The organism is Pseudomonas sp. GM25 (assembly GCF_000282255.1).
GTDB lineage: Bacteria > Pseudomonadota > Gammaproteobacteria > Pseudomonadales > Pseudomonadaceae > Aquipseudomonas > Aquipseudomonas aphyarum.
Map to the genome: position 1 here is coordinate 1 of NZ_AKJQ01000011.1, position 176,752 is coordinate 176,752.

158 protein-coding genes and 4 tRNA genes are annotated in these 176,752 nt (G+C 60.5%); 80 read left to right on the forward strand and 82 right to left on the reverse strand.

What is annotated here, in order from left to right; genetic code table 11:
• Window positions 1-88: 88 nt before the first annotated feature.
• Window positions 89-2,359: an ATP-dependent Clp protease ATP-binding subunit ClpA gene (gene clpA, locus PMI24_RS04270; RefSeq protein ID WP_007951436.1), complete on the reverse strand. Its 2,271-nt coding sequence runs from the start codon at window positions 2,357-2,359 to the stop codon at window positions 89-91.
• 30 nt (window positions 2,360-2,389) lie between these two features.
• Window positions 2,390-2,773 carry an ATP-dependent Clp protease adapter ClpS gene (gene clpS / locus PMI24_RS04275; RefSeq protein WP_011334948.1) on the reverse strand — a complete coding sequence of 128 codons (384 nt, stop codon included), beginning with the start codon at window positions 2,771-2,773 and terminating at the stop codon, window positions 2,390-2,392.
• 224 nt (window positions 2,774-2,997) lie between these two features.
• Here clpS and PMI24_RS04280 point away from each other — a divergent pair, with 224 nt between their 5' ends.
• Window positions 2,998-3,279 (forward strand): cold shock domain-containing protein, encoded by a 282-nt coding sequence (locus PMI24_RS04280; protein ID WP_007951438.1) that lies wholly within the window; start codon window positions 2,998-3,000, stop codon window positions 3,277-3,279.
• 79 nt (window positions 3,280-3,358) lie between these two features.
• On the opposite strand, the gene icd is transcribed toward PMI24_RS04280, so the two are convergent.
• Complete coding sequence (icd, locus tag PMI24_RS04285; protein ID WP_007951441.1) at window positions 3,359-4,615, reverse strand: NADP-dependent isocitrate dehydrogenase; 1,257 nt, start codon at window positions 4,613-4,615, stop codon at window positions 3,359-3,361.
• A 481-nt stretch (window positions 4,616-5,096) separates the two neighbouring features.
• Between icd and PMI24_RS04290 the strand changes: the two genes are divergently transcribed.
• The 22 genes from PMI24_RS04290 (at window position 5,097) to nuoN (ending at window position 30,998) form a co-directional block, all read left to right on the forward strand.
• Window positions 5,097-7,322, forward strand: a complete 2,226-nt coding sequence (locus tag PMI24_RS04290) for an NADP-dependent isocitrate dehydrogenase (protein ID WP_007951443.1) — start codon at window positions 5,097-5,099, stop codon at window positions 7,320-7,322.
• Between the two features lie 78 nt (window positions 7,323-7,400).
• Window positions 7,401-7,847, forward strand: coding sequence for an NUDIX hydrolase (locus PMI24_RS04295; RefSeq protein WP_007951445.1), 447 nt, complete (start codon window positions 7,401-7,403; stop codon window positions 7,845-7,847).
• A gap of 59 nt (window positions 7,848-7,906) precedes the next feature.
• Window positions 7,907-9,031, forward strand: coding sequence for a tRNA 2-thiouridine(34) synthase MnmA (gene mnmA / locus PMI24_RS04300; protein WP_007951446.1), 1,125 nt, complete (start codon window positions 7,907-7,909; stop codon window positions 9,029-9,031).
• Window positions 9,028-9,651 (forward strand): high frequency lysogenization protein HflD, encoded by a 624-nt coding sequence (hflD, locus tag PMI24_RS04305; RefSeq protein WP_007951449.1) that lies wholly within the window; start codon window positions 9,028-9,030, stop codon window positions 9,649-9,651. Before mnmA ends, hflD begins: the two co-directional genes overlap by 4 nt.
• A 127-nt stretch (window positions 9,652-9,778) precedes the next feature.
• Window positions 9,779-11,149 (forward strand): adenylosuccinate lyase, encoded by a 1,371-nt coding sequence (purB, locus tag PMI24_RS04310; protein ID WP_007951450.1) that lies wholly within the window; start codon window positions 9,779-9,781, stop codon window positions 11,147-11,149.
• Between the two features lie 86 nt (window positions 11,150-11,235).
• Window positions 11,236-12,411, forward strand: coding sequence for a ribosomal protein uL16 3-hydroxylase (locus PMI24_RS04315; RefSeq protein WP_007951451.1), 1,176 nt, complete (start codon window positions 11,236-11,238; stop codon window positions 12,409-12,411).
• Window positions 12,404-12,829, forward strand: a complete 426-nt coding sequence (locus PMI24_RS04320) for a GNAT family N-acetyltransferase (protein WP_007951452.1) — start codon at window positions 12,404-12,406, stop codon at window positions 12,827-12,829. The genes PMI24_RS04315 and PMI24_RS04320 overlap by 8 nt, the downstream gene beginning before the upstream one ends.
• Window positions 12,830-12,961: 132 nt before the next feature.
• Entirely contained in the window at window positions 12,962-13,714 is a 753-nt protein-coding gene (locus tag PMI24_RS04325; protein ID WP_007951453.1) for a secretin N-terminal domain-containing protein, read from the forward strand.
• Between the two features lie 476 nt (window positions 13,715-14,190).
• Window positions 14,191-15,516 (forward strand): isocitrate lyase, encoded by a 1,326-nt coding sequence (aceA, locus tag PMI24_RS04330; RefSeq protein ID WP_007951455.1) that lies wholly within the window; start codon window positions 14,191-14,193, stop codon window positions 15,514-15,516.
• A gap of 546 nt (window positions 15,517-16,062) precedes the next feature.
• Window positions 16,063-16,476: an NADH-quinone oxidoreductase subunit A gene (locus tag PMI24_RS04335; protein ID WP_003223812.1), complete on the forward strand. Its 414-nt coding sequence runs from the start codon at window positions 16,063-16,065 to the stop codon at window positions 16,474-16,476.
• A gap of 10 nt (window positions 16,477-16,486) precedes the next feature.
• Entirely contained in the window at window positions 16,487-17,161 is a 675-nt protein-coding gene (locus tag PMI24_RS04340) for a NuoB/complex I 20 kDa subunit family protein (RefSeq protein WP_007951456.1), read from the forward strand.
• 69 nt (window positions 17,162-17,230) lie between these two features.
• Complete coding sequence (gene nuoC / locus PMI24_RS04345) at window positions 17,231-19,015, forward strand: NADH-quinone oxidoreductase subunit C/D (protein WP_007951457.1); 1,785 nt, start codon at window positions 17,231-17,233, stop codon at window positions 19,013-19,015.
• Between the two features lie 2 nt (window positions 19,016-19,017).
• Window positions 19,018-19,515 (forward strand): NADH-quinone oxidoreductase subunit NuoE, encoded by a 498-nt coding sequence (gene nuoE, locus PMI24_RS04350; protein ID WP_003223804.1) that lies wholly within the window; start codon window positions 19,018-19,020, stop codon window positions 19,513-19,515.
• Window positions 19,512-20,867 carry an NADH-quinone oxidoreductase subunit NuoF gene (gene nuoF / locus PMI24_RS04355; protein ID WP_007951458.1) on the forward strand — a complete coding sequence of 452 codons (1,356 nt, stop codon included), beginning with the start codon at window positions 19,512-19,514 and terminating at the stop codon, window positions 20,865-20,867. The genes nuoE and nuoF overlap by 4 nt, the downstream gene beginning before the upstream one ends.
• Before the next feature lie 137 nt (window positions 20,868-21,004).
• The gene (gene nuoG / locus PMI24_RS04360) at window positions 21,005-23,719 is read left to right on the forward strand and encodes an NADH-quinone oxidoreductase subunit NuoG (RefSeq protein ID WP_007951459.1); all 2,715 of its coding nucleotides are present in this window, start codon (window positions 21,005-21,007) and stop codon (window positions 23,717-23,719) included.
• Window positions 23,716-24,723, forward strand: coding sequence for an NADH-quinone oxidoreductase subunit NuoH (gene nuoH / locus PMI24_RS04365; protein WP_007951460.1), 1,008 nt, complete (start codon window positions 23,716-23,718; stop codon window positions 24,721-24,723). Before nuoG ends, nuoH begins: the two co-directional genes overlap by 4 nt.
• Before the next feature lie 11 nt (window positions 24,724-24,734).
• Window positions 24,735-25,283, forward strand: coding sequence for an NADH-quinone oxidoreductase subunit NuoI (gene nuoI, locus PMI24_RS04370; RefSeq protein WP_007951461.1), 549 nt, complete (start codon window positions 24,735-24,737; stop codon window positions 25,281-25,283).
• A 9-nt stretch (window positions 25,284-25,292) separates the two neighbouring features.
• Window positions 25,293-25,793 (forward strand): NADH-quinone oxidoreductase subunit J, encoded by a 501-nt coding sequence (gene nuoJ, locus PMI24_RS04375; RefSeq protein ID WP_007951462.1) that lies wholly within the window; start codon window positions 25,293-25,295, stop codon window positions 25,791-25,793.
• Between the two features lie 3 nt (window positions 25,794-25,796).
• Window positions 25,797-26,105: an NADH-quinone oxidoreductase subunit NuoK gene (gene nuoK / locus PMI24_RS04380; RefSeq protein ID WP_003180046.1), complete on the forward strand. Its 309-nt coding sequence runs from the start codon at window positions 25,797-25,799 to the stop codon at window positions 26,103-26,105.
• Window positions 26,102-27,955 (forward strand): NADH-quinone oxidoreductase subunit L, encoded by a 1,854-nt coding sequence (gene nuoL / locus PMI24_RS04385; RefSeq protein ID WP_007951463.1) that lies wholly within the window; start codon window positions 26,102-26,104, stop codon window positions 27,953-27,955. The genes nuoK and nuoL overlap by 4 nt, the downstream gene beginning before the upstream one ends.
• Window positions 27,956-27,994: 39 nt before the next feature.
• Window positions 27,995-29,527, forward strand: coding sequence for an NADH-quinone oxidoreductase subunit M (gene nuoM, locus PMI24_RS04390; protein WP_007951464.1), 1,533 nt, complete (start codon window positions 27,995-27,997; stop codon window positions 29,525-29,527).
• A gap of 7 nt (window positions 29,528-29,534) precedes the next feature.
• A complete protein-coding gene (gene nuoN / locus PMI24_RS04395; protein WP_007951465.1) occupies window positions 29,535-30,998 on the forward strand; it encodes an NADH-quinone oxidoreductase subunit NuoN in 1,464 nt (487 codons plus the stop codon).
• A gap of 58 nt (window positions 30,999-31,056) precedes the next feature.
• On the opposite strand, the gene PMI24_RS04400 is transcribed toward nuoN, so the two are convergent.
• Window positions 31,057-31,530 (reverse strand): GNAT family N-acetyltransferase, encoded by a 474-nt coding sequence (locus PMI24_RS04400; RefSeq protein ID WP_007951466.1) that lies wholly within the window; start codon window positions 31,528-31,530, stop codon window positions 31,057-31,059.
• Between the two features lie 372 nt (window positions 31,531-31,902).
• Here PMI24_RS04400 and PMI24_RS04405 point away from each other — a divergent pair, with 372 nt between their 5' ends.
• From PMI24_RS04405 to PMI24_RS04415, 3 genes are all read left to right on the forward strand, one after another.
• Window positions 31,903-32,247, forward strand: a complete 345-nt coding sequence (locus PMI24_RS04405) for a hypothetical protein (protein WP_007951467.1) — start codon at window positions 31,903-31,905, stop codon at window positions 32,245-32,247.
• A complete protein-coding gene (locus PMI24_RS04410; protein WP_007951468.1) occupies window positions 32,244-32,558 on the forward strand; it encodes a helix-turn-helix domain-containing protein in 315 nt (104 codons plus the stop codon). Before PMI24_RS04405 ends, PMI24_RS04410 begins: the two co-directional genes overlap by 4 nt.
• Before the next feature lie 161 nt (window positions 32,559-32,719).
• Window positions 32,720-34,045: an OprD family porin gene (locus tag PMI24_RS04415; protein WP_007951469.1), complete on the forward strand. Its 1,326-nt coding sequence runs from the start codon at window positions 32,720-32,722 to the stop codon at window positions 34,043-34,045.
• 149 nt (window positions 34,046-34,194) lie between these two features.
• On the opposite strand, the gene PMI24_RS04420 is transcribed toward PMI24_RS04415, so the two are convergent.
• From PMI24_RS04420 to PMI24_RS04440, 5 genes are all read right to left on the reverse strand, one after another.
• Complete coding sequence (locus PMI24_RS04420; RefSeq protein ID WP_007951470.1) at window positions 34,195-34,527, reverse strand: DUF2790 domain-containing protein; 333 nt, start codon at window positions 34,525-34,527, stop codon at window positions 34,195-34,197.
• Between the two features lie 79 nt (window positions 34,528-34,606).
• Window positions 34,607-34,807, reverse strand: a complete 201-nt coding sequence (locus PMI24_RS04425; RefSeq protein WP_045121658.1) for a co-regulatory protein PtrA N-terminal domain-containing protein — start codon at window positions 34,805-34,807, stop codon at window positions 34,607-34,609.
• 134 nt (window positions 34,808-34,941) lie between these two features.
• Window positions 34,942-38,094 carry a CusA/CzcA family heavy metal efflux RND transporter gene (locus tag PMI24_RS04430; protein ID WP_007951472.1) on the reverse strand — a complete coding sequence of 1,051 codons (3,153 nt, stop codon included), beginning with the start codon at window positions 38,092-38,094 and terminating at the stop codon, window positions 34,942-34,944.
• 15 nt (window positions 38,095-38,109) lie between these two features.
• The gene (locus tag PMI24_RS04435; protein WP_007951473.1) at window positions 38,110-39,303 is read right to left on the reverse strand and encodes an efflux RND transporter periplasmic adaptor subunit; all 1,194 of its coding nucleotides are present in this window, start codon (window positions 39,301-39,303) and stop codon (window positions 38,110-38,112) included.
• 49 nt (window positions 39,304-39,352) lie between these two features.
• Window positions 39,353-40,600 carry a TolC family protein gene (locus tag PMI24_RS04440; protein WP_007951474.1) on the reverse strand — a complete coding sequence of 416 codons (1,248 nt, stop codon included), beginning with the start codon at window positions 40,598-40,600 and terminating at the stop codon, window positions 39,353-39,355.
• Window positions 40,601-41,008: 408 nt separating this feature from the next.
• On the opposite strand from PMI24_RS04440, the gene PMI24_RS04445 reads away from it, so the two are divergent.
• The 8 genes from PMI24_RS04445 to PMI24_RS04475 all read left to right on the forward strand — a co-directional run bounded on the left by PMI24_RS04445 (window position 41,009) and on the right by PMI24_RS04475 (window position 47,650).
• A complete protein-coding gene (locus PMI24_RS04445) occupies window positions 41,009-41,683 on the forward strand; it encodes a heavy metal response regulator transcription factor (protein WP_007951475.1) in 675 nt (224 codons plus the stop codon).
• Window positions 41,680-43,089 carry a heavy metal sensor histidine kinase gene (locus tag PMI24_RS04450; RefSeq protein ID WP_007951476.1) on the forward strand — a complete coding sequence of 470 codons (1,410 nt, stop codon included), beginning with the start codon at window positions 41,680-41,682 and terminating at the stop codon, window positions 43,087-43,089. Before PMI24_RS04445 ends, PMI24_RS04450 begins: the two co-directional genes overlap by 4 nt.
• Before the next feature lie 372 nt (window positions 43,090-43,461).
• Window positions 43,462-43,590, forward strand: coding sequence for a hypothetical protein (locus tag PMI24_RS29595; RefSeq protein ID WP_007951477.1), 129 nt, complete (start codon window positions 43,462-43,464; stop codon window positions 43,588-43,590).
• Window positions 43,591-43,640: 50 nt separating this feature from the next.
• The gene (locus PMI24_RS04455; protein ID WP_007951478.1) at window positions 43,641-44,864 is read left to right on the forward strand and encodes a YcaO-like family protein; all 1,224 of its coding nucleotides are present in this window, start codon (window positions 43,641-43,643) and stop codon (window positions 44,862-44,864) included.
• A complete protein-coding gene (locus tag PMI24_RS04460; protein ID WP_007951480.1) occupies window positions 44,861-45,811 on the forward strand; it encodes a class I SAM-dependent methyltransferase in 951 nt (316 codons plus the stop codon). Before PMI24_RS04455 ends, PMI24_RS04460 begins: the two co-directional genes overlap by 4 nt.
• Entirely contained in the window at window positions 45,808-46,686 is an 879-nt protein-coding gene (locus tag PMI24_RS04465; protein WP_007951481.1) for an alpha/beta fold hydrolase, read from the forward strand. The genes PMI24_RS04460 and PMI24_RS04465 overlap by 4 nt, the downstream gene beginning before the upstream one ends.
• A gap of 158 nt (window positions 46,687-46,844) precedes the next feature.
• A complete protein-coding gene (locus PMI24_RS29475; RefSeq protein ID WP_162831783.1) occupies window positions 46,845-47,276 on the forward strand; it encodes a type II toxin-antitoxin system Phd/YefM family antitoxin in 432 nt (143 codons plus the stop codon).
• The gene (locus PMI24_RS04475) at window positions 47,273-47,650 is read left to right on the forward strand and encodes a type II toxin-antitoxin system VapC family toxin (protein ID WP_007951483.1); all 378 of its coding nucleotides are present in this window, start codon (window positions 47,273-47,275) and stop codon (window positions 47,648-47,650) included. Before PMI24_RS29475 ends, PMI24_RS04475 begins: the two co-directional genes overlap by 4 nt.
• Window positions 47,651-47,706: 56 nt before the next feature.
• Here PMI24_RS04475 and PMI24_RS04480 read toward each other — a convergent pair whose 3' ends face one another.
• The 6 genes from PMI24_RS04480 to PMI24_RS04505 are packed head-to-tail and all read right to left on the reverse strand — an operon-like array spanning window position 47,707 to window position 53,659.
• Window positions 47,707-49,449 (reverse strand): ABC transporter substrate-binding protein, encoded by a 1,743-nt coding sequence (locus tag PMI24_RS04480; protein ID WP_007951484.1) that lies wholly within the window; start codon window positions 49,447-49,449, stop codon window positions 47,707-47,709.
• A 47-nt stretch (window positions 49,450-49,496) separates the two neighbouring features.
• Window positions 49,497-49,769 (reverse strand): DUF2160 domain-containing protein, encoded by a 273-nt coding sequence (locus PMI24_RS04485; RefSeq protein ID WP_039767461.1) that lies wholly within the window; start codon window positions 49,767-49,769, stop codon window positions 49,497-49,499.
• 10 nt (window positions 49,770-49,779) lie between these two features.
• Complete coding sequence (locus PMI24_RS04490) at window positions 49,780-50,580, reverse strand: carbohydrate ABC transporter permease (protein ID WP_007951486.1); 801 nt, start codon at window positions 50,578-50,580, stop codon at window positions 49,780-49,782.
• A gap of 9 nt (window positions 50,581-50,589) precedes the next feature.
• A complete protein-coding gene (locus tag PMI24_RS04495; protein WP_007951487.1) occupies window positions 50,590-51,456 on the reverse strand; it encodes a carbohydrate ABC transporter permease in 867 nt (288 codons plus the stop codon).
• Complete coding sequence (locus PMI24_RS04500) at window positions 51,453-52,565, reverse strand: ABC transporter ATP-binding protein (RefSeq protein WP_007951488.1); 1,113 nt, start codon at window positions 52,563-52,565, stop codon at window positions 51,453-51,455. Before PMI24_RS04500 ends, PMI24_RS04495 begins: the two co-directional genes overlap by 4 nt.
• The gene (locus PMI24_RS04505; RefSeq protein WP_007951489.1) at window positions 52,565-53,659 is read right to left on the reverse strand and encodes an ABC transporter ATP-binding protein; all 1,095 of its coding nucleotides are present in this window, start codon (window positions 53,657-53,659) and stop codon (window positions 52,565-52,567) included. The genes PMI24_RS04500 and PMI24_RS04505 overlap by 1 nt, the downstream gene beginning before the upstream one ends.
• Window positions 53,660-54,023: 364 nt before the next feature.
• Here PMI24_RS04505 and PMI24_RS04510 point away from each other — a divergent pair, with 364 nt between their 5' ends.
• Window positions 54,024-55,889: a sigma-54-dependent Fis family transcriptional regulator gene (locus PMI24_RS04510; RefSeq protein ID WP_007951490.1), complete on the forward strand. Its 1,866-nt coding sequence runs from the start codon at window positions 54,024-54,026 to the stop codon at window positions 55,887-55,889.
• Between the two features lie 16 nt (window positions 55,890-55,905).
• On the opposite strand, the gene PMI24_RS04515 is transcribed toward PMI24_RS04510, so the two are convergent.
• The 3 genes from PMI24_RS04515 to PMI24_RS04525 form a co-directional block, all read right to left on the reverse strand.
• Window positions 55,906-57,117 carry an MFS transporter gene (locus PMI24_RS04515; RefSeq protein WP_007951491.1) on the reverse strand — a complete coding sequence of 404 codons (1,212 nt, stop codon included), beginning with the start codon at window positions 57,115-57,117 and terminating at the stop codon, window positions 55,906-55,908.
• Between the two features lie 301 nt (window positions 57,118-57,418).
• Window positions 57,419-58,801, reverse strand: a complete 1,383-nt coding sequence (cysS, locus tag PMI24_RS04520) for a cysteine--tRNA ligase (RefSeq protein WP_007951492.1) — start codon at window positions 58,799-58,801, stop codon at window positions 57,419-57,421.
• Window positions 58,802-58,821: 20 nt separating this feature from the next.
• Window positions 58,822-60,522 carry a glutamine--tRNA ligase/YqeY domain fusion protein gene (locus tag PMI24_RS04525; RefSeq protein ID WP_007951493.1) on the reverse strand — a complete coding sequence of 567 codons (1,701 nt, stop codon included), beginning with the start codon at window positions 60,520-60,522 and terminating at the stop codon, window positions 58,822-58,824.
• Window positions 60,523-60,772: 250 nt separating this feature from the next.
• Between PMI24_RS04525 and PMI24_RS04530 the strand changes: the two genes are divergently transcribed.
• Both PMI24_RS04530 and lpxH read left to right on the forward strand, forming a co-directional pair.
• Window positions 60,773-61,279 carry a peptidylprolyl isomerase gene (locus PMI24_RS04530; protein ID WP_007951494.1) on the forward strand — a complete coding sequence of 169 codons (507 nt, stop codon included), beginning with the start codon at window positions 60,773-60,775 and terminating at the stop codon, window positions 61,277-61,279.
• Window positions 61,276-62,031, forward strand: a complete 756-nt coding sequence (gene lpxH, locus PMI24_RS04535; protein WP_007951495.1) for a UDP-2,3-diacylglucosamine diphosphatase — start codon at window positions 61,276-61,278, stop codon at window positions 62,029-62,031. Before PMI24_RS04530 ends, lpxH begins: the two co-directional genes overlap by 4 nt.
• Before the next feature lie 132 nt (window positions 62,032-62,163).
• Here the strand turns inward: lpxH and PMI24_RS04540 are convergent, their stop codons facing one another.
• From PMI24_RS04540 to PMI24_RS04575, 8 genes are all read right to left on the reverse strand, one after another.
• Window positions 62,164-63,693 (reverse strand): DHA2 family efflux MFS transporter permease subunit, encoded by a 1,530-nt coding sequence (locus tag PMI24_RS04540; RefSeq protein WP_007951496.1) that lies wholly within the window; start codon window positions 63,691-63,693, stop codon window positions 62,164-62,166.
• Window positions 63,694-63,864: 171 nt separating this feature from the next.
• Window positions 63,865-65,067, reverse strand: coding sequence for an HlyD family secretion protein (locus PMI24_RS04545; RefSeq protein WP_007951497.1), 1,203 nt, complete (start codon window positions 65,065-65,067; stop codon window positions 63,865-63,867).
• 15 nt (window positions 65,068-65,082) lie between these two features.
• Entirely contained in the window at window positions 65,083-66,552 is a 1,470-nt protein-coding gene (locus PMI24_RS04550) for an efflux transporter outer membrane subunit (protein WP_007951498.1), read from the reverse strand.
• Window positions 66,542-67,024 (reverse strand): MarR family winged helix-turn-helix transcriptional regulator, encoded by a 483-nt coding sequence (locus PMI24_RS04555; protein WP_007951499.1) that lies wholly within the window; start codon window positions 67,022-67,024, stop codon window positions 66,542-66,544. Before PMI24_RS04555 ends, PMI24_RS04550 begins: the two co-directional genes overlap by 11 nt.
• Before the next feature lie 238 nt (window positions 67,025-67,262).
• Window positions 67,263-68,585: a hypothetical protein gene (locus PMI24_RS04560; RefSeq protein WP_007951500.1), complete on the reverse strand. Its 1,323-nt coding sequence runs from the start codon at window positions 68,583-68,585 to the stop codon at window positions 67,263-67,265.
• A gap of 117 nt (window positions 68,586-68,702) precedes the next feature.
• Window positions 68,703-72,377, reverse strand: a complete 3,675-nt coding sequence (locus PMI24_RS04565) for a translocation/assembly module TamB domain-containing protein (protein ID WP_007951501.1) — start codon at window positions 72,375-72,377, stop codon at window positions 68,703-68,705.
• Window positions 72,374-74,101, reverse strand: coding sequence for an autotransporter assembly complex protein TamA (locus PMI24_RS04570; RefSeq protein ID WP_045121654.1), 1,728 nt, complete (start codon window positions 74,099-74,101; stop codon window positions 72,374-72,376). The genes PMI24_RS04565 and PMI24_RS04570 overlap by 4 nt, the downstream gene beginning before the upstream one ends.
• Window positions 74,102-74,167: 66 nt before the next feature.
• Window positions 74,168-74,818 (reverse strand): GNAT family N-acetyltransferase, encoded by a 651-nt coding sequence (locus PMI24_RS04575; RefSeq protein ID WP_007951503.1) that lies wholly within the window; start codon window positions 74,816-74,818, stop codon window positions 74,168-74,170.
• Window positions 74,819-74,992: 174 nt separating this feature from the next.
• Between PMI24_RS04575 and xthA the strand changes: the two genes are divergently transcribed.
• Window positions 74,993-75,805: an exodeoxyribonuclease III gene (gene xthA, locus PMI24_RS04580; RefSeq protein WP_007951504.1), complete on the forward strand. Its 813-nt coding sequence runs from the start codon at window positions 74,993-74,995 to the stop codon at window positions 75,803-75,805.
• A gap of 120 nt (window positions 75,806-75,925) precedes the next feature.
• Window positions 75,926-77,260: a substrate-binding domain-containing protein gene (locus PMI24_RS04585; RefSeq protein ID WP_007951505.1), complete on the forward strand. Its 1,335-nt coding sequence runs from the start codon at window positions 75,926-75,928 to the stop codon at window positions 77,258-77,260.
• A 140-nt stretch (window positions 77,261-77,400) separates the two neighbouring features.
• On the opposite strand, the gene PMI24_RS04590 is transcribed toward PMI24_RS04585, so the two are convergent.
• The gene (locus tag PMI24_RS04590; RefSeq protein ID WP_003223710.1) at window positions 77,401-78,630 is read right to left on the reverse strand and encodes an acyl-CoA dehydrogenase; all 1,230 of its coding nucleotides are present in this window, start codon (window positions 78,628-78,630) and stop codon (window positions 77,401-77,403) included.
• 176 nt (window positions 78,631-78,806) lie between these two features.
• Between PMI24_RS04590 and PMI24_RS04595 the strand changes: the two genes are divergently transcribed.
• From PMI24_RS04595 to PMI24_RS04620, 5 genes are all read left to right on the forward strand, one after another.
• Window positions 78,807-79,751, forward strand: coding sequence for a LysR family transcriptional regulator (locus tag PMI24_RS04595; protein ID WP_007951506.1), 945 nt, complete (start codon window positions 78,807-78,809; stop codon window positions 79,749-79,751).
• A 55-nt stretch (window positions 79,752-79,806) separates the two neighbouring features.
• Window positions 79,807-80,208: a MerR family transcriptional regulator gene (locus PMI24_RS04600; protein ID WP_007951507.1), complete on the forward strand. Its 402-nt coding sequence runs from the start codon at window positions 79,807-79,809 to the stop codon at window positions 80,206-80,208.
• A gap of 29 nt (window positions 80,209-80,237) precedes the next feature.
• The gene (locus tag PMI24_RS04605; RefSeq protein ID WP_007951509.1) at window positions 80,238-81,137 is read left to right on the forward strand and encodes a hydroxymethylglutaryl-CoA lyase; all 900 of its coding nucleotides are present in this window, start codon (window positions 80,238-80,240) and stop codon (window positions 81,135-81,137) included.
• Between the two features lie 1,052 nt (window positions 81,138-82,189).
• A complete protein-coding gene (locus tag PMI24_RS04615) occupies window positions 82,190-82,555 on the forward strand; it encodes a DUF6124 family protein (protein WP_007951511.1) in 366 nt (121 codons plus the stop codon).
• Window positions 82,556-82,642: 87 nt separating this feature from the next.
• Window positions 82,643-83,002, forward strand: coding sequence for a DUF6124 family protein (locus tag PMI24_RS04620; RefSeq protein ID WP_007951512.1), 360 nt, complete (start codon window positions 82,643-82,645; stop codon window positions 83,000-83,002).
• A gap of 98 nt (window positions 83,003-83,100) precedes the next feature.
• Here PMI24_RS04620 and PMI24_RS04625 read toward each other — a convergent pair whose 3' ends face one another.
• Window positions 83,101-84,798: an AMP-binding protein gene (locus PMI24_RS04625; RefSeq protein ID WP_007951513.1), complete on the reverse strand. Its 1,698-nt coding sequence runs from the start codon at window positions 84,796-84,798 to the stop codon at window positions 83,101-83,103.
• A gap of 201 nt (window positions 84,799-84,999) precedes the next feature.
• On the opposite strand from PMI24_RS04625, the gene PMI24_RS04630 reads away from it, so the two are divergent.
• Genes PMI24_RS04630 through PMI24_RS04645 form a run of 4 tightly spaced genes read left to right on the forward strand, consistent with a single transcriptional unit; the run spans window position 85,000 to window position 90,561 of the window.
• Window positions 85,000-86,163, forward strand: a complete 1,164-nt coding sequence (locus PMI24_RS04630; protein WP_007951514.1) for an isovaleryl-CoA dehydrogenase — start codon at window positions 85,000-85,002, stop codon at window positions 86,161-86,163.
• A gap of 12 nt (window positions 86,164-86,175) precedes the next feature.
• Complete coding sequence (locus PMI24_RS04635) at window positions 86,176-87,783, forward strand: carboxyl transferase domain-containing protein (RefSeq protein WP_007951515.1); 1,608 nt, start codon at window positions 86,176-86,178, stop codon at window positions 87,781-87,783.
• Window positions 87,784-87,796: 13 nt separating this feature from the next.
• A complete protein-coding gene (locus PMI24_RS04640; protein ID WP_007951516.1) occupies window positions 87,797-88,612 on the forward strand; it encodes a gamma-carboxygeranoyl-CoA hydratase in 816 nt (271 codons plus the stop codon).
• Window positions 88,612-90,561 (forward strand): acetyl/propionyl/methylcrotonyl-CoA carboxylase subunit alpha, encoded by a 1,950-nt coding sequence (locus tag PMI24_RS04645; protein ID WP_007951517.1) that lies wholly within the window; start codon window positions 88,612-88,614, stop codon window positions 90,559-90,561. The genes PMI24_RS04640 and PMI24_RS04645 overlap by 1 nt, the downstream gene beginning before the upstream one ends.
• A gap of 39 nt (window positions 90,562-90,600) precedes the next feature.
• Here PMI24_RS04645 and PMI24_RS04650 read toward each other — a convergent pair whose 3' ends face one another.
• Entirely contained in the window at window positions 90,601-91,257 is a 657-nt protein-coding gene (locus PMI24_RS04650) for a LexA family protein (RefSeq protein WP_045121660.1), read from the reverse strand.
• A 129-nt stretch (window positions 91,258-91,386) separates the two neighbouring features.
• On the opposite strand from PMI24_RS04650, the gene PMI24_RS04655 reads away from it, so the two are divergent.
• On the forward strand, window positions 91,387-91,725 hold the full coding sequence (locus PMI24_RS04655) for a DUF6124 family protein (protein WP_007951520.1): 339 nt from the start codon (window positions 91,387-91,389) through the stop codon (window positions 91,723-91,725).
• Between the two features lie 163 nt (window positions 91,726-91,888).
• Here PMI24_RS04655 and PMI24_RS29130 read toward each other — a convergent pair whose 3' ends face one another.
• Complete coding sequence (locus PMI24_RS29130; protein ID WP_086788454.1) at window positions 91,889-92,107, reverse strand: hypothetical protein; 219 nt, start codon at window positions 92,105-92,107, stop codon at window positions 91,889-91,891.
• Between the two features lie 97 nt (window positions 92,108-92,204).
• Between PMI24_RS29130 and PMI24_RS04660 the strand changes: the two genes are divergently transcribed.
• Together PMI24_RS04660 and PMI24_RS04665 are read left to right on the forward strand one after the other, a co-directional pair.
• A complete protein-coding gene (locus tag PMI24_RS04660; protein WP_007951522.1) occupies window positions 92,205-93,356 on the forward strand; it encodes a M14 family metallopeptidase in 1,152 nt (383 codons plus the stop codon).
• 146 nt (window positions 93,357-93,502) lie between these two features.
• Window positions 93,503-94,711, forward strand: a complete 1,209-nt coding sequence (locus tag PMI24_RS04665) for an MFS transporter (RefSeq protein WP_007951523.1) — start codon at window positions 93,503-93,505, stop codon at window positions 94,709-94,711.
• A gap of 7 nt (window positions 94,712-94,718) precedes the next feature.
• Here the strand turns inward: PMI24_RS04665 and PMI24_RS04670 are convergent, their stop codons facing one another.
• Both PMI24_RS04670 and PMI24_RS04675 read right to left on the reverse strand, forming a co-directional pair.
• On the reverse strand, window positions 94,719-95,264 hold the full coding sequence (locus tag PMI24_RS04670) for a cytochrome b (RefSeq protein WP_007951524.1): 546 nt from the start codon (window positions 95,262-95,264) through the stop codon (window positions 94,719-94,721).
• On the reverse strand, window positions 95,261-96,355 hold the full coding sequence (locus PMI24_RS04675; RefSeq protein ID WP_007951525.1) for a catalase family peroxidase: 1,095 nt from the start codon (window positions 96,353-96,355) through the stop codon (window positions 95,261-95,263). The genes PMI24_RS04670 and PMI24_RS04675 overlap by 4 nt, the downstream gene beginning before the upstream one ends.
• A gap of 157 nt (window positions 96,356-96,512) precedes the next feature.
• On the opposite strand from PMI24_RS04675, the gene PMI24_RS04680 reads away from it, so the two are divergent.
• Window positions 96,513-97,019: an RNA polymerase sigma factor gene (locus PMI24_RS04680; RefSeq protein ID WP_007951526.1), complete on the forward strand. Its 507-nt coding sequence runs from the start codon at window positions 96,513-96,515 to the stop codon at window positions 97,017-97,019.
• Window positions 97,016-97,768, forward strand: a complete 753-nt coding sequence (locus tag PMI24_RS04685; RefSeq protein WP_007951527.1) for an anti-sigma factor family protein — start codon at window positions 97,016-97,018, stop codon at window positions 97,766-97,768. Before PMI24_RS04680 ends, PMI24_RS04685 begins: the two co-directional genes overlap by 4 nt.
• A 5-nt stretch (window positions 97,769-97,773) precedes the next feature.
• On the opposite strand, the gene PMI24_RS04690 is transcribed toward PMI24_RS04685, so the two are convergent.
• The 7 genes from PMI24_RS04690 to PMI24_RS04720 all read right to left on the reverse strand — a co-directional run bounded on the left by PMI24_RS04690 (window position 97,774) and on the right by PMI24_RS04720 (window position 104,194).
• Window positions 97,774-98,745: a Csu type fimbrial protein gene (locus PMI24_RS04690; protein WP_007951529.1), complete on the reverse strand. Its 972-nt coding sequence runs from the start codon at window positions 98,743-98,745 to the stop codon at window positions 97,774-97,776.
• Window positions 98,742-101,099: a fimbria/pilus outer membrane usher protein gene (locus PMI24_RS04695; protein WP_007951530.1), complete on the reverse strand. Its 2,358-nt coding sequence runs from the start codon at window positions 101,097-101,099 to the stop codon at window positions 98,742-98,744. The genes PMI24_RS04690 and PMI24_RS04695 overlap by 4 nt, the downstream gene beginning before the upstream one ends.
• 81 nt (window positions 101,100-101,180) lie before the next feature.
• Window positions 101,181-101,963 (reverse strand): fimbrial biogenesis chaperone, encoded by a 783-nt coding sequence (locus PMI24_RS04700; RefSeq protein ID WP_007951531.1) that lies wholly within the window; start codon window positions 101,961-101,963, stop codon window positions 101,181-101,183.
• A 24-nt stretch (window positions 101,964-101,987) separates the two neighbouring features.
• Window positions 101,988-102,488 (reverse strand): Csu type fimbrial protein, encoded by a 501-nt coding sequence (locus tag PMI24_RS04705; protein WP_007951532.1) that lies wholly within the window; start codon window positions 102,486-102,488, stop codon window positions 101,988-101,990.
• 4 nt (window positions 102,489-102,492) lie between these two features.
• On the reverse strand, window positions 102,493-103,029 hold the full coding sequence (locus PMI24_RS04710) for a Csu type fimbrial protein (protein WP_007951533.1): 537 nt from the start codon (window positions 103,027-103,029) through the stop codon (window positions 102,493-102,495).
• Between the two features lie 20 nt (window positions 103,030-103,049).
• Window positions 103,050-103,583 (reverse strand): Csu type fimbrial protein, encoded by a 534-nt coding sequence (locus PMI24_RS04715; RefSeq protein ID WP_007951534.1) that lies wholly within the window; start codon window positions 103,581-103,583, stop codon window positions 103,050-103,052.
• 101 nt (window positions 103,584-103,684) lie between these two features.
• Window positions 103,685-104,194 carry a Csu type fimbrial protein gene (locus tag PMI24_RS04720; protein WP_045121655.1) on the reverse strand — a complete coding sequence of 170 codons (510 nt, stop codon included), beginning with the start codon at window positions 104,192-104,194 and terminating at the stop codon, window positions 103,685-103,687.
• A gap of 287 nt (window positions 104,195-104,481) precedes the next feature.
• Here PMI24_RS04720 and zapE point away from each other — a divergent pair, with 287 nt between their 5' ends.
• Together zapE and PMI24_RS04730 are read left to right on the forward strand one after the other, a co-directional pair.
• Window positions 104,482-105,615, forward strand: coding sequence for a cell division protein ZapE (zapE, locus tag PMI24_RS04725; RefSeq protein WP_007951536.1), 1,134 nt, complete (start codon window positions 104,482-104,484; stop codon window positions 105,613-105,615).
• A gap of 61 nt (window positions 105,616-105,676) precedes the next feature.
• Window positions 105,677-106,990 carry a leucine-rich repeat-containing protein kinase family protein gene (locus PMI24_RS04730; RefSeq protein ID WP_007951537.1) on the forward strand — a complete coding sequence of 438 codons (1,314 nt, stop codon included), beginning with the start codon at window positions 105,677-105,679 and terminating at the stop codon, window positions 106,988-106,990.
• Window positions 106,991-107,028: 38 nt separating this feature from the next.
• Here the strand turns inward: PMI24_RS04730 and PMI24_RS04735 are convergent, their stop codons facing one another.
• Window positions 107,029-107,733, reverse strand: a complete 705-nt coding sequence (locus tag PMI24_RS04735) for a YebC/PmpR family DNA-binding transcriptional regulator (protein WP_007951538.1) — start codon at window positions 107,731-107,733, stop codon at window positions 107,029-107,031.
• A gap of 220 nt (window positions 107,734-107,953) precedes the next feature.
• Here PMI24_RS04735 and PMI24_RS04740 point away from each other — a divergent pair, with 220 nt between their 5' ends.
• Complete coding sequence (locus tag PMI24_RS04740) at window positions 107,954-109,360, forward strand: type VI secretion system Vgr family protein (protein WP_007951539.1); 1,407 nt, start codon at window positions 107,954-107,956, stop codon at window positions 109,358-109,360.
• A 3-nt stretch (window positions 109,361-109,363) separates the two neighbouring features.
• On the opposite strand, the gene PMI24_RS04745 is transcribed toward PMI24_RS04740, so the two are convergent.
• A complete protein-coding gene (locus PMI24_RS04745; RefSeq protein ID WP_177323238.1) occupies window positions 109,364-110,761 on the reverse strand; it encodes an FAD-dependent oxidoreductase in 1,398 nt (465 codons plus the stop codon).
• Between the two features lie 67 nt (window positions 110,762-110,828).
• Entirely contained in the window at window positions 110,829-112,154 is a 1,326-nt protein-coding gene (locus PMI24_RS04750) for an MFS transporter (RefSeq protein WP_007951542.1), read from the reverse strand.
• 289 nt (window positions 112,155-112,443) lie between these two features.
• Here PMI24_RS04750 and PMI24_RS04755 point away from each other — a divergent pair, with 289 nt between their 5' ends.
• Window positions 112,444-113,343, forward strand: a complete 900-nt coding sequence (locus tag PMI24_RS04755; protein ID WP_007951543.1) for a LysR family transcriptional regulator — start codon at window positions 112,444-112,446, stop codon at window positions 113,341-113,343.
• Here the strand turns inward: PMI24_RS04755 and PMI24_RS04760 are convergent.
• Window positions 113,313-114,173 carry a LysR substrate-binding domain-containing protein gene (locus tag PMI24_RS04760; RefSeq protein WP_007951544.1) on the reverse strand — a complete coding sequence of 287 codons (861 nt, stop codon included), beginning with the start codon at window positions 114,171-114,173 and terminating at the stop codon, window positions 113,313-113,315. The genes PMI24_RS04755 and PMI24_RS04760 overlap by 31 nt on opposite strands.
• 113 nt (window positions 114,174-114,286) lie before the next feature.
• Here PMI24_RS04760 and PMI24_RS04765 point away from each other — a divergent pair, with 113 nt between their 5' ends.
• From PMI24_RS04765 to PMI24_RS04775, 3 genes are all read left to right on the forward strand, one after another.
• Window positions 114,287-115,396, forward strand: coding sequence for a 2-aminoethylphosphonate--pyruvate transaminase (locus PMI24_RS04765; RefSeq protein WP_007951545.1), 1,110 nt, complete (start codon window positions 114,287-114,289; stop codon window positions 115,394-115,396).
• A gap of 59 nt (window positions 115,397-115,455) precedes the next feature.
• The gene (phnX, locus tag PMI24_RS04770; RefSeq protein WP_007951546.1) at window positions 115,456-116,283 is read left to right on the forward strand and encodes a phosphonoacetaldehyde hydrolase; all 828 of its coding nucleotides are present in this window, start codon (window positions 115,456-115,458) and stop codon (window positions 116,281-116,283) included.
• 196 nt (window positions 116,284-116,479) lie between these two features.
• Window positions 116,480-117,034 carry a cytochrome b gene (locus tag PMI24_RS04775; protein ID WP_007951548.1) on the forward strand — a complete coding sequence of 185 codons (555 nt, stop codon included), beginning with the start codon at window positions 116,480-116,482 and terminating at the stop codon, window positions 117,032-117,034.
• Here PMI24_RS04775 and PMI24_RS04780 read toward each other — a convergent pair.
• On the reverse strand, window positions 117,031-117,939 hold the full coding sequence (locus tag PMI24_RS04780; protein WP_007951549.1) for a 1-aminocyclopropane-1-carboxylate deaminase/D-cysteine desulfhydrase: 909 nt from the start codon (window positions 117,937-117,939) through the stop codon (window positions 117,031-117,033). The genes PMI24_RS04775 and PMI24_RS04780 overlap by 4 nt on opposite strands.
• Window positions 117,940-117,980: 41 nt before the next feature.
• On the reverse strand, window positions 117,981-120,020 hold the full coding sequence (locus tag PMI24_RS04785) for an NADPH-dependent 2,4-dienoyl-CoA reductase (protein WP_007951550.1): 2,040 nt from the start codon (window positions 120,018-120,020) through the stop codon (window positions 117,981-117,983).
• A gap of 204 nt (window positions 120,021-120,224) precedes the next feature.
• On the opposite strand from PMI24_RS04785, the gene PMI24_RS04790 reads away from it, so the two are divergent.
• The gene (locus tag PMI24_RS04790) at window positions 120,225-121,355 is read left to right on the forward strand and encodes a nitrilase-related carbon-nitrogen hydrolase (RefSeq protein ID WP_007951551.1); all 1,131 of its coding nucleotides are present in this window, start codon (window positions 120,225-120,227) and stop codon (window positions 121,353-121,355) included.
• A 3-nt stretch (window positions 121,356-121,358) separates the two neighbouring features.
• Complete coding sequence (locus PMI24_RS04795; protein WP_007951552.1) at window positions 121,359-122,399, forward strand: AraC family transcriptional regulator; 1,041 nt, start codon at window positions 121,359-121,361, stop codon at window positions 122,397-122,399.
• Between the two features lie 4 nt (window positions 122,400-122,403).
• Here PMI24_RS04795 and PMI24_RS29200 read toward each other — a convergent pair whose 3' ends face one another.
• From PMI24_RS29200 to PMI24_RS04805, 3 genes are all read right to left on the reverse strand, one after another.
• On the reverse strand, window positions 122,404-122,592 hold the full coding sequence (locus PMI24_RS29200) for a hypothetical protein (protein ID WP_157222928.1): 189 nt from the start codon (window positions 122,590-122,592) through the stop codon (window positions 122,404-122,406).
• Between the two features lie 127 nt (window positions 122,593-122,719).
• Window positions 122,720-123,583: a DUF2242 domain-containing protein gene (locus PMI24_RS04800; RefSeq protein WP_007951553.1), complete on the reverse strand. Its 864-nt coding sequence runs from the start codon at window positions 123,581-123,583 to the stop codon at window positions 122,720-122,722.
• Window positions 123,584-123,675: 92 nt separating this feature from the next.
• The gene (locus tag PMI24_RS04805; RefSeq protein ID WP_007951554.1) at window positions 123,676-124,575 is read right to left on the reverse strand and encodes a LysR family transcriptional regulator; all 900 of its coding nucleotides are present in this window, start codon (window positions 124,573-124,575) and stop codon (window positions 123,676-123,678) included.
• A gap of 122 nt (window positions 124,576-124,697) precedes the next feature.
• Between PMI24_RS04805 and PMI24_RS04810 the strand changes: the two genes are divergently transcribed.
• Window positions 124,698-125,903: an MFS transporter gene (locus tag PMI24_RS04810; protein ID WP_007951555.1), complete on the forward strand. Its 1,206-nt coding sequence runs from the start codon at window positions 124,698-124,700 to the stop codon at window positions 125,901-125,903.
• Window positions 125,904-125,963: 60 nt separating this feature from the next.
• On the opposite strand, the gene PMI24_RS04815 is transcribed toward PMI24_RS04810, so the two are convergent.
• The 10 genes from PMI24_RS04815 to PMI24_RS04860 all read right to left on the reverse strand — a co-directional run bounded on the left by PMI24_RS04815 (window position 125,964) and on the right by PMI24_RS04860 (window position 135,362).
• Window positions 125,964-127,835, reverse strand: a complete 1,872-nt coding sequence (locus PMI24_RS04815; RefSeq protein ID WP_007951556.1) for a SurA N-terminal domain-containing protein — start codon at window positions 127,833-127,835, stop codon at window positions 125,964-125,966.
• Between the two features lie 231 nt (window positions 127,836-128,066).
• Window positions 128,067-128,339, reverse strand: a complete 273-nt coding sequence (locus tag PMI24_RS04820) for an HU family DNA-binding protein (protein ID WP_002552737.1) — start codon at window positions 128,337-128,339, stop codon at window positions 128,067-128,069.
• A 148-nt stretch (window positions 128,340-128,487) separates the two neighbouring features.
• Window positions 128,488-130,884 carry an endopeptidase La gene (lon, locus tag PMI24_RS04825; RefSeq protein WP_007951557.1) on the reverse strand — a complete coding sequence of 799 codons (2,397 nt, stop codon included), beginning with the start codon at window positions 130,882-130,884 and terminating at the stop codon, window positions 128,488-128,490.
• Window positions 130,885-131,047: 163 nt separating this feature from the next.
• Window positions 131,048-132,331 (reverse strand): ATP-dependent Clp protease ATP-binding subunit ClpX, encoded by a 1,284-nt coding sequence (gene clpX, locus PMI24_RS04830; protein ID WP_007951558.1) that lies wholly within the window; start codon window positions 132,329-132,331, stop codon window positions 131,048-131,050.
• Window positions 132,332-132,444: 113 nt separating this feature from the next.
• The gene (clpP, locus tag PMI24_RS04835; protein WP_007951559.1) at window positions 132,445-133,080 is read right to left on the reverse strand and encodes an ATP-dependent Clp endopeptidase proteolytic subunit ClpP; all 636 of its coding nucleotides are present in this window, start codon (window positions 133,078-133,080) and stop codon (window positions 132,445-132,447) included.
• Between the two features lie 92 nt (window positions 133,081-133,172).
• A complete protein-coding gene (gene tig / locus PMI24_RS04840; RefSeq protein WP_045121656.1) occupies window positions 133,173-134,483 on the reverse strand; it encodes a trigger factor in 1,311 nt (436 codons plus the stop codon).
• Window positions 134,484-134,882: 399 nt separating this feature from the next.
• Window positions 134,883-134,958 (reverse strand) — tRNA-His (locus PMI24_RS04845).
• Between the two features lie 76 nt (window positions 134,959-135,034).
• Window positions 135,035-135,119, reverse strand: a tRNA-Leu gene (locus PMI24_RS04850).
• A gap of 58 nt (window positions 135,120-135,177) precedes the next feature.
• Window positions 135,178-135,253, reverse strand: a tRNA-His gene (locus PMI24_RS04855).
• A gap of 32 nt (window positions 135,254-135,285) precedes the next feature.
• Window positions 135,286-135,362: transfer RNA gene (locus PMI24_RS04860), tRNA-Arg, on the reverse strand.
• A 274-nt stretch (window positions 135,363-135,636) separates the two neighbouring features.
• Between PMI24_RS04860 and folD the strand changes: the two genes are divergently transcribed.
• Together folD and pbpG are read left to right on the forward strand one after the other, a co-directional pair.
• Window positions 135,637-136,491 (forward strand): bifunctional methylenetetrahydrofolate dehydrogenase/methenyltetrahydrofolate cyclohydrolase FolD, encoded by an 855-nt coding sequence (gene folD / locus PMI24_RS04865; protein ID WP_007951561.1) that lies wholly within the window; start codon window positions 135,637-135,639, stop codon window positions 136,489-136,491.
• Window positions 136,492-136,522: 31 nt separating this feature from the next.
• Window positions 136,523-137,659, forward strand: a complete 1,137-nt coding sequence (gene pbpG, locus PMI24_RS04870; RefSeq protein ID WP_157222929.1) for a D-alanyl-D-alanine endopeptidase — start codon at window positions 136,523-136,525, stop codon at window positions 137,657-137,659.
• Window positions 137,660-137,711: 52 nt separating this feature from the next.
• Here pbpG and PMI24_RS04875 read toward each other — a convergent pair whose 3' ends face one another.
• From PMI24_RS04875 to PMI24_RS04885, 3 genes are all read right to left on the reverse strand, one after another.
• Window positions 137,712-137,918: a hypothetical protein gene (locus PMI24_RS04875; protein ID WP_007951563.1), complete on the reverse strand. Its 207-nt coding sequence runs from the start codon at window positions 137,916-137,918 to the stop codon at window positions 137,712-137,714.
• A gap of 12 nt (window positions 137,919-137,930) precedes the next feature.
• A complete protein-coding gene (locus tag PMI24_RS04880; RefSeq protein ID WP_007951564.1) occupies window positions 137,931-138,137 on the reverse strand; it encodes a DUF6021 family protein in 207 nt (68 codons plus the stop codon).
• A gap of 94 nt (window positions 138,138-138,231) precedes the next feature.
• Window positions 138,232-138,903, reverse strand: coding sequence for a hypothetical protein (locus PMI24_RS04885; RefSeq protein WP_007951565.1), 672 nt, complete (start codon window positions 138,901-138,903; stop codon window positions 138,232-138,234).
• 231 nt (window positions 138,904-139,134) lie between these two features.
• On the opposite strand from PMI24_RS04885, the gene PMI24_RS29335 reads away from it, so the two are divergent.
• Window positions 139,135-139,302: a hypothetical protein gene (locus PMI24_RS29335; RefSeq protein WP_007951566.1), complete on the forward strand. Its 168-nt coding sequence runs from the start codon at window positions 139,135-139,137 to the stop codon at window positions 139,300-139,302.
• A 74-nt stretch (window positions 139,303-139,376) separates the two neighbouring features.
• Here the strand turns inward: PMI24_RS29335 and PMI24_RS04890 are convergent, their stop codons facing one another.
• Complete coding sequence (locus PMI24_RS04890; RefSeq protein ID WP_007951567.1) at window positions 139,377-140,126, reverse strand: TerC family protein; 750 nt, start codon at window positions 140,124-140,126, stop codon at window positions 139,377-139,379.
• A 29-nt stretch (window positions 140,127-140,155) separates the two neighbouring features.
• Window positions 140,156-140,395, reverse strand: a complete 240-nt coding sequence (locus PMI24_RS04895) for a hypothetical protein (protein WP_007951568.1) — start codon at window positions 140,393-140,395, stop codon at window positions 140,156-140,158.
• Window positions 140,396-140,541: 146 nt separating this feature from the next.
• On the opposite strand from PMI24_RS04895, the gene nhaR reads away from it, so the two are divergent.
• Entirely contained in the window at window positions 140,542-141,441 is a 900-nt protein-coding gene (gene nhaR / locus PMI24_RS04900) for a transcriptional activator NhaR (protein WP_007951569.1), read from the forward strand.
• On the opposite strand, the gene PMI24_RS04905 is transcribed toward nhaR, so the two are convergent.
• Window positions 141,438-142,598 (reverse strand): MFS transporter, encoded by a 1,161-nt coding sequence (locus PMI24_RS04905; protein WP_007951570.1) that lies wholly within the window; start codon window positions 142,596-142,598, stop codon window positions 141,438-141,440. The two genes, nhaR and PMI24_RS04905, sit on opposite strands and share 4 nt — an antisense overlap.
• A 338-nt stretch (window positions 142,599-142,936) precedes the next feature.
• Here PMI24_RS04905 and sstT point away from each other — a divergent pair, with 338 nt between their 5' ends.
• Window positions 142,937-144,169, forward strand: a complete 1,233-nt coding sequence (gene sstT, locus PMI24_RS04910) for a serine/threonine transporter SstT (protein WP_007951571.1) — start codon at window positions 142,937-142,939, stop codon at window positions 144,167-144,169.
• 66 nt (window positions 144,170-144,235) lie between these two features.
• On the opposite strand, the gene PMI24_RS04915 is transcribed toward sstT, so the two are convergent.
• On the reverse strand, window positions 144,236-144,745 hold the full coding sequence (locus tag PMI24_RS04915) for a DUF1993 domain-containing protein (RefSeq protein ID WP_007951572.1): 510 nt from the start codon (window positions 144,743-144,745) through the stop codon (window positions 144,236-144,238).
• 126 nt (window positions 144,746-144,871) lie between these two features.
• Between PMI24_RS04915 and PMI24_RS04920 the strand changes: the two genes are divergently transcribed.
• Complete coding sequence (locus PMI24_RS04920; RefSeq protein ID WP_007951573.1) at window positions 144,872-145,522, forward strand: YceH family protein; 651 nt, start codon at window positions 144,872-144,874, stop codon at window positions 145,520-145,522.
• Between the two features lie 16 nt (window positions 145,523-145,538).
• On the opposite strand, the gene PMI24_RS04925 is transcribed toward PMI24_RS04920, so the two are convergent.
• Both PMI24_RS04925 and PMI24_RS04930 read right to left on the reverse strand, forming a co-directional pair.
• Complete coding sequence (locus PMI24_RS04925; protein WP_007951575.1) at window positions 145,539-146,057, reverse strand: cupin domain-containing protein; 519 nt, start codon at window positions 146,055-146,057, stop codon at window positions 145,539-145,541.
• A gap of 187 nt (window positions 146,058-146,244) precedes the next feature.
• Complete coding sequence (locus PMI24_RS04930) at window positions 146,245-147,063, reverse strand: shikimate 5-dehydrogenase (RefSeq protein WP_007951577.1); 819 nt, start codon at window positions 147,061-147,063, stop codon at window positions 146,245-146,247.
• Window positions 147,064-147,317: 254 nt separating this feature from the next.
• Between PMI24_RS04930 and PMI24_RS04935 the strand changes: the two genes are divergently transcribed.
• From PMI24_RS04935 to PMI24_RS04945, 3 genes are all read left to right on the forward strand, one after another.
• On the forward strand, window positions 147,318-147,668 hold the full coding sequence (locus tag PMI24_RS04935) for a hypothetical protein (protein WP_007951578.1): 351 nt from the start codon (window positions 147,318-147,320) through the stop codon (window positions 147,666-147,668).
• 244 nt (window positions 147,669-147,912) lie between these two features.
• Window positions 147,913-148,107 carry a hypothetical protein gene (locus PMI24_RS04940; RefSeq protein ID WP_007951579.1) on the forward strand — a complete coding sequence of 65 codons (195 nt, stop codon included), beginning with the start codon at window positions 147,913-147,915 and terminating at the stop codon, window positions 148,105-148,107.
• A 102-nt stretch (window positions 148,108-148,209) separates the two neighbouring features.
• Window positions 148,210-148,392, forward strand: coding sequence for a hypothetical protein (locus tag PMI24_RS04945; RefSeq protein WP_007951581.1), 183 nt, complete (start codon window positions 148,210-148,212; stop codon window positions 148,390-148,392).
• Here the strand turns inward: PMI24_RS04945 and PMI24_RS04950 are convergent.
• Window positions 148,389-149,450 (reverse strand): AI-2E family transporter, encoded by a 1,062-nt coding sequence (locus PMI24_RS04950; RefSeq protein WP_007951582.1) that lies wholly within the window; start codon window positions 149,448-149,450, stop codon window positions 148,389-148,391. The two genes, PMI24_RS04945 and PMI24_RS04950, sit on opposite strands and share 4 nt — an antisense overlap.
• A 156-nt stretch (window positions 149,451-149,606) precedes the next feature.
• On the opposite strand from PMI24_RS04950, the gene trhP reads away from it, so the two are divergent.
• The gene (gene trhP, locus PMI24_RS04955) at window positions 149,607-150,935 is read left to right on the forward strand and encodes a prephenate-dependent tRNA uridine(34) hydroxylase TrhP (RefSeq protein WP_007951583.1); all 1,329 of its coding nucleotides are present in this window, start codon (window positions 149,607-149,609) and stop codon (window positions 150,933-150,935) included.
• Between the two features lie 38 nt (window positions 150,936-150,973).
• Here trhP and PMI24_RS04960 read toward each other — a convergent pair whose 3' ends face one another.
• From PMI24_RS04960 to PMI24_RS29600, 3 genes are all read right to left on the reverse strand, one after another.
• Window positions 150,974-151,204, reverse strand: a complete 231-nt coding sequence (locus tag PMI24_RS04960) for a hypothetical protein (RefSeq protein WP_007951584.1) — start codon at window positions 151,202-151,204, stop codon at window positions 150,974-150,976.
• A 94-nt stretch (window positions 151,205-151,298) separates the two neighbouring features.
• Window positions 151,299-152,012, reverse strand: coding sequence for a FadR/GntR family transcriptional regulator (locus tag PMI24_RS04965; protein WP_045121657.1), 714 nt, complete (start codon window positions 152,010-152,012; stop codon window positions 151,299-151,301).
• Between the two features lie 104 nt (window positions 152,013-152,116).
• Entirely contained in the window at window positions 152,117-152,242 is a 126-nt protein-coding gene (locus tag PMI24_RS29600) for a hypothetical protein (protein WP_262160310.1), read from the reverse strand.
• Window positions 152,243-152,376: 134 nt separating this feature from the next.
• Between PMI24_RS29600 and PMI24_RS04970 the strand changes: the two genes are divergently transcribed.
• Together PMI24_RS04970 and gudD are read left to right on the forward strand one after the other, a co-directional pair.
• A complete protein-coding gene (locus tag PMI24_RS04970) occupies window positions 152,377-153,723 on the forward strand; it encodes an MFS transporter (protein ID WP_007951586.1) in 1,347 nt (448 codons plus the stop codon).
• 14 nt (window positions 153,724-153,737) lie between these two features.
• Window positions 153,738-155,081, forward strand: a complete 1,344-nt coding sequence (gene gudD, locus PMI24_RS04975; protein WP_007951587.1) for a glucarate dehydratase — start codon at window positions 153,738-153,740, stop codon at window positions 155,079-155,081.
• Here gudD and PMI24_RS04980 read toward each other — a convergent pair.
• Window positions 155,078-155,953, reverse strand: coding sequence for a LysR family transcriptional regulator (locus PMI24_RS04980; protein WP_007951589.1), 876 nt, complete (start codon window positions 155,951-155,953; stop codon window positions 155,078-155,080). The two genes, gudD and PMI24_RS04980, sit on opposite strands and share 4 nt — an antisense overlap.
• Window positions 155,954-156,113: 160 nt before the next feature.
• Between PMI24_RS04980 and ampC the strand changes: the two genes are divergently transcribed.
• The 4 genes from ampC to PMI24_RS05000 all read left to right on the forward strand — a co-directional run bounded on the left by ampC (window position 156,114) and on the right by PMI24_RS05000 (window position 164,012).
• On the forward strand, window positions 156,114-157,280 hold the full coding sequence (gene ampC, locus PMI24_RS04985; protein WP_007951590.1) for a class C beta-lactamase: 1,167 nt from the start codon (window positions 156,114-156,116) through the stop codon (window positions 157,278-157,280).
• A 257-nt stretch (window positions 157,281-157,537) separates the two neighbouring features.
• On the forward strand, window positions 157,538-158,161 hold the full coding sequence (locus PMI24_RS04990) for a response regulator transcription factor (RefSeq protein WP_007951591.1): 624 nt from the start codon (window positions 157,538-157,540) through the stop codon (window positions 158,159-158,161).
• 3 nt (window positions 158,162-158,164) lie between these two features.
• Window positions 158,165-161,752, forward strand: coding sequence for an ATP-binding protein (locus PMI24_RS04995; RefSeq protein WP_007951592.1), 3,588 nt, complete (start codon window positions 158,165-158,167; stop codon window positions 161,750-161,752).
• A 145-nt stretch (window positions 161,753-161,897) separates the two neighbouring features.
• The gene (locus PMI24_RS05000; protein ID WP_238553810.1) at window positions 161,898-164,012 is read left to right on the forward strand and encodes an autotransporter outer membrane beta-barrel domain-containing protein; all 2,115 of its coding nucleotides are present in this window, start codon (window positions 161,898-161,900) and stop codon (window positions 164,010-164,012) included.
• 66 nt (window positions 164,013-164,078) lie between these two features.
• On the opposite strand, the gene PMI24_RS05005 is transcribed toward PMI24_RS05000, so the two are convergent.
• The 4 genes from PMI24_RS05005 to PMI24_RS05020 all read right to left on the reverse strand — a co-directional run bounded on the left by PMI24_RS05005 (window position 164,079) and on the right by PMI24_RS05020 (window position 167,794).
• Window positions 164,079-164,645, reverse strand: coding sequence for a DUF4174 domain-containing protein (locus PMI24_RS05005; RefSeq protein ID WP_007951594.1), 567 nt, complete (start codon window positions 164,643-164,645; stop codon window positions 164,079-164,081).
• Window positions 164,646-164,857: 212 nt separating this feature from the next.
• Window positions 164,858-165,643 (reverse strand): sulfite exporter TauE/SafE family protein, encoded by a 786-nt coding sequence (locus tag PMI24_RS05010; protein ID WP_007951595.1) that lies wholly within the window; start codon window positions 165,641-165,643, stop codon window positions 164,858-164,860.
• Window positions 165,644-165,748: 105 nt separating this feature from the next.
• A complete protein-coding gene (locus PMI24_RS05015) occupies window positions 165,749-166,963 on the reverse strand; it encodes an MFS transporter (protein ID WP_007951596.1) in 1,215 nt (404 codons plus the stop codon).
• A gap of 81 nt (window positions 166,964-167,044) precedes the next feature.
• Window positions 167,045-167,794, reverse strand: a complete 750-nt coding sequence (locus tag PMI24_RS05020; protein ID WP_007951597.1) for a hypothetical protein — start codon at window positions 167,792-167,794, stop codon at window positions 167,045-167,047.
• A gap of 246 nt (window positions 167,795-168,040) precedes the next feature.
• Here PMI24_RS05020 and PMI24_RS05025 point away from each other — a divergent pair, with 246 nt between their 5' ends.
• Window positions 168,041-169,189, forward strand: coding sequence for an aldose epimerase family protein (locus tag PMI24_RS05025; protein WP_007951598.1), 1,149 nt, complete (start codon window positions 168,041-168,043; stop codon window positions 169,187-169,189).
• A gap of 139 nt (window positions 169,190-169,328) precedes the next feature.
• On the opposite strand, the gene PMI24_RS05030 is transcribed toward PMI24_RS05025, so the two are convergent.
• From PMI24_RS05030 to PMI24_RS05055, 6 genes are all read right to left on the reverse strand, one after another.
• Window positions 169,329-169,592 carry a PAAR domain-containing protein gene (locus PMI24_RS05030; RefSeq protein ID WP_007951599.1) on the reverse strand — a complete coding sequence of 88 codons (264 nt, stop codon included), beginning with the start codon at window positions 169,590-169,592 and terminating at the stop codon, window positions 169,329-169,331.
• A 67-nt stretch (window positions 169,593-169,659) separates the two neighbouring features.
• Complete coding sequence (locus PMI24_RS05035) at window positions 169,660-169,986, reverse strand: hypothetical protein (RefSeq protein WP_007951600.1); 327 nt, start codon at window positions 169,984-169,986, stop codon at window positions 169,660-169,662.
• 10 nt (window positions 169,987-169,996) lie between these two features.
• Entirely contained in the window at window positions 169,997-170,251 is a 255-nt protein-coding gene (locus tag PMI24_RS05040) for an Imm32 family immunity protein (protein WP_052026220.1), read from the reverse strand.
• A 113-nt stretch (window positions 170,252-170,364) separates the two neighbouring features.
• Complete coding sequence (locus tag PMI24_RS05045) at window positions 170,365-170,982, reverse strand: hypothetical protein (RefSeq protein WP_007951601.1); 618 nt, start codon at window positions 170,980-170,982, stop codon at window positions 170,365-170,367.
• A gap of 8 nt (window positions 170,983-170,990) precedes the next feature.
• Entirely contained in the window at window positions 170,991-175,688 is a 4,698-nt protein-coding gene (locus PMI24_RS05050; RefSeq protein WP_007951603.1) for an RHS repeat-associated core domain-containing protein, read from the reverse strand.
• Window positions 175,685-176,752: DUF2345 domain-containing protein (locus tag PMI24_RS05055; RefSeq protein WP_007951604.1), on the reverse strand; the 1,068-nt coding region annotated here is incomplete at its 5' end. The genes PMI24_RS05050 and PMI24_RS05055, both read right to left, overlap by 4 nt.

Genomic DNA, 176,752 nt, shown 5'->3' on the forward strand with positions numbered 1-176,752 from the left:
TTACCGCAGCAACGGATATACAAACAAAACCCGAGGAAACACCCAAAACAAAAAAGGCGCCCGAAGGCGCCTTTTCACTTACCAGCCATCAAGCCATTTCTGCAGTAGTCTCGAAGTCAAAAGTCAACTCACCATCCTTGATGTCGATGTGAACCACACCGCCATGCTCGGCCAGCTCGCCAAACAGAATCTCCTCCGCCAGCGGACGCTTGATCTTGTCCTGGATCAGACGCGCCATCGGACGAGCGCCCATGGCCGAATCGTAACCACCGGCCGCCAGCCAACTGCGCGCCGCATCGGTAACTTCCAGAAGCACACGCTTGTCTTCCAGCTGCGCCTGAAGTTCGGTGAGGAACTTGTCCACCACGCTCTTGATGACCTCATGACTGAGGCGACCAAACTGAATGATGGTATCCAGACGGTTGCGGAATTCCGGCGTGAAGCTCTTCTTGATCACTTCCATCGCATCGGACGAGTGGTCCTGATGGGTGAAACCGATCGAAGCACGCGCCGCCGTTTCAGCACCGGCGTTGGTGGTCATGATCACGATCACGTTGCGGAAGTCCGCCTTGCGCCCGTTGTTGTCGGTCAGCGTGCCGTGGTCCATCACCTGCAGCAGCAGGTTGAAGACTTCCGGATGCGCCTTCTCGATTTCATCGAGCAGCAATACGCAATGCGGTTGCTTGGTAATCGCTTCGGTCAGCAGACCGCCCTGGTCGAAACCGACATAACCCGGAGGCGCACCGATCAGGCGCGATACGGTGTGGCGCTCCATGTACTCGGACATGTCGAAGCGCACCAGTTCGATCCCCAACGCCTTGGCCAATTGACGCGCGGCTTCGGTTTTACCGACACCGGTCGGCCCTGCGAACAGGAACGAACCAACAGGCTTGTCAGGCGATTTGAGACCGGCACGGGACAGTTTGATCGCAGTCGACAGCGAATCGATCGCCGCGTCCTGACCAAACACCGTCAGCTTCAGGTCACGCTCGAGGTTACGCAGCAGTTCCTTGTCGGAGCTGGTGACGTGCTTCGGCGGAATCCGCGCGATTTTCGCAACGATGTCCTCGACTTCAGGTACTTCGATGCGTTTCACACGCTTCTCGACCGGTTGCAGACGCTGGTAGGCGCCCGCCTCGTCGATCACGTCGATGGCCTTGTCCGGCATGTGCCGGTCATTGATGTAGCGCGAAGCCAGTTCCGCAGCGGCGCGCAGCGACTCGTCGCTGTATTCGATGTTGTGGTGCTGTTCGAAGCGACCTTTCAGGCCACGCAGGATACCGATGGTGTCCTCCACCGACGGCTCGACGACATCGACCTTCTGGAAGCGACGCGCCAGGGCACGGTCTTTTTCGAAGATGCCACGGAATTCCTGGAACGTGGTCGAGCCGATGCAGCGAATGTCGCCAGACGACAGCAGCGGTTTGAGCAGGTTCGAGGCATCCATGACGCCACCGGACGCAGCACCCGCACCGATGATGGTGTGGATCTCGTCGATGAACAGAATCGCCTGCGGACGTTTTTTCAGTTCGTTGAGCAGCGCCTTGAAGCGCTTCTCGAAGTCACCGCGATACTTGGTGCCCGCGAGCAGAGCGCCCAGATCGAGGGAATAAACGACGCTGTTGGCCAGCAGGTCCGGCACCTGGTTGTCGACAATACGCTTGGCCAGGCCTTCGGCAATCGCGGTTTTACCCACGCCTGCCTCGCCTACCAGCAGCGGATTGTTCTTGCGACGGCGCGCGAGAATCTGCGCGACACGCTCGACTTCCGTTTCACGCCCGACCAGCGGATCGATCCGGCCCTGGCGTGCGAGTTCGTTGAGGTTGCTGGCATAAGCGTCCAGCGGATTGCCTGAAGAAGAAGACTCACCGCCCTCGTCGTCCTGCATATCTTGTTCACCTTCAGAGTGATCGCCATGCCCCGGCACTTTGGAAATGCCGTGGGCGATATAGTTGACGACATCAATGCGTGCAACGCTCTGCTGTTTCAGCAGGAACACCGCCTGACTCTCTTGCTCACTGAAGATTGCAACCAGCACGTTGGCGCCGGTCACTTCGCGTTTGCCCGAGCTCTGCACATGAAAGACAGCACGTTGCAGCACACGCTGGAAGCCCAGGGTTGGCTGGGTTTCGCGATCCTCGTCATGGACGGGGATCAGTGGCGTGGTGGAGTCGATGAACTCCTGCAGGTCGTGCTTGAGTTTGTCGAGGTTTGCGCCGCAGGCACGCAATACGGTGGCGGCAGCCTCATTGTCCAATAGGGCCAGCAGCAGGTGTTCGACGGTCATGAATTCATGACGTTTCGAACGTGCCTCCTTGAAGGCAAGATTGAGGGTGACTTCGAGCTCGCGGTTTAACATAGCTTCACCTCATACCCAAGTGGTCGGCGATTAACCGTCCTTCTCGATTTCACAGAGTAGCGGATGCTGGCTTTCCCTGGCGTACTGGTTGACCTGCATGGCCTTTGTCTCGGCGATGTCGCGGGTAAACACTCCACATACTGCCCGCCCTTCTGTGTGGACGGCCAGCATGACCTTGGTCGCCAGCTCGCGATTCAGGTTAAAAAACACCTCGAGCACTTCGACGACGAAATCCATCGGTGTGTAGTCATCATTAAACAAAACCACCTTGTACATCGGCGGCGCCTGTAACGCAGGCTTTGCTTCCTGAACAGCAACGCCTGCCGAATCGTCGTCGTGCTCCTGTGGAAGATCCTTTTGGAGAAGCGGGCGATCCTGATTGAATGTTAGTCGAATCTGGCTGATTGCATGCATGGAAAGAAAGGTTCGTCAGTTGTGCAAATACAGTGGTGGGGGCGGCTTGACACGTTTTCAACTCCGACTGCCCGGTCACCTTGACTATCGGGAAAACGGTGTTACAACCAATAGAACCCACAGTGGGGAAAAAAGATCCGCGGAGTCAATCTTTTTAACGGATTCGACTGCGGATGAATTGGATGATACTCCAGCGATGGAGACTGTTGCAGAGGGATTTGAGCATGGCTGTCGGCAAGGTGAAATGGTTCAATAATTCCAAGGGGTTCGGTTTCATCAACACCGACTCCCGCGAGGGGAAGGACGAGGACGGTAAGGAGATCGATTTCTTTGCCCACTATTCCGCCATTGAAATGGACGGATACAAAACCCTCAAAGCCGGGCAAATCGTCAAATTCGATATCATGCAAGGGCCCAAAGGCCTGCACGCCACAAAAATTCAGAGTGTCGAAGCCGCAAAAGATGCCGCCTCGGCAGCCGCTCAGCACCAGTCAGTGACCAGCTGAAGCAACCCGAATACCTGCCAGAAAACAAACCGCCCGACTCGATCACTCGAGCCGGGCGGTTTCGTTGCAGACGTCTTTATTACATGTGCTTGATCAGCGCTTCACCGAAGCCCGAAGAAGACACCAGTGTGGCGCCTTCCATCAGACGTTCGAAGTCGTAGGTCACGGTCTTGGCCTTGATGGCGCCATTGGTGCCCTTGATGATCAGGTCGGCCGCTTCGGTCCAGCCCAGGTGACGCAGCATCATTTCCGCCGACAGAATCACCGAGCCCGGGTTGACCTGGTCCTTGCCGGCATATTTCGGCGCGGTACCGTGGGTCGCCTCGAACATGGCCACGGTGTCGGACAGGTTGGCACCCGGCGCGATACCGATACCGCCCACTTCCGCCGCCAGCGCATCGGACAGGTAGTCACCGTTGAGGTTGAGGGTCGCGATCACATCGTATTCGGCCGGGCGCAACAGGATCTGCTGGAGCATGGCGTCGGCGATGGCATCCTTGACGACGACTTCGCGGCCGGTTTTCGGGTTCTTGAACTTCATCCATGGGCCGCCATCGAGCAGCTCGGCGCCGAATTCTTCCTTCGCCACCTCGTAGCCCCAGTCCTTGAAAGCACCTTCGGTGAATTTCATGATGTTGCCCTTGTGCACGATGGTCAGCGACTTGCGGTCGTTGTCCACCACGTATTGCAGGGCCTTGCGCACCAGACGCTTGGTGCCTTCTTTCGAAACCGGCTTGATGCCGATGCCGCAGTCCTGGTCGAAACGGATCTTGGTGACGCCCATTTCTTCTTTCAGGAATTTGATGACCTTGGTGGCTTCAGGGGAGCCGGCTTTCCATTCGATACCGGCATAAATGTCTTCGGAGTTCTCGCGGAAGATCACCATGTCGACGTCGCCGGGCTTTTTCACCGGGCTCGGCACGCCTTCGAACCACACCACAGGGCGCAGGCAGACATAGAGATCGAGCTGTTGACGCAGGGCAACGTTGAGGGAACGGATGCCACCACCGACCGGAGTGGTCAGCGGGCCTTTGATGGAAACCACGTAATCCTTCACCGCGTCCAGGGTTTCCTGGGGCAGCCAGGTGTCCTGGTCATAAACCTGAGTTGCTTTTTCGCCAGCATAAACCTCCATCCAGGAAATCTTGCGCTTGCCCCCGTAGGCTTTTTCTACGGCAGCATCAACCACTTTGATCATCACAGGGCTGACGTCGACGCCAATGCCGTCACCTTCGATGAAGGGAATGATCGGGTTATCAGGGACATTGAGAGAATGGTCTGCGTTGACGGTGATTTTGTCGCCGACGGCTGGAACCTGAATCTTCTTGTAACCCATGCTGAACTCCATTGTTTGGATTGAACATCTGGCTTGGTTCGAGCGTAACCCAGTTGAATCAACACGCAAACCCTCTGTTCCGGGCGCGGCCACATCTCGTTTCGTACAAGCCTGAAAGCAAAGGGAAAAGCGCCAATCTCAAGCATCCACGGCGACTCTACGCCCCACCCCGCCCTGCGACCTTTAGACCAATGGACGAGAATCGTTGCATATGAACCATCGGCAGATTGCCAGCTACCTATGTATAATGCCGCCCGCTGACCAAAGGGTCACGACGGCTGGCCTCTCTAGCACGAGACTTTCCGCCTGATTGGTCGGGTTGTTACCGCAGTCCGACTGCTTGACGCTCTACTGATGCACCCAACATCACCGCGAAGATTCTCGACATTCGGTTCATGGATGACTTTGAACGAACGCGCTTACCCGGCGCCCCTCGAGTTTCTGCGCACGCTTTAGCAAAGAAGAGAGAGTTAATCCGAATATGCCCACCCGCTCGAAGATCATCTATACCTTCACCGACGAAGCTCCAGCCCTCGCCACCTATTCCCTGCTGCCGATCATCGAGGCTTACACCGCCTCGGCCGATATCGCCGTGGAAACCCGCGATATCTCTCTTGCAGCACGTATTCTGGCCAGCTTCCCCGAGCAACTGGGCGACAAAGCCGTAGCCGACCACCTCGCCGAACTGGGCGACCTGGCCGTTACGCCTGAAGCCAACATCATCAAGCTGCCGAACATCAGCGCCTCGGTTCCGCAACTGCAAGCCGCGATCAAAGAACTGCAAGCCCAGGGCTACAACCTGCCGGACTACCCGGAAACCGTGACCAGCGACGCCGACAAAGACGCCAAGGCGCGCTACGACAAGGTCAAGGGCAGCGCCGTGAACCCGGTTCTGCGCGAAGGCAACTCCGATCGTCGTGCTCCGCTGTCGGTCAAGAACTACGCTCGCAAGCACCCGCACAAAATGGGCGCCTGGGCCAAGGACTCCAAGTCCCACGTCGCTCACATGAGCACCGGCGATTTCTACGGCAGCGAAAAAGCTGCCCTGATCGACGCCGCTGACGCCGTGAAGATCGAGCTGATCGCCAAAGACGGCACCGCTACCGTCCTGAAAGAAAAAACCACCGTTCAGGCGGGCGAGATCCTCGACTGCTCCGTGATGAGCAAAAAGGCCCTGCGCGCGTTCATCGCCGCTGAAATCGACAGCGCCAAGCAACAAGGCGTGCTGCTGTCTGTTCACCTGAAAGCCACCATGATGAAGGTCTCCGACCCGATCATGTTCGGCCAGATCGTTGCCGAGTTCTACAAAGACGCCCTGACCAAGCACGCCGACGTGCTGGCCGAGATCGGCTTCAACCTGAACAACGGCATCGGCGACCTGTACGCCCGCATCAAATCCCTGCCGGCCGAGCAGCAAGCCCAGATCGAAGCTGACGTGCAGGCGGTCTACGCCGTTCGTCCGTCGCTGGCGATGGTCAACTCCGACAAAGGCATCACCAACCTGCACGTGCCGAGCGACGTAATCGTCGACGCCTCGATGCCGGCCATGATCCGTGACTCCGGCAAGATGTGGGGCACCGACGGCCAGCTGCACGACACCAAGGCTGTGATCCCGGATCGCTGCTACGCCACCATCTACCAGGCCGTGATCGAAGATTGCAAAGCCAATGGCGCTTTCGATCCGACCACCATGGGCAGCGTGCCAAACGTTGGCCTGATGGCTAAAAAGGCTGAAGAGTACGGCTCCCACGACAAGACCTTCCAGATCAAGGCCGACGGCGTGGTTCGCGTAACCGACAGCAAAGGCACCCTGCTGATGGAACAGGCTGTTGAAGCCGGCGACATCTTCCGCATGTGCCAGACCAAAGACGCGCCGATCCAGGACTGGGTCAAACTGGCCGTCAACCGCGCTCGTGCAAGCACAACTCCAGCCATTTTCTGGCTGGACCCGATGCGCGCCCACGACGGCGTGGTGATCGAGAAGGTTCAGGCTTACCTGAAGGATCACGACACCGCTGGTCTGGACATCCAGATCATGGCGCCGGTCGACGCAATGAAGTACACCCTGCAGCGCACCCGCGAAGGCAAGGACACCATTTCGGTGACCGGCAACGTACTGCGCGACTACCTGACCGACCTGTTCCCGATCATGGAACTGGGCACCAGCGCCAAGATGCTGTCGATCGTGCCGCTGATGAACGGCGGTGGCCTGTTCGAAACCGGCGCCGGCGGTTCGGCTCCGAAGCACGTGCAGCAACTGGTCGAAGAGAACTTCCTGCGCTGGGATTCGCTGGGTGAATTCCTGGCCCTGGCCGCGTCTCTCGAGCACCTGGGTGTGAACTACAACAACCCGAAAGCGCTGGTTCTGTCCAAGACTCTGGACCAGGCCACTGGCCAGTTCCTCGACAACAACAAGTCGCCATCGCGCAAAGTCGGCAACATCGACAACCGCGGCAGCCACTTCTACCTGGCGATGTATTGGGCACAAGCCCTGGCCGCCCAGACCGAAGACACTGCGCTGCAAGCGCAGTTCGCGACTCTGGCCAAGACCCTGACCGAGAACGAAGCGACCATCGTTGCCGAGCTCAACGCCGTTCAAGGCAAGCCAGTGGACATCGGCGGTTACTACCACGCCAATGCCGAGCTGATCAGCAAGGCCATGCGCCCAAGCGCAACCCTCAACGCGGCGATTGCTGCGCTGGTATAAGGTTGTAAAGGGAACATCACAAACCCCGGCCATGCGCCGGGGTTTGTGTTTCTGCCTTTCGCCCAGGAGATTCAATCAATGCAATGGCTCCCCCACATCACCGTCGCCACCATCGTCGAGGACAACGGTCGTTTCCTGATGGTCGAGGAACACAAGGCCGGGCGTAACGTGCTCAATCAGCCCGCCGGTCATCTGGATCCGGACGAAACCCTGATCGAAGCCGCCGTGCGCGAAACCCTCGAAGAAACCGGCTGGGACGTCGAACCCACCGCCGTGGTCGGCATTTATCTTTACACTGCCCCGAGCAACGGCGTGACTTACCAGCGCGTGTGCTTCAGCGCCAAAGCCGTGAAACATCACCCGGATTACCAACTGGACGACGGCATCGTCGGCGCCAAGTGGCTGACCCGCGACGAATTATTGGCCCAGCGCGATAACTGGCGCAGCGAGCTGATCATCCGCTGCATCGATGATTATCTGGCCGGCAATCGCTTCGGCCTCGAACTGATCCGCCCTTCCCTTTAGCCTTGAGGCCGTGAGCCTGATAGAATCGCGTCCTTTTTCAAGACACTCATTGAATCCCTATGCGTGATCCAGCCCCTTCTGACACATCCAAGAAGCGCGTCATTGTCGGCATGTCCGGCGGCGTGGACTCTTCCGTTTCCGCTCTCCTGCTGATCGAGCAGGGTTATGAAGTGGAAGGCCTGTTCATGAAGAACTGGGAAGAAGACGACGGAACGGAATACTGCACCGCCATGGACGACCTGGCGGACGCCCAGGCCGTGTGCGACAAGATCGGTATCAAGCTGCACACCGCCAACTTCGCCGCCGAGTACTGGGACAACGTGTTCGAGCACTTCCTGGCCGAATACAAGGCCGGCCGCACGCCGAACCCGGACATCCTGTGCAACCGCGAGATCAAGTTCAAGGCGTTCCTTGACTACGCCATGATGCTCGGTGCTGACCTGATCGCTACCGGTCACTACGTGCGCCGCCGCGATATAGACGGACGCACCGAACTGCTCAAGGGCCTGGATCCGAACAAGGATCAGAGCTATTTCCTGCACGCCGTCGGCGGCGAACAGATCGCCAAGACCCTGTTCCCGGTAGGTGAGCTGGAAAAACCGGAAGTCCGTGCAATCGCCGAGAAATACGAGCTGGCCACCGCCAAGAAGAAGGACTCCACTGGAATCTGCTTCATCGGCGAGCGTCGCTTCAGCGATTTCCTCAAGCAATACCTGCCGGCGCAACCGGGCGAGATCAAGACTACCGAAGGCGAAGTCATCGGCCGTCACCACGGTTTGATGTACCACACCATCGGCCAGCGTCAGGGCCTGGGCATCGGCGGCCTGAAAGACGCCGGCGACGAGCCGTGGTACGTGCTTCGCAAGGATCTGGACACCAACGAGCTGATTGTCGGTCAGGGCAACAACCATCCGTGGCTGTTCTCCAGCGCCCTGCTCGCTTCGGAAATCTATTGGGTCAACCCGATCGACCTGAGCCAGCCGCTGCGCCTGACCGCCAAGGTTCGCTACCGCCAGAGCGATCAGGCCTGCACCCTTGAGAAAACCGCAACCGGCTATCGCGCCGTGTTCGACGAGCCGCAGCGCGCGGTCACGCCGGGCCAGTCGGTGGTGTTCTATGACGGCGAAATCTGCCTCGGCGGCGGCGTGATCGAAGTCGCCGAGCCGTGGAGCGGCCAGGCATGAGCCCGACTCAGGAGCAATTGACCGCTCTGGGCGGCGTGTTTCTCGCCGCCGTGCTGGTCGACCGAATCGCCAAGACCGGCCAGACCAGTGAAGCAGGCCTGAGCTGCATGCTCGGCAGCCTGCTGGTTCGCGACCCGAAAGACACCTTGGATGTTTACGGCGGCGACGATATCAACCTGCGCGAGGGTTACCGCGCGCTGATCGGCGCCCTCGAGCGCGACCCGAGCACCTTGCAGCGCGAGCCACTGCGTTATGCGCTGTCGATGCTCGGCCTTGAGCGGCAACTGGCCAAGCGCAACGACATGCTCGACGTGATCGGCAAGCGCTTGCCGCAGATCCAGTCGCAGGTCGAGCATTTCGGCCCGGCCCACGAAAACGTGATCGCGGCCTGCGGTGCGCTGTACCAGGACACTCTGAGCACGCTGCGCCAGCGCATTCAGGTGCATGGCGACATGCGCAATCTGCAGCAGCCGAGCAACGCCTCGAAGATCCGCGCCCTGCTGCTCGCCGGCATTCGCTCGGCACGCCTGTGGCGCCAGCTCGGCGGTCACCGCTGGCAGTTGGTCGTGAGCCGGCGCAAATTGCTCAAAGAGCTGTATCCGTTGATGCGCAGCGAGTAAATCGCCGCGCAACAAAAGCTTTGTAGTCTGTAACGCGTAATACGCCGGTCAGTTGGCGACGGACCGGCGGATTTTTTCATGTATGATACGCGCCCCATTTCGTTGCCCGACTGTCCGAGAACACCCCATGCAGCTCTCTTCGCTCACTGCGGTTTCCCCTGTTGACGGCCGCTACGCCGGCAAAACCCAGGCCCTGCGCCCAATTTTCAGCGAGTACGGTCTGATCCGTGCCCGCGTTCTGGTTGAAGTGCGCTGGCTCCAGCGCCTGGCCGCTCACGCCGGCATCCCGGAAGTGCCAGCCTTCTCCGCCGAAGCCAACGCCGTTCTGAATGAACTGGCCGAAAACTTCTCGCTGGAGCACGCCGAGCGCGTGAAAGAGATCGAGCGCACCACCAACCACGACGTAAAAGCGATCGAATACCTGCTCAAAGAGCAAGCGGCCAAGCTGCCTGAGCTGGCCAAGGTCAGCGAATTCATTCACTTCGCCTGCACCAGCGAGGACATCAACAACCTGTCCCACGCCCTGATGCTGCGCGAAGGCCGTGACGACGTGATGCTGCCGCTGATGCGCCAGACCGCCGAAGCAATCCGTGAACTGGCGATCCGCTTCGCCGACGTGCCGATGCTGTCGCGCACCCACGGTCAGCCGGCTTCGCCGACCACTCTGGGTAAAGAGCTGGCGAACGTGGTTTACCGTCTCGAGCGTCAGATCGCTCAGGTCGCTGCCGTTCCGCTGCTGGGCAAGATCAACGGCGCTGTCGGCAACTACAACGCTCACCTGTCGGCCTACCCGCAGATCGACTGGGAAGCCAACGCCCGCGCCTTCATCGAAGACGAGCTGGGCCTGGGCTTCAACCCGTACACCACGCAGATCGAGCCGCACGACTACATCGCCGAGCTGTTTGACGCCATTGCGCGCTTCAACACCATCCTGATCGACTTCGACCGTGACATCTGGGGCTACATCTCCCTGGGTTACTTCAAGCAGCGCACCATCGCCGGCGAAATCGGTTCGTCGACCATGCCGCACAAGGTCAACCCGATCGACTTCGAAAACTCCGAAGGTAACCTGGGCATCGCCAACGCGCTGTTCCAGCACCTGGCGAGCAAACTGCCGATCTCCCGCTGGCAGCGCGACCTGACCGACTCCACCGTTCTGCGTAACCTCGGTGTCGGCTTCGCCCACAGCGTGATCGCGTACGAAGCGAGCCTCAAAGGCATCAGCAAGCTCGAGCTGAACGCTGACAAGATCGCTGCCGATCTGGACGCTTGCTGGGAAGTCCTGGCCGAGCCGATCCAGACCGTGATGCGCCGCTACAACATCGAAAACCCGTACGAGAAGCTGAAAGAACTGACGCGCGGCAAGGGCATCAGCCCAGAAGCGCTGCAGACTTTCATCGATGGCCTGGACATGCCGGCCGCTGCGAAAGCCGAGCTCAAGCAACTGACCCCGGCCAACTACATCGGCAACGCTGTAGCGCAAGCCAAGCGCATCTGATCGACTGCTTGACCCGTTTGAGACGCCCGGCCGCGCCGGGCGTTTTTATTCCCGTCTGAAAAATGCTTTTTTTCAATAGGTTACATATGAATCCCGATATTCCTCTTCAACTTCTGGGTGGTCTTACGGCGCGCGAATTCATGCGCGATTACTGGCAGAAAAAACCACTGCTGATCCGTCAGGCGATTCCTGATTTCGAAAGCCCGATCGACGCCGACGAACTCGCCGGCCTGGCCCTGGAAGAAGAAGTTGAATCGCGCCTGGTGATCGAGCACGGCGAGCGTCCATGGGAACTGCGTCGCGGCCCGTTCGCCGAAGACGAATTCAGCAAACTGCCGGAGCGCGAGTGGACCCTGCTGGTGCAGGCGGTCGATCAGTTCGTGCCGGAAGTCAGCGAGCTGCTGGAAAACTTCCGCTTCCTGCCGAGCTGGCGCGTCGACGACGTGATGATCAGCTTCGCCGCCCCGGGTGGCAGCGTTGGTCCGCACTTCGACAACTACGACGTGTTCCTGCTGCAAGGTCACGGCAAGCGCAACTGGAAAATCGGCCAGATGTGCGACTCCGAAAGCCCGCTGCTGCAACACGCGGATCTGCGCATCCTCGCCGAATTCCACGAGACCGAAGAGTGGGTCCTGGAACCGGGCGACATGCTCTACTTGCCGCCGCGCCTGGCTCACTGCGGCGTTGCCGTCGATGACTGCATGACCTACTCGGTCGGCTTCCGCGCACCAAGCGCCGCTGAAGTGCTGACCCACTTCACCGACTTCCTCAGCCAGTTCCTGACTGACGAAGAGCGCTACACCGACGCCGACGCCAAGCCGGTCAGCGATGACCCACACCAGATCCAGCACGATGCCCTCGGCCGCCTGAAAGCGCTGCTCGCCGAGCACATGAGCGACGAACGCCTGCTGCTGACCTGGTTCGGCCAGTACATGACCGAGCCGCGTTATCCAGAGCTGGTGGTCGGCCCGGAAGAAGTCGAGGAAGAAGACCTCCTCGGCGCGCTCGAAGACGGCGCCATCCTGATCCGCAACCCGAGCGCGCGCCTGGCGTGGTCGGACGTCGATGATGATCTGCTGCTGTTCGCCAGCGGCCAGAGCCGTTACCTGCCGGGCAAGCTGCGCGAACTGCTGAAGCTGATCTGCTCCGCCGACGCCCTGCACACCGACAACCTCGGTGACTGGCTGAGCGACGAAGACGGTCGCGGCCTGCTGTGCGAACTGGTCAAACAGGGAAGCCTGGGGTTCGCCGACGATGAATAAGATTCGCGTACGTGTTGCAGACTGGCAAAAGGACAACGCCGAGATCCGCCGCATTCGCGAAACGGTGTTCATTGCCGAACAATCGGTTCCACCCGAGCTTGAGTGGGACGCCGATGACGCCACGGCGGTGCATTTCCTGGCTTTCGAAGGCGACTTCCCGATCGGCACCGCCCGTCTCTTGCCTGATGGACATGTCGGCCGGGTTTCGGTGCTGAAGGACTGGCGCGGGCTGAAGGTGGGCGATGCGCTGATGCAAGCGGTGATTGCCGAAGCGGAAGCTCGCGGCCTGAAGCAGCAGATGCTCAGCGCCCAGGTACAGGCCACGGCGTTCTACGAGCGCCTGGGTTTCAACCTGGTCAGCGAGGAATTCCTGGAAGCCGGGATTCCGCATGTCGATATGGTTCGTCATTCGGCATAACGCTTGATGTGCACCTCAAAACGCCCCGCCATCTCATGATGCCGGGGCGTTTTGCTGTCTACGATTCAACTTGCCCCACCCCGGGCCGACAAACTGGCAATATCAAGCCTTTCGAAAGCGGAGATAACGGACATGTCCCTACGCACCCTGCTCACCACCCTGCTGCTCGGCTGCAGTTTTTCGGTGATGGCAGCCACAGAAATCGTGCCCCTCAAATACCACACCAGTGCCGACATGCTGCCGGTGGCTCAGGATTTTATCGGCAAGGACGGCCAGGTCAGCGCTTATGGCAATCAACTGATCGTCAAGGCTGAACCCGGCAAGATCGAAGAACTGAAGGACCTGCTCTCGCAGCTCGACACCGCGCCCAAGCGCCTGCTGATCACGGTCGATACCAACGAAAACAACGGCCGTGGTGATGAAGGTTATTCGGTCAACGGCGCGCAGACCCGCATCATCAGTCGCAGCACTGCCAGCCGTGACGGCGGCATTCAGCAGATCCAGGCCAGCGAAGGTGCGCCGGCGCTGATCCAGGTCGGCCAGAGCGTGCCGATCACCAGCAGCCAGACCAACTCCTACGGCGATTACAGCAGCCAGACTCAATATCGCAACGTCACCCAAGGGTTTTACGTCACCGCCAGCGTCACCGGCGAAACCGTTCACCTGGCCATCAGCACCAACCGTGACCGCATGAGCCAGGAACGTCCCGATGTAGTGAACGTGCAAAGTACCGACACAACTGTCACCGGGCGACTGGGCGAATGGATCACCCTCGCCGGCGTGAATCGCCAGACCCAGGCCGACAAACAGGGCCTGGCCCGCAGCTACTCGACTCAAGGCCGGGATGACATGACGTTGCGGGTGAAAGTCGACACGTTGGACTAAAGCACCAAAAACTGACTGATTAGTCGTATTAGACGAAAGATGTAGTGCTTGAAAAAAAGCACTACAAAACGTTTGACGAGCCAAAAAAGCGAAGGCATGATGGCCTCGCTCCCGCTAATCAGAGGCCCTGGCAAGGGCCTTCGAAGCGATGCTCGCAACCATCCCCGCGAGCCGTTTCGTGTCTGTACCGCCCACAAGGTGTGTTTGACGAGGTTGCCGACTGGAACGAAGTTGTCCCGAGGGACGGAAGCGTAATTAGGTAACCCGGCTTTACACTGTAGTTCGTATAAAGGCCCACGACGCCCGAATGCGCCCGCCAGTTCGCCTTTACCTGCTCACTTCCCCTCGAGCCCATCGTTCATCCCGTCGCCTGCCCCGCCGAACACGACCTGACCACCTAAGCTTCTGGTCAGCGAGCGCAAGGAATTTTCCACCGCAGAACAACTTTTCATAAAGACGCGACGAGGTTTATCTCCATGGCACTGACACGCGAACAGCAAATTGCAGCCCTTGAAAAAGACTGGGCTGAAAACCCGCGCTGGAAAGGCGTGACTCGCAATTACTCCGCTGCTGACGTCGTCCGTCTGCGTGGCTCGGTTCAACCAGAGCACACCTTTGCAAAAATGGGCGCCGAAAAACTGTGGAACCTGGTCACCCAGGGTGCCAAGCCGTCCTTCCGCCCAGAGAAAGATTTCGTCAACTGCATGGGCGCCCTGACCGGCGGCCAGGCTGTGCAACAGGTCAAAGCCGGTATCCAGGCGATCTACCTGTCGGGCTGGCAAGTCGCTGCGGACAACAACTCCGCCGAATCGATGTACCCGGACCAGTCGCTGTACCCGGTGGACTCGGTTCCGACCGTGGTCAAGCGCATCAACAACTCGTTCCGTCGTGCCGACCAGATCCAGTGGAAAGCCGGCAAGAACCCGGGCGACGATGGCTACATCGACTACTTCGCACCAATCGTGGCTGACGCCGAAGCCGGTTTCGGCGGCGTACTGAACGCCTACGAGCTGATGAAGAGCATGATCGAAGCAGGCGCCGCCGGCGTTCACTTCGAAGACCAGCTGGCTTCCGTGAAGAAATGCGGCCACATGGGCGGCAAGGTTCTGGTTCCAACCCAGGAAGCCGTGCAGAAGCTGACCGCTGCTCGTCTGGCTGCCGACGTTGCCGGTGTACCGACCATCATCCTGGCCCGTACCGACGCCAACGCTGCCGACCTGCTGACTTCCGACTGCGACCCGTACGACCAGCCGTTCGTGACTGGCACCCGTACTCAGGAAGGCTTCTACAAGGTTCGTGCAGGTCTGGACCAGGCAATCGCCCGTGGCCTGGCCTACGCGCCGTATGCCGACCTGATCTGGTGCGAAACCGCAAAACCAGATCTGGACGAAGCCCGTCGTTTCGCCGAAGCGATCAAGAAGGAATACCCGGACCAGATCCTGTCGTACAACTGCTCGCCTTCCTTCAACTGGAAGAAAAACCTGGACGACGCGACCATCGCCAAGTTCCAGCGCGAACTGTCCGCCATGGGTTACAAGCACCAGTTCATCACCCTGGCCGGCATTCACAACATGTGGCACAGCATGTTCAACCTGGCGCACGACTACGCCCGCAACGACATGACTGCCTACGTGAAGCTGCAAGAGCAGGAATTCGCTGACGCCGCCAAGGGTTACACCTTCGTGGCTCACCAGCAGGAAGTGGGCACCGGCTACTTCGACGACATGACCACCGTGATCCAGGGCGGAACGTCCTCGGTGACCGCGCTGACCGGTTCGACCGAAGAAGAACAGTTCCACTGATCGACTTCGCCTGAGCGAACGGCCTTTGCGGACCGTATAGAAAGCTAACCGCACTGCCGAAAAACTGACGCCCCGACTGGTTCGGGGCGTTTTTTTGCCTGCGGTTTTCCGGGCACCTCAGGAATTGGCACAGCCTGTCAGGCAAAACATTGATCCAGAGCGGTATCCGCATCGGAAAAATCGGCTAAAACGGGCGCCGCCGCTACTTGCAGTAACGCGCATATAAGACAACTTCCCAACTACTGACCCGTTAAACAGTTACCAAACCACTCCAAACGATATTAATTATCATTTAGCGGCAACTATGTTCGTTACATTTCCTACAAAACATAATTCGTGAAATCCCGGCTAATGCCCGCAACGCATGGGCTGCGGGCCCTTCGAGGTGCGCTATGTCCTTATTCCAATAAATAATTTCGCTATAGGAATTTTACTTGCAGGGTGTTTAGCCATAAAATCAGCGCGATTGATTGCTGCGACATATCGTCACTGCCTTATTTCTTTATCAAGCTCAGAGACCTTTGCTCTCTGTTAAGGATTTCCAGCATGCCCGAAGCGACAGGACTCATGGCCCACAACTGGGGCTTTGCCATTTTCCTTCTGGGTGTAGTCGGCCTGTGTGCCTTCATGCTCGGCGTCTCCAGCCTCCTCGGGTCAAAAGCCTGGGGCCGCAGCAAAAACGAACCGTTCGAGTCCGGCATGCTACCTACCGGTGGCGCCCGCTTGCGGCTCTCAGCCAAATTCTATCTGGTCGCGATGCTCTTCGTGATCTTCGATATCGAAGCCCTCTTTCTCTTTGCATGGTCTGTGTCCGTCCGCGAAAGCGGCTGGACCGGATTCGTCGAAGCTCTCGTTTTCATAGCAATTCTGTTGGCAGGTCTTGTCTACCTGTTCCGAGTGGGCGCCCTTGACTGGGCTCCGGAAGCTCGTCGCAAGCGGCAGGCGAAGCTGAAACAATGAGGCTTTGGCAATGCAATACAATCTCACCAGAATCGACCCCGATGCTCCTAACGAGCAGTATCCGATCGGCCAGCGGGAAACCGTTTCCGATCCGTTAGAAGATCAAGTCCACAAAAACATTTTCATGGGCAAGCTGGAAGACGTGCTGAGTGGCGCGGTCAACTGGGGACGTAAGAACTCCCTGTGGCCGTACAACTTCGGTCTGTCGTGCTGCTACGTGGAAATGACCACCGCCTTCACGGCGCCCCACGACATCGCGCGCTTCGGCGCCGAAGTTATCCGGGCATCACCGCGTCAGGCCGACTTCATGGTTATCGCCGGGACCTGCTTCATCAAGATGGCGCCGATCATTCAGCGCCTGTACGAGCAGATGCTCGAGCCCAAGTGGGTGATCTCGATGGGTTCGTGCGCCAACTCCGGCGGCATGTACGACATCTACTCCGTGGTTCAGGGGGTGGACAAGTTCCTGCCCGTTGACGTCTACGTACCTGGCTGCCCGCCCCGTCCAGAAGCATTTCTGCAAGGCTTGATGCTGTTGCAGGAATCCATTGGCCAGGAGCGTCGCCCACTTTCCTGGGTCGTTGGCGATCAAGGCGTTTATCGCGCCGACATGCCTTCGCAGAAGGAACAGCGCCGCGAACAGCGAATCGCAGTCACCAACCTGCGCAGCCCTGACGAAGTCTGATCCAGTCTGTTTCAAAGAAACGAGAAGCTGGCTTCATTCTTTACGTTGACCGAAAGCGAAAAAATAACCATGACTACAGGCAGTGCTCTGTACATCCCGCCTTATAAGGCAGACGACCAGGATGTGGTCGTCGAACTGAACAACCGTTTTGGCGCCGAAGCGTTCACCGCTCAGCCGACCCGCACCGGCATGCCGGTGCTGTGGGTGGCGCGCGCCAAGCTCGTCGAAGTCCTGACCTTCCTGCGCAACCTGCCCAAGCCGTACGTCATGCTCTATGACCTGCACGGCGTGGACGAGCGTCTGCGCACCAAGCGTCAAGGGCTGCCGAGCGGTGCCGATTTCACCGTGTTCTATCACCTCATGTCGCTGGAACGTAATAGTGACGTGATGATCAAGGTCGCCTTGTCCGAGAGCGACCTCAGCTTGCCGACCGTCACCAGCATCTGGCCGAACGCCAACTGGTACGAGCGTGAAGTCTGGGACATGTACGGCATCGACTTCAAAGGTCACCCGCACCTGTCGCGCATCATGATGCCGCCGACCTGGGAAGGTCACCCGCTGCGCAAGGACTTCCCGGCGCGCGCCACCGAATTCGATCCGTTCAGCCTGAACCTGGCCAAGCAACAGCTTGAGGAAGAAGCCGCGCGCTTCCGTCCTGAAGACTGGGGCATGAAGCGTTCCGGGGCGAACGAGGACTACATGTTCCTCAACCTGGGTCCGAACCACCCTTCGGCTCACGGTGCCTTCCGCATCATCCTGCAACTGGACGGTGAAGAGATCGTCGACTGCGTTCCGGACATCGGTTACCACCACCGTGGTGCCGAGAAGATGGCCGAGCGTCAGTCCTGGCACAGTTTCATTCCGTACACCGACCGTATCGACTACCTCGGCGGCGTGATGAACAACCTGCCGTACGTGCTCTCGGTCGAGAAGCTGGCCGGCATCAAGGTGCCAGAGAAGGTCGACGTCATCCGCATCATGATGGCCGAGTTCTTCCGGATCACCAGCCACCTGCTGTTCCTGGGTACCTACATCCAGGACGTCGGCGCCATGACTCCGGTGTTCTTCACCTTCACCGACCGCCAGAAGGCCTACACGGTGATCGAAGCCATCACCGGTTTCCGTCTGCACCCGGCCTGGTACCGCATCGGTGGCGTCGCCCACGACCTGCCACGCGGCTGGGAAAAACTGGTGAAGGACTTCGTTGAATGGCTGCCGAAGCGCCTCGACGAATACACCAAGGCTGCCCTGCAGAACAGCATCCTCAAGGGTCGTACCATCGGCGTTGCCCAGTACAACACCAAAGAAGCCCTGGAATGGGGCGTCACCGGTGCCGGCCTGCGTTCCACCGGTTGCGACTTCGACCTGCGTAAAGCGCGTCCGTACTCCGGCTACGAGAACTTCGAGTTCGAAGTACCGCTGGCTGCCAACGGCGATGCCTACGACCGCTGCATGGTTCGCGTCGAAGAGATGCGCCAGAGCGTCAAGATCATCGACCAGTGCCTGCGCAACATGCCGGAAGGCCCGTACAAGGCGGATCACCCGCTGACCACGCCGCCGCCGAAAGAGCGCACGCTGCAGCACATCGAAACCTTGATCACGCACTTCCTGCAAGTTTCGTGGGGCCCGGTCATGCCGGCCAACGAATCCTTCCAGATGATCGAAGCGACCAAGGGCATCAACAGTTATTACCTGACGAGCGACGGCGGCACCATGAGCTACCGTACCCGGATCCGTACTCCGAGCTTCCCGCATCTGCAACAGATCCCTTCGGTGATCAAAGGCAGCATGGTCGCGGACCTGATTGCGTACCTGGGTAGTATCGATTTCGTTATGGCCGACGTGGACCGCTAAGCATGAACAGCACGCTTATCCAGACAGACCGTTTCACCCTGAGTGAAACCGAGCGCTCGGCCATCGAGCACGAGCTGCATCACTACGAAGACCCGCGCGCGGCGTCGATCGAAGCCCTGAAGATCGTTCAGAAGGAACGCGGCTGGGTGCCGGACGGCGCTCTGTACGCCATCGGCGAGATCCTCGGCATCCCGGCCAGCGACGTTGAAGGCGTGGCCACGTTCTACAGCCAGATCTTCCGTCAGCCGGTCGGCCGTCACATCATTCGCGTCTGCGACAGCATGGTCTGCTACATCGGCGGCCACGAGTCGGTGGTCAGCGAAATCCAGAACAACCTGGGTATCGGCCTGGGCCAGACCACCGCCGACGGTCGCTTCACCCTGCTGCCGGTCTGCTGCCTCGGCAACTGCGACAAGGCACCGGCGCTGATGATCGATGACGACACCTTTGGCGATGTCCAGCCTGCCGGCGTCGCCAAACTGCTCGAGGGCTACGTATGACCCTGACCTCTTTCGGTCCCGCCAACCGCATCCAGCGTTCGGCCGAGACTCACCCGCTGACCTGGCGCCTGCGTGACGACGGCGAAGCCGTGTGGCTCGACGAGTACCAGGCCAAGAACGGTTACGCCGCTGCGCGCAAGGCCTTCGCCGACATGGATCAGGACGCCATCGTCCAGACCGTGAAAGACGCCGGCCTCAAAGGTCGCGGCGGTGCAGGCTTCCCCACTGGCGTGAAGTGGGGCCTGATGCCAAAGGACGAATCCATCAACATCCGCTACCTGCTGTGCAACGCGGATGAAATGGAGCCGAACACCTGGAAAGACCGCATGCTGATGGAGCAACTGCCCCATCTGCTGATCGAAGGCATGCTGATCAGTGCCCGCGCGCTGAAAACCTACCGTGGCTACATCTTCCTGCGTGGCGAGTACACCACCGCCGCCAAGCACCTGAACCGTGCCGTGGAAGAAGCCAAGGCAGCCGGCCTGCTGGGCAAGAACATCCTGGGCAGCGGCTTCGATTTCGAGCTGTTCGTCCACACCGGCGCCGGGCGTTACATCTGCGGTGAAGAAACCGCACTGATCAACTCCCTCGAAGGCCGCCGCGCCAACCCGCGTTCCAAGCCACCCTTCCCTGCCGCCGTTGGCGTGTGGGGCAAGCCGACCTGCGTGAACAACGTTGAAACCCTGTGCAACGTGCCGGCGATCATCGCCGACGGCGTGGACTGGTACAAATCGTTGGCCCGCGACGGCAGCGAAGACATGGGCACCAAGCTCATGGGCTTCTCCGGCAAGGTCAAGAACCCTGGCCTGTGGGAACTGCCATTCGGCGTGACCGGTCGCGAGCTGTTCGAAGACTACGCCGGCGGCATGCGCGACGGCTTCAAGCTGAAAGCCTGGCAGCCAGGCGGCGCCGGCACCGGTTTCCTGTTGCCGGAACACCTCGACGCACAAATGTACGCCGGCGGCATCGCCAAAGTGGGCACCCGTATGGGTACCGGCCTGGCCATGGCGGTGGACGACAGCGTCAACATGGTGTCCCTGCTGCGCAACATGGAGCAGTTCTTCGCTCGCGAATCCTGTGGTTTCTGCACACCTTGCCGTGATGGTTTGCCATGGAGCGTCAAGCTGCTGATGGCCATCGAACAAGGCCGCGGTCAGCCAGGCGACATCGAGACCCTGCTGGGTCTGGTCAACTTCCTCGGCCCGGGCAAGACCTTCTGTGCTCACGCACCGGGTGCCGTGGAGCCGTTGGGCAGTGCCATCAAATACTTCCGTCCAGAGTTCGAAGCCGGTATCGCGCCCGCAAGCGCCGCCGTCCCGCCTCTGGCGAAGCCGATCGTAGTCGGCGCGTAAACGCTTAAAAAAGGCGAAGGGTCCGTGCCCTTCGCCTTTCGTCCGATGACGCCTTTCGGGGCTGACTGGATTCGGACGGATAACAAGATTCCATTAGCCACGCCCGCTGACACCGGGCCAACGAAGACCTTTGAACCATGGCCACTATCCACGTAGACGGCAAAGCGCTCGAAGTCGACGGGGCAGACAACCTGTTACAGGCATGTCTGTCGCTGGGCCTCGACATCCCTTATTTCTGCTGGCACCCCGCGCTTGGTAGCGTCGGGGCCTGCCGCCAGTGCGCGGTCAAGCAGTACACCGACGAGAACGACACCCGTGGTCGCATCGTCATGTCCTGCATGACCCCTGCCACCGACAACACCTGGATCTCCATCGACGATGAAGAATCCAAGGCGTTCCGCGCCAGTGTCGTCGAATGGCTGATGACCAACCACCCGCACGACTGCCCTGTGTGCGAGGAAGGCGGTCACTGCCACCTGCAAGACATGACCGTGATGACCGGCCACAACGAGCGCCGTTATCGCTTCACAAAACGTACTCACCAGAACCAGCAACTGGGCCCGTTCATTTCCCACGAAATGAACCGCTGCATCGCCTGCTACCGCTGCGTGCGTTTCTACAAGGACTACGCCGGCGGCACCGACCTCGGTGTATTCGGCGCCCACGACAACGTGTACTTCGGTCGCGTTGAAGACGGCACCCTCGAAAGCGAGTTCTCCGGCAACCTCACCGAGGTCTGCCCGACCGGTGTGTTTACCGACAAGACTCACTCCGAGCGCTACAACCGCAAGTGGGACATGCAGTTCTCGCCGAGCATCTGCCATGGCTGCTCGAGCGGTTGCAACATCTCCCCGGGCGAGCGTTACGGCGAACTGCGTCGCATCGAAAACCGTTACAACGGTTCGGTGAACCAGTACTTCCTGTGCGACCGTGGCCGTTTCGGTTATGGCTACGTCAACCGCACCGACCGTCCACGTCAGCCACTGCTGGCCGACGGCACCAAACTAAGCCTGGACGACGCGCTGGACAAAGCCGCCGACCTGCTGCGCGGTCGCAACATCGTCGGTATCGGTTCGCCGCGTGCCAGCCTGGAAAGCAACTACGCGTTGCGTGAACTGGTAGGCGCCGAGCACTTCTACTCCGGTATCGAAGCCTCCGAGCTGGAACGCATCCGTCTGGTCCTGCAAGTGCTGAAAGACAGCCCGCTGCCAGTGCCGAACATGCGCGACATCGAAGACCACGACGCCGTGTTCGTCCTCGGTGAAGACCTGACCCAGACCGCCGCCCGCATGGCCCTGGCCCTGCGTCAGTCGGTCAAAGGCAAGGCCGAAGACATGGCCGAAGCCATGCGCGTCCAGCCTTGGCTCGACGCCGCCGTGAAGAACATCGGCCAGCACGAGCTGAACCCGCTGTTCATCGCGAGCCTGGCTGAAACCAAGCTCGACGACATCGCCGAAGAATGCGTACACGCCGCTCCCGACGATCTGGCCCGCATCGGTTTCGCCGTGGCTCACGCCCTGGACGCCAGCGCTCCGGCCGTTGAAGGACTGGACGCCGAAGCCCTGGAACTGGCCAAGCGCATCGCCGATGCTCTGCTCGCCGCCAAGCGTCCGCTGATCATCGCCGGTACTTCGCTTGGCTCCAAAGCCTTGATCGAAGCCGCTGCGAACATCGCCAAGGCCCTGAAGCTGCGCGAGAAGAACGGTTCGATCAGCCTGATCGTGCCGGAAGCCAACAGCCTCGGCCTGGCCATGCTCGGTGGCGAATCGGTCGATGCCGCGCTGCAAGCTGTGATCGACGGCAAGGCCGACGCCATCGTCGTGCTGGAAAACGATCTGTACACCCGTACCGCCAAGGCCAAGGTCGATGCGGCACTGAACGCTGCGAAAGTAGTGATCGTTGCCGACCATCAGAAGACCGCCACCAGCGACCGCGCGCATCTGGTTCTGCCAGCCGCCAGCTTCGCTGAAGGCGACGGTACTTTGGTCAGCCAGGAAGGTCGCGCCCAGCGCTTCTTCCAGGTTTTCGACCCGCAATACATGGACGCGAGCATTCTGGTCCACGAAGGCTGGCGCTGGCTGCACGCCCTGCGCGCCACCCTGCTGAACCAGCCGATCGACTGGACGCAACTCGACCACGTGACCGCTGCCGTTGCTTCGAGCACCACGCAACTGGCCCGTATCGTCGACGCCGCGCCGTCCGCCTCGTTCCGCATCAAGGGTCTGAAACTGGCCCGTGAGCCGCTGCGTTACTCCGGTCGCACCGCGATGCGCGCCGACATCAGCGTTCACGAACCACGCACCCCGCAAGACAAGGACACCGCGTTCGCCTTCTCGATGGAAGGTTACTCGGGCTCCGCCGAACCGCGTCAGCAAGTGCCGTTCGCCTGGTCGCCGGGCTGGAACTCGCCGCAAGCCTGGAACAAGTTCCAGGACGAAGTCGGTGGTCACCTGCGCGCTGGCGATCCGGGCACCCGCCTGATCGAAAGCACCGGTGATTCGCTGAACTGGTTCGCCAGTGTTCCGCGCGCGTTCAACCCGGCCCAGGGCACCTGGCAAGCCGTGCCGTTCTATCACCTGTTCGGCAGCGACGAGAACTCGTCGAAAGCCGCTCCGGTCCAGGAACGCATCCCGGCCGCCTACGTTGCACTGGCCAAGTCCGAAGCGGACCGCCTGGGCGTCAACGACGGCGCACTGCTGAGCCTCAATGTTGCCGGCCAGACCCTGCGTCTGCCGCTGCGCATCAATGAAGAGCTGGGCGCTGGCCTGGTTGCACTGCCGGCCGGTCTGGCAGGCATTCCGCCGGCGATTTTCGGCCAAACCGTTGATGGTCTGCAGGAGGCAGCGCAATGACCTGGTTCACCCCTGAAGTGATCGATGTGATCCTGACGGTCATCAAGGCCATCGTGATCCTGCTGGCCGTGGTGGTCGCAGGCGCGTTGCTCAGCTTTGTCGAGCGTCGCCTGCTGGGCTGGTGGCAGGACCGTTACGGTCCGAACCGCGTTGGCCCGTTCGGCATGTTCCAGATCGCGGCCGACATGCTGAAGATGTTCTTCAAGGAAGACTGGACCCCGCCGTTTGCCGACAAGGTGATCTTCACCCTGGCACCGGTGGTGGCCATGTCCGCCCTGCTGATCGCCTTCGCGATCATCCCGATCACCCCGACCTGGGGCGTGGCGGATCTGAACATCGGCCTGCTGTTCTTCTTCGCCATGGCCGGTCTGTCGGTCTACGCGGTGCTGTTCGCCGGCTGGTCGAGTAACAACAAGTTCGCCCTGCTCGGCAGCTTGCGTGCCTCGGCGCAGACCGTGTCCTACGAAGTGTTCATGGGCCTGGCCCTGATGGGCATCGTGGTGCAGGTCGGCTCGTTCAACATGCGCGACATCGTCGAGTACCAGGCGCAGAACCTGTGGTTCATCATTCCGCAGTTCTTCGGCTTCTGTACCTTCTTCATCGCTGGCGTGGCCGTGACTCACCGTCACCCGTTCGACCAGCCGGAAGCGGAACAGGAACTGGCCGACGGTTACCACATTGAATACGCCGGTATGAAATGGGGCATGTTCTTCGTCGGTGAATACATCGGCATCATCCTGATCTCGGCGCTGCTGGTCACCCTGTTCTTCGGTGGCTGGCACGGTCCGTTCGGCATCCTGCCGCAACTGTCCTTCGTCTGGTTCGCACTGAAGACCGCGTTCTTCATCATGCTGTTCATCCTGCTGCGCGCTTCCATCCCGCGTCCGCGTTATGACCAGGTGATGGATTTCAGCTGGAAATTCTGCCTGCCACTGACCCTGATCAATTTGCTGGTGACCGCTGCAATCGTGTTGTGGAACACGCCTGCGGTTGCGGTTCAGTGAGGATTTGACCCATGTTCAAATATATTGGCGACATCGTTAAGGGTACCGGTACCCAGTTGCGCAGCCTGGTCATGGTCTTCGGCCATGGCTTTCGCAAGCGCGACACCCTGCAATACCCGGAAGAGCCGGTCTACCTGCCACCACGCTACCGTGGCCGCATCGTCCTGACCCGCGACCCCGACGGCGAAGAACGCTGCGTAGCCTGCAACCTTTGCGCCGTGGCCTGCCCGGTGGGTTGCATCTCGCTGCAGAAAGCTGAAACCGAAGACGGTCGCTGGTACCCGGACTTCTTCCGTATCAACTTCTCGCGCTGCATTTTCTGCGGTCTCTGCGAGGAAGCCTGCCCGACCACCGCGATCCAGCTGACCCCGGATTTCGAGATGGCCGAGTTCAAACGTCAGGACCTGGTGTACGAGAAAGAAGATCTTTTGATCTCCGGCCCCGGCAAAAACCCTGATTACAACTTCTATCGTGTTGCTGGTATGGCCGTTGCGGGCAAGCCGAAAGGCGCCGCACAAAACGAAGCCGAGCCGATCAACGTGAAGAGCTTGCTGCCTTAAGGAAGAACGATGGAATTCGCTTTCTATTTCGCATCGGGTATCGCTGTTGTGTCCACACTGCGTGTGGTCACCAACACCAATCCTGTGCACGCCCTGCTCTACCTGATCATTTCGTTGATCGCCGTGGCCATGACCTTCTTCGCACTCGGCGCTCCGTTCGCCGGCGTGCTGGAAGTGATCGCCTACGCCGGCGCCATCATGGTGCTGTTCGTGTTCGTGGTGATGATGCTGAACCTGGGCCCGGCCTCGGTTCAGCAGGAACGCACCTGGCTCAAGCCCGGGATCTGGGCGGGGCCGGTGATTCTCGCCGCCCTGCTGCTGGCCGAACTGCTGTATGTGCTGTTCGCTCACCAGAGCGGTCAGGCCATCGGCCACACCACCGTCGATGCAAAAGCCGTGGGCATCAGCCTGTTCGGTCCGTATCTGCTGGTGGTCGAACTCGCCTCGATGCTGCTGCTCGCTGCAGCCGTCACGGCGTTCCATTTGGGCCGTAACGAGGCGAAGGAGTAAGACATGCCTGCTATCCCTCTCGAACATGGATTGGCCGTCGCTGGCATCCTGTTCTGCCTTGGTCTGGTCGGCCTGATGGTCCGCCGCAACATTTTGTTCGTGTTGATGAGTCTGGAAGTGATGATGAACGCCTCTGCACTGGCCTTCATCGTTGCGGGCGCCCGCTGGGCGCAACCGGATGGACAGATCATGTTCATCCTGGTGATCAGCCTTGCAGCCGCCGAAGCCAGTATTGGCCTGGCGATCCTGCTGCAACTGTATCGCCGCTTCCACACGCTCGATATCGACGCTGCCAGTGAGATGCGCGGATGAACCTACTCTTTCTGACTTTCGTATTCCCTCTGATCGGGTTCCTGTTGCTGTCGTTCTCGCGCGGCCGCTTCTCGGAAAACCTGTCGGCGCTGATCGGTGTCGGCTCCATCGGCCTGTCTGCCATCGTCGCGGCCTACGTGATCTGGCAATTCAACGTCGCGCCACCGGAAGGTGGCGTCTACACCCAGGTGCTGTGGCGCTGGATGTCGGTGGAAGGTTTCCAGCCTAACTTCGCGCTGTACCTGGATGGTCTGTCCGTGACCATGCTCGGTGTGGTCGTCGGTGTCGGCTTCCTGATCCACCTGTTTGCCTCCTGGTACATGCGTGGCGAAGACGGTTACTCGCGCTTCTTCTCGTACACCAACCTGTTTATCGCCAGCATGCTGTTCCTGATCCTCGGCGATAACCTGCTGTTCATCTACTTCGGTTGGGAAGGCGTGGGCCTGTGCTCGTACCTGTTGATCGGTTTCTACTACAGCAACCGCAACAACGGTAACGCCGCACTCAAAGCCTTCATCGTCACCCGTATCGGCGACGTGTTCATGGCGATCGGCCTGTTCATCCTGTTCCAGCAACTGGGCACGCTGAACGTCCAGGAACTGCTGGTGAAGGCGCCTGAGCACTTCAAGGTCGGTGATTTCTGGATCGTGCTGGCAACCCTGATGCTGCTGGGTGGTGCGGTCGGTAAATCGGCGCAACTGCCGCTGCAGACCTGGCTTGCGGACGCGATGGCCGGTCCTACCCCGGTTTCGGCACTGATCCACGCCGCAACCATGGTGACCGCCGGTGTCTACCTGATCGCCCGTACCCACGGTCTGTTCGCCCTGGCGCCGGACATACTGCACCTGGTCGGCATCGTCGGTGGTGTGACCCTGGTACTGGCCGGCTTCGCCGCACTGGTACAAACCGACATCAAACGTATCCTCGCCTACTCGACCATGAGCCAGATCGGCTACATGTTCCTGGCGCTGGGCGTTGGCGCCTGGGAAGGCGCGATCTTCCACCTGATGACCCACGCCTTCTTCAAGGCCCTGCTGTTCCTTGCCTCCGGTGCGGTGATCGTTGCCTGCCACCACGAGCAGAACATCTTCAAGATGGGCGGCCTGTGGAAGAAACTGCCGCTGGCCTACGCCAGCTTCATCGTCGGTGGTGCCGCTCTGGCTGCCCTGCCTCTGGTGACCGCAGGTTTCTACTCCAAGGACGAAATCCTCTGGGAAGCGTTCGCCAGCGGCAACCACGGTCTGCTCTACGCAGGTCTGGTCGGCGCATTCATGACGTCGCTGTACACCTTCCGCCTGATCTTCATCGCGTTCCACGGTGAAGCCAAGACCGAAGCCCACGCCGGTCACGGCATCGCTCACTGGCTGCCGCTGTCGGTGCTGATCGTGCTGTCGACCTTCGTCGGCGCCATGATCGTTCCACCGCTGCACGGCGTACTGCCGGAGAGCGTTGGTCATGCCGGTGGCGAAGCCAAGCACAGTCTGGAAATCGCCTCGGGCGCCATCGCCCTGGCCGGTATCCTGCTGGCGGCCCTGCTGTTCCTTGGCAAGCGTCGCTTCGTGACCGCGATCGCCAACAGCGGCATCGGCCGTCTCCTTTCGGCCTGGTGGTTCGCTGCCTGGGGCTTCGACTGGATCTACGACAAACTGTTCGTCAAGCCGTACCTTGCGATCAGCCACATGCTGCGCAAAGACCCGCTCGACCAGACCATCGGTCTGATCCCGCGCATGGCCAAGGGTGGTCACACCGCCCTGAGCCGTACCGAAACCGGTCAACTGCGTTGGTACGCTGCTTCGATGGCTGCTGGTGCCGTGTTGGTCATCGGCGCTGTCGTGCTGGTAGCGGTCTGATATGAACCTTGCGAATTTGCGAAAGGAAACGAGCCCGTCATGATTCTGCCTTGGCTAATCCTGATCCCCTTCATCGGCGGCCTGCTGTGCTGGATGGGTGAGCGCTTCGGCGCTACCCTCCCCCGCTGGATTGCGCTGTTGACCATGACCCTGGAACTCGCCCTCGGCCTCTGGCTGTGGGCCCACGGTGACTATTCATTTGCACCGGCGCCTGGCGCCGATCCGACCTGGGCGCTTGAGTTCAAGCACGTCTGGATCCAGCGCTTCGGCATCAACGTGCACCTGGCCCTCGACGGCCTGTCGCTGCTGATGATCCTGCTGACCGGTCTGCTGGGTATCCTGTCGGTACTCTGCTCGTGGAAAGAGATTCAACGTCACGTTGGCTTCTTCCACCTGAACCTGATGTGGATCCTGGGCGGCGTTGTCGGCGTGTTCCTCGCCCTCGACCTGTTCATGTTCTTCTTCTTCTGGGAAATGATGCTGGTGCCGATGTACTTCCTCATCGCGCTCTGGGGTCACAGTTCTTCGGACGGCAAGAAAACCCGGATCTACGCTGCGACCAAGTTCTTCATCTTCACTCAGGCTTCCGGCCTGATCATGCTGGTGGCGATCCTCGGTCTGGTCCTGGTCAACTACAACAGCACCGGCGTGATCACCTTCAACTACGCCGACCTGTTGAAGACCAAGATGTCGATGACCACCGAGTACATCCTGATGCTCGGCTTCTTCATCGCCTTCGCGGTCAAGCTGCCAGTGGTTCCGTTCCACTCCTGGCTGCCTGACGCTCACGCCCAGGCGCCGACTGCAGGTTCCGTCGACCTCGCCGGTATCTTGCTGAAAACCGCGGCCTACGGTCTGCTGCGTTTCGCCCTGCCGCTGTTCCCGAACGCCTCGGCCGAGTTCGCGCCGATCGCCATGACCCTCGGTCTGATCGGGATCTTCTACGGTGCGTTCCTCGCTTTCGCACAAACCGACATCAAACGTCTGATCGCCTTCTCGTCCGTTTCCCACATGGGCTTCGTACTGATCGGCATCTACTCCGGCAGCCAACTGGCGCTGCAAGGTGCAGTGATCCAGATGCTGGCGCACGGTCTGTCGGCGGCGGCACTGTTTATCCTCAGCGGTCAGCTGTACGAGCGTCTGCATACTCGTGACATGCGTGAGATGGGCGGTCTGTGGTCGCGTATCGCTTACCTGCCGGCGATCAGTCTGTTCTTCGCAGCCGCCTCTCTGGGTCTGCCGGGCACCGGTAACTTCGTCGGTGAATTCCTGATCCTGATCGGTACGTTCGCCAGTGCTCCATGGATCACCGCGATTGCCACCTCCGGTCTGGTGTTCGGTTCGGTCTACTCGCTGATCATGATCCACCGCGCTTACTTCGGTCCGTCCAAATCGGATTCGATCCTGCACGGCATGGACGGTCGCGAACTGATCATGGTGCTGGGCCTTGCGGTACTGCTGATTTACCTCGGCGTCTACCCGCAACCGTTCCTCGACACTTCTGCCGCCACGATGCATGGCGTGCAGCAGTGGCTCGGCACCGCCTTCACTCAACTCGCTTCGGCCCGGTAAGAGCGCTATGGAATTCACGATTCAACACTTTATTGCGCTTGCGCCACTGTTGATCACCAGCCTCACCATTATCGTGGTGATGCTGGCAATCGCCTGGCGCCGCAACCACTCGCAGACCTTCCTGATTTCGGTGGCAGGTCTGAACCTGGCCTTGCTGTCGATCCTGCCAGCGCTGAAAGTCGCGCCTCTGGCCGTGACTCCATTGCTGCAGATCGACACCTTTGCCTGCCTGTACATGGCGCTGATCCTGGTCGCCACCCTCGCTTGCGTCACCCTCGCCCACGCCTACCTCGGCGATGGCGGTTCGGGTTACCCGGGCAACCGTGAAGAACTGTACCTGCTGATCCTGATGGCCGCCGCCGGTGGCCTGGTTCTGGTCAGCGCGCAGCACCTGGCCGGGTTGTTCATCGGTCTGGAACTGCTGTCGGTGCCGGTCTACGGTCTGGTGGCCTACGCCTTCTTCAACAAGCGTTCGCTGGAAGCCGGCATCAAGTACATGGTGCTGTCGGCCGCCGGTTCCGCGTTCCTGCTGTTCGGTATGGCGCTGCTGTACGCCGACTCGGGTTCGCTGAGCTTCGTCGGCATCGGTCAGGCACTGGCCGCGACCGGCCTGCCAAGCTCGCTGGCGCAACTGGGCCTGGGCATGATGCTGATCGGTCTGGCGTTCAAACTGTCGCTGGTACCGTTCCACCTGTGGACGCCGGACGTGTACGAAGGTGCTCCGGCACCGGTGGCCGCGTTCCTCGCCACCGCTTCGAAAGTGGCTGTGTTCGCGGTCATGGTTCGTCTGTTCCAGATCTCCCCTGCTGCAAGCAGTGGCGTTCTGAGCAACGTGCTGACCATCATCGCCATCGCCTCGATCCTGTTCGGTAACCTGCTGGCCCTGACCCAGAGCAACCTCAAGCGTCTGCTCGGTTACTCGTCCATCGCGCACTTCGGCTACCTGCTGATCGCACTGGTGGCGAGCAAGGGTCTGGCGGTGGAAGCCATCGGCGTGTACCTGGTCACCTACGTGATCACCAGCCTCGGCGCCTTCGGCGTGATCACCCTGATGTCCTCGCCGTACAACGGCCGTGACGCAGACGCGCTGTACGAGTACCGCGGCCTGTTCTGGCGCCGTCCGTACCTGACCGCCGTACTGACCGTGATGATGCTGTCCCTGGCCGGTATCCCGCTGACTGCTGGCTTCATCGGCAAGTTCTACATCATCGCCACCGGTGTCGAGTCGCACCAATGGTGGCTGGTCGGCTCGCTGGTACTGGGCAGCGCCATCGGCGTCTTCTACTACCTGCGCGTGATGGTCACCCTGTACCTGATCGAACCAAACTTGCGCCGCCACGACGCCCAGTTGCACTGGGAACAGAAAGCAGGCGGCGTGATGCTGCTGGCAATCGCCCTTGTCGCGTTCTTCCTCGGCGTCTACCCACAACCGCTGCTGACCCTGGTTCAGCAATCGGGCCTGGCGGGCTGATCGCTCAGCGATAGCTGGCTACAAACAGAAACGGCACCTTCGGGTGCCGTTTTTGCGTCTAGACCGTCTTGAGTTTTTTCACCATCGGCACGCAGGCCAGTTGCAGACCTGAAGGCGACTGATAGATCGCACTCCCCTCCCCAACGTAACCGCAGCGCCGATAAAAATCAGCGGCATTCAACGTCGCATCCAGACAAACCTCTGCCAGCCCCAGATCCTGTGCCAGCGCTTCCAAAAAGTGCAGCACGCGTTTACCAAGCCCGCGCTGCATGAAATCCGGATGGATGAAGATTGCACCGATTTCGCGGTGCTCCAGATCGAGCATTCCGGTTGCCACGGGCTCACCTTCAACGCAACCCAGATAGAAATGCTTTTGCATGAGCGTGTAATAACCGTCTGCCGCCGAGCCCTTTGTCCAGTCGAGCATTTGCTGCTCGCTGTAGGCACCGATGCATTGATCCCGGATCGCCAGTCGCCGAATCTCGAACGCTATCCCGGCATCGTCCGGTTCGGCTCTTTTCATTTCGAACATTTCTCTCTCCTTGAGCCATGTGCGGACGGGCAATGAAAAAGCCCCGTCCATTTCTGGCGGGGCTTTGGGTAACAACACGTCATTTGCCAGACATGCACGACCTTATGGCCCGCCGGAAGCGGTCATAGAGGAGCACATCATGGTCATTCGGTGTTGGGCAGTCATGGCTGGATAGTGCTGCGGATTGTTCCGACGCGTCAATCGCAAGGCTCTTCCCTAAACAGTCGAACGCTCCCACCACACTGGCTGACTCGTCCTACAGGTGTTTTTACGATCGGTGACTACCGTTGAAAAGGGGGCGAAAAGGATGGCCTGGAGGCCTTGACCAATTCGATCATCGGGACAAAACTATACGCAGGTAACGTACAGAACATGGATGCTCTTTTTATCGAATTACCCGCGTTCCAGAAGCACCGGGACGATTACCTGGATGATGATCTGTTTCGCAGCTTTCAGTTGGAGCTGCTGAAAAATCCTGAAGCGGGCGACCTCATCGAAGGCACGGGCGGGCTGCGCAAAATTCGCTTCTGCGACCAACGACGCGGTAAGGGCAAGCGCAGCGGATTACGAGTGATTTATTACTGGTGGTCTGGTTTCGACCAATTCTGGCTGTTCACCGTGTACAGCAAAAACGAGCAAGACGATCTGTTGCCTTCCCAGAAAAGAGTCTTCAAACAGGCGCTGGATACAGAAATCAACGCGAGAACCCAAATATGAAACGCGACATTTTTTCCGAACTGATGGAGGGCCTTGAGGCTTTGGCCGACGAGCGCCAAGGCAAGGTCACCCTTCGCACCCACAAAGTCCAGTTACCCAAACTATTGCCGATCACTGCCGAGGAAGTTGTTGCGATCCGCCAGCAACTCAACCTCTCCCGGTCAGTTTTCGCCATGTACCTGCGAACCAACACTAGAACCCTCGAAAACTGGGAACAAGGTCGAGCAACGCCAAATGCCCAAGCGACGACACTCATTCGACTGGTCGAGCGTTTTCCACAAACGATCGACCACCTTGCGGCTCTGACCTGACTACCGGGATCTAACAAAATTGTAATTCCCCAATCACCTCCCCGTTATCCGCAGCCTGCAACGATGTCACCCGGCGACTCTCCCGGCGGGCCCCTTGCCCGTCGAACAATAAAACCCACGCCGAAGCTCGTTCCCGTTCTGCCGAACCCTAGGAGTGATTGATGGTTAACAACACAAAAATATCGATGGCCGCTCTGGCAGTGGTTGTCGGCGCCGGGCCGTCCACGGTGTTTGCAGAAGAAAAACCCGAAGGGTTTATCGAAGGCAGCAGCCTGACGGTGCTCAACCGTAACCTCTATTTCAACCGTGACCACCGCAACGGCCAGTCCAGTCCCACGGGCAATGGTTATTCCGAAGCCTGGGCCCACGGCATCATCGGCAAGTTCGAATCCGGCTTCACCCAGGGCACCGTCGGGGTCGGGGTGGATGCGTTTGCGATGATCGGTCTGAAACTCGACACCGGCGACGGTCGCAACGGTGGCCGCAGTTCGTTCGATGTGTTGCCGGTCAACAGCGACGGCGAAGCGCGGGACGAATACACCAAGGTCGGTGGCGCCGCCAAAGTGCGCGCTTTCGATACGGTGGTGAAAGTCGGTGATGTGTTCCCGGCCAACCCGGTGGTCGCGGCAGGCGATTCGCGATTGTTGCCGGAAAGCTTTCGCGGTGTGACGGCGACCAACACCAGCATCGAAGGTCTGTCGATCCAGGGCGGTCGGCTGCATGCGATGAGCCAACCGGTGTCCAGCGACCTGCGCGAGAACTTCGCGACCTTCTATGCCGGCCCGGTCAATTCGCCGTGGATCGCTTACGGCGGCGGCGATTACGCGCTGAACAAAAACCTGAGTTTCAGCCTGTACTCCAGCCGCCTCAAAGATGCCTGGAACCAGTACTACGCCGGCACCGCCTGGACGTATCCGCTGTCGGATGACCTGTCGCTGTTCGGCGGCCTGAATTACTACAAGGCGGTCGACGAGGGCAAACAATTGCTCGGCGAGTTCGACAACAACATCTGGAGTGGCCGCGTCGGTGTGAAACTCGGCGCCCACTCGGTCGCCCTCTCTCACCAGCGCAACAACGGCAACGACGACTTCGATTACCTGCGCCAGTCCGACTCGATCTTCCTCGACAACTCCATTCAGTACAGCGACTTCAACTCGCCGAAAGAGCGTTCGTGGATGGTGCGCTACGACCTCGACATGACCACCTATGGCGTGCCGGGCCTGTCGTTCATGACTCGTTACGCACGCGGCACCGACGCCGATTACTCCAACGCCAACGCCGTGTACATGCGCCGCGATGCCGAGGGCAATCCGCTGACTGACCAGAAGCGCTGGGAGCGTGACATCGAAGTCAAATACGTGGTGCAAAGCGGTTCGATGAAAGACCTGTCGCTGCGTCTGCGCCAGGCCACCACCCGCGCCACCGCGTTCGAGTCGGATCTGGATGAAGTGCGGGTGATCGTCGAATACCCGCTGGCGATTCTCTGAGTTTCACGAGCAATGCCCATTCACCTTTAGAAGCTCCTTGCTCCTTTGGTAAGAGGTGAATTTTTGGCGTCCTTCGGGGCGCCTTTTTTATGGATGAAAAAAAGCCCGACTCACTGAACATGAACCGGGCGTTTCAGCCGGGATTAGCGTCAGCCACCCTGCTGACGACAATTCCCCATCACGTTATAAGTGACCGTATTGAGCTGCCCCTTGGAGTCCTCGTAAGTCATCGCAGCCGGCACGACCGCGCATTCATTTTTCGGCCGGACAACACTCACCACCTTCTTCACATCCAGCTTCATTCCGTACTCGTATTCCTTGACCACCGGCGCCGCTTTGCCCTGACTGGCCGCGTACTGCTCCATGGCTTTGGTGTTGGCACTGAGCGCCCGGTCGAACGTTCTGTCACCACCGCCTTCGGCCAACGCATTCAAGGACATCGCCATGACAGCGCTGAACGCCAACAGCTTTAGAGTTTTCATATTCGCTTCCTTCAAATCACGACTCATAAAAAAGCCCACCATCGATGCGCGATGACGGGCTCATTCACTGGCAGCACGCTTACAGGTCTTGGGTCTTGTCGTCCTTCTTGCCGTTCACGACGACCGGATCACGGGCCTTTTCCTTCGCAGCAAACACCTCCATCGAGCGGTCATTGGCGGCCATCATTCGGTCGAAAGTGCGGTCGCCGCCACCTTCGGCCAACACCAGCGAAGACATCATCAGAGCCACGGCAAACGCGCCAATCTGTGCAAGTTTCATCATTGATTCCTCATTCAAGTCACTGACGGGATCAAGGTAACAATCCGAACCTTTCGTGACGGTGGCGCCGAAATTACATATCCGTTATGTGGAAAGGCCCGCAATCGCGGGCCTGTTGTTGAGGCAAAAAGTGACTAGGCAGCCGTAAGCGCTTCCTCATCCCGACGATGCGCCAGCTGATACAACGCCGGCAGGATCAGCAGTGTGAGAATGGTCGAGGACAGGATCCCGCCAATCACTACCGTTGCCAGCGGTCGCTGCACCTCGGCTCCGGTGCCCGTCGCAAGCGCCATCGGAATGAAGCCCAGGGACGCCACCAACGCTGTCATCAACACCGGACGCAATCGTGTCAGCGCACCTTCGTGGATTGCTTCGGACAACGAACGCCCCTCCTCCCGCAAGTTGCGGATAAACGCGATCATCACCAACCCGTTCAGCACCGCCACCCCCGACAGCGCGATAAACCCGACACCCGCCGAGATCGACAACGGAATGTCCCGCAGCCACAACGCCATGACCCCGCCGGTCAGCGCAAACGGAATCCCGGTGAACACCAGCAAGCCGTCCTTGAGGTTGTTGAACATCATGAACAGCAACCCGAACACCAGCAGCAACGCCACCGGCACCACGATCTGCAAGCGCTTGGCCGCCGATTGCAGTTGCTCGAACTGCCCGCCCCAGGTGGTCCAGTAACCCGCCGGCACCTGCACATCGCGCTCGATCACTTCGCCTGCCTCGGCGACAAAAGAACCGATGTCGCGCCCACGCACGTTGGCGCTGACGATCACCAGGCGCTTGCCGTTCTCGCGGCTGACCTGATTCGGCCCCAGCACCAGATCGAGGCTGGCAACGTCCTTCAGCGCAATGAAGCCGATCTGACTGGAGGCATCACCACCCGCCGCCGGCACCGGAATCAGCAGCGCCGACAACCCGTCGATGTCCTTGCGCATGGCGTCGGACAACCGCGCCACCATGTCGAATCGACGGTCGCCTTCATACAGCGTCCCGGCCTTCTGCCCGCCGACGGCCACCGCAATGGTGTCCTGCACATCGCCAACATTGAGCCCGTAACGCGCCGCCTTGTCGCGATCAATGTTGATGGTCAGCACCGGCAGACCGGTGGTTTGCTCGACCTTGACCTCGGACGCGCCGTTGACCTTCTGCATCGCGGCGGCAATCTTCGCCGCCGTGGCGTTGAGCACGTCCATGTCATCACCGAACACCTTCACCGCCACGTCGCTGCGCACGCCGGAGATCAGCTCGTTGAAGCGCAACTGGATCGGCTGCGACAGTTCATAGTTGCTGCCCGGCAGCGTTGCCGCGGCTTGCTGCAGTTCGGCCATCAGGGTTTCGCGGGACTTGCCCGGATCCGGCCATTGCTCCTTCGGCTTGAGCATAACGTAGCTGTCGGAGATGTTCGGTGGCATCGGGTCGGAAGCGATTTCGGCAGTGCCGGTGCGGGCGAATACGCGTTCAACCTCAGGCACTTTATTAAGGATCAACGTTTCCAGCCGCTGCTGCATATCCACCGATTGCGTCAGGCTGGTGCCCGGCACGCGCAGCGCCTGCAAGGCAAAATCGCCTTCGCTGAGGCTCGGCACAAACTCGCTGCCCATGCGGCTGGTGACCACACCGCTGAGCACAATCACACCCAACGCCGCGCCGACCGCCATCGTCCGGTGGGACATGACCCAGTTCAGCGCCGGTGCATAAACGCGACGTGCGCCGCGCATCACCACGCCCTCTTCTTCCTTGACCTTGCCGGTCACGAACAATGCGATTGCCGCCGGCACAAAGGTCACGGACAAGAGCATGGCGCCAAGCAATGCGAGGACCACGGTGAACGCCATCGGGTGGAACATTTTCCCTTCGACGCCGCTCAGGGCGAAGATCGGCAGGTACACGACCATGATGATCAATTGGCCGAAAATCAGCGGTCGCCGCGCCTCTTTCGCCGCTGCAAACACTTCATGGAAACGCTCGGATCGCGTCAGCAGGCGTCCGTGATGCTGCTGCGCATGGGCCAGCCGGCGCAGGGTGTTTTCGACGATCACCACCGCGCCGTCGACGATGATGCCGAAGTCCAGCGCGCCGAGGCTCATCAGGTTGGCGCTGACCTTGTTGCTGAACATACCGGTGAAGGTAAACAGCATCGACAGCGGAATCACCATCGCCGTGATCAGCGCAGCGCGGATGTTGCCGAGGAACAGAAACAGGATCGCGATCACCAGAATCGCGCCTTCGACGAGGTTTTTCTTCACCGTGGCGATGGCTTTGTCGACCAGATGCGTGCGGTCGTACACCGGCACCGCGATCACGCCGGCGGGCAACGACTTGTTGATCTGTTCGAGCTTGGCGGCGACGGCCTGGGAGACCGTGCGGCTGTTTTCGCCGATCAGCATGAACACCGTGCCGAGTACTACTTCACGGCCATTTTCCGTCGCGGCGCCGCTGCGCAGTTCGCGGCCGATGTCCACGGTGGCGACGTTTTTGATCCGGATCGGCGTGCCGTCAACGTTGGCCATGACGATGTTGGCGATGTCCTCGGTGCTCGCTACCTGGCCCGGCGCGCGAATCAGCAATTGCTCGCCGCTGCGCTCGATGTACCCGGCGCCGACGTTGGCGTTGTTGCGCTCCAGCGCCGTCACCAGATCGGTGAGGGTCAGTTTGTAGGCCGCGAGTTTTTTCGGATCGGGCGCGATCTGATATTCCTTGGCAAAACCGCCGATGGTGTTGATCTCGGCCACACCGGGGACGTTGCGCAGTTGCGGCTTGATGATCCAGTCCTGAATCACCCGCAAGTCGGTCGGCGTGTAGGGCGTGCCGTCCTCTTTCAGCGCGCCTTCCTTGGTCTCGACCGTCCATAAAAAGATCTCGCCGAGACCGGTGGAAATTGGCCCCATCACCGCTTCCACACCTTCGGGCAACTGCTCCTTGGCCGACTGCAATCGTTCGTTGACCAATTGCCGGGCAAAGAACAGATCGGTGCCGTCCTTGAAGATCACCGTGACCTGGGACAACCCCGAACGCGACAGCGAGCGGGTCTGCTCCAGCGCCGGCAGGCCGGCCATCGCGGTTTCAATCGGAAAGGTGATGCGCTGCTCGGTTTCCAGCGGCGAGAACCCGGCCGCGCCGGTGTTGATCTGAACCTGGACGTTGGTGATGTCGGGCACGGCGTCGATCGGCAGCTTTTGGTAACTGGCGATGCCGAGGCCGGCCATGAGCAGAACGGCGAGCAGCACGATGATGCGCTGCTCGATGGCAAACTGGATCAGGCGTTCGAACATGGGAGTCTTCCGCGATTAATGACTGTGCTCGGCCGAGGCTTTGCCCAGCTCCGATTTGAGGACGAAGCTGCCGGCGCTGGCGACTTGCACGCCCGGTTCCAGTCCGGCGATGACTTCCACCTGACCCGCCGCGCGACTGCCCAGCTCCACCGCTTGCGCCTTGAAGCCGTCGTCGGTGCGCACGAATACCGTGGGTTTGTCCTCGACGGTCTGGATCGCGGTTTCCGGCACGGCAACTTTGGCCTGGCGACTGTCGGTGGCGACCAGCGCGGTGACAAACAGGCCGGGGCGCCATGAGCCTTGCGGGTTTTCCAGGGTGACTCGCACGGTCGCGGTACGGGTCTGTTCGCCAAGGAGGCTGCCGACGTAAGCCACGGTGCCGCTGACTTCGGCGTTCAATTCCGCCGCGCTGACGGTGACGGGTTTGCCCACTTGCACCTCGTTCAGGTCCTTCGGTGAAACGCCGAACGTGACCCACACCCGCGACAGATCCGAAAGCGTAAACGCCGCAGTGGTTTCATCGACCACCTCCCCCGGCGTCAGGTGTTTTTCCACCACTACACCGTCAAAAGGCGCCCGCAGTTCATAGCGATTGCCACCGGTGGCGACCACACTGCCACTGAGCACGCTGATCTTTTGTCGGGCGTTGCTCACGGCGATTTCGGCTTCTTCCAGGGCCTGACGTGCCTGAAGGAAATCCTGTTCGGCGGAGATCTTGTCTTGCCACAGTTTCTTCTCGCGCTCGAACGTCGTGCGGGCCAGGGCCAAGCGGCGTTGCGCAGCCGCCTGCTCGCTGCGCTGATCGGAAATCTGCTGACTGGCGATCACCGCCAGCAACTGGCCCTTCTTCACCGACTGCCCGAGATTGACCGACACCGACTCGACCACGCCCGGCACGCGCGGTACGACGTGTGCGGTACGGTCCTCGTCGAAACGTACTTCGCCGGGAAACGACAGACCGAGGCTGAAGTTCTGCGCCTGGGCGGCGGCCAGTTGAATCCCCGCCGCCGCGATCTGCTCGGCCGTCAATTCGATGTGCCCTTCTTCGGCGTGCTCGCCGTCAGCAGCGGCGCCTTCTTCGGCGTGATCGGCGTGTTCCGCCGCTTCATCGGCATGCGCATCGAAAGACGCATTGCCGCTCCACATCGAGCCGATGCCAATGCCCAGCGCCAACGTCGCCGCAGCGACCACGATCAGTTTTTTGTCCATGGAAACTCCTCTGCGCCAAACCATCGCGCAGTGATCAGAAAGTTGAAATTCAAGGGTTGGCGCTGAGGTCGCCGAAGATGCGTTCGATTCGGACCCGGGCGTCGGTCGCCTCGCTCATCGCCTGGATGTATTGGCTGCGAGCGGCGATCAATGTGCGCTGGGCATCGAGCACGTCGAGGAAGCCGAACTTGCCCATTTCGAAACCGCGAGTGGCGCTGTCCACGGCACTTTGCGCGGCGGGCAGAATGGTTCGGTCGAATGCCAGGATTTCGCCGTTGGCGGTCTGCCATTGCGCCAGCGTGGTCTGGATTTCCGTGCGCAAGCGCAGTTCGGTGGCGTTGCGCAGGTCCCGCGCCTGATCGGTACGCCGCGCCGCCGCCAGCACGTTGCCCTGATTGCGGTTGAACAGCGGAATCGGCATCGACAGCCCGACCACGTTGACCCGCTCGCGCTCGGTTTCGCTGTACTGGCTGCCGATGCTGACCGTCAGATCGGGAATCCGCTGGGACTTTTCCAACCCCAGCGATGCTTCGCGCTGGTCGATCTGCAACCTGGCCAGGCGCAGCTCCGCAGTCTCGTTCAGGCGCTCAAGCAAACGGGTGGGCGGCGGTACGTTGGGCAGGTTTTGAGTCGCGGTCTGCACCGTGGTCGACGTCGGCAACGGTGCGCCCATGACCTGGGCCAATTGCTGGTACGCATTGGCCTGATCGCGCTCGGCGCGGCTCAATTCCAGGCGCACTTCCGAGAGCTGCACTTGCGCACGTGTGCCTTCCACGGGCGACGACTTGCCCGCCTCGATCCGCCCCTGCGCCACACGCAAACCGTGCTCGGCGAGTTGCAGCGACTGCCGGGCCAGTTGCAAACGTTGCTGCGCGGTTTGCGCACCGTTGAACGCTTGAAGCACGTCGGCGCGCAGTGCGTTGCGCTTGCGCTCCAGCTCAATGCCGGCGGCATCCTGCGCACGGCTCGCCACATCAATCCGCGCGCCACGCTTGCCGCCCAGCTCGATCGGCTGGCTGAACATCACCGTGGTGGTGCGCGATTCGCGCCGGGTGTCTTCGGCCTCCCACGACACCTCGGGGTTGGGGATCAGCCCGGCCTGCTTGCGGTCGCCCTCGGCAATGCCGATTTCCCACTGCGCGGCGGCCAGCTCCGGGTTGCCGGCGAACGCGGTTTGCAGCGCCTGATCCAGGGTCAGGGTCGATGCACTGGCAAGGCTGGTACAGGCCAGCAACAAGAGGCCGCTGGCGGTTTTTTTCAGGCGTGATCGCGCCGTCAGTTCAATTAAACCGGGCAATGGAAGGCTTCCTTCAATCAAGAATCGTTGATGGCGCCACGGTAGGGTTTTGAACTTATCGACAAGGTGACGTGAACATTACAAATCCGTTATCCACGGTTTATCGAAGTTGTTTTGCTCTAGGATTCGAAGTTCGAATGAGTTTGTTGCAATAGATAGAAACAAATGCGCGTTAGTTATCCGCCGAACAGCACTTGCCGAAATGGAAGTCATGGAAAACGCGCCATTTCGCTGCGACAGGCTGTCGCGGATGGCCGACTTAAAGGCCCCAGGCATTGACTCTGTAGCCACTACAGCCTTTACCGTGCACGCCACTCAGTTCCAAAATCCGTCAGGAAGTCCCTGTAAAAACTGCAACTTCCAGACTCACTTGTTTAAATACCCATTCATTAAAAGTGGTGAAACATCATGCGAATCCTTGTCGTCGAGGACGAGCTTAAAGCTGCCGAATACTTGCATCAGGGCCTGACCGAAAGTGGTTATATCGTTGATCACGCGGTCAATGGCGCAGATGGTTTGCACCTGGCGCAACAACAGGTTTATGACCTGATCATTCTCGATGTGAACCTGCCGGAATTGGACGGCTGGAGCGTGCTGGAACAACTGCGTCGCACCCACTCCACCCGGGTGATGATGCTCACCGCACGCGGGCGGCTGGCGGACAAGATCCGTGGCCTGGACCTGGGCGCCGATGATTATCTGGTCAAGCCGTTCGAGTTTCCGGAACTGCTGGCGCGGGTACGCACGTTGATGCGTCGCAGCGAGAACATTCCGGTGCCGCAGGTGCTCAAGGTCGCCGATCTGGAACTCGATCCGGGCCGTCACCGGGCCTTTCGTGGCACCCAGCGCATCGACCTGACCACCAAGGAATTCGCCCTGCTGCACCTGCTGATGCGCCAGTCCGGCGAAGTGCTGACCCGCACCCAGATCATCTCGCTGGTGTGGGACATGAATTTCGACTGCGACACCAACGTGGTCGAAGTCTCGATCCGCCGCTTGCGGGCGAAGATCGACGACCCGTTCGACAGCAAACTGATCCACACCCTGCGCGGTGTCGGCTATGTGCTGGAGGCGCGGGAGTGAAGCCGGCCAGCCTGTCGCTGCGTCTGGGTCTGACGGTCAGTATTCTCGGCGCATTGCTGGTGGTGTTCCTGGCGATCCTCGCGTATTTCGCCCTGACCCATGAGCTGAACGCGTTGTCCCGGGACAGCCTGGAAAAAAAGATGGAACAGGTTGAGCACAGCCTGACGTTGTACGCCGACACCGGTGAGATCAGCGCCAAGCCGCACATTCTGCTCGATCAGGTCATGGGGCATGACAACCTGACGCTGACCATTTATGACCTGAACAACCTGCGCACCCCGTTGCTCAAATCCGGTTCGGGCCTGACCGATCCGCGGGTCGAGTTGAAGGCGGTACGGGCGACCACCGATCAGTTGACCCACACCGACAGCGCCGATGCTGAAGGCGCGAAGTTTCTCACCGTCTCCAAACTGATTCGCCTCAAGGGTGGCAGCAACGTACCGGTGCTGCTGTCGATGGATAACGCCCACGATCAGGCCTTGCTCAGTGCTTATTTGCGCTCGACGCTGATGGCTTTGCCGTTGCTGCTGGTGTTCATCGGCCTGACCGCATGGGGCGCCGTGCAGCGAGGGCTGGCACCGTTGCGCGAATTCCGCAAAGTGGCGGCACGAGTGACGACGCAGGATCTCGACCATCGCCTGTCGGTGCTGAACATGCCCCAGGAACTCAGCGAACTGGCGCAGGGCATCAACGTCATGCTCGATCGCCTGGACAGCGGCGTGCAGCAGTTGTCGCAGTTCTCCGATGACCTGGCCCACGAACTGCGTACGCCGATCAACAACCTGATGGGCAAGGCCCAGGTGACGCTGTCGCGGGAGCGCTCGGTCGAGGAATACACCAACGTTCTGGTGTCCTGCACCGAAGAGCTGGAGCGGGTCGCGCGGATTGTCTCGGACATGCTGTTCCTGGCCCAGGCCAGCCAGCCTGTGGCACACACCTCGTTCGAGCCGATTGCGCTGGAGCAAGAGGCGTTCAGGGTGGCCGAACTGTTTTCCTTGTCGGCGCAGGACAAACAGATCGATCTAAAGGTCATCGGCAGCGCTCAGGTGTCGGGCGACCGGCTGATGATCCAGCGAGCGATTTCCAATCTGCTGTCCAATGCCCTGCGCCACTGCCCGTCCGGCAAGACCGTTTCGCTGTTCATCGAACAGGCGCCGAACGAAGTGTCGCTGCGGGTGAGCAATCCCGGCACAGGCATCGAAGCGCAGCACCTGCCGTATCTGTTCGACCGTTTTTACCGGGTCGACAGCAGTCGCACCCGTTCACAGGGCAGTACCGGTCTGGGACTGGCCATCGTGCATTCGATCATGACCTTGCATCAGGGCTCCGCGCAGGTTCAAAGCCGTCCGGGGGCGATGACGGTGTTCAGTCTGGTGTTTCCCGCGTTGCACCGGGAACGGCACTAAACCTTCAAGCCGATTTGTGCGGTGTTTTCTGAAACCTCATAGGAAAAATCACCGCACAAGTGCTGCATCCATCCCCGTAGATTCTTCAGTACGAATTTGCGTCGTCCCCGCGCTGAAACGTCTGACAACGACAACAGACAGAACGCCTCAGACCGCTGATTCCTTTCGCGTGGTTCGCCCGTTGCCACGCAGTGCTGCCCCCCAGAAACACGTCCGCCCGGCGTCAATTCACGTTTTATCAGTACGTGTTTCGACACCGCTGAAACCCGCGGCTGGAAACGTCTGGACATTTTTGACCCCGCCCTCACCGCCCTTTTAGATTCGGCTCGTGCTTGCAACAGCACTCCCAAACAACAACCAAGGAGCAACATCATGGGCTACATGGGCAGCTTGAACGCAAACCCTATCGATGAACTGGAAGAGCAGGAAGCACCCTCGCCAGAGCAGATCGAAGCGCTGCAACTGACCGAGGAAGAACAGGCGGAACTCAACGCCGAGTGACAGAACCCGCGGGGGCCTTGCGCCCTCGCGGGCTTTCCAGGAAGGGAATCATGGACAAGACAACGTTGGCCGAGCGTGAGCTCACGGCCGATCAGGCAGAACGGCGTATTCATATCGAATTTTCACGCCTGGGCCTCACACCGCACACCCGCACCCTCGGCAGCAAAGTGGTTGCCGTTCAGGCGAGTCTTCATAGCGGCGACAACCGTCATGCCCGTGGCTCCGGCAAGGGCTATGCGGATCAGGCGCACCTGGGCGCGCTTTATGAAGCGCTCGAGCACTACTGGACGGATGAACTCTGTACCTACGATGTTCACCACGAGACGGAACGCTATTTCAAAGACACGCCGGTGTTTGCCGATGACTCGCTCCTGCACAGGCTCACCTGCCAGCAAAACGTGCGCATCACCTGCCGGACCTATGTCTGTCCGCCGTGGCATGACCGGTTTTCCTATCCGTTGGCGCTGACCTCGCCGAACGGCTCACGTTTGCCCTCGTCACCGGGCATGGCGGACTACCGCGCCGTGCAGCGCTACGCCAGCAACAGCGGCACCGCGATTGGCGCCACTTACAACGAAGCGATGCTGCACGCCGCCAACGAATGCATCGAACGCGACGCCGTGTCGTTGTTTTTGCTCAACCATTTTTACTACGAGAATCATCCGCCACTGCGGCGGGTGGCGCGTCTCACTGAACGCGACGAACTCGGTCGTCTATGGGCCGATGCCGAACAGGAAATCGACGGCGAAATCGTGCTGGTGGATATCAGCACCGAGTTCATGACCCGGACTTTTCTGGCGTTCACGACGAAGCCGGGGCCTCATCCACAGATATTCGGCAGTGGCAGCTCCCTCGACCCGCGCCACGCGGCGTGGCGGGCGCTCACTGAACTGGTGCAGTTGCAACTGAGTGCCGCCGAACCCGAATACCGCCAGACACTGGCCAACGCGCTGCGCAACCTGCAGCCCTTCCCGCGCCTGCTGCGCTGTGCGCAGTTCGATCCGCAGACGCTCCTGCATCGCTGCGTTCAACACGGAATCAGACTGCCGGATTCCGCTAAAGACCTGTCGGTGGAAAACCAACTGCACTTGCTGACTCAAGGCCTGCGGATTCATGGCCGCACGCTGGGTGCAGCCGTCCTGCAGCGAACCGAGCTCGGCACCACCCTGCTCAACGTGGTGATCCCCGGACTGGAGCGCTTCTTCGTGGTCTCCAGCGGCAACGTCGTCATCCCGCAAGCGCGGGGCCGTACGCTGGAGAGGCCAGCCCCATGAACCGACTTGATCGCACCCGGGAGCTGACATTGGCCCGATCCATGCGCCTTTACCTCAACGAAAACGGCGCTGTTGGCCACTACCTCGAACCGCGAGGCAGCGGACTGCATCAGGTTTTTTTGCTGCGGGTGAACGATGAGCTTTGGGTCGGCCGCAAGCTCCTGCAACGTGACCGGCATTTTCGGTGGCAGGCCGGCAGCGCGCTCAAACCCGGCATGTTGTTTGGCCCGCATCTCCATTCATTGTGGGGTAATGACGGGTTGTCGATCGGCTATCGGACGATCTCCCCCGCAGACAAAGCGCAGTTCTTCGAGCACGCCTTGCATCAGGCTGACAGCGAGATCCTTTTTCCCTATCCACTGCTGGATGAGACAGGCCGGGAAGCGGTCTGCCCGGCAGACTTCTGGCAATGCAACGAATCACTGGCCGAACAGCTGAACACCGACGAGCACCACTTGCGCGAATACTGCGCCGGGCTGCTCCAGGCCATCACTGAAAAAGGCGCACTGATTTACGACCCGGCCTGTTCGACCGGCGCGTTCATCGCCCACCTCGCCCGCGCCCTGCCCGACTGTCTGTGCCTGGGCAGTGACCGTTCGGCCTCGATGATCGAACACGCCAGGCGATGTCACAGCGGGATCTCCGTCGAATTCGACGTGCTGGAGGCGAGTGAAGCTTTCGATGCCGGGATTCGCTGCGATGTCTTGATCCTGCGGTTCCTCAACGCCGAAGTCTTGACCCGCCGAGAGGCGAAGAACGCCTTCGAGTCGCTGATCCGCTGCGTAAAACCCGGTGGCACGATCCTCGTCTTTGGTCACACGCCGGTGCTGATCCCGGTCACCTGGCTCGCCTCCCTCCACCACCTGAAACTTGAATCCAGCGTCGCGGCACGGCCGGGGCAGGTCGAGCTGTTCCAGTTCTATCGTCTGACGGTTCCGACGCCATGAGCTTTTCCCTGCACAGCCGAGGTTATTACCCGACCGGCGACGGCCATCAACTCTATTGGGAACGCCATGGTGTTCCGGGACACGAACCGGTGTTTTTCCTCCATGGCGGCCCCGGCGGGCGTATCAGCCGCCACCATTTGCAGTTCTTCGACACGGGCCGGTTCGACATCATCCTGTTTGATCAACGGGGTTGCGGACGCTCGACGCCCTACGGCGAACTTCGGGATAACACTACCGGGCTGTGTGTCGAAGACATCGATGCCCTGCGCCAGCATTTCGGCTTCGAAAAAATCAGCGTGCTGGGGGTGTCATGGGGGAGTTGGCTGGCGATCCAGTACCAACAGCGCTATCCGCAGCACCTGCTGAAAACCACACTGGTTTCGGTATTCGTACCGTTTGCCGCCAATGTCCGGGCCTACGATCAGGCGCTCAATGATGGGCTGGCGCAATCGCCTCAAACGCCGACCGGCCACCGTGCCAGGGACATCTACCGGATCCTCGGCGAAGGCTGTCCATTGCAACAACGCCGCGCCGCCATCGAATGGTTGAACGCTGTTCTACGTCGCACAGGGCAGACGATCTGCCCCGACACACTGGAGCGTTTCGTCGATCAGGAAGCCGTGCTCGCGATCCGTCTGGAACTGCATTACCACCTGCGGAACTACTGCTTCTCGCCAAAGGATGAAGACCTGACCCTCGACGACAACACCCTGCTGATCCAGGGCATCCGCGACACCCATGGCATGGCCAGCGTGCGCTGGCTCAGGCAACGCATGAACATCCACTGCCGGCTGCTGCACGCCGGGCACAACGCCTTTGAAAACGCCCTCCTAAAAGCAGTGCGCCGGGCGGTGAAACGTGAAATCGAAAGGTGAGCGTTATATGGCCGTAGGATCTTTTTCCGTTACTGGCCCGTCCCGCCGGGAACACAGAAAGCTCTCTCCAGAATGCCCGTCTCGTCCTACAGCCACGCCAGGGAACAAGACGTTATCTTGGTTCACGGTTTACTAAGCGGCTGAGGCCAGAACGGACAATGAAACGTGAAATCTTTTTTGAGCTGGTGAGCAGCTTCGATTCATCGGTGGTCGAGCGACGGAGCAAAGTCATGCAATTTCCCTATATAGCGCGACGTGCAGGTTTGCCCCTCACCTGCACAGAACAAATCCGCGACTTTGCCGGCTCCCTTGATTCTGGCTATATTTGTCCAGAATATGAGGAAGACATGATGATCATCGTTCCGTTGGCCGAAGCCAAAAACAATCTATCCAGACTCGTCGATGAGGCCGCCTCGGGGCAGATCATTACAATTGCCAAACATGGGCGTGCACTCGCTCGTCTGGTTCCTGTCACCAAAGCTCACGGTCCGCGCATAGGTGCGATGAAAGGCAAACTCGTGCTTCCCGAAAACTTCGACGCGCCACTACCGGATGACATGCTCGACGCGTTTGAGGGTGGCCAGTCATGAGGGTATTGCTCGACACCCACATTCTGCTCTGGACGCTTTCAGACGATTCCAGACTCTCCGCAAAAGCCAGAAAACTGATTGAGAACGCCACCGAAATCTATATCAGCGCTGCGACCTACTGGGAGATGGCGATCAAGGTCGGCCTCGGTAAGTTGAATGTTGATCTTGAAGAGATAAGGCAATACAGCCTCGACAGCGGCTTTATAGAACTCCCGGTGACTTCAGAACACGCCATTGCTGTAAAGGAGCTTGAACACCACCATCGCGATCCATTCGATCGGCTTATTGTTGCAACAGCCATGGTAGAGCCGATGAAGCTGCTAACCGCCGATCCCTTGGTGGCTCAGTACACAGATCTGGCTGTTCTGGTCTGAATCCCGCACAAAGAAAAACGGCACCCGAAGGTGCCGTTCCGCCCCGCAAAAAAACCTTACTTGCGTGCCGCCTCCCACGACTTGAGCAGTTCGTTGTAGCTCACGGTTTCGCCTTTCGGCTTCTCGTTGGCCAGCTTCGGTTTTGGTGCGCCCGGCTGGTCGAACCAGTATTGCGCGTCGCGCTCGGGGTTCATTTTCGGTGCGCACACCGCTTGGGCCTTGGAGCGTTCCAGACGGGTCATGATCGCGTCCTGATCCTTGGCCAGACCGTCGAGGGCCTGTTGCGGGGTCTTCTCGCCGCTGGCGGCTTCGGCGATGTGGCTCCACCACAGTTGTGCCAGACGTGGATAGTCCGGCACGTTGGTGCCGGTCGGGGTCCATTGCACGCGGGCCGGGCTGCGGTAGAACTCGACCAGACCACCGAGTTTCGGCGCCAGATCGGTCATCGCTTGCGAGTTGATGTCCGACTCGCGAATCGGCGTCAGACCGACGATGGTTTTCTTCAGCGACACGGTTTTCGAAGTCACGAACTGCGCGTACAGCCAGGCCGCGAGTTTCTGTTTCTCAGGCGTGGATTTCATGAAGGTCCACGAGCCCACGTCCTGATAACCGAGTTTCATCCCCTCTTCCCAGTACGGCCCGCGCGGCGATGGCGCCATGCGCCATTTCGGCGTGCCGTCGGCGTTGACTACCGGCAGGCCCGGTTTGGTCATGTCGGCGGTGAAGGCGGTGTACCAGAAGATCTGCTGGGCGATGTTGCCCTGGGACGGCACCGGGCCCGATTCGGAGAAGGTCATGCCCGCCGCTTCCGGTGGCGCGTACTTCTTCAGCCAGTCGACGTATTTGGTGGTGGCGAACACCGCCGCCGGGCCGTTGGTGTCGCCGCCGCGGGTCACGCTGGAACCGACCGGGTGGCAATCCTCGACGCGAATCCCCCACTCGTCCACCGGCAAGCCGTTGGGAATGCCCTTGTCGCCGCCACCGGCCATGGAGAACCAGGCATCGGTGAAGCGCCAGCCCAGCGACGGGTCTTTCTTGCCGTAGTCCATGTGCCCGTAAATGCGCTTGCCGTCGATTTCCTTGACGTCTTCGCTGAAGAATTTGGCGATGTCTTCATAGGCCGACCAGTTCACCGGCACACCCAGTTCATAGCCGTACTTTTCCTTGAACTTGGCTTTCAGGTCGGCACGTTCGAACCAGTCGGCGCGGAACCAGTACAGGTTGGCGAACTGCTGGTCGGGCAATTGATAGATCTTGCCGTCCGGCGCGGTGGTGAAGGAGATGCCGATGAAGTCCTTGATGTCGAGGGTCGGCGAGGTGAAGTTCTTGCCTTCGTTGGCCATCAGGTCGGTGATCGATTCCGTCTTGCCGTAGCGAAAGTGCGTACCGATCAGGTCCGAGTCGTTGACCCAGCCATCGTAGATGTTCTTGTCCGACTGCATCACCGTCTGCATTTTTTCCACGACGTCGCCTTCCTGCAGCAGGTCGTGGGTCAGCTTGATGCCGGTGATTTCGCTGAAGGCCTTGGCCAGCACCTTGGATTCATATTCGTGGGTGGTCAGGGTTTCCGAGACGACCTTGATGTCCATCCCGCGAAACGGCTCGGCCGCCTTGATGAACCACTTCAGTTCTTCGAGTTGCTGCTCGGCCGTCAGGGTCGACGGCTTGAACTCGCTGCCGATCCATTTTTTTGCGGCATCTTCGTAGGCGTCGGCCCAGGCGGACGCGCTCAAACCGCTGAGTGCCAGCATGGCTGCCAATGAAATGCTATGTCGCAGCTTATTTTTCTTATCGAACATAGAGACCTCCTGTTAGGTTTTCGGAGCAAGATTGCCGAGCGATTCGACTAGCCCCAACGCATCACAGCCAACAGCCACACCAGGGACAACGCGGACGCTACCCAGATGCTCCAGTCGGTCACGCCGATTACCAGCAGATGCAGGTAGGCGCTGCCGAGAAGACCGATGAACAAGCGATCGCCACGGGTGGTGGCAATCGGCAGAAACCCACGCCGCAAGATACTCGGCGAGCGCAGTTCCCAGGTGGTCATGCCCACCAGGATCAAACCAATCACGATGAAAAACGCCGCCGTCGGGACGGTCCAGCTCATCCATTCCATCATCAGTTCCTCAGACCCGGCCCAGGGCAAAGCCCTTGGCCACGTGGTTGCGAACGAACCAGATCACCAGCATGCCGGGGAGAATAGTCAACACCCCCGCCGCCGCCAGTACACCCCAGTCAATGCCGGACGCCGACACCGTGCGCGTCATCACCGCCGCGATCGGTTTGGCGTTCACCGAGGTCAGCGTGCGCGCCAGCAGCAGTTCGACCCAGGAAAACATGAAGCAGAAAAACGCCGTCACACCGATGCCGGAGCCGATCAGCGGAATGAAGATCTTCACGAAGAACTTGGGAAAGCTGTAGCCGTCGATGTAGGCGGTTTCGTCGATCTCCTTCGGCACCCCGGACATGAAACCTTCGAGGATCCACACCGCCAGCGGCACGTTGAACAGGCAGTGCGCCAGCGCCACGGCGATGTGGGTGTCGAACAGGCCGATCGACGAATACAGCTGGAAGAACGGCAGCAGGAACACCGCCGGTGGCGCCATGCGGTTGGTCAGCAGCCAGAAGAACAGGTGCTTGTCGCCGAGAAAGCGGTAGCGGGAAAACGCGTAGGCCGCCGGCAGTGCCACGGTCAGAGAAATGATCGTGTTCAGACTGACGTAGTACAGCGAGTTGATATAGCCGGTGTACCAGCTCGGATCGGTGAAGATCACCTTGTAGTTCGCCAGCGTGAAATCCTGTGGAAAAAGGGTCAGTCCGCCGAGGATTTCGGTGTTGCTCTTGAACGACATGTTCAGCAGCCAATAGATCGGCACCAGCAGGAACAGAATGTAGAGCAGCAGGGGAATCAGCTTTCTTTTGCTCATGGCCGGGCCTCAGCGGTTGGCATCGTTGTGGGTCATGGCGGTGTAGAACAGCCAGGACACCAGCAGGATGATCAGGAAGTACACCAGCGAGAATGCCGCCGCCGGCCCCAGGTCGAATTGGCCTACGGCCATCTGGGTCAGGGTCTGACTCAGGAAGGTCGTCGAGTTACCCGGTCCGCCACCGGTGAGTACGAACGGCTCGGTATAGATCATGAAGCTGTCCATGAAGCGCAGCATCACCGCGATCAGCAGCACGCTCTTCAACTTGGGCAACTGAATGTGGCGGAACACGGCCCAGGCCGAGGCCCGGTCAATGCGCGCGGCCTGGTAATACACATCGGGAATCGCCCGCAGCCCGGAGAAACACAACAGTGCCACCAGTGAAGTCCAGTGCCAGACATCCATCACCAGCACGGTGACCCAGGCGTCCATGGTGTTGGCCGCGTAGTTGTAGCTGATGCCCATGGCGTTGAGGCTCGAACCCAACAGGCCGATGTCGGCGCGGCCGAAAATCTGCCAGATGGTGCCGACCACGTTCCACGGAATCAGCAGCGGGATCGCCAGAACGATCAGCACCACCGACGACCAGCGACCCTTGGTCGGCATGGTCAACGCGATGGCGATGCCGAGCGGGATTTCGATCAGCAGCACACACGCCGAGTAGATGAACTGGCGCAGCAACGAGTCGTGCAGACGCGGATCGAGCAGCACCTGCTTGTACCAGTCGGCACCGACGAAGTAGCGGCTGGACTGGTCGAAGATGTCCTGCACCGAATAGTTGACCACGGTCATCATCGGGATCACCGCACTGAACGCCACCAGCAGGAACACCGGCAACACCAGCCACCAGGCCTTGTTGTTCTGCACCTTGTTCATGGCTGTACCTCGCTGTCGGTGGCATCCAGCAGAAACTCGTCGGCATACACCATCAGCCACTGCGCCGGAAAACTGATGTACGCCGTGCCTTGCGGCACCGGTTTGTCCTCGGCCAGACGCACTTTCAGCGGCGCGCCGTCCAGATCCAGGGTCATGATCTTGTAGGTGCCGAGGTCTTCGACGTGTACGACCCGCGCCTGCATCGCGTCATCAAACGGCTCGTCCCACACATGAATGAACTCGGGGCGGATGCCGACCTTCAGATTTTTCCACTGACCGTGTTCGATATGGCGCTGCAAGCCGTCGGAGAGCGGCAGGTGGGTCGAGTTGAAACCGACCCCGCCCGGTTGCGGCTGCACTTCGATCAGGTTCATCCCCGGGCTGCCGATGAAATAGCCGACAAAAGTGTGGCTCGGCCGCTCGAACAATTCCCGTGGGGTGCCGAACTGGACGATCTGGCCGCCGTACATCACCGCGATTTTGTCGGCGAAGGTCGAAGCCTCCAGCTGATCGTGGGTGACGTAGACCATGGTGATGTTGAACTGCTCGTGGATCTGCTTGAGCTTGCGCCGCAGTTTCCATTTCAGGTGCGGGTCGATCACCGTCAGCGGCTCGTCAAACAGGATCGCCGAAACGTCATCGCGCACCAGTCCACGGCCCATGGAAACTTTCTGTTTTTCATCGGCGGTGAGGTTGCGCGCCTTTTTGCTCAGCAGGTTCTGCAGGTCGAGGACTTCGGCGATTTCCTGCACCTTGCTGTGCACTTTCGCCTCGGCCAGGCCCTGATTGCGCAGGGGAAAGGCCAGGTTGTCGAACACGGTCATGGTGTCGTAGACCACCGGGAACTGGAACACCTGCGCGATGTTGCGCTTCTCCGGGGTCAGGTCGTTGACCGCTTTGCCGTCGAACAACACATGCCCCTGAGACGGGCTGAGCAAGCCGGAAATGATGTTGAGCAACGTCGATTTTCCGCAACCCGAAGGGCCGAGCAAGGCATAGGCGCCGCCTTGCTCCCAGATGTGGTCCATCTCGCGGATCGCGTAATCCTCGGGCCCGCTCGGGGTTTTGCTGTAGCTGTGGGCGAGGTGTTGCAAACGGATTTCGGCCATCAGGCAACCCTCGCGACGCGCCGGCCCGGTGCCTGCACCAGACGGCCCTGCGCATCGAACACAAACAGTTTATGAGTCGGGATATAGATGCGGATCGGCGCATCGACGTCGTATTCGTGAACCCCCGGCAAATGCAGCACCAGCAGGAAATGCTCGTTGCGCACGTGCAGGAAGGTTTCGGAACCGCTGATCTCCGCCACCTCGACGGTCACCGCCAGTTCCAGGTCGTCGTCGTTGCTCGGCACCAGCGAGATGTGGCTCGGGCGCACGCCGAAACGGAACTCGCCCTCGCCCACCGGCCGCAGATCGACGTTCAACGGGAAGTGCACGAAGTTGGCGAAGCTCACTTCGTTACCGGCGATGCGCCCCGGCATCAGGTTGATCGGCGGCTCGGAGAACAATTCGGCGGCCAGCACCGTTTGCGGCTGGTGATAGACCTCGGTCGACGGGCCGCTCTGGATCACCCGGCCCTCGTGCAGAATGGTGGTGGTGCCGCCCAGCGCCAGCGCTTCGTTGGGTTCGGTGGTGGCGTAGATGGCGATGGTGTGGCGCGCCTTGAACAACTCGCGCATTTCCTGGCGCAGCTCTTCGCGCAGCTTGTAGTCGAGGTTGACCAGCGGCTCGTCGAACAGAATCAGTTCAGCATCCTTGACCAGCGCCCGGGCCATGGCCGTGCGCTGCTGCTGGCCGCCGGAGAGTTCCAGCGGATAGCGCTTCAGAAACTTCTCGATGCGCAGCATCTTCGCGGTTTCCTGCACCTTGCTCTGGATCTGCTCATTGGAGATCCCGGCCTGGCGCAGCGGCGAGGCGATGTTCTCGAACACCGTCATGGTCGGGTAATTGATGAACTGCTGATAGACCATTGACACGTTGCGCAAACGCACCGGCCGCTGGGTGACGTCGACGCCGTTCATCAGGATGCGGCCGCTGTCGGGCTTGTCCAGACCGGCCATCAGACGCATCAGACTGGTCTTGCCGGACAGCGTGCGCCCGAGCAAAACGTTGAAGGATCCAGGTTCGAATTTCAGGCTCGCATCGTCGATCCAGGTCTGGCCCTCGACGGTACGGCTGACGTGCTCCAGGGTGAGTGACATGGCTCGGCCTTTTTATTATTGGAGTCAAGCGACCTGTCCTGTAGAGCGACATTCGTGCCAGAAACGGCAAGCTGTTGATTTGCCGTCGAATTCGCTGGAGGCCACGCAAACCGGGGTTCGTAGCTGAACACAAGTGAACAGTCGCGACTGAACAATTGAACAGTCGGGCGATTGACAATGAACAATAGTGAACAACACTCTATGGATGCTTTTTTGGCACGGATCCTGTGAGAGCGAGCTTGCTCGCGATGGCGGTATGTCATTCACCATTGATGTAACTGACACATCGCTATCGCGAGCAAGCTCGCTCCCACAGAGATCTCAATAACAATAATAAAAATGCTGTATTCAGAGGCTGACTGCCATGGCCGCACCTGCCCCGCCGCTTTCCCACGATGCGATCGTCCAGGACTCCTGGTCCCGTTGCCGCGCCTTCGGTCTCAATCACCAAAGCGCCCCGGCCTTCGATCAGTTGCCCGCTGCCGGCATCGCGCAGTTGCTCGACCGCCATCATTCGCTGGTGCAGACCACCCACCAGGAAGTGCTGCCGTATTACGAGAACATCCTGAGCAACTCCAACTGCCTGATCATGCTGGCCGACAACCAGGGCCAGGTGCTGACGTCCTGGGGCACCCAGCGCTTTATCGAGCCGAACCTGGCGCGCGGTTTTCAGGCCGGTGCCAGTTGGGTCGAGCGCGCCAGCGGCACCAATGCCATCGGCACGGCGCTGGCCTGCGAGCAGGCGGTGCACATCGAACACGATGAACACTTTCTCAAGGCCAACCGTTTCATGACCGGTTCCGCCGCGCCAATTTTCGATGCAGAGCGCAAGGTCATCGCCGTGCTCGATGTGTCCAGCGACAGCTATCTGCCACCGTCGCACACCCTCGGCATGGTCAAGATGATGAGCCAGACCGTGGAAAACCGGCTGATCCTCAACCTGTTCCACGGCCAGCACTTTCAACTGACCTTCAACACCGGGTTGAACAACCTCGACAGCCAGTGGGCCGGACTGCTGATCTTTGATGAGAGCGGCCAAGTGCTGTCGGCCAACCGTCGGGCCGACAATCTGTTGGGGGTGCGATTGTCGCGGGTCAGCGTTGAGAGCCTGTTCAAGGTGTCGTTGCTGGAGTTGATCAATCAGCCGGACGGTTTGCCGTTTGCCTTGCAGACCTCGGGGCGCAATCGTTTCCAGTGTTTGTTGAAACGGCCTAAACAGGCGCCGATTCAGGCGCGCGTCTTCACTGAAACAAGAACCGCTGAAACCAGAACCGCTGAACCGAAAGTCGCCGTACCGACGGCCATCAGTCTGAGCACATTGCACTTCGGCGACAGCCGCGTGGAAAAAGCCGTGCGCCAGGCCGAGCGACTGCTGGAAAAGGACATTCCGCTGCTGATTCACGGGGAAACCGGGGTCGGCAAGGAAGTCTTCGTCAAAGCCCTGCACCAGGCCAGCTCCCGCAGCAAACAAGCGTTCATCGCCGTCAACTGCGCGGCGATCCCCGCCGAACTGGTGGAGTCGGAGCTGTTCGGGTACGAGAAAGGCGCGTTCACCGGTGCCAACCAGAAAGGCAGCATCGGCCTGATCCGCAAGGCTGACAAAGGCACGTTGTTTCTCGATGAAATCGGCGACATGCCGCTGCCGACTCAGGCCCGATTGCTGCGGGTATTGCAGGAGCGCTGCGTGCAACCGGTGGGCAGTAGCGAGCTGTTTCCGGTGGATCTGCGGATCATCTCCGCCACCAACCGTTCGCTCAGGGAACAGGTGCAACTGGGGCGTTTTCGCGAGGACTTGTACTACCGCATCGGCGGCTTGACCCTCGAATTGCCACCGCTGCGCGAGCGCAGCGACAAGCAAGCGCTGTTCAAACGGTTGTGGGAACAACATCGCGAGCCATCGCAGTGGGCGGGATTGAGTCGCGAGGTGCTGGAGCTGTTCGAGCGGCATCCGTGGCCGGGCAATCTGCGTCAGGTCAGCAGCGTGATGCAGGTGGCGCTGGCGATGGCCGAGGAACAACCGATTCGGCCTGAGCATTTGCCGGACGATTTTTTTGTCGATCTGGAGATGGAGCCGGTCGAAGTGGCCGAGCCATTGGGCATCGACCTGAACGATGCCGAGGCGTTGAACCGGGAGTTGCAGCTGGCCGGGGGCAATATTTCCCACCTGGCGCGTCGGTTGGGGGTGAGCCGCAATACGCTGTACAAGCGGTTGCGGCAGCTTGAAAACTGAGCGCTCCCATAGCGGGTCAGGCCGAAACGGCGGGCTCAACGGGCGCAGCCGATGCGGCCGCCAACGTCCGCAGGCCCATCAACACCACGACCATCATCATAAGACCTGCGACTATCGCAACGCCGAACCCTGCCCGCGCGCCGTAAGCATCAATCACCAGCCCCGCCAGCATGCCGCCCAGCGCCACGCCGATGCTGATCCCGGTGGTCATCCACGTCAGCCCTTCGGTCATCCTCGCCGCCGGGATGATGATCGTCCCCAGCTTCATGACCACCACCATGGTCGGCGCGAACGAGATACCGGCGATAAACAACATCGCGGACAGGACATAAACGTCCGGTGAGAACACCGGCAATACGCCGGTGACTGCCGTGACCAAGATCCCGATAAAGAACTGTTTTTCAATCGCCAGCGACACCCGCAATGCACCGAAGGTCAGGCCCGCCACCAGCGAGCCGAACGCATAGGCGGCGAGGATAAAAGTGGCAGCCGATGGCCAGCCCTGGGCATTGGCGAAGGCCACAACGGCGACATCGATCGACCCGCCAATGGCCCCCATCGCGAGCAGCGCCAGGACAATGGTGCGAACGCCGGGAATCAGCAGGGTCGAACCGCTGTTTTTCCGGTTGCCTGCCACCACTTTCGGTTCGGTCTGACGTTGCATGAGAAACGCCGTCACGCCGACGGCCAGCAGCCCCACCGCCACCAGCGGCCCGGCCTCCGCAAAGAAACTCACGCTCAAACCGATCGCCAGTGGCGGGCCGATGATGTAAGCCAGTTCGGTGAGAACCGTGTCGAGGGAGAACGCAGTGTGCAACTGCGGTTTGCCACGAAACAGCTGCGTCCAGCGTGCCCGGATCATGGACGGCATGCTCGGCATCGTTCCCGCCAGTGCCGCCAGCACAAAAAACAACGCGGCCGGCGCCTTCAGGTGGACCGCCAAAATCAGCGCTAGCAACATGACGATGCTGAAAACCGTGACGATGGGCAGCACGCGACTCTGGCCATGTCGATCGACCTGTTTCGAGATGCGCGGGCCGAGCAGCGCGTTGGCCAGGGTAAACGTGCCGGCGACTGCGCCGGCCAGCCAGTAAACGCCGGTCTGCTGCACCAGCATGGTGATGATGCCGATGCCGATCATTGCCTGGGGCAGTCGGGCGATAGAGCTCGCGAGGATCAGCCCGGTGGCGCCGGGTGTCGATACCAGCTCGCGATAGTGATTAGCCATGATTCCTCCCTTCCGGATTCGCCGCTGATGAGCATCCTGCCGCGTGCGCTATCAAGACCTATGCGAATACCAAAAGCAATCACACATTGTCTGGATCGTTCCCACATCGAGGCGTCGAACCGTCCGCGTGGGAATGCCTCAATGGACGCTCCGCGTCCGCTTCGGCATGGGACGCGGAGCGTCCCGGGCTGCATTCCCACGCGGAGCGTGGGAACGATCAACTGTCTGCGTGAGAACGATCAATCGGACAGAAAAACAAAAACCCGCACAAGGCGGGTTTTGTTTGTAGCAAGCGCAGCAATCAGTCAGCCAGACGCCAGGTCGTGCCGCCCTTGCCGTCTTCCAGCACCACGCCCATGGCGGTGAGCTGGTCGCGGATGCGGTCGGATTCGGCCCAGTCCTTGCCGGCACGTGCCGCCAGACGCGCAGCGATCAGCGCCTCGACTTCAGCTGCATCGACACGCCCTTCGGCGCCGGCCTGCAGGAAGTCATCGGCTTCGAGCTGCAACACACCGAGCACGCTGGCCAGTTCTTTCAGGCGCGCTGCCAGACCGGCCGCTGCATCGAGATCGCTCTCGCGCAGACGGTTGATCTCGCGCACCATCTCGAACAGCACCGCGCAGGCTTCCGGCGTGCCGAAGTCGTCGTTCATCACCGTGGTGAAACGCTCGACGAACGCTTCGCCGCCAGCCGGCGCGACGCTCGGCAGACCTTTCAGCGCGTGGTAGAAACGCTCCAGTGCGCCCTTGGCGTCCTTGAGGTTGTCTTCCGAGTAGTTGATCGCGCTGCGGTAGTGGCTCGACACCAGCAGGTAACGCACGACTTCCGGGTGGTACTTGTCGAGCACGTCGCGAATGGTGAAGAAGTTGTTCAAGGACTTGGACATCTTCTCGCCATTGATACGGATCATGCCGCAATGCATCCACGCGTTGGCGTAGGTCTTGCCGGTGGCCGCTTCGCTCTGGGCGATTTCGTTTTCGTGGTGCGGGAACTCGAGGTCGCTGCCGCCGCCATGAATGTCGAAAGTCTCACCCAGGCAGCAGGTGGACATCACCGAGCACTCGATGTGCCAGCCCGGACGCCCGGCGCCCCACGGCGATTCCCAGCTTGGCTCGCCCGGCTTGACGCCTTTCCAGAGCACGAAGTCCAGCGGATCTTCCTTGGCTTCGTCGACCTCGATCCGCGCACCGATGCGCAGGTCTTCGATCTTCTTGCGCGAGAGCTTGCCGTAACCCATGAACTTGCCGACGCGGTAGTACACGTCGCCATTGCCCGGGGCGTAGGCGTAACCCTTGTCGATCAGGGTCTGGATCATCGCGTGCATGCCAGGGATGTGATCCGTGGCGCGCGGCTCCATGTCCGGCTTCTTGATGTTCAGGCGCGCTTCGTCTTCGTGCATCGCGGCGATCATGCGCTCGGTCAACGCTTCGAACGACTCGCCGTTCTCGTTGGCCCGGTTGATGATCTTGTCGTCGATGTCGGTGATGTTGCGCACGTAGGTCAGGTCATAACCGCTGAACCGCAACCAGCGGGTCACCAGGTCGAACGCGACCATGCTGCGGCCGTGGCCAAGGTGGCAGTAGTCGTACACGGTCATCCCGCAGACGTACATGCGCACCTTGTTGCCATCCAGCGGCTTGAAGACTTCTTTGCTCTTGGTGAGCGTGTTGTAGATCGTAAGCACGGTGTTTCCTTAAGACTTGATCACTGGCCCCACGAATCGCGCAGGGTCACGGTACGGTTGAATACCGGCTGGCCTGGTTTCGAGTCCTTGATATCCGCGACGAAGTAACCTTCGCGCTCGAACTGGAAACGGTCTTCCGGCTGTGCATTGCCCAGCGAAGGCTCGGCACGACAACCGGTCAGCACTTGCAGTGAGTCAGGGTTGATGTTGTCCAGGAAACTCGCGCTGTCTTCGGCCTTCTCCGGGTTCGGAGAACGGAACAGGCGATCGTACAGACGCACTTCGCACTCGATGCTGGCAGCGGCCGGCACCCAGTGGATCACGCCCTTGACCTTGCGGCCTTCAGGGTTCTTGCCCAGCGTGTCCGGATCGTACGAGCAACGCAGCTCGACGATGTTGCCGTCGGCGTCCTTGATCGCTTCGTCGGCACGGATCACGTAGCTGCCGCGCAGACGCACTTCGCCGTTCGGCTCCAGGCGCTTGTAGCCTTTTGGCGGCTCTTCCATGAAGTCATCGCGGTCGATGTAGATTTCACGGGCGAACGGCAGTTGGCGCACGCCAAGTTCTTCTTTCTGCGGATGACGCGGCAGTTCGAGATTGTCGACCTGATCTTCCGGGTAGTTGGTGATCACGACTTTCAACGGACGCAGCACGCACATGGCGCGCGGTGCGTTCGCGTCCAGATCCTGACGGATGCTGAACTCGAGCATGCCGAAGTCGACCACGCCGTCGGAACGGTTGGTGCCGATCATGTCGCAGAAGTTGCGGATCGACGCCGGGGTGTAGCCACGGCGGCGGAAGCCCGACAGTGTCGACATGCGCGGATCGTCCCAGCCGTTGACGTGTTTCTCGTCAACCAGTTGCTTGAGCTTGCGCTTGCTGGTGATGGTGTAGTTGAGGTTCAGGCGGCTGAACTCGTACTGACGCGGGTGCGCCGGCACTGGCAGTGCGTCGAGGAACCACTCGTACAGCGGACGATGGCTTTCGAACTCCAGGGTGCAGATCGAGTGGGTGATGCCTTCGATGGCGTCCGACTGACCGTGGGTGAAGTCGTAGTTCGGGTAGATGCACCACTTGTCACCGGTCTGATGGTGATGGGCGTGGCGGATGCGGTACATGATCGGGTCGCGCAGGTTCATGTTCGGCGAGGCCATGTCGATCTTGGCGCGCAGCACGCGGGCACCGTCCGGGAACTCACCGGCGCGCATGCGGGCGAACCAGTCCAGGTTCTCTTCAACCGAACGGTCGCGGAACGGGCTGTTCTTGCCAGGCTCGGTCAGGCTGCCGCGGTATTCCTTGGCTTGCTCGGGCGTCAGGTCGTCGACGTAGGCCTTGCCGGCCTTGATCAGCTCAACGGCCCAGTCGTGCAGTTGGTCGAAGTATTGCGAGGCGTAGCGCACTTCGCCGGACCATTCGAAGCCCAGCCATTTGACGTCGCTTTCGATCGCGTCGATGTATTCCTGGTCTTCCTTGGCCGGGTTGGTGTCGTCGAAACGCAGGTGAGTGACGCCGCCGAACTCCTGGGCCAGGCCGAAGTTCACACAGATCGATTTGGCGTGGCCGATGTGCAGGTAGCCGTTGGGCTCAGGCGGGAAACGGGTGACGATCTGCGTGTGCTTACCCGAGTCCAGGTCCGCCTGGATGATCGGGCGCAGGAAATTGACCGGCGTAACGGGGCCGGTCTTGGAATTCGAGGTAGGGTCGACAGTGGGCTTGCTCATAGGATCCTTGAACGTACAGTGCGCGGCCGGGACACGGGCCTGACAAAACAAAGCCGCTATCATAGCCGATGCTGTCAAGCCCCTGACAGAGCAGGGCTTAAAAGGAATGCATTTAATCGCCGGGTTTTGAAAAACAGCCTCGAAATTCGCGCCTGTCACGCTAAACTGCGCACCTTGGCCCTCACGGGCTGAACCGGTAAAGGGCGCAAATGTCCCAATACCCACGAATTCCTTATAAAGAGTAGCGATCATGACTCAAGTAAAACTGACCACCAACTTCGGTGACATCGTCATCGAACTGAACGCTGAAAAAGCCCCGATCACCGTGGCCAACTTCATCGAGTACGTTAAAAAGGGTCACTACGAGAACGTCGTGTTCCACCGCGTCATCAAAGGTTTCATGATCCAGGGCGGCGGTTTCGAGCCAGGCATGAAAGAAAAGAAAGACAAGAGCCCGAGCATCCAGAACGAAGCCGACAACGGCCTGAAGAACGAGAAGTACACCCTGGCCATGGCTCGCACCATGGATCCGCATTCGGCCTCGGCACAGTTCTTCATTAACGCCACCGACAACAGCTTCCTCAACCACACCTCCAAGACCGCTCAGGGCTGGGGTTATGCCGTATTCGGTAAAGTGGTTGCGGGCACCGACGTTGTCGACAAGATCGAAGGCGTTTCCACCACGTCCAAGGCAGGCCACCAGGACGTACCAGCAGACGACGTGATCATCGAGAAAGCCGAGATCATCGAAGCGTGATATTGCTGATTTCAGACTTGCATCTGGAAGAGGAGCGCCCGGACATTACCCGGGCGTTTCTGGATTTGCTCGCCGGACGCGCCCGCTCGGCGAGTGCGTTGTACATTCTGGGCGACTTTTTCGAGGCGTGGATTGGCGACGACGCCATGACCCCCTTCCAGCGTTCCATCTGCCAGGCCCTGCGCGAACTCAGCGACAGCGGCACGGCCATTTTTCTGATGCACGGCAATCGTGACTTCATGCTCGGCAAGGCCTTTTGCAAAGAGGCCGGCTGCACGCTGTTGAAGGACCCGAGTGTCGTGCAGTTTTACGGCGAACCGGTGCTGCTGATGCACGGCGACAGCCTGTGCACCCGCGACGAAGCCTATATGAAGCTGCGTCGTTACCTGCGCAACCCGCTCAGCCTGTTCATCCTGCGTAATCTGCCCTTGCGCACCCGGCACAATCTTGCGCGCAAGTTGCGCAGCGAAAGCCGGGCGCAGACGCGGATGAAGGCCAATGACATCGTCGATGTCACGCCGGAGGAAATTCCGCGGATCATGCAGGAATACGGGGTGAAAACCCTGGTTCACGGGCACACCCATCGCCCGGCGATCCACAAGTTGCAGATCGGCGATCAGGCGGCGAAGCGGATTGTGCTGGGGGATTGGGATCGTCAGGGTTGGGCGTTGCAGGTGGATGAGAATGGGTTTGGGTTGGCGCCGTTTGATTTTGCGCCACCGCCAGCACTACCCGCCCCCACCACCGTCTGATCGTTCCCGGACTTAGTTGATCGTTCCCACGCTCTGCGTGGGAATGCCTCAATGGACGCTCCGCGTCCGCTTCGAGCGTCCCGGTCTGCATTCCCACGCGGAGCGTGGGAACGATCTTGCGCGATCCCGGACTTAGTGACCGCTGGCCGCAGGGCCTGCTTTTGCGGCAAACGGCGGCTTGGCCAGCCACACAATCAGAATCAACCCCATAAACCCCCACCCCAACAACGTGAAGTAATCCACGGTCGAAAGCATGTACGCCTGACTGGTCAGCACATGATCCAGCTGCGCATACGCCGGATTACTCGCCCCGCCCAACTGATTCAACGCCTCACGGGTCGCCGGCTCATAGGTGCTGATGCTCTCGCTCATATAGGCATGATGCTGATCCGCCCGGCGAATCCAGATCCACGTAGTCAACGACGCCGCAAAGCTGCCGCCCAATGTCCGCAGGAATGTCGCCAGACCCGCGCCATCGGCAATCTGACTCGGCGGCAAGTCCGACATCAGAATGCTCAGCGTCGGCATGAAGAACAGCGCCACACCAATCCCCATGAACAATTGCACCAGCGCGATATGCTGGAAGTCCACCTCGTTGGTGAATTCAGCGCGCATGAAGCAGCTCAGGCCGATCGCCAGGAACGCGAGACCGGCCAGCAGACGCAGGTCGAACTTGTGCGCGTACTTGCCGACAAACGGTGACAGCAGCACCGGCAGAATGCCGATCGGTGCCACCGCCAGCCCGGCCCAGGTCGCGGTGTAGCCCATCTGGGTCTGCAACCACTGCGGCAGGATCAGGTTGATGCCGAAGAACCCGGCGTAACCCAACACCAGCACCAGCGTGCCGATGCGGAAGTTGCGGTGGGCGAACAGCCGCAGGTTGACCACTGGATGCTGGTCGGTCATTTCCCATATCACGAACACCGCCAGCGCGATCACCGAAATCGCCGCGCCGATGATGATGAAGTTCGACTCGAACCAGTCCAGGTCATTGCCCTTGTCGAGGATCACCTGCAACGCGCCCACGCCGATGATCAGCGTGATCAGCCCGACGTAATCCATCGGCTGATGGCTGGTGACCACCGGGCGCTTGGCCAGTTGCTGGCGCACCACCATCACCGCGAAAATCCCGATCGGCACGTTGATGAAGAAAATCCACGGCCAGCTGTAACTGTCGGTGATCCAGCCGCCGAGGATCGGCCCGGCAATCGGCGCCACCACCGTGACCATCGCCAGCAACGCCAGGGCCATGCCTCGCCTCGCCGGCGGATACACCGCAATCAGCAGCGTCTGGGTCATCGGGTACAACGGCCCGGCCACCAGACCCTGCAGCACGCGGAAGCCGATCAGTTCCGGCATCGACGTGGAAATACCGCAGAGAAACGAAGCCAGCACAAACAGGATGGTCGCCCACAGAAACAGCTTCACCTCGCCGAAGCGACGGCTCAGCCAGCCGGTGAGCGGCAGCGCAATGGCGTTGCTCACGGCAAACGAGGTGATGACCCAGGTGCCCTGCTCCGAACTTACGCCGAGGTTGCCGGAAATGGTCGGCAACGCCACGTTGGCGATCGTGGTGTCGAGCACCTGCATGAAGGTCGCCAGCGACAGGCCGATGGTGCTGAGCAACAGGCTGGGCGGCGAAAAAGAGGCGTTATTGCTCATCGCGAATCCTTTGGAGCTGAATTTTTTGGAGCGGGGCAGGCGCCGCGTTTGTTACAGACGCAGTCACCTTTGTGGGAGCGAGCTTGCTCGCGAAGGCGGTCTATCAGCCAAACTCATGATGAATGACACACCGCTTTCGCGAGCAAGCTCGCTCCCACAGGGGGAAAGAGGTCAGCGTTGCGCGGTCTTGCTGACCGCCGCGCTGTTGTCGTGGATCAACTGGGTGATCATCGCGTCGGCTTCGGCCAGTTGGCGGTCGTAGACGTTGGTGCTGAACGAGGCCTTTTGCGGCGGCTGCTGGGCCAGAACCGGGCCGCTCTGGTCGTGCAGGTTGACCTCGACATTGGTCGACAGACCGACGCGCAACGGGTGTTTGGCCAGCTCTTCGGCGTTGACGTGAATCCGTACCGGCACACGCTGCACGATCTTGATCCAGTTACCGGTAGCGTTCTGCGCCGGCAACAGGGCGAACGCGCTGCCGGTACCTGCGCCGAGGCTGTCGATGGTGCCGCTGAACTTCACGTCGCTGCCGTAGATGTCCGACTCGATCTCCACCGGTTGGCCGATGCGCATGTCACGCAGCTGGGTTTCCTTGAAGTTGGCGTCGATCCACAGCTGATCCAGCGGAATCACCGCCATCAGTGCGGTGCCCGGCTGCACACGCTGGCCGAGTTGCACGGTGCGTTTGGCGACATAACCGGTGACCGGTGCGATCAAAGTGCTCCGAGCGTTGGTCAGGTAGGCCTGACGCAGTTGCGCAGCGGCGGCCATCACGTCGGGATGCGACGAAACCACGGTGTCATCGACCAGCGCGCTGGTGGTTTTCAGTTGCTGTTTGGCGTTGGCCAAGGCGTTTTGCGCCGAGGTCAGGTCATCGCGGGCGTGGGACAGTTCTTCCTGGGAAATCGCCCCGCCGGCCGCGAGATTTTTCCGGCGGTTGAAGTTGTCCTGGGCTTTCTGCACTTCGGCCTGTTGCGCATTGACCTGGGCCTTCATGCCGTCGACGTTGCTGTACAGACCGCGCACCTGACGCACGGTGCGGGCCAGATTGGCCTTGGCACTTTGCAGGCCGACTTCGGCGTCGTTCGGGTCGAAGTTGATCAGCACCTGACCTTCATGAACCAAGTCACCATCGTCAGCACCGATGCTGACCACGGTGCCGGTCACCAGCGGGGTGATTTCCACCACGTTGCCGTTGACGTAGGCGTCGTCGGTGCTTTCGCTCCAGCGCCCGATGAATTCGTGATACGCCCAGACACCGGCACCGGCGAGGGCAACCACAACGGCCAGCACCAGCAGCATCACTTTGCGTTTGCGCGGATTGCCAGTGTCCTGGGCGTTGTCTTGAGCTTGTGTGTTTTCGGCAGTGGCCATGACAAATACCTTGAATTAGTTGTGCGGCGTGGCTGGGGTGGCGTTGGCTGCGGTCAGGGTTTGCCCCTGGAAGCCGCCGCCCAGCGCTTGCATCAGTTGAATCGACAGGTCGATCTGCTCGGCATTCAGGTTCGCCAGCTGACGCTGGGCCTGTAGCAATTGCTGCTCGATGCTGAGCACGTCCAGGTAGTTGCCGATGCCGGAACCGTAACGCTGGACGACGGTGTTGTAAGAGTCCTGGGCAATCTCGGTCGCGTGCTGCTGGGCGCCGATCTGCCGCCCGATGTCACGCAACTGGTTGATCGTGTCGCTGACATCGCCCAGGGCTTTCACCAGGCTTTTGTTGTACTGCGCCACGGCGAGGTCGTAATCGGCGTCGCGGGCATCGAGGTTGGCGCGCAGGCGTCCGCCATCGAAGATCGGCACCGAAATCGTCGGGGCAATGTTGAAGAAGCGACTGGCGGAACCGAACATCGCGTCCCCCAACAAGGATTCGGCACCGGCCGAAGCCGACAGGTTCAAGTTGGGATAGAAGCGGGTCTTGGCCGAGTCGATGTCCTTGCTCGCCGCCTCGACACGCCAGCGCGCGGCGACCAGATCCGGGCGACGGCCCAGCAGTTCGGCCGGCAGCACCGATGGCAGTGCCACGGCGCTGGCTTGCAGGACTTTCGGCCGGGCAATTTCGTTACCGCGATCCGGGCCTTTGCCGAGCAGTACGGCCAGGGCGATTTTTGCGCTGTTCAGGCGTTTTTCGGCGTCGATCAGGCTGGCTTCGGAGCTGGCTTCCAGACTTTGGGTCTGCTGGAACTGGTACTGACTGTCGATCCCGGAACTGAGGCGACGCTGGCTCAGGTCGAGCATCTGTTTGGTGCGCTTGAGGTCTTCGTTGGCCAGGTCATAGACGATGTGCGCCTGACCCAGATCGCTGTAAGCCCGGGCCACGTCGGCGGCGAGGGTCAGTTGCGCGGCCTGACGGTCGACTTCGGCGGCGCGGGCCTGACCGAGTGCGGCTTCCCAGGCGTCACGCTGGCCGCCCCACAGGTCGAAGTTGTAATTGAAGCCGGCGCTGATGTTGCGCACGGTGGCGTAAGCATCGCCCTGCCCTCGCGGATCCTGATCCTTGGCCAGACGCGAACGACTGATGCCGGCGCTGGCGTCGAGGGTCGGATAACGCTCGGCATCGGCGGCGTACGCGGCGGCGCTGGCCTGATGGGCGCGGGCGTCGGCGATCTGCATGTCCGGGCTGTCTTTCAGGGCTTCGCGAATCAGACCGTCGAGCTGGGGATCGCCGAGGCTGGTCCACCAGTCGCTCTTCGGCCAGGCGGCCTGGGACAGGGTGACGCCGTTGAGCGATTGCCCGGTCTGCAGGGTTTTCGCATCGAGGCTGGCGCCCTGGGTATCGAGGCCACTGTAGTTGGCGCAACCGGCGAGGATCATCGCCGACAGCACCAGTGTCAGGCTGCTGCGCAAGGTTTTACCGCTCATTGTGTTCACCTAACCGCTGGATGGTGATCGGGTCACCGGCTGCCAGCAAAATTTTCTTGAGGATGTATTCCAGGGTTTTCAACTCGTCCGGGGTCACGGCGCCGGCCAGTTCATTCATGGCGTCGGCGCCGATGTGCGGCAGGCGATCGGCCAGTTGCTGGCCCTGCTCGGTGAGTTTGAGTTGCACCTGACGGCGATCGCCTTCGCTGCGTTGGCGAACCAGAAAGCCTTTCTGCTCCAGACGGTCGAGCATGCGGGTCATCGAACCGCTGTCCAGCGACAGGTGCCGGCACAGCTCGGCCGGGGTGTCGACGCCGTACTGGGCCATGATGATCAACACCTTGAACTGCGCGGCGGTGATGCCGTGGGGTTCCATGTGGGTGTCGATGATCTTGTCCTTGAGCAAGGCGGCACGGCCGAGCAACAGGCCGAGATGGCAATGCTTGAATTCGTCGGGGGTGAAATGCTTCATGTGCTCACCTAATAACTGCCTAGGCAGTGAATGTATGTCGAGATGTTACTGCCTAGGCAGCGAATGTCAACGTAATAGTTAGGTTGCTTTGTAATTAGTTGACCAGTGGGCTGGGTTTTTCTGTCGTCCGTGCAGACGCCATCGCGAGCGGGCTCGCTCCCACAGGGGATCTCACGCATACAGGGATCAATGTGGGAGCGAGCCTGCTCGCGATGGCAGCGACTCGGTACAGAGCCCGTCAGGATTTGTCGGAAGGGTGATTCATCGGTGGCGGTTGCAGGGGATGGACTTCACGCCCGCGCAACGCAGTTGCCACATAACCGCAGGCGCGCCTGGCTCCCGCGTAAATGCCGTGCCAGCCCGGCGGTGCCGGCTCGATGGCGGCATGCAACGCCCGCGCATAATCGAGCACCAGGCCAGGCGTCCAGGCCATGGCCTCGGCGCGCTTGCGCACCTGGGCTGCGACCCAGAATTCGGGGCTGATGATGACCCGGGCAAAATCCAGCATGCTCGAATGCCCCCGGTTCATCGCACCTTCAAGGGCAGCTTCCAGGCTATACGCAACGGCACTCGAACAATTGCGGCTGGTGAGGTTGTAGGTGGTGGTCTGCCGATAATCCGCCCAGAACGCCTGAAGCCGCGCAGCATCGTAATGCACGAAACTGACCTGAACCGACGACGGGCACCAGTCGGCCACTTCGCTCGCATAGTCCGGCAGAAACCGCCCCGCCACATCGTTGTTCGGCGTGGCCCGCAGCAAGCGCACGAAATCCCCCGCCGAGCGATCGATATCGTTCAGCGGGTAATGGCTGATGTAGATGTCAGGCCCACATTCCAGTGCCGCGTGGCCGGCAGAGATGACGCCGTTGATATCGACCGCCGCGATGTAACGATTGAGCAACCGATTGCGCACCAGGGTGTCTTCAACCGTACCGCTGGGGGTCCAGACATGGATCACCATTGCGCCATTATCTGCAGGGGCATGAACCGGAGGAGGCGTCACCGGCGACGGTCTGTTCTTGAACCGCAATGCCTGCTGCAACAAGGCACAGCCCGAAAGAAAGATGCTCATGCCAATGCAGAACGGCACCGTTCCCTTGTAAAGGCTCGGATACGGTTCGAAGATGAACACGCCAAAGCCGATCTCGAACAGCGCCACCAGCAGTGACATTCGCCAACCGACAAAGCGCACCACCACCGCAGCCGCCAGCCGAAAACCGCCATCGAGCAAAAAAGCCGCACCGAACAGCACCGCGAGAATCACACCGGCAGCATGCTGTCGGTCGACGATCAGCAGCCCCAGCAGCAGAAACGCCAGACCGCGCGCCTTGCGCAACGCCGCCGCCGTGCCGGTTTTCGGGGCCGGCACCAGCAGAATGATCAGGGCTTCGAGCAACAGCAGATAGCCGAACACATGCAGCGGAAAATACAGAACGCCGTCCAGCGCATCGATGAAAATGGCCACGCCGGCCGCGCCCCAGACAACGCCGGTCAATGCCAGAGCGGACCAGCGCCGACGGACAAAATCGTGACCGAGCAAGACCATACTCAAACGAACCATTGGCGCCCCCGGGGCGTTTCGGGCAGCCGCAAACGGCGCCCTTCAAGCTGCGATCAGTCTAATACATCCAGAAAAAGCCGGATCGTGGTGACACGATCCGGCCAGGGGGAACGCGGGCTAGAAATCCCGCTTGTAGAAGATGTCCAGCGAACTGGCCACGCCGCTGGCGGCTTCGAGGTAGACCTTTTTGCTCAGCTTGTAGCGCAAGGCGATGGTGTTGGCCGGTTCGAACACGCCGACGCCGTAACGCAGACTGAGTTTCTCGGAAATGTTGCCGCTGGCCACCACGCTGGTGGTGTTGCCGCTGCCCTGGGTGTCGAGCTGGAAGTCCTGAATGCCCAAATCACTGGCCAGACTGCTGGTGACCCCGGAACTGCCCATCAGGCCCAGACCGAGCGCCGCTTGCGCGAGCATGTTGTTGTCCTCGCCGGTGGTGCTCAACGGACGCCCCAGCACCAGATAGGACAGCGCCTGTTCCTGGCTCATCGCCGGTTCCGAGAAGATCTGCGTAGTCGGCTGCTCGGCGCTGCCGCTCAGGCGAATACCGGCGATCACATCATCGGTCTGGCGAATCGCTTCGATGTCCAGATACGGCTGATCGATCGGCCCGGCGAACAGCAGACGCGCGCGACGTACCGTCAGGCGCTGGCCGTAGGCGCGGTATTTGCCGTCGTTGAGCCACAGCTCGCCACGGGTGTCCATGTTGTCACCGATGTGCACGTGGCCTTGCAGGTTGGCGGTCAGGCCGAATCCGGCGAAGCTCAGCTTGTCCTGGCCGACCACCACATCGATGTCCATTTTCATCGCCAGCGGCGGTTTGCCCTCTTCGGTCTGCGCGCCGACGATGATCGTGTCATCGGAGACTTTCACCGTCGATGGCGGCAGTTCGCGCACGGTGATTTCGCCTTTCGGTACCAGCACCTTGCCGGCAATCGCCAGCTCGTCGCCGGCCATGGAAATCTTCAGGTCCGGCGCCACTTCAAGCTTGGCGTAGGGCTCGACCGTCACCGGCAATTGCGTGCCCTTGAGCGCCAGATCCACCACCAACGCCTGACCCCAGGCGATGTTACCGCTCAGGCTGCCCTGCCCGCTCTTGCCGCTTTTCCAGCCGCCGTTCAATTGCACGGCTTCACCGGCGATCACCGCTTGCAGTTGCAGCGCCTGCAACTCCAGCGGCAATTCCGGGCCGGACACTTCGCCGTCGCTGAGCTGCACGGTGCCGTTGACCAGCGGCGCGAGCAGCCCGCCGGAAATCGTGCCGCTGCCGTTCAGGCGCCCGGTGAGTTTCTCGACCATCGGCACAAACGGCCGCGCCACCGACAAGTCCAGTCCGCTGAGGCGGAATGAACCGCTGAGCGGCTTGTTCTTCGGCAGCGGATTGATCTGCGCCTGCACCATCAGCTCACCGAGCTTGCCGCCGACGAAATTCAGATCAGTGTCGATTCGCTTGGGCGTGAGTTTGCTGGTGAGCTTGAGGGTCTGGTACGGGAAGTCGACCCACTGATCCTTTTCCTTCATGCGCAAGGTGCCGCCGCTCGCATCGACGCTGATCTGGCCGTTCGGGCCGCTGGCCGGCAGGTCCAGTTGCAGGTCGGCATTGAGCTTGCCCTGCCAGGCGAAATCCTTGGGCAGCCACTGCGCCAGGCTTTCGATCGGGAATTGCTTGAGGTGGTAACGCAGCTTCGGCTCCGGCATCAGGCGCTGATCTTCACCGCACAGGCTGGCATTGCCGGACATCCAGCAATGGGCGCCGAAGTTGATCTTGCCGTCGGCCAGACGCTCGAGTTTCGCCGGGTTTTGCAGCTTCCAGTCCTGACCGCCGGCCTGAATGTCACCGCTGGCCAGACGCCCGCGCCAGTTGCCTTTGTCCAGATTGCCGTCCAGACCCAACGCCAGTTTCAGCTTCGGCCCGAGCAGATCGAGATTGAGTTTCTGGCTTTTGATATCGCCTTGGGCGCTGGCGGTCAGCGTACCCAACGACGTATCGCCAGCCTGAATGCCGCTGCCCTTGAGGTCGATTTTCGCCCGTTGCGCACTGTCGAGCGTGGCGTCGAGGTTGAGGCTTTGCAGGCGATTGTCCTGGAACGCCAGTTGCGAACCTTGCAGGCCGAGCTTGCCCTGCGGCGCCTTGAGCGTACCGGCGACATCGACCCGACCGTTGATCTGCCCGCGCAGTTGCGGCCAGAGCTGGGCGAGACGCGCCAGTTTGATGTCGATCTGCCCGGTGAGTTTCTGTTGCAGGCTGCCCTTGCCGTTGATGCTGTTGTCGCCGAGACGGATTTGCAGGGCATTCAGATTCCACTGCTCGCCGGCGCCGTCAGCCTTGGCTTGCAGGATCGCCGGTTGGCCGCGCAGTTTGCCTTTCAGATCGAGATCGGCATTCAGGCTCAGGCGCTCGTTTTTCATTTCGCCTTTGCTTTTCAACGGACCGGCCAGGGTGCCCGGCAACTCCGCAACCCAGTACGCCGGGTTGAGCGCCGACAGTTCCAGCGCGGTGTCCCAGGCAATGCCATCGGCGAACTGCACGTTCACATGGCCTTCGGCCTTGCCCTGCCCGGCTTCGAGTTTCAGTTGTGGCAGGAAAATCTGCTTGAGATTGCCGCTGAACGGACTGCTCAGGGTGAACGCCCCCGCTGGGCCATCTGCGGCGGCGGCGAAGTTACCGAGGTACTGACCGTCGGTGTAGGAGACTTCGCCCGTGAAGGTACGCAACGTGACCTGCGGTTCGTCGATCTCCGGATAGAGCCGGTGCCACGGAAAATCCAGCCAGTTGATATTGGCCTGGGCGCTGAGGCCTTTGCTCCAGTCGACATTGCCGGTCAGCTTGAGGCTTTGCTTGTCGTTGGCCGTCAGATCGAGGCCGGCAATCTGCGCGCCTTTGGCGTCAACCTTACCTTTGAGCAACAGCGCCACCGGGCCTTTCTCGGCAGGCAGCGTTGCATTGCCGAGGAGTTGGTAACCGTTTTCCAGGTCGCCTTCGCCGGTCAATACCAGTTGATTGAATTGCAGAGTGTCCGGCAGATCCGCGCTCGGCTTGAACGCCTCCGAGGTGATCCGCACCTTGGCCGGCAGGTTTTCCACCAACGGTTGCAGCTCGCCGCTCAACTGGCCGTTGAGGTAACCACGACTGTCAGCGTGCAGGTTGAGGGTTTTCAGCAGATCGCCGTCGACTTTGAGTGCCAGCGTCCATGGGCCGGTGCCCGGAGATGGCAGGGTCAGATCGCCGGCGATGTTCAGCGGCCAGTTGCCGGTCGGTTGCAACAGGCCGGAGAGGTTCAGGCTCAGGTCGTCACGTTGCAGTTTCACGCTGTCGATCTGCATGCTCTTGACGGTCCAGTGCGCCGCCAGTTGCAGGCCTTTCAACTCTTCACTGCCGTTGAACAACAGGCTGCCGACCTGCACATCGCCCAGCTCGATGGCCACGGGCAATTGCAGATCAGGAAGTTTGATCGGACCGCTTTCGGTGACTTCTTCGCTCGGCGGGAATTGCAGGCTGACGGTATCGGCCTTCAGCTGTTGAATGCACAGGGTCATGCGCGTCAGGCACAGCGGCGACCATTCGAAGATCGGTTTGCTCAGCTCGACGCGACTGCTGTCCTGCTGCCACAGCAGATGATCGGCGCTCCACTGCCCACCGAGGCGACCCTGGAAATTGTCGAGGCTCAAACCCGGCACCAGACCCAGCACCCAACGGCTGCCGGCCTGCGTTCCGAGCACAGCGGTGATGCTCAATACAATTAGCAGCACCAGCGACAACAGCGCCAGCGCCGATATTTTCAAACCACGCTTCACAGCTCAGGCCCCATGGAAAAGTGCAGCCGGATGCCGCCATCGTCGTCCAGCGCATGGGCCAGGTCGAGGCGGATCGGCCCCACCGGCGAAACCCAGCGCACACCGATACCGACCCCGGTCTTGAGGTTCGGCAGTTCGAGTTTGTTGAAGGAGTTGCCCTGATCGACAAAGGTCGCCACGCGCCACTTCTCGGCAATCGAATATTGATATTCGACGCTGCCGGCCACCATGTAGCGCCCGCCGATGCGGTCGCCCTCGGAGTTCTCCGGGGACAGGCTCTGGTAGTCGTAACCGCGCACGCTCTGATCGCCACCGGCGAAGAAGCGCAGCGACGGCGGCACCGATTTGTAGCCGTTGGTGGCGCTGCCGCCGACCTGTATCCGGCCGAGCAAGCGATGCTTGTCGAACACGGTGGTCAGGCCTTTGACCAGCGCCGTGCCGTAAACCAGGTTGTTGTCGGAGCCGAGGCCTTCTTTCGCCACTTTGCTTTCAAAGGTCAGGCGATAGCCATTGTGCGGATCGATGCGGTTGTCGCTCTTGAGGTAGGAATAGCTGACGCCGGGCATCAGCAAGGTGCTCAGACCGGAGTCGTCGCCGAGCTGGTATTCCTCGCGCTGCCATTTCAGCGAGATCACCCGCTGCCAGCCGCTCGGCAATTTGCTGTGCCATTCCGGGCCGAAGGTCAGCAGCTTGCTCAAGGTGTCGGAACCGTCGATGTCCTCGTATTGATAACCGCCGGCCCAGCGCAGTTTGTCGGTTAGCGGCGGGTCCAGCGGGATGTCGTAGAACAGGCCGACGTTTTGCCGTGGCGCCGACAACTCCGCCTCCCAGCCGTAGCTGTCGCCCTGCGGGTTGACCCAGTGGCGAGTCCAGTTGGCCTTGATTCGCGGGCCGACGTCGGTGGAATAACCAAGACCCAGGCCCATGGTGCGCGGCTTGCGGGTGTCGAGTTTGACGTCCACCGGGATCACGTCGTTTTTGGCGGCGGTCGGCGCGGCGTCGACCCGCACGCCTTCGAAATAGCCGCTCGATTGCAGGTCGCGGTTGAGTTCGGCGATCAGTTCGGAGTCGTAAGGCTCGCCCGGTTTGAACGGCACCATGCGTTGCAGCAGGTCTTCGTCGAACGGTGTATCGCCCTCGAAACTGACTTTGCCCAGCGCATAGCGTGGACCGCTCTCATAGATCAATTCGACATCGGCGACCCCGGCGCGGGGATCGACCATCAATTTCTGGCTGGTGAAGCGGCCACTGAAGAACCCATAGCGCGACGCCTGGTTCTGGATCAGTCGCTTGGCGTCTTCGTAACGCCCATGGTTGAGCACCGCGCCGGGCTTGAGCACGTCACTTTTCGGGACTCGAAAGGATTTGAGGGAGGCCGCCGGGCCGTCGATGCGCACGGTCACGTTGCGCAGGCGGATCGGCTCACCGGGATCGATGTTCAGCACCAGACGCGGTTTTTCACCGCCCTTGACGTCACTTTCGATCTGCGGCTGGTAATAACCCAAGGCCTGGGCGGCCTTGCGCGCCTGTTCTTCGGCGCCGCGACTGAAGCGCTGCAAGGCTTCTTCGTCACGATCGCCGAGGCTGCCGATATAGCCTTCTATATTGGCTTTCAGTTCATCGTTGGACGGTTTGATCCGCACATCCAATTCACTTTGCGCCAGCGCCGCGCAGCTGGTTAACAGCATGAGCACGCCACTGGTAAATCTTCCTGGAAACTTCATAGGCGCGGATGCTATCACGGGCTTGGGAGCGTGATAGAACAGGAAATTTCCCAAAAAGTTCGATGGTCATCCCGTTGCTGTTTGTAACACCTGCGGGTTGGCGTGGAAAAACACGTGCTCGCGCACCGGGCCGACGGCCACTTCGCCGATTTCCTCGTAACCCTGACGCTTGTAGAACTCCAGATAACGCGGGTTGCCGGTATCGAGAATCACGCCTTGGGAGCTTTCGTCCACCGCGCACCAGTTGTGCACCGCTTGCAGCAGCTGTTCGCCGAAGTGTTTGCCCTGAAATTGTGGATGCACGCCGAGCAGCGGCAGCATGTGCACCGAGTCGGTCGGCACGCAGGCCTCAACGGCGGCGTGATACTCCAGATAACGCCGGGTGCAACGGAAACCGGTGCTCAGCACCATGCGCAAACGCCAGGCCCAGCTCTCGGTGACGCCTAGACGACGTTGCGGCGGCGCGATCAGGGCGATGCCGATCAAGCGGTCGTTGACCAACAGGCCGATGGCCGGCAAATCCTGCAGGAAATGCTGTTTGACCAGTTCCCGTACCGTGGCGCGCACCCGCTGCTCGTAACCCGGACGCTCGGCTTCGAACAGGTAAGCGAAGGTCGGCTCGTGGCGGTAAGCCTGATAAAGAAGGGATCGCGCTTCCCGGGAATAGCCGCGGTCGAGCATATGAATGTCGGCGATGGCGGTTTGGGTTTCAGGCATGACGGTGATTCTCCCTGGACGGGACTCAACAGGCCCCGTTCTTGTTATACGAGCCTTGGGCTGAAGGGATCGTTCCCACACCCGAAAGACATTAGCAGCGCATATGGACTACCGCCACGCTGGCCCAGATCCTACATGTCAGCTAGCATCGCCCTTTTGCCAGGACTGCCGACCATGAAGATCGTTTCCTTCAACATCAACGGACTGCGGGCCCGTCCGCATCAGCTGGCGGCGCTGATCGAAAAGCATCAGCCGGACGTCATCGGCCTGCAGGAAACCAAGGTCCACGACGACCAGTTCCCGCTGGAAGAAGTGCGGGCCCTGGGGTATCACGTGTATTTCCACGGCCAGAAAGGCCATTACGGTGTCGCCCTGCTCTCGCGCCAGGAGCCGATTGCCATTCATAAAGGTTTTGCCACCGATGAAGAAGACGCGCAGCGGCGCTTCATCTGGGGCACTTTCGCCGACGCCAACGGCGTTCCGGTGACAATCATGAACGGCTATTTCCCACAGGGCGAAAGCCGCGACCATCCAACCAAATTCCCGGCCAAGCAGCGCTTCTACAGCGATCTGCAAGCCCTGCTGGAAAGCCAGTTCCACAATGAACAACCGCTGGTGGTGATGGGCGACGTCAACATCTCCCCGGAAGACAGCGACATCGGCATCGGCCCGGACAACATGAAGCGCTGGTTGAAAACCGGTAAATGCAGCTTCCTGCCGGAAGAGCGCGAGTGGATGGCCCGCCTGAAAAACTGGGGCCTGACCGACAGCTACCGTCACCTCAACCCGGACGTGACCGACATGTTCAGCTGGTTCGACTACCGCAGTCGCGGGTTTGAAGACGAGCCGAAGCGTGGTCTGCGCATCGATGTGATTCTGGCGTCCCACGGCTTGCTGCCACGGGTGAAAGCCGCCGGTGTCGACTATGAACTGCGCGGGATGGAAAAGCCTTCGGACCATGCGCCGATCTGGCTGGAATTGAGCTGATACCACAATCACCTCAAATCGCTGTGGGAGTTCACTCCCACAGCTTGAGCGCTGTCATTTTTCAGAAACGTCTTTGACTTAATCTCCCCGGCAATCCCCTTGGCTGCAATCGGTGCCGGCATGACCCTGCGTGTTCTGTTCGTCTTTCTCTTAAGCGCCTGGCTGCAGGTTGCGGTTGCGGCGTTGCCCATTCCCGAGAACGGCCCGGTATTGCGCATCCAGGGTTCCAACACCATCGGCGCTGCGCTCGGCCCAGCGTTGGTGGAAGGTCTGTTGCAAGACCAGGGACTGTTGAAAGTCCACAGCGAAACGCCGGACACCGCCAACGAACAACGGGTCGTCGGACTGACGGCTCAAGGCCAAAGAGTCGTGGTGGAGATCGCCGCCCACGGTTCGAGCACCGGTTTCACTGCACTCAAGAACGCCAGCGCCGATCTGGCCGCCTCCTCGCGCCCAATCAAGGACAGCGAGCTGTTGGACCTGCAAGCCCGGGGCGATCTGAAAAGCCCCCGCGCCGAGCAAGTCATCGCCATCGATGGCCTGGCGATCATCCTTCATCCCGACAATCCGCTGAATCAACTGAACACCGAACAACTGGCGCGGATTTTCAGCGGCGAGGCGAAGACGTGGGAAGACGTCGGCGGCAAGGGTGGGACGATTCATTTATATACGCGGGATGATCAGTCCGGCACCTACGACACGTTCAAGGAACTTGTCCTCAGCCGTCGTGGGAAATCCCTGAGCAATGCCGCGAAACGGTTTGAATCCAGCGAGCAGTTGTCCGACGCCGTCAGCGCCGACCCGCAGGCCATCGGTTTCATCGGCCTGCCGTATGTGCGTCAGGCCAAAGCCGTGGCGATTGTCGACGGGCAATCTCAGGCAATGCTGCCGCTCGCCAGCCTGATCGCCACCGAAGACTATCCGCTGTCGCGGCGGCTGTTCTTCTATCTGCCGCCCGACAGCAACAATCCCTGGGCCAAGGCATTGGTGGAGTTTGCGCAGAGCCGTCGGGGCCAGGCGATTGTCGCGGCCAACGGTTTTATCGCCCAGACCGTGCAGGCCATCGCCGTCACGCCGAATGCACTGATGCCCGAGGGTTATCAATCCCTCAGCCGCCACGCCCAGCGTCTTACGGTGAACTTCCGCTTCGAAGAAGGCAGTGCCAGCCTCGACAACAAGGCCCGCCTGGATCTGGCCCGGGTGTTCGACTATATAAAGCACCACGACAAGACCGACCGCGCGGTAACACTGGTGGGATTCGGCGACGCAAAGGACGACCCCGCGCGGGCGGATTTGCTGTCGAAGCTGCGGGCGATGGCGGTACGCCGGGAGTTGGTGAAAAACGGCGTGGTATTGCGCGAGGTGCGCGGGTTTGGCGCGCTGATGCCGGTGGCGACCAACAGCGGGGATGAAGGCAGGATCAAGAATCGGCGGGTTGAGGTTTGGGTTTACTGAATCTGATGTTGATGCGTTGAACGAGCAGGCCCCATCGCGAGCAGGCTCGCTCCCACATTAGATCTCCAGTGAACACAAAGTATGTGGACACCAGCGAACCCGTGGGAGCGAGCCTGCTCGCGATAGCAGGCACCGCGGTCTTAATGACCGCTACGCAGCATTTCCTTCGGCACATACTTGCCGATCTCGAACTTGCCGATCGCCGCGCGGTGCACTTCGTCCGGGCCGTCGGCCAGGCGCAGGGTGCGTTGCATGGCGTACATGTAGGCCAGCGGGAAATCATTCGAGACCCCTGCCCCGCCATGAATCTGGATTGCCCGGTCGATCACCCGCAACGCGACGTTCGGCGCGACGACCTTGATCTGCGCGATCTCGCTTTTGGCGACCTTGTTACCCACGGTGTCCATCATGTACGCCGCTTTCAGGGTCAGCAGACGCGCCATGTCGATTTCCATCCGCGAGTCGGCGATCTTGTCGACGTTACCGCCCAGACGCGCCAGCGGTTTGCCGAATGCGGTGCGACTTACCGAACGTTTGCACATCAGCTCCAGTGCGCGCTCGGCCATGCCGATCGAACGCATGCAGTGGTGAATCCGGCCTGGGCCAAGGCGACCTTGAGCAATTTCGAAGCCGCGTCCTTCACCGAGCAGGACGTTTTCGTACGGCACTCGCACGTTGTCGAACAGCACTTCGGCGTGACCGTGCGGCGCATCGTCGTAACCGAACACCGGCAGCGGACGGACGATCTTCACGCCGGGGGTGTCGACCGGCACCAGGATCATCGAGTGCTGGGCGTGGCGCGGGGCATCGGGGTTGCTCAGGCCCATGAAGATCAGGATCTTGCAGCGCGGATCGCAAGCGCCGGAGGTCCACCATTTCTTGCCGTTGATCACCCACTCATCGCCATCGCGCACCGCACGGGCGGCCATGTTGGTGGCGTCGGAGGACGCAACGTCCGGCTCGGTCATGGCGAACGCCGAGCGGATCTCGCCGCGCAGCAGCGGTTCGAGCCAGCGCTGTTTCTGCTCTTCGTTGGCGTAACGCACCAGCACTTCCATGTTGCCGGTGTCCGGCGCCGAGCAGTTGAACGGCTCGGGACCGAGCAGCGAACGGCCCATGATTTCTGCCAATGGCGCGTATTCAAGGTTGGTCAGGCCGGCGCCCAGTTCCGACTCAGGCAGAAACAAATTCCACAGACCTTCGGCTTTTGCCTTGGCCTTGAGTTCTTCCATGATCGCCGTCGGCTGCCAGCGATCGCCTTCGGCAACCTGGCGCTCGAACACGGCTTCGGCCGGGTAAACGTAAGTGTCCATGAACGCGGTCACGCGCTCACGCAGTTCTTGCACCTTGGGCGAATAAGCGAAATCCATGAGCAATTACCTTTTTTCGGCAGGTTGTTTAAGTCATGCAATCGATGCTAGAACAGCGTTGATAATTTACCTAGCCTATTCTCGGCGTGTATAAACATTCATCACCGATATATGATTGGTTGATTTTCCGGGCAGCCCTGACCTGTACCCTCCACCTATAACAAGAGAGCCGCGTAATGAATCTGAGCAAGGTCGACCTCAACCTTTTCATCGTCTTCGACGCGATCTACACCGAAGCCAACCTGACCCGCGCCGGGCAGATTGTCGGCATCACCCAGCCAGCGGTGTCCAACGCATTGGCGCGGTTGCGCGAGACCTTCAACGACCCGCTCTTCGTGCGCACCGCCCAAGGCATGGTGCCGACGCCCATGGCGCAGAACATCATCGGCCCGGTGCGTAACGCGCTTTCGCTGTTGCGGGTGTCGGTTCAGGAAAGCCGGATTTTCAACCCTTCGCAAGCGGTCAAGACTTACCGCATCAGCATGACCGACCTGACCGAAGCGGTGATTCTGCCGCCACTGTTCCAGCGCCTGCGTCGCCTGGCGCCGACGGTGATCATCGAAAGCTTCCTGTCCAAACGCCGGGAAACCACCAAGGAACTGGCTGCCGGGCGTCTCGACTTCGCGGTGGATGCGCCGCTCAACACCGACCCGCAGGTGCGCCACGTCAAGCTGATGGAAGACCGTTACGTCTGCGCGATGCGCAAGGGCCATCCGCTGGCGGCCAAGGAAAAATTCACCCTCGACGATTACCTGTCACTGACCCACATTCATATTTCCAGCCGTCGCAGTGGCCTGGGCCATGTCGATCTGGCGCTGGGCAAGATGGGCATCCAGCGCAAGATCGCCCTGCGTTCGCAGCACTACTTGATGGCGTCCCAGGTGTTGCAGCAGACCGACATGGTGATGACCGTGCCGGAGCGTTTCGCCCGACGTCATGACCTGCATGCGTTCAATCTGCCGGTCAACGATGTACCGCCAGTGGAAACCCATTTGTACTGGCACGAAAGCACCGATCAGGACCCGGCCAACCGCTGGATGCGCGAGCAGATGATCGAGTTGTGCCAGCAAGTGACAGCGCACGAGAAGAAGCTCGACAAGCTGCAGGCGCCCGCCACTTGACGTAAACGTCAACCTGCCATTAGCTTAGCGCCAAGACCCTTCTTCGAGCGCTTTCATGAGCAGCCAGACCTACAGCATTTCCGACCTCGCCCGCGAGCTGGACATCACCACCCGGGCGATCCGCTTCTATGAAGAACAAGGCCTGCTCAGCCCCGAGCGCCGAGGCCAGGAACGCATCTATTCGCCACGCGACAAGGTCAGCCTGAAGCTGATCCTGCGGGGCAAGCGCATCGGTTTTTCCCTGGCCGAGTGCCGCGAACTGATCGAGCTCTACGACCCTTCCAGCGGTAACACCAAACAACTCAACAGCATGCTGGCGAAAATCAGCGAGCGTCGGGAACAGCTCGAGCAGCAATTGCTGGACATCGAACAGATGAAGCTGGAACTCGACACCGCCGAAGAACGCTGCGTGCAGGCGCTGGAGCAGACGCTCAAGAGTCAGCAAGTCGCGCAGTAGCCTCCCGACAATTACAACAGGTCAACGCCATGTCCCTCCCCTCCCAAGTACGCCTGATCGAAGTCGGCCCGCGTGACGGCCTGCAGAACGAAGCCCAGCCCATCAGCGTCGCCGACAAGGTGCAACTGGTCGACGCGCTGAGCGCCGCCGGTCTCGGCTATATAGAAGTCGGCAGTTTCGTTTCGCCCAAGTGGGTGCCGCAGATGGCTGGTTCCGCCGATGTGTTCGCGCAGATCCAGCGCAAGCCCGGCGTGACCTATGGCGCACTGGCGCCGAACTTGCGCGGTTTTGAAGATGCGCTGGCGGCCGGGGTCAAGGAAGTCGCGGTGTTTGCGGCTGCGTCCGAAGCGTTCTCGCAGCGCAACATCAATTGCTCGATCAGCGAAAGCCTGGCGCGGTTCGCGCCGATCATGGAATCGGCGAAACAGCACGGCGTTACCGTGCGCGGTTACGTGTCCTGCGTGCTGGGTTGCCCTTATGAAGGCGAGGTCGCCCCGGAGCAAGTGGCCATGGTCGCCCGCGAGCTGTACGCGATGGGCTGCTACGAAGTTTCGCTGGGTGACACCATCGGCACCGGCACCGCGGGCGCTACTCGCCGGCTGTTCGAAGTGGTCTCGAAACAGGTGCCGCGAGAAAAACTCGCCGGCCACTTCCACGACACTTACGGCCAGGCCATGGCCAACATCTACGCCAGCCTGCTGGAAGGCATCGCGGTGTTCGACAGCTCGATCGCCGGCCTCGGCGGCTGCCCGTACGCCAAGGGCGCCAGCGGTAACGTCGCCACCGAAGACGTGGTGTACCTGCTCAACGGCCTGGGCATCGAGACCGGTATCGACCTCGACGCCTTGATTGCTGCCGGCCAGCAGATCAGTGCGGTACTGGGTCGCCCGACAGGTTCGCGCGTGGCCAAGGCCCGTAGCGCACAGTGAGGGGATGGTGTTACCGCCGAGCGCGAAACGTGGGCACAAGCGAGTAACACGGAAACAAATTGTCTGGTTTTGCCTGAAGGAAAAATCCTTCAAAAATCTCAAGCCCTTGATTTACAAGGGTTTTGAAAAGTTGGCACGGCTTCTGCTATCTCTATGGCATAACAAGAATAAAAAGCAGCAAACCAATAAAAATAAGACGTACCGACTCTGACATAACAAAAACAACACGGCAGAGACGCAGCTAACAGATTTTTTTGGAGAAGGTGTGCTTTTCAGGGTATTCCTCGGAATGACCCGCAACCGGGCAGAGAACAATAAAACTACCTTCAGGTAGCTCCCGAATCGGTTGGATCGCTTAGCGAGAAAGCAGATCAGCGCTCAAAAAAATACGTTTGCTCTTGACCCCGGTTGGGGGTCGCCAAAAACAGCGGTAAAGGGCCACGGTTGCCAAAAACAACAACAGACCGACCCTCAATAATAAAAAAGAGCACGCGACGACAAAATTAAAGGGGAGCTTCGGCTCCCCTTTGTGCTGTCTGGCGTTCTGAAATTGTACGCGACGGATCTCCTCCCCCATTTCGATCTTCCTGCAAGCGCTCACTCCGCATGGTTTCACGCGCCTCGACTTCCAGCCACTCACTGCTGGCAACCCCATCTAAAACACTAAGGATTCACGGCTTTCGCTGTGTGTGTAAACACGACGCCGTATGAGCGTTTAAAGTACACGAACCGTTACGCCATAAGGGCTACAACACCTTGCGTCGTTGCCTACGCGTACGCCAGAATCCGCCGGCTTGTGCGCTTAGACCTCGGACTCTATCGTTTACCTGCCACTGCCCATCAGTGGTCGGGTTTAGTAGCCCGTATGGTCTTAGTAAGTGCATGAGCCCCATTCAGTCAGGTACGTCCAGTCCTGCACTTGATGGTGGTTGTGCGCAGGGCGCTCTCGAGCGCGCCGGTCTTGCTAATTCCTCCGGTCTACTAACCTGCGCGCAGCCGCCACCCTTCTTTTAGTAGAGAACGGTCGCGGCCCTATTTCAGGAATTAGATATATGTTCAAGATTACGCCTAACCCTCCGGATGCAGATCCGATCCCCTACGACGCCGCCCTCGAAGCCGAAAACATAAAAACGGCCACCGAGCGGGCGATCAATCATTACCTCGATCCTGGGGCGCAGAAGACGTCCAAACCATCGCGCAAGCCGGGCAAGATCTATCTGGTCAATCCAACCATGGATGACGAAACGCTGCTGGTCGAAGCGTGCGAAACGCTGTCGTCGGCCAGTGACATGGCCCGGGACATTGGCGAAACCGTCGATCCGTCGCAGCGCAAGGCGATGCAGATTCTGCAGCAGGTCATCATGCTGAGTGAGCTGCTGGTCAATCGTGTGCTGGATAACCATCACGTCTCGCGGTAGTTGCCGCCTCGGTGAGGGGCTTGTCCCCTCACTTTCTGGCAGTCGTCTATAAAGATCCTCAAGCGACTCTTTCCGGAGTTCCAGCTGATGTCCAAGACCGTCATTCCACCGTTAGAAGATCCGGTGTCCCCCTACGAATTTCCTGATTCAAGAAAACTCCACGACGCGGCCGGACGCGCTCTCGACTATTACCTGCCCCCCGCAGCCCAAATCATGGCCACGCCCTACACCCCAAACGACATGTTCATGGTCAACCCGCAAACCGACACGGAGTCCCTGCTGGCCAACGCCTGCGAATCCCTCGCCTCAGCCACGGTCATGCTCGGTGACTTTGCCGGCCTGCTGGAAGGGCCGAACCGCAAGACCCTGCTAGGCATTGCGCAAGTGGTGATGTTGGGTGAATTGGCGGTGAATCAGGCGTTGGAAAATATAGAGGTAAAGCCATAAGCGCCGCTTTCGAAGCCAGGGTCCGCGCCCTGGCTTCGAGGCTCTGATCGATATATGAAGTTGAAACTGTAGGAGCAAAGCCCCCACAGATCTCGTCCTCAGCCCTCGTTACTGCGCAACTCCTCGATACTGATCTCGCGCATCCGGAATTTCTGGATCTTGCCGGTCACCGTCATCGGAAACTCCTCGACGAACTTGAAGTAACGCGGCGTCTTGAAGTGAGCGATGCGCTCCTTGCACCACGCTTGCAGTTCTTGTTCGGTCGCGCTGTGGCCGGGGTGGAATTTGATCCAGGCGACGATTTCCTCGCCGTAACGCGAGCAGGGAATGCCGATCACCTGCACGTCCGCCACCGCCGGGTGAGCGAAGAAGAACTCTTCCAGTTCACGCGGGTAAATGTTCTCGCCGCCACGGATGATCATGTCCTTGTTACGCCCGGCGATGCACACGTAACCCTCGTCGTTCATGCTCGCCAGGTCGCCGGTGTGCATCCAGCCTGCCGCGTCGATGGCTTCGGCGGTGGCATTCGGGTTGTTCCAGTAGCCGAGCATCACGCTGTAACCACGGGTGCACAGTTCGCCAATGGTGCCGCGTGGCACCGGGTTGCCGGCCTCGTCGATGATTTTGCTTTCGAGCTGTGGCTGGGTGCGGCCGACGGTGGTCACGCGCAGCTCCAGCTCGTCCGATGGCCCGGTCTGCAGGGACACGGGGCTGGTTTCGGTCATGCCGTAGGCGATCTGCACTTCGCTCATGTGCATCTCGTTGATGACCCGGCGCATCACTTCGATCGGGCAAGTGGCGCCGGCCATGATCCCGGTGCGCAGGGTCGACAGGTCGAACTCGGCACGTTGCGGCTGATCGAGCATGGCGATGAACATGGTCGGCACGCCGTACAGCGCGGTGGCCTTTTCTTCGGCGACAGTGCTCAGGGTCAGCAGCGGATCGAAGGCATCGTTGGGATAAATCATGGTGCTGCCGTGGGTGATGCAGCCGAGGTTGCCCATGACCATTCCGAAGCAGTGATACAGCGGCACCGGAATCACCAGGCGATCGGCGGCGGTCAGGCCGAGGCTTTCGCCGACCATGTAACCGTTGTTGAGGATGTTGTAGTGACTGAGGGTCGCGCCCTTGGGGAAACCGGTGGTGCCAGAGGTGTACTGAATGTTGACCGGTTGATCGAAGTGCAGGCTGTCGCTGCGTTCACGCAATTGTTCTGGAGAGACACTGGCGGCCAGATCTGCCAGTTGCGACCACGGGAGAAAACCCGAAGGCGGCTGGGGATCAAGGCTGATCAACCCGCGCAGCTCCGGCAGGCGCTCACTGCGCAGTTCGCCGATGGATTGCTCGGCCAGTTCCGGCAGCAAGCCTTGCAACATGCCGTGATAGTTCGAAGATTTGAATGCACCGGCGCAGACCAGCCATTGGCAACCGGATTGCTTGAGTACGTATTCGAGCTCGGAGCTGCGGTAGGCCGGGTTGATGTTGACCAGAATCACGCCGAGCTTCGCGGTGGCGAACTGAGTGATGCACCACTGCGCGCAGTTCGGCGCCCAGATGCCCAGCCGATCGCCGGCCTGCAAACCCAACGCCAGCAGCGCTCTGGCATGTACGTCTATCGCGTCGGCCAGTTGCCGCCAGGTGTAACGCAGCTGCTGATGACGCACCACCAGCGCCTCGCCGTCCGGGTACTGCGCGACGGTCTCGTCGAACTTCTGCCCGATGGTCATCGCCAGCAAGGCTTTGCTCTGGGAACCGCGGGTATAGCTGCGCTGCGGGTTTGCACTGGGTTGATCCATGACGACCCCTATTGTCTTTATTAGTGGGTGTTGGAACGGAGCTACGGCAGCTCCGACCATTCAGAACTGGCTCTACTCTCGCTCAAGTTGACGTTAACGTAAAGGGTGATTGACAGCCATTCGTCACAGGCTTACGTTAACGTAAAGGTGAGAACTGAAACGCCCTTCTCCCCACCCTACAAAAAAGCCAAAAGGTGACCCATGAGCTACCCATCCCTGAACTTTGCCCTCGGCGAAACCATCGACATGCTGCGCGATCAGGTTCAGTCCTTCGTCGCCAAGGAGATCGCCCCGCGTGCGGCGCAGATCGACAGCGACAACCTGTTCCCGGCCGATCTGTGGCGCAAGTTCGGTGACATGGGCCTGCTCGGTATCACCGTGCCGGAAGAGTACGGCGGCGCGGGCCTGGGTTACCTGGCGCACGTTGTGGCGATGGAAGAAATCAGCCGTGGCTCGGCTTCGGTGGCGTTGTCCTACGGCGCCCACTCCAATCTCTGCGTCAACCAGATCAACCGCAACGGCAATCACGAACAGAAAACCAAGTACCTGCCGAAGCTGATCAGCGGCGAACACGTCGGCGCTCTGGCGATGAGCGAGCCGAACGCCGGTTCCGATGTGGTCTCGATGAAACTGCGCGCCGATAAGCGCGGCGATCGCTACGTTCTCAACGGCAGCAAGACTTGGATCACCAATGGCCCAGACGCCAACACCTACGTGATCTACGCCAAGACCGACCTGGAAAAAGGTCCTCACGGCATCACCGCGTTCATAGTCGAGCGCGACTGGAAAGGCTTCAGCCGCAGCAACAAGTTCGACAAGCTCGGCATGCGCGGCTCCAACACTTGCGAACTGTTCTTCGATGACGTCGAAGTGCCGGAAGAAAACATTCTCGGCGTGCTCAACGGCGGCGTGAAAGTGCTGATGAGCGGCCTCGATTACGAGCGCGTCGTGCTGTCCGGTGGCCCGACCGGAATCATGCAGTCGTGCATGGACCTGATCGTGCCGTACATCCATGACCGCAAACAGTTCGGCCAGAGCATCGGCGAATTCCAACTGATCCAGGGCAAAGTCGCCGACATGTACACCCAACTCAACGCCAGCCGCGCCTACCTCTACGCCGTGGCTCAGGCCTGCGAGCGCAACGAAACCACCCGCAAGGACGCCGCCGGCGTGATCCTCTACACCGCCGAACGCGCCACGCAAATGGCCCTGGATGCGATCCAGATTCTCGGCGGTAACGGCTACATCAACGAATTCCCGGCCGGCCGTCTGCTGCGTGACGCCAAGCTGTACGAAATCGGTGCTGGCACCAGTGAGATCCGTCGCATGCTGATCGGTCGCGAACTGTTCAACGAAACCCGCTAAACGGAGCTGTCCATGGCTATCCTGCATACCCAGCTCAACCCTCGTTCAGCGGAGTTCGCCGCCAACAGCGCGGCGATGCTCGAACAGGTCGACGCCCTGCACACCCTGCTTGCCCAAGTGGCACAGGGCGGTGGCGCGAAAGCTCAGGAACGTCACACCTCGCGCGGCAAATTGCTGCCCCGTGAGCGGATCAACCGCCTCCTCGATCCGGGCTCACCGTTTCTGGAAATCAGCCAGTTGGCCGCCCACGCCGTTTATGGCGAAGACGTGCCGGCCGCTGGCGTGATTGCCGGGATCGGCCGCGTGGAAGGTGTCGAGTGCATGATCGTCGCCAACGACGCGACCGTGAAAGGTGGTTCGTACTACCCGCTGACCGTGAAGAAACACCTGCGCGCCCAGACCATTGCCCAGCAAAACCGTCTGCCATGCATTTATCTGGTGGACTCGGGCGGCGCCAACCTGCCGCGTCAGGACGAAGTGTTCCCGGATCGTGAGCACTTCGGGCGGATCTTCTTCAATCAGGCCAACATGAGCGCCATGGGCATTCCGCAGATTGCCGTGGTCATGGGCTCCTGCACCGCCGGCGGCGCTTACGTGCCGGCGATGGCTGACGAAGCGATCATGGTGCGCAATCAGGCGACGATTTTCCTCGCCGGCCCGCCCTTGGTGAAAGCTGCGACCGGTGAAGTGGTCAGCGCCGAAGACCTCGGCGGGGCCGATGTGCATTGCAAGATTTCCGGGGTCGCCGACCATTACGCCGAAAGCGATGAGCACGCCCTCGCCCTCGCCCGCCGCAGTGTTGCCAACCTTAACTGGCGCAAGCTCGGCGAAGTGCAGCAGCGCGCGCCGATTGCGCCGCTGTACGCCAGCGACGAGTTGTACGGTGTGGTGTCGGCGGACGCCAAGCAACCGTTCGATGTGCGCGAAGTGATTGCACGACTGGTTGACGGTTCGGTGTTCGATGAATTCAAAGCGTTGTTCGGCACCACGCTGGTATGCGGCTTCGCCCATTTGCACGGCTACCCGATCGCGATCCTCGCCAACAACGGCATCCTGTTCGCCGAAGCCGCGCAGAAAGGTGCGCACTTCATCGAACTGGCCTGCCAGCGTGGCATTCCATTGCTATTCCTGCAGAACATCACCGGCTTCATGGTCGGTCAGAAATACGAGGCCGGCGGCATCGCCAAGCACGGCGCCAAACTGGTGACCGCCGTGGCGTGCGCCAAGGTGCCGAAATTCACCGTGATCATCGGCGGCAGCTTCGGCGCCGGTAACTACGGCATGTGCGGGCGGGCCTACGATCCGCGTTTCCTGTGGATGTGGCCGAACGCGCGGATCGGCGTGATGGGCGCCGAACAAGCGGCCGGCGTGCTGGTTCAGGTCAAGCGCGAGCAGGCCGAACGCAGCGGCCAGGCCTTCAGCGCCGAGCAGGAAAGCGAGATCAAACAGCCGATTCTCGACCAGTACGAAGAGCAGGGTCACCCCTACTATTCCAGCGCACGGCTGTGGGACGACGGCGTCATCGACCCGGCGCAGACCCGCGATGTGCTGGCCCTGGCCTTGTCCGCGTCGTTGAACGCGCCTATCGAACCGAGCCGCTTCGGCGTGTTCCGGATGTGATCGGGAGAACCTCATGAGCGACTTCAACACCCTCGAATTGCACAGCGACCCACGGGGTTTCGCGACCCTGTGGCTCAGCCGCGAAGAAAAGAACAACGCGTTCAACGCCGAGATGATCCGCGAACTGATCCTGGCTTTGGACAAGGTCGCCAGCGACGCCAGCCTGCGTTTCCTGCTGGTACGCGGACGTGGCAAGCACTTCAGCGCCGGCGCGGACCTGGCCTGGATGCAGCAATCGGCCGAACTCGATTACCACACTAACCTCGACGACGCCCGGGAACTGGCGGAGCTGATGTACAACCTCGCCAAACTGAAAATCCCGACCGTGGCCGTGGTGCAAGGCGCGGCGTTCGGTGGCGCGCTGGGTCTGATCAGTTGCTGCGACATGGCGATTGGCGCGGACGACGCGCAGTTCTGCCTTTCGGAAGTGCGCATTGGTCTGGCACCAGCGGTGATCAGCCCGTTCGTGGTGCAAGCCATTGGCGAGCGTGCGGCGCGGCGTTATGCGCTGACGGCCGAACGTTTTGGCGGGCAGCGGGCGCGGGAAATCGGTTTGTTGTCCGAGAGCTATCCAGCGACTGAGCTTGAACAGAACGTCGAACAATGGATCGACAACCTGCTGCTCAACAGCCCCGCCGCCATGCGCGCCAGCAAGGATCTGCTGCGTGAGGTCGGCAATGGTGCGCTGACCCCGGCCCTGCGCCGTTACACCGAAAATGCCATCGCCCGTATCCGCGTCAGCCCGGAAGGCCAGGAAGGTCTGCGGGCCTTTCTGCAGAAACGTCCACCGAGCTGGCAAGCCGCAACCACCACCAAGGAGCCGCGTTGATGAGCGCACCTGTTCTCACCACCTTGCTGGTGGCCAACCGTGGCGAAATCGCTTGCCGGGTCATGCGCACCGCCACGGCCTTGGGCCTGACCACCGTTGCTGTGCACAGCGCCACCGACCGCGAGGCGCGGCACAGCCGTGAAGCGGATATCCGCGTCGATCTGGGCGGCAGCAAAGCGGCCGACAGTTACCTGCAAATCGACAAACTGATCGCAGCGGCCAAGGTCAGCGGCGCTCAGGCGATTCATCCGGGGTATGGCTTTCTTTCGGAGAACGCTGGTTTTGCTCGCGCCATTGAAGCGGCCGGCCTGATTTTTCTCGGCCCGCCCGCCTCGGCCATCGACGCGATGGGCAGCAAATCTGCCGCCAAAGCCTTGATGGAAACTGCCGGCGTGCCGCTGGTGCCGGGTTATCACGGCGAAGCCCAGGATCTGGACACCTTCCGTGACGCGTGCGAGCGAATCGGTTATCCGGTGCTGCTCAAGGCCACCGCCGGCGGTGGTGGCAAGGGCATGAAGGTCGTAGAAGACATCAGCCAGTTGGCTGAAGCGTTGGCATCCGCCCAGCGTGAAGCGCAGTCGTCTTTCGGCGATTCGCGGATGCTGGTGGAGAAATACCTGCTGAAGCCGCGCCACGTGGAAATCCAGGTGTTTGCCGATCAACATGGCAATTGCCTGTACCTGAACGAGCGCGATTGCTCGATCCAGCGTCGGCACCAGAAGGTCGTCGAAGAGGCGCCGGCACCAGGCCTCAGTCCGGAATTGCGTCGTGCGATGGGCGAAGCGGCGGTGCGTTCGGCGCAGGCCATCGGTTATGTCGGTGCTGGCACAGTGGAGTTTCTGCTGGATGCTCGCGGCGAGTTTTTCTTCATGGAGATGAACACGCGGTTGCAGGTCGAACACCCGGTCACCGAAGTCATCACCGGGCTCGATCTGGTGGCCTGGCAGATTCGAGTTGCACGTGGCGAAGCGTTGCCGATCACACAGGATCAGGTGCCGCTGAACGGGCATGCGATTGAGGTTCGGCTGTATGCGGAAGATCCGTCGAATGATTTCCTGCCGGCGACCGGGCGTCTGGATCTGTATCGCGAATCCGCCGCAGGGCCGGGGCGCCGTGTGGACAGCGGCGTTGAGGAAGGCGATGAGATTTCGCCGTTTTATGACCCGATGCTCGGCAAGCTGATTGCCTGGGGCGAGGATCGTGAGCAGGCGCGTTTGCGGCTGCTGAGCATGCTCGATGAGTTTGCGATTGGTGGGTTGAAGACCAACATCAACTTCCTGCGACGGATCATTGGTCATCCGGCGTTTGCGGCGGCGGAGCTGGATACCGGATTCATTCCGCGTTATCAGGAACAGTTGCTGCCAGCGCCTGCTGCGCTGAGTGATGAGTTCTGGGAGGCGGCGGCGCAGGCTTTTGCGCAGAGTCTGCCGGGGATGACTCGGGCGGATGATCCGGCTTCGCCTTGGGCGCTGCACAGCGGTTTGCGCGCCGGGTTGCCACGTGAAATCACTCTGCATTTGAGTTGCGAGGGGCAGGATCGGGCGTTGACGCTCGGTGCTGGTGGCAATGCAAAACTGATCGGCGAGCAACTGGTGGTCGAGCACGATGGGCTGCGCCGACAGCTGCGGGCGATTCGTCGTGGTGAGGTTCTGTTTCTGCAATGGGACGGCGAGTTGCGACGCGTTGAAACCTACGACCCGATCAGTGCTGTCGAAGCCAGTCACAGCCATCAGGGCGGTCTGACGGCGCCGATGAACGGCAGCATCGTGCGGGTGCTGGTGGAGGCCGGGCAATCGGTTGAGGCCGGCGCTCAATTGGTGGTGCTGGAAGCGATGAAGATGGAGCACAGCATCCGCGCGCCCCATGCCGGGGTGATCAAGGCGCTGTATTGCCAGGAAGGCGAAATGGTTAGCGAAGGCAGCGCACTGGTCGAACTGGAAGAAGCTTGAAAGGTGGATCGATCCTACGCCTGGCGAGGATCGATCTGACTAGTATTTGGCCGTCGCCTGAACCACGACACCGATAATTCGGCAATCGTCGGTCAACAAGGCTTTCGGCCAGGTCGGATTGAGCGGCACCAGGTAACGCTGGCCGCCCTCTTCGATCAGTTTGCGGAAAATCGCCTCGTCGCTGTCCGGCCACTGGGCGATCACCAGTTTTCCGGGCTCGGCTTCCAGCGCCGGATCCACCAGGATCATCATCCCCTCGCCGATGCTCTGCCCGGTGGGCGCAGTCATCGCATTCCCCATCACGGTGAGCCAGAACGCGGGGCCACGGGCGTGGTAGTCCGTCAGTTCGAAACGTCGCTTGTCCTTGGCACTCGAATACGCTGGCTGGCTCTCACGGGCCTCGACCGGCGCATTCCACTCGCTGACCGGATAGCGAAAGTAAGGGTTGTACTTCTGCGCCAGAGGCATTTCGTCATCCGCATCGATCTGCGGTTCACGAATCACCACCGCGACCTCGAGATATTCCATGCCCAGCGCTTTCAGAACGCGGTTCATCTGCGTGATGCCGGGCTCGCGGCGCTTGTTCAGCCAATGGCCGATACCGCCCTGAGACATGCCGACGCGCTCGCCGAGCTCGACTTGAGTGACGTTGAGCTCACTCATTTTGGCCTTGACCAACTCAATCCATTTATCCATGTGCGGCACCATACGTGGACGCCTGCGGCCGGCAAAACACATATTGTAGTATTTAAATTCTGGTCACAAATACTGATAGTACTATGCTTGAGTCACGGATTTGAATCGACCAAGGAGTGACCTTTCACCATGAATATCACCAGCAAAGACTTGCCCGACCTGCAAATGGACACCACCTTCACGTCCCCGCAAGGGTGCGCCGCTGCGCAACGGGCGTTGGACTATTACTTGAAACCAGCTGTGTCAGAACCGGAAGTGGATGAGCGCTTTTTCGGTGTGAACAGCAATCTGAGTGGCGAGGAATCCCTGGTCCACGCCTCCGATCTGCTGCGATGTGCAGCGGCTACGGCGTTCAAGGCGGCGGACGGCTTGCAGGGCGTGAGTCGGGATCTGGCGTTTTCGGTCGTGCACATGGTGGACATGGCGCGGGCGATGGTCGATCACTCGCTCGATGGCGCGGTTCGCTGAAGACGGGAGTTCGAACGGACGGGAAAGAATTTTCCAATCGCGCAGATAAAAACATTTGACTTGCAAATGATAATGATTATTATTGCAAGCAGCTGGTCGCGAGATCAGTCGATGGACCAGAGACCTTAGGTCGGTCTTCTGGACTATCTCCTCATCAGGCTAATCACGGTTTTTGACCCGGCTTTTTTGCCGGGTCTTTTTTTGCCAGTTTTCTGGCTTTTGGCTTCAGGCTAATGAAGTCTTTGGGTATCGCAAATTCGATGGCGCGGATAATATCAAAAGAATATTGCTTGGCAAGCGGACCCCGGCCACATTGGGGCAAAGTAATGCCAATTAGCACTTGAGAATCAATCGCACAGCCACTAAGCTGCATCCGCGTCATGGAGGACGCCCCCCGCCACAACCCGCAATTTCCCTCGGTTTCACCCCTGTCTTGCGTGTAAAGTAGCCGCCATAAAAATCATATTCAGGAACCGATTATGACCGTGGCCAAATCTTCGTTCGACATCAGCGCCAACTTCGACAGCGGCAACATCCAAGTCATCGACATCAGCAATCCGCTCAACCCGGTTCTGGCAATTCGGCCAGATACCCGCAGCGCCCATTTCCAGTGGTTCCACTTCAAGGCCAGCGGCCTGCATGTTCATCAGGAACACTGGTTCCGTCTGGTCAACGCCAGCCAGTCCTCCTATAACAAGGCATGGACCGGCTATCAGGCGGTCGCCTCTTACGATCACGTCAACTGGTTCCGCATTCCGACTCAATTCGAAGGCGACAGCCTGCGTTTCTGCCTCGAAGCCGAGCAGACCCACGCCTGGTTCGCCTACTTCGAACCTTACAGCCGTGGCCGTCATGACTGGCTGATCGAGCAAGCGCTGACCAAGGCCGGCACCGAACTGCTGGCCACCGGCAAAAGCGTCGAAGGCCGCGACATCCAGCTGCTACGCAAAGGCACTGGCGCCGAAGGACGACGCAAGATCTGGATCATCGCCCAGCAGCATCCCGGCGAGCACATGGCCGAATGGTTCATGGAAGGCGTGATCGAACGCCTGGAACATCATGACGATCCAGTGCTGAACAAGCTGCTGGCCAGCGCCGATCTGTACCTGGTGCCGAACATGAACCCGGACGGCGCCTTCCACGGTCACCTGCGCACCAACGCCATGGGCCAGGACCTGAACCGCGCCTGGCAGAACGCCAGTCAGGAAATCAGCCCGGAAGTGCTTTTCGTACAGCAGCAGATGGAAAAGTACGGCGTCGATCTGTTCCTCGACGTACACGGCGACGAAGAAATTCCCCACGTGTTCACCGCCGGTTGCGAAGGCAATCCGGGTTACACCCCGCGCCTGGAGAAGCTCGAAGAGCACTTCCGCAGCCACCTGAAGCACACCACCAAAGACTTCCAGACCAAGTACGGCTACACCCGCGACGAACCGGGTCAGGCCAACATGACCTTGGCCTGCAACAGCGTCGGCCAGAAGTTCGACTGCCTGTCGCTGACCCTGGAAATGCCGTTCAAGGATCACGATGACGCACCGAACCCGCTCACCGGCTGGTCGGGCAAACGCTCGAAGCAACTGGGCAAGGACGTGCTGACCACCATCGCGGACATGGTCGACACCCTGCGCTGATCCCCTCGGATTTTCGCTTCACGAAAGATCGCAGCCTGTCTGCGATCTTTTTTTTGCGCCGACTTTTACCCAATCAGGTTGCAAATCAAAACCGGATTACTTACCGTCAATCAAGTTTCAACTTGAAACCTGAAAGGATCCGGGACATGAAAACTGCAACACTCAATAAAGGTGTCGTACTGCTTTTCGCCATCGCTTGCGGACTCGCGGTGGGCAACGTGTATTACGCCCAGCCGCTGCTGGATGCGATGGCCGACGCCTTCGGCCTGTCGCCGGGCAGCATCGGCATCGTCATGACCTTGACCCAGGTCGGCTACGGCCTCGGGCTGTTATTGCTCGTGCCCCTCGGCGACTTGCTCAACCGCCGACGGCTGATTGTCACGCAAACGCTGTTGTCCGCCGCAGCCTTGCTGATGATTGCCTTGGCCTCGAACAGCGCCTGGCTGCTGATCGGCGTCACCCTGACCGGCCTGCTTGCCGTGGTCACCCAGGTGCTGGTCGCCTACGCCGCGACTCTGGCCGTCCCGGCACAACGCGGAAAAGTTGTGGGCGTGATCACCAGCGGCATTGTCGTCGGCATTTTGCTCGCGCGCACGGTGGCGGGCGGCATGGCCGATCTGGCCGGCTGGCGCTCGATCTATCTGCTGTCGGCAGGATTGACGCTGGTGATGGCCGCGCTGCTGTTTCGGGTGTTGCCCAAAGATGAAGAAGCACGACCGACCACGCGTTACGTGGCATTGATCGCTTCAGTCTTCACTCTGTTTCGTGAAGAACCAGTACTGCGCCAACGAGCGATCCTTGCCCTGCTGACCTTCGCCAGCGCCATGGTGCTGTGGACGCCGATGGTGTTGCCGCTGGCCGCCCCGCCGCTGTCACTTTCCCACAGTGAAATCGGACTGTTCGGACTCGCCGGCGCGGCAGGCGCACTGGCCGCAGCCAGAGCCGGGCATCTGGCGGATCGAGGATGGGGACAATGGGTCAGCGGCCTGTCGCTGCTGCTGATGCTGGGCTCGTGGCTGCCAATCGCACTCACCCAGTCTTCGTTATGGGCACTGCTGCTTGGCGTCATCACCCTGGATCTGGGCTTGCAGGCCGTGCACGTCACCAGCCAGAGCATGATCTACAGCGTCCGCCCGGAGGCGCAGAGCCGACTGACCGCCGGCTACATGCTGTTTTATTCGATCGGCAGCGCGCTGGGCTCAATCGCCTCGACAACCATGTACGCCTGGGCAGGATGGCCGGGCGTCTGCTGGCTGGGTGCCGCAATCAACACGGTCGCGCTGCTTTATTGGTGGAGCACCGTGGCCAAACAGAAACGTGGCGAGACTGCTTGCGCCCTCGCCACGTCGGACTGACACACGATCAACTGCGATTGCGTCCCCGCAGCATGCTGTCGAGCACCTCGTCGCGGCGCACCCAGCCATGGAACAGCGCCGCCGCCAGGTGCAGCAGCACGGTCAGGAACAACAGATACGCCAGATACCCGTGAGCCTTTCGCAGCAACGCAAACACCTGCGCATCCGCCGGCACGATCGACGGCAATTGCAGGGAGGTGCCGAGCATCACCGGATCCCCCGCCGCACTGATCATCGCCCAGCCCAGCAGCGGCAACACCAGCATCAGCGCATACAACAACAGATGAGAAGCCTTGGCCGCCATCACCTGCCAACCCGGCAGATCCGCCGGCAGCGGCGGCTGACGGGTGCCCAGTCGCACCAGAATGCGCACGATCACCAGCAACAGAATCGCGATGCCCAGCGGCTTGTGCAGATTGATCAACCATTCATGCCGCGCCGACACCGAGGTCACCATGCCGGCGCCGATGAACAACATTGCGATGATCATCAACGCCATCAACCAGTGCAGCAACCGCGCCAGCGGATTGAAATGAGTCGGTTGCGTGCTCATGGGCGAGCCTCCTTTTTGCCGGTTGGCAGTTGGCTGACTTCGCTGGTGCGACGCAGGTAGGAATCGGCGTAACCGGCCGAGCGCGCGGCCAGTAACGGATCGTCGGAACCCTGAATGCCGGCCGGCAGCACCAGCGGATCGTAGTTGATGTCACGGCATTCGCCGCTGAGCTGCGGCTGGGTCTTTTCCAGCACCAGGGTGCCGGCGTTCAACATCTTGCGGCCGGCGGGCCAGGTCTTGCTCGCATCGTTCACCGGATCGTCGGCATTGGCCAAGGTGATGTTCAACTGAAAGCGCAGCGGCCCTTCGGCCAGGCGTTGCACCAGGTCTTTTTCAAGGAAGTCGCTACCTTCAGGCGCAGTCGCACCGGCAGCGTCCTGGGCCAGAGGCGTCATGCTCCAGCGCACGGCTTGCTTCTTGCCGCTGGCATCCACCAGATAGAACGCGTTGACGCTGTTGTAGGTTTCCGTCGCGTAACTGGCCGAAGGTTTGGCGGTTTTTATCCAGGTCAGAAACGGCACGGCTTCCGGGTGTGAGGCAAAAAATGCCGGCACCTTGGTCGGATCCGGTTTACCGGTGGCGGGATCCGGCGATTGCGCCTGCTGCAACTGATAGAACGCCTCGGGCGTGCCGACCGGGAACACCGGCATGCTGTTCATCCCGGTGCGCCACTGCTGGCCGTTGGCCTGAGTGAAACGCAGCGCCAGACTGCGGATCGGTACGGCGCTGTCCGGCGCATACGGACTGCCGGCCGGCAACGCAAAGCGCCCGACCACCGGCGTGCGCGGCTCGTTGAACACTTGCGCGACAGAATACGAGCGAGCCTCGCCGCTGCTCTCGAAATGTCCGATCACACAAACACCTTTGGCGTGATTGCGGCGAAAGCCGGGATGCACACCGTTGTTCTTTTCCAGCACATCGACCAACGCTTTCGGCGTCAGGCGTTGTGGGTCAAATGAACCATGAACGTAGGCAAACGCCCCGGCCAGGGCTGCGACCACCACGGCGATTCCGCCAAGCCGCAATACCAGGCTCGCGGCACTCAGTGGCGGGCGTTGTGGCCCGCCGGGCGATGAGCTGCGATCAACCATGAAGCACTCCAGGGCCATCGGCCACAAGTAGGAAGAGTCAGCAAGACGCACGCCATCGGGATTTATTCCACGGCCCGGTATTTATTTTTCAGAACGTGGAATAACCTCCAATGCCGGGCGTCTTCCTAGTCCACAGCGTAGTGACTAGCAGAACTTCATGAGCGAATTCGACGAACAACTGAGAGAAATCATTCCCAGATTGCGGCGCTTTGCCGTGTCGTTGACACGCAACGGCAGCAGCGCCGACGACCTGGTACAGGCCAGTCTGGAGCGGGCGCTGTCGGGTTGGGGCGACAAACGCGCCGACGGCGATCTGCGCGCCTGGCTGTTTTCGATCCTGTACCGGCAGTTTCTCGATGCGCATCGGCGTTCGCGGCGTTATGCGCGGATGCTCGAATTCTTCACCGGCCGCGATGACGCCGAGCCCTCGGTGGAACGCACCGTCATTGCCCAATCGACCCTGCAGGCCTTCGACCGACTGCCCACCGAACAGCGCGCGCTGCTGCTGATGGTGTCGGTGGAAGGCCTGACTTATAAGGAGGTCGCCGAAATTCTCGACGTCCCCACCGGCACCGTGATGTCGCGCCTGTCCCGTGCTCGCCAGGCCCTGCGCCAGCTCAGCGACGGGGAAATCAGCAGCCCTTCCTTGCGGATACTCAAATGATCAGTCTGCCCCCCAACGAACGTGACCTGCACGCTTACGTCGACCACCAGCTCAGCGAGGCCGACCGGCATGTGCTGGAAACCTGGCTCGCCAACCATCCAGACGAAGCAGCGCAGGTTCGCGCCTGGCAACAGGACGCCCAGTACCTGCGCGCCGCCCTCGGCGGTGCCTTGCAACAACCGGCCAATCCGGACCTCGATCCATCGCTGATCCGTCAGCGACTCAAACGCCAGTCGCGCCGCCAATGGGCCAGCGCGGCGGTGCTGCTGATTGCCGTCAGCCTCGGCGGTGTCGGAGGCTGGAAAGCCCGGGACATGACCGTGTTTCATCCCCCGGCACCGATGACGGACGCCTTGCAGGCGTACCGTTTGATCGCCCAGCAAGGGCTTCTGCCGGCGGACTACAAGGTCGATGGCGACGGCGACATCCAGCGCTGGCTCGACCGCTATTTCACTCAGGCCAATCGCCTGCCGGACCTGACGTCGGCCGGGTTTGCACCGGTCAGCGGCCGTCTGCTGAGTACCGATGAAGGCCCGGCGGCGATGGTGATGTATGAAGACCAGAGCGGGCACAAGGTCAGTTTCTACGTGCGTCCGCCGGGACCGAAAAATACCTTTCTGCCCCGGGGCAGCCGCCAGGACGGGGATCTGCAGGCCGAGTACTGGTCCGGCAAGGGCTACAACTATGCGATGGTCAGCCCGACCGATACCCCGGCGGCGAAAATGCTCAAGCAATCCGTGAGTTTCTAGCCGGTTCAGAACCCCACATCCAGCACCACATTGTCCAGGTAGGTTCCAGCGGGCGGTGTGGTCTGGTCGGTGTAGATTTTCGCGTTGTAATTGAAGATCTGGCTGCCGGTGCCCAGCCCGTTGCCGGGGTTGACCTCGGCATCGCTGCTGGCCCGGCGAGCCGCGCCGACACTGCCCCAACGGGTGGTCCCGGCGCTCTTGAAAATGTCGTAGGCCAGATAGTTGCTGCCGGAAATCATCCGCCGCCGCCCGCCGACACTCAGCGCATTCTGCCCGTCGTTCAGCCCCACGGTGTAGGCGCTGCCCTTGGTGCAGGCGAGGTTGATGGTCTGCCCGGTTACCGGAGTGAACGCGCTGACCACCGGCGCGCTGCCGAAGGCAATGTTCGGCGCGGTGATGGTGCAATCGTTGGACACCGTCAGGTTGACCGTCAGTGTCGTGGTGCCGCTGTTGATGTCGCGGCCCAGGCAAAGCCCGCCGATACCGATGCCCGAACAATAATTCCAGTTCCAGAAAATGCTCAGGGTCTCGGTATACACGCCGGCTGCCACGTTACTGCCGATGGTGGTACCGAAATAGAGCGGAACGGTTTTCGGCACCGTACCGCCGAGTAAACCGAGGGCATCGATGATGCCGTTGCGGGCGAAGTCATAGGCAGTGCCGCGCGTCAGCGGGTAACTGGTGCTGTTGTTGGCGTAGATCGTGTAACCGATCACGTCCCCGGTGGGCCCGAGCAAACCGCTCTGGGTCGAGGTGACGGTGGCCCAGAAATGATCATTGTTGGTCAACAGCGACAGCAGCGAACCGGTGCAACTCAAGCCTCCATTCAGGGTGGAACTGGGTTGTGAGGTAGTGCGCACCGCGATCGAACTGATGTTCCCGAACCCGGCCGGCGTGGTGGTGACCACCGAACACAGCGCCTGCGCCAGCCCCGGCAGCAGCAACAGCAGCCACAGAACAAGCCGCGCCCGGATCATTGGCACACCAGCGGGCCAATCAGCGGCACTTCGTCCTGCTGCAGATCAACGCTGAATTGCGCCTGGCAGGTCTTGCCGTCCGCCAGGGTGACCCGCAGCGAGTTCTGCGCCTGGAGATTTTCCAGATAGACCAGCCCGTCCCAACCGACCACCGTTCGCGTGCCACTCTGCTCGTGCAGCACGCCACTGCCCAGCGGCAACTCCTTCTGCTGCGCATCCACCAGCACGATGCTCGCGGCGATCACCCGGCTCAGCGGAAACTCCAGCAGATAGCCACTGCCCCGGCGTACGGCGACACGCTGTTCGACATTCGGGCTGCGCACGTTGGCCGGCAGGTTCAGCGGATCGATTTCGTACTTGCCGCGGTAATAGGCGCTGCTCCACGGCACCAGCAAGTGGCCGTTACGGTCGGTCTGGCCGACCTGCTGGTTCTCGTAACGCACCGGAATGTCCGCGTAGCCGTCGGTGCTGACCACCACGAACGCATCGTCGATGCGGTTGGCGGCGAACAATTGATCATCCATCCACACCAGCGACCCGCTGGCATCGGCCCAACGGGTTTCGGCGTCGGACGTCCCATAGACGCCCGCCTGCAATTGCACCGATTGCAGACGCCAGGTCACGTCGGCCTGGCGGTAATCGGCGCCGTCACCCTTGGCATAGCCGAGATTGAAGCCCACCCCGCCCTCAGACGGCACGGCGCGGCTGTAGTTGACCCGCTGCTGCGTCTGCCCGGTCTTGCTGCGTTCGCTGCTGATAGCCAGGCTGCCGCGCAGGTCGAACGGAATCACCAGTTGCGCCTGCACCGCCCAGTTGCTGTCGCCGATTTCGCGGTTGGCCGACAGGTAGAAACTGCTGTTGCGCCACAGCGGTTTGCTCCAGCTCAGGTTGAGCAACCGCGTGCGGGTTTCGTCTGCCGCACGAATGTCGAAATACCCGACGCCGAGACTGCCCCAGCGTTCAAGGTTGAGGCTCAGGGTCGCCTGCTCACTGCGCTTGCTGAGAGTGGTGTAAGGGCTGTCGACCACGGTCAGATCGGCGTAACGGTCCCGGCGTTGCAAACGCTGATAGGAAAAGCTGTAGCGCTGGCCGCTGTATTGATAACCGAGGCTCAGTTGCTGACCAACGTCGCCGTCGAAACGACTCTGGCTGATCGCGCTGTTGAGCACCCCGAAATTGCCCAGCCGCAAGTTGCCGCCCAGCCCGCCGAGAGTCAGAGAATCCGCCGCTTCGGCGTGGCTTTCCAGAGTAAAGGTGTCGCTGACGCCGTAACGCAGACTGCCCGAGGTCACGCCCGGCCCATAGCTGAAATCCTTCAGGCCGTAATCCCGGCGCAACGTACCGGCGGCCACCGAAAAATCGCTCAGGCCTTTTTGCAACAGGCTGCTGGTGACATAGAACGGCACCGTGGTCGACACCTGCCGGCCCAGCGCATCGGTCGTGACTACAACTGCCTCACCCGCGCCGTTGATAAACGGAATGTTGGTCAGGGTGTACGGCCCCGGTTGCAGGTCGGTGCTGCTGGATTTGTAGCCGTTGATGAACAGATCCACCGAGGACGGCACCGCCGCTTCCCCGGCGAACTGCGGCAGCGGATAGGTCACCAGATCCGGACGCACTGCAAAATCCCGCGAGAACTGCACGCCGCCCAGCCGCACCGAACTGCTCCAGGGCAAGGCGCCGCTGACCACGTCCCCGGCCTCATAAGTCAGCATCCGCTCGTCATCGGAGTAGCGCCAGGTGGTGTCGTAACGCAGATAGCCGTTGTCCAGCGTGCTGACCGCATCCCCCGACAGCGTGCGGCGATATTGCCCGGTGTTCGACAACGTGCCCCAACTGTCGAACACCCGCACCTCGTTCCACGCCGCCAGATAGGTGCCGGCGTCGTCGGTGTCATTGAGGTACAGGTCATAGTTGAACAAGGCGCCGAAACTGCTCAGCGCCGGGGTGCGCGGATAGACTTCACGGTTGCCGATGAACTGCTCCGGCAGCCAGTCCGGTGGCACGTCGAGCAGCAAGCGCTGGCTGACGCTGTCGTAGTCGCTGTGCAGGCCCGGCAGGCCGTCGAGATCGACTTCGGCACCGGCCTCTTCCGGCAGCCTCATGCCCGTGTCGCGCAACACACTGGCCGGCAGGAACAGGCGACCACCGCGCTGCTCCACCGCCACCACCCGGCCGGTATTCATCTGGTTGACCACCAGTTCCAGAAACAACTGTGCATCGCTGACGGCCTCCATGCCGCTGGGAGGCGGCGGCAGTTCGCCGGCCCCGGATGGATGAATGAACATCAGGCACCACGCGCCGGTCATGAGCCACAACGGACGCTGAATACGGCGAGCCCATCCCGGACTCATTAGCGTGTTACGTCCGTCAATGGACTGATTCCTCCTGAAACCGCTGGCGTCGAAGCCAGGCTTCGACATGGCTCGCTACGGCTATCGCGCCGGCGGAATGCTCTGCACCTTTGCCGCGCCGTTGATCCGTCCAGCCAATTCTCCCGCCACCGGTCCCGGTGCCGGCCAGCGCATCACCGCGCCGGGCAATACGTAGCCGAGCAATCCCTCGGCCAGCGGTTTGCTTTGACCGCCCTGTGTGACGGCCACATCAGTCAGCCGCGCATGCACCGCGCCCTGATTGCGCACTTCCACATAAGGACGACCCTCCACCGCCACCGTGCGCCAGCTCAATTGCGGCAGGCCGATGCCTTTGGGGTCACGCTGGCGGGCGCTGTCTTCCTTGCTCCACAGCCCAGCGCCATAGGCGAACAGTGGTACCGAGTAGCGCATCTGGAAGCGGATCGCCGCAGCGGTCTTGCCGTCTTCGGCGACGGGCGGCTGGGCCGAGGGGATTTCATCGATGATGATCCGGTACGCCAGCTCCTGGCCTGGCGGCACGTCCTTGGTGCGGGTCAGGCGCACCAGCTGTTTCTGGCCCGGCTCGATCTTCGCCACTGGCGGGCTGCCGATCACCTCGCGCTGATTGCGGTATTGCTCTTCGAAACCGCTCTGGCTCCAGCCGAACACGCGGATCTGCAGGTTGGCGGTTTCCGTGCCGCGATTTTCCAGCCAAAGCGCACTGGCCTGCTGATCGGCCTCCAGCACCGGATCGATCGGCCAGATCAGCACCGAACTGGCGGCCTGGGCCTTGAGTGTCCCGAACATGACCAGCGCCAGCACGGCGCAACACACGGACGAATAGCGTGACGTGAAAAACCCCATAAACCTGCTCCTTGTCATTTCACATCACCACGACAGCTGCACCTGCAACACATCGCTGTATGTCCCCCCGGGCTGATTGCCCGGCAATTGCACCTGACCGTAGATCGGCAGACTGATGTTGTTCGCATCGCTGTAGGCCACCGCCACACTCTGGCCGATACCCAGGCTCTGGCTGTACGCCGCATCGCGAAACAACGCATACGCCACCTTCGCGCTGCCTCCGCTGATCTGCATACGTCGCCCGCCGCTGTTGTACTGGCCGCCATCGACCGTCATGTTCAGCGCCACCCCTGGCGTGCATTGCAGCGTGACGCCGCCGGTCAACGCGACCTGCACCGTGCCGGTGGCCAGCGCCGAACGCGAACCGAAATTCAGCCCGCCATAGTTCGATACGCCCCCCACCACCAGACAGCCCGGCGTCACCGTGGCACTGACCTGAAAGCTCTGGCTGGTCACCGCCGCCAGCGGCAGCGGCAAACTGCCCGCACACAGCAGGAGCAGCGCCGCACAGCCATGCCGGCCCATGGCACTAGAACGTCAGTTCAACGGAAATCGTGTCGGTATAGGTGCCCGCCGGCAGCCCGGCCTTGCCCACCGCCTGACCGTAGATGTTCACGGTCTGCGCCACACCGGTGCTGGCGGCGAGATTGATCACCCCGTCGATGGCCAGCAATTGCGAGTGCCCGGCGTCGGTGTACAGGTCATACGGCACGTAGTTGGCGACCCCGTCGTACAGCGCGCGAGTACCGCCCGGCGAGAGCCCGTCATGGGCGCCGGCCCGGACCTTGACCGTCGGCGTGGTGCCGGCCGAGCACAGGATCGACAGCGCCCCGCCCCCGCCGCCCAGCACCTGCCCGGTGGCCGTGGTGAACAGGCTGTTGGCGGTGCCGAAGTTCAACGCACCGAAGTTCAGCCCGGTAGAACCGCCGGAACCGTTGACCTGGCAACTGCTGATCAGGATCAGGCTGGAGGTGATCTGGCCGGTGACCGTGGTGGCGGCATTGACGCTGGAAGCGAGCGTCAGGCCGAGCAACGACAAACCTATCCTTGATGCAATCGTACGCATGGTGTCCGTCCTCTACGGGGTTACCAGTCGAGCGTCACCGTCAGGGTGTCGGTATAGACACCGGCCGGTACCGCACGGGTGTTCGCCACCACCGAGCCAAATACCGGAATGGGTATCTGTGCGCCGCTGGTGACAGCGAAATTGTGTTGTTGACCGATGCTGTAGCTCTGGCTGCCGGAGGCATCGAGGAACAGCTGATAGGGAAGTGTCTGGCGACCGTTGCTCAGCCGGCGTGTGGTGCCGTCACCATGAGTGCCGCCATCGATGGTCACGGTGAACCCGGTGACCGAGGGGTTGCAGGCGACATTCAAATGGCCGCTGCCTGCTTCGCTGAGGCTGGCCTTGATCGGTGCGTTCCAGGTCGGGCCCTGCTGGCCGAAATCGAGAGAGCCCAGCCCATCCACCGGGCTGGCGGGGCTGGTGGCGTTAGTCACTTCGCAGCCGGCAATCAGCGTCAGCCGCGCAAGGATCTGCCCACTGACCGCCGCCGACGCGACCTCGGTGAACAACAGCAATGTGGCTGTGGCGATTACCCGCCCGTGTCTGCCCATCATTGAGCCCCTACTCCTTCAGGATCACTCGACCACTGCGCTCGTCATTGAACGCCCTTCCCTGCGCCACCCGGCTCCACCGAGTGGCTGAAAAAACTCCGCGATCACCAGGTGACCGTCACCTTCACCAGATCCGAATACCGGCTGACCCGTGGCACTTCGGCCATCCGCTCGATCCGCCCGTATAACGGCAAGTCCACTGTGCCGCTGTCCGGCACCCGGCCGCTGACCGGCACATCCACCACCAGCGGCACCCGTCGCGCGGCGTCCTGATACAGGCGATAAGGAATCGGCTTGCTGCCGGCCTCTCCCGCCATGTAGCGCACCTCGCCGACGCCACCGTGCAGGCCGCCATCGACGCGCAACTGGTACGGGGTGTCCGGGTTGCATTCCAGACGTGGCATGCGCGAATTCGTGAGCGCCGCACCGAGTGGCCCCTCCCGGTCGCCGAGCCGCGCCGTGGTGCCGAAGTCGAGCACGCCCAGTTGTTCGATACAGGCCTCGCGTTGCTGGCCGATCAACTGGCAACCGCGCTGCACATCGACCCGCACCTCGACCTGAAGGTCGGCGGCGTGGACCGGTACCGCGAGCCCGCCCAGCAATGCCCAGACCATCCCTGCATTCACCGCCCGTTCCTTGATGGCGACAGCGTCTCTGTCGTTACAGTGTTTCAGGTTAGCAACGGACGCCGATTGCGCCAGTCGATTGGATCCAGTCACCGGCCGGGATTTGTTTCGAAAGGTTGGCAACACGTCGATTTAAAGTGTTGAAAAATCCTGTACACGCCGCAGATTGCTCTCCGGAAAAACGATAAAGCGCAGTGGAAGCAAAACTACCCGTCTGGTTAAACTACCCCGCCGCGCTCGGGGGGAGCCGGCCCGATGATGACGGAGTGATTGCAGTGCCCGCCCGACCGCCCGACCGTTCGCGTCTGACTCAGCGCTGGTCAGCCTTGCGCCATTTCTTCGGCAAACGCTCCGTTACAAGCGCGGGCCAGTGCGCCGCCAGCGCGCAATCGGTACGTGACTATTTCCGGCAAAAGGCCCATGGCCAGGGCTACACCCTCAGTCACAGCCAGCAACGGGTCATCGACTGCATGGCCCATCAGGCCGGCCTGTTGTTCGGCACCCCTGCGCAAACCCCGCCCAGCCTGTATCTGCACGGAGCGGTCGGGCGCGGCAAGAGCTGGTTGCTGGACGGATTCTTCCAGGCGTTGCCGATCCAGCAAAAGCGCCGTCTGCATTTCCATGGATTCTTTGCCCAGTTGCATCAAGGCATGTTCGAGCATCGCGACCGCGACGACGCCCTCGCCGTTACTCTCGATGCGTTACTGATGGACTGTCGGGTGCTGTGTTTCGACGAATTTCATGTGCATGACATCGGCGATGCGATGCTCATCACCCGCCTGTTCAAGGCGCTGTTCAAGCGCGGAATCCTGTTGCTGGTGACCTCCAACTACCCGCCCGAAGGCTTGCTGCCCAACCCGCTGTACCACGCGCGGTTCAAACCGGTGATCGACCTGATCAATGCGCGCATGCAGGTCATGGAAGTCGGCGGCCCGCACGATTACCGCAGCCAGGCGCGTCGTCACGCGCATCAGGTATTCACCCAGGGCCATTACGTCTGGCCGGCCACCTCGGCGCAGCGCCTCGCCTTGAACCTGCCGCCCCTCGATGCCGCGCCGTTGCCTCTGGCGGTCGGCAGCCGGCATTTGCAGGCGCGGCTGTGCGAGGACCGGCGCGTCGGTTTCACCTTCAAAGACCTCTGCGAACAGCCCACAGCGGTGATGGATTATCTGGAACTGTGCCGGCGCTTCGACCACTGGATCATCGACGAACTGCCGGAACTGGGAGAATGTTCGATCGCCGCCCAGCAGCGCTTCATCAACCTGATCGACGTGCTATACGACCAGGACAAGCACCTGACCCTGCTCGGCCAGCTCCCCTTACACGAAAGCCTCGGCGGCCAGGCGATCGATCTGGCCCGCACCCGCAGCCGGCTCGGGCAATTGCGCGAAGTGCACGAACCGGGCTGATTTGCCGTTATCATGCGGCCCATTTCCGGCGCCCTGCGCCTTCTCGATAGCGATCCTTTTCATGCACACCCTTGCACAACTGCGCGCCGGCGAACTGTCGGGCATCACCCGGCTGGATCTGGCCGAAGGCTTGAGCGAATTTCCGCCGGAGATTTTCAACCTGGCCGACACGCTGGAAGTGCTCAACCTCAGCGGCAATGCCCTGAGCAGCCTGCCGGATGACTTGCACCGTCTGACGCGCCTGCGCGTGCTGTTTTGCTCCGACAATCAGTTCACGCAACTGCCAACGTGCCTGGGCCAGTGCCAGGCGCTGACGATGATCGGATTCAAGGCCAACCGGATCGCTCAAGTGCCCGGCGCGGCGCTGCCGCCAAATCTGCGCTGGCTGATCCTCACCGACAACGCCATCGAAATCCTGCCCACGGAACTGGGCGAACGTCCGCTGTTGCAAAAACTCATGCTCGCCGGCAATCGCCTGCGCACCCTGCCGCCGTCACTGAGTCAGTGCCATCGGCTGGAGCTGATCCGCATCGCCGCCAACCAGTTGACCGAATTGCCACAATGGTTGCTGACCCTGCCGAGCCTGACCTGGCTGGCCTACGCCGGCAATCCGCTGGAAACCGAAGCCGATGCCGCCGCGCTCAACAAAGCGCCCCTGATCGACTGGTCGGCGCTGCAATTGGAGCAACGGCTGGGCGAAGGTGCCTCCGGGGTCATTTACCGGGCGCAGTGGCAACCCGCGAATCAGCCCGCCACGCCCGTGGCAGTCAAGTTGTACAAGGGCGAGATGACCAGCGACGGCTCGCCGCTGCATGAAATGAACGCGTGCATCACCGCCGGGCTGCACCCGAACCTGATCCGTGTCGAAGGCCGCATCGACCAGCATCCCGACGGCCAGCAGGGCCTGGTGATGCAGTTGATCGATCCGAGTTATCGCAACCTGGCCGGACTGCCGAGCCTGGCGTCCTGTTCACGGGATGTGTATGCCGATGATTGCCGCTTCAGTGCCGACGTTGCGCTGCGCTTTGCCCGGGGCATCGCCTCGGTCGCCGGGCATCTGCACCGTCACGGCATCACCCATGGCGATCTTTACGGACACAACATTCTGTTGAACGATCAGGGCGACTGTCTGCTGGGGGATTTTGGCGCGGCGTCGTTCCATGCCACGGAGGACACGCCTGAAACCCGCGCGCTGCAACGCCTCGAAGTGCGTGCGTTCGGGATTTTGCTGGGGGAACTGCTGGCGCGCATCGACTCGGGGTTGAGCAATGAACAGCGTCAGGTGCTGGAAGCTCTGGAACAGCGCTGCTGTCAGCCGGATGTGCTGGCGCGACCGGGGCTCGGCGAAATCAGCCAGGCGTTGCAGGACGCCTGAAAAAAATCGCAGCCCGAGGGCTGCGATTTTCTAGTGTGTCAGCCGGCCAGACCGACGAACATGTCCTGCACGTCGTCATGGTTGTCCAGGCCTTCGAGGAACGCCTCGACTTCAGCCATTTGCTCATCGCTCAGGCCGCTGACCGGGTTCTTCGGCTGGTAGCCCAGTTTGGCCGACAGCACGGTGAAGCCTTGTTCCGGCAGGGCTTTCTGCACCGAGTCCAGGTCAGTCGGGTCGGTCAGGAACAGGGTCGCGCCCTCTTCGCCCGGCTCGAAATCCTGGGCGCCGGCTTCGATCGCGGCCATTTCCGGATCGGCGTCCGGGGTGTCCGGCGACGCTTCGATCATGCCGACATGGTTGAAGTCCCAGGCAACGGAACCGGATGCACCCAGTTGGCCCTTGCGAAACGCCACGCGGATTTCCGCCACGGTGCGGTTGATGTTGTCAGTGACGCACTCGACGATCAGCGGCACCTGATGCGGCGCGAAGCCTTCGTAGGTCACGCGATGGTACTGAACGGTTTCGCCCAGCAGGCCAGCACCCTTCTTGATGGCACGGTCCAGGGTTTCCTTGGGCATCGAGGCTTTCTTGGCCTGTTCGACCACCAGACGCAGGTGTGCGTTGGTGGCGGTATCGGCACCGTTACGCGCAGCAATGGTGATTTCCTTCACCAGTTTGCCGAAGATCTTGCCCTTGGCGTTGGCTGCCGCTTCTTTGTGTTTAACCTTCCACTGTGCGCCCATTACTCACTCTCTTGATCTGTGGCGCCGAGACATCTATTGGCCGACGCATGGCGCCAAGTTTATACGGCCTAAAGTCGGCAATCGACCAAAAATTCCGATGCGCATCGACATCTTCTACGCGCCTTGTAGGGCGATTCTGAAAAACCGGTTTGCCACGTCCATTCAACGTCGCGCTTTCGTACCCTCTGTGGCCCGTATTGCCTGAACAGAGCCCGCCCGAATGCTCAATGACAAGGAAAGTCCGTTTTCGCTGACCCTGGCCGAAGGCGGGATAAGCCTGCCGGTCCTGCGCTTCAGCGGTCATGAAGCGCTGAATCAGCCCTATCGGTTCGAAATCGAAGTCATGGGCCTGGCGCCCGCCTGGTCACCCGGCACGCTGCTGCATCAGGCGGCGTTTCTGCACCTGGATGACGACCACGGGATTCACGGCATCATTCAAAGCGCCAGTTGCGAACACCGCGCAACGCACCGGATCGCCTATCAACTGGTACTGATGCCGCATCTGCAAGCGCTGGAGCAACATCCCGTACGCCGGGTCTTCACGCAACTGAGCGTGCCGGCCATCCTTGAACAACTGCTCAGCGAACATCATCTACCGGCCCACAGTTACCGGATCGAGATGACCGTCGGCCACTACCCGCCGCGCCCGTTCTGCATTCAGTACGAGGAAACCGATCTGGCCTTTTTGCAACGGCTTTGTGAGGAGGAAGGCATCCACTATCACTTCGAACATCAGCCGGACGGCCATGTGGTGGTATTCGCCGATGACAGCCTGAGCCTGCCGCAGCAACCGACGGCGATTGCTTTCAACACGCAGATCGATGCGCCGGCAACCGGCCTCAGCAGCCTGTTCCAGCGCCATGAGGCGGTGCTGCCTCAGATTCCTGCCGGCGTGCGTGAGCGAGGGCATTCGATTACGGGCCAGGAGGCCGCCAATCACACGCTGGGCAGTGCCGTCGCCCCACCGGGATTTCTGCCGACTGCGCAACGTCACGCGGCCCAGCGCAGTCGCCGTTTGCTGGAACGCCAACGCTGCCGGTCACGCTCGATTCAGGGCCGCAGCGATTGTCCGCGACTGCTCAGTGGGCGCCTGTTGCAAGTCATGGAGCACCCGGTAAACGCGTTCAACGAGCAGTGGCTGATCACCGACCTGCGTCATCAAGGCCAGCAACCTTCGATTCTCGATCCGGTGCCGACGGTTCGCCGCTATCACAACGACTTCACCGCGCTGCCCTGGTCGACCCCGTTTCGCCCGCCGCCTAAACAACTGCGTCCTGGCATTCCGGGGTATCAGCCGGCACAAGTGCTCGGCGCGCCGGGGCAACCGGCGCAAGTGGACGATCTGGGGCGGATCGCCGTCCGGTTATGGCCTGACCAACCTGATGCCAGCGCAAGCGAAGGGCTGTGGTTGCCGGTGGTCATGCCCCACGTTGGCGGCGGCCTGGCTCGGGAAAATCTGCCCTGCGCCGGCAGCGAGGTCTGGGTGAGTTTTCTCGACAGCGATCCCGACCGGCCGATCCTCTGCCTCGACGCCTGCCGCCCCCGAACGTCGCAGCCCACAGAAACCGAGCCCGACGACGACCTCTTGCTCGACTGGCTGCTCAACCGCTCCGCCCCACCGCGCTGACGATCAACCTTTGTCGGCCTTGCCCGCCGCCGCTGCAAATTTCGCCAGACGCACATCAAGATGCCGGGGCCGCCGACCGTGATCCTCGGCGCGCTCCTTGCGGCGAATGGCGTTGCGCACCATCAGCGAGCCGAGGTAACGAATCGGTTCCGGCGGAAAATAGCCCAGCGGCCCGTTGACCAGCGGCGAGCGCGTCCACGGGTTGTCGAGGCCCTGCACCAGCGAAGCGAGAATCTGCCCGCCCATGTGGCACGGCCCGACACCGCTGCCGGAATAACCAAAACCGTAGAAAACGTTACCGCTGGCACTCATCTGGCCGAAGAACGGCAGGCCGGTGACCGAGCGATCCGAAGGGCCGTTCCAGGTTGCGTCGACTTTCACATCGGCGAACGCCGGGAAGAAATCGTCGAGGCTGCGCTTGAGCAACCCGGTATAGGGCGATGGCTGGTCGAACACCGGCAGCATCCGCCCGCCGTAAGCGAAGGTATTACCGCCCTTGCCGAGCATGATCCGACCGTCCGGGGTGTTGTGGTAGTAGTGCACGAAAATCCGCGAATCGAGCACGGTGACGCCGCTGGTCAAACCGATTTCCTGCAACAGATCCGGACGCGGTTCGGTGATCAGCATGTCGCTGGAAACGATCGCCACGCTGCGCTCGAACTGCGGAAAAGCACGGGCCATCCACGCATTCATCGCCAGCACCACGCGATCGGCGGTCACACAGCCGTTCGCGGTGTGAATGCGCGCCGGACGCCCCTCTTCCAGCCCGGTCATCGCTGTGCCTTCATGAATACGCACGCCCAGTTGCAACGCCACCCGGCGCAAGCCGCGTACCAGTTTGCCCGGCTGCACGCTGGCGGCGGCCGGCGAGAACCAGCCTTCCAGGTGCTTTTCCGAGCCGGCCATGCGCTGTACATCGGCGACCGGCCGCTGGGTAAACGAGTTGATGCCGTTGCGCTCCAGCGCTGCAATCACCGCATCGGTGGAGCCGCACTGCGCGCGGTTGGTGGCGGTGTAAAGCGTGCCGTCGAGGCGGTAATCGGCATCGACGCCGTATTGCTCGCAGAACTCGCCGATGGCGTGGATGCTGCGCTCCGATTCCTTGACCAGCCGCACCGCTTCCTCGACGCCGAACAGCCGCTCGAGGGTGAAATACTTCGCCGACCATGACAGCGCACAGCCGCCATTGCGCCCACTGGCGCCGGCGCCGCAGATGTCAGCCTCGATCAGCACAACATCGAGTTCGGGGTTCTGCTGCTTGAGCATGATCGCCGTCCACAACCCGGTGTAACCGCCGCCGACGATGCACACATCGGTGCGCACATCGCCTTGCAGCGGCGGGCAAGGTTCGGACGTGTCGAGCTGCAAAGCCTGCTCCAGCCAAAACGGTCTCATGAAAATTCTCCAGTCAGTCGGCCACGGCACAGCCTGCCGCGAACGCCGCAGCAGGCCGCGAGGCAGGGTTTATTCAGTTACGCAGGGGTTTGATGGTCAGGGCGCGATTGGGTACGTAGGCACGCGGTTCCATGACGCCGACCGGGCGGCTGTTCCAGTGCGGAATCAGCACCAGCGCCGAGAACAGCGCACAACCGGCGAACACGATGAACACCGTCACCGAGTCGAAGTAACCCGGCAGCAAACCACCGAGCACCGCACCGACCGAGCCGCAGCCGTTGACGAATCCCGCCGCCGTGGCGCCGGCCTTGGCCTTGCCGAAATCGATGGCGGCGGCGCCGCTGATCATCGAGTCCGGGCCGTACAGGGTCAGGCCCATGACGAACAACAGTGCCACCACCAACATCACGCTGCCGGTGTGCAAGGCGCCCATGAACAGCGCGAGGGTCACGGTCAGCGCCAGCAGACTCAACACGCAGGCCGGCATGCGGCGGGCGCCGAACAGTTTGTCCGAGGCCAGGCCGATCATGATCGGCCCCAGCAGCCCGGCCAGTTCAAACGCGGTGGGAATGATCGCCGCGCCGACCTTGCCGACCGAGGGCATCTGTTCGAACACGATCACCGGCCCCCACAGCAGAATCGCGTAACGCGCCGGTTTCAACAGGAAATACGCCAGACCCAGCACCAGCACCGTGCGGTTGCGCAGGATTTCCTTGAGTGGCTCCCAGACGCTGAGTTTGCTGTTGGCTTCGGCCTCTTCGGCGCTGATGACCGGCTCCGGCTCCACGGCGGGCAGGCCAACGTCTTCCGGCTTGTCGCGCTGAAAGATAAAGAACAACACCGCCACCACCGCGACCACCGCCGCGCTGGAAATGAACGCCGCGTGCCACGAACCGATCAGCGTGTACGCCCACCAGCCGGCGAACGGCGACGCCACCAGACCGCCGAATGCATAACAGGAACTCCACAACCCGAGCACTCGCCCGCGTTGTTCGGAGGGGAAGAAACTGCCGAGGTTCTTGCACAGCCCCGACCAGCCGGTGGACTGCGCCAGCCCCTGAATCAGCATGCAGGTAGCGAAGATCGGCAAGGTGGCGAAGCTGCCCATCACCAGCGCCGCCGCAGCGGAAATCAGCAAACCACCGAGCACCACAACCCGTGGGCCGAAGCGGTCGGCGAGCATGCCCCAGGTGAACTGGCCGATGGCGTAGGCCGCCAGGTAAATCGCATCGAGGTTGGCCATGGCCATTTTGTCGAGGGTGAAGCTGGGGTCTTCGGCGATGCCCAGTTTGGCCACCGAAAAGGCTTTGCGGGTGAAATAGAACGCGGCGTAAGCGAGCCAGGTGACAGCGAAGATCTGCATGCGCCAACGCGCAATGGTGCCGATGTGCTTGTTCATTGTGGTTCTGACCTCAGGGTGTGAGTGTGCCGGCAGAATCGATGAGTAAACGCCTGTGTTTTTTATTGTTGAGCACTGCGATATCACCCCGTCCCTTCGGCGATACCGGTCAGATGAGTCCTGGTGTTGCACGCACAGGCTCATGGCCAGCGTCGCTGCCCGACCGGGCAGTCAGCGTTGGCGTGAGCCGATCAAAGCAATTACTGTTTAATAAATAAAATCGATTTATCGTATTTCACACATAAGCTCAGCTTGTTACTGAACTTCGCCTGTAAACGAGGAATCAGCCATGTCGGTTTCCCACGCTCAGCTCAAAGCCTTTCACGCCGTGGCCGTGCACGGAAGCTTCACCAAGGCCGCCGAGCGGCTTTATCTGACGCAGCCGGCTATTTCCGACCAGGTGCGCAAGCTGGAAGAACGCTTCGGCGTGTTGCTGTTCCATCGCAACAAACGCTCGGTACGCCTGACGGATCTCGGCGAACGCTTGCTGGCGATCACCCAGCGTCTGTTCGTGGTCGAGGCCGAAGCCCAGGAGCTGTTGCAGGAATCCCAGGCCTTGCAGACCGGCAGCCTGATTCTGGCGGTGGATGCCCCGGTGCATGTGTTGCCGCAGATCGCCCGGTTTTGTGAGCGCTATCCGGGGATCAGCGTCAAGATCGAAACCGGTAACACCGATGAATCGCTGTTTCGACTGTTCAACTATCAGGCTGATCTGGCGTTGCTCGGGCGTGATGTCAGTGATGAACGTTTGTTGTGCGTACCGCTGCGCAACGATCCGATGGTGGCGTTTGTCTCGCGCCATCACCCGTGGGCCGAGCGTGAATCGATCTGCCTGGAAGATCTGGACGACACGCCGCTGGTACTACGAGAACACGGCTCGGTGACCCGCCAGACCCTGGAAGAGGAAATGGCCCGCGCCGGTTTCCGCATCCGTCCCGCGATTCAGGTCGAAGGCCGGGAAGCGGCGAGGGAGGCGGTGGTGGTGGGGATTGGCGTGGGCGTGGTGTCGGCGGCGGAGTTTGGCGCGGACTCAAGGGTTTGTGCGCTGCCGATCACTGATTGCACCCGCCGATTGACCGAGACACTGGTGTGCCTGCGCGAGCAGAGTTCGCGGCGGGTAGTGGCGACGTTTCTCGAGATGGTGCGCGAGAGTCTTGTTCAGACCGGCGCCAACCCGAAAAACGCCTGAATCAAGCGCAACTCCCGCCGCCGCTCCACGCAGCCGATCATGTGCCGATTGACCAGCCCCTCTCCCGCAATGGGAATCGCGACGACACGAGGATCGTGGCTGACCTCCACCGACGACACCACCCCAACCCCCAGTTCAGCCGCCACCGCTTCCGTCACCGCCTCGCGACTGTCCAGTTCCAGCAACACCCGTGGGCTGACCGACGCCTGCGCACAGGCCTGATCAAACGTGCGCCGGGTAATCGAACTCGGCTCGCGCAACACCATGATCACCTGATCCAGCTCCTTGAGCCTGACCTCGCCGGAACGTGTCGCCCACGGATGCCCCGCCGGCACCAGCGCGCAGATTCGCGATTCGCTCAGCGCTTGCAGATGCAGGCCCTTTCGCGGTTCGACTTCGGTCAGCACCGCCACATCAGCGTGCTCGGACAACAATGCCGCCAACGTTTCCTGAGCGTTGCCCAACCGCAGATTCACCGTGATCCCCGGATAGCGCGCCCGCAGGCTGGCAAGCATCGGCATGACCATGTGCGGACCGTCCGCCGCCACCTCAAGTCGTCCGGTCAGCAACTGCCGATTGGCTTCAAGCAGCGCCTGAGCCTCTTCGGCCATGCCGAACATTGCCCGGGTGATTGCCGCCAGTTTGGTGCCCTCCTCCGTCAGCTCGACCCGGCGCGCCGTCCGTCGCAACAGCGTGATCTGGTAATGCTCCTCCAGCGCCTTGATGTGCCCGGTGACCGCCGGCTGGCTGATGAACAACCGCGCGGCGGCACGGGTGAAGCTGCCTTCCCGGGCCACGGCGTCGAAGGCGCGGAGCTGGAACAGGTTCATGGATAACCCTCACTGATAGCTGGCATAACAACAAACAATTTGATTGATGATCCGCCGAATTGCAACGTATGCCCCGTAGCTTCATCCCACAGCGCTATCGCGAGGACACACGAATGAGTACTGCCGCACCCATCCTGCTCACTCCCGGCCCGTTGACCACCTCGGCCCGCACCCGCCAGGCGATGATGGTCGACTGGGGTTCATGGGATGACCGCTTCAACCAACTGACCGCCAGCCTGTGCGAGCAACTGCTGGCGATCCTCAACGGCGCCGACAGCCACCACTGCGTACCTTTGCAGGGCAGCGGCACCTTCGCCGTCGAAGCCGCGATCGGCACCCTCGTCCCCCGCGACGGCAAGGTGCTGGTGCTGATCAACGGCGCCTACGGCAAGCGTCTGGCGAAAATCTGCGAAGTGCTGGGCCGCTCGTTCAGCACCTTCGAAACCGCTGAAGACGAACCGACCACCGCCGCCGACGTCGACCGCCTGCTGCGTGCCGACAGCGACATTACCCACGTCGCGCTGATCCATTGCGAAACCAGCACCGGCATTCTCAATCCGCTGCCGGAAATCGCCCAGGTCGTCGAGCAACATGGCAAACGTCTGATCATCGATGCCATGAGCTCCTTCGGCGCACTGCCGGTGGATGCGCAAAAAGTCCCGTTCGATGCGCTGATCGCCGCATCGGGTAAATGCCTCGAAGGCGTGCCGGGCATGGGTTTCGTGTTTGCCCGCAAGGAATCCCTGGCCGCAGCCGCCGGCAATTCGCATTCGCTGGCGATGGACCTGTTCGACCAGCACAGCTACATGAAAAAGACCGGCCAATGGCGCTTCACCCCGCCGACCCACGTGGTCGCGGCGCTGCACGAAGCGCTGCTGCAATACAACGAAGAAGGCGGTCTGCCGGCGCGACATGCGCGCTACGCCGCCAACTGCCAGGCGCTGATGGAAGAGATGGGCAAACTCGGCTTGCGCAGTTTCCTGCCGGCCGCGATTCAGGCGCCGATCATTGCGACCTTCCACGCACCGAAAGATTCGCGCTACCAGTTCAAGGACTTCTACGAACGGGTCAAGGCCAAGGGTTACATCCTCTACCCCGGCAAGCTGACCCAGGTCGAAACCTTCCGCGTCGGCTGCATTGGCCACGTCACCCCGGCGCAGATGCGCGAAGCCGTCGCGGCGGTGGGTGAAGTGCTGCGCGAGATGGAAGTGCTCGACATCTGATTCACCCGGCCCGTTCCCTCATTTGAATTGCATTGCCCACACACAGGATTCTGACCAACATGAACTACAACAACCCTACCCAGCTGCAAGCCGCCATCCTCGACTGGGCCGGCACCGTGGTCGACTTCGGCTCCTTCGCACCGACCCAGATCTTCGTCGAAGCCTTCGCCGAGTTCGACGTCCAGGTTTCCATCGAAGAAGCCCGTGGCCCGATGGGCATGGGCAAGTGGGATCACATCCGCACCCTGTGCGATCAGCCGCAGGTTGCCGAGCGTTATCGCAAGGCGTTCGGCCGCACCCCGACCGACGATGACGTGACCGCGATCTACAACCGTTTCATGCCGCTGCAGATCGAAAAAATCGCCGAGCATTCGGCGCTGATTCCCGGCGCGCTGGAGACCATCGCCAACCTGCGTCAGCAAGGGATCAAGATCGGTTCCTGCTCCGGTTATCCGAAGCAGGTGATGGACAAGGTCGTGGCACTGGCCGCCACCAACGGCTACATCGCCGACCACGTCGTCGCCACCGACGAAGTGCCGAACGGCCGCCCATGGCCTGCCCAGGCCCTGGCCAACGTGATTGCGCTGGGCATCGACGATGTCGCCGCCTGCGTGAAGATCGACGACACCGTGCCTGGCATTCTCGAAGGCCGTCGCGCCGGGATGTGGACCGTGGCGCTGATCTGTTCCGGCAACGCGCTTGGCCTGGATTACGAAGGCTATCGCGCACTGGGCAGCGACGCGCTGGCCAGCGAACGCAAGCGCATTCACGCGCTGTTCGAAGGTTCGCGCCCGCACTACATGATCGACACCATCAGTGATCTGCCGGAAGTGATCGCCGACATCAACAAGCGCCTGGCCAACGGCGAGATGCCGCAAAGCAGCTGATTGCAACCATCGCGGCAAACAAAAACGCCAGTGTCTGCCCGACACTGGCGTTTTTTCATGGGTGTTTTCAGTCAAATCGCTGACTCAGCTCAGTGAAAGCTTTTTTAGCCTCGGGCAAACGCGCCAAAGGGGATTACAGTTAAGGCATGCCGTCGCAGAACGGCACGCTTGAGCCCTGAACCGTGAGGAACGCCGTATGCCGTGGACAAATTCCGAATCCCGTTACAGCACCGTGTCGATCCTGTTGCACTGGCTGATGCTGGTGCTGTTGGTGCTGGTGTACGCCAGCATGGAATTGCGCGGGCTGTTTCCCAAGGGCAGTGGTGGTCGCACGCTGATCCGCGAAGTGCATTACATGCTCGGGCTGACCGTGTTCGTGCTGGTCTGGTTTCGCCTGTTCGCCCGCAGCCTGGGCCCGGCGCCGAAAATCTTCCCCGCTTCGCCACAATGGCAAACCACCCTCGCACGCCTGATGCACTGGGCCTTGTACCTGTTCATGATCAGCATGCCGATCCTCGGCTGGCTGATCACCAGCGCCGAAGGTCATCAGGTGATGTTCTACGGTTTCGACCTGCCGTTGCTGGTGAGTGAAGACAAGGCGTTCGCCAAAGACGTTGAACACTGGCATGTACTGATCAGCACCGTCGGCTACTGGCTGATCGGCCTGCATGCGCTGGCGGGGATCTATCACCATTACGTGGTGCGCGATAACACGCTGCTGCGGATGATGCCCAAGCGCAGCCAGGGTTAACCGTCAAAGCCGCGCCGGCCCTGCAAGCCGCCGGTGTGGACGAAGATCAAGCGTGAACCCCGGGCAAAGCGGCCCGCCTCGATCTGTTGTTTGAGCGCCAGCAAGGCTTTGCCGGTGTACAGCGGTTCGAGGGGAATACCGCTGGCCTGTTCGGTTTGCGCGATGAATTCAAGCAACGCCGGATCGACCTTGGCGAAACCGCCACGGCTGGCGTCGATCAGTTCGTAGCCTCCGGCCTCACCCACAATCGCCTCGGCATTGGCTGCGACGCCGTGATCGTCGGGCACAGCCATTGCGCCGTACACCGCATGTTGTCCGGCCTCGGCCAACACCAATCCCGCGAGCGTGGTGCCCGTGCCGCAGGCCAGCCACCAACCGTGGTAGTCGTCCCAGCCGAGCTTCCCGAGTTGGTTAATGACCTGCTCCTTCAATGACGCGCAACCCTGCGCGCCCGGCAAACCGCCGCCCCCTTCGGGCACCGGATGCAGCGTCGAATATTGCGCAAGCCAAGGCTGCCAGAACCCCGGCTCGTGCCGCGCCCGATAACCGCCGTAACCGAGCCAGTGCAACTGCATGCCGAAATCCTGCAGATCCCTGACCGTCGGCGTGTCCTGCGGATGCCCGCGCAGCAAACCGACCGTGGCGAATCCCAGGCGTTTGCCGGCAGCCGCCAGTGCATGCAGATGATTGGAGTGTGCACCGCCCAGGCTGATGATGCCTTCGGCACCCGCGCGGTCGGCGACTTTGAGATGTTCGACGAGTTTGAACCACTTGTTGCCGCTGATCAGCGGATCGATCCGGTCGAGACGCAGGATCGCGACTTCAATGCCGGCGGCGGTGAGCCAGTCCAGATGAAGCGGTTCGAGGGGGGCTGGGGCCAGCCAGTCAGTGGGAGGCAGAAACATGAAGGCCGGCTCAGTGCAAAGAGCCGGCATTCTAGGGTGGATCAGAGCTCGGCGGCCAGACGCGAGCCCTGATTGATCGCACGTTTGGCATCCAGCTCGGCCGCCACATCGGCGCCGCCGATCAGGTGCACGTTCTGCCCGGCTTCGACCAGACCGTCGTGCAGCTCGCGCAGTGGATCCTGGCCGGCGCAAATGACGATGTTGTCGACCGGCAGCACTTGCGGCTCGCCGGTTTCACCGATGCGGATGTGCAGGCCTTCGTCGTCGATCTTCAGGTATTCGACGCTGTTGAGCATCTGCACCTGCTTGTTCTTCAGACCGGTGCGGTGAATCCAGCCGGTGGTTTTGCCCAGGCCGTCGCCGACCTTGGACTTCTTGCGTTGCAGCAGGAACACGTCGCGCGCCGGTGCGTGCGGTTCAGCCTTGATCCCGGCCACGCCACCACGGGCTTCCAGATTCGTGTCGATGCCCCACTCTTTCCAGAACGCGGCGCGATCCTGACTGGTGGCCACGCCTTCATGGACGAGGAATTCCGAGACGTCGAAACCGATACCGCCGGCGCCGATCACCGCTACGCGCTTGCCGACCGGTTTGCGCTCGAGCAGCACATCCAGATAGCTCAACACTTTGGCGTTCTCGACGCCCGGAATCGCCGGCAGACGCGGCGCAATGCCGGTCGCCAGAATGACTTCGTCGTAACCGCCTTCGACCAGTTTTGCCACGTCGACGCGGGTGTTCAGGCACACCTCGACGTTGGTGGTCTGCAGTTTGCGTTTGAAGTAGCGCAGGGTTTCGTAGAACTCTTCCTTGCCAGGCACACGTTTGGCGACGTTGAACTGGCCACCGATTTCGCTGGCCGAATCAAACAAGGTCACCTGATGCCCACGCTCGGCGGCCACGGTGGCGGCGGACAGACCAGCAGGACCGGCACCGACCACCGCGATTTTCTTAATCTGCTTGACCGGCAGGTAATTAAGTTCCGTCTCGTGGCAGGCACGCGGGTTGACCAGGCAGCTGGTGAGCTTGCCGCCGAAGGTGTGATCGAGGCAGGCCTGGTTGCAACCAATGCAGGTGTTGATTTCGTCGGCGCGGCCTTCGGCAGCCTTGTTGACGAAGTCCGGGTCGGCGAGGAACGGCCGCGCCATCGAAACCATGTCGGCATCGCCTTCGGCGAGGATCTGCTCGGCGACTTCCGGGGTGTTGATGCGGTTGGTGGTGATCAGCGGAATCTTCACCGAACCACGCAGCTTGGCCGTGACCTTGCTGAACGCCGCACGCGGCACTTTGGTGGCGATGGTCGGGATCCGCGCTTCGTGCCAGCCGATGCCGGTGTTGATGATGGTCGCGCCGGCCTGCTCGATGGCTTTGGCCAGGGTGACGATTTCTTCCCAGGTGCTGCCGCCTTCCACCAGATCGAGCATCGACAGACGGAAGATGATGATGAAGTTCGGGCCTACCGCTTCACGTACGCGGCGAACGATTTCCACCGGCAGGCGCATGCGGTTTTCGTAGCTGCCGCCCCAACGGTCGGTGCGATGGTTGGTGTGGGCCGCGAGGAACTGGTTAATGAAATAACCTTCCGAACCCATGATCTCCACACCGTCGTACTCGGCGGTCTGGGCCAGTACCGAGCAAGTGACGAAATCGCTGATCTGTTTCTCTATGCCTTCCTCGTCCAGCTCTTTGGGCTTGAACGGGTTGATCGGCGCCTGGATGGCGCTCGGTGCGACCTGTTTCGGGCTGTAGGCATAACGGCCGGCGTGGAGGATCTGCATGCAGATCTTGCCGCCCGCATCATGCACGGCGCGCGTGACGATGCGGTGCTTGAGCGCTTCTTCCTCGGTGGTCAGTTTGGCCGCGCCGGAATAAACGCCGCCCTCGTCGTTCGGGCCGATACCGCCGGTGACCATCAGGCCGACACCGCCACGGGCACGCTCGGCAAAATACGCCGCCATGCGTTCGAAACCACCCGGCTTCTCTTCAAGGCCGGTGTGCATCGAGCCCATCAGGGTGCGGTTGCGCAACGTGGTGAATCCCAGGTCCAGCGGGGCCAACAGGTGCGGGTATTGAGTGGCGGTCATCGTTAACTCCACAGCAGCGATCACGGAAAATGCGGGAGCTCTGCGTCCCCCGTCAGTCATGTTCGACAGATTAGGAGTCGCATCGCTGTCACTCAATGACCGTAACTGACAAGTTATTGATCCAAATGCGCAGCGCCCCTTGGCAAGCCGGGGCTGGCGCCCTACCCTGTCCGCACACCCTGTACCCGGTTGTTGTTGGATTTCATGCGCAAACTTCTGTACCTGACTTTTTCCATGGCGCTCATCGCCGCGCTCACCTTCTACGCCATGTGGGCGGCTGACCGCCCGGCCGGTCATTACCTGTCGGACCTGCGGATCAAACTCGCGGTCGATCAGGGCACGCCCGCCGACCGTGGCAACCTGCTGGGCATCCAGCCCGAGCTGTTCCCCACCGACTACCAAAGCCCCGAACGCCTGCACCGCAAGCTCGCCGCCTATCTGCAGCAGGCGCAGGACCAAGGGCTGTTGAATGAAAAAACCGTGGTCATCCTGCCCGAGCATGTCGGCACATGGCTGATGATCAGCGGCGAAAAAGACGAGCTGTACCAGGCCGCCACCCTCGCCGAGGCGATGAACTGGCTGGCGGCGAGCAACCCGGTGCAATTTGCTCGCGCCTGGCTCACCGCCAAGGGCAGCAGTCGTCTGGATGACGCGCACCTGCGCATGAAGTCCCGGGATATGGCCAAGGACTATCAAGCGCTGTTCGGCGGTCTGGCCAAGGAATTCCACATCACTTTGGTGGCCGGCTCGATCGTGCTGCCTGAACCGAACATCACCGATGGCCGGCTCAAGGCCGGCAGTGGTGCGCTGTACAACAGCACCGTAGTGTTTGGCCGCGATGGCGCCCCGCTCGGCCAGCCACAACGGCAGATGCGTCCGATCTTCGATCAGGACGAGCCATCCGGCACCCGCGAGGCTTCCCGGATCAATGTGATCGACACCCCGGCCGGACGCCTCGGCGTGTTGATCGGCAGCGACAGTTGGTATCCGGACAACTACCGCAAACTCGACGAGCAAGGCGCGCAGCTGATCGCGGTGCCCGCGTTCGTCGTCGGTCATGGCGTTTGGGATCAACCGTGGAAGGGTTACAAGGGCTTGAGCGTGCCAGACTCGGTCAGCCTTAAACCAGGAGACGTCAGCGAAGGCCAGGCCTGGCATCAACTGACCCTGACCGCGCAACCGTCGGCCAGCAAGGCGCTGGCCGGCATGAGTGTGTTCCTGCGCGGGCAGTTCTGGGACAAGCCGAGTTCCGGGCAAAGTTTCCTCAGCAGCAACGGCCAGCAATTCGCCGACAGCGAAGCCCGTGGCGCGCGCCTGCTGAACCTCTGGTTGTAAACCATGAAACCGCAGCCGATGCGTCTCGGGGATCTGTCGGTGGGCTTTGTTCACAGCCTGGCCGATGCCGTGCGCAGCCATGACGTCGATCCGCTGCCATTGCTCGAACAGTACGGCCTGGATGCCGCGCGCCTGGCCGAAGCCGGCGCCCGCCTGTCGATCCCGCGCTACATGCGCCTGGGGCATGGCGCGATCCAGCTGACCGGCGATCCGGCATTGGGTTTGCGAATGGGCCAACTCAGTCGCCTGAGCCAGGCCGGACTGGCCGGCGTGACTGCCGCGCAGGCGCCGACCGTGCGTGAAGCCGCCCGCTGCCTGATTCGCTTCGAACCGTTGTACGGCTCCAACTATCGAGGCCAGTCGAGTTTCCACGAGGACGCCAGCGGTGCGTGGCTGCGCTTCTACTCGATCAGCCCGTACAACGCCTACAACCGCTTTGTGGTGGATTCGATCATTGCCGGCTGGCTGCATCAGCTGTCCAGCGTCAGCCCCGAACACTTGCGCGCCGAGCGGATCGAAATCGAATTCGACGCCCCGGACTATCGCGACGCCTACACCGTGCTGGGCGAGTGCCCGATCCAGTTTGGCGCCGAACACAATCAACTGCGCCTGGGCCTCACCAGCCTGGCCCAACGCAACCCGGAGCATTGCCCCAGCACCTGGAAACATTTGCTCGGTTTGTGTGAACGGGAACTGGAACAACTGACCCGCACCCGCAGCCTGCGTGAACGCATCACGCAATTGCTCGGGCCGTTGCTCAATGGTGGCCGGGAACCGGATCTGGAAGAAGTGGCGGCACGCCTGAAGCTGCCGACATGGACGTTACGGCGAAAGCTGGCCGAGGAAGGCACGCAGTTTCGCGCGATCCTCAATGACACTCGCCGTGATCTGGCGATGACCTACATCCGCGACACCGAACTGGCATTCGGTGAAATTGCCTACCTGCTGGGGTTTGCCTCGGCCGAAGCTTTCCAGCGCGCCTTCAAGCGCTGGAACGGCCAGACACCGGGCGAATTTCGCCGCAGTCACCGCAAGACAGGATGACGCCTCACAGCTCGGTGGCGTCTTCCGCAGGCTCTGGTGAATCCAGTTCGTAAGCCTGGAATTCGAGCAGTTCTTCTTGATAGTCATCCATTGCGTAATCCCCCTGACGCTTGCTTGAAATGTCCTGGAACAAATGACCAGTGCCTCGAGCATAAAGTGCCCGTGTGAAGGAAAAATGAAACGCGCCCTTCATGAAATAAACGTAGCAGGCGGTCAGGAATTTATCGCGGGATATTTTTCGACGGGGCTTGCAGGAAAAAGCTCAAGGGAGACAACAAAACGCCACGCCTCCGACAGGGGTCGGAGGCGTGGCGCGAAGTTTACTGCCCGGAGGCAGGCATGGCCGGAATCGGCTCGGAGGGCGGCGGCATGTCCGTCGGGTTGGCCGGCGGCGTGATGGTTTCCGTCGCGGGCGCAGGCTCGGCAACCGGTGCCGGGGTGATCGGCGCGACTTCGGCCGGCGGTGCTACCGGCTCGGAACTGGCCGGGGTCGCTTCTACAGGCGCTGGCGTCGGTGCCGCCGCAGGCTCGGCGGCCGGCGCTGGGGCCGGGGTCGGTTCAGCCGCAGGGGCTGGAGCCAACGCAGCCGGCGCTGGCTTGGCTTCCGGCACACCCAAGTCGGTCTTGGGTTTCTCAGTGATGTGCGCGGCTTTCTTCGCGTCGGCCGGCAGGAACAGCTCGACCAGCGTGAAGAAACGCTCGTAGAACTTCTGCGAGGACACGGTTTCACTCGCTACCTTGACCATCGAATCGTCAGACGAGCCGATCGGCATCGACACCGAGCCCAACACGCCGACACCGAGGCTGGCCGAGTTATTGGTCTTCTTCAGCGCGTAGCGGTCCTGCAGGGCGTTGGCGAACACGGTGGCGTGATGGCCGGCGCTGCCATCATCGGCGCACACCACGTTGAAGCTGATCTCCAGGTGGGTTTCGCCGGTCTGCTGGAAGCTCTTGTGCCCGCTGACCAGTTTCGGGTCATTGCTGGTAATGATGTAGCCCTGGCTGAGCAACGCTCGGCGGGCCGCTTCGCAACTGGCGGTGTCGGTCACCGGATAATTGCGCGAAAAGGTGCCGGAGTCGTCGAAATTCTCATGCTCGTAGATAGGCTTGTCCTTGGAGCAGCCGGCAGCGGCGGTCAGCAACAACGCCAACCCGATGAAACGCACGGGAATAGAATTCAACATTAAACATCCTGAGGGAAAACGGTCCGGGGCGTATTGTGCAACAGATCGCTGCCCCGCGGCGTATGGATTAGTGTCTTAAAACAGTTACAACTCTACCGGTCATGGACGACAGGAAAAAGTCGCGCCGATAAATGATCGATGAACACGCGCAATTTGGCGGTTGCATGCCGGCTCGACGGCCACAGGACCCAGAACTGCCCGACGTGCTCCAGATGCTCATCCAGTACGCGCTGCAGGCGACCCTGCTGCTGCGCTTCATGGATCATGAAGTCCGGCAGACAGGCGATGCCCATGCCCGCCAGCGCCGCATGCCGCACGGCTTCGATCGACGTACTGACCAGGCGTGTCGGCAAGGTCGGCTCGGGCGCGCCCTCCTCGCGCTTCAGCGGCCAGGGCTCCAGTTTGCCGGTGGCGTGAAACGTGTGGCGCAAGCAGGCGTGCTCCGCCAGATCGGCCGGAGTGAGCGGCTCGCCGCGTTCGCGCAGGTACGCAGGACTGACCACCAACACCATGTGAAACTCGCCCAACGGTCGTGCCATCAATCGCGAGTCTCGCGGTTTACCCGTCCGGATCACCGCGTCGAAGCCTTCTTCAACCACATCCACCATACGATCGGTCAGGTCCAGATCCAGTTCGATCTGCGGGTACCGCGCCATGAATTCATTCATGACCGGCATCACCAGCTCATGCACCTGCGGCAGGCTGACCCGCAACTTGCCGTGAGGCGCCGCTGCGGCATCGCACAACTCGAACTCGGCTGCTTCGACCTCGGCCAGAATCTTGCGGCAACGCTCAAGAAACAGCGCGCCTTCGCTGGTCAGCGTGATGCTGCGGGTGGTGCGATGAAACAAGCGCACATTGAGCCGTGCTTCCAGGCGGGCGATGCTCTTGCCGACCGCCGACGAAGACACGCCCTGCAAGCGGCCGGCCTCGGTAAAACTGCGGGTTTCCGCCACCTGCACGAACACCGAAATACTGCCCAGGCTGTCCATTCATCCCTCCCTGATTCACGACATTCTTGTCCGAGATGTTCGGAACCCTAACCTGTTTTTCCCGAATGTGCAGCGCCCTACCCTATGGCCTTCGTCTCCTTCGGCAAAATGGAAACCCGCCCATGAACGATGCGCCACTCACTTCCCCCTCGCTCGCCGGCACCGTCGAGCCCGCAGAACGATTACCGCTGGGCGCACTGCTCGCTCTGGCCACCGCCGGGTTCATCACCGTGCTGACCGAGGCGATGCCCGCCGGCCTGCTGCCGCAGATGAGCGCTGGGCTTGATGTCTCTCAGGCACTGATCGGGCAACTGGTCACGCTGTACGCCATCGGTTCGATGCTGGCGGCCATTCCGCTCACCATTGCCACCCGTGGCTGGCGTCGGCGCCCGCTGCTGCTGGCGGCCATTGGTGGGTTTGCTATCGCCAACAGCATCACTGCGTTGTCGGAGCTGTACTGGCTGACCCTGATTGCACGCTTGATCGCAGGCGTATTCGCCGGGCTGCTCTGGGCTTTGCTGGCCGGGTACGCGAGCCGGATGGTCGCACCTCACTTGCAAGGCCGGGCGATTACGGTGGCCATGCTCGGGGCGCCGCTTGCGCTGTCGCTGGGCATTCCGGCCGGCACGCTGCTGGGCACGGCAGTCGGCTGGCGCCTGAGCTTCGCGATCATGACCGGGCTGACCGTGCTGCTGGTGATCTGGGTGCGTTGGCAAGTACCGGACTTCGCCGGTGAACGCGCCGGCAAACGCCTGCCACTGCGTCAGGTGTTTACCTTGCCGGGCGTGCGATCCGTGCTGTTTGTAACCTTGTCCTACGTCGTCGCGCACAACCTTCTGTACACCTACATCGCGCCCTTTCTGGAGCCATCGGGACTTGCCGCAGAAATCGACCGGGTGTTGCTGGTGTTTGGCCTGGCGTCGGTATTGAGCCTGTGGATCGTCGGCAGCCTGATTGATCGCTGGCTGCGTCAGCTGGTACTGGTCAGTGCCACGCTGTTCCTGCTGTCGGCGATTGCTCTGGGTCTATGGCGCGAATGGCCGGGCGTGGTCTACACCGCCACAGCCGTCTGGGGCCTGGCGTTCGGCGCGATGCCCTCGCTGCTGCAGACGGCCCTGGCAAAAACTGCCAGGGAGGCTGCGGACACCGCGCAATCGATGCTGGTGACCCTGTGGAATGTCGGCATTGCCGGCGGCGGGCTTGCGGGTGGTCTGCTGCTGAACAACCTGGGCGTCGGGGCTTACCCGTGGATGGTCGCAGGTCTGCTGCTGCTGACCCTGTATGCGACCGTCAATGCCCGGAACCATGGTTTCCCGAACGCCGGATAGCGCGCACAAAAAAGCCCCGGATTTTCATCCGGGGCTCCGGTCTTGCGGCTCAGCCAGGCATCAGAAACGCTTGATGTCGGCTTCGGCTTCCAGCTGCTTGCGGTACGCCGCGAAGTCTTGCTGGCCCACACGCGATGCGAGGAAGCGACGGTACTGCGCTTTCTCTTCATCGGTCGGAGCCGCTGCTTCATTCACGCCGTTCAGGCGCACGATGGTCAGGCTGCCATCCGCCAGCGTTACGCTGGTGAAGGTCGGCTTGTCCTTGGCGGCCGGTTTCGGCATGCGGAACAACGCTTGCAGCACCGCCGGATCAACGCCTTCCTGAGCGCGGTTCGCCGCTTCAGTGACTTTCCAGCTCTGACCGTCCACCGCCTTGTCCAGCGGGGTCTTGCCATCACGCAGACTGGCGATCAGTTGCTCCGCCTTGGTTTTGGCAGCAGCGCTGGCGTGCTCTTTGGTCAACTGGGCGCGAATGGCAGTGGCCACGCTTTCCAGCGGCAATTGAGCAGGCTTCAGGTGCTCCTTGGCGCGCAGCACGATCACGGTTTCCGGATCCAGCTCGATGGCGGTGCTGTTGGCACCCTCTTCCAGCACTTCGGTGCTGAACGCGGCAGTCACTACAGCACGGTTGGCTGCAACGCCTTCGCCACCTTCACGGCCGAACGGCTTGGAGGTGTGCACGGTCAGTTTCAGATCCTGCGCTGGCTGGGCCAGGTCGGATGCTTCGAACGAAGAGTCTTCCAGTTGCTTGGTCGCCTCGACGAAACGCTGCTCGACTTGCTGGGTTTTCAGCTCGCGGGTCAGCTTGTCTTTCAGGCTGGCCAGCGTCGGCACTTCAGGCGCCTCGACACCCAGCAGCTTGATCAGGTGGAAACCGAAGTCGGTGCGAACCGGCTCGGAAACCTGATCCTTGTTCAGCGAGTACAGGGCTTTCTCGAAGGCTGGATCGTAAACGCCAGGACCGGCATAACCGAGGTCACCGCCATTGTTGGCCGAACCCGGATCCTGCGAGAACTCCTTGGCCAGCGCTTCGAATTTCTCGCCCTTGGCCAGACGCGCCTGGACTTCTTCGATCTTCGCCTTGGCCTGAGCTTCGGTGGTCTTGTCGTTGACTTCGATCAGAATGTGCGCCGCACGACGCTGTTCCGACAGGTTGGCGATCTCTTTCTGATACGCCGCCTGCAGGTCTTCGTCCTTGACGGCGACCTGATCGAAGAACGAAGCCTTCTTCAGCTCCAGGTAATCGATGACCACTTGATCCGGGGTCATGAATTCCTTGGCGTGCTCGTCGTAGTAAGCCTTGACCTCGTCTTCGGTCAGCTTCACGGCCGAAGGGTCAGCCTTGATGTTCAGCGTGGCGAAGTCGCGGGTCTGTTTTTCCAGACGGGCGAAGGCCAGCACCTGAGCGTCGGTCACGAAACCGCTGCCCGCCACACCGGCGCGCAGTTGGCCGATCAGCATTTCCTGAGCCAGCATCTGGCGGAACTGCATGCGGCTGTAGCCTAGTTGACGGATCACCTGATCGAAACGGTCGGAGCTGAACTTGCCGTCGACCTGGAATTCAGGCGTCTGCAGGATCACTTGGTCCAGGGCTGCTTCGGAGAAAGCGAATTTCGATTGTTCTGCGCCTTGCAGCAGCAGTTTGCGATCGATCAGACCCTTGAGGGCCGATTCGCGCAGCATTTTTTCGTCCAGCAAGGAAGCGTCGAAATCCTTGCCCAGTTGTTGCATCAGCTGACGGCGTTGCATATCCACCGCCTGGCTCAGCTCGTTCTGGCTGATTTCTTCACCGTTGACCTTGGCCGCCTCATTCTTGTGAGTCGTGGCCTGGAAAATGGCGTCGAAACCGGTCAGAGCCATCAGTGCAACGATGACTCCGATAATGGTCTTGGCAATCCAGCCTTGTGAATTGTCCCTGATATTCTGCAGCATGCGTCCCCCAGAAACGGTTGAACTTCAAAATTAGGCAACCGTGGAGCGTGGGTAGAATCCGGATAGAAGAAAGGCGCATCCGAGGATGCGCCTTCTCGTAACTGGCGGAGCGGACAGGGCTCGAACCCTCGATCCCGGTGTGACAGGCAGCTATTCCAACCGCCTGCTCTACCGCTCCGCTGCCAAGTCAGGCATGACCCCGACCCGGATGGGTAAAAACCTGAATCAAACTTAGTTGACGGCTTCTTTCAGGGCTTTACCGGCTTTGAAACCTGGCTTTTTGGCTGCCGCGATTTCCAGAGTCTTGCCGGTCTGTGGGTTACGACCGATGCGAGCTGGACGATCAGTTACGGAGAAAGTACCGAAACCAACCAGAACAACGGAGTCGCCAGCCTTGAGAGCGCCAGTGACGGATTCGATTACAGCGTCCAGCGCACGGCCAGCAGCAGCTTTCGGGATATCAGCGGATGCAGCGATAGCATCAATCAGTTCCGACTTGTTCACTCTAAGTCCCCTTATATCTATTTGAGTATGATTCTAAGTTTTTTGGTGAAAGCAAAAACGAGTGCTGAATGGCCTACAGACACTTAAGAGCCGCTTTATAACAAGGGCTCTAAAAAGCTGTCAAGGAAGCCCCCCAGGCAAAAGCGTATTAATGCGTGCTAATTCTTTCCTTAGAGTCAGACTCACGTTTTTCGTCCTTGGCAACTATCTCCGGAGCCACATCCGGCAAGGGCTCCGGCGCGTATTGCAGCGCAATTTGCAGGACCTCGTCAATCCATTTAACCGGTTTGATCTGCAGATCCTGCTTGATATTGTCAGGAATCTCCTTCAGATCGCGCACGTTCTCTTCCGGAATAATCACTGTCTTGATTCCGCCACGGTGAGCGGCCAGCAGTTTTTCCTTCAGACCGCCAATGGCGAGGACTTGACCACGCAGGGTGATCTCGCCGGTCATGGCGACATCGGCACGCACAGGAATCCCCGTCAAAGCCGACACCAGCGCAGTACACATGCCTACACCAGCGCTCGGGCCGTCTTTCGGTGTAGCGCCTTCCGGCATGTGGATATGGGTGTCGCGCTTCTCGTGGAAGTCCAGCGGAATGCCCAGGCTCTTGGCACGGCTGCGCACCACGGTCAGGGCCGCAGTGATCGATTCGACCATTACGTCACCCAGCGAACCGGTCTTGATCAGTTGACCTTTGCCCGGCACCACAGCGGCTTCGATGGTCAGCAGTTCGCCGCCCACCTGAGTCCAGGCCAGGCCGGTCACTTGACCGATCTGATCCTGCTGCTCGGCCAGACCGTAGCGGAACTTGCGAACGCCGAGGAAATGCTCCAGCAGATCAGCTGTCACTTTTACCGAGAAGCGTTTTTCCAGCGCGTGCTCTTTGACCGCCTTGCGGCAGACCTTGGCAATCTGCCGCTCGAGGCCACGCACACCGGCTTCGCGGGTGTAGTAACGGATGATGTCGCGGATCGCTTCTTCGTCGAATTCCAGCTCGCCCTTCTTCAGGCCGTTGGCTGCAATCTGCTTCGGCGACAGGTACTTGACCGCGATGTTGATCTTCTCGTCTTCGGTGTAGCCCGGCAGACGGATGACTTCCATCCGGTCCAGCAGCGCCGGCGGAATGTTCATGGAGTTCGAGGTGCACAGGAACATCACGTCCGAGAGGTCGTAGTCGACTTCCAGGTAGTGGTCGTTGAAGTTGTGGTTCTGCTCTGGATCGAGCACTTCCAGCAACGCCGACGCCGGATCGCCACGCATGTCGCTGCCCATTTTGTCGATTTCATCGAGCAGGAACAGCGGGTTGCGCACACCCACCTTTGTCATCTTTTGAATCAATCTTCCTGGCATCGAACCGATGTAGGTTCGACGGTGACCACGGATTTCCGCTTCATCACGCACGCCACCGAGGGCCATGCGCACGAATTTGCGGTTGGTGGCATGGGCGATCGACTCGGCCAGCGAGGTTTTACCCACGCCCGGAGGACCGACCAGGCACAACACCGGGCCACGGATTTTCTTCACGCGCTTCTGCACGGCGAGGTATTCAAGGATGCGTTCCTTGACCTCTTCAAGACCGTAGTGATCGGCGTCGAGAATGTCTTCGGCACGGGCCAGGTCCAGACGCACTTTGCTCTGAGCCTTCCACGGCACCTGAACCAGCCAGTCGATGTACGAGCGCACCACGGTGGCTTCGGCGGACATCGGCGACATCTGCTTGAGCTTGTTCAGCTCGGCAGTGGCCTTGGCCAGGGCATCTTTCGGCAGACCGGCAGCGTCGATACGCTTTTTCAGGTCTTCGATTTCGTTGTGCCCTTCGTCGCTGTCGCCGAGCTCTTTCTGAATGGCCTTCATCTGCTCGTTCAGGTAGTACTCGCGCTGACTGCGCTCCATTTGCTTTTTGACGCGGCCACGAATGCGTTTTTCGACTTGCAGCAGGTCGATCTCGGCGTCCAGCAGGGCCAGAACGTGCTCGACCCGGGCCGACAAATCGATGATTTCGAGGATTTCCTGCTTCTGCTCGATCTTCAGCGCCATGTGCGCGGCCATGGTGTCTACCAGGCGGCCAGGCTCGTCGATGCTGTTGAGCGACGACAGGACTTCAGCCGGGACTTTCTTGCCCAGCTGCACATATTGTTCGAACTGCGACAGCAGGCTGCGCACGAACACTTCGGATTCGCGCTCGGCGGCGTCGACTTCGTCGATCAGCGAGACTTCGGCACGGCAGTGGCCATCGACTTCGCTGAAGCGCTCGACAGCGCCACGCTGCTCGCCTTCGACCAGAACCTTGACGGTGCCGTCAGGCAGTTTGAGCAGCTGCAGAACAGTGGCGATGGTACCTACGCGATAGAGAGCTTCTTCACCGGGATCGTCGTCAGCCGGGTTTCTCTGGGCCAGCAGCAGGATCTGCTTGTCGCCCGTCATCGCGGCCTCGAGGGCTTCGATGGATTTCTCGCGCCCCACGAACAGCGGGATAACCATGTGCGGATACACAACGACATCACGCAATGGCAGGAGAGGCAATTCGATGGTGGTCTTCATGATTTCGCCTCTACGGCGGCCATATGGCCGTAATCAGATGGAATTAAGCTTGAAACCAAGATGGGGGCTGACTTGAAAAAAAACAAGCGCAAAGGGGATGTAAAAAACGACATAAAAAAAAAGAGGCCCGAAGGCCCCTTCTTTGTTCCGGCAGACCGGGCGCTTACGCGTCCGGTGCAGCCTTGGCAGCCGGCTCACTGTTTTCGTAGATATACAGTGGCTTGGACTTGCCTTCGATGACGCTTTCATCGATCACGACTTTGCTCACCTCGGACTGCGAGGGGATTTCATACATCGTGTCGAGCAGCACACCTTCGAGAATCGAACGCAGACCACGGGCACCGGTTTTACGTTCCAGGGCACGCTTGGCGACCGATTTCAGCGCGTCGGAACGGAATTCCAGATCCACGCCTTCCATCTCGAACAGCTTGGCATACTGTTTGGTCAGGGCATTTTTCGGCTCGGTGAGAATCTGCATCAAAGCAGCCTCATCCAGCTCGTCCAGCGTCGCGAGGACTGGCAGACGACCAACGAATTCCGGGATCAGACCGAACTTGACCAGATCGTCAGGCTCGACTTCACGCAGGGATTCACCGACTTTCTTGCCTTCTTCCTTGCTGCGCACTTCTGCGTTGAAACCGATGCCACCCTTGGTGGAACGGTTCTGAATGACCTTCTCCAGACCGGAGAACGCGCCACCGCAGATGAACAGGATGTTACGGGTATCAACCTGAAGGAATTCCTGCTGCGGATGCTTGCGGCCACCTTGCGGCGGAACGGAAGCGACCGTGCCTTCGATCAGTTTGAGCAAGGCCTGCTGCACGCCTTCACCGGAAACGTCCCGGGTGATCGACGGGTTGTCGGACTTGCGCGAAATCTTGTCGATTTCGTCGATGTAGACAATGCCCATCTGGGCTTTCTCTACGTCGTAATCGCACTTCTGCAGCAGCTTCTGAATGATGTTCTCGACGTCTTCACCCACGTAACCCGCCTCGGTGAGGGTGGTTGCGTCGGCGATGGTGAACGGAACGTTCAGCAAGCGGGCCAGGGTTTCGGCCAGCAGGGTTTTACCGGAGCCTGTCGGGCCGATCAGCAGGATGTTGCTCTTGCCGAGTTCGACGTCGTCAGCCTTTTTGTCACGCTGGTTCAGACGCTTGTAGTGGTTGTACACCGCTACTGCCAGAACCTTCTTGGCACGTTCCTGACCAATCACATACTGATCAAGGATGCCGCTGATTTCTTTAGGCGAAGGCAATTTATGCGCGCTGCTTTCGGCCTGTGCTTCCTGCACCTCCTCGCGGATGATGTCATTGCACAGGTCGACGCACTCGTCGCAGATAAAGACCGAGGGGCCGGCAATCAATTTGCGCACTTCATGCTGGCTTTTGCCACAGAAGGAGCAATAGAGCAGCTTGCCGTTGTCCTCGCCGTTGCGGGTGTCAGTCATTCGTTCGATCCAAATCCGATAGGCTTGCAACACAAGATGAAGGCTATTGCGGGCTTTTTCAAGCCCGCCGCTGATCAGACGCGCCGACCAAGCCTATTTTGAGCTGCTTATTTTTAAGCTGGGCGCTGGTTGATCACTTCGTCGATCAGACCATATTCCTTCGCAGCTTCTGCACTCATGAAGTTGTCGCGGTTGGTGTCGCGCTCGATTTCTTCAAGCGTACGGCCGCTGTGCTTGGCCATCAGCGTGTTCAGACGCTCGCGAATGAAGAGGATTTCCTTGGCATGGATTTCGATGTCCGATGCCTGGCCCTGGAAACCGCCCAGTGGCTGGTGAATCATCACGCGCGAGTTCGGCAGGCAGAAACGCTTGCCGGGGGCACCGGCCGTCAGCAGGAACGCGCCCATGCTGCACGCCTGACCGATACAGGTAGTCGATACGTTTGGCTTGATGAACTGCATGGTGTCGTAGATCGACATGCCCGCTGTCACCGAACCGCCCGGGGAGTTGATATAAAGATGGATGTCCTTGTCCGGGTTTTCCGCTTCAAGGAACAGCAATTGCGCGCAAATCAGGTTGGCCATGTAGTCCTCTACAGGACCCACCAGAAAGATTACTCGTTCCTTGAGAAGACGCGAGTAGATGTCATAGGCGCGCTCGCCACGAGCAGATTGCTCGACAACCATCGGGACCAGGCCGCCGGCGGCCTGGATATCAGAGTTCTGCTGAATATAGGAATTACGGAACATGCTCTGCAGTCACTCCCAAATAGTCATGTCTTGAATACGCATAAGCCAGCTCGAAGGCTGGCTTATGGTGTGTGCTTCTAACGCAAAAACAATCAGTCGGCTTTTGGAGCTTCTACCGGCTTGACCGCTTCTTCGTAAGAGACCGATTTGTCGGTCACGCTAGCTTTCTGCAGAACAGTATCCACAACTTGTTCTTCCAGCACAACCGAACGAACTTCGTTCAGTTGCTGCTCGTTCTTGTAGTACCAGGACACGACCTGCTCAGGCTCTTGGTAAGCCGAAGCCATTTCCTGAATCATTTCGCGAACGCGGGCTTCGTCTGGCTTCAGGTCGAACTGCTTGACCACTTCGGCCACGATCAGACCCAGCACAACGCGACGTTTGGCTTGTTCTTCGAACAGCTCGGCCGGCAGTTGATCAGGCTTGATGTTGCCGCCGAACTGTTGAACAGCCTGCACGCGCAGACGGTCAACTTCGTTGGACAGCAGAGCCTTAGGCACTTCGATCGGGTTGGTGGCCAGCAGACCGTCCATTACCTGATTCTTGACCTTGGATTTGATCGCCTGACGCAGTTCACGCTCCATGTTCTTGCGAACTTCGGTGCGGAAACCGTCGATGCCGCTTTCCTTGATGCCGAATTGAGCGAAGAACTCTTCGTTCAGCTCAGGCAGTTTTGGCTCGGAAACGGTGTTTACAGTCACGGTGAACTCAGCGGTTTTGCCAGCCAGGTCCAGGTTCTGATAGTCCTCTGGGAAGGTCAGGTTCAGAACGCGCTCTTCGCCGGCTTTAGCACCAACCAGACCTTCTTCGAAGCCAGGGATCATGCGGCCGGAACCCAGTACCAGCTGAGTGCCCTTGGCGGAACCGCCAGCGAATACTTCGCCGTCAACCTTGCCAACGAAATCGATGTTCAGCTGGTCTTCGTTCTGGGCAGCGCGATCGGCCACTTCAAAACGGGTGTTCTGCTTGCGCAGGATGTCCAGCATCTTGTCCAGATCGGCGTCAGCCACGTCAGCGCTCAGACGCTCAACGGTGATGCCTTCGAAGCCGGCAACGGTGAACTCAGGGAACACTTCGAATACGGCTACGTATTCCAGGTCCTTGCCAGCTTCGAGCGACTTAGGCTCGATCGATGGCGAACCGGCCGGGTTCAGCTTCTGCTCAACCACAGCTTCGTAGAAAGATTTTTGAATCACGTCGCCGATCGCTTCCTGACGTGCGTCAGCACCGAAACGACGTTTGATTTCGCTCATTGGCACTTTGCCTGGACGGAAGCCAGCAATTTTGGCTTTCTGGGCAGTCTGCTGCAGACGCTTGTTGACCTGGCTCTCAATCTGCTCAGCCGGCACGGTGATGCTCATGCGGCGCTCAAGAGCAGTAGTATTTTCAACAGAAACTTGCATGGATATTCCTCGTTGCACAGACGTTAGCCGGCCGTTTCCGACCCAAGAATCAAGGGCAAGCATTCTAGTAGGTCAAACTCAAGAAGTCACCCTACTGAAAACGGGTAAAAAAACAGCAGGCCATTTGAAGGCGGGGACAAACGGTTGCGCCTCGCCCTGTTAGCAAATACAGCCAATTCAAGCCAGGGCTCTGCGCCAACCTCTTCTATATATAGAGGCGGTTGAATCATCTCCCTGACAGCCGACCTCGCAAGCAAGGCCGACGGGCAGTGCAGCATCATCGAGCAACATTAATACGACGAAGCACCCTGCCCTGCGACCCGAAACCTGCAGCCGCCAAAATCCGAAACCTAAAACAAAAAAGGCGCCAGACTGTTAAATCTGGCGCCTTTCGGAATATGGGGTGGACGATGGGGATCGAACCCACGACAACGGGAGTCACAATCCCGTGCTCTACCAACTGAGCTACGCCCACCATATTGCGTGTCAAAGAAGCCAAACAACTTCTTTGTAGAACTTCACCCGGCCAACGGCATGAATGAAGCTTTGATTGGTGCGGATGAAGAGACTCGAACTCTTACGCCTCGCGGCGCTGGAACCTAAATCCAGTGTGTCTACCAATTCCACCACATCCGCGGATGAAGCTTTTTAAAGCAAAGGCGCCAGACTGTTACATCTGGCGCCTTTCGAAATATGGGGTGGACGATGGGGATCGAACCCACGACAACGGGAGTCACAATCCCGTGCTCTACCAACTGAGCTACGCCCACCATATCGCGTTACTTGTGCCAATGCTGCCTAATGGCGCACCCGGCAGGACTCGAACCTGCGACCATCCGCTTAGAAGGCGGATGCTCTATCCAGCTGAGCTACGGGCGCCTTGTTAGCTGTACCCTTGGAGGACTACAAACTAAGTGCTTTCCAGTCGTTCGAAACCGTAATTTCGTTCGACCTTCTTAACCAGTGCTAGGCTGTGCCCGACAAGTGCGACGAATAGTATAGAGCGACCTGAAGGTCGTCAAATCCTTTTTGAAAAAAATTCATTTAATTAAAGGGCTTAGGGGAATTTGCTGACCAAGCGCCTTTGCCCTCACCGTTTGACATGCGAGAATGCGTTCTCTTTTTTTCCCCTCTCGATGGTTAATCACGCGCAATGACTGCACAACTAATCGACGGCAAATCAATCGCCGCCAGCCTGCGCCAGCAGATCGCCCAACGGGTAGCCGAACGTCGCGAGCAAGGCTTGCGCACTCCCGGCCTCGCGGTGATCCTGGTCGGCAGCGATCCTGCCTCTCAGGTTTATGTCTCGCACAAGCGTAAAGACTGTGAAGAGGTCGGCTTCCTCTCTCAAGCCTACGACCTGCCTTCCGAAACCACTCAGGAAGCACTGACCGATCTGATCGATCGACTGAACGACGATCCGGCAATCGACGGCGTTCTGCTTCAACTTCCTCTGCCGGAACACCTGGACGCTTCCAAGCTGCTGGAGCGCATCCGCCCGGACAAGGACGTCGATGGTTTCCATCCTTATAACGTCGGCCGTCTGGCCCAGCGCATTCCGCTGCTGCGTCCGTGCACCCCGAAAGGCATCATGACCCTGCTGGAAAGCACCGGTGCCGATCTGTACGGGATGAACGCAGTCGTTGTCGGCGCTTCCAACATCGTCGGTCGCCCGATGGCGATGGAACTGTTGCTGGCCGGTTGCACCGTGACCGTCACCCACCGCTTCACCAAGGATCTGGCCGGCCACGTCGGCCGCGCCGATCTGGTGGTCGTGGCCGCCGGCAAGCCGGGCCTGGTCAAGGGCGAGTGGATCAAGGAAGGCGCGATCGTGATCGACGTCGGCATCAACCGTCAGGACGACGGCAAACTGGTCGGTGACGTCGTGTACGAAACCGCCCTGCCCCGCGCCGGCTGGATCACTCCGGTACCGGGCGGCGTCGGTCCGATGACCCGCGCCTGCCTGCTGGAAAACACCCTCTACGCGGCAGAAACCCTGCACGCTTGAGTCGCGTTTTCCGCACTCCGGAAACCCCGCCTTGTGCGGGGTTTTTCATGCCCTCGAAAAAACCTTTACCGTTCGCCGGAAACCCCTATTTTTACAGGGCTTTTCACGACTTTTTCATGCCTTGCGGACAACCATCGACAGTTCTTCAACCATACTCCTACAATGCGTCGTTTTTACGACACAGCCCGTTACAAAGAACGGCATTTCCAACCTTCATGAGTTCGCCCGCGTGAATATTCGTCTGTCCATCCTGAGCCTGGTTTTTGCATTTTCAGGCACGCTCCTCACGCCAACGGTCAACGCCGCCGAAACTACTGCTGCCCCTCGAGACGCTTCGCAATTGAAGATTGCCTCCGGCAGCGCCCTGCTGATGGATCTGCAGACCAACAAAGTCATTTATTCCAGCAACCCGGACGTGGTGGTGCCCATCGCTTCCGTGAGCAAATTGATGACCGGTTTGGTAGTGGTCGAAGCGCACCAGAACATGGACGAATGGATTGACGTCGACATCAGCCGCACACCCGAAATGAAGGGCGTGTTTTCCCGCGTCAAACTGCGAAGCGAACTGCCCCGCCGAGAGATGCTGCTGATTGCCCTGATGTCCTCGGAAAACCGGGCTGCCGCCAGCCTGGCTCACCACTATCCGGGCGGTTACGCGGCGTTCATCGCCGCGATGAATGCCAAGGCCAAGGCGCTGGGCATGACCAGCACTCACTTTGTGGAACCCACCGGCCTGTCCGAGCGCAACGTTTCCACCGCCCGCGACCTGAGCAAGTTGCTGGTGGCTGCGCACAAACAGCCGCTACTTATCGAGCTGACCACCACCAAGGAAAAGACCGTCTCGTTCCGCAAACCCAATTACACCCTGGGTTTCCGCAACACCGACCACTTGGTCAACAAGGCCGACTGGGATATCCGCATCACCAAAACCGGCTTCACCAACCCGGCCGGCCACTGCCTGGTGCTGGTGACGCGCATGGCCAACCGCCCGGTCGCCCTGGTGATTCTCGACGCGTTCGGCAAATACACCCACTTTGCCGATGCCAGCCGCATCCGCAGTTGGGTGGAAACCGGCAAGAGCGCCAACGTCCCGGCCGTGGCTCAGCAATACAAGGCCGACAAGAACCTCAAGAGTCGCCAGAGCGGCGTGATCGAAGCCTCCAAGTAATCCGTCACCCGTGAAAAAGCCCCGAATCGTCGGGGCTTTTTCGTTTATGCAGTCAGTCGTTGGGCAACGGCATCTTGTCGTCATCGGGAATGCCGTCACCGGCGCTCGGGTCGCGGGAATGCTCTGGCGTGACCACCGCCGGACGCGCCAAGGGATCGCGCAGAGGGCTCTCCGGATCCAGCACCGGATCAACTTCCGGCTCAGGCGTGGTGGGCACACTGTCAGGTTTGTGGTCGTCGAAACTCGAATCGGTACTCATATGCACCTCGCTTCAAGGCTTGAGATCAGCCAAGGGATCGTAAGGCTTGGCCGGACGCTTGGGATCATCGCCCGGCCGCACATCCTTCGGCGCCTTCGCCGGGCCGACGGGATCGACTTGCGGGTCCTCAAGATCCGGCGAGTCCGGATCGAAACCCAAGTCGTCACCACTGCCGTGCTCGGACGAATGCGGCCCGCTGGGTGAATTGGGGATTGCCATGTTCATCTCCTGATACCAGGCCCGTAAAACACGGGACGCTACAATTCAGAAGCGCATCCCCCGCCAGGGTGCCCGACAAGCGACGAACGGAACCTCAGTGCGCCGCCAGCGCCTTCCTCGCCTGCGCCGCTTCCCGCTCCTGCCCGGCCTGAGCCAGTGCGTCGGCAGCCTTGAGCCAGCGCTGTTGATCGACCGCTGCGGGAATCTGCGTCGGTTTCTGGATCAACACTGCCCAGCCGCCGGATTTTTCGAGAGCCGACTCGAACGAGCCGAAGCTCATCAATTCGCGGCGATTCATCCCCGCGCGCAGCAGCACTTTCTGCTTCAAACGATCGTAGCCGGACAGGATCGCGTAACGTGGCTCCGCCCAAAACGCCGAACCTTCGCTGAAACGCACCATCACCGGATACCCGGCCGCCACTTGAGTCAGCAGCGCTGGCAGGTTGCTGTCCAGCGGATACACGACCATGCCGTATTCACGAGCCAGGCTCTGCAGATTCTGTTGCAACTTGTCCTCGGCGCCCGGCAAGTGCAGCGGTTTTTCCAGCAGACCCGGCGTGATCACGATGCCCTGCTGCGACAGCAGACTGGCCAGCACTTGCGGCCCGCTTTGATAGGCCTCACCACGATAGAAGGTGCCGCTGAGCTCGACCCGCTCCGGCAGGCGCTTGACCTCCGGCGCCACACTGCCCGCACACCCCACCAATGCTGTTACGCAACCGGCCACCAGCAGCGCCGCGCGAATCCGGGAAAATAGCTGCACCATCGTCACTCTCTTGATCAGTTACCGGTCATCGTGTTCCGGCTTGGTCGAGGATCATAGGACGGCGCCACGCTGCGGTATAGCCCAAAGCGGCAGATGCATCGGTTGCATAGAGCGAACTGATTGGTCACCACCGACCTTTGGTCAATAGCCTGAAACACACCAGCGACTAGACTGTCACTCAGACAAGAGCCAAAGAAAGAGCGCCCGACGCAGGGCAAAGAGGAGGCACAGATGAGCCTGACCATGACCATCGTAATGCTGATTGCCGGCTGGCTGGCCGTTGCCGCCGCCATGCTGTGGGGCGTGTTGCGGATTTCCCGCCGCCATCACCACCCGGTACAACCTGCACCGACCAGGAAGATCGAGAAACACGACGCCCGTCACGCCACCGCGCACTGACTTTCCGTAACCGACACAAACAAAAAGGCCGCCTGGACTCTCGCGAGTTCAGGCGGCCTTTGGTTTTCCAGCAATTACGCTTCGGCAGTCAGTTTCTTCTGCTTGGCGCGGCGCGACATCATGTTCAGCACTTCAATCGAAGCCGAGAACGCCATGGCGGCATACACATAACCTTTCGGTACGTGGGCGCCGAAGCCTTCGGCGATCAGCGTCATGCCGATCATGATCAGGAAGCCCAGAGCCAGCATCACCACCGTCGGGTTGTCGTTGATGAACTTGGCCAGCGGATCAGCCGCAAACAGCATCACCAGTACCGAGACGACAACCGCAATCACCATGATCGGCAAGTGTTCGGTCATGCCGACAGCGGTAATGATACTGTCGATCGAGAACACCATGTCCAGCATCAGGATCTGCCCGATGGCGGCAGCGAAGCCCAGGGTCACCTTAGACGTCGCGCTCTTCGGATCTTCCGGTGCCGGGTCCATGCTGTGATGGATCTCCGTGGTGGCTTTCCACAACAGGAACAGGCCGCCGGCGATCAGGATCATGTCCTTCCAGGAGAACGCGTGGCCGAGGATCTCGATGACCGGCGCAGTCAGCTGAACGATGAACGCGATGGTGCTCAACAGGGCCAGGCGCATGATCAGCGCCATGCCGATCCCCAGACGACGGGCCTTCTGCCGGTACTGCTCGGGCAGCTTGTTGGTCAGAATCGAGATAAAGATCAGGTTATCGATGCCGAGCACGATCTCCATCACCACCAGTGTGGCCAAGGCGATCCAGGCGGTCGGGCTGGCGGCGAGTTCTAACAGATATTCCATGGGTCAGTCCTGACTCTGTGTAAGACGGTTTAGATTTCCTGGGAGGACGATTCGGATTTTTCTTCGTCGTCTTTCGGTTCTTTCTTGCTGATCAGATTGCCGGTGGCATCGCTGAGCGCCTCTTCGGCAGCTTTATGCGTGTCGTCGATGGCTTGCTTGGCCGCTTCGGCCGCCTGCCCCATCAGTTGCTGGGCGCTCTTTTCGGCCTGGTCGCAACCGGCCAGTACCAGTAAAGACGCGATCAGTAACGCCGTAGTTTTTAGTTTCATGATGCTTCCCTCGATAGAACAGACAGCGCCGTACAGACCGGCCGTCGATGGCTGGGCATTCTAGGGAGACGAACACTTCAGGAAAATTCGTATTTTTAGCGGCTATACTTCGATTTATACGAACTGTATTTGACGGACCGAACCCCATGCTCAATTACCGACAACTGCACTACTTCTGGGTGGTGGCCAAGACCGGCAGCATCGTGCGCGCTTGCGAGCAACTGAACCTGACGCCGCAGACCATCAGCGGGCAGATTTCGCTGCTCGAACAGACCTACGGCATCGAGTTGTTTCAACGGGTCGGCCGCCAGCTTGAGCTCACCGAAGCCGGGCGTCAGGCCCTGCCCTACGCCGAGCAAATGTTCCAGCTCGGCGGCGAACTGGAGCTGATGCTGCGCGCCCAGCCCAACGAACAGCAGATCCTGTTCCGGGTCGGCGTGGCGGATGTGGTGCCCAAATCCATCGTCTATCGCCTGATCGCGCCGACGATGGAATTGAGCGAACCACTGCGCATCACCTGCCGCGAAGACAAACTCGAACGCCTGCTGGCGGATCTGGCGATCCAGCGCCTGGACCTGGTGATCTCCGACAGCCCGATGCCCTCGCACCTGGACATCAAGGGCTACAGCCAGAAGCTCGGGGAATGCGGGATCAGTTTCTTCGCCACCGCCGAACTGGCAGCGCAATACGGTCAGGATTTCCCGCGCAGCCTGCACGGTGCGCCGCTGTTGATCCCCGGCGCGGAAACCGTGGTTCGCAGCCGTTTGCAGCGCTGGTTCGCCGAGCAGCAGATTCAGCCGAGGATTGTCGGGGAGTTCGATGACAGCGCCTTGATGCAGGCGTTCGGCCAGTCCGGCAGCGGGATTTTCATCGGCCCGAGCGTGATTGCCGATGAGGTGAAGCGCCAGTACGGCGTCGAGTTGATCGGCCAGACCGACGCGGTGAGCGAGTCGTTCTACGCGATCTCAGTGGAGCGCAAGGTCAAGCACCCCGGCATCAAAGCGATTACCGAAGGTGCCCGACGCGAGCTGTTTACAGCGTTTTAAGCCGGCGCGCAGACGTCGCGCGGCTTGAGCACCATCAGCACCATGGCGAGGAAAATCGACAGCAGAATGAACCCGGCAGCGGCGAAGCCCACAAAGCCGAGGCCGGCGCTGTCGATCACCCGACCGCCGATGATTGCGCCCAGACCAATCCCGAGGTTGGCCCCGGCAATGTTCAGCGACGCGGCGAAAGCCGGCGCCTCAGGTGCGGCTTTCATCAAGCGCACGTGGCTGACCAGAAACAGCGCCGCCTGGGTCACGCCCCATATGCCCATCGCCGCCGCCAGACCCAGCGACGAATTGATGTTCGGCACCAGCGCCACCATCCCCGGGATCATGAACGCGCAAAACATCACCGAGGCCATCAGCGGATGACGATCCACCGCACGACCGCCCAGCGAGTTGCCGATCAGACCAACCGCGCCAAAGCCCATCAGGCACCAGCCGACCACGGTGCCATTGAAGCCGGCCAGACGTTCGAGGATGTCCGCCAGATAGGTGTAGGCGGTGAACATGCCGCTGAACACCAGGATCGACAGCAGCACATGGCCCAGCATCAGCGGGCTGCGCAGGATCTTGAACTGCGAAGCGAAACTGACCTGATGCTGGTGCAGGCTGGTTTTCGGCAGATAGACAAACAGCAGCAACGCCTTGGCGAACGCGATCACCGCCAGAATGGCGAACGCACTGCGCCAGCCGAACGCATCGGAAATCAGCGTGCCGACCGGAATGCCGAACACGGTGGCGCAAACAATGCCGAAGCCGATCTTGGCGATCGCGCGACCAGCGAAGTCCGGGCCGACGATGTCCACCGCCGTTTCACTGGCCAGCGCCCAGAACACCGGCAACCCCAGCGCCGGAATCAACCGGGCAATGGCCATGACCCAGATGTTCGGCGCCAATGCCGCCACGGTATTGGCCAGACCGAACATGATCAGGATGGTGATGAACAGTTTGCGGCGCTCGAAGCGGGCGAAATACGCGGTCAGGAATGGACCGAACATCGCCACGGTGAACGCGAACAGAGTCACCAGCAGTCCGGCCTGCGGGATGGTGACGGCCAGGTCGCGGGCAATCGCCGGCAGCAGGCCGACGATGACGAACTCCGTGGTCAGCACCGTGAACCCGGCGGCAGACAACAGAAGGATGGGCAACAGCATGAGGAACTCCAGCAAAACGACGACACCAGCGCTGACCCGAAGGCCCGCCGGCAGAACTTGAAAATAAGGATGCGCAATCTTAACAGAGTGTTTCCCGAGTGACTTGCACAAACCTGTCTAAGTTGTGGATGGATCCGGTGGCAGATCGTCACAGGTCTGAAGGATCCGGACGACGCTGTGATAAAGTCCGCGCCCTGCAAAACGTACACCCTGTTCAGCCACCCGTTTAACGGTGTGACTGTCGCGTCAGTCCTTTCGGTTCGTGTCTGTGGCCTGCCCCCGATTCAACGCCCGGATCACGCAACCTTGCACCCTATAAAAAAACCAGAGATGCCGTTATGACCGCTTCATCCCCTTCTCTATTGCAACGTCTTAAAAGCCTCAGCCTGGTCACGCAGATCCTGATCGGCCTGATTGCCGGCATCGCCCTCGCGCTGTTCGCGCCGGAAGCGGCCAAAGGCACGGCCTTCATCGGCAAGGTGTTCGTCTCGGCGCTGAAAGCCGTGGCGCCGATCCTGGTGTTCGTGCTGGTCATGGCGTCGATCGCCAACCACAAGCACGGACAGGAAACCCACATCCGGCCGATCCTGTTCCTTTACCTGCTGGGCACCTTCGCCGCCGCCGTGGTCGCGGTGATTGCCAGCATGATGTTCCCGTCGCATCTGGTGCTGTCCACCGACAACATCGCGGTGAGCGCGCCGGGCGGCATTACCGAGGTACTGCAAAGCCTGTTGCTGAGCGTGGTCGACAACCCGGTGAGCGCACTGATGAACGCCAACTTCATCGGCATTCTGGCCTGGGCCATCGGCATGGGCGTGGCGATCCGGCACGCCGGCGACACCACCCGCGAAGTGGTCAGCGACCTGTCCAACGGCGTGACCCTGATCGTGCGCGTGGTGATCCGCTTCGCGCCGCTGGGGATTTTCGGTCTGGTAGCCTCGACCCTGGCCACCTCCGGTTTCGGCGCGCTGGTCGGTTACGCGCACCTGCTGGCGGTACTGCTGGGCTGCATGCTGTTCGTCGCGTTGGTGATGAACCCGCTGATCGTATTCTGGAAGCTGCGCCGCAATCCGTATCCGCTGACGCTCCAGTGTCTGCGTGAAAGCGGCATCACCGCATTCTTCACCCGCAGCTCGGCGGCGAACATTCCGGTCAACCTGGAATTGAGCAAGCGCCTGGGCCTGCATGAAGACACCTATTCGGTATCGATTCCGCTCGGCGCCACCATCAACATGGCCGGCGCGTCGATCACCATCACCGTGCTGACCCTCGCAGCCGTACACACGCTGGGCATCGCCGTGGACATCCCGACCGCGATCCTGCTCAGCGTCGTCGCCGCGATCTGCGCCTGCGGTGCTTCGGGTGTGGCCGGTGGCTCGCTGCTGCTGATCCCGCTGGCGTGCAGCCTGTTCGGCATCCCGAGCGAGATCGCCATGCAAGTGGTGGCGGTCGGTTTCATCATCGGCGTGCTGCAGGATTCGGCCGAGACGGCGCTGAACTCCTCCACCGACGTGCTGTTCACCGCCGCTGCTTGCCTGGGCGAAGAGCAGAAAGCCCAGCGTCCGGCGTAAAAAACCGGCGCAATAAAAAAGCCCGCCAAGGCGTAAACCTTGGCGGGCTTTTTGTTGCAGAACGTTTTAGAACGCGCCCATGTAATCGCGCTTGCCCACTTCCACACCGTTGTGACGCAGCAGTGCGTAGGTGGTGGTGACGTGGAAGAAGAACTGCGGCAGGCCGTAGCTCAGCAGGTAAGCCTGGCCGCTGAAGCGCTTCTCTTTCGGGGTGCCCGGACGAGTCACGATCTCGATGCCTTCCTTGCCATTGATCTGCTCTGGCTTGATCTCGCCGATGAAGGCCAGAACCTTGGCGATCAGCGCTTGCAGCTCGGCGAAGGTGGTTTCGGTGTCGTCATATTTCGGGATTTCGATTTCGGCCAGACGCGAGGAAACGCCTTTGGCGAAGTCCACGGCGATCTGCACCTGACGCACCAGCGGGAACATGTCCGGGTACAGACGCGCTTGCAGGAAGGCGTTCGGGTCGATGTTCTTCTCGGTGGCGTGGGCTTCAGCCTTTTTCAGCACATCGCTCACGGCGTTGAGCATTTGTTGGAAAACCGGGACGGATGCGGCGTACAGGGAAATGGTCATGGCAGTCTCACGTGGTGGCTGGGTGAATCGTGGGGGCGATTATAGCCATGCTCGCATGGCGGCGCGGCTTGTCTTTTATCCAGCAAGGATTAGGCTAGGCGCCTTCGACTGCAGAGGGAACGCGCGATGACCACAGAATTTGAAACCAGCTCCGACGAACCACGGCTCAACGCCACGGAAATCCGCATTCTGGGCTCGTTGATCGAGAAACAGGCCACCAGCCCGGAAACCTACCCGTTGACCCTCAACGCGCTGGTGCTGGCCTGCAACCAGAAAACCAGCCGCGAACCGGTGATGAACCTGACCCAGGGCCAGGTCGGCCAGAGCCTGCGCGCCCTCGAAAGCCGCGGTTTCGCCAAACTGGTGATGGGCAGTCGCGCCGACCGCTGGGAGCACAAGGTCGACAAGGCGCTGGAGCTGGTGCCGGCGCAATTGATCCTGACCGGGTTGATGTTCCTGCGCGGCCCGCAGACCGTCAACGAACTGCTGACCCGCAGCGGTCGCATGCATGAATTCGAAGACGCCGAACAAGTGGTGCATCAGCTGGAACGCCTGATCGCCCGGGAGCTGGCGGTGTTGATTCCGCGTCAGGCCGGTCAGCGCGAAGATCGCTACACCCACGCGCTGGGCGATCCGGCGGACATCGAGGCGATTATCGCGGCGCGCCAGAACCCGAGTGATCGCGGGGCTGCCAGCGGCGTTTCAGTGGAGCGCATCGAAGAGCTGGAAGCGCGGATTGCGGCACTGGAAGAGCGCCTGGCCCGCCTCGAGGAATAAGCGCACCGGGGCGGCGTTATTCGCCGTCCCAGTAATCCACGCCGTCTGCCTGCCGCGCCACCGCGACGAATCCCGAGGCATTGCCGTCGGCATCGACGTTGAAGTTGTCCATCACCGCGTATTTGTTCGAGTCCGGGTACTCGCAGATTTCCGGTTGCTGCTGGGTGCTGACGGCCAGATAGCGAAGTTCCGCAGCACTGGTGTTGATGATCTGATGCGCGGCTTCCGGGCCGCCCGGCGGACAGGCGATCACATCACCAGCGCGGATCGGGAAACGTTCGGCACCGAGGCGCACTTCCCCTTCCCCGGCCACCACGTAAAACATTTCTTCATTGACCCGATGACTGTGAAACGGACTGCCACGCATGCCCGGCGGCAGCGAATACAGACGATATCCGAGCTTTTGCGCGCCCAATTGCTGGCCCACCCGGGCGAACCGTTGCTGATAACGCCCGGCAGTTTCGCCCTCAGGGGCCAATGATTCGGGAAGCGGTTCGAGTTCGACGTCATTCAGGTTGAGAATGGGCGGATGCATGCAAACCTCGGCTTTTGTGATGGGCAAGTCTGTGCTTGCTGATCCGGCAGTATAGGCAAACTGTTCGGATCAAAAACCATGTCGCGGCCTTCGCGAGCAAGCTCGCTCCCACAGTGGAAATGCATTTCAATGTGGGAGCGAGCTTGCTCGCGAAAAAGACCGATCAGGCACCGCCTCTCCAAGCCTTTTAGCTACGGGCAAACGCCACCGCCGCATCGAACTGCTCGACCGTCGGCCGCACGCCGGTGTACAGCACGAACTGCTCAAGCGCCTGAATCGCGATCACTTCCAGCCCGGTGATCACCTTTTTACCCTCTGCACGACCGCGCACGATCAGCGGGGTTTCCGAGGGGATCGCCACCACATCGAACACGGTGTCGGCTGACTTGATCACATCCACATCAAAAGAAAGCTGACCCGCTTCCGGACCGCCATCCATCCCGACCGGAGTCACGTTGATCAACATCTGCGGGCGCTCGTCACCCAGTTCCGCCTGCCAGCGATACCCGAGTGAATCCGCCAGCGCACGCCCGGCGCGCTCGTTGCGGGCCACGATCAAACCGTTTTTGTAACCGCCATCGCGCAAGGCACCGGCCACAGCCTTGGCCATGCCGCCACTGCCACGCAGGGCGAAAGTCGTGTCCTTCGGCACCGCGTGGGTTTCCAGCAACTGGGCGATGGCAATGTAATCGGTGTTGTAGGCCTTGAGATGGCCGTTGGTGTTGACGATGGTGTTGATCGACTGGATCGCTGCCGCCGAGGCATCCAGCTCATCGACCAGCGCAATACTGGCTTCCTTGAACGGCATCGATACGCCGCAACCGCGAATCCCCAGCGCGCGGATCCCGCCGACGGCACCGGGCAGGTCCTGGCTGCTGAACGCCTTGTAGTAGAAATTCAGGCCCAGTTGTTCATACAAATGGTTATGAAAACGCAGACCGAAATTCCCGGGACGCCCAGACAGGGACATGCACAATTGGGTGTCTTTGTTGGGGTTCATCTGCATGGGAGGCTCCTTCGAATGCACTTTCGGATGGACGGGATTAGCCAGGCCATCGGGTTCTGAACGATCATAAGGCGGTCTGTTCCGGGCATCACAGCCGATGCCGGAAATACGGTAAACAAACCGGTACAGACCTTACACAAAATTTACCCAGCGGCCGTGCTGTTTTTCAAAATGTTGCTGTCTTAGAAGTATCCCCGCGCCATTCCGGGCCTGTTGCAGGTTCGGACGCCGGGTCGAAGAACCGAGGAATTATCATGATTCGTAAACTCCCCATCGTGGCCTTGTTGATTGGTGCATTCGCGATCACGGGTCAGGCAGAAGCCCACGGCGGTGGCTGGCAGGGCCCGGCGGTATTTGGTGCGATCGTCGGCTCGGCCATCATCGGCTCGGCGCTCATCAACCAGGATCGGCCGGTGTACGTCCAACAGCCTGTTTACGCTCAACCGGCACCGGTCTACGTGCAGCAACCGCCGCCACCGGTCTATTACCAGCCGGCTCCGGTCTATGTGCAGCAACCGGTCTACGTCCAACCGGCCCCGGTCTATTACGGCCCGCCGCGCGGTTATTACGGTCGACCACACTATTACGGTGGTCCGCGCTGGTAACCGGCACACGAAGCCCCGCTTGATAGCGGGGCTTTTTATTGCCTCCGGAAAAGCCAACCGTCCGTCGGCCAAGGTCTGAAAAAATCTCGCCAAGGTCGCTGTGGGGACAGTTTGAACCGTTAAAGTCGGCATGATGGACTCGACCGTCGGGGGCAAAACACAAACGGTCATCTATTTGTCATGACGGAACCGCACTCTGAATCCGTCCGCATACAACAGGTTGATAACAACAAGGACGACTTGAATGCCTACACAGAATCCGCACCGCATCGTCGGTTTATGCACCTCGAGCAAGGTCTACAACGCCCTGACCGAACTCAAGCACCTGGAAGGCCACCGCACGGCGAAGTTTCTCTCGCTGCTGGCGGAAAACCTGGTGCGCAAGGGGTTTCTCAATGAACACGAGATCGTGCACATGCTCGATCAAGTAGTGGATTGAGCCAGCCCTCACTGGCGTCAATGACCACTATCGAAAGCGTTGATTGTCCCTGAAACGGCCAACTCCCTAAGGTAGCTCCATAGATTGATGGAGGTACTTCTCATGGCTCAGGTTCAAATCATGTCCGTTGTCGGTAGCGCCGTTCCCGCTTCGCTCAGAGAGCTGGGGCTGCTTGCCTGCTGGTATCTGGTACGCGACGGCGAGCCGGTCAGCGGCCCGCTCACGTCCTTGCCGGCGGCGCAGGCACTGTCGCAACAACTGCTCAATGGTCCGTTCAAGGCTTAAGGCAGCTGCACTTTCGGTTTGCTTTCGATGAACAGCGCCCAGCTCGACATGAACAGCGCCGCAATCAGCGGCCCGATCACGAAACCGTTGAGCCCGAAGACGGCCAACCCGCCCAGGGTCGAGATCAGGATCATGTAGTCCGGCATCCGGGTGTCCTTGCCCACCAGGATCGGGCGCAGCAGGTTATCCACCAGACCGATCACGAACACCCCGAACAACCCCAGCACCACGCCCTGCCAGATCATCCCGCTGAGCAGGAAATAAGCCGCGACCGGCACCCAGACAATCCCCGCCCCCACCGCCGGCAGCAACGACAGAAACGCCATCAGCACCGCCCAGAGCAACGCGCTGGGAATGTCGAGAAACCAGAAAATCGCCCCGCCCAGCGCACCCTGCGTGATCGCCACCAGCAGATTGCCCTTCACCGTCGCGCGCACCACGCGGTTGAATTTCAGCTGCAAACGGCGTTTGTGATGTTCCTCCAGCGGTATCGCCGTGCGCACCTTGCGCGCCAGTTCGGCGCCATCGCGCAGGAAGAAAAACAGCAAGTACAGCATGATGAAAAAACTCACCACGAAATCGAACGTGCCCTGGCCGAAACTGAAGGCCTGACTCGCCAGCACCTGACTGCCCTGCATCGAGGCCTTGACGATTTTCTCGCGCAAGGCATTGAGTTCGCCCATGCCGAAGCGGTCGAGCAAGTGCTGAAAGTACGGCGGCAGGCTGTGTTTGAACTGCGCCAGATACGCTCCGATATCGAGCTTGCCGCTTTCGATATTGTCGTAAAGCGTCGCCCCTTCCTGCACCAGCAGCACACTGATGACGATCACCGGCAGGATCGCGATCACCAGGCAGACACTCAACGTACACAGTGATGTCAGGTTGCGTTGCCAGCCGAATTTCAATTGCAACTGGCGCTGCATCGGCGCGAACAGGATGCCGAGAATCACCGCCCAGAACACCGCGCCGTAGAACGGCAGCAGGATCCAGATAAAGGCGACCGTCACCAGAAACAGCAGCACGGTGAGGGATTTGAATTGCAGACTCTTTTGGTTCATGTCCGGTCCAGGTCAGTCAGGCGCCACCCGCGCCCGTCCCGTTTAGTCAGCCAGCGTCAGCGCGAGTGCCCTGTTTCTTCATGGAGCATAGATCCAGATCAATAAACCCTCGGCGCAACTGCTCTACCCTGCCGCGCTTTTGCGACCGACGCCGCCATGACGACCTCCTTCACCCCCGAACTGCTCGCCCCCGCCGGCACCCTGAAAAACATGCGCTACGCCTTCGCCTACGGGGCCGATGCGGTGTACGCCGGCCAGCCGCGCTACAGCCTGCGGGTGCGCAACAACGAGTTCGATCACGCCAATCTCGCCCTCGGCATTCGTGAAGCCCAGGCCCAGGGCAAGCGCTTCTACGTGGTGGTCAACATCGCGCCGCATAACGCCAAGCTGAAGACCTTCCTCAAGGATCTGGCGCCAGTGATCGAGATGGCGCCGGATGCGCTGATCATGTCCGACCCCGGCCTGATCATGCTGGTGCGCCGGCACTTTCCGCAGATGCCGATCCACCTGTCGGTGCAGGCCAACACGGTGAACTGGGCGAGCGTCGAGTTCTGGCAGCAACAGGGACTGAGCCGGATCATCCTGTCCCGTGAATTGTCGCTGGAAGAAATCGGCGAAATCCGCGAGCAAGTGCCGGGCATGGAGCTTGAAGTGTTCGTCCACGGCGCGCTGTGCATGGCCTATTCCGGCCGCTGCCTGCTCTCGGGTTACATGAACAAGCGCGACGCCAATCAGGGCACCTGCACCAACGCCTGCCGCTGGAAATACTCGGCGCAGGAGGCCAGCGAAAACCAGCTCGGCGAAATCGTGCAGACCTTCGAACCGCAACCGACTCTCGGCCTCGGCGCTCCCACCGATCAGGTGTTCCTGTTGCAGGAAGCCAACCGTCCCGGCGAGTTGATGCCGGCATTCGAAGACGAACACGGCACCTACATCATGAACGCCAAGGACCTGCGCGCGGTGCAGCACGTCGAACGCCTGACCCGCATGGGCGTGCACTCACTGAAGATCGAAGGCCGGACCAAATCCCACTTCTATTGCGCCCGCACCACTCAGGTCTATCGCCGGGCCATCGACGATGCGGTGGCCGGCCGCGAATTCAACCGCAGCCTGATGACCGATCTGGAATCCCTCGCCCAGCGCGGCTACACCGAAGGCTTCCTGCGCCGCCATGTGCATGACGAATACCAGAACTATCAGAACGGCAGCTCGGTGTCGGAGCGTCAGCAGTTTGTGGGCGAACTGACCGGCGAACGCCGGGACCGGCTGGCCGAGGTCAAGGTGAAGAACCGCTTTGCGCTGGGCGATCATCTGGAACTGATGACGCCCAAGGGCAACTTTCATTTTGATCTGCATGAATTGCGGAACCTTAAAGACGAAGCCATCGACGTGGCGCCGGGGGACGGGCATACGGTGTATCTGCCGATTCCGGATGCGGTGGATTTGCGCTTCGGCTTGTTGATGCGCGATCTCGGCGCTGTTTAGAAGCAGCAAAAAAACCCGGCCAATCAGCCGGGTTTTATTCAACGCCTGTCATCGGACAGCGGTGTCGGCTCATCAGCCGGCGGCATGTCTTCATCAGACGACGGATCCTTCCAGTCTTCCGGCCGGTCGGCATCGCTCAACGGATCGCGCCCAGGCATCACGCCCGGTGGCATCTCGTGATCGGCCAGCGTCGGTTCATCCGTACCGGGGACTTTGCGGGTAGGGTCGGTTGGGGCCGTGCCTCCCTGAAACAGCGTATCGTCAGCCATGATTGCACCTCAAAGAATGAGGCCCGGAATATCCGGGTCGTACTCGTTGGAAGTGCCGCCGCACAGGGCGTGCTATCGAACAGACCAGCGGCATTCAGCCCCGGGCTGAAAACCGGTCGCGACTGTTGGTCAGGTGCAGCCACATCGCTGCGCGCGCCGCGTCCGGGTCCTGACGCTTGATCGCATTGAGGATCGCCTCATGCTCAAGATTCGCCAGTTGCCCGAGCTTGCTCAAATCCTCCGCGCCGCGCTCGGCCGCGTTGACCCGGGTGCGCGGGATCATTGCGCTGCCCAGGTGCTGCATGATTTCGGTGAAGCAGACATTGCCGGTGGCTTCGGCAATCAACAGGTGGAAGCGCCGGTCGGCCTCGACGCAACTGTCGTTGTTGGCCAATAGACGCTGATAGTCGTCCAGCGCCTGACGCATCTGCACCAGTTGCTGTTCGGTACGACGCTGCGCCGCCAGTGCCACCGCTTGCGTCTCCAGCCCCATGCGCAATTCGAGAATGCTGCGCACGCCCAGCGCGGTGTCGACATTCAGCCGCAATCCCTGCTCCGGCGCGCGCTCGATCACGAAGGTGCCGATGCCGTGCCGCGTCTCCACCAGCCCCGACGCCTGCAATTTGGAAATCGCCTCACGCACCACGGTGCGACTGACGCCGTGTTCCTGAACGATCGAGTTTTCCGACGGCAACTTGTCACCGGGCAACATCTGGCCGAGCAGGATGCTCTGGGTGAGTTTTTCCACCAGGTCATGGGCCAGGTTGTGCGCGCGTTTACGGGCGGGAGCGTCGAGGTCTTCTTGCATGGTCGGTTCCGGTGATCGGGGCAAACCGATCGTAGCACTGGAGGTGATCACTTGTATGAGCTCCTATCAATTTCAGGCCTCAACTTGTATGACAACACTAGGTTTCAGTTAGAAAACTCTCCTTTGCGTCGAGCAATCGCCCCACGATCACTGGCATGGAATGCTCTGCCATATCTGATAAAACCTTTACCAAAGCCAACAAATACGGCACTTAAAATCTTAAAAAGCATAAAAACCGCCTCCCGTAGACAAATTTGATTGAGCCCTACCGCTTGTAGGAAAAAAAAATCTGGTTGTATGATGTCTATCAACAACGCAACACCAGACACACCCCGCATAAAAATAACGAGTGGGAGAAAACCAAGTGAAATCATCCATTGCCGGGATGAACGAGGGCGCCGATTCCGTGCTGTCCTCCGCCATTGCCAAAGTCAAACGCCACGTCCTGCCGCTGTTCGTCATCATGTTCATCGTCAATTACATTGACCGGGTGAACATCGGCTTCGTCCGCACCCACATGGAACACGACCTCGGCATCGGTGCCGCGGCCTACGGTTTCGGTGCCGGGCTGTTCTTCATCGGTTACGCGCTGTTCGAAGTCCCTTCCAACATGCTGCTGCAAAAGGTCGGCGCGCGAATCTGGCTGACCCGCATCATGTTCACCTGGGGTCTGGTGGCCGCCGGCATGGCGTTCATCCAGAACGAAACCCACTTCTACATCCTGCGTTTCCTGCTCGGCGTGGCCGAGGCCGGGTTCTTTCCCGGGGTGATCTACTACTTCACCCGCTGGTTGCCAGGGGCCGAGCGCGGCAAGGCGATTGCGATTTTCTTGAGCGGTTCGGCCGTGGCCTCGCTGATTTCCGGCCCGTTGTCCGGCCTATTGCTGCAGATCGAAGGTCTGGGCCTGCACGGCTGGCAGTGGATGTATTTCATTGAAGGGATGTTCTCGGTCTGCCTGTGCGTATTCGTGTGGTTCTGGCTCGACGCCAAACCCCACGATGCGAAATGGCTGACCCGCGCCGAGCAGGATGCGCTGGTCAAAGCGATCGACGATGAGCAGAAGGCCCGCGAAGCCGCGACCCCGATCCGGCCGTCGCTGGGCAAACTGCTCAAGGATCGCCAGATCATCCTGTTCTGCCTGATCTACTTCTTCATTCAATTGACCATCTACGCTGCGACGTTCTGGCTGCCGAGCATCATCAAGAAGATGGGCGAGATGAGCGACTTCCAGGTCGGCCTGTTCAACTCGATTCCGTGGCTGCTGTCGATCATCGGCATGTACGCATTCGCCTCGTTCTCGGCGAAGTGGAAACACCAGCAGGCGTGGGTCGCCACAGCACTGTTGATCGCCGCTGCGGGGATGTTCATGTCCACCACCGGCGGGCCGATTTTTGCCTTCGTCGCGATCTGCTTTGCTGCGCTGGGTTTCAAATCCGCGTCTTCGCTGTTCTGGCCGATTCCGCAGGCTTATCTCGACGCACGGATCGCCGCTGCCGTCATCGCGCTGATCAACTCGGTGGGCAACCTCGGCGGCTTCGTCGCCCCGACCACTTTCGGTCTGCTGGAACAACACACCGGTTCGATCCAGGGCGGCCTCTATGGCCTGGCCGCGACCTCGATCATCGCCGCGATCATCGTGTTCGCCGCCCGCATGACACCCAAATCCGCACCTGACGTCGCCGTGGCCGATGCCGCGCCGAAACACGCTTGAAAGGACAATCCCAAATGACCGCACACGACATCGCCAAAGCCCCGATCATCACCGAGATGCAAGTCATCCCGGTGGCCGGCCACGACGGCATGCTGCTCAACCTGAGCGGCGCCCACGGGCCGTTTTTCACCCGCAACATCGTCATCCTCAAGGACAACGCCGGCCACACCGGCGTCGGTGAAGTACCCGGCGGCGATCGCATCCGCCAGACTCTTGAAGACGCGCGCAGTCTGGTGGTCGGCAGCCCGATCGGCACGTATCAGAAGATCCTCAACCAGGTGCGCCAGACCTTCGCTGACCGCGATGCCGGCGGCCGTGGCCTCCAGACGTTCGATCTGCGCATCACCATTCACGCAGTCACCGGGCTCGAAGCCGCCCTGCTCGACCTGCTCGGCCAGCATCTTGATGTACCGGTGGCGGCATTGCTCGGCGAAGGTCAGCAGCGCGATGAAGTGAAGATGCTCGGTTATCTGTTCTACGTGGGCGATCGCCGGGAAACCGACCTCGCCTACCGCAGCGAACCGGATGCCGACAATGACTGGTTCCGCGTACGTCACGAGAAAGCCATGACCGCCGACGCCGTGGTGCGCCTGGCCGAAGCTGCCCACGCGCGCTATGGCTTCAAGGACTTCAAGCTCAAGGGCGGCGTACTCAGCGGCGATGCTGAAATCGAAGCGGTGACCGCACTGGCCGAACGCTTCCCCGATGCCCGTATCACCCTCGATCCGAACGGCGCGTGGTCATTGAAAGAGGCGATCCGTTTGTGCCGCGACCAGCATAATGTGCTGGCTTACGCGGAAGATCCGTGCGGCGCGGAAAACGGTTACTCGGGCCGCGAAGTGATGGCCGAATTCCGTCGCGCCACCGGGCTGAAAACCGCCACCAACATGATCGCCACCGACTGGCGCGAGATGGGCCACGCGATTCAGTTGCAGTCGGTGGACATCCCGCTGGCCGATCCGCATTTCTGGACCATGCAGGGTTCGGTGCGCGTGGCGCAGATGTGCCACGAATGGGGCCTGACCTGGGGCTCGCACTCCAACAACCACTTCGACATATCCCTGGCGATGTTCACCCACGTCGCGGCCGCCGCGCCGGGCGACATCACCGCCATCGACACCCACTGGATCTGGCAGGACGGCCAGCGCCTGACCAAGGCGCCGTTGCAAATCGTCGACGGCTGCGTGCAGGTGCCGAAGAAACCGGGGCTGGGCGTGGAGCTGGACATGGATCAGGTGGCCAAGGCCCACGAACTCTATAAAGGCATGGGGCTGGGCGCGCGGGATGACAGCGTGGCGATGCAGTTTCTGATTCCGGGCTGGACGTTCGATAACAAGAAGCCGTGCCTGGTGCGCTAAGCCTGCGCAGCCTCCAACAGCCAGTGCCTGAACGCCGCCATTGCCGACGTCTCCGGCCGTGACTGCAAGCGCGTCAGCCAATAGCTGCCGGTGGTGATTTCGATGGCAAAGGGTTGGCGGATCAGGTCCGCCGCCAGTTGCCGGGCAAACATCAGCGGCGGCGCCAGTGCCACCCCGCCGCCCTGCAACGCCGCCTCCATCATCGCCAGCGACGAGTCGAACACGATGCTCTGGGGCGGCGCGGCATGGGTCGCCAGACCGGCCGCGTGAAACCATTCCGACCACTCATCGGTGCGATAGGAACGCAGCAAGCGCTGTTGCAAAAGATCTCCCGGCGTGTGCAGTTGCCGGGCGATTTCCGGCACGCAGAGCACCGACAACGGTGCCTCCAGCAAACGGGTCGCCTCGATGCCGTGCCATGCCCCGGCGCCAAACCGGATCGCGTAATCCAGCCCTTCGGCGGCTACGTCCACCCGATTGTTGTTGGTCGACAGCCGCAAATCTATGAGCGGATGTTTCGCCTGAAAGTCCGCCAGCCTCGGCAACAACCAGCCCACGGCGAAGGTGCCCACCGCGCCGACCGTGAGCATTTCCCGATATTGCCCGCCCGCCAGACGCTCGAGCATCTGCGCGATATGATCGAACGACGTGGTCAGCACCGGCAGCAGGGTTTCGCCCTCGCCGGTCAGCATCAGCCCACGGGGCAGGCGTTTGAACAGGATCACGCCGAGTTGCGCCTCCAGGCTTTTGACCTGATGGCTGACGGCCGCCTGGGTCACGCACAACTCCACGGCCGCACGGGTAAAGCTCAAGTGGCGCGCAGAGGCTTCAAAGGCGCGCAATGCATTCAAGGGCAATTGAGGTCGAATCATGCCAAGTCCCAAATTTTTCTAATGGCTCGTCCGAGATTTCATCGTTTGTCGAAAGACCCCGGACTGCCTAGATTTGGCGGCGCCGATCAGCCGGCCCGACGGAAAACGCTCGCAGTGTAGCGGGATAACACCATCAACACTCATGGAGAGTGGTTCACGCATGTCTTCGATCAACCTGAACAAACTCAAGCGCTTCAGCGCTTTCGGACTTTTCTTCAGCGCCGCCACCTGCCTGGCCGCCCCGCAAACCGACGATCAGTTGCAGGCGCTGGTCAAAGCCACTGTGACCCCGGTCATGCAGCAACAGGATATCGCCGGTCTGGCCGTGGCCGTGACCGTCGATGGCAAGGCACATTACTTTAACTACGGTGTCGCCGACAAAAGCACCGGGCAAGCGGTGAGTGAAAACACCCTGTTCGAAATCGGCTCGGTGAGCAAAACCTTCACCGCAACCCTCGCCGCCTACGCCCAGGCCAGCGGCAAACTGGAGTTCTCCGACAAGGCCAGCCAGCACTGGCCCGAACTGAAAGGCAGCGCCTTCGACCACATCAGCCTGCTGCAACTCGGCACCTACAGCCCCGGCGGCCTGCCGCTGCAATTCCCGGACGCCGCGGATTCTTCCGACAAGATGCTCGGCTATTACCAACAGTGGAAACCGACCTTTCCGGCCGGCAGCCATCGCCTCTATTCCAACCCGAGCATCGGCCTGTTCGGCTACCTGGCAGCGAAAAGCCTCGGCCAGCCGTTCAATCAGGTCATGACCGAAACCCTGCTGCCAAAACTCGGGCTCAAGCACACCTTCCTGTCGGTGCCCGCGTCTGAAGAAAAGCTCTACGCCCAGGGCTACGACAAGAACAACAAACCCGTTCGAGTCAGCCCCGGCGCCCTCGACTCCGAAGCCTACGGCGTGAAAACCAGCGCAGCCGACCTGCTGCAATACGCCCAGGCCAACCTCGACACCGCCAAACTCGAAGCACCGCTGCAAAAAGCCATCGCCCTCACCCACACCGGTTACTACACCGTCGGCGACATGACCCAGGGCCTGGGCTGGGAACGCTACACCTACCCGATCAGCCTCGACCGCCTGCTGGACGGCAACTCGACGCCGATGGCCATGGAACCGCACAAGGTCAAATGGCTCACCCCGCCACAGCCTGAACCGGCGAACGTGCTGCTGAACAAGACCGGCTCCACCGCTGGCTACGGCGCGTACGTCGCGTTCGTGCCATCGAAGAAAGTCGGGATCGTGATTCTGGCGAACCGCAATTACCCGAATGGAGAGCGGGTGAAGATTGCGCACAGGATTCTTAGTGAGTTGACCCGGTAATCACGCCATAAAAAACGGGCGACCTGAGAAGGTCGCCCGTTTTTGTTTGGGGGTTTGAAAAGCACTCTCTCGCCCGCCCCCTGACAAAAAGATACACCCCAGCGCCAAAGATACCTCTGCGCGACACGCCCCATTGCTTCCCCCCACAAACCTTGTAGGATCGCGCCTTTTTTTCACCGCCCCACCACCACGCATCCGATCCGCCGGGCCTGTCACCCCCTGCGGACTATGCTGAAAAAGGGCCTGAGGGTTGATCCATGAAAGTGCTGTTGGTCGATGATCACGCGGTAGTGCGCATGGCGATCGGGATGATTCTGGCCCGTGAAGGCCATGAGGTTGTGGGTGAGTGCGACAATGGTGTGGATGCGTTGAGCCAGGCGTTCGCGCTCAGGCCCGATGCGATTGTGCTCGACCTGGATATCCCGCAGCTCGACGGCATGGCGGTGATCGACCGCTTGCGCATCGGCGGCAGCAAGGCTCATGTGCTGGTGCACACCGGGTTGAAAAGCCAGGCCTATGCGGCGCAATGCCTGCGGGCCGGAGTGTCGGCGTTCTTGTCGAAGGTCGATGATCCGGTGGAGATCGTCACCGCGCTCAAAGCGGTGGCCAGCGGCAAGACGTGGTTTCCGGTCAATGCGCTGAATTCGGTGCGGTCCAGCGATTTTGCCCGGAACGATGCGCAATTGCTCGATGGCGTGTCGCGACGTGAACTCAAGGTGTTGCATGGTCTGGCTCAGGGCAAAAGCAACAAGGAGATCGCCGATGACATGCTGCTCAGCAACAAGACCGTCAGCACCTACAAGACACGCCTGATGCAGAAACTCAACGCAGGCACGCTGCTTGAGCTGATCGATTTCGCCAAACGCAATCACCTGGTCTGAACCATGAGGTTCGGGCGATGGCTGAGCGCGTTGAGCCTGACGCTGCTGGCGCTGACAGCGAATGCCGGGGCGCTGAACCTGCTCAGCCGTGCCGCTGACAATCAGGTCGCCCTGCCCCTCAACAACGCCCAGCACCAATGGCTGGCCAGCAAAAATGTGCTGCGCGCCGGGGTGTATGCGCCGGAACGGCCACCGCTGGATATCACCGCCAACCAGAAGGATTACGAAGGCCTGTCGGCGGACTATCTCGACCTTGTAGCCCGCAGCCTCGGCCTGCGGGTCGAGATCGAGCAATACGCCAACCAGTCGGATGCCCTCGCAGCGCTGCAACGGGGCGAAGTCGATCTGGTGCCGCGCATCAATCACCTCGAAGCGAACTACGGCGATCTGAGACTGAGCGCGCCCTACGCTTACGATCAGGCCGTGCTGATCAGCCACTTCGGCACCCACTGGTCCAATGATCGGCTGCCGGCCGGCACCACCGTGCTGTTCGATCAGGACTGGATCACCCGGGAGCGAGTGGCGTCGCTGTTTCCCGAGCACCCGCTGCAAGCCGTCGATTCGACCCAGCAAGGCCTCGGGCTTGTGGCCTACGGCGAAGGCATGGTGTTGCTGACCGATGCGATTACCGCGCAATACCTGCTCGAACGCAGCTACCAGCAAAGCCTGAAACAGACCATTCAACGGGACTCCGAAGGGCTGGGCTTCAGCTTCGCCGTGCAGCAGGACGATGCGCGGTTGCTCAGCCTGCTCAATGCCGCGATGGCGAAGATCACGCCTCAGGAACGCACCGTCATCGCCCGGCGCTGGGGCATCGGCGCCAACCCGAAACTCGGCTACAACCGCCTGCAACTGACGGCCGCCGAACAGCAATGGATCAAGGATCACCCGCAGATCGAGGTCCTGGCCAACGACCGCTATTCACCGTTCAGTTTCTTCGACAACGAAGGCCAGCTGCGAGGCATGGCCGCCGATCTGTTGGAAACCATCAACGACCGCACCGGCCTGACGTTCCGGCCGGTCAAGATGTCTTCCGTCGACGCCATGACTGGCCGCGCGCAACGGGATCCGCCCAGCCTGATCGGCGCGATGACCTACAGCGCCCGGCGCGACGAACGCCTGACGTTCTCCCGGGCCTACGTGATCAACCCGTTCGTGCTGGTCACTCGCACGCAACCGGAGCGTCAGGGGCTGGCCGGTCTCAAGGGCCATCGGGTCGCGATCATCAAGGATTCTGCCGCCGCCAACTGGCTGGAGCGCGAATGGCCGGACATCCAGACCGTGCCGGTCGAAACACCCATCGAGACCTACGAACTGCTCGCCGAAGGCCAGGTCGATGGCGTGATCCAGCCGCAGATGGGCGCGGCGTATCTGATCGACCGGTTCTTTCGCGGTCGCCTGCAAATCGATTCGGTGCTCGGTTCGCAACCGGCGCTGATCGGTTTCTCCAGCGGCAAACAGAATGCCATGCTGATCTCGATCCTCGACAAGGCACTGCTCGATATCGCCCCGGACGAGCTCAGCGATCTGGCCAACCGCTGGCAGAACTCGCAAGACCGCCAGGATGACTGGAGCACCTACAAGCACTGGATTCTGCGTGCAACTCTGGTGCTGTTGACGGTTTTGCTGGCCATTCTGGCGTGGAACTTCGGCCTGCGCCGGCAGATCGCCGAGCGGCAAAAAGCACAGAAAGCCTTGAGCGATCAGTTGTTGTTCATGCAAGTGCTGGTCGACGGCACGCCGCACCCGATCTACGTGCGCGACCGCAAGGGTCTGTTGCTGAGCTGCAACCGCGCCTATCTGCAGGTGATGGAAGTCGAGCCGCAGCAGGTGCTGAACAAGGGGCTGATCGAGGCCGATATTCTGCCGCTGGACACCGCCCACCAGTACAAACGCATCCACCGCGCCACGCTGGAAAGCGGTGAACCGTCGTTCGACAACTTCACCATGACGGTCAAGGACAAGACCTATCACATCTACCATTGGGCCCTGCCCTACCGCGATTCCGACGGGATGATGACCGGGGTGATCGGCGGCTGGATCGACTTCACCGAACAGCAGCACCTGCAACACGCCTTGCTCGCGGCCAAGCATCAGGCCGAGGCGGCAAACCGGGGCAAGAGCCATTTTCTGGCGGTGATGAGCCACGAGATCCGCACACCGATGAGCGCCCTGATCGGCGTGCTCGAACTGTTGCGCCGCCAGCACGCCCCGCGCCCGGACGACACCGAACTGATCGACATTGCCCAGCAGTCCGCCGGCGGCATGATGGAATTGATCGGCGAAATTCTCGACCTGACCAAGATCGAGGCCGGCCAGTTCGAACTGCGCAGCAGCCGCTGCCATCCCGAACAACTGGCGCGCGCGGTGCTTGAGGGATTCGCCAGCCTGGCCCGACAGAAAAACCTCGAGCTGAACTTCATCAGTGACCAGGCCGACAGTGCCGTGGAACTCGATTCCCTGCGCTTTCGGCAGATTCTTTCGAACCTGCTGAGCAATGCGATCAAGTTCACCCCGCAGGGAAGCGTAACCGTCGAGTTGAACCTGACGCCCGACGTTGACCGTACGCATCTGTGCCTGGCCGTCCGCGACACCGGCATCGGCCTGGATGACCAGCAGCGCCAGCGTCTGTTCCAGCCCTATACGCAATTCGAGGCCGGTGACAGCGAAATGCAGACCGGCACGGGGCTGGGGCTGTCGATCTGTCGGCAACTGACTGAGTTGATGGGCGGCCGGTTGACCTGCGAAAGTCGCCCCGGCCAAGGCACTTGCTTCACGCTGAATCTCGATCTGCAACGCCTGCCCGACCACGAGCCGCTGCCGCAGATTGCCCCGGAAAACCTGCCGCCATTACCTGTGCGGGACGTGCTGATCGTCGAGGATCACGAGTTCAACCGCGTGGTGCTGCAGCGTCAGCTGGAATCGCTGGGCATGCGCGTGACCTGCGCCGAAAACGGGATCGAAGGTCTACGTCTCTGGCGTGAAGGCGCCTTCGACTACCTGATCACCGACTGCAACATGCCGCTGCTCAACGGCGACAGGATGACCCGTCAACTACGCGCCATCGAAGCCGCCGAGGGCCGCGCTCCCACCCATGTGCTGGGCCTCACCGCCCATGCGCAGACCGAGGAAATCCAGCGCTGTCTCGATGCCGGCATGAACGATTGCCTGTTCAAGCCGCTCACCCGCCGTGCGCTGGAAGATTATCTGCGTCAAGCGGAACAGGCCCGGCAGGCGACCGCTCCGTGCTTCGACCTGTCGAAAGTCAGCGCCATCACCGCCGGTGACAGCACGCAAACCCGGCAACTGCTGGCCACGGTACTGCGCACCAACCAGGAAGACTTCGAGACGATGCTGGCGTTGTTCCAGGCCGGTGATTTTCCGGGGATGAAACGCTGCTGCCACAAGATCCTCGGCAGCGCGCGGATCATTCACGCCGCGCCGCTGATTGCCGCGTGCGAACAACTGGAGTCGACCTGCGAAGTCAGCACCACGCGCCAGGAAGTACACCGTTTGTTCGAAGCCTTCGGCCAGCAGATGAAGCGCCTGCAGACGCACCTGCAAACGGCCTTGCACAGCGTTTCCATGTAGGACGCTTCCTACAAAAACTTGGGAAGTACCTGCGTTACCCCGTCCCCTCGCCTGCGCAGAATTCGCCGCCTCTTCTCACTGTTGTCGGCGGATCATCATGTTTGCGTTGGGTGTGCGGTTTTCTCGGATTTCGATATCGGGTGCAATGTTGGCGCTGAGTGCGGCACCCATGGTGGTGCAGGCTGCAAGTTGCGACAGCCTGCCCTGCCTGACCTCGCCACAGACCAATTTGCTGGTCGATAACGGCTTGACGGTTTTTGCCGGCACCGATGCAAAGCTCAGTGACAGTATCGTGAGCCTCGGAGAGATCCAGGTGCTGGATGCCGGCGAAGCCAGCGGCTCCACGATCAAAGACAGCGGCAGACTGCACGCCCAGGACAGCGCGAAGCTCACCGATACCCTGATGGACAACGGCATCTTACTGTTGACCGGTTCCGCCACAGCACTGACGACCCAGGTCAACGATGGTTTTTTTGAAGTGACGCAAAATGCGGCGGTCAGCAATACCCGGCTCGACGGTGGCCAGATGTATGTCTACGGCGATGCATTGGCCAAAAACACCCGCGTCGCCAACAGCTTGATGACGGTCTACCAGCAAGGCCATGCGCAGCAGACCACGATCAATGCCGGAGGTGAACTGAGGGTCGAGGACTTTGCATCGGCTGCTGATTCGCAGATCAATCAGGGCGGCGTGATGACCAGTGTGGCCGGCACATCGGCCTTCAATACGACGGTCAACCCTGGCGGATTGATGGTGCTTGGCGCCGGAGCGGCTGCGAGCGACACCACTCTGAATGACGGCGCAGTGCTGCGCCTCAAGGGCGATGCAACCCTAAGCGGCGCCAACCTCGTGGATGGCCGGGTCGAATATGCCGACCCGGCCGTAGGTGGAACATTCCACACCCTGACCATCAATGGCCCTTTGAACGGCAACGGGACGTTCGTGATGAACACCGACCTGGCGTCGTTGCGCGGTGACCTGCTCAAGGTGCAAGGGGCGGTCAACGACCTGCACACGCTGGTAGTGGCCGATTCCGGCGCCGCTCCGAGCGGCGCGCAGCAGTCTTTGAAACTGGTCGAGGGTAACGGTGGCAGCGGGGATTTCCAGCTGTTTGGCGGCACGGTCGATGCGGGGGCGTATCGCTACTCGCTGCAGAAACAGGGAAGCGACTGGTATCTGGGCAAACCGGCGATCAGCACACCGGATGAAAACATTCAGGACCCTCAGACTCCTCCCGTCGACGGCGAACCGGACACCGTAGTACAACCGGTTGATGGACAGCCTGACTCCGTGGCGCAACCGGTGGTCAGTCAACCGCCAGCGATACCACAACCGCAAGCACTGACACTCAGCAAAGGCGCGAACGCCGCTGTCGCCAGTCAGGCCGCCACCGCCGCGCTGCTCGACGCACAGAACGCCAGCACCCGGCAGCACTTTTCCGACCTGCGTTCGGGCAACGATCAGGGCGGCATCTGGGCTCGGGGTTACGGTGCCGAACAGAAACTCGACACCCGCACCAGTCGCGCCTTTCAACAGCAGTCCAACGGCATGGAAATCGGCGCTGACAAGGCGCTACCGATTGCCAATGGCACGCTGTACGTCGGAGCGCTGTTCGGTCTGGGTCAGGGCCGCCAGGATTTCGGTGAGCGCAGCAAGGGCACGATCGACAGCACCACGTTCGGTGCCTACGCCAGCTATCAGGATCAGGGCGGGTTGTATGTCGATGGCGCACTGAAATATTCGCGGCTGGACAACGAAATCAAGATTACCAGCAACCTCGGTGAGCCGGTCAAGGCGCACTACAGCAACCATGCCGTGAGCGCAGAAACGCAACTGGGCAAGGTCATCGATCTGGGCCGGGGCTGGTTCGTCGAACCGCAGGCGGGTTTGCAGGTGACACACATCAGCGGCGGCGATTACGTCGCCAGCAACGGGCTGGACGTGCAACAGGATGCAATGACCTCGGTGCAGAGCCGGGTCGGCGGTCAGTTCGGTCGCGAATGGCAGCTGGATCAGGGCCTGCGGATCAAGCCATACGTGAAAGCCGCGTGGGTCACCGAGCATGCCGGCGACAGCGAAGTGACCGTCAGCGGTGCGAAGCTCGACAGTCGCCTGCCGGGGTCACGGGCCGAACTGGGCGGCGGCCTGGTGCTGACGGCCGCGCAGAACCACCATGCGTATATCGAAGGCCTGTACACAAAAGGCAGCGATATCGAGCAACCATGGGCCGTGAATGTCGGGTATCGCTACAGCTGGTGACAGGCGGGCAAAAAAAATGGCGAACGCTTTATAACGTTCGCCATTTTTATTCAGAGCCTGCCGCCATCAATCATCCGGCATTTCCGGCGGCTTGGCCGGTTTGGTCGGCTTCGCCGGTTTTGTCCCTTTCGCACCCTTGGCCGGTGCCGGTTCTGCAGCAGCCGGGGCCGTGACCACGGTGGAAGTAGTTTCTTTCTCGGCGGCAGGCAGCGCATCAATGGTGTCGAAAATTTTCTTCAAATCGACCGCCGCCGCTTCATCCCCCGAAGCCGTCAGTTTGGTCTCTCCATCCTTGCCCACCAGGAAGACTTTCGGATACGCCCCGGCGCCCAGCTTCAGCGAGCGCAGCAGCGCCATGGTTTGCTGCTGCTCCAGGCTTTTGCCATCGACCTGACCGCTCATGCTCAGGATGGTGTAAACCTTGATCTTGCGGTCGGCGATGCCTTGTTTGTTGGCCGGGTCGTCCAGCGCTTTTTTCAGGCTGACCCAATAAGAATCGACCGTACTGGAAGCGATCACGATCACCGGGCGGTTGATGCCCTTGTCGACGTCCAGAGGGGAATCGCCGTCGGCGGCGAACAGGGGGCCGGCAATCGCCAGCAAGAGTGTCAGGGTCAGTGACCTGATGAGCATGCGCATCTCCTTTTGATATCCACGCTCTAATGATTGCGCATCGCGGCGATTGTTCCGGGGGGTGCCCGGCAAAAGTGTTTCGCCTTGCCCAAAGCTTAGGTCAGCACCGATTTTGCGCAACCGGACGGGCGCGATCCTGTCGCCCATTTGTTTACCTTTTATGACCGCGTCAGCCAGACGCTTGAGCCTTCAGGGCCATGGATGCTCGCCGATCAAAACGCCAGCTTGTAACCGATCAACACCAGCATCGTCGCCAGGCACGGGCGCAGCAGTTCATCGGAGACGCGGCCGGTCAGGTGGCTGCCGAGCCAGATGCCCGGCAATGAGCCGATTAACAGAAAGCCCAGCACGCCCCAATCCATGTTGCCCATGCTCGCGTGGCCGAGGCCGGCGACCAGGGTCAGCGGAACGGCATGGGCGATTTCGGTGCCGACCAGGCGGCGGGTCGGCAGCAGCGGATAGAGGATGAACAGCGCGACAGTGCCGAGGGCGCCGGCGCCGATCGAGGTCAGGGCGACCATGGTGCCGAGGATCAGACCGGTGATCACCGTCATGACATTCAGGCGCGCGCCGCTGGGGTTGTAGTTGCCGCCGGCACGTTTGTGGGCGAATTCCAGCAGGCGCTTTTTGAACAGAATTGCCAGCGCCGTGGCGAACAGCACGAAGCCCAGGGCCTGCTTGATGATGGCGTTCATCGCGTCCGGCGCGGTGTGCAGGGTGCTGAGGAACCACAAGGTCATCGCCACCGCGGGGACACTGCCCAGGGTCAGCCAGCCGGTGATGGCCCAGTCGATGTTCTTGTTCTTCCTGTGGACCAGCACGCCGCTGGATTTGGTGATGGCCGCGTATAGCAGATCCGTGCCCACCGCCGTGGCCGGATTGATGCCGAACCACAGCAGGATCGGCGTCATCAACGAACCGCCGCCGACACCGGTCATACCGACGATGAACCCCACGACCAGCCCGGCAATCACCAGGCCGAAATTTGCCAATTCCATTAAGACGTCCAGACAAACCACAGGAAAAATCCGGCCCGCAGGATAACCAGTTTTCTTATAACGCCCTATATCGATAGGATCTATCGTTATGCCATTTCATCAGTATCAGTGCTGTCGTCGGCCTGGTTTGAAACTGTGAGTGCTATTGAGCCAGACCGTCGCCAGCGCGATCAGCGACAGGATCAGCAACGCCCACGGAAACGACATCGCCCCCGCCCGGTCCAGCAGCAAACCGCCGAACAATCCGCCGCCGGCAATCGCCACGTTCCATGAAGTGGTGAGCATCGCCTGCACCACATCCACATGTTCTCCGGCGGAGTCCGCTGCAGCCGTCAGCAGCAACGTCGCCGAGCCACCGAACGACAGGCCCCACACCGCCATGCATGCATAAATCAGCCAGGGCGACGGCGCGACCAGTGCCAGCACCAGCGCGGTCACGGCAAATATCGCGAGGCTGATCAGGGCCAACCCGCGCAACCAGCGATCCACCAGCAGACCGATGATCCAGATCCCCAGCAGGGAGCACAGACCGAAGACCAGCAGCACCAGATCGACCCGCTCGCCAAGACCGGCCTGCGTCAAAAACGGCGCGATGTAGGTGTAGAGAATGTTGTGCCCAAGCATCCACGTCAGCACCACGAACAGCACCGGGCGCACGCCGGGTAAACGCAGCGAATGCATCAACGGCAAACGCTCGGCGCGGGCCTGACCCGGACGATCCGGCACCGCGATAACGATCCACGCCGCCAGCACCAGCGCCAGTGCCGACATGATCCCGAACGAGGCGCGCCAGCCGATCACATTGCCCAGCCAGGTGCCGGCCGGCGTGCCTAACGACAACGCCACCGGCGTGCCAAGCATGGCAATCGCCAGCGCCCGACCCTGCTGATGCACCGGTACGATCCCGCGCGCGTAACCGGCCATGATCCCCCACGAAAGTCCCGCCGCCATCCCGGCCAGAAACCGCGATGCCAGGGTCAAGCCGTAATGGCTGGAAAACGTGGTGATGGTGTTGAACAGCAGAAACCCGCCGACCGTCATCAGCAGCACCCGCTTGCGCCCCCAGCCACGGGTGGCGACCGTCAGCGGAATCGCCGCGACAATCGAGCCCAGCGCATACAGCGTCACCAGTTGCCCGGCCAGCACTTCGCTGACGTTGAGGCCGGCGCCGATCTGCGGCAACAGACCCGCCGGCAGGGTTTCGGTGAGGATGGCAATGAAGCCGGTCATGGCAAACGCCAGCAATGCGGCGTAAGGCAGTTTGTCAGTGCGGGTGGCATGTTCCAGGCGGGTGAATTCGGCGCTTGCGGGGTCGGTCATGACAGGTGCAGCTCCCTTTGAGTCAAATCGGACGACAGATTGTATACAAACACGATCGTCCGCCACTCTAACCGACCTGGCTCACTGCACGGGCAAAAAATTCAAAAACAGCAGGCTCTGGGCGTAATTCAGACCGATGCGCCGGTAGCGCTCGTCGAGCATCTGGGTCAGCAGATCCAGACGCGCCACGACTTTACCGAACTCCGTGGCAAAGCTCAGGTTGCTGCCCTCCTCGGATATCTCGTTGGAAAACAGCAACGGCTGGCCTTCCTTGTTCTGCCGTTGGGCGAGGATCCACGTGGCTTTCTCAATGTTGCGTGCGGCGTTGTTGACGAAGGTCGGGTTGATCGCATCGGTCATGTAGAACTCGGTGCGATTGCCGTGGGCGGTGACCAGCATGCTGCCGATCGCATAGATGAACGCGCCGACGCGGTCACCGAGAAATTCCGGGCTCATGGCATAGCTCAGCGCTGCGAGGTCTTTTTTGCCGCCGAGGGTCGGCAACGGTTGTTGCTGTTCGATGGCCAGGCGCACTTGTTTGACCGCGGTCTTGACGTCGAGGAAGCCGGATTTGCGCAGCTCTTCAGGGTTGCGCAGATACAGCTTGCCCATCAGCCGATAGAGGCTGTCGAGGTTGTCGCGCATCGCCAGCGTGGCCATACGATCGACGCTGGTCTGGAGAAATTCCTGAGGCCTGCCCTCGCGCATCTGGGTGATGAAATTGTTGCCGTCCTGATGGCTGCAACCGCCGAGCAGCAGCGTCGACAAAAAGGCCAGCAGCAGGCACGGGCGATGAATGAATGCAGCGATGGGGTGCAAAACTCTCGGCATGAATTCTTTGACGGACACGTTCCTGTGCGGCGGAAGTCACCGCACCCTGGCCATGGATAGAGCCGGGGATTTCGCAAAAGTGCAGTGCCGGCGTGGATTCCCGACCTTCGGCGCTAACTGCTCAAGCCATTAAGTCCGACTTTATTTTTGCATTAATCGTTTCATCCGCTATAAATCTTCACGCAACCATCAATTAGCATGACTATTGAGAGATTTTCAAAACAACAACAAAAAGGAAGGTCAACCATGCTTCAATCCCGACACTCACTCTGCGGCCTCGGACTGTCCCTGATGATCGCCACCCTCTCCGCCCAGGCCGCCGGCCTGTCCAGCGAACACAAAGCCTTCGGCAAGACCAATGACGGCACGCCCGTCGAGCAATACATCCTGCGCAACAGCCACGGCATGCAGGCCACGGTCATCACCTATGGCGCGACCTTGCAGGCGCTGCAAGTGCCGGACAAACACGGCAAGCTCGACGACATCGTCCTCGGCTTCGACGATGTGCAGGGTTACCAGAAAGGCACTGCGTACTTCGGCGCGACCATCGGCCGCTTCGGCAATCGCCTGGCCGACGGTGCCTTCGAACTCGACGGCAAACGCTATCAAGTGCCGCAGAACGACAAGACCAACGCCTTGCACGGCGGCACTCAGGGCTTCGACAAAAAGGTCTGGAAAGCGAAGGAAACCAAAGACCAGGATTCGGTCGGCGTGACCCTGACCTACCTGTCGGCGGATGGCGAAATGGGTTTCCCCGGCAACCTCACCACTGAAGTGACCTACAGCCTCACCGACAGCAACGAGCTGCGCATCGACTACAAGGCCAGCACCGACAAACCGACAGTGCTCAACCTGACCAACCACAGCTACTTCAACCTTGCCGGCGCCGGCAATGGCGACATCCTCAAGCAAGTCGCCACCCTGCACGCCAGCCATTACACCCCGGTCACCGCCAAACTGATCCCGACCGGAGAACTGGCCCCCGTGGCCGGCACGCCGATGGATTTCACCAAACCGACCGCCATCGGCCAGCACATCAAGGCCGATCACCCGCAATTGAAATTCGCCGAAGAGAAACACGGTGGCTTTGATTTCAACTGGGCGCTGGACACCAAGGGTGACGTCAGCAAACTCGCCGCCGAAGTCAGCGACCCGCAATCCGGTCGCCATTTGCAACTGTTCACCAACGAACCGGGCGTGCAGTTCTACACCAGCAACTTCCTCGACGGCACGGTCAAGGGCAAGGGTGGCAAGGTCTATCCGCACTGGGGCGCGTTCACTCTGGAAACCCAGCACTACCCGGACTCGCCGAACCAGCCGAACTTTCCGAGCACCCGCCTCGATCCCGGCCAGACCTACACCCAGAGCGTGGTGTTGAAGTTCTCCGCGAAGTAAAAGCAAAAGATCGCAAGCTGCGGCAGCGCCTACAGAGGAAAATCAATCCTGATGTAGGGCTGTCGCAGGCTGTGATCTTTTTGTTTTTTGAACTCTAGATATCAACCAAGGCAGACAGGAGTAACCGACATTTAGCGACTCAGCTGATTACGGCGCCTTTCGGGCCACTGGCAATCAGCGCCGCACCGCAGGCCGTTTTCATGCCGTCGAGCGCGATGGGCACGCCATCGACGGTGTAGGTGCTACTGCCCTCGGCAATCGGGAAAACCCCTTTGCACAATGGGCAACTGACCTTGTGACCGACTCCGGCAATCGGTTTGCCGTTGAGGTCGGTCCGGGAGAAGGCTTCGAGGACTTTGCCACCGTGGGTGGTGGAGTCGCCGAGGCGGATTGCGTCTTTCATGTTGTCATTCCTTTGACCAAGGCCTGTTTATTCGCACTAATGCACGATGCAGACATTCAAGCGTTCTTCAAACATTGCCCTTGATGCGAAATGCATCCTTAAGCGGCACCTCATCATCACCATCCTCAAGACATCTATAGTCGCTGTCGCCCAACGCCGAGAGCAAGGTTTGGTATAGGTTCAATGACTTGAAATTGACCTGAAGCCACAAAACGCTCCCACTTTCATAGATCAATCGAGCGTCATAATCGGCGCTACTGTTGAGCGACTGATCTTTCAGGTAGAGGTCGCCAGGTTGTTGTGCGCGAATACATGCATCGCTGCCCTTTATTTTCTTCATTACTTTGCTGGCAGAGATTGTGTCGCCGAACACCAGCTTGTATTCATGACTCATGATCCGATACTTACACAGGCTTCACCAAGCTGTTATTCAACACAATGAAGTCCACATTCGCGTCATAGTCAAAGTCTTCAACTATATCTTGAAGGTGCATATGCTCAAGACCATTCGTTGACATCTCATACGATGCATTAATAAGAAAAACACCAAGCTCTCTAATCGTTTGTGGATCAGCAAGAATCGAAACCTCATCCAGCTGAATACTCGCATCACTACCGACAGCGGTCCCGTGCACAGTGAACTCAGTCAGCCTTTTCATAGATTGAGACCTTTATCCCGAAAGCTTTAAAGATTACAAACTTTAAAGGTGACAAATTTATAAAAAGCAAAAGTCATGCTATCACTCTTTTAGTTGTGAGCGGATGGCACTATTCATTGCATAGTACTTTCCAAACAAATCTGTCGAACCAGCCGTTTGAAAGCATTTGAGCAGCCTTTTGAACTGGCTTCGCTTATCATCGAATCGGGAGTAAGGCACTCGTACGTTTCATGCACTGCTTTCCTTGCTATTTCACCAAAACGCTCATTATCAAAATCGCACTCAACAGTGGAAATCATGTATGAGCTTCTTTTGGATCGCCGACCAAATCTTATTACAATCTTTTCATCAAAAATCAGTGCCCCTTCACTTTCATCTTCGGAAAAATAGAACGAAATCCGATTATCCCCTATATGCCTCAACGCTGCAGCAAAGGGCTGCTTTTTCAAAAGAGAAGTCAGCCTCACCCCACATGCAACACCAAGGCCGCCCCCTAATGCCTCACTTACAAAAAAGTATTGCTTAAATACAATCGATATTTTTCGACGCAAATAAGAAACGCTGTATTCCTTCTCGAAAAAATGAAAATCATCCAGATCCCCAACCAACTCATAATCAGCATTTATAAATTCCGACTCAGAGAAATCATTCAATCCAAAAATATTTGGTTGAAGATTACCTGCCCCTTCTAAAAACAGCGCAATCAGCTTATAAAAATCAGTAGAAATCATATATTCCCTTATTTACGCGCTACCGGGTTCGTTCCTGCGGCATGGTGCCCACTCAGAATGGTACCGACCTGTTTCAGTTCTGGCACACGTGCAGAATTCGGATTTGCGTCGACTCCGGCCTGTGCAGCTTTGGTAAGTCGATCCACGTTGCTCGGTTTGTCGAGGTATTTTAGAACACACTCACATGCCTTACCCCATTGCGAGTTGGGCATCGCTCGCGTTGCCTTGTCGGCCGGTTCGAGTACAACATGCGTTCCTTCAGCGTTCGGTTTAAGAGCAATGTGACCACCGGCGGGAGGCAAGCCAGACCCGTTAACGTTAACGTGAACACCGCGAGCCAACACGTCTTGTCCTGCCGTATTCGCTCCTACTTTATGGCCTGCCAGACCTAATGGGTCGACGAGCCCGACGGGGTTATCCCCGTAAAAATAAAGATTCAACCCACCCGCATAGCTAATCGGGTCTTGGCTTACAAATCGACCAACCGCCGGATCATAGTACCGATGCCTGTTGTAATGCAGCCCCGTCTCATGATCGTGATACTGCCCCTGGAACCTGATCGGGTTCGTCACGCCATGCTGCCGCGCCCAGTCCGAACGCTGCTCCGTCACCTGCCCCCACGCCTTGTACTGCGCGGTCCAGGCCATGTTGCCTTGGGAGTCCGTCAGTTCCTGCGGTGTTCCCAGGTGATCGCACTGATACCAGGCCAACGCATCAAACGGAAATGCTGTGGCCTTGTGATTCCACACCGGGTCTTCATCGAGGCTGTATTCACCACTGTAATCCGGCTGCCCCATGAGGTTGATCGGCGCGTGGCGTACAGCTTGAGCGACGGGTATGAAAGTGCCCGGTTCAAAGACGTAATGCACCGTTCGACCTGGCTCACCATCGCCCTGCGCCAGACTGCTTTCCCACGCGAGGTTGTCGCCGTCCCATCCGTAAAGCGTAAAACCGCAGCCCAGTTCACGCTGTTTGCGGGCGTGCTCGCTTCTGTTCCAAAGGGAACCGGCTTCCGGGCGCTGTTTGTAGTGCGCTCGGGAGTTTTTGTGCAGGCGGCGCCCCAGTGCGTCGTAAGCGAAATCCACGCTCAGGCGCGGATTTTCGAAATGCACCAGTCGATCAAACAGGTCCCAACGCAGATCACTGCGTTGGCCGTTGTGCCAGCGCTGGATCTGATTACCGCGTTCGTCGTAGTCGTAGTGGGTGCCGGCGTATTCGCGCAGCAGGTTGTCGACCAGTTTGCTGCGCGGTGGCGTCAGATCCAGTGGACGACGGATTTCGGCAGTCTTGTCATCCAGCAGGTTACCGGCCGGGTCGAAGGCGAAAGTTTCAATGCCTTGACGCGTCACGGCACTGAGCAGTCGGCCGACGGGATCGTAACGATAGGCGAGCGGGCCGCGGCGACTGTCGTTGATGTCAGTCAGTTGGCCGGCAGCGTCGTATTTGTATTCGCGCTTGAGCAGAGTGCTTTTGTCATCGCTGCGCCCCAGCAGTTGCTCCTGCAAGCGACCGGCCGGGTCCCAGCTTTGGGTTTGCAGCAGGTGATTGCCTTGATGGCGAGCAACTTCGCGGTGCAGGTCGTCGCGTTCGTAGCCGATCAGCTCATGCTCGTCCAGGCGCATGCCCAGCAGGTGGCCGCTGCCGTAAGTGAGCCAACTGACGCGGTGGCCGTCGGGGCGTACGGTGGCAACACGTTGATTGAGCACGTCGTACTCGTGCTGCCAGATTGCGACGGTGGGTTTTTCCAGTCCGAGATAATGTTGGTGCTCGCGCAGCAGATTGCCGGCCGGGTCGTGGAACCATTGCAGGCGGCTGTCGGCGTTGTCGGCCAGCACCATGTTGCCGTTGCCGTCATAGGCAAAGGTTTCGCTTTGCGATTGGTCACCCAGAGTGGCGCGACGCTCGGTCAAGCGGCCCATCGGGTCGAAGCTCACCGAGATGACGCGTTTGCCATTGATCGATTGGGCAAGGCGACCCGTCTGAGCATCGTATTGATAGCGCGTGGTGCGGCCGTCGAAGCCGCGTTCTTCCAACAGGCGTCCGACCGGGTCGTAGTGGAAGTGCGCGCGTTGTTCGTTTTCGTTTTCCAGGGCGGTTAACCGTCCGAGGCGGTCCCAGCGATAACGCAGGGTTTGCTCGGCGGCATCGACACGTTCGGCGATCAAACCTACCGCGCTATAGCTCCAGGTGGTGCAGCGATCGAGACCGTCGACATGCGTCAACAGCCTGCCTTCGGCGTCGCGTTCAAAGCGTTCTTCAGTCTTGTCCGGGTGCTTGATCAGCACCAGTTGGCCAGCCTTGTATTCGTATTCGGTGGCGTTACCGGCGGCGTCGGTGAAGCAGATCATCTGCCCCAGTTCGTTGTATTCCCAGGCGCTGGTCTTGCCCGAGCAATCGACGTACTCGACCAGTTGCCCGGCGTCGTTGTAGTCGAGGGCTTTTTCGTTGCCGTTGGCATCCTTGATCGCGGTGGGCTGACCGGATTTGTTGTAAGCGTATTCGGTTTTGTTGCCCAGCGGATCGAGCGCTTCGACCAGGTTGCCTTGGTCGTCATAGGCGCGTTGCCACTGACCACCCTCAGCATCGCTGATTTTGATCAGCATGTCTTGATCGTCGTAGGCGTAATGCATCACCGTGTGATCGGCGCGGATGTGTTCGAGCAAGTTGCTGCGTTCATCGTAGCTGTAGCGATCGGTGCTGCCGTCGGCATTGACGCGGCGCACGATGTTCTTGGCCTCGTCGCGGAAGAACCATTCCGAACGCTCATCCGCGTAACGGATGCGGTAGGTGTAGCCAAGGATGTCGTAGTAGTGCCAGGTCTCGTTGCCGAGCGCATCGGTGACGTAGGTCAGACGGATGTTTTCGTCCCACTCCAGGCGCGTATCGAAGCTGCCGTCATCGGCCCATTCGCGGATGGCTTTGGCCTTGGAGCCCGGACCGTCCCACTGCAGGTTCATGCCGCGTCCGGTGCGGTCGGTATAGCGGGTGATCAGGTGATGCTCGAACTTATACGACCAGACTGCACCGTTCTCGTCCTGTGCTTGAATCAGGTCGCCATAGGCGTCGTACTGGTAGGCGCAGAGCTGTCGCTGCGGTTCGCCGTCAACGATTTGCCAGAGACCCGTCAGTCGGCCGTGATCGTCAATCAGCGTGCCGAGGTGCAAGTGAACCTTGGTGAAGTCGTTTTCCTGATAGGTGATCAGGTCCGAGAGCACCGATTGTTCGCCGTGGCGATGCTCGTAATGCAGCATGATTCCGGCGCCGTTGCGCAGCGAGATGTTGCTCAGCACAAAACGCTGGCCACGGCGGACGTAGGTTTCCTTGCGTTCGAAACCACGGCACAGCAACAGCTGATCTTCGCTGGCACGAACCAGGGTGATGTTTTCGATGGGGTCGTAGTGGAACAAACCGACTTTGGGCAGCGGATAGCTGTGGTCACGGCCGTCGGCGTCGTAGAACGTCAGGCCTTCATCCACGCAGTCGAAACGCGTGGTGAATTCGCTGATCCAGCGGGCGCCGAGTTCGCTCTGATCGTAGGCGTCGAGACGAGAGTTGTAAGTGCGTGTCCATTCGATCGGGAAGGGGCCGGGCAGGCTGAAATCGGTATGGCTGAGGCTTTCCGAACCCAAGGCGAAATTGATGCTGAAGTCCGTGGCACATTCACAGGGGCCTTTCTTTGGATTGGGCGCGCCTTTCGCCGGTGCCTGTTGGCCGTGGGCGGCCAACTGCCCCTCAGATGCCGTACGCTTCGCCTGTCCGGTCTTCTCCGGGTGGACGGCGGCGTTCTGGCCATGGGCATTGCGCTTGCGCCACAACGTCACGGCGCTGGAAAGGATCAGTAGCAACCAACCAATGGAGTTCTGAACGGACTCGTCGTCCAGCTTGCTTAATTGGGTGCGTAGTTCCGGGCCCATCGCCCGCAGTTTTGCGGTTTCCGTAGCAACCCGCTTCTTCACGTCATCGGGCAGCAGGTGATCGGCTGCACTGTTGGCCAAGCCTTTGCCTGCGGCCTTATAAGCGCTGCACGCGGCGCCGAAGATGTTGCCGAACGATGCAAGGGGATCATTCTTGAATTGATCGACCGCCGCACTCGCTTGTGCACCAGCCGCGTTCAGGTCGCCCTTGGCATCAAGCTTGCCATTGGCCACCGTCTCGAGGCCTTTGGCAATCTCGTTGATAACGTCTTCGCCCAGCTTGCCAGCGTCCGCCAGAATGCCCGGCAGCTTGCCTTTGGCCTGTTCAACGAAATCATCCAGCGTGCCGATAATCGAGGCGTTCAGGTGACCTACCAGCACCTCGATCACGGAGGTGCTGAGCAATAACTTGCTGCTGGCCCTCATCTCCTGACGCACCAGAAACAGCGTCGGACGCAGGGTCATCCGGGCTGCCGCCATCGCCGGTGGCAGCGGCAAAACACCGATCAGATTGATACCGAGACTGGCCCAGGCGAGCAGATCACGTTTCTGCGCGTTCGACAGCGTGACGATGTCACCCAACGCATCGACCAGCGCCATGATGTTGCCCACCACGGGTAAAGCACCGGCAACGTTTTTGATCCGGTCGAGGGTGACCACCCCGCCGCTGGTGGATTGAAGCCAAGCGTCGAAAGTCGCCGCGCTACTCGCAACGTCCTGAATATCGATGGCATTCAGGGGAACAATGGCAACCTGAGGTTCACGTTTTACAGCAGCACTTTCAGTGGTCATGACAGCATCTCACCCGCCGGCAGGCCCGGGGTTTTCAAGGAAGTTTTTGGAAGCGTCGGCGCCGGCAGACTCGGCAACTTGCCCGCCTTGCTTGCCGCCCCGAGAATCCCCGACGCACTCGGCAACGCCGCACTCGCCAGTTTCGGCAGTCCGGCCGCTCCGCCCTGCATCACGCCTTTCACCTGCTGCGCCGTTTGCATCGCACCTTGCGCGGTCTGCATTGCACCCATCCCTGTCTGTGCCAATTCCTTGCCCTTCTCCAACATGTCCCAGTTTTTGCTCGGCAACGCCTGCGCGACCATCGCCTGCACCTGGCTCGGGATGTCTTCCGCGCCCGGCGGACTCAACGGCCATTCCGGCTTGCCGATGTAGCTGCCATCGCTCCAGGTGTCCGCCGGATCCTTGCCGAACAGCACCCGCGCTGGCCCCGGTGCGGCGCCGGCAACGCTGGCGAAACCCTTGGCGTCGAGCTTGCCCTTGATGCTTTTGCCCAAGGCGTCGATGACTTCGTAATCGCCGTCCTTGATGCCCTGTCGCCCGGCGTACTGGTTGAACAGCTCCAGATTGCCCTTGCCCGGTTTCGGCGGTTCCGGGAACACACCGGCCAGGGATTTCGCCCCGGTGTAGGCGAAGTTCGCTGCGTGGGCGGTGTACGGGCCGCTGGTGGCGTGGGTGATGCCGCCGGCGTTGTAGGTCGTCGCGCTGCCGCCGCCCTGGATCACCAGTTCGGTCTTGGCGGTGATGGTGATGCGGTCAGCGTTGGCGGTGATGTTGAGTTTGGCCAGCAGGTTGATGCTGTCCTTGAGCGCCTTGACGTCGATGTCGCCGGACGCCGCCACCAGCCGCCAGCCCATGCTCTGCACGAACAGGCGCATGCCGCGACTGGCGCTGGCCAGCAGACGTTTGCCGATGGAGAAACTGGTGTGCCCCGTGCTGCTCAGCGCCAGGTGTTCGCCAGTGGCGATATGGCTGGAGCGCGGCGTGGTCAGGGCGATACCGGCCGGGCTCGCCAGTACCAGATGCGGCTCGGTGAACTCGGGGAATTCGTTGGCGGTGAGGTTCGC

What these genes read in the sequence shown, in the direction of transcription:
- PMI24_RS04965 (WP_045121657.1), bottom strand. Translation starts at nt 152,012, where the DNA reads ATGCAAGAAGACCTCGACGCTCCCGCCCGTAAACGCGCGCACAACCTG.
- PMI24_RS04760 (WP_007951544.1), bottom strand. Translation starts at nt 114,173, where the DNA reads ATGAACCTGTTCCAGCTCCGCGCCTTCGACGCCGTGGCCCGGGAAGGC.
- nuoJ (WP_007951462.1), top strand. Translation starts at nt 25,293, where the DNA reads ATGGAATTCGCTTTCTATTTCGCATCGGGTATCGCTGTTGTGTCCACA.
- PMI24_RS05025 (WP_007951598.1), top strand. Translation starts at nt 168,041, where the DNA reads ATGCTTCAATCCCGACACTCACTCTGCGGCCTCGGACTGTCCCTGATG.
- nuoC (WP_007951457.1), top strand. Translation starts at nt 17,231, where the DNA reads ATGACTACAGGCAGTGCTCTGTACATCCCGCCTTATAAGGCAGACGAC.
- PMI24_RS04630 (WP_007951514.1), top strand. Translation starts at nt 85,000, where the DNA reads ATGAGCTACCCATCCCTGAACTTTGCCCTCGGCGAAACCATCGACATG.
- PMI24_RS04550 (WP_007951498.1), bottom strand. Translation starts at nt 66,552, where the DNA reads ATGAGCGGTAAAACCTTGCGCAGCAGCCTGACACTGGTGCTGTCGGCG.
- PMI24_RS04930 (WP_007951577.1), bottom strand. Translation starts at nt 147,063, where the DNA reads ATGCAGATGAACCCCAACAAAGACACCCAATTGTGCATGTCCCTGTCT.
- PMI24_RS04615 (WP_007951511.1), top strand. Translation starts at nt 82,190, where the DNA reads ATGTTCAAGATTACGCCTAACCCTCCGGATGCAGATCCGATCCCCTAC.
- clpP (WP_007951559.1), bottom strand. Translation starts at nt 133,080, where the DNA reads ATGTTCCGTAATTCCTATATTCAGCAGAACTCTGATATCCAGGCCGCC.
- PMI24_RS04995 (WP_007951592.1), top strand. Translation starts at nt 158,165, where the DNA reads ATGAGGTTCGGGCGATGGCTGAGCGCGTTGAGCCTGACGCTGCTGGCG.
- PMI24_RS04340 (WP_007951456.1), top strand. Translation starts at nt 16,487, where the DNA reads ATGCAATACAATCTCACCAGAATCGACCCCGATGCTCCTAACGAGCAG.
- PMI24_RS04425 (WP_045121658.1), bottom strand. Translation starts at nt 34,807, where the DNA reads ATGAAACTTGCACAGATTGGCGCGTTTGCCGTGGCTCTGATGATGTCT.
- PMI24_RS04800 (WP_007951553.1), bottom strand. Translation starts at nt 123,583, where the DNA reads ATGTTGAATTCTATTCCCGTGCGTTTCATCGGGTTGGCGTTGTTGCTG.
- tig (WP_045121656.1), bottom strand. Translation starts at nt 134,483, where the DNA reads ATGCAAGTTTCTGTTGAAAATACTACTGCTCTTGAGCGCCGCATGAGC.
- trhP (WP_007951583.1), top strand. Translation starts at nt 149,607, where the DNA reads ATGACGACCTCCTTCACCCCCGAACTGCTCGCCCCCGCCGGCACCCTG.
- PMI24_RS04555 (WP_007951499.1), bottom strand. Translation starts at nt 67,024, where the DNA reads ATGAAGCATTTCACCCCCGACGAATTCAAGCATTGCCATCTCGGCCTG.
- PMI24_RS05020 (WP_007951597.1), bottom strand. Translation starts at nt 167,794, where the DNA reads ATGCCGAGAGTTTTGCACCCCATCGCTGCATTCATTCATCGCCCGTGC.
- PMI24_RS29475 (WP_162831783.1), top strand. Translation starts at nt 46,845, where the DNA reads ATGAAACGTGAAATCTTTTTTGAGCTGGTGAGCAGCTTCGATTCATCG.
- nuoH (WP_007951460.1), top strand. Translation starts at nt 23,716, where the DNA reads ATGACCTGGTTCACCCCTGAAGTGATCGATGTGATCCTGACGGTCATC.
- PMI24_RS04540 (WP_007951496.1), bottom strand. Translation starts at nt 63,693, where the DNA reads ATGAGCAATAACGCCTCTTTTTCGCCGCCCAGCCTGTTGCTCAGCACC.
- PMI24_RS04755 (WP_007951543.1), top strand. Translation starts at nt 112,444, where the DNA reads ATGTCGGTTTCCCACGCTCAGCTCAAAGCCTTTCACGCCGTGGCCGTG.
- aceA (WP_007951455.1), top strand. Translation starts at nt 14,191, where the DNA reads ATGGCACTGACACGCGAACAGCAAATTGCAGCCCTTGAAAAAGACTGG.
- PMI24_RS04325 (WP_007951453.1), top strand. Translation starts at nt 12,962, where the DNA reads ATGTCCCTACGCACCCTGCTCACCACCCTGCTGCTCGGCTGCAGTTTT.
- PMI24_RS04695 (WP_007951530.1), bottom strand. Translation starts at nt 101,099, where the DNA reads ATGAGTCCGGGATGGGCTCGCCGTATTCAGCGTCCGTTGTGGCTCATG.
- PMI24_RS04790 (WP_007951551.1), top strand. Translation starts at nt 120,225, where the DNA reads ATGCGCAAACTTCTGTACCTGACTTTTTCCATGGCGCTCATCGCCGCG.
- PMI24_RS05010 (WP_007951595.1), bottom strand. Translation starts at nt 165,643, where the DNA reads ATGGAATTGGCAAATTTCGGCCTGGTGATTGCCGGGCTGGTCGTGGGG.
- PMI24_RS04335 (WP_003223812.1), top strand. Translation starts at nt 16,063, where the DNA reads ATGCCCGAAGCGACAGGACTCATGGCCCACAACTGGGGCTTTGCCATT.
- PMI24_RS04645 (WP_007951517.1), top strand. Translation starts at nt 88,612, where the DNA reads ATGAGCGCACCTGTTCTCACCACCTTGCTGGTGGCCAACCGTGGCGAA.
- PMI24_RS04510 (WP_007951490.1), top strand. Translation starts at nt 54,024, where the DNA reads ATGGCCGCACCTGCCCCGCCGCTTTCCCACGATGCGATCGTCCAGGAC.
- PMI24_RS04960 (WP_007951584.1), bottom strand. Translation starts at nt 151,204, where the DNA reads ATGGCTGACGATACGCTGTTTCAGGGAGGCACGGCCCCAACCGACCCT.
- PMI24_RS04480 (WP_007951484.1), bottom strand. Translation starts at nt 49,449, where the DNA reads ATGTTCGATAAGAAAAATAAGCTGCGACATAGCATTTCATTGGCAGCC.
- PMI24_RS04460 (WP_007951480.1), top strand. Translation starts at nt 44,861, where the DNA reads ATGAACCGACTTGATCGCACCCGGGAGCTGACATTGGCCCGATCCATG.
- folD (WP_007951561.1), top strand. Translation starts at nt 135,637, where the DNA reads ATGACTGCACAACTAATCGACGGCAAATCAATCGCCGCCAGCCTGCGC.
- PMI24_RS04810 (WP_007951555.1), top strand. Translation starts at nt 124,698, where the DNA reads ATGAACGATGCGCCACTCACTTCCCCCTCGCTCGCCGGCACCGTCGAG.
- gudD (WP_007951587.1), top strand. Translation starts at nt 153,738, where the DNA reads ATGACCGCACACGACATCGCCAAAGCCCCGATCATCACCGAGATGCAA.
- PMI24_RS04990 (WP_007951591.1), top strand. Translation starts at nt 157,538, where the DNA reads ATGAAAGTGCTGTTGGTCGATGATCACGCGGTAGTGCGCATGGCGATC.
- PMI24_RS04940 (WP_007951579.1), top strand. Translation starts at nt 147,913, where the DNA reads ATGCCTACACAGAATCCGCACCGCATCGTCGGTTTATGCACCTCGAGC.
- PMI24_RS04435 (WP_007951473.1), bottom strand. Translation starts at nt 39,303, where the DNA reads ATGGACAAAAAACTGATCGTGGTCGCTGCGGCGACGTTGGCGCTGGGC.
- PMI24_RS05030 (WP_007951599.1), bottom strand. Translation starts at nt 169,592, where the DNA reads ATGAAAGACGCAATCCGCCTCGGCGACTCCACCACCCACGGTGGCAAA.
- PMI24_RS04590 (WP_003223710.1), bottom strand. Translation starts at nt 78,630, where the DNA reads ATGGATTTCGCTTATTCGCCCAAGGTGCAAGAACTGCGTGAGCGCGTG.
- PMI24_RS04795 (WP_007951552.1), top strand. Translation starts at nt 121,359, where the DNA reads ATGAAACCGCAGCCGATGCGTCTCGGGGATCTGTCGGTGGGCTTTGTT.
- PMI24_RS04785 (WP_007951550.1), bottom strand. Translation starts at nt 120,020, where the DNA reads ATGACCGCCACTCAATACCCGCACCTGTTGGCCCCGCTGGACCTGGGA.
- PMI24_RS04415 (WP_007951469.1), top strand. Translation starts at nt 32,720, where the DNA reads ATGGTTAACAACACAAAAATATCGATGGCCGCTCTGGCAGTGGTTGTC.
- PMI24_RS04525 (WP_007951493.1), bottom strand. Translation starts at nt 60,522, where the DNA reads ATGAGCAAGCCCACTGTCGACCCTACCTCGAATTCCAAGACCGGCCCC.
- PMI24_RS04720 (WP_045121655.1), bottom strand. Translation starts at nt 104,194, where the DNA reads ATGGTCTGGGCATTGCTGGGCGGGCTCGCGGTACCGGTCCACGCCGCC.
- PMI24_RS04545 (WP_007951497.1), bottom strand. Translation starts at nt 65,067, where the DNA reads ATGGCCACTGCCGAAAACACACAAGCTCAAGACAACGCCCAGGACACT.
- nuoG (WP_007951459.1), top strand. Translation starts at nt 21,005, where the DNA reads ATGGCCACTATCCACGTAGACGGCAAAGCGCTCGAAGTCGACGGGGCA.
- nuoK (WP_003180046.1), top strand. Translation starts at nt 25,797, where the DNA reads ATGCCTGCTATCCCTCTCGAACATGGATTGGCCGTCGCTGGCATCCTG.
- PMI24_RS04920 (WP_007951573.1), top strand. Translation starts at nt 144,872, where the DNA reads ATGACCACAGAATTTGAAACCAGCTCCGACGAACCACGGCTCAACGCC.
- nuoI (WP_007951461.1), top strand. Translation starts at nt 24,735, where the DNA reads ATGTTCAAATATATTGGCGACATCGTTAAGGGTACCGGTACCCAGTTG.
- PMI24_RS04780 (WP_007951549.1), bottom strand. Translation starts at nt 117,939, where the DNA reads ATGTTTCTGCCTCCCACTGACTGGCTGGCCCCAGCCCCCCTCGAACCG.
- nhaR (WP_007951569.1), top strand. Translation starts at nt 140,542, where the DNA reads ATGCTCAATTACCGACAACTGCACTACTTCTGGGTGGTGGCCAAGACC.
- PMI24_RS04885 (WP_007951565.1), bottom strand. Translation starts at nt 138,903, where the DNA reads ATGGTGCAGCTATTTTCCCGGATTCGCGCGGCGCTGCTGGTGGCCGGT.
- clpA (WP_007951436.1), bottom strand. Translation starts at nt 2,359, where the DNA reads ATGTTAAACCGCGAGCTCGAAGTCACCCTCAATCTTGCCTTCAAGGAG.
- PMI24_RS04570 (WP_045121654.1), bottom strand. Translation starts at nt 74,101, where the DNA reads ATGAAGTTTCCAGGAAGATTTACCAGTGGCGTGCTCATGCTGTTAACC.
- PMI24_RS04575 (WP_007951503.1), bottom strand. Translation starts at nt 74,818, where the DNA reads ATGCCTGAAACCCAAACCGCCATCGCCGACATTCATATGCTCGACCGC.
- PMI24_RS04650 (WP_045121660.1), bottom strand. Translation starts at nt 91,257, where the DNA reads ATGGATAAATGGATTGAGTTGGTCAAGGCCAAAATGAGTGAGCTCAAC.
- PMI24_RS04815 (WP_007951556.1), bottom strand. Translation starts at nt 127,835, where the DNA reads ATGCTGCAGAATATCAGGGACAATTCACAAGGCTGGATTGCCAAGACC.
- PMI24_RS04635 (WP_007951515.1), top strand. Translation starts at nt 86,176, where the DNA reads ATGGCTATCCTGCATACCCAGCTCAACCCTCGTTCAGCGGAGTTCGCC.
- PMI24_RS04775 (WP_007951548.1), top strand. Translation starts at nt 116,480, where the DNA reads ATGCCGTGGACAAATTCCGAATCCCGTTACAGCACCGTGTCGATCCTG.
- PMI24_RS04320 (WP_007951452.1), top strand. Translation starts at nt 12,404, where the DNA reads ATGAATAAGATTCGCGTACGTGTTGCAGACTGGCAAAAGGACAACGCC.
- sstT (WP_007951571.1), top strand. Translation starts at nt 142,937, where the DNA reads ATGACCGCTTCATCCCCTTCTCTATTGCAACGTCTTAAAAGCCTCAGC.
- PMI24_RS04495 (WP_007951487.1), bottom strand. Translation starts at nt 51,456, where the DNA reads ATGAACAAGGTGCAGAACAACAAGGCCTGGTGGCTGGTGTTGCCGGTG.
- clpX (WP_007951558.1), bottom strand. Translation starts at nt 132,331, where the DNA reads ATGACTGACACCCGCAACGGCGAGGACAACGGCAAGCTGCTCTATTGC.
- PMI24_RS04400 (WP_007951466.1), bottom strand. Translation starts at nt 31,530, where the DNA reads ATGTTCGAAATGAAAAGAGCCGAACCGGACGATGCCGGGATAGCGTTC.
- PMI24_RS05035 (WP_007951600.1), bottom strand. Translation starts at nt 169,986, where the DNA reads ATGAGTCATGAATACAAGCTGGTGTTCGGCGACACAATCTCTGCCAGC.
- PMI24_RS04750 (WP_007951542.1), bottom strand. Translation starts at nt 112,154, where the DNA reads ATGAACAAGCACATCGGCACCATTGCGCGTTGGCGCATGCAGATCTTC.
- lon (WP_007951557.1), bottom strand. Translation starts at nt 130,884, where the DNA reads ATGAAGACCACCATCGAATTGCCTCTCCTGCCATTGCGTGATGTCGTT.
- nuoE (WP_003223804.1), top strand. Translation starts at nt 19,018, where the DNA reads ATGAACAGCACGCTTATCCAGACAGACCGTTTCACCCTGAGTGAAACC.
- PMI24_RS04405 (WP_007951467.1), top strand. Translation starts at nt 31,903, where the DNA reads ATGGATGCTCTTTTTATCGAATTACCCGCGTTCCAGAAGCACCGGGAC.
- PMI24_RS04655 (WP_007951520.1), top strand. Translation starts at nt 91,387, where the DNA reads ATGAATATCACCAGCAAAGACTTGCCCGACCTGCAAATGGACACCACC.
- PMI24_RS04500 (WP_007951488.1), bottom strand. Translation starts at nt 52,565, where the DNA reads ATGGCCGAAATCCGTTTGCAACACCTCGCCCACAGCTACAGCAAAACC.
- PMI24_RS04670 (WP_007951524.1), bottom strand. Translation starts at nt 95,264, where the DNA reads ATGAGCACGCAACCGACTCATTTCAATCCGCTGGCGCGGTTGCTGCAC.
- PMI24_RS04295 (WP_007951445.1), top strand. Translation starts at nt 7,401, where the DNA reads ATGCAATGGCTCCCCCACATCACCGTCGCCACCATCGTCGAGGACAAC.
- PMI24_RS04445 (WP_007951475.1), top strand. Translation starts at nt 41,009, where the DNA reads ATGCGAATCCTTGTCGTCGAGGACGAGCTTAAAGCTGCCGAATACTTG.
- PMI24_RS05040 (WP_052026220.1), bottom strand. Translation starts at nt 170,251, where the DNA reads ATGAAAAGGCTGACTGAGTTCACTGTGCACGGGACCGCTGTCGGTAGT.
- PMI24_RS04625 (WP_007951513.1), bottom strand. Translation starts at nt 84,798, where the DNA reads ATGGATCAACCCAGTGCAAACCCGCAGCGCAGCTATACCCGCGGTTCC.
- PMI24_RS04935 (WP_007951578.1), top strand. Translation starts at nt 147,318, where the DNA reads ATGATTCGTAAACTCCCCATCGTGGCCTTGTTGATTGGTGCATTCGCG.
- PMI24_RS04315 (WP_007951451.1), top strand. Translation starts at nt 11,236, where the DNA reads ATGAATCCCGATATTCCTCTTCAACTTCTGGGTGGTCTTACGGCGCGC.
- icd (WP_007951441.1), bottom strand. Translation starts at nt 4,615, where the DNA reads ATGGGTTACAAGAAGATTCAGGTTCCAGCCGTCGGCGACAAAATCACC.
- hflD (WP_007951449.1), top strand. Translation starts at nt 9,028, where the DNA reads ATGAGCCCGACTCAGGAGCAATTGACCGCTCTGGGCGGCGTGTTTCTC.
- PMI24_RS04945 (WP_007951581.1), top strand. Translation starts at nt 148,210, where the DNA reads ATGGCTCAGGTTCAAATCATGTCCGTTGTCGGTAGCGCCGTTCCCGCT.
- PMI24_RS05045 (WP_007951601.1), bottom strand. Translation starts at nt 170,982, where the DNA reads ATGATTTCTACTGATTTTTATAAGCTGATTGCGCTGTTTTTAGAAGGG.
- PMI24_RS04465 (WP_007951481.1), top strand. Translation starts at nt 45,808, where the DNA reads ATGAGCTTTTCCCTGCACAGCCGAGGTTATTACCCGACCGGCGACGGC.
- PMI24_RS04455 (WP_007951478.1), top strand. Translation starts at nt 43,641, where the DNA reads ATGGACAAGACAACGTTGGCCGAGCGTGAGCTCACGGCCGATCAGGCA.
- PMI24_RS05005 (WP_007951594.1), bottom strand. Translation starts at nt 164,645, where the DNA reads ATGCTCATCAGGTCACTGACCCTGACACTCTTGCTGGCGATTGCCGGC.
- PMI24_RS04600 (WP_007951507.1), top strand. Translation starts at nt 79,807, where the DNA reads ATGAGCAGCCAGACCTACAGCATTTCCGACCTCGCCCGCGAGCTGGAC.
- PMI24_RS04705 (WP_007951532.1), bottom strand. Translation starts at nt 102,488, where the DNA reads ATGGGCCGGCATGGCTGTGCGGCGCTGCTCCTGCTGTGTGCGGGCAGT.
- PMI24_RS29130 (WP_086788454.1), bottom strand. Translation starts at nt 92,107, where the DNA reads ATGACGCGGATGCAGCTTAGTGGCTGTGCGATTGATTCTCAAGTGCTA.
- PMI24_RS04290 (WP_007951443.1), top strand. Translation starts at nt 5,097, where the DNA reads ATGCCCACCCGCTCGAAGATCATCTATACCTTCACCGACGAAGCTCCA.
- PMI24_RS04475 (WP_007951483.1), top strand. Translation starts at nt 47,273, where the DNA reads ATGAGGGTATTGCTCGACACCCACATTCTGCTCTGGACGCTTTCAGAC.
- PMI24_RS04730 (WP_007951537.1), top strand. Translation starts at nt 105,677, where the DNA reads ATGCACACCCTTGCACAACTGCGCGCCGGCGAACTGTCGGGCATCACC.
- PMI24_RS04765 (WP_007951545.1), top strand. Translation starts at nt 114,287, where the DNA reads ATGAGTACTGCCGCACCCATCCTGCTCACTCCCGGCCCGTTGACCACC.
- PMI24_RS04560 (WP_007951500.1), bottom strand. Translation starts at nt 68,585, where the DNA reads ATGGTTCGTTTGAGTATGGTCTTGCTCGGTCACGATTTTGTCCGTCGG.
- PMI24_RS04430 (WP_007951472.1), bottom strand. Translation starts at nt 38,094, where the DNA reads ATGTTCGAACGCCTGATCCAGTTTGCCATCGAGCAGCGCATCATCGTG.
- PMI24_RS04700 (WP_007951531.1), bottom strand. Translation starts at nt 101,963, where the DNA reads ATGGGGTTTTTCACGTCACGCTATTCGTCCGTGTGTTGCGCCGTGCTG.
- nuoM (WP_007951464.1), top strand. Translation starts at nt 27,995, where the DNA reads ATGATTCTGCCTTGGCTAATCCTGATCCCCTTCATCGGCGGCCTGCTG.
- PMI24_RS05050 (WP_007951603.1), bottom strand. Translation starts at nt 175,688, where the DNA reads ATGACCACTGAAAGTGCTGCTGTAAAACGTGAACCTCAGGTTGCCATT.
- PMI24_RS04665 (WP_007951523.1), top strand. Translation starts at nt 93,503, where the DNA reads ATGAAAACTGCAACACTCAATAAAGGTGTCGTACTGCTTTTCGCCATC.
- clpS (WP_011334948.1), bottom strand. Translation starts at nt 2,773, where the DNA reads ATGCATGCAATCAGCCAGATTCGACTAACATTCAATCAGGATCGCCCG.
- PMI24_RS04735 (WP_007951538.1), bottom strand. Translation starts at nt 107,733, where the DNA reads ATGGGCGCACAGTGGAAGGTTAAACACAAAGAAGCGGCAGCCAACGCC.
- PMI24_RS04880 (WP_007951564.1), bottom strand. Translation starts at nt 138,137, where the DNA reads ATGGCAATCCCCAATTCACCCAGCGGGCCGCATTCGTCCGAGCACGGC.
- PMI24_RS04905 (WP_007951570.1), bottom strand. Translation starts at nt 142,598, where the DNA reads ATGCTGTTGCCCATCCTTCTGTTGTCTGCCGCCGGGTTCACGGTGCTG.
- PMI24_RS04805 (WP_007951554.1), bottom strand. Translation starts at nt 124,575, where the DNA reads ATGGACAGCCTGGGCAGTATTTCGGTGTTCGTGCAGGTGGCGGAAACC.
- nuoL (WP_007951463.1), top strand. Translation starts at nt 26,102, where the DNA reads ATGAACCTACTCTTTCTGACTTTCGTATTCCCTCTGATCGGGTTCCTG.
- PMI24_RS04605 (WP_007951509.1), top strand. Translation starts at nt 80,238, where the DNA reads ATGTCCCTCCCCTCCCAAGTACGCCTGATCGAAGTCGGCCCGCGTGAC.
- PMI24_RS04925 (WP_007951575.1), bottom strand. Translation starts at nt 146,057, where the DNA reads ATGCATCCGCCCATTCTCAACCTGAATGACGTCGAACTCGAACCGCTT.
- PMI24_RS04420 (WP_007951470.1), bottom strand. Translation starts at nt 34,527, where the DNA reads ATGAAAACTCTAAAGCTGTTGGCGTTCAGCGCTGTCATGGCGATGTCC.
- PMI24_RS04980 (WP_007951589.1), bottom strand. Translation starts at nt 155,953, where the DNA reads ATGATTCGACCTCAATTGCCCTTGAATGCATTGCGCGCCTTTGAAGCC.
- PMI24_RS04875 (WP_007951563.1), bottom strand. Translation starts at nt 137,918, where the DNA reads ATGAGTACCGATTCGAGTTTCGACGACCACAAACCTGACAGTGTGCCC.
- PMI24_RS04485 (WP_039767461.1), bottom strand. Translation starts at nt 49,769, where the DNA reads ATGGAATGGATGAGCTGGACCGTCCCGACGGCGGCGTTTTTCATCGTG.
- PMI24_RS04685 (WP_007951527.1), top strand. Translation starts at nt 97,016, where the DNA reads ATGATCAGTCTGCCCCCCAACGAACGTGACCTGCACGCTTACGTCGAC.
- PMI24_RS04715 (WP_007951534.1), bottom strand. Translation starts at nt 103,583, where the DNA reads ATGATGGGCAGACACGGGCGGGTAATCGCCACAGCCACATTGCTGTTG.
- PMI24_RS05000 (WP_238553810.1), top strand. Translation starts at nt 161,898, where the DNA reads ATGTTGGCGCTGAGTGCGGCACCCATGGTGGTGCAGGCTGCAAGTTGC.
- mnmA (WP_007951446.1), top strand. Translation starts at nt 7,907, where the DNA reads ATGCGTGATCCAGCCCCTTCTGACACATCCAAGAAGCGCGTCATTGTC.
- PMI24_RS04280 (WP_007951438.1), top strand. Translation starts at nt 2,998, where the DNA reads ATGGCTGTCGGCAAGGTGAAATGGTTCAATAATTCCAAGGGGTTCGGT.
- PMI24_RS04620 (WP_007951512.1), top strand. Translation starts at nt 82,643, where the DNA reads ATGTCCAAGACCGTCATTCCACCGTTAGAAGATCCGGTGTCCCCCTAC.
- PMI24_RS04710 (WP_007951533.1), bottom strand. Translation starts at nt 103,029, where the DNA reads ATGCGTACGATTGCATCAAGGATAGGTTTGTCGTTGCTCGGCCTGACG.
- phnX (WP_007951546.1), top strand. Translation starts at nt 115,456, where the DNA reads ATGAACTACAACAACCCTACCCAGCTGCAAGCCGCCATCCTCGACTGG.
- PMI24_RS29600 (WP_262160310.1), bottom strand. Translation starts at nt 152,242, where the DNA reads ATGCTTTTTAAGATTTTAAGTGCCGTATTTGTTGGCTTTGGTAAAGGT.
- PMI24_RS04660 (WP_007951522.1), top strand. Translation starts at nt 92,205, where the DNA reads ATGACCGTGGCCAAATCTTCGTTCGACATCAGCGCCAACTTCGACAGC.
- PMI24_RS04915 (WP_007951572.1), bottom strand. Translation starts at nt 144,745, where the DNA reads ATGACCATTTCCCTGTACGCCGCATCCGTCCCGGTTTTCCAACAAATG.
- PMI24_RS04640 (WP_007951516.1), top strand. Translation starts at nt 87,797, where the DNA reads ATGAGCGACTTCAACACCCTCGAATTGCACAGCGACCCACGGGGTTTC.
- PMI24_RS04530 (WP_007951494.1), top strand. Translation starts at nt 60,773, where the DNA reads ATGACTCAAGTAAAACTGACCACCAACTTCGGTGACATCGTCATCGAA.
- PMI24_RS04690 (WP_007951529.1), bottom strand. Translation starts at nt 98,745, where the DNA reads ATGATCCGGGCGCGGCTTGTTCTGTGGCTGCTGTTGCTGCTGCCGGGG.
- PMI24_RS04585 (WP_007951505.1), top strand. Translation starts at nt 75,926, where the DNA reads ATGACCCTGCGTGTTCTGTTCGTCTTTCTCTTAAGCGCCTGGCTGCAG.
- ampC (WP_007951590.1), top strand. Translation starts at nt 156,114, where the DNA reads ATGTCTTCGATCAACCTGAACAAACTCAAGCGCTTCAGCGCTTTCGGA.
- PMI24_RS29335 (WP_007951566.1), top strand. Translation starts at nt 139,135, where the DNA reads ATGAGCCTGACCATGACCATCGTAATGCTGATTGCCGGCTGGCTGGCC.
- PMI24_RS04505 (WP_007951489.1), bottom strand. Translation starts at nt 53,659, where the DNA reads ATGTCACTCACCCTGGAGCACGTCAGCCGTACCGTCGAGGGCCAGACC.
- PMI24_RS04740 (WP_007951539.1), top strand. Translation starts at nt 107,954, where the DNA reads ATGCTCAATGACAAGGAAAGTCCGTTTTCGCTGACCCTGGCCGAAGGC.
- PMI24_RS04675 (WP_007951525.1), bottom strand. Translation starts at nt 96,355, where the DNA reads ATGGTTGATCGCAGCTCATCGCCCGGCGGGCCACAACGCCCGCCACTG.
- PMI24_RS04895 (WP_007951568.1), bottom strand. Translation starts at nt 140,395, where the DNA reads ATGAAACTAAAAACTACGGCGTTACTGATCGCGTCTTTACTGGTACTG.
- purB (WP_007951450.1), top strand. Translation starts at nt 9,779, where the DNA reads ATGCAGCTCTCTTCGCTCACTGCGGTTTCCCCTGTTGACGGCCGCTAC.
- PMI24_RS05015 (WP_007951596.1), bottom strand. Translation starts at nt 166,963, where the DNA reads ATGACCGACCCCGCAAGCGCCGAATTCACCCGCCTGGAACATGCCACC.
- PMI24_RS04890 (WP_007951567.1), bottom strand. Translation starts at nt 140,126, where the DNA reads ATGGAATATCTGTTAGAACTCGCCGCCAGCCCGACCGCCTGGATCGCC.
- PMI24_RS04595 (WP_007951506.1), top strand. Translation starts at nt 78,807, where the DNA reads ATGAATCTGAGCAAGGTCGACCTCAACCTTTTCATCGTCTTCGACGCG.
- nuoF (WP_007951458.1), top strand. Translation starts at nt 19,512, where the DNA reads ATGACCCTGACCTCTTTCGGTCCCGCCAACCGCATCCAGCGTTCGGCC.
- PMI24_RS04490 (WP_007951486.1), bottom strand. Translation starts at nt 50,580, where the DNA reads ATGAGCAAAAGAAAGCTGATTCCCCTGCTGCTCTACATTCTGTTCCTG.
- PMI24_RS29200 (WP_157222928.1), bottom strand. Translation starts at nt 122,592, where the DNA reads ATGAAGGGCGCGTTTCATTTTTCCTTCACACGGGCACTTTATGCTCGA.
- nuoN (WP_007951465.1), top strand. Translation starts at nt 29,535, where the DNA reads ATGGAATTCACGATTCAACACTTTATTGCGCTTGCGCCACTGTTGATC.
- PMI24_RS29595 (WP_007951477.1), top strand. Translation starts at nt 43,462, where the DNA reads ATGGGCTACATGGGCAGCTTGAACGCAAACCCTATCGATGAACTGGAA.
- PMI24_RS04410 (WP_007951468.1), top strand. Translation starts at nt 32,244, where the DNA reads ATGAAACGCGACATTTTTTCCGAACTGATGGAGGGCCTTGAGGCTTTG.
- PMI24_RS04515 (WP_007951491.1), bottom strand. Translation starts at nt 57,117, where the DNA reads ATGGCTAATCACTATCGCGAGCTGGTATCGACACCCGGCGCCACCGGG.
- xthA (WP_007951504.1), top strand. Translation starts at nt 74,993, where the DNA reads ATGAAGATCGTTTCCTTCAACATCAACGGACTGCGGGCCCGTCCGCAT.
- PMI24_RS04950 (WP_007951582.1), bottom strand. Translation starts at nt 149,450, where the DNA reads ATGAACCAAAAGAGTCTGCAATTCAAATCCCTCACCGTGCTGCTGTTT.
- PMI24_RS04680 (WP_007951526.1), top strand. Translation starts at nt 96,513, where the DNA reads ATGAGCGAATTCGACGAACAACTGAGAGAAATCATTCCCAGATTGCGG.